Annotated in this window: 206 protein-coding genes, 7 tRNA genes, 1 other RNA gene and 2 pseudogenes (1 of these 216 only partly in view); 109 read left to right on the top strand and 107 right to left on the bottom strand. The window is 71.9% G+C overall.

What is annotated here, in order from left to right; translation table 11 throughout:
* Positions 1 to 451, top strand: the 3' portion of a protein-coding gene (locus AC3EQ1_RS01080) for an FkbM family methyltransferase (RefSeq protein WP_432092307.1). It extends 422 nt beyond the left edge of the window; 451 of the gene's 873 nt are visible here — the last part of the coding sequence; the start codon falls outside the window, past its left edge; the stop codon is at positions 449 to 451.
* An 83-nt stretch (positions 452 to 534) separates the two neighbouring features.
* On the opposite strand, the gene AC3EQ1_RS01075 is transcribed toward AC3EQ1_RS01080, so the two are convergent.
* The 4 genes from AC3EQ1_RS01075 to AC3EQ1_RS01060 all read right to left on the bottom strand — a co-directional run bounded on the left by AC3EQ1_RS01075 (position 535) and on the right by AC3EQ1_RS01060 (position 2,670).
* Positions 535 to 927: a hypothetical protein gene (locus AC3EQ1_RS01075; protein WP_432092306.1), complete on the bottom strand. Its 393-nt coding sequence runs from the start codon at positions 925 to 927 to the stop codon at positions 535 to 537.
* Positions 924 to 1,673 carry a GntR family transcriptional regulator gene (locus AC3EQ1_RS01070; RefSeq protein WP_432092305.1) on the bottom strand — a complete coding sequence of 250 codons (750 nt, stop codon included), beginning with the start codon at positions 1,671 to 1,673 and terminating at the stop codon, positions 924 to 926. The genes AC3EQ1_RS01075 and AC3EQ1_RS01070 overlap by 4 nt, the downstream gene beginning before the upstream one ends.
* The gene (locus AC3EQ1_RS01065; protein WP_432092304.1) at positions 1,670 to 1,879 is read right to left on the bottom strand and encodes a hypothetical protein; all 210 of its coding nucleotides are present in this window, start codon (positions 1,877 to 1,879) and stop codon (positions 1,670 to 1,672) included. Before AC3EQ1_RS01065 ends, AC3EQ1_RS01070 begins: the two co-directional genes overlap by 4 nt.
* A gap of 506 nt (positions 1,880 to 2,385) precedes the next feature.
* The gene (locus tag AC3EQ1_RS01060; protein WP_432092303.1) at positions 2,386 to 2,670 is read right to left on the bottom strand and encodes a hypothetical protein; all 285 of its coding nucleotides are present in this window, start codon (positions 2,668 to 2,670) and stop codon (positions 2,386 to 2,388) included.
* Positions 2,671 to 2,750: 80 nt separating this feature from the next.
* Here AC3EQ1_RS01060 and AC3EQ1_RS01055 point away from each other — a divergent pair, with 80 nt between their 5' ends.
* On the top strand, positions 2,751 to 3,515 hold the full coding sequence (locus tag AC3EQ1_RS01055) for a GntR family transcriptional regulator (protein ID WP_432092302.1): 765 nt from the start codon (positions 2,751 to 2,753) through the stop codon (positions 3,513 to 3,515).
* On the opposite strand, the gene AC3EQ1_RS01050 is transcribed toward AC3EQ1_RS01055, so the two are convergent.
* Positions 3,497 to 4,255 carry a glycosyltransferase family 2 protein gene (locus tag AC3EQ1_RS01050; RefSeq protein WP_432092301.1) on the bottom strand — a complete coding sequence of 253 codons (759 nt, stop codon included), beginning with the start codon at positions 4,253 to 4,255 and terminating at the stop codon, positions 3,497 to 3,499. The two genes, AC3EQ1_RS01055 and AC3EQ1_RS01050, sit on opposite strands and share 19 nt — an antisense overlap.
* A gap of 5 nt (positions 4,256 to 4,260) precedes the next feature.
* Complete coding sequence (locus AC3EQ1_RS01045) at positions 4,261 to 5,049, bottom strand: GntR family transcriptional regulator (RefSeq protein WP_432092300.1); 789 nt, start codon at positions 5,047 to 5,049, stop codon at positions 4,261 to 4,263.
* A gap of 397 nt (positions 5,050 to 5,446) precedes the next feature.
* On the opposite strand from AC3EQ1_RS01045, the gene AC3EQ1_RS01040 reads away from it, so the two are divergent.
* The 10 genes from AC3EQ1_RS01040 (at position 5,447) to AC3EQ1_RS00995 (ending at position 13,876) form a co-directional block, all read left to right on the top strand.
* The gene (locus AC3EQ1_RS01040; RefSeq protein WP_432092299.1) at positions 5,447 to 5,749 is read left to right on the top strand and encodes a hypothetical protein; all 303 of its coding nucleotides are present in this window, start codon (positions 5,447 to 5,449) and stop codon (positions 5,747 to 5,749) included.
* Entirely contained in the window at positions 5,746 to 6,696 is a 951-nt protein-coding gene (locus tag AC3EQ1_RS01035) for a DUF2637 domain-containing protein (RefSeq protein WP_432092298.1), read from the top strand. Before AC3EQ1_RS01040 ends, AC3EQ1_RS01035 begins: the two co-directional genes overlap by 4 nt.
* Positions 6,697 to 6,861: 165 nt before the next feature.
* Positions 6,862 to 9,000 (top strand): cell division protein FtsK, encoded by a 2,139-nt coding sequence (locus AC3EQ1_RS01030; RefSeq protein WP_432092385.1) that lies wholly within the window; start codon positions 6,862 to 6,864, stop codon positions 8,998 to 9,000.
* A gap of 141 nt (positions 9,001 to 9,141) precedes the next feature.
* Positions 9,142 to 9,393 (top strand): hypothetical protein, encoded by a 252-nt coding sequence (locus tag AC3EQ1_RS01025; protein WP_432092297.1) that lies wholly within the window; start codon positions 9,142 to 9,144, stop codon positions 9,391 to 9,393.
* Positions 9,394 to 9,413: 20 nt separating this feature from the next.
* Complete coding sequence (locus AC3EQ1_RS01020) at positions 9,414 to 9,608, top strand: hypothetical protein (protein WP_432092296.1); 195 nt, start codon at positions 9,414 to 9,416, stop codon at positions 9,606 to 9,608.
* 68 nt (positions 9,609 to 9,676) lie between these two features.
* Positions 9,677 to 10,336, top strand: a complete 660-nt coding sequence (locus AC3EQ1_RS01015) for a hypothetical protein (protein WP_432092295.1) — start codon at positions 9,677 to 9,679, stop codon at positions 10,334 to 10,336.
* A 153-nt stretch (positions 10,337 to 10,489) separates the two neighbouring features.
* A complete protein-coding gene (locus AC3EQ1_RS01010) occupies positions 10,490 to 11,383 on the top strand; it encodes a bifunctional DNA primase/polymerase (RefSeq protein WP_432092294.1) in 894 nt (297 codons plus the stop codon).
* Positions 11,380 to 12,405 (top strand): AAA family ATPase, encoded by a 1,026-nt coding sequence (locus tag AC3EQ1_RS01005; protein ID WP_432092293.1) that lies wholly within the window; start codon positions 11,380 to 11,382, stop codon positions 12,403 to 12,405. Before AC3EQ1_RS01010 ends, AC3EQ1_RS01005 begins: the two co-directional genes overlap by 4 nt.
* Positions 12,402 to 12,704, top strand: coding sequence for a helix-turn-helix domain-containing protein (locus AC3EQ1_RS01000; RefSeq protein WP_488187135.1), 303 nt, complete (start codon positions 12,402 to 12,404; stop codon positions 12,702 to 12,704). The genes AC3EQ1_RS01005 and AC3EQ1_RS01000 overlap by 4 nt, the downstream gene beginning before the upstream one ends.
* Entirely contained in the window at positions 12,704 to 13,876 is a 1,173-nt protein-coding gene (locus tag AC3EQ1_RS00995; RefSeq protein ID WP_432092291.1) for a tyrosine-type recombinase/integrase, read from the top strand. Before AC3EQ1_RS01000 ends, AC3EQ1_RS00995 begins: the two co-directional genes overlap by 1 nt.
* Before the next feature lie 55 nt (positions 13,877 to 13,931).
* Here AC3EQ1_RS00995 and AC3EQ1_RS00990 read toward each other — a convergent pair.
* From AC3EQ1_RS00990 to dnaA, 9 genes are all read right to left on the bottom strand, one after another.
* Positions 13,932 to 14,008, bottom strand: a tRNA-Ile gene (locus AC3EQ1_RS00990).
* A 48-nt stretch (positions 14,009 to 14,056) separates the two neighbouring features.
* Positions 14,057 to 14,890: a DUF3566 domain-containing protein gene (locus tag AC3EQ1_RS00985; RefSeq protein WP_432092290.1), complete on the bottom strand. Its 834-nt coding sequence runs from the start codon at positions 14,888 to 14,890 to the stop codon at positions 14,057 to 14,059.
* 3 nt (positions 14,891 to 14,893) lie between these two features.
* Positions 14,894 to 17,521: a DNA gyrase subunit A gene (gene gyrA / locus AC3EQ1_RS00980; RefSeq protein ID WP_432092289.1), complete on the bottom strand. Its 2,628-nt coding sequence runs from the start codon at positions 17,519 to 17,521 to the stop codon at positions 14,894 to 14,896.
* A 42-nt stretch (positions 17,522 to 17,563) separates the two neighbouring features.
* Positions 17,564 to 19,621 (bottom strand): DNA topoisomerase (ATP-hydrolyzing) subunit B, encoded by a 2,058-nt coding sequence (gene gyrB / locus AC3EQ1_RS00975; RefSeq protein ID WP_432092288.1) that lies wholly within the window; start codon positions 19,619 to 19,621, stop codon positions 17,564 to 17,566.
* A gap of 269 nt (positions 19,622 to 19,890) precedes the next feature.
* On the bottom strand, positions 19,891 to 20,427 hold the full coding sequence (locus AC3EQ1_RS00970; RefSeq protein ID WP_432092287.1) for a DciA family protein: 537 nt from the start codon (positions 20,425 to 20,427) through the stop codon (positions 19,891 to 19,893).
* A complete protein-coding gene (gene recF / locus AC3EQ1_RS00965; protein WP_432092286.1) occupies positions 20,427 to 21,608 on the bottom strand; it encodes a DNA replication/repair protein RecF in 1,182 nt (393 codons plus the stop codon). Before recF ends, AC3EQ1_RS00970 begins: the two co-directional genes overlap by 1 nt.
* A gap of 81 nt (positions 21,609 to 21,689) precedes the next feature.
* The gene (gene gnd, locus AC3EQ1_RS00960) at positions 21,690 to 22,565 is read right to left on the bottom strand and encodes a phosphogluconate dehydrogenase (NAD(+)-dependent, decarboxylating) (protein ID WP_432092285.1); all 876 of its coding nucleotides are present in this window, start codon (positions 22,563 to 22,565) and stop codon (positions 21,690 to 21,692) included.
* A gap of 174 nt (positions 22,566 to 22,739) precedes the next feature.
* Positions 22,740 to 23,870, bottom strand: a complete 1,131-nt coding sequence (dnaN, locus tag AC3EQ1_RS00955) for a DNA polymerase III subunit beta (RefSeq protein ID WP_432092384.1) — start codon at positions 23,868 to 23,870, stop codon at positions 22,740 to 22,742.
* Between the two features lie 878 nt (positions 23,871 to 24,748).
* Positions 24,749 to 26,593: a chromosomal replication initiator protein DnaA gene (dnaA, locus tag AC3EQ1_RS00950; protein WP_432092284.1), complete on the bottom strand. Its 1,845-nt coding sequence runs from the start codon at positions 26,591 to 26,593 to the stop codon at positions 24,749 to 24,751.
* 427 nt (positions 26,594 to 27,020) lie between these two features.
* Here dnaA and rpmH point away from each other — a divergent pair, with 427 nt between their 5' ends.
* The 9 genes from rpmH (at position 27,021) to AC3EQ1_RS00905 (ending at position 33,766) form a co-directional block, all read left to right on the top strand.
* Complete coding sequence (rpmH, locus tag AC3EQ1_RS00945) at positions 27,021 to 27,158, top strand: 50S ribosomal protein L34 (RefSeq protein WP_030354375.1); 138 nt, start codon at positions 27,021 to 27,023, stop codon at positions 27,156 to 27,158.
* A gap of 18 nt (positions 27,159 to 27,176) precedes the next feature.
* Positions 27,177 to 27,593 carry a ribonuclease P protein component gene (gene rnpA / locus AC3EQ1_RS00940; RefSeq protein ID WP_351509089.1) on the top strand — a complete coding sequence of 139 codons (417 nt, stop codon included), beginning with the start codon at positions 27,177 to 27,179 and terminating at the stop codon, positions 27,591 to 27,593.
* Positions 27,590 to 27,907: a membrane protein insertion efficiency factor YidD gene (gene yidD, locus AC3EQ1_RS00935; RefSeq protein ID WP_432092283.1), complete on the top strand. Its 318-nt coding sequence runs from the start codon at positions 27,590 to 27,592 to the stop codon at positions 27,905 to 27,907. The genes rnpA and yidD overlap by 4 nt, the downstream gene beginning before the upstream one ends.
* A gap of 3 nt (positions 27,908 to 27,910) precedes the next feature.
* Positions 27,911 to 29,029, top strand: coding sequence for a membrane protein insertase YidC (gene yidC / locus AC3EQ1_RS00930; protein WP_432092282.1), 1,119 nt, complete (start codon positions 27,911 to 27,913; stop codon positions 29,027 to 29,029).
* Between the two features lie 12 nt (positions 29,030 to 29,041).
* A complete protein-coding gene (locus AC3EQ1_RS00925; protein ID WP_432092281.1) occupies positions 29,042 to 29,578 on the top strand; it encodes a Jag family protein in 537 nt (178 codons plus the stop codon).
* 104 nt (positions 29,579 to 29,682) lie between these two features.
* Complete coding sequence (gene rsmG, locus AC3EQ1_RS00920) at positions 29,683 to 30,402, top strand: 16S rRNA (guanine(527)-N(7))-methyltransferase RsmG (RefSeq protein WP_432092280.1); 720 nt, start codon at positions 29,683 to 29,685, stop codon at positions 30,400 to 30,402.
* Between the two features lie 221 nt (positions 30,403 to 30,623).
* Positions 30,624 to 31,712, top strand: a complete 1,089-nt coding sequence (locus AC3EQ1_RS00915; protein ID WP_432092279.1) for a ParA family protein — start codon at positions 30,624 to 30,626, stop codon at positions 31,710 to 31,712.
* Positions 31,709 to 32,815 (top strand): ParB/RepB/Spo0J family partition protein, encoded by a 1,107-nt coding sequence (locus AC3EQ1_RS00910; RefSeq protein ID WP_432092278.1) that lies wholly within the window; start codon positions 31,709 to 31,711, stop codon positions 32,813 to 32,815. Before AC3EQ1_RS00915 ends, AC3EQ1_RS00910 begins: the two co-directional genes overlap by 4 nt.
* A gap of 333 nt (positions 32,816 to 33,148) precedes the next feature.
* Entirely contained in the window at positions 33,149 to 33,766 is a 618-nt protein-coding gene (locus AC3EQ1_RS00905) for a GNAT family N-acetyltransferase (protein ID WP_351509076.1), read from the top strand.
* A gap of 62 nt (positions 33,767 to 33,828) precedes the next feature.
* Here AC3EQ1_RS00905 and trxA read toward each other — a convergent pair whose 3' ends face one another.
* The 7 genes from trxA to AC3EQ1_RS00870 all read right to left on the bottom strand — a co-directional run bounded on the left by trxA (position 33,829) and on the right by AC3EQ1_RS00870 (position 43,335).
* Entirely contained in the window at positions 33,829 to 34,158 is a 330-nt protein-coding gene (gene trxA / locus AC3EQ1_RS00900; RefSeq protein WP_351509074.1) for a thioredoxin, read from the bottom strand.
* Positions 34,159 to 34,198: 40 nt separating this feature from the next.
* Complete coding sequence (gene trxB / locus AC3EQ1_RS00895; protein WP_432092277.1) at positions 34,199 to 35,173, bottom strand: thioredoxin-disulfide reductase; 975 nt, start codon at positions 35,171 to 35,173, stop codon at positions 34,199 to 34,201.
* 111 nt (positions 35,174 to 35,284) lie between these two features.
* On the bottom strand, positions 35,285 to 36,190 hold the full coding sequence (locus AC3EQ1_RS00890; protein WP_432092276.1) for an anti-sigma factor family protein: 906 nt from the start codon (positions 36,188 to 36,190) through the stop codon (positions 35,285 to 35,287).
* Complete coding sequence (gene sigM, locus AC3EQ1_RS00885; RefSeq protein WP_432092383.1) at positions 36,187 to 36,864, bottom strand: RNA polymerase sigma factor SigM; 678 nt, start codon at positions 36,862 to 36,864, stop codon at positions 36,187 to 36,189. The genes AC3EQ1_RS00890 and sigM overlap by 4 nt, the downstream gene beginning before the upstream one ends.
* A gap of 53 nt (positions 36,865 to 36,917) precedes the next feature.
* Positions 36,918 to 38,651 carry a serine/threonine protein kinase gene (locus AC3EQ1_RS00880; RefSeq protein ID WP_432092275.1) on the bottom strand — a complete coding sequence of 578 codons (1,734 nt, stop codon included), beginning with the start codon at positions 38,649 to 38,651 and terminating at the stop codon, positions 36,918 to 36,920.
* 112 nt (positions 38,652 to 38,763) lie between these two features.
* The gene (gene murJ, locus AC3EQ1_RS00875; RefSeq protein ID WP_432092274.1) at positions 38,764 to 40,923 is read right to left on the bottom strand and encodes a murein biosynthesis integral membrane protein MurJ; all 2,160 of its coding nucleotides are present in this window, start codon (positions 40,921 to 40,923) and stop codon (positions 38,764 to 38,766) included.
* Between the two features lie 45 nt (positions 40,924 to 40,968).
* Entirely contained in the window at positions 40,969 to 43,335 is a 2,367-nt protein-coding gene (locus tag AC3EQ1_RS00870; protein ID WP_432092273.1) for a DUF6049 family protein, read from the bottom strand.
* A gap of 172 nt (positions 43,336 to 43,507) precedes the next feature.
* On the opposite strand from AC3EQ1_RS00870, the gene AC3EQ1_RS00865 reads away from it, so the two are divergent.
* Positions 43,508 to 45,019 carry a CCA tRNA nucleotidyltransferase gene (locus AC3EQ1_RS00865; protein ID WP_432092272.1) on the top strand — a complete coding sequence of 504 codons (1,512 nt, stop codon included), beginning with the start codon at positions 43,508 to 43,510 and terminating at the stop codon, positions 45,017 to 45,019.
* A 108-nt stretch (positions 45,020 to 45,127) separates the two neighbouring features.
* On the opposite strand, the gene AC3EQ1_RS00860 is transcribed toward AC3EQ1_RS00865, so the two are convergent.
* The 3 genes from AC3EQ1_RS00860 to AC3EQ1_RS00850 form a co-directional block, all read right to left on the bottom strand.
* Positions 45,128 to 46,414 carry an MFS transporter gene (locus AC3EQ1_RS00860; protein ID WP_432092271.1) on the bottom strand — a complete coding sequence of 429 codons (1,287 nt, stop codon included), beginning with the start codon at positions 46,412 to 46,414 and terminating at the stop codon, positions 45,128 to 45,130.
* A 100-nt stretch (positions 46,415 to 46,514) separates the two neighbouring features.
* Positions 46,515 to 47,597 (bottom strand): inositol-3-phosphate synthase, encoded by a 1,083-nt coding sequence (locus AC3EQ1_RS00855; RefSeq protein ID WP_432092270.1) that lies wholly within the window; start codon positions 47,595 to 47,597, stop codon positions 46,515 to 46,517.
* 50 nt (positions 47,598 to 47,647) lie between these two features.
* Entirely contained in the window at positions 47,648 to 48,352 is a 705-nt protein-coding gene (locus AC3EQ1_RS00850; RefSeq protein ID WP_432092269.1) for a PadR family transcriptional regulator, read from the bottom strand.
* 356 nt (positions 48,353 to 48,708) lie between these two features.
* On the opposite strand from AC3EQ1_RS00850, the gene AC3EQ1_RS00845 reads away from it, so the two are divergent.
* From AC3EQ1_RS00845 to AC3EQ1_RS00835, 3 genes are all read left to right on the top strand, one after another.
* Positions 48,709 to 51,345, top strand: coding sequence for a transglycosylase domain-containing protein (locus AC3EQ1_RS00845; RefSeq protein WP_432092268.1), 2,637 nt, complete (start codon positions 48,709 to 48,711; stop codon positions 51,343 to 51,345).
* 93 nt (positions 51,346 to 51,438) lie between these two features.
* The gene (locus AC3EQ1_RS00840; protein WP_432092267.1) at positions 51,439 to 52,920 is read left to right on the top strand and encodes a glycosyltransferase family 87 protein; all 1,482 of its coding nucleotides are present in this window, start codon (positions 51,439 to 51,441) and stop codon (positions 52,918 to 52,920) included.
* A 70-nt stretch (positions 52,921 to 52,990) separates the two neighbouring features.
* Positions 52,991 to 53,974: a BRO-N domain-containing protein gene (locus tag AC3EQ1_RS00835; RefSeq protein WP_432092266.1), complete on the top strand. Its 984-nt coding sequence runs from the start codon at positions 52,991 to 52,993 to the stop codon at positions 53,972 to 53,974.
* A gap of 163 nt (positions 53,975 to 54,137) precedes the next feature.
* Here the strand turns inward: AC3EQ1_RS00835 and AC3EQ1_RS00830 are convergent, their stop codons facing one another.
* From AC3EQ1_RS00830 to AC3EQ1_RS00820, 3 genes are all read right to left on the bottom strand, one after another.
* Entirely contained in the window at positions 54,138 to 55,169 is a 1,032-nt protein-coding gene (locus AC3EQ1_RS00830; RefSeq protein WP_432092265.1) for an alanine racemase, read from the bottom strand.
* 91 nt (positions 55,170 to 55,260) lie between these two features.
* The gene (locus AC3EQ1_RS00825) at positions 55,261 to 56,379 is read right to left on the bottom strand and encodes a lipid II:glycine glycyltransferase FemX (RefSeq protein WP_432092264.1); all 1,119 of its coding nucleotides are present in this window, start codon (positions 56,377 to 56,379) and stop codon (positions 55,261 to 55,263) included.
* 126 nt (positions 56,380 to 56,505) lie between these two features.
* Positions 56,506 to 56,838: a hypothetical protein gene (locus AC3EQ1_RS00820; RefSeq protein WP_432092263.1), complete on the bottom strand. Its 333-nt coding sequence runs from the start codon at positions 56,836 to 56,838 to the stop codon at positions 56,506 to 56,508.
* Between the two features lie 268 nt (positions 56,839 to 57,106).
* On the opposite strand from AC3EQ1_RS00820, the gene rpsF reads away from it, so the two are divergent.
* The 4 genes from rpsF (at position 57,107) to rplI (ending at position 58,834) form a co-directional block, all read left to right on the top strand.
* Complete coding sequence (gene rpsF, locus AC3EQ1_RS00815; protein WP_351509044.1) at positions 57,107 to 57,397, top strand: 30S ribosomal protein S6; 291 nt, start codon at positions 57,107 to 57,109, stop codon at positions 57,395 to 57,397.
* Between the two features lie 84 nt (positions 57,398 to 57,481).
* Positions 57,482 to 58,069 (top strand): single-stranded DNA-binding protein, encoded by a 588-nt coding sequence (locus AC3EQ1_RS00810; RefSeq protein ID WP_388853747.1) that lies wholly within the window; start codon positions 57,482 to 57,484, stop codon positions 58,067 to 58,069.
* Between the two features lie 63 nt (positions 58,070 to 58,132).
* Positions 58,133 to 58,369, top strand: a complete 237-nt coding sequence (rpsR, locus tag AC3EQ1_RS00805; RefSeq protein WP_003978893.1) for a 30S ribosomal protein S18 — start codon at positions 58,133 to 58,135, stop codon at positions 58,367 to 58,369.
* 18 nt (positions 58,370 to 58,387) lie between these two features.
* On the top strand, positions 58,388 to 58,834 hold the full coding sequence (rplI, locus tag AC3EQ1_RS00800) for a 50S ribosomal protein L9 (protein WP_432092262.1): 447 nt from the start codon (positions 58,388 to 58,390) through the stop codon (positions 58,832 to 58,834).
* Positions 58,835 to 59,195: 361 nt separating this feature from the next.
* On the opposite strand, the gene AC3EQ1_RS00795 is transcribed toward rplI, so the two are convergent.
* On the bottom strand, positions 59,196 to 60,530 hold the full coding sequence (locus tag AC3EQ1_RS00795) for an MATE family efflux transporter (protein ID WP_432092261.1): 1,335 nt from the start codon (positions 60,528 to 60,530) through the stop codon (positions 59,196 to 59,198).
* 498 nt (positions 60,531 to 61,028) lie between these two features.
* Here AC3EQ1_RS00795 and dnaB point away from each other — a divergent pair, with 498 nt between their 5' ends.
* The gene (dnaB, locus tag AC3EQ1_RS00790; RefSeq protein ID WP_432092382.1) at positions 61,029 to 62,483 is read left to right on the top strand and encodes a replicative DNA helicase; all 1,455 of its coding nucleotides are present in this window, start codon (positions 61,029 to 61,031) and stop codon (positions 62,481 to 62,483) included.
* A 107-nt stretch (positions 62,484 to 62,590) separates the two neighbouring features.
* Here dnaB and AC3EQ1_RS00785 read toward each other — a convergent pair whose 3' ends face one another.
* Positions 62,591 to 63,157: a dihydrofolate reductase family protein gene (locus tag AC3EQ1_RS00785; protein WP_432092260.1), complete on the bottom strand. Its 567-nt coding sequence runs from the start codon at positions 63,155 to 63,157 to the stop codon at positions 62,591 to 62,593.
* A gap of 276 nt (positions 63,158 to 63,433) precedes the next feature.
* Between AC3EQ1_RS00785 and AC3EQ1_RS00780 the strand changes: the two genes are divergently transcribed.
* On the top strand, positions 63,434 to 63,937 hold the full coding sequence (locus tag AC3EQ1_RS00780) for a GNAT family N-acetyltransferase (protein ID WP_432092381.1): 504 nt from the start codon (positions 63,434 to 63,436) through the stop codon (positions 63,935 to 63,937).
* A gap of 417 nt (positions 63,938 to 64,354) precedes the next feature.
* A complete protein-coding gene (locus AC3EQ1_RS00775; protein ID WP_432092259.1) occupies positions 64,355 to 65,734 on the top strand; it encodes a serine hydrolase domain-containing protein in 1,380 nt (459 codons plus the stop codon).
* A gap of 103 nt (positions 65,735 to 65,837) precedes the next feature.
* On the opposite strand, the gene AC3EQ1_RS00770 is transcribed toward AC3EQ1_RS00775, so the two are convergent.
* Together AC3EQ1_RS00770 and AC3EQ1_RS00765 are read right to left on the bottom strand one after the other, a co-directional pair.
* Positions 65,838 to 66,290 (bottom strand): GNAT family N-acetyltransferase, encoded by a 453-nt coding sequence (locus AC3EQ1_RS00770; protein ID WP_432092258.1) that lies wholly within the window; start codon positions 66,288 to 66,290, stop codon positions 65,838 to 65,840.
* A 9-nt stretch (positions 66,291 to 66,299) separates the two neighbouring features.
* Complete coding sequence (locus tag AC3EQ1_RS00765; RefSeq protein ID WP_432092257.1) at positions 66,300 to 66,896, bottom strand: DUF2269 domain-containing protein; 597 nt, start codon at positions 66,894 to 66,896, stop codon at positions 66,300 to 66,302.
* Between the two features lie 90 nt (positions 66,897 to 66,986).
* Between AC3EQ1_RS00765 and AC3EQ1_RS00760 the strand changes: the two genes are divergently transcribed.
* From AC3EQ1_RS00760 to AC3EQ1_RS00750, 3 genes are all read left to right on the top strand, one after another.
* Positions 66,987 to 67,619 carry an HAD family hydrolase gene (locus tag AC3EQ1_RS00760; RefSeq protein ID WP_432092256.1) on the top strand — a complete coding sequence of 211 codons (633 nt, stop codon included), beginning with the start codon at positions 66,987 to 66,989 and terminating at the stop codon, positions 67,617 to 67,619.
* Between the two features lie 575 nt (positions 67,620 to 68,194).
* On the top strand, positions 68,195 to 70,312 hold the full coding sequence (locus tag AC3EQ1_RS00755; protein ID WP_432092255.1) for a globin domain-containing protein: 2,118 nt from the start codon (positions 68,195 to 68,197) through the stop codon (positions 70,310 to 70,312).
* Between the two features lie 104 nt (positions 70,313 to 70,416).
* The gene (locus AC3EQ1_RS00750; RefSeq protein ID WP_432092380.1) at positions 70,417 to 71,151 is read left to right on the top strand and encodes a pyridoxamine 5'-phosphate oxidase family protein; all 735 of its coding nucleotides are present in this window, start codon (positions 70,417 to 70,419) and stop codon (positions 71,149 to 71,151) included.
* Between the two features lie 44 nt (positions 71,152 to 71,195).
* Here AC3EQ1_RS00750 and AC3EQ1_RS00745 read toward each other — a convergent pair whose 3' ends face one another.
* The 4 genes from AC3EQ1_RS00745 to AC3EQ1_RS00730 form a co-directional block, all read right to left on the bottom strand.
* Positions 71,196 to 71,675: an NUDIX domain-containing protein gene (locus AC3EQ1_RS00745; RefSeq protein WP_351509026.1), complete on the bottom strand. Its 480-nt coding sequence runs from the start codon at positions 71,673 to 71,675 to the stop codon at positions 71,196 to 71,198.
* An 84-nt stretch (positions 71,676 to 71,759) separates the two neighbouring features.
* Positions 71,760 to 72,647: a LysR family transcriptional regulator gene (locus AC3EQ1_RS00740; RefSeq protein WP_432092254.1), complete on the bottom strand. Its 888-nt coding sequence runs from the start codon at positions 72,645 to 72,647 to the stop codon at positions 71,760 to 71,762.
* A 205-nt stretch (positions 72,648 to 72,852) separates the two neighbouring features.
* Positions 72,853 to 73,989 carry a cystathionine gamma-lyase gene (locus AC3EQ1_RS00735; protein WP_432092253.1) on the bottom strand — a complete coding sequence of 379 codons (1,137 nt, stop codon included), beginning with the start codon at positions 73,987 to 73,989 and terminating at the stop codon, positions 72,853 to 72,855.
* A gap of 33 nt (positions 73,990 to 74,022) precedes the next feature.
* Complete coding sequence (locus tag AC3EQ1_RS00730) at positions 74,023 to 74,400, bottom strand: phage holin family protein (protein ID WP_351509020.1); 378 nt, start codon at positions 74,398 to 74,400, stop codon at positions 74,023 to 74,025.
* 45 nt (positions 74,401 to 74,445) lie between these two features.
* Here AC3EQ1_RS00730 and AC3EQ1_RS00725 point away from each other — a divergent pair, with 45 nt between their 5' ends.
* The 4 genes from AC3EQ1_RS00725 (at position 74,446) to AC3EQ1_RS00710 (ending at position 76,535) form a co-directional block, all read left to right on the top strand.
* Positions 74,446 to 74,763, top strand: coding sequence for a cupin domain-containing protein (locus AC3EQ1_RS00725; RefSeq protein ID WP_432092379.1), 318 nt, complete (start codon positions 74,446 to 74,448; stop codon positions 74,761 to 74,763).
* Between the two features lie 135 nt (positions 74,764 to 74,898).
* A complete protein-coding gene (locus AC3EQ1_RS00720) occupies positions 74,899 to 75,120 on the top strand; it encodes a DUF5326 family protein (RefSeq protein WP_432092252.1) in 222 nt (73 codons plus the stop codon).
* Between the two features lie 146 nt (positions 75,121 to 75,266).
* The gene (locus AC3EQ1_RS00715; protein WP_432092251.1) at positions 75,267 to 76,049 is read left to right on the top strand and encodes an IclR family transcriptional regulator; all 783 of its coding nucleotides are present in this window, start codon (positions 75,267 to 75,269) and stop codon (positions 76,047 to 76,049) included.
* Positions 76,050 to 76,097: 48 nt separating this feature from the next.
* The gene (locus AC3EQ1_RS00710) at positions 76,098 to 76,535 is read left to right on the top strand and encodes an SsgA family sporulation/cell division regulator (RefSeq protein WP_351509011.1); all 438 of its coding nucleotides are present in this window, start codon (positions 76,098 to 76,100) and stop codon (positions 76,533 to 76,535) included.
* Between the two features lie 19 nt (positions 76,536 to 76,554).
* On the opposite strand, the gene AC3EQ1_RS00705 is transcribed toward AC3EQ1_RS00710, so the two are convergent.
* Positions 76,555 to 77,874, bottom strand: a complete 1,320-nt coding sequence (locus tag AC3EQ1_RS00705; protein ID WP_432092250.1) for a YibE/F family protein — start codon at positions 77,872 to 77,874, stop codon at positions 76,555 to 76,557.
* Between the two features lie 357 nt (positions 77,875 to 78,231).
* Here AC3EQ1_RS00705 and thiC point away from each other — a divergent pair, with 357 nt between their 5' ends.
* A complete protein-coding gene (thiC, locus tag AC3EQ1_RS00700) occupies positions 78,232 to 80,013 on the top strand; it encodes a phosphomethylpyrimidine synthase ThiC (RefSeq protein ID WP_432092249.1) in 1,782 nt (593 codons plus the stop codon).
* Between the two features lie 130 nt (positions 80,014 to 80,143).
* On the opposite strand, the gene AC3EQ1_RS00695 is transcribed toward thiC, so the two are convergent.
* The 4 genes from AC3EQ1_RS00695 to AC3EQ1_RS00680 all read right to left on the bottom strand — a co-directional run bounded on the left by AC3EQ1_RS00695 (position 80,144) and on the right by AC3EQ1_RS00680 (position 84,617).
* The gene (locus tag AC3EQ1_RS00695) at positions 80,144 to 80,776 is read right to left on the bottom strand and encodes a hypothetical protein (RefSeq protein ID WP_432092248.1); all 633 of its coding nucleotides are present in this window, start codon (positions 80,774 to 80,776) and stop codon (positions 80,144 to 80,146) included.
* Positions 80,777 to 81,101: 325 nt separating this feature from the next.
* Positions 81,102 to 81,947: a hypothetical protein gene (locus tag AC3EQ1_RS00690; RefSeq protein WP_432092247.1), complete on the bottom strand. Its 846-nt coding sequence runs from the start codon at positions 81,945 to 81,947 to the stop codon at positions 81,102 to 81,104.
* 185 nt (positions 81,948 to 82,132) lie between these two features.
* Complete coding sequence (locus AC3EQ1_RS00685) at positions 82,133 to 83,272, bottom strand: metallophosphoesterase (protein WP_432092378.1); 1,140 nt, start codon at positions 83,270 to 83,272, stop codon at positions 82,133 to 82,135.
* Positions 83,273 to 83,516: 244 nt separating this feature from the next.
* Positions 83,517 to 84,617, bottom strand: a complete 1,101-nt coding sequence (locus AC3EQ1_RS00680) for a LacI family DNA-binding transcriptional regulator (protein WP_432092246.1) — start codon at positions 84,615 to 84,617, stop codon at positions 83,517 to 83,519.
* 395 nt (positions 84,618 to 85,012) lie between these two features.
* On the opposite strand from AC3EQ1_RS00680, the gene hisC reads away from it, so the two are divergent.
* From hisC to AC3EQ1_RS00655, 5 genes are all read left to right on the top strand, one after another.
* Positions 85,013 to 86,092 (top strand): histidinol-phosphate transaminase, encoded by a 1,080-nt coding sequence (gene hisC, locus AC3EQ1_RS00675; protein ID WP_432092245.1) that lies wholly within the window; start codon positions 85,013 to 85,015, stop codon positions 86,090 to 86,092.
* 399 nt (positions 86,093 to 86,491) lie between these two features.
* The gene (locus tag AC3EQ1_RS00670; protein WP_432092244.1) at positions 86,492 to 88,000 is read left to right on the top strand and encodes a cytochrome ubiquinol oxidase subunit I; all 1,509 of its coding nucleotides are present in this window, start codon (positions 86,492 to 86,494) and stop codon (positions 87,998 to 88,000) included.
* An 18-nt stretch (positions 88,001 to 88,018) separates the two neighbouring features.
* Positions 88,019 to 89,020, top strand: coding sequence for a cytochrome d ubiquinol oxidase subunit II (gene cydB, locus AC3EQ1_RS00665; RefSeq protein WP_432092243.1), 1,002 nt, complete (start codon positions 88,019 to 88,021; stop codon positions 89,018 to 89,020).
* Between the two features lie 70 nt (positions 89,021 to 89,090).
* Positions 89,091 to 92,768 (top strand): thiol reductant ABC exporter subunit CydD, encoded by a 3,678-nt coding sequence (cydD, locus tag AC3EQ1_RS00660; protein ID WP_432092242.1) that lies wholly within the window; start codon positions 89,091 to 89,093, stop codon positions 92,766 to 92,768.
* Positions 92,769 to 92,777: 9 nt separating this feature from the next.
* Complete coding sequence (locus AC3EQ1_RS00655; RefSeq protein ID WP_432092241.1) at positions 92,778 to 94,649, top strand: GAF domain-containing sensor histidine kinase; 1,872 nt, start codon at positions 92,778 to 92,780, stop codon at positions 94,647 to 94,649.
* A gap of 173 nt (positions 94,650 to 94,822) precedes the next feature.
* On the opposite strand, the gene AC3EQ1_RS00650 is transcribed toward AC3EQ1_RS00655, so the two are convergent.
* A complete protein-coding gene (locus AC3EQ1_RS00650) occupies positions 94,823 to 95,734 on the bottom strand; it encodes a Cof-type HAD-IIB family hydrolase (RefSeq protein ID WP_432092240.1) in 912 nt (303 codons plus the stop codon).
* A gap of 32 nt (positions 95,735 to 95,766) precedes the next feature.
* Between AC3EQ1_RS00650 and AC3EQ1_RS00645 the strand changes: the two genes are divergently transcribed.
* From AC3EQ1_RS00645 to AC3EQ1_RS00610, 8 genes are all read left to right on the top strand, one after another.
* On the top strand, positions 95,767 to 95,922 hold the full coding sequence (locus tag AC3EQ1_RS00645; RefSeq protein WP_432092239.1) for a hypothetical protein: 156 nt from the start codon (positions 95,767 to 95,769) through the stop codon (positions 95,920 to 95,922).
* 38 nt (positions 95,923 to 95,960) lie between these two features.
* Entirely contained in the window at positions 95,961 to 96,872 is a 912-nt protein-coding gene (locus AC3EQ1_RS00640) for an LLM class flavin-dependent oxidoreductase (protein ID WP_432092238.1), read from the top strand.
* A 312-nt stretch (positions 96,873 to 97,184) separates the two neighbouring features.
* Positions 97,185 to 98,105 (top strand): zinc metalloprotease HtpX, encoded by a 921-nt coding sequence (gene htpX, locus AC3EQ1_RS00635; RefSeq protein ID WP_432092237.1) that lies wholly within the window; start codon positions 97,185 to 97,187, stop codon positions 98,103 to 98,105.
* 271 nt (positions 98,106 to 98,376) lie between these two features.
* Positions 98,377 to 98,961, top strand: coding sequence for a PspA-associated protein PspAB (gene pspAB, locus AC3EQ1_RS00630; protein WP_432092236.1), 585 nt, complete (start codon positions 98,377 to 98,379; stop codon positions 98,959 to 98,961).
* A 389-nt stretch (positions 98,962 to 99,350) separates the two neighbouring features.
* Entirely contained in the window at positions 99,351 to 100,313 is a 963-nt protein-coding gene (locus AC3EQ1_RS00625; protein WP_432092235.1) for an ABC transporter ATP-binding protein, read from the top strand.
* Positions 100,303 to 101,223, top strand: a complete 921-nt coding sequence (locus AC3EQ1_RS00620; protein WP_432092234.1) for an ABC transporter permease — start codon at positions 100,303 to 100,305, stop codon at positions 101,221 to 101,223. Before AC3EQ1_RS00625 ends, AC3EQ1_RS00620 begins: the two co-directional genes overlap by 11 nt.
* On the top strand, positions 101,220 to 102,155 hold the full coding sequence (locus tag AC3EQ1_RS00615; protein WP_432092233.1) for an ABC transporter ATP-binding protein: 936 nt from the start codon (positions 101,220 to 101,222) through the stop codon (positions 102,153 to 102,155). The genes AC3EQ1_RS00620 and AC3EQ1_RS00615 overlap by 4 nt, the downstream gene beginning before the upstream one ends.
* A gap of 14 nt (positions 102,156 to 102,169) precedes the next feature.
* The gene (locus AC3EQ1_RS00610; RefSeq protein ID WP_432092232.1) at positions 102,170 to 102,889 is read left to right on the top strand and encodes an ABC transporter permease subunit; all 720 of its coding nucleotides are present in this window, start codon (positions 102,170 to 102,172) and stop codon (positions 102,887 to 102,889) included.
* A 181-nt stretch (positions 102,890 to 103,070) separates the two neighbouring features.
* Here AC3EQ1_RS00610 and AC3EQ1_RS00605 read toward each other — a convergent pair whose 3' ends face one another.
* Positions 103,071 to 105,125, bottom strand: coding sequence for a heavy metal translocating P-type ATPase (locus AC3EQ1_RS00605; RefSeq protein ID WP_432092231.1), 2,055 nt, complete (start codon positions 105,123 to 105,125; stop codon positions 103,071 to 103,073).
* A 64-nt stretch (positions 105,126 to 105,189) separates the two neighbouring features.
* Between AC3EQ1_RS00605 and AC3EQ1_RS00600 the strand changes: the two genes are divergently transcribed.
* Entirely contained in the window at positions 105,190 to 105,540 is a 351-nt protein-coding gene (locus AC3EQ1_RS00600) for an ArsR/SmtB family transcription factor (protein ID WP_351508968.1), read from the top strand.
* Positions 105,541 to 105,783: 243 nt separating this feature from the next.
* On the opposite strand, the gene AC3EQ1_RS00595 is transcribed toward AC3EQ1_RS00600, so the two are convergent.
* From AC3EQ1_RS00595 to AC3EQ1_RS00555, 9 genes are all read right to left on the bottom strand, one after another.
* Entirely contained in the window at positions 105,784 to 106,584 is an 801-nt protein-coding gene (locus AC3EQ1_RS00595; RefSeq protein WP_432092377.1) for an HAD family hydrolase, read from the bottom strand.
* A gap of 119 nt (positions 106,585 to 106,703) precedes the next feature.
* Positions 106,704 to 107,981, bottom strand: coding sequence for a serine--tRNA ligase (serS, locus tag AC3EQ1_RS00590; RefSeq protein WP_432092230.1), 1,278 nt, complete (start codon positions 107,979 to 107,981; stop codon positions 106,704 to 106,706).
* Between the two features lie 769 nt (positions 107,982 to 108,750).
* Positions 108,751 to 109,686, bottom strand: coding sequence for a prephenate dehydratase (gene pheA / locus AC3EQ1_RS00585; protein ID WP_432092229.1), 936 nt, complete (start codon positions 109,684 to 109,686; stop codon positions 108,751 to 108,753).
* Positions 109,687 to 109,873: 187 nt separating this feature from the next.
* Positions 109,874 to 111,163 carry an iron uptake transporter deferrochelatase/peroxidase subunit gene (efeB, locus tag AC3EQ1_RS00580; protein ID WP_432092228.1) on the bottom strand — a complete coding sequence of 430 codons (1,290 nt, stop codon included), beginning with the start codon at positions 111,161 to 111,163 and terminating at the stop codon, positions 109,874 to 109,876.
* Positions 111,163 to 113,538: a copper resistance CopC/CopD family protein gene (locus AC3EQ1_RS00575; protein WP_432092227.1), complete on the bottom strand. Its 2,376-nt coding sequence runs from the start codon at positions 113,536 to 113,538 to the stop codon at positions 111,163 to 111,165. Before AC3EQ1_RS00575 ends, efeB begins: the two co-directional genes overlap by 1 nt.
* 12 nt (positions 113,539 to 113,550) lie before the next feature.
* Positions 113,551 to 113,997 carry a copper chaperone PCu(A)C gene (locus AC3EQ1_RS00570; protein ID WP_432092226.1) on the bottom strand — a complete coding sequence of 149 codons (447 nt, stop codon included), beginning with the start codon at positions 113,995 to 113,997 and terminating at the stop codon, positions 113,551 to 113,553.
* The gene (locus AC3EQ1_RS00565; RefSeq protein ID WP_388853616.1) at positions 113,994 to 114,638 is read right to left on the bottom strand and encodes an SCO family protein; all 645 of its coding nucleotides are present in this window, start codon (positions 114,636 to 114,638) and stop codon (positions 113,994 to 113,996) included. Before AC3EQ1_RS00565 ends, AC3EQ1_RS00570 begins: the two co-directional genes overlap by 4 nt.
* 45 nt (positions 114,639 to 114,683) lie before the next feature.
* Positions 114,684 to 115,409 carry a YcnI family copper-binding membrane protein gene (locus tag AC3EQ1_RS00560; protein ID WP_432092225.1) on the bottom strand — a complete coding sequence of 242 codons (726 nt, stop codon included), beginning with the start codon at positions 115,407 to 115,409 and terminating at the stop codon, positions 114,684 to 114,686.
* Positions 115,410 to 115,522: 113 nt separating this feature from the next.
* Positions 115,523 to 116,386, bottom strand: coding sequence for a hypothetical protein (locus AC3EQ1_RS00555; RefSeq protein ID WP_432092224.1), 864 nt, complete (start codon positions 116,384 to 116,386; stop codon positions 115,523 to 115,525).
* Positions 116,387 to 116,590: 204 nt separating this feature from the next.
* Here AC3EQ1_RS00555 and AC3EQ1_RS00550 point away from each other — a divergent pair, with 204 nt between their 5' ends.
* Positions 116,591 to 117,070: an ATP-binding protein gene (locus AC3EQ1_RS00550; protein ID WP_432092223.1), complete on the top strand. Its 480-nt coding sequence runs from the start codon at positions 116,591 to 116,593 to the stop codon at positions 117,068 to 117,070.
* Between the two features lie 253 nt (positions 117,071 to 117,323).
* Here AC3EQ1_RS00550 and AC3EQ1_RS00545 read toward each other — a convergent pair whose 3' ends face one another.
* Together AC3EQ1_RS00545 and AC3EQ1_RS00540 are read right to left on the bottom strand one after the other, a co-directional pair.
* On the bottom strand, positions 117,324 to 118,778 hold the full coding sequence (locus AC3EQ1_RS00545) for an aminopeptidase P family protein (RefSeq protein ID WP_432092222.1): 1,455 nt from the start codon (positions 118,776 to 118,778) through the stop codon (positions 117,324 to 117,326).
* Positions 118,779 to 118,945: 167 nt separating this feature from the next.
* Positions 118,946 to 120,559, bottom strand: coding sequence for a PP2C family protein-serine/threonine phosphatase (locus tag AC3EQ1_RS00540; RefSeq protein WP_432092221.1), 1,614 nt, complete (start codon positions 120,557 to 120,559; stop codon positions 118,946 to 118,948).
* 575 nt (positions 120,560 to 121,134) lie between these two features.
* Between AC3EQ1_RS00540 and AC3EQ1_RS00535 the strand changes: the two genes are divergently transcribed.
* Both AC3EQ1_RS00535 and AC3EQ1_RS00530 read left to right on the top strand, forming a co-directional pair.
* Positions 121,135 to 121,815: a bifunctional DNA primase/polymerase gene (locus AC3EQ1_RS00535; protein WP_432092220.1), complete on the top strand. Its 681-nt coding sequence runs from the start codon at positions 121,135 to 121,137 to the stop codon at positions 121,813 to 121,815.
* Positions 121,816 to 121,976: 161 nt separating this feature from the next.
* Positions 121,977 to 122,795, top strand: coding sequence for a hypothetical protein (locus tag AC3EQ1_RS00530; RefSeq protein ID WP_432092219.1), 819 nt, complete (start codon positions 121,977 to 121,979; stop codon positions 122,793 to 122,795).
* Positions 122,796 to 122,902: 107 nt separating this feature from the next.
* Here the strand turns inward: AC3EQ1_RS00530 and AC3EQ1_RS00525 are convergent, their stop codons facing one another.
* The 3 genes from AC3EQ1_RS00525 to AC3EQ1_RS00515 form a co-directional block, all read right to left on the bottom strand.
* Positions 122,903 to 123,877 carry a DUF5926 family protein gene (locus tag AC3EQ1_RS00525; protein WP_432092218.1) on the bottom strand — a complete coding sequence of 325 codons (975 nt, stop codon included), beginning with the start codon at positions 123,875 to 123,877 and terminating at the stop codon, positions 122,903 to 122,905.
* 377 nt (positions 123,878 to 124,254) lie between these two features.
* Entirely contained in the window at positions 124,255 to 124,860 is a 606-nt protein-coding gene (locus tag AC3EQ1_RS00520; protein WP_432092217.1) for an ATP-binding protein, read from the bottom strand.
* Positions 124,861 to 124,922: 62 nt separating this feature from the next.
* Positions 124,923 to 125,756 carry a glycerophosphodiester phosphodiesterase family protein gene (locus AC3EQ1_RS00515; protein WP_432092216.1) on the bottom strand — a complete coding sequence of 278 codons (834 nt, stop codon included), beginning with the start codon at positions 125,754 to 125,756 and terminating at the stop codon, positions 124,923 to 124,925.
* Between the two features lie 232 nt (positions 125,757 to 125,988).
* Between AC3EQ1_RS00515 and AC3EQ1_RS00510 the strand changes: the two genes are divergently transcribed.
* Both AC3EQ1_RS00510 and AC3EQ1_RS00505 read left to right on the top strand, forming a co-directional pair.
* On the top strand, positions 125,989 to 127,584 hold the full coding sequence (locus tag AC3EQ1_RS00510) for a S1C family serine protease (protein WP_432092215.1): 1,596 nt from the start codon (positions 125,989 to 125,991) through the stop codon (positions 127,582 to 127,584).
* A 168-nt stretch (positions 127,585 to 127,752) separates the two neighbouring features.
* Positions 127,753 to 127,839: transfer RNA gene (locus AC3EQ1_RS00505), tRNA-Ser, on the top strand.
* A 151-nt stretch (positions 127,840 to 127,990) separates the two neighbouring features.
* On the opposite strand, the gene AC3EQ1_RS00500 is transcribed toward AC3EQ1_RS00505, so the two are convergent.
* Positions 127,991 to 128,431 carry a VOC family protein gene (locus AC3EQ1_RS00500; protein WP_432092214.1) on the bottom strand — a complete coding sequence of 147 codons (441 nt, stop codon included), beginning with the start codon at positions 128,429 to 128,431 and terminating at the stop codon, positions 127,991 to 127,993.
* A gap of 113 nt (positions 128,432 to 128,544) precedes the next feature.
* On the opposite strand from AC3EQ1_RS00500, the pseudogene AC3EQ1_RS00495 reads away from it, so the two are divergent.
* Positions 128,545 to 129,333: pseudogene (locus AC3EQ1_RS00495) on the top strand (LysR family transcriptional regulator); the annotation flags it as partial.
* 216 nt (positions 129,334 to 129,549) lie between these two features.
* Here the strand turns inward: AC3EQ1_RS00495 and AC3EQ1_RS00490 are convergent.
* Entirely contained in the window at positions 129,550 to 130,290 is a 741-nt protein-coding gene (locus tag AC3EQ1_RS00490) for a hypothetical protein (RefSeq protein WP_432092213.1), read from the bottom strand.
* Complete coding sequence (locus tag AC3EQ1_RS00485) at positions 130,274 to 130,846, bottom strand: RNA polymerase sigma factor (protein WP_351515761.1); 573 nt, start codon at positions 130,844 to 130,846, stop codon at positions 130,274 to 130,276. The genes AC3EQ1_RS00490 and AC3EQ1_RS00485 overlap by 17 nt, the downstream gene beginning before the upstream one ends.
* A gap of 604 nt (positions 130,847 to 131,450) precedes the next feature.
* Here AC3EQ1_RS00485 and AC3EQ1_RS00480 point away from each other — a divergent pair.
* Both AC3EQ1_RS00480 and AC3EQ1_RS00475 read left to right on the top strand, forming a co-directional pair.
* Positions 131,451 to 133,097: a serine/threonine-protein kinase gene (locus AC3EQ1_RS00480; protein WP_432092212.1), complete on the top strand. Its 1,647-nt coding sequence runs from the start codon at positions 131,451 to 131,453 to the stop codon at positions 133,095 to 133,097.
* Positions 133,098 to 133,285: 188 nt separating this feature from the next.
* A complete protein-coding gene (locus tag AC3EQ1_RS00475) occupies positions 133,286 to 133,597 on the top strand; it encodes a hypothetical protein (RefSeq protein WP_432092211.1) in 312 nt (103 codons plus the stop codon).
* A 267-nt stretch (positions 133,598 to 133,864) separates the two neighbouring features.
* On the opposite strand, the gene AC3EQ1_RS00470 is transcribed toward AC3EQ1_RS00475, so the two are convergent.
* From AC3EQ1_RS00470 to AC3EQ1_RS00450, 5 genes are all read right to left on the bottom strand, one after another.
* The gene (locus AC3EQ1_RS00470) at positions 133,865 to 134,053 is read right to left on the bottom strand and encodes a hypothetical protein (protein WP_432092210.1); all 189 of its coding nucleotides are present in this window, start codon (positions 134,051 to 134,053) and stop codon (positions 133,865 to 133,867) included.
* Entirely contained in the window at positions 134,050 to 134,424 is a 375-nt protein-coding gene (locus AC3EQ1_RS00465) for a DUF6415 family natural product biosynthesis protein (protein WP_432092209.1), read from the bottom strand. The genes AC3EQ1_RS00470 and AC3EQ1_RS00465 overlap by 4 nt, the downstream gene beginning before the upstream one ends.
* Before the next feature lie 3 nt (positions 134,425 to 134,427).
* Positions 134,428 to 134,967: a hypothetical protein gene (locus tag AC3EQ1_RS00460; RefSeq protein ID WP_432092208.1), complete on the bottom strand. Its 540-nt coding sequence runs from the start codon at positions 134,965 to 134,967 to the stop codon at positions 134,428 to 134,430.
* Complete coding sequence (locus AC3EQ1_RS00455) at positions 134,964 to 135,239, bottom strand: hypothetical protein (protein ID WP_432092207.1); 276 nt, start codon at positions 135,237 to 135,239, stop codon at positions 134,964 to 134,966. Before AC3EQ1_RS00455 ends, AC3EQ1_RS00460 begins: the two co-directional genes overlap by 4 nt.
* 83 nt (positions 135,240 to 135,322) lie before the next feature.
* A complete protein-coding gene (locus AC3EQ1_RS00450; RefSeq protein WP_432092206.1) occupies positions 135,323 to 136,549 on the bottom strand; it encodes a helix-turn-helix domain-containing protein in 1,227 nt (408 codons plus the stop codon).
* Between the two features lie 63 nt (positions 136,550 to 136,612).
* Here AC3EQ1_RS00450 and AC3EQ1_RS00445 point away from each other — a divergent pair, with 63 nt between their 5' ends.
* The 6 genes and pseudogenes from AC3EQ1_RS00445 (at position 136,613) to AC3EQ1_RS00420 (ending at position 142,633) form a co-directional block, all read left to right on the top strand.
* Positions 136,613 to 137,758, top strand: a complete 1,146-nt coding sequence (locus AC3EQ1_RS00445; protein WP_488187134.1) for an NsdA family TPR-like regulatory protein — start codon at positions 136,613 to 136,615, stop codon at positions 137,756 to 137,758.
* Positions 137,759 to 137,883: 125 nt separating this feature from the next.
* The gene (locus AC3EQ1_RS00440; protein WP_432092204.1) at positions 137,884 to 138,936 is read left to right on the top strand and encodes a Zn-ribbon domain-containing OB-fold protein; all 1,053 of its coding nucleotides are present in this window, start codon (positions 137,884 to 137,886) and stop codon (positions 138,934 to 138,936) included.
* Positions 138,937 to 139,182: 246 nt separating this feature from the next.
* Positions 139,183 to 139,587, top strand: a pseudogene (locus AC3EQ1_RS00435) (MaoC/PaaZ C-terminal domain-containing protein); the annotation flags it as partial.
* A 218-nt stretch (positions 139,588 to 139,805) separates the two neighbouring features.
* Positions 139,806 to 140,972: a lipid-transfer protein gene (locus AC3EQ1_RS00430; RefSeq protein WP_432092203.1), complete on the top strand. Its 1,167-nt coding sequence runs from the start codon at positions 139,806 to 139,808 to the stop codon at positions 140,970 to 140,972.
* A 63-nt stretch (positions 140,973 to 141,035) separates the two neighbouring features.
* Positions 141,036 to 141,920, top strand: coding sequence for a DUF1906 domain-containing protein (locus AC3EQ1_RS00425; RefSeq protein WP_432092202.1), 885 nt, complete (start codon positions 141,036 to 141,038; stop codon positions 141,918 to 141,920).
* Between the two features lie 182 nt (positions 141,921 to 142,102).
* The gene (locus AC3EQ1_RS00420; RefSeq protein WP_432092201.1) at positions 142,103 to 142,633 is read left to right on the top strand and encodes a SigE family RNA polymerase sigma factor; all 531 of its coding nucleotides are present in this window, start codon (positions 142,103 to 142,105) and stop codon (positions 142,631 to 142,633) included.
* Between the two features lie 30 nt (positions 142,634 to 142,663).
* Here AC3EQ1_RS00420 and AC3EQ1_RS00415 read toward each other — a convergent pair whose 3' ends face one another.
* The 4 genes from AC3EQ1_RS00415 to AC3EQ1_RS00400 all read right to left on the bottom strand — a co-directional run bounded on the left by AC3EQ1_RS00415 (position 142,664) and on the right by AC3EQ1_RS00400 (position 145,727).
* Positions 142,664 to 143,803, bottom strand: a complete 1,140-nt coding sequence (locus tag AC3EQ1_RS00415) for a methyltransferase domain-containing protein (protein WP_432092200.1) — start codon at positions 143,801 to 143,803, stop codon at positions 142,664 to 142,666.
* On the bottom strand, positions 143,790 to 144,686 hold the full coding sequence (locus AC3EQ1_RS00410; protein WP_432092199.1) for a radical SAM/SPASM domain-containing protein: 897 nt from the start codon (positions 144,684 to 144,686) through the stop codon (positions 143,790 to 143,792). Before AC3EQ1_RS00410 ends, AC3EQ1_RS00415 begins: the two co-directional genes overlap by 14 nt.
* Positions 144,687 to 144,780: 94 nt before the next feature.
* A complete protein-coding gene (locus AC3EQ1_RS00405) occupies positions 144,781 to 145,296 on the bottom strand; it encodes a hypothetical protein (RefSeq protein ID WP_432092198.1) in 516 nt (171 codons plus the stop codon).
* Positions 145,293 to 145,727 (bottom strand): ATP-binding protein, encoded by a 435-nt coding sequence (locus AC3EQ1_RS00400; RefSeq protein WP_432092197.1) that lies wholly within the window; start codon positions 145,725 to 145,727, stop codon positions 145,293 to 145,295. Before AC3EQ1_RS00400 ends, AC3EQ1_RS00405 begins: the two co-directional genes overlap by 4 nt.
* 231 nt (positions 145,728 to 145,958) lie before the next feature.
* On the opposite strand from AC3EQ1_RS00400, the gene AC3EQ1_RS00395 reads away from it, so the two are divergent.
* The 3 genes from AC3EQ1_RS00395 to AC3EQ1_RS00385 all read left to right on the top strand — a co-directional run bounded on the left by AC3EQ1_RS00395 (position 145,959) and on the right by AC3EQ1_RS00385 (position 149,104).
* Positions 145,959 to 146,828: a helix-turn-helix domain-containing protein gene (locus AC3EQ1_RS00395; protein ID WP_432092196.1), complete on the top strand. Its 870-nt coding sequence runs from the start codon at positions 145,959 to 145,961 to the stop codon at positions 146,826 to 146,828.
* Positions 146,821 to 147,057 carry a DUF397 domain-containing protein gene (locus AC3EQ1_RS00390; protein ID WP_351515134.1) on the top strand — a complete coding sequence of 79 codons (237 nt, stop codon included), beginning with the start codon at positions 146,821 to 146,823 and terminating at the stop codon, positions 147,055 to 147,057. Before AC3EQ1_RS00395 ends, AC3EQ1_RS00390 begins: the two co-directional genes overlap by 8 nt.
* A 397-nt stretch (positions 147,058 to 147,454) precedes the next feature.
* Positions 147,455 to 149,104 (top strand): long-chain fatty acid--CoA ligase, encoded by a 1,650-nt coding sequence (locus AC3EQ1_RS00385; RefSeq protein ID WP_432092195.1) that lies wholly within the window; start codon positions 147,455 to 147,457, stop codon positions 149,102 to 149,104.
* Positions 149,105 to 149,386: 282 nt separating this feature from the next.
* On the opposite strand, the gene AC3EQ1_RS00380 is transcribed toward AC3EQ1_RS00385, so the two are convergent.
* Positions 149,387 to 154,279, bottom strand: coding sequence for a PAS domain-containing protein (locus AC3EQ1_RS00380; RefSeq protein ID WP_432092194.1), 4,893 nt, complete (start codon positions 154,277 to 154,279; stop codon positions 149,387 to 149,389).
* A gap of 236 nt (positions 154,280 to 154,515) precedes the next feature.
* Positions 154,516 to 154,986 carry an SSI family serine proteinase inhibitor gene (locus tag AC3EQ1_RS00375; protein WP_432092193.1) on the bottom strand — a complete coding sequence of 157 codons (471 nt, stop codon included), beginning with the start codon at positions 154,984 to 154,986 and terminating at the stop codon, positions 154,516 to 154,518.
* A 494-nt stretch (positions 154,987 to 155,480) separates the two neighbouring features.
* Here AC3EQ1_RS00375 and AC3EQ1_RS00370 point away from each other — a divergent pair.
* From AC3EQ1_RS00370 to AC3EQ1_RS00360, 3 genes are all read left to right on the top strand, one after another.
* Positions 155,481 to 155,570: transfer RNA gene (locus AC3EQ1_RS00370), tRNA-Ser, on the top strand.
* 241 nt (positions 155,571 to 155,811) lie between these two features.
* Positions 155,812 to 155,884: transfer RNA gene (locus AC3EQ1_RS00365), tRNA-Arg, on the top strand.
* 366 nt (positions 155,885 to 156,250) lie between these two features.
* The gene (locus AC3EQ1_RS00360; RefSeq protein ID WP_432092192.1) at positions 156,251 to 156,562 is read left to right on the top strand and encodes a hypothetical protein; all 312 of its coding nucleotides are present in this window, start codon (positions 156,251 to 156,253) and stop codon (positions 156,560 to 156,562) included.
* Between the two features lie 153 nt (positions 156,563 to 156,715).
* Here AC3EQ1_RS00360 and AC3EQ1_RS00355 read toward each other — a convergent pair whose 3' ends face one another.
* On the bottom strand, positions 156,716 to 157,132 hold the full coding sequence (locus tag AC3EQ1_RS00355; RefSeq protein WP_432092191.1) for an SHOCT domain-containing protein: 417 nt from the start codon (positions 157,130 to 157,132) through the stop codon (positions 156,716 to 156,718).
* 214 nt (positions 157,133 to 157,346) lie between these two features.
* On the opposite strand from AC3EQ1_RS00355, the gene AC3EQ1_RS00350 reads away from it, so the two are divergent.
* The 5 genes from AC3EQ1_RS00350 (at position 157,347) to AC3EQ1_RS00330 (ending at position 164,769) form a co-directional block, all read left to right on the top strand.
* On the top strand, positions 157,347 to 158,288 hold the full coding sequence (locus AC3EQ1_RS00350) for a DUF2797 domain-containing protein (RefSeq protein ID WP_432092376.1): 942 nt from the start codon (positions 157,347 to 157,349) through the stop codon (positions 158,286 to 158,288).
* Positions 158,289 to 158,408: 120 nt separating this feature from the next.
* Positions 158,409 to 159,146 (top strand): response regulator transcription factor, encoded by a 738-nt coding sequence (locus AC3EQ1_RS00345; RefSeq protein ID WP_432092190.1) that lies wholly within the window; start codon positions 158,409 to 158,411, stop codon positions 159,144 to 159,146.
* A gap of 105 nt (positions 159,147 to 159,251) precedes the next feature.
* Positions 159,252 to 160,808 carry a sensor histidine kinase gene (locus AC3EQ1_RS00340; RefSeq protein WP_432092375.1) on the top strand — a complete coding sequence of 519 codons (1,557 nt, stop codon included), beginning with the start codon at positions 159,252 to 159,254 and terminating at the stop codon, positions 160,806 to 160,808.
* 26 nt (positions 160,809 to 160,834) lie between these two features.
* The gene (locus AC3EQ1_RS00335) at positions 160,835 to 162,325 is read left to right on the top strand and encodes a bifunctional glycosyltransferase family 2/GtrA family protein (protein ID WP_432092189.1); all 1,491 of its coding nucleotides are present in this window, start codon (positions 160,835 to 160,837) and stop codon (positions 162,323 to 162,325) included.
* Positions 162,322 to 164,769 (top strand): ArnT family glycosyltransferase, encoded by a 2,448-nt coding sequence (locus AC3EQ1_RS00330; protein ID WP_432092188.1) that lies wholly within the window; start codon positions 162,322 to 162,324, stop codon positions 164,767 to 164,769. The genes AC3EQ1_RS00335 and AC3EQ1_RS00330 overlap by 4 nt, the downstream gene beginning before the upstream one ends.
* A 24-nt stretch (positions 164,770 to 164,793) precedes the next feature.
* On the opposite strand, the gene AC3EQ1_RS00325 is transcribed toward AC3EQ1_RS00330, so the two are convergent.
* A complete protein-coding gene (locus AC3EQ1_RS00325) occupies positions 164,794 to 165,750 on the bottom strand; it encodes an endonuclease/exonuclease/phosphatase family protein (protein ID WP_432092187.1) in 957 nt (318 codons plus the stop codon).
* 402 nt (positions 165,751 to 166,152) lie between these two features.
* On the opposite strand from AC3EQ1_RS00325, the gene AC3EQ1_RS00320 reads away from it, so the two are divergent.
* Complete coding sequence (locus tag AC3EQ1_RS00320; protein WP_432092186.1) at positions 166,153 to 166,962, top strand: TetR/AcrR family transcriptional regulator; 810 nt, start codon at positions 166,153 to 166,155, stop codon at positions 166,960 to 166,962.
* 254 nt (positions 166,963 to 167,216) lie between these two features.
* Here AC3EQ1_RS00320 and AC3EQ1_RS00315 read toward each other — a convergent pair whose 3' ends face one another.
* From AC3EQ1_RS00315 to AC3EQ1_RS00300, 4 genes are all read right to left on the bottom strand, one after another.
* Positions 167,217 to 167,687, bottom strand: coding sequence for a PPOX class F420-dependent oxidoreductase (locus AC3EQ1_RS00315; protein WP_432092185.1), 471 nt, complete (start codon positions 167,685 to 167,687; stop codon positions 167,217 to 167,219).
* A gap of 20 nt (positions 167,688 to 167,707) precedes the next feature.
* The gene (locus AC3EQ1_RS00310; protein ID WP_432092184.1) at positions 167,708 to 168,553 is read right to left on the bottom strand and encodes a YceI family protein; all 846 of its coding nucleotides are present in this window, start codon (positions 168,551 to 168,553) and stop codon (positions 167,708 to 167,710) included.
* A gap of 169 nt (positions 168,554 to 168,722) precedes the next feature.
* Positions 168,723 to 171,188: an MFS transporter gene (locus AC3EQ1_RS00305; RefSeq protein WP_488187136.1), complete on the bottom strand. Its 2,466-nt coding sequence runs from the start codon at positions 171,186 to 171,188 to the stop codon at positions 168,723 to 168,725.
* An 86-nt stretch (positions 171,189 to 171,274) separates the two neighbouring features.
* The gene (locus tag AC3EQ1_RS00300) at positions 171,275 to 171,751 is read right to left on the bottom strand and encodes a MarR family winged helix-turn-helix transcriptional regulator (RefSeq protein ID WP_432092182.1); all 477 of its coding nucleotides are present in this window, start codon (positions 171,749 to 171,751) and stop codon (positions 171,275 to 171,277) included.
* 215 nt (positions 171,752 to 171,966) lie between these two features.
* Here AC3EQ1_RS00300 and AC3EQ1_RS00295 point away from each other — a divergent pair, with 215 nt between their 5' ends.
* Complete coding sequence (locus tag AC3EQ1_RS00295; RefSeq protein WP_351514627.1) at positions 171,967 to 172,167, top strand: hypothetical protein; 201 nt, start codon at positions 171,967 to 171,969, stop codon at positions 172,165 to 172,167.
* Between the two features lie 86 nt (positions 172,168 to 172,253).
* Here AC3EQ1_RS00295 and AC3EQ1_RS00290 read toward each other — a convergent pair whose 3' ends face one another.
* The 5 genes from AC3EQ1_RS00290 to AC3EQ1_RS00270 all read right to left on the bottom strand — a co-directional run bounded on the left by AC3EQ1_RS00290 (position 172,254) and on the right by AC3EQ1_RS00270 (position 175,787).
* Complete coding sequence (locus AC3EQ1_RS00290) at positions 172,254 to 173,198, bottom strand: hypothetical protein (protein ID WP_432092181.1); 945 nt, start codon at positions 173,196 to 173,198, stop codon at positions 172,254 to 172,256.
* Between the two features lie 76 nt (positions 173,199 to 173,274).
* Complete coding sequence (locus tag AC3EQ1_RS00285) at positions 173,275 to 174,105, bottom strand: RNA polymerase sigma factor SigF (protein ID WP_432092180.1); 831 nt, start codon at positions 174,103 to 174,105, stop codon at positions 173,275 to 173,277.
* Between the two features lie 178 nt (positions 174,106 to 174,283).
* Entirely contained in the window at positions 174,284 to 175,120 is an 837-nt protein-coding gene (locus AC3EQ1_RS00280) for an RNA polymerase sigma factor SigF (RefSeq protein WP_351514633.1), read from the bottom strand.
* Positions 175,121 to 175,296: 176 nt separating this feature from the next.
* Positions 175,297 to 175,590: a Dabb family protein gene (locus AC3EQ1_RS00275; protein ID WP_432092179.1), complete on the bottom strand. Its 294-nt coding sequence runs from the start codon at positions 175,588 to 175,590 to the stop codon at positions 175,297 to 175,299.
* 32 nt (positions 175,591 to 175,622) lie between these two features.
* Positions 175,623 to 175,787: a hypothetical protein gene (locus AC3EQ1_RS00270; RefSeq protein ID WP_351514637.1), complete on the bottom strand. Its 165-nt coding sequence runs from the start codon at positions 175,785 to 175,787 to the stop codon at positions 175,623 to 175,625.
* Positions 175,788 to 176,434: 647 nt separating this feature from the next.
* On the opposite strand from AC3EQ1_RS00270, the gene AC3EQ1_RS00265 reads away from it, so the two are divergent.
* On the top strand, positions 176,435 to 176,722 hold the full coding sequence (locus tag AC3EQ1_RS00265; RefSeq protein WP_432092178.1) for a hypothetical protein: 288 nt from the start codon (positions 176,435 to 176,437) through the stop codon (positions 176,720 to 176,722).
* 90 nt (positions 176,723 to 176,812) lie between these two features.
* Positions 176,813 to 177,922 (top strand): hypothetical protein, encoded by a 1,110-nt coding sequence (locus AC3EQ1_RS00260; RefSeq protein WP_432092177.1) that lies wholly within the window; start codon positions 176,813 to 176,815, stop codon positions 177,920 to 177,922.
* Between the two features lie 173 nt (positions 177,923 to 178,095).
* Here AC3EQ1_RS00260 and AC3EQ1_RS00255 read toward each other — a convergent pair.
* From AC3EQ1_RS00255 to AC3EQ1_RS00240, 4 genes are all read right to left on the bottom strand, one after another.
* Positions 178,096 to 178,182: transfer RNA gene (locus AC3EQ1_RS00255), tRNA-Ser, on the bottom strand.
* Between the two features lie 10 nt (positions 178,183 to 178,192).
* Positions 178,193 to 178,711, bottom strand: coding sequence for a tRNA adenosine(34) deaminase TadA (gene tadA / locus AC3EQ1_RS00250; protein ID WP_432092176.1), 519 nt, complete (start codon positions 178,709 to 178,711; stop codon positions 178,193 to 178,195).
* A gap of 194 nt (positions 178,712 to 178,905) precedes the next feature.
* Positions 178,906 to 179,424 carry a tRNA adenosine deaminase-associated protein gene (locus AC3EQ1_RS00245; protein WP_432092374.1) on the bottom strand — a complete coding sequence of 173 codons (519 nt, stop codon included), beginning with the start codon at positions 179,422 to 179,424 and terminating at the stop codon, positions 178,906 to 178,908.
* A 171-nt stretch (positions 179,425 to 179,595) separates the two neighbouring features.
* Positions 179,596 to 179,781 carry a hypothetical protein gene (locus AC3EQ1_RS00240; RefSeq protein ID WP_351514671.1) on the bottom strand — a complete coding sequence of 62 codons (186 nt, stop codon included), beginning with the start codon at positions 179,779 to 179,781 and terminating at the stop codon, positions 179,596 to 179,598.
* A gap of 189 nt (positions 179,782 to 179,970) precedes the next feature.
* On the opposite strand from AC3EQ1_RS00240, the gene upp reads away from it, so the two are divergent.
* Positions 179,971 to 180,606 carry a uracil phosphoribosyltransferase gene (gene upp / locus AC3EQ1_RS00235; RefSeq protein WP_432092175.1) on the top strand — a complete coding sequence of 212 codons (636 nt, stop codon included), beginning with the start codon at positions 179,971 to 179,973 and terminating at the stop codon, positions 180,604 to 180,606.
* A 64-nt stretch (positions 180,607 to 180,670) separates the two neighbouring features.
* On the opposite strand, the gene AC3EQ1_RS00230 is transcribed toward upp, so the two are convergent.
* The 6 genes from AC3EQ1_RS00230 to AC3EQ1_RS00205 form a co-directional block, all read right to left on the bottom strand.
* Positions 180,671 to 181,303, bottom strand: a complete 633-nt coding sequence (locus AC3EQ1_RS00230) for a LytR C-terminal domain-containing protein (RefSeq protein WP_432092174.1) — start codon at positions 181,301 to 181,303, stop codon at positions 180,671 to 180,673.
* Positions 181,304 to 181,415: 112 nt separating this feature from the next.
* The gene (locus AC3EQ1_RS00225; RefSeq protein WP_030543771.1) at positions 181,416 to 181,712 is read right to left on the bottom strand and encodes a type II toxin-antitoxin system VapB family antitoxin; all 297 of its coding nucleotides are present in this window, start codon (positions 181,710 to 181,712) and stop codon (positions 181,416 to 181,418) included.
* 401 nt (positions 181,713 to 182,113) lie between these two features.
* The gene (locus AC3EQ1_RS00220; RefSeq protein ID WP_432092173.1) at positions 182,114 to 183,358 is read right to left on the bottom strand and encodes an RNA polymerase sigma factor; all 1,245 of its coding nucleotides are present in this window, start codon (positions 183,356 to 183,358) and stop codon (positions 182,114 to 182,116) included.
* Between the two features lie 41 nt (positions 183,359 to 183,399).
* Positions 183,400 to 183,804, bottom strand: coding sequence for a YciI family protein (locus AC3EQ1_RS00215; RefSeq protein WP_432092172.1), 405 nt, complete (start codon positions 183,802 to 183,804; stop codon positions 183,400 to 183,402).
* Between the two features lie 321 nt (positions 183,805 to 184,125).
* Positions 184,126 to 185,322 (bottom strand): globin domain-containing protein, encoded by a 1,197-nt coding sequence (locus AC3EQ1_RS00210; protein ID WP_432092171.1) that lies wholly within the window; start codon positions 185,320 to 185,322, stop codon positions 184,126 to 184,128.
* Positions 185,323 to 185,467: 145 nt separating this feature from the next.
* Complete coding sequence (locus AC3EQ1_RS00205; protein WP_432092170.1) at positions 185,468 to 185,911, bottom strand: RrF2 family transcriptional regulator; 444 nt, start codon at positions 185,909 to 185,911, stop codon at positions 185,468 to 185,470.
* A gap of 170 nt (positions 185,912 to 186,081) precedes the next feature.
* Between AC3EQ1_RS00205 and AC3EQ1_RS00200 the strand changes: the two genes are divergently transcribed.
* The gene (locus tag AC3EQ1_RS00200) at positions 186,082 to 186,297 is read left to right on the top strand and encodes an SCO3870 family protein (protein ID WP_432092169.1); all 216 of its coding nucleotides are present in this window, start codon (positions 186,082 to 186,084) and stop codon (positions 186,295 to 186,297) included.
* Between the two features lie 90 nt (positions 186,298 to 186,387).
* Here the strand turns inward: AC3EQ1_RS00200 and AC3EQ1_RS00195 are convergent, their stop codons facing one another.
* Positions 186,388 to 187,191 (bottom strand): hypothetical protein, encoded by an 804-nt coding sequence (locus AC3EQ1_RS00195; protein ID WP_432092168.1) that lies wholly within the window; start codon positions 187,189 to 187,191, stop codon positions 186,388 to 186,390.
* A gap of 265 nt (positions 187,192 to 187,456) precedes the next feature.
* Positions 187,457 to 188,263 (bottom strand): class I SAM-dependent methyltransferase, encoded by an 807-nt coding sequence (locus AC3EQ1_RS00190; RefSeq protein WP_432092167.1) that lies wholly within the window; start codon positions 188,261 to 188,263, stop codon positions 187,457 to 187,459.
* 247 nt (positions 188,264 to 188,510) lie between these two features.
* Here AC3EQ1_RS00190 and AC3EQ1_RS00185 point away from each other — a divergent pair, with 247 nt between their 5' ends.
* Positions 188,511 to 188,705 carry an antitoxin gene (locus AC3EQ1_RS00185; protein ID WP_432092166.1) on the top strand — a complete coding sequence of 65 codons (195 nt, stop codon included), beginning with the start codon at positions 188,511 to 188,513 and terminating at the stop codon, positions 188,703 to 188,705.
* A gap of 467 nt (positions 188,706 to 189,172) precedes the next feature.
* On the opposite strand, the gene AC3EQ1_RS00180 is transcribed toward AC3EQ1_RS00185, so the two are convergent.
* The 5 genes from AC3EQ1_RS00180 to AC3EQ1_RS00160 form a co-directional block, all read right to left on the bottom strand.
* Positions 189,173 to 189,574, bottom strand: a complete 402-nt coding sequence (locus AC3EQ1_RS00180; RefSeq protein ID WP_432092165.1) for a hypothetical protein — start codon at positions 189,572 to 189,574, stop codon at positions 189,173 to 189,175.
* A 125-nt stretch (positions 189,575 to 189,699) separates the two neighbouring features.
* On the bottom strand, positions 189,700 to 190,425 hold the full coding sequence (locus tag AC3EQ1_RS00175; RefSeq protein ID WP_432092164.1) for an N-acetyltransferase: 726 nt from the start codon (positions 190,423 to 190,425) through the stop codon (positions 189,700 to 189,702).
* 124 nt (positions 190,426 to 190,549) lie between these two features.
* The gene (locus AC3EQ1_RS00170) at positions 190,550 to 190,972 is read right to left on the bottom strand and encodes a PIN domain nuclease (RefSeq protein ID WP_432092163.1); all 423 of its coding nucleotides are present in this window, start codon (positions 190,970 to 190,972) and stop codon (positions 190,550 to 190,552) included.
* Complete coding sequence (locus tag AC3EQ1_RS00165; RefSeq protein WP_432092162.1) at positions 190,969 to 191,184, bottom strand: type II toxin-antitoxin system VapB family antitoxin; 216 nt, start codon at positions 191,182 to 191,184, stop codon at positions 190,969 to 190,971. The genes AC3EQ1_RS00170 and AC3EQ1_RS00165 overlap by 4 nt, the downstream gene beginning before the upstream one ends.
* Positions 191,185 to 191,817: 633 nt before the next feature.
* A tRNA-Ser gene (locus tag AC3EQ1_RS00160) sits at positions 191,818 to 191,902 on the bottom strand.
* 73 nt (positions 191,903 to 191,975) lie between these two features.
* Between AC3EQ1_RS00160 and ffs the strand changes: the two genes are divergently transcribed.
* The 10 genes from ffs (at position 191,976) to AC3EQ1_RS00110 (ending at position 203,464) form a co-directional block, all read left to right on the top strand.
* Positions 191,976 to 192,072: signal recognition particle sRNA small type (gene ffs / locus AC3EQ1_RS00155), an RNA gene on the top strand.
* A gap of 435 nt (positions 192,073 to 192,507) precedes the next feature.
* Entirely contained in the window at positions 192,508 to 194,916 is a 2,409-nt protein-coding gene (locus AC3EQ1_RS00150) for a DNA polymerase III subunit gamma and tau (RefSeq protein ID WP_432092161.1), read from the top strand.
* Between the two features lie 372 nt (positions 194,917 to 195,288).
* Positions 195,289 to 195,597 carry a YbaB/EbfC family nucleoid-associated protein gene (locus AC3EQ1_RS00145; protein WP_388857450.1) on the top strand — a complete coding sequence of 103 codons (309 nt, stop codon included), beginning with the start codon at positions 195,289 to 195,291 and terminating at the stop codon, positions 195,595 to 195,597.
* 153 nt (positions 195,598 to 195,750) lie between these two features.
* Positions 195,751 to 196,350, top strand: a complete 600-nt coding sequence (gene recR / locus AC3EQ1_RS00140) for a recombination mediator RecR (protein WP_351507929.1) — start codon at positions 195,751 to 195,753, stop codon at positions 196,348 to 196,350.
* Positions 196,343 to 197,011, top strand: coding sequence for a DUF5063 domain-containing protein (locus AC3EQ1_RS00135; RefSeq protein ID WP_351507931.1), 669 nt, complete (start codon positions 196,343 to 196,345; stop codon positions 197,009 to 197,011). Before recR ends, AC3EQ1_RS00135 begins: the two co-directional genes overlap by 8 nt.
* 296 nt (positions 197,012 to 197,307) lie before the next feature.
* Entirely contained in the window at positions 197,308 to 198,582 is a 1,275-nt protein-coding gene (locus tag AC3EQ1_RS00130; protein WP_351507932.1) for an aspartate kinase, read from the top strand.
* Positions 198,579 to 199,646, top strand: coding sequence for an aspartate-semialdehyde dehydrogenase (locus AC3EQ1_RS00125; RefSeq protein WP_432092160.1), 1,068 nt, complete (start codon positions 198,579 to 198,581; stop codon positions 199,644 to 199,646). Before AC3EQ1_RS00130 ends, AC3EQ1_RS00125 begins: the two co-directional genes overlap by 4 nt.
* A 291-nt stretch (positions 199,647 to 199,937) precedes the next feature.
* The gene (locus tag AC3EQ1_RS00120) at positions 199,938 to 200,579 is read left to right on the top strand and encodes a SigE family RNA polymerase sigma factor (RefSeq protein WP_388857439.1); all 642 of its coding nucleotides are present in this window, start codon (positions 199,938 to 199,940) and stop codon (positions 200,577 to 200,579) included.
* A gap of 191 nt (positions 200,580 to 200,770) precedes the next feature.
* Positions 200,771 to 202,174 (top strand): hypothetical protein, encoded by a 1,404-nt coding sequence (locus AC3EQ1_RS00115; protein WP_432092159.1) that lies wholly within the window; start codon positions 200,771 to 200,773, stop codon positions 202,172 to 202,174.
* A 270-nt stretch (positions 202,175 to 202,444) separates the two neighbouring features.
* The gene (locus AC3EQ1_RS00110; RefSeq protein WP_432092158.1) at positions 202,445 to 203,464 is read left to right on the top strand and encodes an SURF1 family protein; all 1,020 of its coding nucleotides are present in this window, start codon (positions 202,445 to 202,447) and stop codon (positions 203,462 to 203,464) included.
* Between the two features lie 94 nt (positions 203,465 to 203,558).
* Here AC3EQ1_RS00110 and AC3EQ1_RS00105 read toward each other — a convergent pair whose 3' ends face one another.
* The gene (locus AC3EQ1_RS00105; RefSeq protein ID WP_432092157.1) at positions 203,559 to 205,424 is read right to left on the bottom strand and encodes a S9 family peptidase; all 1,866 of its coding nucleotides are present in this window, start codon (positions 205,422 to 205,424) and stop codon (positions 203,559 to 203,561) included.
* Positions 205,425 to 205,772: 348 nt separating this feature from the next.
* On the opposite strand from AC3EQ1_RS00105, the gene AC3EQ1_RS00100 reads away from it, so the two are divergent.
* Complete coding sequence (locus tag AC3EQ1_RS00100; protein WP_351507945.1) at positions 205,773 to 206,003, top strand: hypothetical protein; 231 nt, start codon at positions 205,773 to 205,775, stop codon at positions 206,001 to 206,003.
* Positions 206,004 to 206,489: 486 nt separating this feature from the next.
* Positions 206,490 to 207,155 (top strand): GOLPH3/VPS74 family protein, encoded by a 666-nt coding sequence (locus AC3EQ1_RS00095; protein ID WP_432092156.1) that lies wholly within the window; start codon positions 206,490 to 206,492, stop codon positions 207,153 to 207,155.
* A gap of 381 nt (positions 207,156 to 207,536) precedes the next feature.
* Here the strand turns inward: AC3EQ1_RS00095 and AC3EQ1_RS00090 are convergent.
* Positions 207,537 to 207,610, bottom strand: a tRNA-Pro gene (locus AC3EQ1_RS00090).
* Between the two features lie 342 nt (positions 207,611 to 207,952).
* A complete protein-coding gene (locus tag AC3EQ1_RS00085; protein ID WP_432092155.1) occupies positions 207,953 to 208,891 on the bottom strand; it encodes a metallophosphoesterase in 939 nt (312 codons plus the stop codon).
* Positions 208,892 to 209,132: 241 nt separating this feature from the next.
* Between AC3EQ1_RS00085 and AC3EQ1_RS00080 the strand changes: the two genes are divergently transcribed.
* Complete coding sequence (locus AC3EQ1_RS00080; protein ID WP_432092154.1) at positions 209,133 to 209,597, top strand: GatB/YqeY domain-containing protein; 465 nt, start codon at positions 209,133 to 209,135, stop codon at positions 209,595 to 209,597.
* Between the two features lie 130 nt (positions 209,598 to 209,727).
* Here AC3EQ1_RS00080 and AC3EQ1_RS00075 read toward each other — a convergent pair whose 3' ends face one another.
* Entirely contained in the window at positions 209,728 to 211,947 is a 2,220-nt protein-coding gene (locus AC3EQ1_RS00075) for a transglycosylase domain-containing protein (protein WP_432092153.1), read from the bottom strand.
* Between the two features lie 334 nt (positions 211,948 to 212,281).
* On the opposite strand from AC3EQ1_RS00075, the gene AC3EQ1_RS00070 reads away from it, so the two are divergent.
* The gene (locus AC3EQ1_RS00070; protein ID WP_388857618.1) at positions 212,282 to 212,668 is read left to right on the top strand and encodes a WhiB family transcriptional regulator; all 387 of its coding nucleotides are present in this window, start codon (positions 212,282 to 212,284) and stop codon (positions 212,666 to 212,668) included.
* A gap of 504 nt (positions 212,669 to 213,172) precedes the next feature.
* Here AC3EQ1_RS00070 and bagB read toward each other — a convergent pair.
* Both bagB and bagA read right to left on the bottom strand, forming a co-directional pair.
* The gene (bagB, locus tag AC3EQ1_RS00065) at positions 213,173 to 214,417 is read right to left on the bottom strand and encodes an ATPase BagB (protein WP_432092152.1); all 1,245 of its coding nucleotides are present in this window, start codon (positions 214,415 to 214,417) and stop codon (positions 213,173 to 213,175) included.
* Between the two features lie 121 nt (positions 214,418 to 214,538).
* The gene (gene bagA, locus AC3EQ1_RS00060) at positions 214,539 to 215,528 is read right to left on the bottom strand and encodes an ATPase BagA (RefSeq protein WP_351507957.1); all 990 of its coding nucleotides are present in this window, start codon (positions 215,526 to 215,528) and stop codon (positions 214,539 to 214,541) included.
* 71 nt (positions 215,529 to 215,599) lie between these two features.
* Here bagA and sp36 point away from each other — a divergent pair, with 71 nt between their 5' ends.
* From sp36 to AC3EQ1_RS00040, 4 genes are all read left to right on the top strand, one after another.
* A complete protein-coding gene (gene sp36, locus AC3EQ1_RS00055; RefSeq protein WP_351507959.1) occupies positions 215,600 to 215,761 on the top strand; it encodes a Sp36 family protein in 162 nt (53 codons plus the stop codon).
* Complete coding sequence (locus AC3EQ1_RS00050) at positions 215,758 to 216,222, top strand: RidA family protein (protein WP_432092151.1); 465 nt, start codon at positions 215,758 to 215,760, stop codon at positions 216,220 to 216,222. The genes sp36 and AC3EQ1_RS00050 overlap by 4 nt, the downstream gene beginning before the upstream one ends.
* 170 nt (positions 216,223 to 216,392) lie before the next feature.
* Positions 216,393 to 217,328 (top strand): NUDIX hydrolase, encoded by a 936-nt coding sequence (locus tag AC3EQ1_RS00045; RefSeq protein WP_432092150.1) that lies wholly within the window; start codon positions 216,393 to 216,395, stop codon positions 217,326 to 217,328.
* A complete protein-coding gene (locus AC3EQ1_RS00040) occupies positions 217,325 to 218,155 on the top strand; it encodes an MBL fold metallo-hydrolase (protein ID WP_432092149.1) in 831 nt (276 codons plus the stop codon). Before AC3EQ1_RS00045 ends, AC3EQ1_RS00040 begins: the two co-directional genes overlap by 4 nt.
* 132 nt (positions 218,156 to 218,287) lie before the next feature.
* Here AC3EQ1_RS00040 and AC3EQ1_RS00035 read toward each other — a convergent pair whose 3' ends face one another.
* Both AC3EQ1_RS00035 and AC3EQ1_RS00030 read right to left on the bottom strand, forming a co-directional pair.
* Positions 218,288 to 218,677 carry a hypothetical protein gene (locus AC3EQ1_RS00035; protein WP_432092148.1) on the bottom strand — a complete coding sequence of 130 codons (390 nt, stop codon included), beginning with the start codon at positions 218,675 to 218,677 and terminating at the stop codon, positions 218,288 to 218,290.
* Between the two features lie 25 nt (positions 218,678 to 218,702).
* A complete protein-coding gene (locus AC3EQ1_RS00030) occupies positions 218,703 to 219,143 on the bottom strand; it encodes a helix-turn-helix domain-containing protein (protein WP_388857396.1) in 441 nt (146 codons plus the stop codon).
* Between the two features lie 240 nt (positions 219,144 to 219,383).
* Here AC3EQ1_RS00030 and AC3EQ1_RS00025 point away from each other — a divergent pair, with 240 nt between their 5' ends.
* The 5 genes from AC3EQ1_RS00025 (at position 219,384) to AC3EQ1_RS00005 (ending at position 222,268) form a co-directional block, all read left to right on the top strand.
* The gene (locus tag AC3EQ1_RS00025) at positions 219,384 to 219,620 is read left to right on the top strand and encodes a WhiB family transcriptional regulator (RefSeq protein ID WP_432092147.1); all 237 of its coding nucleotides are present in this window, start codon (positions 219,384 to 219,386) and stop codon (positions 219,618 to 219,620) included.
* A 146-nt stretch (positions 219,621 to 219,766) separates the two neighbouring features.
* Positions 219,767 to 220,513, top strand: a complete 747-nt coding sequence (locus AC3EQ1_RS00020; RefSeq protein WP_432092146.1) for a hypothetical protein — start codon at positions 219,767 to 219,769, stop codon at positions 220,511 to 220,513.
* Entirely contained in the window at positions 220,510 to 220,719 is a 210-nt protein-coding gene (locus AC3EQ1_RS00015) for a helix-turn-helix domain-containing protein (protein ID WP_432092145.1), read from the top strand. Before AC3EQ1_RS00020 ends, AC3EQ1_RS00015 begins: the two co-directional genes overlap by 4 nt.
* Before the next feature lie 402 nt (positions 220,720 to 221,121).
* Entirely contained in the window at positions 221,122 to 221,529 is a 408-nt protein-coding gene (locus tag AC3EQ1_RS00010; protein WP_432092144.1) for a hypothetical protein, read from the top strand.
* Positions 221,530 to 221,698: 169 nt separating this feature from the next.
* Positions 221,699 to 222,268, top strand: a complete 570-nt coding sequence (locus AC3EQ1_RS00005; RefSeq protein ID WP_432092143.1) for a phage tail tube protein — start codon at positions 221,699 to 221,701, stop codon at positions 222,266 to 222,268.
* Positions 222,269 to 222,477 lie beyond the last annotated feature (209 nt).

Raw genomic sequence — 222,477 nt, 5'->3', positions numbered from 1 at the left:
CCTTGCCAGCTCGAAGAACATGGGCGCGAACAGCATCGTGCCGTACGAGGGGCCGGCGGAGTCCACGTTCGAGATCGAGGCACGCCCCTTGCCTGAGGTGCTCACGGCGGCGGAGATCGCCACCGCCAGAGTCGTCAAGATCGATGTGGAGGGGGCAGAGGGAGCGGTCGTCCGCGGCCTGGCGCCCGTCCTCGATCAGCTCCGTCCGGATGCGGAGATCACCGTCGAGGTCACTCCGGACCGCATGGCTCAGGTGGGTGACTCGGCTGATGAGCTCATGGAAACGATGCGTCGGTACGGATTCCACGCCTACCGCCTTGCGAACCAGTACACGCCGGAGAGCTACGTCTCGGCCCTCCATCACACCGACACCGCGGTCCGCTGCCGGAAGCCGATCACTGCTGAGAGCGATCTGATCTTCTCTCGGGTCGATTCCGAGACCCTGCCCTAGCGAGGCCCGGCTCCCAGGAAGCGGGGAGCCGGGCCTCGGGCAGCGGTCGGGGGAACCGCCGCCATCCTGAGCAGCAGGCCGTTCTATCCGAATGACTCCGCAGGGAGATGCGGGCCGTCGTCCCCTTCATGCGGCTCGGCAGGACCTCCGGGCGCCGGCAGGCGTCGGCCTCGGCTGACGGCGACCCTGGTCATGCCCCGCAGCGCATCCGTCAGTTGTGACGCGAGCGCCAGAATCTCCTCTTCGGATGTGGAAGGGCGACCGAGCAGGGCTTCGCTGTAGTCCACGAGCGCGCCTGAGGCCGAGATCATCCCTTCCTCCGCGCTGTCAGCCAGTCGTGCCAGGGGGCCGCCATCACCACCCGTGCTGAGGAAGCACGGCTTGCCTTCCGACCCCGACCACGGCAGGAGCCGGAGTTCGGAGGCAACCTCCTTGCTCGTGAACGAACCGGACTCGCTGCCGCTGTTCTCGGTCACCGGACCCCCTCCTGTTCCGCATCAAACGCCTGCGTGGTGAATACCGCCTCCGCACGATCACCGGGCAGCACCAGGAGTGCCGCTGCCAGCACCCGGCCCTTGGCATCCGTCGATGTCCGTTCCACCGCCAGCACGGCAGTCCTGGCATTCAGGCGCAGCGTGTCGGCCTCCTCTGACGTCGGGCGGCGAGCGGTCACCCGCTCTACAGTGGCCACAGTGCGCACGCCGGCTGCGGCGAGCCTGTCCTCGATGTCGTCGCCCCACGGTGACCGGCCCTGATCGGGCATGCTGAAGTACGCCACGTGTCGCGGCACGTAGACGCGCGCCAGGCTGTACGGAGCGTCGCCCAGGTGGCTCAGGTAGACGTACTCGGTGAGCGGTGTGCCGGCAACCACCTGCAGGAGCGACATCAGATCGCCTCGTGCTTCCCTCGGGCTGGCACTGACGTTGACCTGCAACTCAGCGTCGTCCAGGGGCCTGCGGTCCGGCGCGCGCCTGTCGTTGGTGTACGTGATCCGCTGGAAGGGGTGGCGGACGAAGTTCCCCACGCCGTGGCGCTTCTCCAAGAGGCCTTCGCCTGCGAGCACGTCCAGGGCGTTGCGCAGGGTCGGCGTACTCACCTTGTGCAAGGCTGCCAGGGCCGATTCTGCCGGCAGGCGCTCGCCCGGTATCCAGGCGCCCGACGTGATGCGACGCCGAAGGTCGTCTGCGATGTGCTGGTAGCGGACAGCCATCGTGCCGATCACCTCCTGGCTGCCCGCAGGGCGGACAGCCTGGTGTTGGGGTGCATGGTCAGGGTCTCTCCGCTGGTGAAGCGCAAGCGCTTCGCTCGGGCGGGCAACGTGATCAGATCCATCACCCGGCACGGCAGCCCGCCGATCGTTATGACGTCCCCGCGCTGGACGGTGACCGACGTGACTTCGACCAGGACTGCCTCGTTCCGCCTAGGCATCAGCAGCCTCCCCGGAGGCTCCACGACCGCTCTCCTGCCGGTGGCAGAAGCAGGCGCACGTCTCGTAGATCACCGGGAGCCCCCGCGGCGGCGGGATCGACGTGTCCTCGGTGCACTGACCGTGCGCACCGATACGGCACGTGAGCGACCGGTAGGGAGGGACGGGGGCAATGCCTGCCTGCATGCGATGTTGGTCCGTCATCCGAGACTCCCCAGTGCCGGACCGGACGGGCAGACGAGCAGCGTTCGACGGCCGGCCCGGCTGCGCAGCAGTGCCCGTTCCTCGCTGGTCAACATGTAGGGGCGGATGAGGGTCGTGTCATCGGCGAGGATGGGCTCCGCGTACCTGGGGAGTCGTCGCCGCTCCAGCGACACGGACGGGTGCGGTGCAGTCGCAGACTGCCCGGACAGCGGTGTCGTGGGGCGGCGGCGATGGCGGCCCGAGGGTGGAACCTGCTGCCGCACAACCCATGCTGCGACACGACGGATAAGGTCGAACACGCTGATCAGCTCCCTAACGCTGATTGGCCGTGCCCCCGGACAGTGGCGACTGTCGCGGGGGTTTTGCTGATGGCGGCCCAAACGGTGCCGCCGCTCCTGCCACTGACGAGGCCGAACCAGTCGGCCACCTCCAACACCGTCACCAGCTCCGTCCACGCCTCGGCGGAAACCGAGGGCGGTACGCCGATCTCGATGCAGGTGTGGTCGCCGTGGTCCTTCACTCGCGGAGTGCGCCCAGCAGCGGAGAAGCGTGCGGCGATGGCGTCGACGCGAACATCGTGCGAGGGCACGCAGCACCCCTCCGTCATTCGGGAATCACCGAGTGTAAAGCTAGTTAACTAGATTAGAGCTAGTGGACTAGATTTTCCATATGCGCGAGCAGCCTCCCTACCTCCGAGTCGCCGACCTGTTCCGTCAGCGCATCTCCGACCAGGAGTGGACGCCGGGTGACCGGCTGCCGTCCCGGACTCAACTCGGCCAGGAGTGCGGGGTGGGTGAGAACGTCATCCGCCGTGCGCAGGAACTCCTCATCTCTCAGGGAGTCCTGGAAGGGCGCGCGGGCTCAGGGACGTACGTTGCCGAGCCGCGCGCACGGTTGCGCACGCTCCGCTCGCGGTACCGCGAGCCCCACGGAGGATCGCTGTTCAGCGTGGGCATGACCCCGATCGGGCGGCGGGGAGCCTGGGAAAGCCGAACCGAGTCGAAGGTCCCCGCTCCCGCGGACATCGCCACCCGGCTCGGCATTGCCGAGGGTGATCACTGCGTTCGGACGGCGTACGAGTTCCTTGCGGACGGCAAGCCCGTGCAGCTGTCGACGAGTTGGGAGCCGTACGAGATCACCGCAGGCACACTCGTAGTGCTGCCCGAGGGAGGGCCGCACGCCGGCAAGGGCGTGGTGGGCCGCATGACCGAGATCGGCATCACCGTCAGCCACGCGACCGAGCAGCCCGAGCCAGGAGCGGCCACCGCCGAGGAGGCGACGCTCCTGGGCGTGCAGCGGGGCGCGTTCGTCACCCGCATCCGGCGGACGTACTACAGCGACGAGGGCCGGGCGGTGGAGACGGCGGACATCGTCGTGCCCGCCGCTCTCTGCGAGATCGTCTACGAAGTGCCGGTTCAGCCGGTGACCGGGTAACGCCACTGGAGGTAGGACAACGCCCGCGCCCTCGCCTCCACAACGGCCATCCGGGCGTCCCGCTCCCCCGAATCCGTGTGAGCGGCCTGGCTGGTCGCCTGTCCGGGCCACTTGCGGTAGAGGAGCCCGTATTCGCGGGTGAACCAGCCCCGGCTGACTGAGTTCAGCGCCAGGAGAAGCCCGGTGTCCTCCGATGCCGGCAGCGCCATCCAGCCCCCGAGGGCGAGCAGCAGGTCCCGCCGGGCGAAGAGCGTCGCCGGGTGCACCTGGGCGCGGAAGTCGTGCTGCTGCCAGTGCTCCAGCACGGCACCGCGCTCGATGGCCCCCTCGTCCGGATCCTTGTCGAATCCGGCGGTTGAGCCGTCCGGCAGCAGATCGAGGACTCGCGAGGTGGCCCAGCCCAGGGTGGGGTCGCCTTCGAGAACCGCGAGATCACGTGCAAGAGCCCCCGACGTCAGCTGATCGTCAGCGTCCAGGACCTTCACGTACTCGCCGTCCGCGTGGGCGAGAGCGATCGTGCGGGCGACTCCGGGCCCGCCGGGCCGGCCCTGCCGGAAGGTCACCCGCGGATCGTCCGGCACATGAGGGGCGACATCGTCGGTGAAGCCGTCCTCCTGGACGAGCCAGTGCCACTCCCAGCCGTGGGGAAGCTCCTGTTCGCAGAGCGACTTGAAAGCGTCCGGCAGGAACTTGGCGGACGGTGCGTGCACAGCGGTGACGATGATGATGCGCCGGCGCACGGCGTTCACCACCTTTCCAGGGGAGTGGTGAAGAACATTTCCGTGCGGTCGCCGGGCAGCGTGATGTCGGAGACGTCCACCACCCGGTCATTGATGTCGTACGACGTCTTCCTCAGGACCAGGACCGCGGTCCCGGGCGGCAGCTCCAGCTCCTCCGCCTCTTCCGCCGTGGGCGGGCGGGCGGTGACGCGTTCCTCGATACGGCCCACTTCGATGCCGACGGTGTGCAGCTGGTTCTGCGTGCCCCCCGGCCACGGCTCGTTGGAGTCGTCCAGGAGGTCGGGGTTCCCCTCGACCATGTCGCGGACGAGGTAGGAGGTCACGAGGTTGAACGGCGCGTTCTCGGCCCGGTACCGCGTCCGGTACGAGCGCTCCAGGAGAGCCGTGCCCTCGGGAAGGCCGAAGGCCTCGGCGAGTTCCTTGTCCGCCTTGATCTCGCGATACGCCGCGTGAAAGACGAGGTCGTTCAGCTCCAGGCCGGTGTCGTGCTCAGTGGCTCCGGTCTGCGCTCGACGATCAGCCGGCTCACGGGCCCGGTCCTTCTCCCACTGATGGCGGCAGTTCGTGCGCAGCACGAGCGTCCGAGGGCGGCGAACGAAGTTGCCGCGGCCGTGCTGCTTCTCGATCAGGCCCTCGGCCTGCAGGAGCCGCAGTGCGTCCCGGATGGTCGGCACGCTTCGTCGGTAGCGCTCGGCGAGCTTCGTTTCCGCGGGTAGCCGGTCGCCAGGGCCGAGCTCACCTGCACGGATGGACTGACGGAGTTCGTCCGCGATCCGCTCGTACGCCTTCGCCACTGCCCCTCACCGCCCCTTCTCGCTGGACCCGCTCAGCATACGAGTCCTCAAGAGGTGTTGACGACTGGAGGAGGTGGACGTCATAGTTGAAACTCCTAAAGAGGAGTTGAGGACCTGACCTCTTTAGGAGTTCACGCACGCCGAAAGGAGTCCCGATGCAGTGCGCGATCAGCTACGGGATCCCCGAGGGGCTCCGGGCACACGGAGAGTCACCCGATGCCACACCCCATGACCGCCGAACCGCTGTCGCGCACCCGTTACCGCGGGACGCGCGACACCTGAGCAGTTCAGGACGCCCCCGCGGCTGAGCACTTCAGCCGGCGGCGGCGGTCGACGGGTCAAGGTTTGCCCGCCGCCCCGGCTCTCCCATCCCATCCAGGACTCAGGAGAGATCGAATTGCGAACGCACGTCAGCGACGAGGAAGCCCCGGAAGGCTTCCAACCCGACGCATCGGCCCACGTCACAGACCCGGTGCCCACCTACTTCCGAGAGCTCTTCCTCGGCGAATACGGGGAGTCCCCCGTGCAGCGGGCCGCCCGGACGGCCGTTGCCCGCGAGGTGCTGGCCGAGCTCCAGGAGGAGGGCGAGACCGATGAGGTCGCCCGCCAGAACGCGCTCTACGCCCAGCAGCTCAGCGAGATCGCACCGCTCTGGCGCAACGCCGAGGTCCCGGCCGCCGCGGAGGGAGAGGCGGCATGAACCTGGCCACCACATCCACCTGGGAGCCTCCGGCACTCAGCAGGGCGGAGAAGGTGCTGCTCGGCGCCGTCGGCGCGACCGGAGCCGGCGTCGGGGGCCTCGGCCTCGCTTCCTCGTTCAGCTCCGTCTCCGAGGCGGCACAGCGCTGGGGATTCTCCACGCCGTGGATGCTGCCGGTCGGCATCGACCTTGCCGTACCGGTCTTCACCGCAGCCAACCTGCTGTTGATCAGGCTGAACATGCCGCTGGCGTGGGTGCGGTTCGTGCCGTGGGCGTTGACGCTGGTCACCTGCTGGCTCAACGTCGCGGCGGGAACCTCGCTGTCGGCCAGGGTCGCTCACGGCACGATGCCGCTGCTCTGGGTCGTACTGAGCGAGATCGCCGCGCACGTCTACGCGGTCCGCATCGGAGTGTCCGCGGGAACGCGGATGGAGCGGATCCGCCGGTCCCGCTGGCTGTTCGCGCCCCGTACGACGCTGTTGCTGTGGCGCCGGATGGTGCTCTGGGAGATCACCGACTACCGGGAAGCCCTGGCCCTGGAAAAGCAGCGGCAGTTGGCGCGTGCCGAAATGCGCGAAACCTACGGCCGCCTCTGGCGGAGGAGCGCTCCGCGCCGGGATCTGGTGCTGCTCAAGCTGGGTGAACTCGCCAGCGAGCTCCCGCCACCGGTCGGCCGGGAACCTGAGAGCCGGTCGACGGGTGGCCCGGAACGACAGCGCCGGCGGAAGGCCGCAGCCGTCTCCACTGGGCCGCGAATGACCTGGGACGAGGCGAAGGCCAAGGCCCGCGAAGTGACAGCCGGCTGGCCGTACGAGGACTTGGACGCCGATCCCATCCGGAAGGCCGTCGGCTGCGGACAGGAACGATCCCGCCACCTGCGGGACGCCCTGCGAGCCGAGCGCCGTCAGCAGGGGGCGGAGGCAGAGCCCACCCCTGCGGCCGTCTGACGAACCCCGCTGTTCAGGCACTCATCCATCCATCGAGCTGGGGCCCGGCCGCTGCTTTGGCCGGTAGGGCCGGGCCCGGCTTCCCACCCGAAAGGGGAACCGCCAGTGAATCACGGGGACCACGACGACCAGGAGCACGCGTTCTTCGCGCGCCTGGAGAAGGAGATGCACGCCGACTCCGGACAGTCGGCCGACGACTCCGGCGAGCGTCGGCCGGACCGGACCCGCCCGACTGAGTCGGCCGACTCCCACCGCGGTGGGTCGGGCGGCCCTGACGAAATCACGATGGTCGACCGTCCCGGAGGCCCGTCCGACCCTGGGCTGATGCAACGCGTACGCGGAGCGAAGCGTCGTTCCGTCGTTCCTGCCTGGGCCAGGTCGTGGCACGAGTTCACGACCGCGGGGAAGGGGGTCGCCGAGTACGCCTGGCACCTCACCGCGTACCACGCAGTCCGCACTCCCTGGTATGCCCTGCGTCTCACGCTGCAAGTGCCCCGCGGAACCGTCCGTTTCATCGGTGGATCGCTGCGATGGATCGCGGACGCCGAAGGGGAACCCTTCCGACAGGCCGCGGCCACCCGCGAGGACGTCGGCGAGTATCTGAAGCTCTCCCGTCAGCGGGACCGCCGCGTCCGGTGGCGCACCGTCGTGTCCGTCGTCTCTGCGGTCGTAGGTCTCACCACGGCGCTCTCGCTCTACGTCCTCGCCCCGTCCTGGCTGCTGATGCTGTCGGGCGTGGTGGTGACCATGGCCATGGGCCGACTGGGACAACCGGCCGACGACCCCGTTTTCCACAGGGCTGTGGAGATCCCGAAGGCCACCAGGCTCACCAGCGACATCGTGCTGCGCGCCCTCGGTTCGCTGGGCATTCCGGCGATCAACCAGGCTCAGTCCAAGGGCGGCGAGGGCTTCGCCTTCACTGCGCCCATCACCCGGGACGGCCCCGGCTGGCTGGCCGAGGGGGATCTCCCGTTCGGAGTGACCGTGACCGATGTGGTCGACCGTCGGGAGAAGCTCGCATCCGGTCTCCGTCGGCCGCTGGGCACGGTGTGGCCGGAGGCTGTTCCCGACGAACACACCGGCCGACTGAGGCTGTGGGTCGGGGACCGGGACATGTCCCAGACCAGGCAGCCGGAATGGCCCCTCGCGAAATCCGGGTCGGTCGACCTGTTCAAGCCCAGCGCCTGGGGAACCGACCAGCGCGGTCGGTGGGTCGATGTGACGCTGATGTACCTCGCCGGCGTGATCGGCGCCATCCCGCGCATGGGCAAGACGTTCCTCCTTCGGCTCCTGCTGCTGATCGCCGCTCTCGATCCTCGGGCAGAAGTGCACAGCTACGACCTGAAGGGGACCGGCGATCTCGACCCGGTGGGCAACGCCATCGGCTACCGGCACCGGGCGGGAGACGACGAGGAGGACATCCTCTACGCGCTCGCCGCCATGCGGGAGCTCCAGGGCGAGTTGCGGCGCCGTACGAAGGTCATCCGGGAACTGCCGCGGGACATCTGCCCGGAATCGAAGGTCACGACGGAACTCGCGTCGAAGCGCTCTCTCGGCCTGCACCCCATCGTGGTGGGCGTGGACGAGTGCCAGAAGTGGTTCGAGCACTCCAAGCATGGCAAGGAGCTCGAAGAGATCTGCACCGACCTCGTGAAGCGCGGGCCGGCGACGGGCATTGTGCTGCTGCTGGCCACCCAGCGGCCGGACGACTCCAGCCTCCCGAAGGGCATTTCGGCGAACGCGTCGGCACGCTGGTGCCTCAAGGTCATGAGCCACATCGAGAACGATCTTGTTCTCGGAACGGGCGCGTACAAGCGCGGCGTCCGGGCGACGATGTTCGCCTGGGGCGACAAGGGGGTCTGCTACTTCCTCGGTGAAGGCGCCGACGCCCGGATCGTCCGATCGATCGAAGTCGATGCCGTGCTGGCGGAGCGCGTCGCGCAACGAGCCCGAACCATGCGGGAGCGCGCCGGAACGCTCGCCGGACACGCGCTCGGCGAAGGGCCGGCAGCCGACACCGCCCCGGCGTACGACCTGTTGGCCGATCTCCTCATCGCCGTTCCGGCCAACCGGTCCAAGGTCTGGAACGAGAGTGCCGTCTCCCGTCTCGCGGAGCTGCGGCCCGACATCTACGGCGGATGGGCCCCGGAGCAGCTCACGGCGGCTCTGAAGCCGTACGGCATCCGGACCGTGCAGGTGTGGGGCACCACCGACGACGGCAAGGGCGCCAACCGCCGCGGTGTCCGGCGCGCCGACATCCTCCAGTCCATTGCGGAGCGTGACGGGAACTCCGACGCCGCGTAGCCGTCGACCGCCGCCGGACCTAGCGGTGACCCCCGCTAGGTCTAGCAGCGCCGCTAGCGCCAGATACCCCCTCTGAACAGGCAACTAGTTCCTAGCTGCCCTGCCCGAGCACACCCTGATTCCGGCCCTGGGAGGGACCTCATGTCCTCGCTGCTCTCCGCTATGCCCGTCCTGCTGCTCGCTGTCGCCTTCTACGCAGCGTTGTGCGCGGTCAGCCCGTTCGGCACCTGCCGCAGGTGCCGGGGGTTCGGCTTCCAGATCAAGCAGAGCCGTCGCGGACACCTCAGCCGCGGCCGGGAGTGCCGCCGCTGCGAGGGCTACGGCCGTCGGGTCCGCGCCGGGCGCCACCTCTTCAACCTCGTCTCCCGCCTCCACAGCGAAGGCACCCGCTGACTTCCCGAAGGAGCAACGCCATGGTCCTCACGATCTCCGCCATCGCCCTGTTCGGTCTCCTCCTCGCGCTGCTGCTCCGCTTCAAGGTCGTCGGCGCCGGCGCCGCCCTGGTCGCCGGGCTGTTCGGCTTCTACCTCGCGCGGACGGGCGCCGCCGCATCCGTCGACCAGGTGATGACGGCCCTCGGCAGCGCCATCCGCGACATCGGCAACTGACGCCCACGAACGACTCCCCGATGCGGCGACCGGAGCGACCGGTTCCCGCCGACACGAAAGGACTGCCCATGCGTGAACATCCCAGCCCGTGGTTCCACAGCTTGACCGAGAGCGTGTTCGCTCTGGCAGCGGCGACCCGCGAGTGCAGGGCCGCCCGACAGACGGCGCAGGCCGCTGTCTGGAACACCGAACCGGCACGGCTCCGACCTGCCGAAGGCTCGGTGAGCGTGGCCGGGAGGGACTTCATCCGACCGCACGTCGACACCCTGTGGAGGCTCGGAGACCTCTACCAGGACGTGGAGAGCCGCGCCAAGGAGCTCTACGAGAACACGGCGTTGGCCTACGCCTGCGGGACGGCCGCGGCGCTGCTGGCCGTCCTCGACGGCGCGCGTCCCCGACACATCGAACTCCCGCGCGTCAACGGTCTCTACGTACCTCCCGAAGGCCTGCTGCCGGACCTCGCTGAGCGGCTGGCCACGTGGGAAGGGCACGACCGGCTCGCTCTCCTCCGTAGGGACGTCATCGACCGCGGGAGCGCCCGCGCCGAGGTCGACGCCTTCGCCTTCAACGAGGACCTTGCCGACTGCCCGTCCGCCGATGTGATCAGCGCGGCCAAGATCGCGGCCGGGCTCGCCGACAGCGCCCACGCATACGGCGAAGCGGCAGAAGAGGCATTGCACTTCGCGCTGCTCGCGGCGCCTGCCGGCACCACCGAGGAGACCGAGTGACAGACGACGGCAGGTGCGTCTTGATCCGCCTCGGCGGACCTGCCACCGGAGCGCCTCAGCACTTCTGAATTCGCCCGGGGCAGCGGTCGACGGGTCAAGGACGCCCGCTGCCCCGGCCTCCCATCCCATCCAGGTACAGGAGGTGCCATCAGCATGCACCACGACACTCCCTGCCCGCTGCTCCGCGCTGCCCACGAGGCGACGGCCCGCGGCTGGCACATCTTTCCCCTCGTCCCCGGCGGAAAGCGCCCGGCGATCCGCTCCTGGGAACCCCGCGCGACCGACGACGCACGACGGATCTCCGCCTGCTGGACCGCCGGGCGGTACAACCTCGGCATTGCGGCCGGCCCCTCCAGGCTGGTGATCATCGACCTGGACGTCCCGAAGCACGACCGGGACCTCCCGCCCGCCGGAACCCCTGCCGCTGTGGGCTGCGGGGCGGACATGCTGGCCGTACTCGCCGAGGACCGACGGCAGCCCTTTCCCGGCGACACCTACACCGTTCGTACGCCGACCGGCGGCGCACATCTGTACTTCGAGGCACCCGAGGGCCCCGAGCTGCGCAACACCGCGGGAACACTCGGATGGAAGATCGACACGCGGGCAGTGGGCGGCTACGTCGTCGGCGCCGGCAGCACCGTGAGCGGTGAGCCCTACACCGTCGTTCGCGATCAGCTGCCCGCCCCGCTGCCGGGCTGGCTGGCGGCTCTCCTCACTCCGGCTCAACTGCCGCCGCAGAGCGCCGTCACGGTCCCCCTGAGGGCGCGGGACCGGCACAGCGCATACCTGCGTGCCGCCGTCTCCGGAGAGCTGGACCGTGTCGGCCGGGCCTGGGAAGGCAACCGCAACAACGCTCTCTACCAGGCCGCGGTGGCACTGGGGCAGCTCGTCGCCGGCGGGGAGCTGCGCGCGGAAGAGGTGAGCGACTGGCTGACTGCCGCCGCTGTCCGCACCGGCATCACGGAAGCAGAGGCCCGACGCACCATCGTGTCCGGCCGGCGCGCGGGAGCGAAGCGGCCCCGCACCGTCGCTCGGAGGGCCGCGTGAACGAGTCCCCGAGCCACACCCCGCTCCACCTGCACTCCGCACAGCCGCCCCCTGAGCCGCAGCCCCTGCAGCCCGCCCAGCAGCGCATCCGCACGGCGTGGACCGCGGATGAGCTGATGGCCACCGAGTTCCCGGCTCCGCGCTGGGCTGTCCCCGGCATCATCTCGGAGGGCGTCAACCTCCTGGCCGGACCGCCGAAGGTCGGCAAGTCCTGGCTGTCCCTGGGACTTGCTCTCTCGGTCGCGGCCGGCGGCAGAGCCATGGACAGCGTTCCGGTCGACGGCGGGCCGGTTCTCTACCTCGCGTTGGAGGACACTCCGCGGCGTCTGCAGACCCGCATGCGCAAGATGCTCGGAGACGGCCGGGCACCGGCGACGCTCACCCTGGCCACCTCGTGCCCGCCGCTTCCCCAGGGCGGCAACGAGGCCATCGCCCAGTGGATCGAACGCCATCCCGACGCGCGGATGATCGTGATCGATGTGTTCGCCAAGATGCGCGGCACCTCCGCGCCGGGCTCGTCGGCCTACGACGCGGATTACGCGGCCGTCGGCCACGCCAAACGCATCGCTGATCACTACGGCATCGCCGTGGTGCTGGTGCATCACGTGCGCAAGGCCGCGTCCGACGACTTCCTGGCCGAGGTCTCCGGGACGAACGGCCTGGCGGGTGCCGCAGACGCCACCCTCGTGCTGAAGCGGTCTCGCGGCCAGGCCGACGGTGTCCTGCACGTGACGGGCCGCGACGTCGACGAGGCCGAGTACGCGCTCCGCTTCTGGGCCGAGGCCGGCGCCTGGCAGCTCCTCGAAGGCCCCGCCGCCGACCACACGATCGGCGACACCCGGGCCACGATCCTTCGCTACGTCCGCGAACACCCCGGCGCCAAGCCGAAGCAGATCGCCGAAGGCACCCGGCTGGATTCGGTTCTCGTCCGGCAGACCTGCTCGCGGATGGCCAACGACGTCCAGCTCATCAGGAAGGCCGGGGGTTACGTCGTCGCCGGCCAGAACGGGAGTGAGGCATGAAGCGTCACAGCCGTCACAGTGTCACGACCCCGGCCGGGACCCGGCAAAGCCACGTACGGGAGGCGGAGGTCGTGCGGATGGACACGGGCTCCGAGCCGTCCGCGCCCGCCGACCGGGCGTCATCGCTCGACGTCCTCACCGTTCCGGAGGTGATGAAGCGGCTTCGGATGAGCCGCCCCAAGGTCTACGACCTGCTCCGCACCGGAAAGCTGCAGAGCTTCACCGAGGGCCGTGCCCGCCGCATCCCCGTCGTCTCGCTCGCCGCATACATCCAGCACAAGATCGAGGAGGCTGCCTGATGGCCAAGCGACCCAACGGTGGGGGAACCATCACCAAGCGCTCCGACGGTCGCTACCAGGGCGCCGCGTACGTGACGAACGCGTCCGGGGAACGGGTCAGGAAGTTCGTCTACGGAAAGACCTGGGACGAGACGAACGAGAAGCTCTCCAAGCTGCAGGACCAGGAGCGCCAGGGCGTCCCGGTTCCGGACCGAAACTGGAAGCTGGGGGACTGGCTCGACTACTGGCTGGCCGAGATCGTGCGCCCCAACCGCGAGCCCGGCACGTACAGCAAGTACGAGACGATGACCCGGCTCTACCTCAAGCCGAAGCTCGGCAGGACGGTCCTGACCCGGCTGACGCCCACACAGGTACGCGGCCTGCTCGCCTGGATGCGCCGGGAGATCCCCGAGCAGCACTCGACGCATGCGGAGGCGCTCCGGGTGCTGCGGAACGCGCTCAACCGCGCCATGCAGGAGGAGTTGGTCGGCCGGAACGTGGCCAAGCTCGTGGACATGCCCAGCGAGCAGACCAAGCGAAAGACCCCCTGGACCGCTCCGGAGGCCATCCGCTTCCTCCGCGCGGCCCGTGCGCACCGGCTCTACGCCGCGTTCGTGCTCGTCCTGGTGCTGGGCTTCCGGCGCAGTGAGGTGCTGGGGCTGCGGTGGCAGGACGTCGACTTGGAGAACGACCTGCTCTCACCCACCATGCAGATTCAGCGGGTGAAGGACGAGGACGGAAACTCCCGGCTCGTGCTGAAGAAGCTCAAGACGGAGTCGTCCACCGCGACTCTGCCGCTCCCGCTCTTCTGCCGTGAAGCCCTCGACGACCGCCGGTATTTGCAGCGCCTGGAACGGAAGAAGGCCGGCGAGGACTGGAGCCAGGAGCCGGACGCGGATCTCATCTTCTCCGAGCGCAACGGCGGCCCCATCGAGCCGCGGGGATTCTCACGGTCCTTCGAAGCGCTCGTGAAGCGGGCCCGCGTGCGTCCCATCACCGTGCGCCTGGCCCGGCACACCTGCGGCACTCTGCTGGCCTGGCTCAAGGTGCATCCGCGGGTGGCGAAGGCCATCCTCCGGCACAGCCAGATCAGCATGACGCTGGACATCTACACGCACGTGCCCGACGGGGACGAGCGGGACGCGGTGACCCTGCTCGGAGACCTGCTGAGGGGCGAGAAACCCATCGGTTGATGTCACCCGTGGATGTCAAAGAGCACCTGCTAGTGATAGCAGGTGCTCTTTGCGCTGGTGGGGCTAACAGGACTTGAACCTGTGGCCTCTTCCTTATCAGGGAAGCGCTCTAACCGTCTGAGCTATAGCCCCGCGCTGCACCGAAAGATTAGCGCACGTCGGGCGCAGTCCCAAAATCGGTTACTCGTCCTCCGCCAGCGTCAGCTCCACGCCGCCGACGAAGCCCGCCGACAGGTTGTAGATGAACGCGCCCAGCGTCGCCAGCGCCGTGGCCAGCACGACGTCGATGACGGCGATGATCGAGGTGAACGTCAGCACCCGCGGCAGCGACAGGAACGACTCCAGATCGAAGCCGCTGCCCTCGTTGGAGCCCGTGGCCTCGCTGATCGTGCTGCCGACCGTGGTGAAGACGCCCATCGCGTCCATGACCATCCAGAGCACCGCCACGGCCACGACGGTGCAGATGCCCAGGGCGATGGAGAGCAGGAAGCTGACCTTCATCACCGACCACGGGTCGGCCTTGGCCACCCGCAGCCGCGCCTTGCGGATGCGCGGGGCCGTTCGCGCCGCCGCGTCCGTGCGGGGCCGCCGCACGGAGGACTGCCCGCCGCCCTGCCCCTCACCGGCCGGCGCGGGGTAGGCCTGCGGCGGGTGGTACGGCCGGTCGGCCGCGGACCCGGCCTTGGCCTCGGGCTGCGGGAGCACCTTCCCGGACTGCGCCTGCGCGGACTGCTGGGCCTGCGAGGACTGGGCCTGCGCCGACCGAGCCTCCGCGGACGGCGCCGGTGCCGCTGCCTCGGGCTGCGCGGCGGCCTCCGGCTGGGCGCGGAGCGGGCGGGTGTCCGTCGTCGTGCCGCCGCCCTGGGAGCTCTTCTCCCGGGCGCCGTCCCGCGCGGACGCCGCTGCGGCGTCCCCGGAAGCACCACGGGCGCCGTCCGACGCGGTCGCGGACTCCGAGGAGGCTTTTTCCCCGGCTGTCGGACCGCCCGAACCGGCGCCCGTGGCTTTACTCACGACTTACTCCTCGTGCTCGTCCGCCGGGGCCTCGATGCCCTCGGCAGGCTCCGGCGCGGCGCCCTCGACTGCGTCGGCGATCTCCTCGACCTCTTCAGCCACGCGACCGGCCTCGGCGTTCCGGGCGATACCGACCACGGCATCGCGCTTGCCCAGGTTGATCAGTTGGACACCCATGGTGTCACGGCCCGTTTCCCTGACTTCGCTGACCCGGGTACGGATCACACCGCCGCTCAGCGTGATGGCGAGGATTTCGTCGCTCTCCTCCACCACCAGCGCCCCGACCAGCGAACCCCGGTCCTCCACGATCTTGGCGGCCTTGATGCCGAGGCCACCGCGACCCTGGACGCGGTAGTCGTCGACGTCGGTCCGCTTCGCGTATCCGCCGTCGGTGGCGGTGAAGACGAACGTACCCGGCCGGACGACATTCATCGAGAGCAGTTCGTCGTCCTCGCGGAAGCTCATGCCCTTCACGCCCGAGGTGGCACGCCCCATCGGGCGCAGCGCATCGTCCGTCGCCGTGAACCGGATCGACTGCGCCTTCTTGCTGACCAGCAGCAGATCGTCCTCCGAGGAGACCAGCTCGGCGCCGATCAGCTCGTCCTCGCGGCCGTCGTCCATCTCCCGGAGGTTGATCGCGATGACGCCGCCCGAGCGGGGCGAGTCGTAGTCCTTCAGCGGGGTCTTCTTCACCAGGCCGGACTTGGTGGCCAGCACCAGGTACGGGACGGCCTCGTAGTCCCGGATCGCCAGGATCTCGGCGATCTGCTCGTCCGGCTGGAACGCCAGCAGGTTCGCCACGTGCTGCCCGCGGGCGTCCCGGCCGGCGTCCGGCAGCTCGTAGGCCTTCGCCCGGTACACCCGGCCCTTGTTGGTGAAGAACAGCAGCCAGTGGTGGGTGGTCGAGACGAAGAAGTGGTCGACGATGTCGTCCTGCTTCAGCTTCGTCCCGCGCACGCCCTTGCCGCCGCGCTTCTGCGACCGGTAGTCCTCGGTCTTGGTGCGCTTCACATAGCCGCCACGGGTGATCGTGACGACGATGTCCTCCTCGGCGATCAGGTCCTCGATGGACATGTCGCCCTCGAACGGCACCAGCTTGCTGCGCCGGTCGTCGCCGAACTTGTCGACGATCGCCGCGAGCTCCTCGCTGATGATCTGCCGCTGCCGCTCCGGCGAGGCCAGGATCGCGTTGTACTCGTTGATCTTCGTCTGCAGCTCGTCGTGCTCCTGCACGATCTTCTGCCGCTCCAGGGCGGCCAGCCGGCGCAGCTGCATCTCCAGGATCGCGTTGGCCTGGATGTCGTCGATCTCCAGCAGGCCCATCAGGCCCTCGCGCGCGACGTCGACGGTCTCACTGCGCCGGATCAGCGCGATGACCTCGTCGATGGCGTCCAGCGCCTTGAGCAGACCGCGCAGGATGTGCGCCCGCTCCTCGGCCTTCCTCAGCCGGAACTTGGTGCGGCGGACGATGACCTCGACCTGGTGCGTCACCCAGTGCCGGATGAACGCGTCCAGCGAGAGCGTGCGCGGCACACCGTCGACCAGCGCCAGCATGTTGGCGCCGAAGTTCGTCTGCAGGTCGGTGTGCTTGTAGAGGTTGTTGAGGACCACCTTGGCGACGGCGTCCCGGCGCAGCACGATGACCAGCCGCTGGCCCGTCCGCGACGAGGTCTCGTCCCGGACGTCCGCGATCCCGCCGATCTTGCCGTCCTTCACCAGGTCGGCGATCTTCTGCGCGAGGTTGTCCGGGTTCACCTGGTACGGCAGCTCGGTGACGACCAGACACTGCCGGCCCTGGATCTCCTCGACCTCGACCACCGCGCGCATGGTGATCGAGCCGCGCCCGGTCCGGTACGCCTCCTCGATGCCCTTGCGGCCGACGACCAGCGCACCGGTCGGGAAGTCCGGGCCCTTGATCCGCTCGATGAGGGCGTCCAGCAGCTCCTCGTGGGTGGCCTCGGGGTGCTCCAGCGCCCACTGCGCACCGGCCGCCACCTCCCGCAGGTTGTGCGGCGGGATGTTGGTGGCCATACCGACGGCGATACCGGCCGAGCCGTTGATCAGCAGGTTCGGGAAGCGGGCCGGCAGAACCGTCGGCTCCTGGTTCCGGCCGTCGTAGTTGTCCTGGAAGTCGACGGTGTTCTCGTCGATGTCCCGGAGCATCTCCATGGACAGCGGCGCCATCTTGCACTCGGTGTACCGCATGGCGGCCGCCGGGTCGTTGCCCGGGGAACCGAAGTTGCCGTTGGAGTCCACCAGCGGCATGCGCATGGACCAGGTCTGCGCCAGGCGCACCAGGGCGTCGTAGATGGAGGAGTCGCCGTGCGGGTGGTAGGTACCCATGACGTCGCCCACGACGCGGGCGCACTTGTAGAAGCCCCGCTCGGGCCGGTAGCCGCCGTCGTACATCGCGTACAGGACGCGGCGGTGCACCGGCTTGAGGCCGTCACGGACGTCGGGCAGCGCTCGCGACACGATGACGGACATCGCGTAGTCGAGGTAGCTGCGCTGCATCTCCGTCTCGAGCCCGACGGGCTCGACGCGCATGCCCACGCCCTCGATGGCGGCGGGCAGGCCCTCCGGCGTGACGGTCTCGGGGAGATCGGGAGTGTCTGGGGTGTCGTCGGCCATGGCTGGTCGAAGTCCTTTCGAGGTGCGGCGTAACGGGCCGACTCAGATGTCGAGGAAGCGGACGTCCTTGGCGTTGCGCTGGATGAACGAGCGCCGCGCTTCGACGTCCTCACCCATCAGCACCGAGAACAGGTCGTCGGCCTGGGCGGCGTCGTCGAGGCTGACCTGGCCGAGCACACGGTGGTCGGTGTCCATCGTGGTGATGCGCAGCTCCTCCGCGTTCATCTCACCGAGACCCTTGAAGCGCTGGACGGAGTCGTCCTTGATGCGCTTGCCGTTCCGCCGGCCCATCTCGATCAGGGCGTTGCGCTCACGGTCCGAGTACGCGTACTCGAAGTCGTCACGCCCCCACTTGATCTTGTAGAGCGGCGGGCGGGAGAGGTAGACGTGTCCCGCCTCGACCAGCGGCCGCATGAAGCGGAAGAGGAAGGTCAGCAGCAGGGTGTTGATGTGCTGGCCGTCCACATCGGCGTCCGCCATCAGAATGATCTTGTGGTAGCGGAGCTTGTCGATGTCGAAGTCCTCGTGGACCCCGGTACCGAAGGCCGAGATCAGCGCCTGGACCTCCTGGTTCTGGAGGATCTTGTCGACGCGGGCCTTCTCGACGTTCAGGATCTTGCCGCGGATCGGCAGGATGGCCTGGTACTGCGGGTTCCGGCCGGACTTGGCCGAGCCGCCGGCCGAGTCACCCTCGACGATGAAGATCTCGCACTTCGTCGGGTCGTTGGACTGGCAGTCGCTGAGCTTGCCCGGCAGCGACGCGCTCTCCAGCAGGCCCTTCCGGCGGGTCAGGTCGCGCGCCTTGCGGGCGGCGACCCGCGCCGTGGCGGCCTGGATGCCCTTGCGGATGATGTCCGCGGCCTCGTTGGGGTTGCGGTCCAGCCAGTCGGTCAGATGCTCGTGGGCGATCTTCTGGACGAAGGTCTTCGCCTCCGTGTTGCCCAGCTTCGTCTTCGTCTGGCCCTCGAACTGCGGCTCACCGAGCTTGACCGAGATGATCGCGGTCAGACCCTCGCGGATGTCCTCACCGGTGAGGTTGTCGTCGCGCTCCCGCAGCAGCTTCTTGTCGCGCGCGTAGCGGTTGATGAGACCGGTCAGCGCCGCGCGGAAGCCCTCCTCGTGCGTACCGCCCTCGTGGGTGTGGATGGTGTTGGCGAAGCTGTAGACACCCTCGCTGTACTGCGAGTTCCACTGCATCGCGATCTCCACCGAGAGCATCCGCTCCGTGTCCTCGGCGTCGATGTCGATCACCGTGGGGTGGATCAGGTCGCCCTTGCGGGAGTTCAGGTACTTCACGAAGTCGACGATGCCGCCCTCGTAGTAGTACCGGACGGAGAGCGGGTTGCCCTCCTCGTCGACGTGGTCGGGGCGCTCGTCCCGCAGCGAGATGGTGAGGCCCTTGTTCAGGAACGCCATCTCCTGGAAGCGCCGGGCCAGCGTCTCGAAGCTGTAGTCGGTGGTCTCGAAGATGTCCGGGTCGGCCCAGAAGGTCACCGAGGTGCCCGTGATGTCGACCGGCTCGTTCTTCGCCAGCGGGGCCGTCGGCACACCCAGCTTGTAGTCCTGGGTCCACCGGGACCCGTCCCGCCGGACCTCGACCGAGACCTTGCTCGACAGGGCGTTCACCACGGAGACACCGACGCCGTGCAGACCGCCGGAGACCGCGTAGCCGCCGCCGCCGAACTTGCCGCCGGCGTGCAGCACGGTCAGCACCACCTCGACCGCCGGCTTCCCCTCGGAGGGAACGATGTCGACGGGGATGCCGCGGCCGTTGTCCACGACGCGGACGCCGCCGTCCGGCAGGATCGTCACGTCGATGGTGTCGGCGTGCCCGGCCAGGGCCTCGTCGACGGAGTTGTCGACGACCTCGTACACCAGGTGGTGCAGACCCCGCTCACCGGTCGAGCCGATGTACATGCCGGGTCGCTTACGGACCGCGTCCAGACCCTCGAGGACCGTAATGGCGCTGGCGTCGTAGGACGCCTTGCCGGTCGCCGACCCGTCGCCGGAGCTCGCGACGGCTCCGTCGGGGCTGGAAGCGGTGTTGTTCTCGTTGGGGTTGCCGGAATCGGCCACGAAGCGCCCTTTCTGGCACAGCACAAGCCGTCTCCGGGGCATGCAGGAGCGGCTGCGTCGTTCGACTTGTTCCGCGAGTGGGCGGGATTGCTCTCTAGTCTACCGGTAGCGCTGACATGAATGGGGGTTTGCGGGCGCCTGAGTCCGCATGTGCCGCCCTGAACCTCCATCCGCCGACTCCCCATATGCGGCCCAGGGCTCCAAGAGGCTCACGGCGGCGCTCAGCGCTTCCGAGTGTCAACCCTTCGCTACGGTGAGGGACACCTCTTCCGCGACCCTCCGTCCCAGGGGCCTCACCCGTAGGTGTCACCCGGTCCGCGGCTGCCCGGGGAGCGCAGCGGACCGAAGCGACGGGGCGGCCCGCCGGGGCCCAGCACCTTGATCATTTTCACGGTGCCCTGCCCGAGATCCGCGTTGAGGCGGGCCACCAGCTGCGGGGCCAGCAGCCGGAGCTGCGTCGCCCAGGCCGTCGAGTCGCACTGCACGGTCAGCACCCGCGCGTCCTCGTCGTACCGCTGCGGCTCGCAGTGCTGCGCCACCTCCGGGCCCACCATCTGCGGCCAGCGGCCCATCACCCCGCCGACCGCGGCCGGGGCCTCCCAGCCGCGCTCGGTGATCAGACGGTTGATCGCGGCGCCCAGCGGCAGCGGATCCCGGCCGTCCGCGCGGGCACCGGACCGCAGCCCGCCGCGCCGCGCCTGCTTCTTCTGCTGCGCCGCCGCGCCACGCGCCCTGGCCTGCTCCTTCGCCGCACGCAGCGCGACCCGGGCGAGATCGACGCCCGAGGGCTCCGCACCGGGGGACGGCTCCGGGGGGCGGGACTCCGCCATCACGCGCCCACCTTTTCGACGGTGCCGCCGGACACCGCGTAGCGGGCCCCGGCCAGCAGCGCCGGCACGTCCTCCGCCACCGCCGCGGTGACCAGCACCTGCTCACCCGGCGCCACCAGCTCGGCGAGCCGCTCCCGGCGCCTGGCGTCCAGCTCCGCGAAGACGTCGTCCAGGACCAGCACCGGCTCACCGGACCGGCGCGTCCCCTCCGGCACGGACGGATCCGCGCTGCCGAGGCTCTCGGCACGCAGCAGGTCGTACGAGGCCAGGCGCAGCGCGAGGGCGTACGACCAGGACTCGCCGTGGCTCGCGTAGCCCTTGGCCGGGAGCCGGCCGAGCTTGAGCACCAGATCGTCGCGGTGCGGGCCGACGAGCGTCACTCCGCGCTCGATCTCCTGCTTCCGGGCGTCGCCGAGCGCGGCCAGCAGCAGCTGGTACAGCTCCTCCCGGGTGCCCGCATCCGCCGCGCCCTCGCCGGCCGAGCCGCGGTACTCGAGCGCGACCGGGCCGCCGCCGGGCGCCAGTTGCTCGTACGCCTTGTCGGCGAGCGGCTGCAAGGCCGTGATCAGGTCCAGCCGCTGCGCCAGCAGCTCGGCACCCGCCCGGGCCAGATGCTGGTCCCAGACGTCGAGGGTGGACAGGTCGAGCGACCGCCCGCCGTGCCGCCGGGCCATCGCCGCGCTCTTCAGCAGGGTGTTCCGCTGCTTGAGGACCCGGTCGTAGTCGGAGCGCACGCCCGCCATCCGCGGCGAGCGCGCGGTGATCAACTCGTCGAGGAAGCGGCGCCGCTCGCCGGGGTCGCCCTTGACCAGCGCCAGGTCCTCCGGGGCGAAGAGGACCGAGCGCACGATGCCGACCACGTCACGCGGCCTGACCTGCGACGACCGGTTGATCCTGGCCCGGTTCGCGCGGCCCGGGTTAAGCTCCAGCTCGATCAGCTGCTGGCGCTCGCCCTGCACGACCGCCGCCCGGAGGATCGCCCGCTCGGCACCGGCGCGCACCAGGGGGGCGTCCGAGGACACCCGGTGACTGCCCAGCGTCGCGAGATAGCCGACCGCCTCGACCAGGTTGGTCTTGCCCTGCCCGTTGGGGCCCACGAAAGCCGTGACGCCCGGGTCGAGCGGGACCTCGACCCGGGCGTACGAGCGGAAGTCGGCGAGCGACAGGTGCGATACGTACATGACGCGCTGCGGCTGCGGACGCCGCCGACCTCCCTTGACCTGTGTGACTGTGACGCCCGGGGAGACCTCCCCGGCCCCGGATCAGACCGACTCGACCGCGTGGCCGCCGAACTGGTTGCGCAGCGCGGCGATCATCTTCATCTGCGGGGAGTCGTCCTGACGGGACGCGAAGCGCGCGAAGAGCGACGCCGTGATCGCGGGCAGCGGCACCGCGTGGTCGACGGCCGCCTCGACGGTCCAGCGGCCCTCACCGGAGTCCGCCGCGTAGCCGCGCAGCTTCTGCAGGTGCTCGTCCTCGTCCAGGGCGTTGACCGCCAGGTCGAGCAGCCAGGAACGGATGACGGTCCCCTCCTGCCAGCTGCGGAAGACCTCGCGGACGTCGGTGACGGAGTCGACGGCCTCCAGCAGCTCCCAGCCCTCGGCGTAGGCCTGCATCATGGCGTACTCGATGCCGTTGTGGACCATCTTCGCGAAGTGCCCGGCGCCGACCTTGCCCGCGTGGACCGAGCCGAACTCGCCCTCCGGCTTGAGGGCGTCGAAGACCGGCTGGACCTTCGCCACATCCTCGGCGGCGCCGCCGTACATCAGGGCGTAGCCGTTCTCCAGGCCCCAGACGCCGCCGGAGACACCGCAGTCCACGAAGCCGATGCCGCGGTGGGCCAGCTGCTCCGCGTGCTTCTCGTCGTCGGTCCAGCGGGAGTTCCCGCCGTCGACGACGACATCGCCGGGCGAGAGGAGCTCGGCCAGCTCGTCGATGGTGGTCTGGGTGGCGATTCCGGCCGGGACCATGACCCACACCACCCGCGGGCCCTTGAGCTTGCCCACAAGCTCCTCGAGGCTGTGGACATCCGCGAGGTCCGGGTTGCGGTCGTATCCGATGACGGTGTGGCCTGCCTGGCGGATGCGCTCGCGCATGTTGCCGCCCATTTTGCCGAGACCGATCAGACCGAGCTCCATCAGTGCCCCTTCATAGCGTTGCGTACCTGCGGTCGAGCCTACGCCCGGTCACCGGTGCTCACCTGTGGGCTCGGCCGCTCAGCCGACCGCCCCGGGACGATGCCTCCGCACCGACCGACGCCCGCGGCGTTTCGGCAGGTGGGAGGCCCGGTGACGGCCGACGACAGCCGTGGCTCAGCCGCTCAGCCGCACCGGCATGATCAGGTACTTGTACGCGTCGTCCGCCTCGGCGTCCACGGCGGGCTTGCCGCTCAGCAGCGCAGGCTTGGTGGACGTGGTGAAGGACAGCTGGGCCACCGGGGAGTCGATGGCGCTGAGGCCCTCGAGGAGGAAGCCCGGGTTGAAGGCGATCGAGATGTCGTCGCCCTCGAGCTGACAGTCGACGCGCTCCACAGCCTGTGCGTCGTCGCTCGAGCCGGCTTCCAGGATCAGCACACCCTGCTCGAAGCTCAGCCGGACGGGGGTGTTCCGCTCCGCGACGAGCGCCACACGCTTGACCGCGTCCACGAACGGGGCGGTCTCGATCACCGCGACCGAGTTGAACTCGGTCGGGAAGAGCGTCCGGTACTTCGGCAGGTCGCCCTCGAGCAGCCGGGTGGTGGTACGGCGCCCGGCGCCCTCGAAGCCGATCAGGCCCTCGCCCGCGCCGGAGCCGGCCAGGGCGATGCTCACGGTGTCACCGCTGGTCAGCGACTTGGCGGTGTCGAGGAGCGTCTTGGCGGGCACCAGGGCGACGGCGGAGACGTCCGGCGTCTCGGGCTTCCACAGGAACTCGCGGACGGCGAAGCGGTAGCGGTCGGTGGCGGCCAGGGTGACGGTGTCGCCCTCGATCTCGACCCGTACGCCGGTGAGCACGGGCAGCGTGTCGTCACGGCCGGCGGCGATGGCGACCTGGGCGGCGGCCGCGGCGAAGACGTCACCGGGGACGGTGCCGGTGGCGGTCGGCATCTGCGGCAGCGCCGGGTACTCCTCCACCGGCAGGGTGTGCAGGGTGAAGCGGGAGGAACCGCAGACCACGGTCACCCGCACCCCGTCCGTGGAGATCTCCACGGGCCGGTTGGGAAGGGCACGGCAGATGTCGGCCAGCAGGCGGCCGGAGACGAGGACGGTGCCGTCCTCCTCCACGTCCGCGTCGACGGAGACCCGGGCCGACACCTCGTAGTCGAAGCCGGAGAGGCTCAGGGAGCTCTCCTCCGCCTTCAGCAGCAGGCCCGCGAGGACGGGCACCGGCGGACGGGCCGGGAGGCTGCGGGCTGCCCAGGCCACCGCCTCCGCGAGTACATCGCGTTCCACCCGGATCTTCACCGGAACCGCCTCCTGCTGTTGCTCACTCGCCCTGCTGGCCTTCTTCGTCGTCGGCACCGGATCCTCCGGCCGGAGGCAGGGCCGATGCCGGAGACCAGTCTGACGCACGCCACGGACAGTCGGTGCGGCTCGGGGTCAAGTCGTTGCGAGGGGCCCCGGTCGCTCCGGGGCCGAGTTGTGCACAGGGCCCGTTTCCAGAGGAGTTTCCCGCTAGATCTACGTGGTCGTAGTAGTAGGCCTTGTGGAAACCGTGGATAACCGTGTCTGCCCAGGTCAGAGCTGTAATTTTGTCCACCGCCCCTGTGGGCGCAGCCCGTGGACAACCGGGCATGTCTGTGGACGCGGGAAAGTTCTGCACACGCGGTGCACAGCCTGCACCCGGTTCTCCCCAGCGGCGTCCCCAGGTTTACCCAGGTTCTCCCCAGCCCAACCGGCCTCGTTGGTGTGATGCCTTTCACTCGGCCCGGCGAGAGCGGGTGTTGCGTTGCCGAACAGTGGACAACGGTGTGGAAAGGCTGTGCACAAGTGGCCTCTCCCTGTGGGCGGCTGGTGGACAACGCAGCGGGCCCGCTGTGGGCACTCTCGTCATCCACAGTCTGTGGAATCCGGTTGGCCACAAATCCACACCCCGCTGACCTCCCAGGATGCTCCGTCATGGCAGCCGGTTGTGGACGCGATCTGGACAACTCCCAAGTCCCCAGGGTGTGGACGGGTCATCGGCGGCCGTCTTGTGGAGAAGCCGGCCGGCCGGGCACGGATTCGAACAGCCCCGGCTGCCCCGACGACGAAGGCGCCCTGCCCCGACGACGAAGGGCGCCCCGGGGAATCGTCCCCGGGGCGCCCTTCAGGTGTGCTCGGACCGGCTTCCGTGCCCGCTGTCAGCCGTTCTTGATGCGGTTCGTGAGCTCGGTGACCTGGTTGTAGATGGAGCGCCGCTCGGCCATCAGCGCGCGGATCTTCCGGTCCGCGTGCATCACGGTCGTGTGGTCGCGGCCGCCGAACTGCGCACCGATCTTCGGCAGCGACAGATCCGTCAGCTCCCGGCAGAGGTACATGGCGATCTGCCGCGCGGTCACCAGCACCCGGCTGCGGGAGGAGCCGCAGAGATCGTCCACGGTCAGCCCGAAGTACTGCGCGGTCTCGGCCATGATGGCCGTGGCCGTGATCTCGGGAGCCGCGTCCTCGCCGCCGGGGATCAGATCCTTCAGCACGATCTCGGTGAGCCCCAGGTCCACCGGCTGCCGGTTCAGGCTCGCGAACGCCGTGACCCGGATCAGTGCGCCCTCCAGCTCACGGATGTTCCGCGAGATCCGGGAGGCGATGAACTCCAGCACCTCGGGCGGTGCGTTGAGCTGCTCCTGCACCGCCTTCTTGCGGAGGATCGCGATCCGGGTCTCCAGCTCGGGCGGCTGGACGTCGGTGATCAGTCCCCACTCGAAGCGGTTCCGGAGCCGGTCCTCCAGGGTGACCAGCTGCTTCGGCGGCCGGTCCGAGGAGAGCACGATCTGCTTGTTGGCGTTGTGCAGCGTGTTGAAGGTGTGGAAGAACTCCTCCTGCGTCGACTCCTTGCTCGCCAGGAACTGGATGTCGTCGACGAGCAGGATGTCCATGTCCCGGTACCGCTTGCGGAACGCGTCCGCCTTGCCGTCGCGGATGGAGTTGATGAACTCGTTGGTGAACTCCTCGGAGCTCACGTACCGCACCCGGGTCCCGGGGTAGAGGCTGCGCGCGTAGTGCCCGATCGCGTGGAGCAGGTGGGTCTTGCCCAGGCCGGACTCGCCGTAGATGAAGAGCGGGTTGTACGCCTTGGCCGGGGCCTCGGCGACCGCCACCGCCGCGGCGTGCGCGAAGCGGTTGGAGGCACCGATGACGAAGGTGTCGAAGAGGTACTTCGGGTTCAGGCGGGCGGTCGGCTCACCGGGGCCGGTGGCCGGCGCGGGCTGCGCGGCGAGCGGCCCCGGGGCACCGCTGGGCGCGGGCGGACCGCCGTGGGAGCGGCCGTGCCCCCCCTGCTCCGGAATCTCGCGGCGCGGCGGCTCGTACGGCCGGTCCTGCTGCGGTTCGTACCCCCGCTCCTGCTGCCCGTCGTAGGGCCGGTCCTGTTGCGGCGCGGCGCGCGGCGAGGCGTACGGGTCGTGCTCGGGGAAGCCGCCGAGCCGCTGCTGCTGCCAGCCGTAGTCGTCGCGCGGAACGTGGCCGCCCATACCGGAGCCCCGCGGCCAGGCACCCGGCTCGGGGCGGCTCTGCTGGTACTCGGGGTACGCGGGACGGGCGGTCGGCAGCGGCTCGGAGCCCCGGCCGTAAGGAGCGGCATACCCCTCGTAACCGTCGTAGCCGTCGCGGCCGGGCTCCTGGTGCGGGGGCTGGTGCCGCGGGGGCTCGTCGTACCTCTGGGGTTCCGGCCTCAGGGGTTCCGGAATGTGCGGCCCTGGAATCTGCGGTGCGGGGGGCTCCTCGGCCGCACTCACCGTGATCGCCAGGCGGACCGACTGGTTGCACTCGCGGCTCAGCGCGTCGCTGATCAGCGGGGAGAGCCGGCCCTCGAGAACACCCTTGGCGTACTCGTTGGGCACGGCGAGCACCGCGGTGCCGGCGACCAGCACCAGGGGCTGGCAGTCCTTGAGCCAGCGCTGGTCCTTCGCTTCGATGCCCTGCCCCTCTCCGAGGAGCTGGTCGAGCACGCGTGGCCACACTGCGGCAAGATCGGCAGGTACGTCAGCCACAGGGCACGCTCTCTCACTCGCTGGGTGGGGGGTGGCGCCGACGGGTCCCACGAATGTGTGGTTCTCGGGACGGGCGGGCAGGAAACGGAGTTGGGCCACGGTAGTCAGGGCGGCGTGCGCGGTTCAAGTCGTTGTCCACAGGGTGTGTACAAATGTGCCATGCCGGAGTCGGCTCCCGTACCCTGGCCCGTGAAGAAGCGGCTTTCCGTATCACCGGAGCGCCACCGGTTTGACCGGATGGCGTAGCCGCGCGTACCGTGACCAGGTCGAGTTGTCGATGGCTGCTGCCGCCTGCCTCCGATGGGCAAAGATCACGAAATTGTGGTCATGAAGCGGTGCACTCGGGCGTATTGCGAGCTACTCGTGGGCGCACGGTGACAGCCAGGCGATATCCCGCCATCACCCGATTCATTTCTGGAGCCCCCGAGTGAGCAAGCGCACCTTCCAGCCGAACAACCGTCGCCGCGCGAAGACCCATGGCTTCCGGCTGCGTATGCGTACCCGTGCCGGCCGTGCGATCCTCGCGACTCGCCGTGGCAAGGGTCGCGCGCGCCTGTCCGCCTGATCGGAACAGGCCCGGTCCGTGCTGCCTTCCGAGAATCGGCTGAGGCGGCGTGAGGACTTTGCGACCGCGGTTCGCCGAGGACGCAGGGCGGGGCGACCCCACCTTGTTGTCCATTTTCGAAGCGCCACCTCCTCGATACGAGGAGGCACGGACCCGCATGCGTCTGGGGAGAACGCTACCCCGGCGCGTGCGGGTTTCGTCGTGAGCAAGGCTGTCGGCGGCGCGGTCGTCCGCAACCTGGTGAAGCGGCGGCTGCGTCACCTGATGCGTGACCGGCTCCCCCTGCTCCCCGCAGGTAGCCTGGTTGTGGTACGGGCGCTGCCCGGTGCCGGAGAGGCGGACCACCACCAGCTGGCCCGTGACCTCGACGCCGCGCTGCAGCGCCTGGTGGGTGGGGCCACCCATGGCGAAGCCGAGGGGAGGGCGCCGCGATGAAATACCCGCTGCTGTGGTTGATCAAGTTGTACCAGTGGACCATCAGCCCGTTGCTCGGGCCGGTCTGCAAGTACTACCCGTCGTGTTCGCACTACGGCTACCAGGCCATCGACGCACACGGCGCGGTCAAAGGGACGGCGCTGACCGCCTGGCGCATTCTGCGTTGCAATCCGTGGTCGCTCGGTGGCGTCGACCACGTTCCTCCCCGGAAGCATCCGGTCTGGCACCAACGGCTGAGGAGCCGGTGGAGCGGTCGTTCCTCCGGAACGCCCGCGGGCCAGGCCGAGACTCAGCCCAACGCCCAAGGAGCCTGATTCGTGGACACGATCCTCGGTCCTCTCTATACCGCAGTTTCCTGGATCATCGTCCAGTTCCACTCGCTGTACAGCCTTGTCTTCGACAAGGACAGTGGGATGGCCTGGGGTCTGTCCATCGTCTCCCTGGTGGTGCTGATCCGCATCTGCCTGATCCCGCTCTTCGTGAAGCAGATCAAGGCGACGCGGAACATGCAGGTGCTCCAGCCGAAGATGAAGGCGATCCAGGAGCGCTACAAGAACGACAAGCAGCGCCAGTCCGAAGAGATGATGAAGCTCTACAAGGAGTCGGGCACCAACCCGCTCTCGAGCTGTCTCCCGATTCTGGCGCAGTCGCCCTTCTTCATCTCGCTGTACCAGGTTCTGAACCACATCGCCAACGACAAGCCCGTCGGCGTGATGGGGCAGGGCCTCGTCGACAGCGCCCGGAGCGCGAAGATCTTCGGCGCTCCCATCGCCTCCAAGTTCCTGGACAGCGCGGACAAGGTCCAGTCGCTCGGTGCCACGCTGACCGATGTGCGGGTCGTCACGGTCATCATGATCGTGCTGATGTCGGCGTCGCAGTTCTACACCCAGCGCCAGCTGATGACGAAGAACGTCGACATGACGGTGAAGACGCCGTTCATGCAGCAGCAGAAGATGCTGATGTACGTCTTCCCCATCATGTTCGCCGTCTTCGGCATCAACTTCCCGGTCGGTGTGCTCGTCTACTGGCTGACCACCAACGTGTGGACCATGGGCCAGCAGATGTTCGTCATCCGCCGGAACCCGACCCCCGGCAGCCTCGCGTTCAAGGAGCGCCAGGACCGGCTGCGGGCGAAGGGCAAGCTCAAGGAGGACCCCGCCGAGGTCGAGGCCAAGAAGGCTGCCGAAACCGCTCGGGCCACGCGGCAGCAGCCGAAGCGCCAGAGCAAGGCGAAGCGGCACACCGCTGGTGCGACGCAGCAGACGGCCAAGGGGACGGACGCGGGCTCCGCTTCGTCGCCCGACAAGCCGTCGCTCCAGAAGAAGGAGCAGTCGCAGGACGCCGGCGGCCCGAAGCCTGCCGGCGGCACCTCCCGTAACGCGAAGTCCGGGCAGCGCAAGGGCCAGCAGCGGCCCAAGCACCCGTCCAAGAAGTAAGGAGACCGTCCGGTGACGGAAGGCACGACCAGCCCCTCGCCCTCGGTGGAGGCGACCGACGCCGCCGAGGGCGGCGACACCCTGACCCGTCTGGAGCAGGAAGGGGAGATCGCGGCCGACTACCTCGAGGGGCTGCTCGACATCGCGGATCTCGACGGGGACATCGACATGGATGTCGAGGCCGACCGGGCCGCAGTCTCGATCATCAGCGACTCGACCAGCCGCGACCTGCAGAAGCTGGTGGGTCGCGATGGAGAGGTGCTGGAGGCACTGCAGGAGCTGACCCGTCTCGCGGTGCACCGCGAGACCGGCGACCGCAGCCGCCTGATGCTGGACATCGCCGGATTCCGGGCCCGGAAGCGTGAGGAGCTCGCGGAGCTGGGCGCCAAGGCCGCCGAGGAGGCGAAGGGCAGCGGCGAGCCGGTGAAGCTGAAGCCGATGACGCCCTTCGAGCGCAAGGTGGTCCACGATGCGGTGGCGGCAGCGGGGCTGCGCAGCGAATCGGAGGGCGAGGAGCCCCAGCGCTGCGTCGTGGTGCTCCCGGCCTGACCGACCGGTCCCCGAGTACTCCTGGCCCCGCCTGTTCGCAGGCGGGGCCGTCTTTTGTCAGCCTGAACATCAGCATGCACAGCGTGTACGGAAGGACGGTCCCCGTGATGGAGGAAACGGAGCTCCCACCGGCCCCGCAGGAGGCAGTGGCGGTATTCGGCGAGCGCCTTCCGGAAGCGGTGCGCTATGCCGAGCTGCTCGCCGACGCGGGTGTCCGACGCGGGCTCATCGGACCCCGCGAGGTCCCGCGGCTGTGGGAGCGGCATCTGCTCAACTGCGCGGTGCTGTCCGAGGCCGTTCCCGAGGGTGTCACGGTGTGCGATGTGGGCTCGGGGGCCGGGCTGCCCGGCATTCCGCTGGCCCTGGTCCGCCCGGATCTGCGGATCACCCTGCTGGAGCCGCTGCTGCGGCGCACCACCTTCCTGCAGGAAGTGGTGGAGCTGCTGGGCCTGGACCATGTGACCGTGGTGCGGGGCCGTGCGGAGGAAGTGCTGGGAAAGCTGCAGCCGGTGCATGTGGTCACGGCGCGCGCCGTCGCCCCGCTCGACCGGCTGGCCGGCTGGGGTGTCCCGCTGCTGCGCCCCTACGGAGAGATGCTGGCGCTCAAGGGCGACACGGCCGAGGAGGAGCTGAAGGGCGCCCGCGCCGCACTGAGCAAGCTCGGAGTGGTGAAGACATCGGTGCTGCAGGTGGGGGAAGGCGTGGTGAACCCACCCTCCACGGTGGTGCGCGCAGAGGTCGGGGAGAGCCCCGGTGGCGTGCGCTTCGCAGCCAAACGAGCCAAGGCGGCCCGGACGGGACGGGCGCGACGACGTCGATCGTAGCCCCAATGCTCCATACAACCTGCCAAAACTACACAAATCGGAGTGTCGCGACCCAGTAAGGCGTGTGCCCATGCAAGGTGTTTCACGTGAAACGTCGCTCCCTGTTGCATGGAATCATCAGCCGTGGCCGTGCGGCTGCCTCGCCGCGCGACCGTAGAGCCGCCATCTCTGTGGATTCATCCACAGGAGGACGGGCCTCGCTGGTTCACGACCCCGAAAGCATGGCAGGCTCTGTTCATTGCGAGCCTGTAGTCGAGGAGAGTGAATCCTTGCGGTCCGACGCCAACATCGCGGGACCGATGACCGATCCGGTCCCCGGCCCCCGCACCGAATCGGTGGGGGAAGACGTTTCACGTGAAACGCCAGCTCCCATGGACGACACCCCCATCGGCCGCGCCGCCCAGCTGGCGGTGGAAGCGATCGGCCGCGCCGGTGAGGGGCTGCCACGCCCCGAGCAGACGCGGGTGATGGTCGTGGCCAACCAGAAGGGCGGGGTCGGGAAGACCACGACCACGGTCAACCTCGCCGCATCCCTCGCGCTGCACGGTGCCCGGGTTCTGGTGATCGACCTCGACCCTCAGGGCAATGCCTCGACGGCTCTCGGTATCGACCACCATGCCGAGGTTCCGTCGATCTATGACGTGCTGGTGGAGAGCAAGCCGCTTTCCGACGTCGTGCAGCCGGTTCCGGATGTCGAGGGACTGTTCTGTGCTCCGGCCACCATCGACCTCGCCGGAGCCGAGATCGAGCTCGTCTCCCTGGTGGCGCGGGAGAGCCGGCTGCAGCGTGCGATCCAGTCGTACGAGCAGCCGTTGGACTACGTCCTGATCGACTGCCCGCCGTCGCTCGGGCTCCTCACGGTGAACGCCCTGGTGGCGGGTGCCGAGGTGCTGATCCCGATCCAGTGCGAGTACTACGCGCTGGAAGGGCTCGGGCAGTTGCTGCGCAACGTGGACCTGGTGCGGGGTCACCTCAACCCTCAGCTGCACGTGTCCACGATCCTGCTGACGATGTACGACGGCAGGACGCGGCTCGCCTCCCAGGTGGCGGACGAGGTCCGCAGCCACTTCGGCGGCGAGGTGCTGCGGACGAGCATCCCGCGGTCCGTGCGGATCTCGGAGGCCCCGAGCTATGGGCAGACGGTGCTGACCTACGATCCCGGTTCCAGTGGTTCGCTCTCCTACCTGGAGGCCGCCCGGGAGATCGCACTCCGGGGCGTGGGCGTGCACTATGAGCCGCAGCGTGCGCACGCTGTCGGCCAGGGCGCCCAGCAGCAGGACCAGCACACGATGTCGGAGGGCATGCAGTGAGTGATCGTCGTAGGGGACTGGGCCGCGGGCTCGGTGCTCTGATTCCCGCGGCTCCGCAAGGGGCGGACAACGCCGGGCCGACCGTGGGCCCAGGGGCGACCTCCCCGTCGGCGGTTCCGGTGCTCACCACCGACCGGGGGGTGGCGGCTGCCAAGGTGGCCACCCTGCCGTCTGCCGTTTCACGTGAAACGGAAGCCGGTTCCCCGGACGAGGCTGCGGCGGCGGTTGCTCCGGAGGAGCAGCCGAGCGGAGCTCACTTCGCCGAACTGGCGCTGGACTCGATCACGCCCAACCCCCGGCAGCCCCGTGAGGTTTTCGACGAGGACGCTCTCGCGGAACTGGTCACCTCGATCCAGGAGGTCGGGCTCCTCCAGCCGGTGGTGGTCCGGCAGTTGGCGCCGGAGCGCTATGAGCTCATCATGGGGGAGCGCCGCTGGCGCGCCTGCCGTGAGGCAGGGCTGGAGCGGATCCCCGCGATCGTCCGGGCCACCGATGACGAGAAGCTTCTGCTCGATGCGCTGCTGGAGAACCTCCACCGGGCGCAGCTGAACCCGCTGGAGGAGGCTGCCGCCTACGACCAGCTGCTGAAGGACTTCAGCTGCACCCATGACCAGCTCGCCGACCGCATCGGCCGGTCGCGTCCCCAGGTCTCCAATACGCTGCGGCTGCTCAAGCTCTCCCCGTCGGTCCAGCGACGGGTCGCCGCGGGGGTGCTGTCGGCCGGACATGCCCGTGCGCTGCTGTCGGTCGAGGACTCCGAGGAGCAGGACCGGCTGGCCCATCGGATCGTTGCCGAGGGGCTCTCCGTACGGGCCGTCGAGGAGATCGTCACCTTGATGGGCTCCCGGCCGAGCAGCGGGCCGAAGCCCAAGGGGCCGCGGGCCGGAGCCCGGGTGTCGCCGGCGCTCACGGACCTCGCCTCGCGGCTGTCCGATCGCTTCGAGACCCGGGTGAAGGTGGACCTGGGGCAGAAGAAGGGCAAGATCGTCGTCGAGTTCGCTTCGATGGACGACTTGGAGCGGATCCTCGGGACACTGGCCCCCGGTGAGGGCCGGGTGCTGGAGCAGAAGCTCTCGGAGGAGGCCGCGGACAGCGAGGACTGAACAGCTGCCTCTCCGCAAACCCAGGGCGGGACGTGTGCCTGCTGGGACGTCGGGATCACCCGGAGTTCCAGCAGGACGACACGGACCGCCCTTTGCATTTCTGCGGTATCGGTGCAATCTCCACCTGGATACGATGTGGTCGGGTATGGCGCATCCACGTGGAGAGACCTCTTTGAGAGGAAGGGCCATGCGAACGGTGAGCCGCACCGGATTGATCGCAGCAGGATTGAGCCTGGGAGCAGTCGGCGGCTTCGTCGGCAGCCTCATCAGGGAGCGCGAAGCGCTGGCAGCCGCCCGAGGGGCGGCGGGCTACGGAAGCGAGGAACAGGCTGCATGGGGCGTCGGCTCGTACCGCTCACACTGGACAACCTCCCGGATCTTCCCAAGCGTTGCCGCTCCTGTGTCTTCTGGGAGCTCGACCCGGTCAGCGGAGAAGCCGCGGTAAAGGCCGGCAGGCCGGAACTGGAGAAGGAGGCCTGGATCTCCGCCGTGCTCCTGGAGTGGGGCTCCTGTGGCCGGGTGATCTATGTGGACGAGGTCCCGGTCGGCTTCGTGCTCTACGCGCCCCCTGCCTATGTGCCGCGCTCCACGGCGTTCCCCACCAGCCCGGTGTCACCGGACGCCGTGCAGCTCATGACCGGCTGGATCATTCCCGGGTACCAGGGCCAGGGGCTCGGGCGGGTCATGGTGCAGACCGTGGCCAAGGACCTTCTCCGCCGGGGCTTCAAGGCGATCGAGGCGTTCGGGGACGCCCGGTGGCAGGAGTCGGCGTGTGTGCTCCCGGCCGACCATCTGCTCGCGGTGGGGTTCAAGACGGTACGGCCGCACCACCGCTTCCCGCGTCTGCGGCTGGAGCTCCGGACCACCCTCTCCTGGAAAGAAGACGTCGAACTGGCCCTGGACCGGCTGCTGGGGGCGGTCCAGAAGGAACCCGCCCTCCGTCCGTTGTGAGAGAACGTGAAACAGGCCCGCCCCCGAAGGGGCGGGCCTGTTTCACGTGAAACGGCGGAGCGTCAGCCGATGAAGTCCTCGAGGTCGCGCAGGAGCGCGGCCTTCGGCTTGGCACCGACGATGGTCTTCCGGACCTCGCCGCCCTGGTAGACGTTGAGCGTCGGGATGGACATGACGCCGTACTTGGCCGCCGTGCCCGGGTTCTCGTCGATGTTGAGCTTGACGATCTCGATCTTGTCGCCGTGCTCGGCGGCAATGGCCTCCAGCGACGGGGCAATCTGGCGGCACGGGCCGCACCAGGCAGCCCAGAAGTCCACGAGGACGGGCTTGTCGCTCTTCAGGACATCCTCGTCGAAGCTGGCGTCGGTCACGTGCTTGAGGTCGCCGGCCATGGCGGTCTCCTAAATCGTTGGTGCGAGAGGAAGAGAGGTCTCAGAGAGCTGCTGCGGCCTTCTCCGGCTCAGCGGGCTGGGAGTCGCTGAGCGCGGCGAGGAACCGCTCGGCGTCGAGGGCGGCGGAGCACCCGGTCCCGGCGGCCGTGATGGCCTGGCGGTACGTGTGGTCCACCACGTCACCCGCAGCGAAGACGCCGGAGATGTTGGTGTGGGTCGAGGGCGCGTCGACCTTGAGGTATCCCTCGGAGTCCAGGTCGAGCTGACCCTTGAACAGTTCGGTGCGCGGGTCGTGGCCCACGGCGATGAAGAGTCCGGTCACCGGAAGTTCGGACAGCTCGCCGGTCTTGGTGTTCCGCAGCGTCAGCCCGGCGAGCTTGGGGTCACCGTGGATCTCGGAGACCTCGCTGTGCCAGGCGAAGGAGATCTTCGGGTCCGCGAACGCCCGCTCCTGCATGGCCTTGGAGGCGCGGAGGGCGTCACGGCGGTGGACGATGGTCACCGACTTGGCGAAGCGGGAGAGGAAGGTCGCCTCTTCCATCGCGGTGTCGCCACCGCCGACCACGGCGATGTCCTGGTCCTTGAAGAAGAACCCGTCGCAGGTGGCGCACCAGGAGACACCGCGGCCGGACAGCTCGTCCTCGCGCGGCAGCCCCAGCTTGCGGTGCTGGGACCCGGTGGAGACGATCACTGCCTTGGCGCGGTGCACGGTACCCGCCGAGTCCGTGACGGTCTTGACCTCGCCGGTCAGGTCCGCGGAGACGATGTCGTCGGGGATCAGCTCCGCCCCGAAGCGCTCGGCCTGGGCGCGCATGTTGTCCATCAGGTCCGGACCCATGATGCCGTCGCGGAAGCCGGGGAAGTTCTCCACCTCGGTGGTGTTCATCAGCGCACCACCGGCGGTCACGGAGCCCTCGAAGACCAGAGGCTTCAAGGAGGCGCGCGCGGTGTACAGCGCCGCGGTGTAACCGGCCGGCCCGGAGCCGATGATGATCACGTTACGGACGTCGCTCACGGGTGTCTTCCTCGTCTCTGCCGACTGCTCTTCGGTCCGTGGGGACTCTCATCCCACCCAACGGATCCTACGGGGCGAGCATTCCCGGAGTGGCACGCCGCACGCGGGTCGTCAGCCGCGTCGGACGCTGCGTGTGAGCAAGACCTCGCCCGGCCCCTGCGGGGCCCTTCCGGCACAGGAGGAGTCGACGACGTAGGCATCGACCCGCGCCGTGTCGGAGGGGTGGGGCAGGACGACGAGATAGGCCTCGGTGCCCCGGTAGGTGCCCTCGGTGGCGGCGAGGGGTGCGTCGGAGCGGCCGATCCCCTCCCGTACACAGGACGGCACGGTGACGGCACTCCCCCGCAGGGTCCGGTTCGGGCCCTGCTTCGCGCCCATGTCCTCGGACGGCTTCTTGTTCGGGCCGGCGGCCAGCAGGCTCTGGACCCGCGACTCCACCTTCTGGCCCGAGAAGCTCCCGGCCGCGGTGTGGTTGCCCGGAGAAGCCGTCGCACCGGGGGGCGTCGCGGTGCTGCCCGGGGAGCCGATGGCATGGATCACGACGCCGCCGAGTCCGAGTGCGGCCAGCGCCGTGGCGGAGCCGAGTACAGCGGTCCGCCAGCGCCGTGTCCGGCGGCCGCGACCGGGTCCCGTCGTCCCGCGCGGCCGTCCCTCGGGGCGGTCCACGGTCCGCGGTCCGCGGGCCGGCTCTGTTTCACGTGAAACAGAGGGCGACGCGGAGACGGATACGCCGGTTTCACGTGAAACAGCCGCAGGTGCGGTGGCGTCCAGGAGCGCTTCCGCGGCGAGCGCCGCGTCGATGCGGCCCGCGATGTCGGCCGGCATCCGGGCAGGGCCCGGGAGGGTGCCGAGAAGCTCCCGGATCTCGTCCAGCGAGGTACGGACATCGGCGCACGGTTCGCAGCTCGCCAGATGCTCTCGTACGTCCGCCGTGCGGTCCGGGGAGAGCAGTCCCTCGGCGAGTGCGGAGATCTCCGCCACTTCCGGGTGCTGGTCCGTGTCAGTCGAGGATGTCACGCCCGCCCACCTCCGCCCTTCACGGCATCTGTGTCCCTCGGTCCTGCCGCCTGTGGGACGGATGGCCGCCGTGTCCGGTTCCGTCCCTGTCCCGGGTCCGTACCGTCTCCGCCTCCGGGGCGCAGATGGGTGAGCTGCGGCAGCAGTCGTGCGCGGCCACGGGCGCACCGGCTCTTCACGGTCCCGGTCGGGACGTCGAGAATCCGGGCCGCCTCCGCGACGGGGTAGCCCTGCATGTCCACCAGGACGAGCGCAGCCCGCTGTTCCTGGGGCAGGGTGCCGAGCGCCTGCAGCAGCTCCCGCTGCAAGTCGTCACGCTCGACGGGAGCGGCGGCGGACTCATGGGGCTCGAGAAGCTGCTCCAGGCGTTCGGTCTCGGCGACCGGGGAGCTGCGGCGTGAAGCGGCCTTGCGGGCGCGGTCGAGGCACGCATTGACGGTGATGCGGTGCAGCCACGTCGTGACGGCCGACTGGCCGCGGAAGGTGTGGGCGGCCCGGTAGGCGGACACCAGGGCGTCCTGGACGGCGTCCGCGGCCTCCTCACGGTCACCGAGGGTCCGCAGGGCCACCGCCCACAGCCGGTCCCGGTGCCGCCGGACGATCTCCCCGAAGGCGTCGTGGTCACCCGCGACGTGGGCGGTGAGGAGCTCCTGGTCGCTCGCGGCGCCGTACATGGCGTCGTCGTCCACCTCGGAACCCCTCCCCTTCACCTGTCCTGCCGACCGGATCAGCCCGTGATCTCGATCTCCGAGATGCCCCCGCGGTACTCATTGGGCGACTTGTCCGGCGGCAGCTCGGTGATGTGGATCAGTACGTATCGCGTCCGCACGGGTTTGTCGAGCGTGGTCTTGAGCTTGTCGCCGGCCTTCTCCAGCTCGGTGAGGCGCTTGGGGAAGTCGGAGAGCACGGAGGCCGATGTCGCGGCTTCGTCCGCGGCCAGGACCTCCACGGTCTGCCCGCTGCGGTACAAGTCCACATCGAGGCCCGAGACCTGCTTGGCGCTGCCGAGGTCGACGACGATGCCGCTTCCCTGCCGGTACTCCGGCAGGTTCCCGAAGTTGGGGTAGCCGTAGAACGCCTTGGTCACCCAGGCGGTGCCCGGGTCCTTGTCCGCGGAATTGGGAACCTTCGCGGGGACCATGGGCTGGCGCCCCGACGAGAACTCGGTCCTGTTCGCGATCTCCAGCGGCTTGCCGGGGACCTTTTTCTTCTTCCCGGAGCCACCGCCCCCCGTGCGCTGGGGGGTGCCGTTGGATTCGTCGGTGCGGTCCGAACGGTTGATCAACACGTCGGCCAGCTGCCAACTGCCGAGGCCCAGCGCTGCGATGAGCAGGGCGGCCACGGTCCACTTCAGCATCTTGCCGCTGCGTGTCTGGAGCGGCGGGGGAGGCGCCGCAACGGCGTGAGCCGGGACCCCCGGCCCGTTGTGGCCGGGCGGGGTGGCGTACTGGCTCCGGCGGTAGCCCGCCGGCTGGTACGCGGGGGTGGCGAAGGACGGCTCCGGCGGACGGATGCGCGGCAGCGCGGCCACGGCCTTCGACAGCTCCTCCGGCGTGGTGCAGGGCTGCTCCTGGCGGGACGGCGTGGCGCCGTTGTTCGCCAGTGCGCGCATCGCGAGCTCCGCGAGGCCTCGGTGCACGCCTGCCCTGACCTGGTCCGGGGCGATCAGCCCCACGCCCTTGGGCAGGCCGGAGAGACCGTAGGCGTTCTCCTCGTACGGCCAGCGCTGGGTCAGCGCGGCGTACAGGAGCGCCCCGATGGCCTCGGTGTCCACCCGCTGGGGCTGCTGGGAGCTGATGCCGCGCAGCGCCGCCATCACGGCCAGACCACGGATCCGGTACTGGCCGGACTCGGTGCGCAGGACCGAGCTCGGCGTGAGCCTCAGGTGGGCCAGACCTTCCCGGTGGGCAGCCGTCATCGCCTGGGAGACCTGGCTGACGAGCTGGTGCGCCTCATGCGGCTCCAGCGGCCCGGAGGCGAGCACCGTGGTGAGCTCGGTCGCGTCGGGAAGCCACTCGTGGACCACGTAGACCAGGTCGTCCTCCTCGACGGCGTCGAGGACCTGGACGAAGCGGGGGTCGGGCAGGAGTGCCGCGGAACGGGCCGCGGCCAGGACCGGTCGGGCCCGCGGGTGGTCGGCGTGCAGCAGATGGACGCCGACGGCCCGCCGGAGTTTCTCGTCCACGGCACGCCAACTGCTGAATCCGTCCAGTCGGGTGACGCACTCCTCGAGGCGGTAGCGTCTGGCCAGTTTGTGGCCGCTGTGCAGCTCCGGGGGCTCCACGTCCGGCACAGAGCTCATGCTCGTGTTCCGTGCCGCGCCGGTGGTCGCGTTCTCCGCGTCCTCGCCGGCCTTCTCCTGGGTCTCCACCCCGTCGGCCGTGGCCTCGCCCGCCTGGGCGGTCAGCGACTCATCGCCGCTGTCGGCCACGTCGACGGCAGCCGTGCTCCGTTCCGCCACCGTCGTTCCTGCCTCCCCATCCGTTGCACGCTTTCGCACCACAGCAAAGACAATTGTGCCCACAGTCCGCCGCTATGCACGACACACAGTGGCGCACGATGGTTGTGCTCCGTCAGCGACCGAGTCGGCCGCGGACCATTCCGACCATGGCGGTCAGTTCCTCGACCCGCATGCGCTTCGCCGCTCCGTAGAACACGCCGATGAGCACGATCCCACCACCGACGAGGGCCGCGAGAGAGCCGAGTACGCCATTGTCGAGGAGTTCGAGGACGGCGAACGCCACGGCTCCGCCCAGGAGAGCCGCGGGAACGCTGGCTCCGATCAGCCGGGCGTAGGTGCGGACCACATGGGCGCCGTCCAGATCACCGCCCAGACGGGTGCGCAGCCGTCGCCACGCGACACCCACCCCCACGACGTACGCCAGCCCGTAGGAGGCGGCCATGCCGACCACGGCCCAGCGGGCGGGGAGCAGCACGAACGAGAGGCCCGATGCCGCGGCGTTGACGGCCGCGACGATCAGCGTGTTGTAGAAGGGGGTCCGCGTGTCCTCGTAGGCGTAGAAGCCGCGCAGGACGACGTACTGCACGGAGTAGGGGATCAGGCCGAGGCCGAAGGCCATCAGGACGTAGCCGATGCTGCGGGCGCCGGATTCCCCGGAACCGGCGTACAGCAGGGTGGCCAGCGGCACGCCCAGCGCCAGGAAGGCGAAGGCGCACGGAACGATCGCCACGGCCGACGTGCGCAGCCCGTACGAGATGTCGTCCCGGACGGCGCTCGCGTCGCCGTCCTGGGCCGCCCGGGAGATGCGCGGCAGCACGGCGGTCATCACGGAGACGGTGATGATGGCCTGCGGCATCTGCCACAGGAGCAGCGCGTAGTTGTACGCGGTGATGCCGGTTCCGGTGTAGCCCTGGTCCTCGGCCACCGAGCCCGCCCAGGTGGCGAGCTGGGTGACGACGACCATGCCGAGCTGGTTGGCCAGCACGAAGAGGAAGGTCCACTTGGCGAGGCGCGCGGCCTTGCCGAGCCCGTGGCCGCGCCAGTCGAAGCGCGGACGGATACGGAACCCGGCCTCGCGGAGGTACGGCACCATCGCCAGGGCCTGGACGACGAGGCCCAGCAGGGTGCCGATGCCCAGCAGCCGGACCCCTTCGGGGGTGATGGTGGCGGCGCTGACCCGGGTGTCGGTGAAGCCGCCGAAGGCCCAGATGAAGGCGCCGAAGGTGGAGATGACGACGATGTTGTTGAGGACCGGGGTCCACATCATGGCGCCGAAGCGGCCCCGGGCGTTGAGGATCTGGCCGAGCACCACATGCACGCCCATGAAGAACATGGTGGGGAGGCAGTACCGGGCGAAGGCGACCGCCACCTCCATCTGCTCGGGGTCGGAGGCGATCTTCGGCGACATCATGCGGATGAACAGCGGGGCGCCCAGGACACAGACGGTGGTGACACCGGCCATCAGGGCCATGACGAGCGTGAGCAGGCGGTTCGCGTAGGCGTCGCCGCCGTCGTCGTCGTTCTTCATGGCACGGACCAGCTGCGGGATGAACACCGCGTTGAGGGCGCCGCCCCCGACCAGGATGTAGATCATCGTGGGCAGGGTGTTGGCGACCTGGTACGTGTCGTTGAGGGTGCCCACACCGATCGCCGCGGCGATGACCAGGGTGCGCAGGAAGCCGGTGATCCGGGAGACGATCGTGCCGGCCGCCATCAGAGCGCTCGACTTGAGGATGCTCGAGGCGCGGCCGCCGGAGCGCTTGGCAGGGGCTGCCGGCGGCTCCGGGGCCGGGTCCGCGACGGGCTCGGCAGGAGGCGGCGGAGCGGTGCTGGGTGCGGCCTGCTGGTCGTACGGCTGCTGCTGGTCCCGGTAGAGGTGGGCGAACGCGTTCTGCTGCCGGGTCTCGTCGGACGCCCGGCCGGCCAGGTTCACGCCCAGCTGTGTGGTCGCCGTGTCCTCCCCGTAGGGCGGGCGGCCGACCGCACCCTGTTCGGGGGTCGGCGGAGGGCCCCACAGCCGCGGGTCCGGAGCCTGCTGAGGCTGGTGGAAGGGACGGGCCTCGGCCTGCGTCCCCGGGGGCGGAGGGTGCGCCGCACGGTCGTACAGCGCCTCGGTCACCGGGTCCTGGGCGGAGGGTGCCTGGTCGCGGTACGGGTCGTGGGCGTACGCGTCCTGCCCGTACGGGTCCGGGCCGGGGGGCGCCGACGGCACCTGGGCCGCGGGGTCACCGGCCGGACTCTGCCCGCGGTCACCGTCGTACGGCGCGTTCATCGCTACCCCACCTCATCGTCCCCGGCCGCACGGCCCCGACTACGCTCAACGGTCCACCTTCTCACCCGTGCCGGATGCGTCATCGCTTTCCGGTCCGGTGTCCGGCGTCACGTCACCCTGCTGCCCGGAACCGGGTGCACCGGCGCCGGAACCATCGGAATCCGCCTCTTCACCGGTCGCTTCCGCGGGCTCGCCGGAGGTGCCGGCGCCCTCCTCGACGGGCTCGGAGCCCTCCGCGGCGTCGCGGGCGGCCGCCCGCTTGCGCTGGGTGTACATCCGGATTCCGGCGAGCACGAGGAGCAGTACGCCGCCGGCGATGACCAGCATCACCGTGGACGTGATCTCGGTGACGTTCACCTGGAACGTCATGGGGGCGCCGTAGGGCGTGCCGTCCTCGGTCTCGAGCCGTGCGGTCACCCAGACCTTGCCGTTCGCGTGGGCCGTGGTGTCGAACTTCACCGACTGGCTGTGACCGCCCTCGATCCTGATGGGCTGCCCCTCGCCGACGTCAAGGCGGTTGGGCTGGCCGGAGGTGAGGACCAGCTTCATCCCCTTGACGCCCTGGACCAGGTTGTTCTGCACGGTCACGGGGATGGTCGCGCTCCGCCCGGACAGCGTCTGCGTCGACTTCTGGATGAGCCGGACCTCCTGGGTGAGGCCCGAGAGGTAATCCTGCACGGTGTCGCGGAACGCCGCCGCGCCGTCGGCGTCCCCGCGCCAGGACGTGGACATCCCGCGCATGATCGCATTGCCCACCGGCGTCACCACGCGGTCCTGACGGGAGAGGATCACCCGGAAGCCCTCGAGCGCCCCCTGGGTCCGCTGGATCTCCCGGAAGGCCTCCGTGGGCAGCTCCTGCTTGCGGAGCGAGCGAGGGTAGGCCGCGGGGCTCGGGATCCGGCTGTTGGCCCGCGGGTCGGGCTTCGCCTTCGCCGCGTCCCCCAGATCCAGCGGTTCGGTCCAGCGCTCGTCCTCGAGTCCCCTGACCGCCTCGGCCATCGTCCGTGCCTGGCTCGCGGTGGGCATGCGCTGGGGCGCCACGACGATGCTGCGCTGCTTGCCCGGCGCCTGCATCGTGACCATGAGGGTCTGGGCGAGGAACCGCTGCCGGCTGAGGGTGGACTCCTCGGCCTCGGACAGGTCGCCCTCGAAGGCGGTGGAGAGACGCGCGTCCGACACGATCGCCCGGTTGCCGCCGCCGATCGGACGGGCCGCCGTGGGGCTGTAGGAGAGGGCCCCGGACTCCCGGAGGCTGTCGTTGCGGGTGATCACGTTGTGGGCGCCGGCCGAGGTCGCGACATCGACGACCGAGGAGTCGATGGCGCCGTCCACGGGCCAGGCGAAGTCGGTGCGCAGCTTCGCGCCCGGCAGCATCGTCCCCGCGGTCTGTGAGGCGAGGTCGGTGGCAGGCTTGAGGTGGGCCAGCGCTCCGGAGACGTCCTTGCCCCGGTGGGCGAGGGAGGCGAGATCGGGGTCGCCGTACGGCAGGGCGACGACCTCATGACCGTCCGTGGCCTGCTGGAGGTCGCTCAGCCACTGCCTGGCGACGGCCTGCCCCTTGCCCGCGACCGTGGAGCCGTCGGGCTGCTCGACCCGGTAGTTCTCCGCCATGGCGGAGACGGCGGCCAGCAGGTCCGGGTCGACGACCCACGTCACCGGGAGGCTCTTGCCGAGGCTCACCATCTGCTGGAGCCGCCCGCCGGTGGCCAGCTCCTCGGTGAGGGAATCGTCACGGAAGACCGGCGTCTGCTGCGGGTCGGAACCCGTCTCCGCGCTGAGGTGGGGAGAGGAGATCAGCGGCCACATGAAGCTGAGCCGGGTCTTCTCCCGGGTGGCCGAGGTCTGCCAGGGCAGGAAGGTCCGCTCGATGCCCAGGACGTGCTCGTACCGCTGCGCCCGGGTCTGCCCGGAGACCGAGACACCGAGCTGGTAGATGCCCGCCTGCTTCAGGTCGAGGTCCTTGGCCGGGACGCTGAGACTGAACCCGCGCGTGATGCCCGAGGGAAGATCCCGGAGCTCGAGAGTGTGCTTCCCCCCGATCTCCTGCCCGTCGGAACCGGGCAGGTAGCCGGTGCGCCGGTCGGCGCTGTCGATGCCGCTCCGGCTGTTCAGCGTCGCGCCCACCCGCAGTCCGACATGGGCATCGGTCACCGTGGAGCTGCTGTCGTTGGTGACGGTGCCCTTGATCGTGATCGTGTCGCCCTTCGAGGGCGAGGACGGTGTCATCGAGTTGATCGAGACGTCGACGGACCGCGACCCGGTCGCCTTCGGTGCGGCCTGGGCCGACGGCGCCGCGGGAAGCTGCAGCGGAGCCGCGACCAGTGGCACCCCCACCAGCAGCGCGGCGGTGCGCCGCAGCCACCGGCGGGCGGGAGCGGGTCGCGTCCCCTGTTTCTGTGCCGCCTCGGCCACGCCTCGCCCGTCCCTCGTCGTCGTCAGTGGTGGTCGTCGGATGTGCGTCCCCGCATGGTAACGAGGTCGGCCGGGGCTACGTGCCGGGGCGTGCTCCACATGATCGCCGGGGTGTCCGGCCCGCCCGGAACGGGGACGCCCCGGCCGGTTGCGGCACGTACCCTGTTCTGTTGTGCCGAACGCCAAGAATGAGAGCCACGCCCAGCAGACCTCGCAGCCCTCGCCGCCGGCGAGCGAGCTGAACCAGGCGCAGCGCCGTGCCGTCAGTGAACTGCTGCGAGTGTCCCCCGTCGCCGACGACCTCGCACGCCGCTTCCGGGAGGCGGGCCACAGTCTCGCCCTGGTCGGCGGATCGGTACGGGACGCGTTGCTCGGCAGGCTCGGCAACGACCTGGACTTCACCACGGACGCCCGCCCCGAGGACGTGCTGAAGATCGTGAAGCCGTGGGCGGACACCGTGTGGGAGGTCGGCATCGCCTTCGGCACCGTCGGCTGCCTGAAGCACAGCCGTGGCGGTGACGGCACCCGGAGCTACCAGATCGAGATCACCACCTATCGCTCCGAGGCCTACGACCGGACGTCCCGGAAGCCGGAGGTGTCCTACGGCGACTCCATCGAGGAGGATCTCGTCCGCCGTGACTTCACGGTGAACGCGATGGCCGTCGCGCTGCCCGAGAAGGAGTTCGTCGACCCGCACGGCGGTCTGCAGGACCTGGCCGACCGGGTGCTGCGGACTCCGGGTGCCCCGGAGGACTCGTTCTCCGACGACCCGCTGCGGATGCTGCGGGCCGCGCGGTTCGCCGCCCAGCTGGATTTCGAGGTGGCGCCGGACGTCGTCGCCGCGATGACGGCGATGGCGGACCGGATCGGGATCGTCTCCGCCGAGCGGGTCCGTGACGAGCTCAACAAGCTGGTGCTCGCGGCCCGCCCCCGGAAGGGGCTGAAGCTGCTGGTCGACACCGGACTGGCGGACCACTTCCTGCCGGAGCTCCCGGCGCTGCGGCTGGAGCGCGACGAGCACCATCGGCACAAGGATGTGTACGAACACTCGCTGACCGTGCTGGACCAGGCCATCGCCCTCGAAGAGGGTGAACCGGACCTGGTGCTGCGGCTGGCCGCGCTGCTGCACGACATCGGCAAGCCCCGCACCCGGCGCTTCGAGTCCGACGGCCGGGTCTCCTTCCACCACCACGAGGTGGTGGGCGCGAAGATGACCAAGTCGCGGATGACCAAGCTGAAGTACTCCAACGAGCTGGTGAAGGACGTGTCGCGCCTGGTGGAGCTCCACCTGCGCTTCCACGGCTACGGCACGGGCGAGTGGACCGACGCGGCGGTCCGTCGGTACGTGCGGGACGCCGGTCCGCTCCTGGACCGACTGCACAAGCTGACGCGGTCGGACTGCACCACACGGAACAAGCGCAAGGCCAACGCCCTCTCCAGTGCGTACGACGGCCTGGAGGAGCGGATCGCGCGGCTCCAGGAGCAGGAGGAGCTGGACTCGATCCGGCCCGACCTCGACGGCAACGAGATCATGGAAATCCTCGGCCTGGGGCCCGGCCCGGCGGTGGGCAAGGCGTACAAGCACCTGCTGGAGCTCCGGCTGGAGAACGGTCCGATGGAGCGCGACAGCGCCGTGGCCGCGCTCAAGGAGTGGTGGGCCGCCCAGGAGGCGTCCACGGGCTGACCCGGCTGCGGGGCGCGTGTTTCACGTGAAACATGCCTCCGCGGTGACGGTCTCGGGACACGGTGACGGTCTCAGGGGCGGTGTTTCACGTGAAACACCGCCCTTCGCCTATGCGGGCCGGGGCCGGCCGGTGGCCACGGCGATGGCCGCGTAGAGCAGGGCCACGGTGATGACCAGCACGGACGACTGCCCGTCCGGGGGCAGCATCAGGGCGGCCACCCCGGCGGCTCCGACGAAGGCGACGTTGAAGAACACGTCGTAGAGGGAGAAGATCCGTCCGCGGAAGGCGTCGTCGACCGCGGACTGGACCACGGTGTCCGTGGCGATCTTCGACCCCTGGGTGATCAGCCCCAGCACCCCCGCGGCGACGAGCATCGGCGCCGGTGCGAAGGGAAGGCCGAGTGCGGGCTCCAGCACAGCGGCCAGGCCGGCGCAGACGATGACCCAGCGCAGCGGGCCGTCCGGCCCCAGCCAGTCGGCGGACTCCAGCCGCTCGACGGCCCAGGGGGTGACCACGGCCGCCGCGAAGAAACCCACGCCTGACGCGACGAGCGCCAGTCCGAGGAGCGCAAGCCCTTTCGAATCGGTGTCCGACCAGGCGTAACGGCACAACATCAGCACCATCACCGTGAGGGCGCCGTAGCAGAAGCGCATCAGGGTCATGGCAGCCAGAGCGCGGGCGGCGGGCGGCCGCCGCGCCAGGTGGCGCACCCCGCCCATGAGCCCGCGGACGGTGCCGGCCAGTGCGGCCCGCAGCCCGGGCTGCACCAGCGCCGGATCCGGTCCCAGCAGCCCGCGCGCCATGCGCAGGGCGGCGAGGGCCGCGCAGAGATAGAGGGCGGCTCCCAGCAGCACCGTCACGGCGTCCGAGTCCCAGCCCACGAGGCGGAGCAGGAAGGCCAGGCCGCCGCCCGCCGTGGCGGCCAGGGTCCCGGCGGTCGGTGAGACGGCATTGGCCATCACCAGCCGGCGCGGGCTGTCGACCACGTGCGGCAGGGCGGCGGACAGCCCCGCGAGAACGAAGCGGTTCACCGCGGTGACCGAGAGCGCGGAGACGTAGAAGAGCCAGTCGGGGACGCGTCCCACGATCAGGACCGCCGTTCCGCAGGCGAGGACCGCCCGCAGCACATTGCCGTGGAGCAGGACCTGCCGCCGCTGCCAGCGGTCCAGCAGGACGCCCGCGAAGGGGCCGACCACGGAGTAGGGCAGCAGCAGCACGGCCATCGCCGAGGCGATCGCACCGGGCGAGGTCTGCCGCTCCGGAGAGAAGACGACGTAGGTGGCGAGCGCGACCTGATAGACGCCGTCGGCGGACTGGGACAGCAGGCGGACGGCGAGCAGACGGCGGAAGTCGCGCAGCCGCAGCAGCACGCGCAGATCACGCACAACGGGCATGGCTCACAGCCTCACACAGCGCACCGGCCCCCGGGCGGATTGCCCGGGGGCCGGTGGTCACGGGATGAACCGGCGTCCGCTCACGGCCGGACCGGCGTCATCAGCGCTCGGCGTCGCCGTTGATGAACTTCTCCACGTTCTCGCGCGCCTCGTCGTCGAAGTACTGCACCGGCGGCGACTTCATGAAGTACGAGGACGCCGACAGGACCGGCCCGCCGACCCCGCGGTCCTTGGCGATCTTCGCGGCCCGGAGCGCGTCGATGATGACGCCCGCGGAGTTGGGGGAGTCCCACACCTCGAGCTTGTACTCCAGGTTCAGCGGGACGTCGCCGAACGCGCGGCCCTCGAGGCGCACGTACGCCCACTTGCGGTCGTCCAGCCAGGCCACGTAGTCCGACGGGCCGATGTGGACGTTGTCCTCGCCCAGCTCGCGGTCGCGGATCTGCGAGGTGACGGCCTGGGTCTTGGAGATCTTCTTGGACTCCAGGCGGTCGCGCTCCAGCATGTTCTTGAAGTCCATGTTGCCGCCGACGTTGAGCTGCATCGTGCGGTCCAGGACGACGCCCCGGTCCTCGAACAGCTTCGCCATCACACGGTGCGTGATGGTGGCGCCGACCTGCGACTTGATGTCGTCGCCGACGATGGGCACGCCCGCCTCGGTGAACTTGTCCGCCCACTCCTTGGTGCCCGCGATGAAGACCGGGAGGGCGTTGACGAAGGCCACCTTGGCGTCGATGGCGCACTGCGCGTAGAACTTCGCCGCGTCCTCGGAACCCACCGGCAGGTAGCAGACCAGGACGTCGACCTGCCGGTCCTTGAGGACCTGCACGACGTCGGCCGGCGCCTCGTCGGACTCCTCGATCGTCTGGCGGTAGTACTTGCCCAGACCGTCGAGGGTGTGGCCGCGCTGAACGGTGACGCCGGTCGGCGGCACGTCGCAGATCTTGATGGTGTTGTTCTCGCTGGCGTCGATCGCGTGCGCGAGGTCCTGACCGACCTTCTTCGCGTCGACGTCGAAGGCGGCCACGAACTCGATGTCCCGCACGTGGTAGTCGCCGAACTGCACGTGCATCAGACCCGGCACGCGGCTCTTCGGGTCGGCGTCCTTGTAGTACTCGACGCCCTGTACCAGCGAGGCGGCGCAGTTGCCCACGCCGACGATGGCTACGCGAACCGAACCCATTCCGGTTGCTCCCTGTGTGTTCTCGACGAGGTCCTGCGGGGTGCAGGACCTCACTTGGCGGTGTCGTCGGACGGATCCGGACGGGAGCTACCCCGGTCCCGGGGCAGGCCGCCCGCGTTCCCTGACTGGTCCTGTGTGTGCGATGCGGGCCGCTCGGTGGGCACGGAACCGTCCCCGGCCGACGGGCGCCGGTCACGCCCGGTCCGCTCGCTCTCGATCAGCTCGTTGAGCCAGCGGACCTCGCGTTCCACGGATTCCATCCCGTGCCGCTGCAGCTCGAGGGTGTAGTCGTCCAGCCGCTCCCGGGTGCGGGCCAGGGAGGCGCGCATCCTCTCGAGGCGCTCCTCCAGCCGGCTGCGGCGCCCTTCCAGCACGCGCATCCGCACATCGCGCGAGGTCTGGCCGAAGAAGGCGAAGCGGACGCCGAAGTGCTCGTCCTCCCACGCGTCGGGACCGGAGTGGGCGAGCAGCTCCTCGAAGTGCTCCTTCCCCGCGGCGGTCAGGCGATAGACGATCTTCGCCCGGCGGCCGGCCAGCGAGGCCGCGAGAGCGTCCTCCGGAGCGCTTCCCGGCTCCTCGATCAACCACCCCTGGCCGACCAGAGTCTTCAGGCAGGGGTAGAGGCTGCCGTAGCTGAAGGCGCGGAAGACACCCAGCGAGGTGTTGAGCCGCTTGCGCAGCTCGTAGCCGTGCATGGGGGACTCGCGGAGCAGCCCGAGAACGGCGAACTCGAGGATGCCGGAGCGTCTGCTCATCCTTCGCCTCCCCTTCTCCTGAATCCCTTATGCCGAGCTGATGTATCGACTCGATACATCCAGACGATAGAACGGCCCTCCGGTCGCGACAAGGGGAGCCATGGTGAACGGCGTCACATCACTGATTCGTAGGAATCAACAGGACTGATTTGGGGTGAAGATGCGTGCTGCGCGGGTTTTGGGCCTGCGTAGTCTGTGCGCCATGCAGACCAGTGGGAACCAAACAGCACCGTGGGACGTCCTCGTCACCGGTGCAGTGCGGCCTGTCGTCCTCCGGGGCGGGTCCGCGCTTCGGGGGGACCGGAAGTCAACTGTCGCTGTCAGGCGAGAGCGCCTGCCCGAGGAGTAGCTGTTCCATGAGCGAGCACCGTCGCAAACCACCGCAGTCGCCAGGCGGTGGACGCGCTGCGGCCCGGCGCGGAGGGCAGCAGCCACCGTCCGGCCGCCGAGCCGCGCCACAGCGCGGCACGACCGGGTCCGCACAGGGCCCTGACGAGGAGCGGAACCAAGGGCGCGCGGAAGCGCGCCGAGCCGCCCAACGAAGTGGTGGTGGCAGACGACGTGCCGCCGTGGGGCTCGAGGGCGGTGCCCGGGCCGCCGGCCGGGCCTCCGCGCGGGAACCCGGGAAGAAGCGCTGGATCGACTACCCGCGGTCGGACCGTGACGGTGCCCGCCGCTGGGTGCCGTCCTGGAAGCAGACGCTCGGCACCTGCATCGGCTTCATGGGCCTGATCGTCGCCGGGGCGGGCATCGCCCTCGCGGTGGTCGAGGTGCCGAACGTCAACGACGCCGCCGAGGTCGAGAAGAACGTCTACTACTGGTCGAACGGCAAGCAGATGGCGGTCGCGGGCGGCGGCGACTTCAACCGCCAGATCGTGCCCATCACCGAGATCCCCGTGTCGATGCAGAACGCCGTGATCTCGGCGGAGAACGCCTCGTTCGAGGACGACTCGGGTGTCGACCCGATGGGTATCGCCCGCGCCGTGTTCAACATGGCCAAGGGCGGCGCGACCCAGAGCGGTTCGACGATCACCCAGCAGTACGTCAAGAACGCCATGCTCACCCAGGAGCAGACGCTCAAGCGGAAGCTCTCCGAGCTCTTCATCTCCATAAAGGTGGGCGCCACCAAGGAGAAGCCCGAGATCCTCGCGGGCTATCTGAACACCGCCTACTACGGTCGCGGGGCGTACGGCATCCAGGCGGCCGCCCGCGCGTACTACGGCGTGGACTGCAAGAAGCTCAACGCCAGCCAGGGCGCGTTCCTCTCCGCGGTGCTCAACGGTCCCAACCTGTACGACCCCTCGGGCGGGCAGGGGCCGCTGGCGACCCGGGAGAAGAACTACCAGCGGGCGAAGGCCCGCTGGGCGTGGACCCTCAAGCGCGAGGTCCAGGTCGGCCGGATGGAACCGGCGGACCGGGACAAGTTCCTCAAGCGGGGCTTCCCGACGCCGGACCCGCCGAAGCCCGCCACTTCGATGTCGGGGCAGCGCGGTTACCTGGTGAACCTCGCCGACAACTACATCGTCGCCAACAGCAAGATCAGCAAGGCGCGGCTGGACAAGGGTGGATACCAGATCCACACCACGTTCAACGAGAAGAAGATGCGTCAGCTCGAGTCGGCCGTCCGCCGGGTCTCCAAGGAGAACCTGGACCCGGACAAGCGGGAACGGGACAAGTACGTCCAGTTCGGCGGCGCTTCGGTGGAGCCCAAGACAGGCAAGATCGTCGCGATCTACGGCGGCAAGGACGCAACCGAGCACTACACCAACAACGCCGACTACACCGGCGTTCAGGTCGGTTCGACGTTCAAGCCCTTCGTGCTGGCCGCGGCGATGACCGACGGCCGGAGGGATCCGAAGGGGCCGCGCGTCCAGGAGGACGCGTCGCGGACGCCGATCTCCCCGTCCAGCGTCTACGACGGTGACAACAACCTGACGCTCAAGGACTACGACGGCTCCGTCTGGTACAACGAGCACAACAAGGAGTGGCACCAGCGGAACGACGGCAACGAGGACCGCGGGCAGATCGACCTGCGGACCGCGATGCGGTTCTCGGTGAACACCCCGTACATCCAGCTCGGTATGGACGTCGGTACCGACAAGGTGAAGGAAGCGGCGCTCTCCGCGGGGATGACCGAGGAACAGCTCTCCTCGATCATGCCGTCCTTCTCGCTCGGTACCTCCGCGCCCAGTGCGATCCGGCTCGCCGGTTCGTACGCGACCTTCGCGGCCAGCGGCCAGCAGATCGACCCGTACTCGGTCTCGAAGGTCGAGCGGAAGGGCCGGAACTACTACACGCACAAGGACAAGGTCGCGACGGCGTTCGACCCCAATGTGGCGAACAACGTCACCGACGTCCTCAAGACCGTGGTCCAGAAGGGCACCGGCACCTCCGCCCAGCTCCCGGGCCGTGAGGTGGCGGGCAAGACCGGTACCACCGACGGCAACAAGTCGGCCTGGTTCGCGGGCTACACGCGGCAGCTGTCCACCGCGATCGGCATGTTCCGGGTGAACGACCAGGCCAAGAGCCAGAAGTTCCTCGAGATGTACGGCGTGGGCGGCGAGAAGAGCATCCACGGTGCCTCGTACCCGGCCGAGATCTGGGCCGACTACATGGGCAAGGCGATGCAGGGGCTTCCGGCGAAGCCGTTCCCGGCCGCGGAGCCGATCGGCAGGAAGATCTTCGGAACCGGAGCCGTGCGGCCGACTCCGACGCCGACCCCGTCGGACACGCCCACGGCGTCTCCCTCGAAGTCCCCGTCCGAATCGCCGAGCAGTTCCCCGTCCACCTCTCCGAGCCCGTCGGACACCTGCAGCGTCTTCGACCCGCGGTGCGAGCCGAACGGCGGGGCGAGCGGTGACGGCGGTACGGACGCGGGTGCCGACGGCGGTACCGACGCCGGGTCCACCGGTACGCCGACACCACCCGGCAACGGAAACGGCAACGGGGGCGGCGAGCTCTTCGGCGGGCCCACCGCGACCCGCCGCGAGTGACCGTTCGCGCGTGACCCGCACACGACACAGCCCCCGCCCGGTCCGACCGGGCGGGGGCTCCGTCGTGAGGGCACGTACGGCAGGATGTGGACCATGACGAGCGTGCAGGAGGACCGGCAGCCCGTACGGCCCACGACGGAGGACGAGGTCGCCGCGGCCGGCAGCGAGCTGATCGGCGGCCCGGCCGGCCGCCGTGCGCTGCCCGGCACCGGATGGTGGACGCCGGTGCGGGTCGTCGCGCTCGTGGCGATCGGGATGTTCGCACTGGGCATGGTGCAGAAGCTGCCCTGCTACAACGGCGCCTGGTTCTTCGGGGCCGACAGTCAGTACACCCACGCGTGTTATTCGGACATTCCCCACCTTTTCTCTGCCCGTGGCTTCGCGTCGAACCTGACTCCGTACTTCGACCGGCTGACCGGTGACATGGAGTACCTGGAGTACCCGGTCCTCACCGGCCTGTTCATGGAGGTGGCCTCGTGGCTGACCCCGGGCGGCGGGGTCCAGCACCGGGAGCAGATCTACTGGCTGGTCAACGCGGGCATGCTGATGGCCTGCACGGCCGTCCTCGCCGTCTGCGTCGCCCGGACCCACCGGCGCCGCCCCTGGGACGCGCTGCTCGTGGCCCTGGCCCCCGCCCTCGCGCTCACCGCCACGATCAACTGGGACCTGCTCGCCGTCGCGCTCACCGCCGCGGCGATGCTCATGTGGTCGCGCAGCCGGCCGCTCGCCGCGGGGGTGCTGATCGGGCTGGCGACGGCCGCCAAGCTCTACCCCTTCCTGCTGCTCGGGCCGCTGTTCCTGCTGTGCCTGCGGGCCGGGCGGTGGCGTGCGTTCGGCCGGGCCTTCGGCGGGGCGGCCGGCGCCTGGCTGGTGGTGAACCTGCCGGTGATGGCCCTGGCCCCGGAGGGGTGGAAGAAGTTCTACACGTTCAGCCAGGAGCGGCCCGTCGACTTCGGCTCGTTCTGGCTGATCATTTCGCAGCGCACCGGGGACCCCCTGGAGAACGCCAACACCTGGGCCACGGTGATCACCCTGGTGCTGTTCGCCGGGATCGGGGCCCTGGCCCTCACCGCGCCCCGCCGCCCCCGCTTCGCCCAGCTCGCGTTCCTGGTCGTCGCCGTGTTCATCCTGGTGAACAAGGTCTACTCGCCGCAGTACGTGCTGTGGCTGATCCCCCTCGCGGCGCTGGCGCGCCCCCGCTGGCGGGACTTCCTGATCTGGCAGGCCTGCGAGGTCATGTACTTCACCGGCATCTGGATGTACCTCGCGTACACCTCCAGCGGCGACAAGCACCACGGTCTGCCGCCCGAGGGGTACCAGTTGGTGATCCTCATCCACCTGCTGGGCACGCTCTACCTCTGCGCCGTGATCGTGCGGGACGCGCTGTTCCCCGAGCGGGACGTCGTGCGGCGCGACGGCTCGGACGACCCGTCGGGGGGCGTCCTGGACGGTGCCCCGGACGCGTTCGTCCTCGGCCGGGAGCAGCACGCGCGGCACGCCCTCTACGACGGCGGGACCTACGTGCAGTGGGGAGTGCGGGCTCACGGAACCGCACATTCGGCATCTATGGAGTGAACTTCCCCCAGTGCGGGTGAATGTGGTTTACCAACTCACCTAGCGTGCGCGGCGGAGGTGATGTTCCGCCATGAGCGAACGCGGTGAATCATCCGTCGGAGCGCCGGAACACGATGCCATCGACGTCGACGACTTCGTCTACGCGGCCACGGGCGCCAGGGTGCGCCGACTGACCATGCCGGGCGGAGAGCACTGGTTCCCGGCGGCGGAGGTGGCCGAGGCGCTCGGGTACCCGGAGCCGCTGCTCGCCGTCGCCCGGCTGGTGCCCGGAGAGCACACGGCCACCCTCGACGAACTGGCGCGGAGCGTCGCCGGGAGCGATGCGCTCCGGGCCATGGCGGGGCAGGCGGTCAGGGAGCGGACGGGCATGGTCAGCCTCCAGGGGCTCGTCCTGCTCGTGGGGGGCTGCGCCGAGCCGGCCGCGCAGCCGTTCCGGAGCTGGATCGCCGAGGTCGTGCACACCGTGCAGCGCGACGGAGGCTACGTCCTGGCCGAGTCCGAGGTGCAGCCCCGCCGGTGTCCCGGCCGGGCGGACGGGCCGCGGGTCCGTGCCGTGCCGGACGCGGTGATCGACGCGATCACCGGGCTGGAGCAGCGCCGGGGCGCGTTCGACCACGGGCTCGTTCCGGTCCGCCGGGAGGGGGCCCGCACGCGGCGGGAGGGCATCGACGCGCAGCTCGACGTGGTGCGGTCGATGGCCCGGATCGCGGACTCGCTGGAGCGCATCGCCCGGCGCATGCGCTCACGCTCCCCCAAGGCGCGGCCCGGAGCCCCGGCCCTGTCCACCGAGGCGGTCCTCACCGACTGGCGGGAACGGCTCGCCCTCACCGAGGAGGTCGACGCGGTGGCCGCGCACATCGTGCCGCACCTGGTGCGCTCCGGGGAGATGAGCCGTCCGCTGGAGTCGATCGCGGCCCGCACCGGACTGTCGGTCGACCGGGTCCGGGACTGCCTGCACTTCCTGCTGCGCCGTGACTGCATCCGGCGGTCCGGGGTGACGGCGGAGGGCACACCGGTGTACGTGCTCGGCCGGCGGGGGCGGCCCGGAGCGTGAGCCGGGGCGGGCCGGGGACTGCCGGGCCGGTCGCGTGCGTGCGGGAACGGCCCGGAGGGTGCGGAGGGACGGCAGTGCACGGGCGGGCCCGGAAAGACGGGAAGGGCCCGGGTCCGCACGTCGGCCGTGCGTCCCCGGGCCCTCGCCGTGGGTGTTGCGGACCTCAGCGGTCGACCACCCGGTCGAACTGGGTCGTGGTGTGCCGGAGGTGGGCCACCAGCTCCTCACCCACCTTGGGCTCGGGGGCGTCGTTCGGCACGAACAGGATGGACACCTGCATGTGCGGCGGCTCGGCGAACCAGCGCTGCTTGCCCGACCAGACGAAGGGCGACAGATTGCGGTTCACCGTCGCCAGTCCGGCGCGGGCCACCCCCTTGGCACGGGGCATGACGCCGTGCAGGGCCTTCGGGGACTCCAGCCCGACCCCGTGCGAGGTGCCGCCGGCGACCACCACCAGATAGCCGTCGGAGGCGGCCCGCTGCTGGCGGTATCCGAAGCGTTCGCCCTTCGCGACCCGCGTGACGTCCAGCACCGATCCCCGGTACTCGGTGGCCTCGTGGTCGCCGAGCCACAGCCGGGTGCCGATCCTGGCCCGGAAGCGGGTCTGCGGGAACTGCTGCTGGAGACGGGCGAGTTCGTCCGCGCCCAGGTGGCTGACGAACATCGTGTGCAGCGGCAGCCGGGCGGCGCGGATCCGGTCCATCCAGGCGATGACCTCCTCGACCGCGTCCGAGCCGTCCGTGCGGTCCAGCGGGAGGTGCAGGGCGAAGCCCTCCAGCCGCACGTCCTCGATCGCCGCGTGCAGCATGGGCAGGTCGTGCTCGCTCACGCCGTGCCGCTTCATGCTGCTCATGACCTCGATGACGACGCGCGCGCCGACCAGGCCGTGCACGCCCTCGACGGAGGACACCGAGCGGATCACCCGGTCCGGCAGCGGCACGGGTTCCTCGCCGCGCCGGAACGGGGTGAGGACCAGCAGGTCTCCGCCGAAGTAGTCCTTCATCCGCGCGGCCTCGTACGTGGTGCCCACGGCGATGATGTCGGAGCGGAAGCGGGTGACCTCCTCGGCCAGGCGCTCGTGGCCGAAGCCGTAGCCGTTGCCCTTGCAGACCGGGACGATCCCCGGGAACTGCTGGATCACCGACTGCTGATGCTCCCGCCAGCGCGCGGTGTCGACATAAAGGGTGAGCGCCATGGCCGGTCCGGAACCTCTCTCGTATCTGCGGTGTATGGGAGGTATGAAGCGGAGAACGTGGGGGACGACGGTGGCGTCGTCGACGGATCGGTCAGCGCCGCGACATGTAGATGTCGAGCGCCTTGTGCAGCAGCTTGTTGAGCGGGAAGTCCCACTCACCGAGGTACTCGGCTGCCTGCCCGCCGGTGCCGACCTTGAACTGGATCAGACCGAAGAGATGGTCGTTCTCGTCCAGGGAGTCGCTGATGCCGCGCAGGTCGTAGACGCTGGCGCCGAGGGCGTAGGCATCGCGCAGCATGCGCCACTGCATCGCGTTCGAGGGCCGGACCTCGCGCTTGTGGTTGGCGGAGGCTCCGTAGGAGTACCAGACGTGGCCGCCGACGATCAGCATGGTCGCGGCCGCGACGGCTTCGCCCTCGTGCGTGGCGAAGTAGAGCCGCATCCGGTTGGGGTCCTCGGAGTTGAGGGCCGTCCACATCCGCTGGAAGTAGCCGAGCGGCCGCGGGCGGAAGCGGTCGCGCTCCGCGGTGATCTCGTAGAGGCGCTGCCACTCGGCCAGGTCTTCGTAGCTGCCCTGGACGACCTCGACGCCGGCCTTCTCGGCCTTCTTGATGTTGCGGCGCCACAGCTGGTTGAAGCCCTTGTGGACGTCCTCGAGGGAGCGGTTCTCCAGCGGCACCTGGAAGACGTAGCGGGGCTGCACGTCACCGAAGCCGGCCCCGCCGTCCTCGCCCTGCTGCCAGCCCATCTTGCGCAGCCGGTCCGCCACTTCGAAGGCGCGCGGCTCGATGTGGGTCGCCTCCACGTCGCGCAGGCGCTTCACATCCGGGTTCTGGATGCCGCCCTTGATCGCGGCGGCGTCCCACCGCCGGATCACCAGGGGCGGGCCCATCTTCACGGAGAAGGCGCCCTGCTGCTTGAGGTGCGCCAGCATGGGCTGCAGCCAGTCCTCGAGGTTCGGCGAGAACCAGTTGATGACCGGACCCTCGGGCAGATAGGCCAGGTAGCGCTTGATCTTGGGCAGCTGCCGGTACAGGACCAGGCCCGCGCCGACGAGTTCACCGTTCCTGTCGAACCAGCCGAGGTTCTCGGAGCGCCACTCCGACTTGACGTCGGCCCAGGCCGGTACCTGCATGTGGCTCGCCGCAGGCAGGCTCTGGATGTACGCCAGATGCTGCTCACGGCTGATCGTCCTCAGGGTCAAGCTCATGCGGGGCGCTCCTCGGCAGGTGTGTCCCCAGGGTCGGGGCTCCGGCTCTCGCCGGAAGCCTACTGCGCCAAGGTCCGTGCCCTCCCGTGCACGGTCCCCCGGCCACCTGCGCCCCGCCGGCGGGCCTTAGCCGAGCACCCCGCCGAAGAGCCCGCCGTGGGCCATGCCGAGGAAGAAGCCGAACGCCGCCGCACCGAGCCCGATGATCAGGAGAAAGCGCTCAGCGGTGGTCGCCGAGATCATCTGCCCCCATGCCCCGGTCAGGACACCGATCAGGCCGGTCCAGGAGCTGATCAGGTGGAGGTTGTCGAACTGCGCCGTGACGAAGGCGACAACCCCCAGCACGATCGTCGCAGCCACCAGGCTGTTCGCGACGGGATGCGCCTTGCCGTCGCTGTTGAGGACAGAGGTCAGTGCGGAGAAGCGGCGGCCGTGGGACTGTCGGACCGGTTGCGCCATGGGGCACCTCCTGGCGAATCGGCGGCGCACTGTAGCGCCGCACCCACCCGATGTGTACAGATTGCGGCCATCCGAGTCCGGATTTCAACCGGAAGGCTCGTAGCAGGTACTCTGTACGGTCTGCACCGGCGTCTGTCCAGGTCGAATTCCGGTCCCGCATCGGGACGGGAACCGACTGTCAGTGGCAGCCGATACCGTTGCGAACGCATTACGACCCTCCTGCCACGGAAATGCCGTGGCCGCTGAGTCCAGAGGAGGTGGGTTCCACATGCGTCACTACGAGGTGATGGTCATCCTCGACCCCGATCTCGAGGAGCGCGCTGTCTCCCCGCTGATCGAGAACTTCCTTTCCGTCGTCCGTGAGGGCAACGGCAAGGTCGAGAAGGTCGACACCTGGGGCCGTCGTCGTCTCTCGTACGAGATCAACAAGAAGCCCGAGGGCATCTACTCGGTCATCGACCTGCAGGCCGAGCCTGGAGTCGTCAAGGAGCTCGACCGTCAGATGAACCTGAACGAGTCGGTCCTCCGGACCAAGGTCCTCCGTCCCGAGACCCACTGATCTTCAGTCCTCGCGACTGACGTTCAGCGGTAATCGGGTCCGAGCAGCAAGCAGCCAGCAGCACACCCGCCGAGAGGTTCACCCATGGCAGGCGAGACCGTCATCACGGTCGTCGGCAATCTCGTCGACGACCCCGAGCTGCGCTTCACCCCGTCCGGTGCGGCGGTCGCGAAGTTCCGCGTCGCGTCCACTCCCCGCACCTTCGACCGCCAGACCAACGAGTGGAAGGACGGCGAGAGCCTCTTCCTCACGTGCTCGGTGTGGCGGCAGGCGGCGGAGAACGTCGCCGAGTCGCTCCAGCGCGGCATGCGCGTCATCGTGCAGGGCCGGCTGAAGCAGCGGTCCTACGAGGACCGCGAGGGCGTCAAGCGCACGGTCTACGAGCTGGACGTCGACGAGGTCGGCGCCAGCCTGCGCAATGCCACGGCCAAGGTCACCAAGACCACCGGCCGCGGTGGCCAGGGTGGTTACGGCGGCGGTGGCGGCGGTGGCCAGGGTGGCGGCGGCTGGGGCGGCGGCCCCGGTGGCGGCCAGCAGGGCGGCGGCGGGGCTCCCGCCGACGACCCGTGGGCGACCGGCGCGCCGGCCGGCGGTGGCCAGCAGGGCGGTGGCGGTGGCTGGGGCGGCGGCTCCGGCTCCGGCGGCGGCTACTCGGACGAGCCGCCCTTCTAGGCCGCCTCGGCGGCCTGGTCAGGGCGACCAGCACAAACTTCTTGATCACACTGGAGAGAGACAATGGCGAAGCCGCCTGCTCGCAAGCCTAAGAAGAAGGTTTGCGTGTTCTGCAAGGAGAAGATCTCCTACGTCGACTACAAGGACACGAACCTGCTGCGGAAGTTCATTTCCGACCGCGGCAAGATCCGTGCCCGCCGGGTCACCGGCAACTGCACCCAGCACCAGCGTGACGTCGCCACGGCCGTGAAGAACAGCCGTGAGATGGCGCTGCTGCCCTACACCTCGACTGCTCGCTAAAGGGAGGGTGACCGAATCATGAAGATCATCCTCACGCACGAGGTCTCCGGCCTCGGCACCGCAGGCGACGTCGTGGACGTCAAGGACGGCTACGCTCGCAACTACCTGGTCCCGCGCGGTTTCGCGATCCGCTGGACCAAGGGTGGCGAGAAGGACGTCGAGCAGATCCGTCGCGGTCGCAAGATCCGCGAGATCGCCACGATCGAGCAGGCCAACGAGGTCAAGGCTCAGCTCGAGGGCGTGAAGGTCCGCCTGGCCGTCCGCTCGGGTGAGGCCGGCCGTCTCTTCGGCTCCGTCACCCCGGCCGACATCGCCTCGGCGATCAAGGCTGCCGGTGGTCCGGACGTGGACAAGCGCCGCGTCGAGCTCGGCACGCCGATCAAGACCCTGGGCGCGCACCAGGTGTCCGTGCGTCTGCACGCCGAGGTCTCCGCGAAGGTCGGCATCGAGGTCGTCGCCGCCTGATCGCTGTGCTCGGCACATCGTGTCGAAGGGGCCGCACCGGACGAGGTGCGGCCCCTTCGCCATTCTCGCGGTGACGAGGGGGTGTCGCGGTGACGAGGTGGTGTCCCCCGGAGACCGGAGGTTGTGTCCCGGACAAGGTGACCGGGCTGTGTCCGCGGACGGGGAGCCGTGCCGGCGGCTTGGGCGCCGTGTCCGCGGTGGCGCATGATCCGGTTCGGACCGGCGGAGTCCTGTCGTGGTACGGCATCCCTCTTGACGGCGTACCGTTCCGCCCGGACGGGGTTCGCTCGGACGCGGTTCGCCCGGACGGGGCGTCGGACGGCCGCGGGGTCGGACGGGCGCGGTTCGGACGGGCCCGGTCTCAGCGGGTCGCGCCGGTGACGATCCAGCGCCCGGACCGTGTCCGCGTCGCGAGCGTGACCAGCCGGATAGACATCATCAGGGCCATCACCCACCACAGTGCGGTGAGGCCGCCTCCGAGATGCGGGACGGCGAGCGCCACCGGGGCGAACACGGCGAGTGTCGCGATCATGGCCCAGGCCAGGTACGGACCGTCGCCGGCGCCCATCAGGACACCGTCCAGGACGAAGACCACCCCCGAGACCGGCTGGGTGAGCGCGACGACCAGCAGGGCGGGGAGCAGCAGTTCGTGCACCGCCGGGTCACCGGTGAACACCGGGAGGATCAGCGGCCGGGCGATCACCACCAGCAGGCCCAGCACCACCCCGGAGGCAATGCCCCACTGCATCATCCGCCGACAGGCCGCCTTGGCGCCGGCCACGTCCTCGGCTCCCAGGTAGCGGCCGATGATGGCCTGTCCGGCGATGGCGATGGCGTCCAGGGCGAAGGCCAGCAGCGACCAGAGGGACACGATGATCTGGTGGGCGGCGATCTCGGCGTCGCCGAGCCGGGCCGCCACCGCTGTGGCGATCAGCAGGACCGCCCGCAGCGACAGCGTACGGATCAGCAGGGGCGCCCCAGCCTGGGCGCAGGCCCGGATGCCGGCGGCGTCGGGGCGCAGGGAGGCGCCGTGCTTGCGCGCTCCGCGCACCACGACGACGAGGTAGGCCGCCGCCATGCCGCACTGGGCGACGACGGTGCCCCAGGCGGAGCCGGCGATGCCGAGACCGGCGCCGTAGACGAGGGCGGCGTTGAGGGCGGCGTTGGCGGCGAAGCCGCCGATCGCGACCTTGAGCGGCGTCCGGGTGTCCTGCAGGCCCCGCAGCACGCCGGTGGCGGCCAGCACGACGAGCATGGCCGGTATGCCGAGGGCGCTGACCCGCAGATAGGTCACGGCATACGGGGTGGCCGTGTCGGAGGCGCCGAAGAGCCCGACCAGTGCCGGAGCGGCCGCCAGCGTGGCCGCGGCCACGGCGGCACCGAGCAGCAGGGCGAGCCAGATGCCGTCCATGCCCTGTCGGATGGCGGCCGGAAGATCACCCGCGCCGACCCGGCGGGCGACCGCAGCGGTGGTGGCGTAGGCGAGGAAGACGAAGACGTTGACCGCGGTCAGCAGCAGGCCGCCGGAGATGCCGAGCCCGGCCAGCTGCGGGGTGCCGAGGTGGCCGACGATCGCACTGTCGACCATGAGGAAGAGCGGCTCCGCGACGAGGGCGCCGAAGGCGGGGAGGGCGAGCGCCACGATCTCGCGATCGTGGCGTCTGCTGCGCTGCGCGGTCGCGGGGCCCTGATTCATGCGCCCCACCGTAATCTTCCACAGGTAAGAGGCGCAAGAGCCTTAGGTCCCTTACTGGGCGCTCGGAGGGGCGATCTCCTCTGCGCCGTTTGTCGCGATCTTGAATCCCTCGCGAAAGTTTTTCTTCTGCACAGCCGGTGGATGGCAAAAGTGCAGGTCAGGGCAGGGCGGTTGGGGTGATTGTGTGTTTGTCCACAGCGCTTTCCCCCGCGCTGTGCACAGGTTTGGCGCGCTTCTCCACAGGTTGGGCCCGACCATCCACATGGCCTGTGGATAACCGTCTTGGCTGACGGTGGCGTCGGCCCTACCGTGGTGCGGCGCCCGCCGCCTGTTCCGGCCTCGAAACCCCAGCGAACTCGACGCGCCGGACCGGGAGTCGGGCGCCTCATGTGTCAGCGCGGTGCCGTATGAAGGACGAGGACGGCATCGGGGAATGCGCCGTGCCCGGCAGGGCGCGCGTCGCGGTCGGAGGGAGGTGCCGGGGTGAGCCAACAGGAGATGGAAGATGCCTGGGCGGCGGACATGGGTCCGAGTGATCGCCTGCCGGCCTCCCGGTCCCCCCGCGGCGGCGACCGGGCGCGGACCGAGCGGCACGACCGCGGCCAGGACGACTGGTCGGGCGGATCCGGCTTCGAGCGCGTACCCCCGCAGGATCTGGACGCCGAGCAGTCCGTGCTCGGCGGCATGCTGCTCTCCAAGGACGCCATCGCAGACGTGGTGGAGGTCCTCAAGGGCAACGACTTCTACCGCCCGGCGCACGAGACCGTCTACCAGGCGATCCTCGACCTCTACGCCAAGGGCGAGCCCGCCGACCCGATCACGGTCGCCGCGGAGCTGACGAAGCGCGGCGAGATCACCAAGGTCGGCGGCGCGTCCTATCTGCACACCCTGGTGCAGTCGGTGCCGACGGCGGCGAACGCGGAGTACTACGCCGAGATCGTCCACGAGCGTGCCGTGCTGCGGCGGCTGGTCGAGGCGGGCACCCGTATCACCCAGATGGGATACGCGGCCGACGGCGACGTGGACGAGATCGTCAACAACGCCCAGGCCGAGATCTACGCCGTCACCGAGCAGCGGACCAGCGAGGACTACCTCCCGCTCGGCGACATCATGGAGGGGGCCCTCGACGAGATCGAGGCCATCGGCTCGCGCAGCGGCCAGATGTCGGGCGTCCCGACCGGCTTCACGGATCTGGACTCGCTCACCAACGGACTGCACCCGGGCCAGATGATCGTCATCGCGGCCCGTCCCGCGATGGGTAAGTCCACCCTGGCGCTGGACTTCGCCCGGGCCTGTTCCATCAAGAGCAACCTGCCGAGCGTGATCTTCTCCCTGGAGATGGGGCGCAACGAGATCGCGATGCGACTGCTGTCCGCCGAGGCCCGGGTCGCCCTGCACCACATGCGGTCGGGCAGCATGACCGACGAGGACTGGACCCGGCTGGCCCGCCGGATGCCGGACGTCTCCGGCGCCCCGCTCTACATCGACGATTCGCCCAACCTGTCGATGATGGAGATCCGGGCCAAGTGCCGGCGTCTCAAGCAGCGCAACGACCTGCAACTGGTCGTCATCGACTACCTCCAGCTGATGCAGTCCGGCGGCGCGCGGCGCCCCGAGAGCCGTCAGCAGGAGGTCTCGGACATGTCCCGGAACCTGAAGCTGCTGGCCAAGGAGCTCGAAGTCCCGGTCATCGCGCTGTCGCAGCTGAACCGTGGCCCGGAGCAGCGGACGGACAAGAAGCCGATGGTGTCGGACCTGCGTGAGTCGGGCTCCATCGAGCAGGACGCCGACATGGTCATCCTGCTGCACCGCGAGGACGCCTACGAGAAGGAGTCACCGCGGGCGGGCGAGGCGGACCTGATCGTGGCGAAGCACCGTAACGGTCCGACCGCGACGATCACCGTGGCCTTCCAGGGCCACTACTCCCGGTTCGTGGACATGGCTCAGACCTGACGGAGCGGATGTGCAGGGTCTCGCGGCTGATGTCGTCATCGCACGGGCCGTGTCGTACCGATGTCATGTGCGACATCACCGTGAGACCAGCGCGTGGGTGCTGCTGCTCAGCGCCTCGTCTCGTACCTGGTCAGGACCACGCCGCCGGGAAACGTCCGCGTCTCCACCAGGTTCAGGTTCACCCAGCTGTCCAGCGCGGTGAAGAACGGCGTGCCGCCGCCCACCAGGACCGGATGGGCGGCGATCGCGTACTCGTCGATCAGCCCGGCGCGCATGGCCGCCCCGGCGAGCGTTGCGCCGCCGATGTTCATCGGGCCGCCGTCCTCGGCCTTGAGCCGGGTGATCTCGGCGATCGCGTCGCCGGTGACCAGGCGGGTGTTCCAGTCGACCCTGTCGATCGTCGAGGAGAACACCACCTTCGGCGTGTCCCGCCAGTTCCGCGCGAACTCGATCTCCGCCGGGGTGGCGCCCGGCTGCTGGTCGCCGGTCGGCCAGTAGGAACTCATCGTCTCCCACAGCTTGCGCCCGTACAGGGACAGGCCACTCGCCTGCTCGTGGTCGAGCCACCACTGGAACAGCTCGTCGCTCGGCGGTCCGCCCCAGCCGATGTCGTCGCCGGCCGCGGCGATGTAGCCGTCCAGGGTCAGGTTCATGCCGTAGATCAGTTTCCGCATGGCCCAGCCTTCCGTCCGTGGGTGCCCGGCGTATGGACCAGCGTGGCGCGAGAACTCATCGGTGCGCGATCCGGGCTCGCCGGTGGTCCTCGTGCTCGGGGCTCAGCGTGGTGTACTCGGCCGACACGGGCAAGCCGCCTGATCTCGGCCTCGCCCTCGCGAGGGAATGCCACCGACGGCCGGCGGCGGATCGTCCCGATGCCTCCCATCGGCGGAACCTGCGAGCCGCGCAGTGCATGGACGGCTCCTTGGGCGCGCGGCAGACTCGGCGGCATGGTGGTGTCCCTGCGGGTCCTCACGGTGGACGACTGGCCGCTGTGGCGGGACGTCCGGCTCGCTGCCCTGGCCGAGGCGCCGGAGGCGTTCACCGCCCGGCTCGCGGACTGGGGCCGGGGCGGGGAGGAGCAGTGGCGGGCGCGGCTGGAGATGCCCGGCGCCCACCATGTCGTCGCCCTGCTGGACGGCCGGGCCGTCGGGGTCGCCCGGGGCATTCCCGACGGCCGGGGCGGGTGCGAGCTGAGGTCGGTGTGGGTCGGCCCGGAGGCACGGGGCCATGGTGTCGGGGACCGGCTGATCGAAGCGGTCGAGACCTGGGCCCGGCAGTCGGGGGCCGGGGTGCTGCGGCTCGCGGTGATCCCGGGCAACGAGCCCGCTGTCGCCCTGTACCGGCGCAACGGGTTCGTCCCCACGCCTGAGCCCGGTGCGCTGCTGTCCGACGGCGTCACCCGTGAGCGGGTGATGGTGAAGGCGCTCCGCGAGCCCGACGGCGGGAGAGCGTGAGGTGGGGGTGAGCCGGCTGCGGTCGTGCGTCGGTCGCCGGGAGTGCCGGACGGGCGGGTTCGGTCGTACGGCCCGGGCGCCGGGAGGGTGGCTGAGCCGGTTCCGCGCGTACGGCTCCGGCCGTCCGGGAGGAGAAGGGCCGGGAGGAGGAAGGCCGGATGGGCGCCCCCGACCGCGCGGCACGTCCCGGCGGTGACCCCCGGGTCCTCCGCGATGCGACGCGGTTCGAGTGACCCCCGGCCCTCCGCTATAAGACGTGCCCGAGTAACCCCGGTGCCCCGCGATACGGCCCGCCCGTACGACGCGCCCGAGTGACCCCGACACGGCCCGCCCGAGCGACCCCGATGCCCCGCCGTACGCCCCGCGGGCGCGGCGGAAGCGTGCGCCGTGTCCCGCGCACCGGTAGAAGTGGTCCCCATGACTGACCCGTTCGAGAATCTGCTGCCCGACACCCGGCGGGCCCTGCACCACCGGATCGCCACCGCGCAGGCCCAGGGCCGTTCCCCGTCGCTGGTCGGGGCGGTGGTGCGGGACGGCCGTACGGTGTGGACAGGGGGCCGCGGCGCGGTGGCGGGACGGGAGCCGGACGGCGACACGCAGTACCGGACGGGCTCGATCACCAAGACCTTCACCGCCGTTCTGGTGCTGCGCCTGCGGGACGAGGGGCTGCTCGATCTCGCCGACCCGCTGGACAAGCACCTGCCGGCGACCGGAGCCGGGGAGGTGACGATCGCCCAGCTGCTCGCCCACACCGGCGGCCTGGCCGCCGAGACCCCCGGCCCCTGGTGGGAGCGGACTCCGGGCGAGCTGCGCCGCGCGCTCCCCGACGTCCTGGGCGAGGAACCGTTCCGGCACCCGCCCGGCCGGGTGCACCACTACTCCAACCCCGGCTACACCCTGCTCGGTTCCCTCGTCGAGCAGCTGCGCGGCGAACCGTGGGAGACCGTGCTGCGGCGCGAGGTGCTGGAGCCGCTCGGGATGGACCGGACGACGACGCGGCCCGGGGCCCCGTGCGCCGACGGCTGGGCGGTCCACCCGTGGGCGGATGTGCTGCTCCCCGAACCCGCCCAGGACCTGGGCCTGATGGGACCCGCCGGTCAACTCTGGTCCACGGCCGCCGACCTCGGCCGCTGGGGCGCCTTCCTCATGGCGGGCGACGAACGGGTGCTCGCACCGGAGACCCTCGCCGAGATGCGCACCCCGGCCGCGGCACCCGGGAGCGACAGCTGGGACGCGGGCTACGGCCTCGGCCTCCAGCTCGTCCGCCGGGACGGCCGGACACTGGCCGGACACACCGGTTCCCTGCCCGGCTTCCTCGCCACGCTGTGGACGAGCGCGGAGGACCGGCTGGCCGCCGTGGTCATGGCCAATGTCACCGCGGGACCCGCGGTCGCCGCCGTCGCCGCGGAACTCGTCCGGATCGTGGCCGAACGCGAGCCCGTCGTCCCCGCCCCGTGGAAGCCGCTCCCGGAGGCCGATCCGGAGCTGCTGGCGCTGACGGGGCCCTGGTACTGGGGGCCGACGCCGTACACGCTGCGCCTGGCCGCCGGCCGCTCCCTGGAGCTCACGCCGCTCGGCGGCGCCGGCCGCGCCTCCCGTTTCCGGGCCGAGAAGGACGGGACGTGGACCGGCCTGGACGGATACCACGCGGGCGAGACGCTCCGCGCGGTGCGGTCCGACGACGGCTCGGTGAGCCACCTCGACCTGGGGTCCTTCGTGTTCACCCGGCAGCCGTACGACCCCGCGGCACCCGTGCCGGGCGGGGTCGACCCGCAGGGCTGGCGGCCGCTGCCGTAGCGGTCGCCGCCGTAGGAGTGGCCGACGGCACGGACCGCCGTAGGAGATCCACGGCGGCACCCACGGATGCCGCCGTGGGTGCCGCCGGTCTCCGCCGCCGGCCTCAGAGCTGGAGTTTGAAACCGATATGCGAACCGGTGAAGCCGAGCCGCTCGTAGAAGCGGTGGGCGTCGGTGCGGGTGGCGTCGGAGGTCAGCTGCACCAGCCCGCAGTCCTGGCGGCGCGACTCGGCCACCGCCCACTCGATCAGCAGCGTGCCCAGGCCGCCGCCCCGCTCGTCCGCGTGGATGCGCACGCCCTCGATGACGGAGCGGGTGGCGCCGCGGCGGGAGAGCCCGGGTATCACGGTGAGCTGGAGCGTTCCCACGACCCGGCCCGCGCGTTCGGCCACCACCAGATGCTGGTTCGGGTCGGCCGCCAGGCGTTCCAGGGCGCGCAGGTACGGCGCCGGGTCGTCGGGCGACTCGCGCTGGGCGCCGAGCGGGTCGTCGGCCAGCATCGCGACGACGGCGGGGATGTCCTGCGGCGTGGCCGGGCGGATCTCAAGATCATTCATGACCGCACCCTAGAGGGGCCGCGTCCCGGAATCGGGGGCTTTCAGACCGCGACGACCGGGGCCGCCGGGCCGATGGCCTCCACCGCGGCGACCAGCGCCTGCGGAACGCGCGGCTTCCCGCACCCGGCGGCCGCGGCGGGTGAGCCCCCAGGGCTTCAGGACCGAGACCGCGGTGAGGAACACGTAGAGGGCCGTGGCCACCGCCGGGGCGACCACCAGATCGGTGGCGGCCGCCCCCACCGGTCCGCCGGAATCGACGGCCGCCGCCGCGTGGTCGATCCGCGAGCGGAGGGCGACGACCGAGGCGCCGGTCGCGGCGAGGGTGAGCCAGAACTTGGTGAGCACCCAGCGGTGCCGGGCCAGCCCCCAGGGCGTGCCCAGGGCCAGCACCACCCCGCTGAGCAGGGAGAGCACGCTGAGCGGGGCGACCAGCCAGTCTCCGAAGATCTTCATCGCACGGTAGGCGGCCTCGGCGGTGACGGCGGATTCGGTGGCCGCGGCGGCGATGCCGAGGGCGAGCAGACCGACCGTCAGGCCGAGCCAGCCGACACCGACACAGACATGGACGACGAGGGCGGCCCGGCGGGCGGGGCGGGTCAGTTGCATGCCTCCACGGTCGCCGCGGCGAGGCCCGGGCGCATCCCGCAGCGGGAGTATCCGCCGCTGCGCGCGGGCGAGTACGCCTACTCTCGCGGCATGGCGACTCTGCACCTCTTCGACCTGGACGGCACCCTGATACACGGCTCGGCGGCGCCCGTGGAGATCTCCCGGCAGCTCGGTCTGACCGAGGAGATCGCCGAGCTCGAACGGGCCTTCGCGACGCGGCGGATCGAGCCGCCCGCGTTCGCGGAGCGGGTCCGCGACCTCTGGTCCGACCTCACCGAGGCCCATGTGGCGGCTGCGTTCGACGGCGCACCGTGGCTGGACGGCATCCGCGAGGTGTGGGCGGGCATCCGGGACAGCGGCGACCACTGCGCGGTGATCTCCCTGTCGCCCGGCTTCTTCGTGGAGCGGCTGCTGGACTGGGGGGCGCACGCGGCGTACGGATCGCGCTTCCCGGCGGTGCCGTTCCGTGAGCCGGTCGACCCCGCGGGCATCCTCTCCGCCGCGGCGAAGGTCCGGATCGCCGACGAGCTGTGCGCGCGGTTCGGGGTGGCGCGCGCGGACTGCGTGGCCTACGGCGACTCCATGTCGGACGCGGAGCTCTTCGCGGCGGTACCGACATCGGTCGCGGTGAACGCGGACCACCATCTGACGGACCTCGCCTCGTGGGCATACACCGGACGTGATCTCCGAGAGGCTTACGAACTGGTGCGTAACCGCCGGTAATTCATTACTGACGAGTTGCCTAGGGAATTCTCGGCATTGTGGGCGAGATCACGGAAATCGGGGGGTTTCCGGAAGTGATCGAGATCGGGACTTGTGGTTTCATCCGCGCCCGGTATGGTCGACTCCAGTTCAGCCACGACTCGCTGCCGTCACGTCGAGAGTGACATGGCAGCCTAGCGGGAATGCGGCCTTCGTTACCCGGACTTCCGGCTATTTGTCCGGCGAGGTCATGGGAAGTGGCACGCTGCACGGAAGGGAACTGCGGCCAATGTCACACCAGGCGGCTTTCGTCCGCTTTGTGTTGACTCGTCGGCACTGGTAAGAGCCGTAAAGAATATTGATCGAGAGCGATCAATTGCGGGCACATTCCAACCTTTGGATGTGCGAAGACTGACCGAAAGACGTTCGAGGCGAGGCAGACCATGGATGCTCCGACCACTACGTCAGCCGATAACGGCGGCTCTGGCGGAAACGGTGGGGACTGGGGTTGGTTCACTCCTGGGCCGAGCAGGAAGCGGGCAACGGAACCCGAGAACGAGGACCGGGAACAGACCGACCGGATACCCAGCCGTCCGGTGAGCCCGATCCGCCCGGTGGGCGGCCGCGGCCAGGACCGCGGGCCGGCCGAGCAGTACGACGACGCCCCCCGGTCCGGCCCCGCCGCCCCGCCGAACGCCTTCGGCGGCGCCCCCGAGCATCAGCGGCCCGCCGACCACGGCCCCGGCCAGGGCGTACGTCCCGGAACCGGCCCGCAGCGGGCGGCCCCCGGGTACGGCGACCCCGAGCGCCCCGCCCCCGACCGCACCGACGGCTACGCGGCCCGCGGATACCGGGCGCCCGGCGAGCCCGGGCCCGCTCCGGGCACCGCGCCGCAGGGCCGTCCGTACGCGGGTGACCACGGTGCGCCGCCCGTCGGCCCCGCCGCCGGGTCCGGCGAGCCCGCTCCCGCCGAGGAGGAGCAGCTGGTCCCCTCCTTCATGCGCCGGACCGGCCAGGGCGTGGGCGCCACCGACCCGCACCGCCCCGAAGAGCGCTACCTGGAAGAGCACTACCCCGAAGAGCGCTACCCCCAGGAGCAGCGCGCGGCAGCGCCTCGCCCCGGGGACGCCGCCGCGGCGGGCCGCCCCCAGCCGCAGCAGGCCCCGCAGCCGCCGCACGCCACCGTGCCCCGGCCGCACGCCGACCGGCAGCAGGCCCCGCAGCCCCCGAACGCCGACCGACCGCAGCCGCCATACGCCTCCACGCCGCCTGCGCCGCGCGCGCCGTCCGCCCCTCAGGCACCCGCCCCTCAGGCACCCGCCGCGACGGCGCCGCCGGCCGCCCCGCCCCGGCAGCAGCCCCAGCCCCAGCATCAGCAGCCCCAGCACCCCGCGCACCCGGCCTCGCCGCAGCCCCCGGCGGGCCCGGCGGGCGGCACCTCGTCCGCCGCCCCCGCCGCCGCAGGCGCCACGACCGCCGCAGGCACCACAAGCCCCGCAGGCACCGCGAGCCCCGCAAACACCGCCGGCCCCGCGACCGAGGCGCCCCCCGCGGACCGGCCCCGCCCGGCCGCCGAGGCCGGTACCGCCTCACCGGACGCGATCCTCATCCAGCGCACCATGGCGGAGATCGAGCCCATCGCGGACAAGGTCACCTCGTACTTCTACGCGATGCTCTTCGTCCAGCACCCCGATCTGCGGGCGCTGTTCCCCGCCTCCATGGACACCCAGCGCGACCGCCTGTTCAAGGCCCTGCTGACGGCGGCCCGGCATGTGGACGACTCGGCCACGCTCAGCGAGTACCTCTCCCATCTCGGCCGCGGCCACCGGAAGTACGGCACCCAGCCCGAGCACTACCCGGCGGTCGGCGAGGCCCTGCTCGGCGCGCTGGCCCGCCACGCCCCGGAGAGCTGGAGCGCCGAGACCCAGGCCGCCTGGGTGCGCGCCTACACCGCGATCTCCCAGATCATGATCGACGCGGCGGCCGAGAACGAGCGCACGGCCCCCGCCTGGTGGGACGCGGAGGTGGTCGCCCACGATCTGCGCACCCCCGACATCGCGGTGGTCACCGTGCGGCCCGACCAGCCCTACCCGTTCCGGGCCGGCCAGTACACGTCGCTGGAGACCCCCTGGTGGCCGCGCGTCTGGCGGCACTACTCCTTCTCCTCCGCGCCGCGCTCCGACGGGCTGCTCTCCTTCCATGTGAAGGCGGTCCCGGCGGGCTGGGTGTCCAACGCCCTGGTGCACCGGGCGCGTCCGGGCGACAGCATCCGCCTCGGCCCGCCCGCAGGTTCCATGACCGTCGACCACAGCACCGACAACGGACTCCTCTGCCTGGGCGGCGGCACCGGCATCGCCCCGATCAAGGCGCTGGTGGAGGATGTCGCCGAGCACGGCCGCAAGCGCCCCGTCGAGGTCTTCTACGGCGCCCGCAGCGACCACGACCTCTACGACATCGACACCCTGCTGCGGCTGGAGAAGTCGCACTCCTGGCTGGCGGTGCGGCCGGTCGTCTCGCACGGCCCGACCAACGGCCTCAGCGGCCCGCTGCCCGACGCCGTCCGCCAGTACGGCCCCTGGAACGCCTTCGACGCGTACCTCTCCGGCCCGCCCGGCATGATCCGCAGCGGTATCGACGCGCTCACCGGCATCGGCATCCCCTCGCACCGCATCCGGCACGACTCCCTCGAAGAGCTGGTGGCGGCGGGCGCCTGATGGACGCGGACGTGGAGACGGATCCCGGTGCGGCGCCGTCCGCCACCGAGCCTCCCGGGGCGCCCGGGCCCGTCGAGCGCCCCGGCAGCGACGGTGAGCACGCGGTGCAGCGGGCGCTGGGGACGACCGCCCGCGCCGACCGGTTCTACCGGGAGCAGGTGCTCGACCGGCTGAACGACCGGATGCGGGAGTTCGTCGGCCGGCAGGAGATGTTCTTCCTGGCCACCGCGGACCGGCACGGCGAGTGCGACAGCTCGTTCCGGGCCGGGCCGCCCGGCTTCCTCCGGGTCCTGGACGACCGGACGCTGGTCTACCCCGAGTACCGGGGCAACGGCGTGCACGCCAGTCTGGGCAACATCGAGGAGAACCCGCACCTCGGCATCATGCTGATCGACTTCCTCCGGGACCGGATCGGGCTGCACGTCAACGGCCGGGCGAGGATCGTCCCCGACGCGGAGATGCGGGCCGCCCGTCCGGAGCTGCCGGCCGACCCGGTGCCCGGCCGCCGGGCCCGGGTCTGGGTCGAGGTCACCGTCGAGGAGGCGTACATCCACTGCGCCAAGCACATCCCGCACCTGCGGAAGGTCCCGGCGCAGGACCGTGCGCAGGCGTGGGGGACCGACGACGTCAAGCGCAAGGGCGGGGACTTCTTCGGCGCGGCCGCCGAGGCCGGCAGCCGTCCGCCGTACACCCGGCCGCCCCGGGAGGGCGCGGACGGGCCGCCGTGGGCCGGCGAGGGGGCCGCGGGCTGGCGCCGGGTCGCCGAACAGGCCCTCGCGGAGGCCCGCCGCCGGGACGCGGGGAGCCGGCCGGCGCCGTACGGCGGCTGGTTCCGCTGAGCGGACGGCCGTCCGGGGCGCCTCCTCGGCCGGCTGCCGTCGTATCAGCCCAGGTCGGGGGCGTGCATCGCCCGCACGCCCTCGATGTTGCCGTCCAGGTAGTGGCGCAGCGACAGCGGGACGACCTCGACCGAGGCGATGCCCACCCGGCTGAACGGGATGCGCTCCACGGCGTACTCCCCGCACGGCTCCTCGACCTCGGGTCCGTGCCGCCGGGAGAGGTCCAGCGATTCGAGCCGGCAGACGAAGAAGTGCTGCACCTTGACCCCGGTCACCCCGCCGTCGGTGATGTGCTCGACGGTGTCGACGAAGACCGGGACGACATCGGTGACCTTGGCGCCGAGCTCCTCGTCCACCTCGCGGTGGAGGGCGTCGACGACGGTGGCGTCCTCCGGTTCGACCCCGCCGCCCGGGGTGATCCAGTAGGGCGGACACCCGGGCTTGGTCCGCTTGATCAGCAGCATCTCGTCGCCGTCGAGCAGGATGGCGCGGGCGGTTCGCTTGACCACGGGTCGTTCGGTCATGGGAGAGATGTCGCCCGGCCGGGGCCCTCCGAAACGTTCCGGAGGCGGCCCCTCCTGCCCGGGGTCACCGTGTTCGCCCGACGGTCACCAGTCCACCGCGGCGCGCAACAGCCAGTCGTGCGCCCGGGCGATGTGCGGCAGCCCGAGGGTGCCGGTCCGCACGGCCAGGAAGTAGGTGCGCAGCGGCGGCACCGGCGGGTCGAGCAGCGCGACGACCTCCCCGGTGTCCAGCGCGTCCTCGCAGAGGTAGCGGGGGAGCACGGCCATCCCGGCCCCGGCCGCCACACAGGTCAGCACCGCGCGCAGATCGGGGGCGATCACGGTGCCCGGGGCGGCGGGCTTCGCGTCGAAGACGGCCGCCCAGTAGCGGGAGAGAAGCGGCAGGCTCTCGTGCACCTCGACCACCGGGAGCTGTTCCAGGGCCGGTAACCCCCGCGCCTGGACACCGCCGTACGCGCCGATCCGGGCCGCCCAGCGGGGCGCGGCCACCAGGACGTGCTCCTCGTCGCAGAGCGGAGTCGCGGTCAGCAGACCGCCGCGGGGGCGGGCGGTGGTGATGGCCAGATCGTGATGTCCGGCGGCGAGTCCGCCGAGGGTCTCCTCCGCGCCGCCGAAGGCCGTCCGGAGCGCCGGTCCCTGGGCGAGCAGCGGCATCAGGGCGGGCAGCACCCGCAGCGCGGTGAACTCGGGCGGGCCCGCGAGGTGGAGGGTGCGCCGCGCCGGGCCGTCGGCCCCGGTGATCTCCACCAGGGCGTCGAGGTGCGGAGCCACCCGGTGGGCCAGCTCGTCGCCGACGCCGGTGGGGACGACGCCACGGGCCCGGCGGAGGAAGAGGGGACGGCCGAGCTGCCGTTCCAGGGCGCGTATCTGGCCGGTGACGGCGGGCTGGGAGAGACCGAGCAGGGCGGCGGCGCGGGTGAACGACCCCGCCCGGTGCACGGTCACGAAGGTACGGAGCAAGGTCAGGTCCATGCTGACCCTCCGTTCGCCGACGCGGACAGTCCGTCAACTATAAGAATGCCGATAGGCCTGTGTCGCTACGGTGATTGGACACTGACGCAGAGTCAACTAGCCTGGAATCCGCGGTTCGTTGTTCATTGAACCGGGACGGCTCGAGCCACGAGGGGGGAGGCTCGAGCCGTCCGTCGCCGGTTCGCCGGCCGCGTGCTCAGGCCGGTTACCCAGTCGCAGCCTCCGCGGACGCGTCCAGTGCTCGCAGCACATCCGCCACCAGGTCCTCGGGGTCCTCGGCGCCGACGGAGAAGCGGATGAAGCCCTCCGGCACCGCGTCGCCGCCCCACCGGCCGCGCCGCTCCGCGGTGGACCGCACACCACCGAAGCTGGTCGCGTCGTCCACCAGCGACAGCGCGGCCAGGAACCGTTCGGCCCGGGCCCGGTCCGCCAGCACGAAGGACACCACACAGCCGAACCGGCCGCCGCGCATCTGCCGGACCGCGACCGCGTGGGACGGGTCGCCGGGCAGGCCGGGGTGGCGCAGCCCGGTCACCTCCGGCCGGCCGCGCAGCGCCTCGGCGAGCGCCAGGGCGGTCGCGGCCTGCCGGTCCACGCGCAGCTGGAGGGTGGCCAGCGAACGGTGCGCCAGCCAGGCCTCCATCGGCCCGAGGATCGCCCCGGCGGTCTTGCGCCACCGCCGCACCTCCGCGGCCCGCTCCGGATCGCGGCAGGTGACGTAGCCGAGCAGCACATCGCCGTGCCCGGTCAGCGCCTTGGTGCCGCTGGCGACCGAGAAGTCCGCGCCGAGGTCCAGCGGCCGCTGGCCGAGCGGGGTGGCCAGGGTGTTGTCCACCGCGACCAGGGCCCCGGCCGCGTGCGCGGCGTCCGCCAGGCGGCGGATGTCGCACACCTCCAGCCCGGGGTTGGACGGTGTCTCCAGCCACAGCAGCTTCGCGCCGTCGAGCAGCGCGAGCTGGGCGTCCCCGGCGGTGGGCGCGGTGCGCACCTCGACGCCGTACGCCTCCAGCCGCTCCCGGACCAGCGGCAGCGCCTGGTAGCCGTCGTCCGGCAGCACCACGGCGTCCCCGGAGCGCACCTGGGAGAGGAGGACCGCGGAGACGGCGCCCATCCCGGACGGGAAGGCGACCGTCGTGACCTCCTCCCCCGGGGCCTCCAGCTCACCGATGGCCCGCTCCAGCCCGGTCCAGGTCGGGTTCTCGTCGCGGCCGTAGGTGTACGGGCCGACGGGGTCGCCCGGCAGGTGGTAGTGGGCGGCGAAAACCGGTCCCGGCAGGCTCGGCTCGTACGGCACGGGCTCGGGCAGGCCGGCCCGCACCGCACGGGTTCCGTCACCGGTCATGGGCACTCTCCCTGCTGTTCCGGTCATGGGTGATCAGTCGTCGTCGGGCAGGACCAGGTGCAGCGCCCAGGAGACGATCGAGACGATCAGGCCGCCGACGACCGCGGTCCAGAACGTGTCCACATGGAAGGTGAGGCCGAGCTCGCCCGCAAGCCAGGAGGTGAGCAGCAGCATCAGGGCGTTGATCACCAGGATGATCAGCCCCAGTGTGAGGATGAACAGCGGGATCGACAGCAACTTGACGACCGGCTTGACGACGAAGTTCACCAGCCCGAAGAGCAGGGCGACGAGTATCAGGGTGAGTGCCTGGCGGCCCGTGCCGGTGCCGGGCAGGGTGATGCCCTGGAGCAGCCAGATGGCCACAGCCAGGGCACCCGCGTTGGCGAGTGTCTTGACTACGAAGTTCTTCATGGTGGGATCGTCGCAGAGAGAACCTGAAGGGTAAGGGGTGGAGTGGTGAAGGCCTTCCGGCTGGAAGAACTCGAGGCGGAGCGGGCCGCCAACGACGGGGCATATCTACAGTTCCTTCGCGAAAGGAACATGTCGGTCGGGCTCTACGCGTTGGACGCCGGCACCACCGATCCCCAGAGCCCGCACCGGCAGGACGAGGTCTACTTCGTGGTCAGCGGCCGGGCCTCGATCACCGTGGGTATGGAGACCACCCAGGTGGCCCGGGGCAGCGTGGTGTACGTGCCCGCCGGAGTGCCCCACAAGTTCCACCACATCAGCGAGGACCTGCGGGTCATGGTCGTCTTCTCTCCGCCGGAGAGCTGACCGGAACCGCCCGGTCCCGTAGGGGACCGCTCAGGGGAGGACGGGGGGCGCGGGCCGTCCGCCGGGCGCCCCGCCCGCCTAGCATCGAGAGCAACCCGGACGGACCGGGACGGACGAGTGGAAGCGGGGACGGTCATGGCAGTCAAGGAGACCTTCAATGGCCTGCCGTGGTGGGTGAAGTGGATCGCGGTGCCGGTGCTGGCGCTCGTCGTCTTCGGCGGGCTGATCGGGACGGTGCTCGGCATCGTCATTCATCTGCTCTTCAAGATCCTGGTGTTCGTCGCGCTCTTCGCCGGGCTCGTGTACGTGGTGCGGAAGTTCACCTCCTCCTCCACCTCCTCCCGCGGCGACTGGTGACGCGGGCGTCCCTCCGGGGGCGGCCCGGGCCTGTCCGAACGGCGGGTCCTAGCCCAGCCGGGCGACAGCCGGAAGGAATCCCTCCTGTCGCCGCTGCCCTCCGGTTACAGTGCCGACGGCCGACGCTGGGGGTGTCATTGGCTACGGTGCACACGGACGGGGCCTCCGCGGACGGGGCCTCCCCTCCGACGCTGATCGGGTCCGTGCAGCGCGCGCTGCGCCTCCTCGAGGCGGTCGGGAACCATCGCGACGGGGCCCCGGCGAAGCAGCTCGCGCGCGAGGTCGGGCTGCCGCTGCCCACCGCCTACCACCTGCTGCGCACCCTGACCCACGAGGGCTATCTCCGCCGCGAACAAGGGGTGTTCGTCTACGGCGAGGCCGCGGCGAGCCTCGGGACCATCGGTGAGCGGCAGCGCGGCCGGGCCGGCGTCACGGAATCCGTGCGGACCCTGAGCCGCCGGCTCGGGGTCCCGGTCTACTTCGCCGTCTACCGCGAGGGCGAGATCGATGTGGTGGCGGTGGCCGACAGCGCCCGGGCCCCGGCGGTCGAGGAGTGGGCGGACTTCCGGGAGACCGGGCACGCCCACGCGATCGGGCAGTGCCTGCTCTCCCAGCTCGACGAGGACGCCCGGCGCGACCACCTCGCCCGCCATCCGGTCCGGGCGATCACCCCGTACACCGTGCGTGACCAACACGCCCTGGCGGAGCGGCTGGCCGCGGTCCGCCCGCGGCAACCGGTCGTCGAACGGCAGGAGTACGCCCTCGGCGCGGTCTGCGCCGCGCTGCCGATCACCGCCGGTTCGGCGGCGGCCACCATGGCCGTCTCGCTCCCGTCGGACCAGGCGGAACGGCTCCGGCCGGTCGTCGAGGAGCTCCGGGCCGGGATCGGAGAGCTCCTCACCACCTGGGCGCTCACTATCAGTATCTGAAAACTCACTCCTTGTGATCTTTCGGGGCGGTGATGGACGATGTCCCGCATGCGCGACGCGATCCAGGCAGAGCTGATGATGAGCTTCCTCGTCTCCGAGGAGCTGTCGTTCCGTATTCCGGTGGAGCTGCGGTACGAGGTGGCGGATCCGTACGCCGTCCGGCTCACCTTCCACCTCCCCGGGGACGCCCCTGTGACCTGGGCCTTCGCCAGAGAGTTGCTGCACGACGGCCTCGTGGCGCCGGTCGGTGACGGAGATGTGCACATCCGACCGCAACTGCCGGGTTTCAGCACCGATGTGCTGATCCGGCTTCAGGTCGGGGAGGACGGAGCGGCGTTCCGCGTCGGCGCCGCACCGCTGATCGCCTTCCTCGACCGCACCGAACGGCTGGTCCCGCTGGGCCGCGAGCCATGGTGCGCCGATCTCGAAGGCGGCCTGGAGGCAGCCCTGGAGGACATCCTCGCCACCGAGCGGAACGCCGGCTGAGCCGCCCGCTCCCGGATCGTCAGCGCTTGCGGCGGCGGCCCCGCCCCGTCCGCTCCGAAACCGCCCCGTCCGCCTCCGCGGCCGCGGGGCGGTCCGCCGAGACGACCAGCGCGGCCAGGACCGTGGTCACCGGCACCGACGCCACCAGACCGATGCTGCCCACCAGCGTCCGCACGATCTCCTCCGCGACGATCTCGCTGTTCGCGACCGTCCCCACACTGCTCTGCGCGACCGAGAACAGCAGCAGCAGCGGCAGCGCCGCGCCCGCGTAGGCGAGCACCAGGGTGTTGACCACCGACGCGATGTGATCCCGGCCGATGCGCAGACCCGCCCGGTAGAGCCGGCGCACCGACATCGACGGATCCGCCTGCTTCAGCTCCCACACCGCCGAGGTCTGCGTCACCGTCACGTCGTCGAGCACCCCCAGCGAACCGATGACCACCCCGGCCAGCAGCAGACCGCTCAGATCGATGCCCGGGAACAGGCCGTGGATCAGCCCGGTCTCGTCCGAGGTGTTGCCGGTCAGCCGTGCCCAGCCGATGAACAGCGAGCCCAGCAGACCGATCAGCAGCAGCGAGATCAGCGTGCCCAGCACCGCCACGGACGTCCGGGCGCTGACGCCGTGGCACATGTACAGCGCGATCAGCATGATGGCGCTGCTCCCCACCACCGCCACCACCAGCGGATTCGACCCCTGCAGGATCGCCGGCAGGATGAACAGGGACAGCACCGCGAAGCTCACCGCGAGCGCGATCAGGGCGAACAGGCCCCGCAGCCGGCCCACGGCCACCACCGCGATCGCGAAGATGCCCGCGAGCAGCGCCATCGGGACCGTCCGGTCGGCGTCGGTGACCGAGTACTGCAACTCCCGCGGCGCGTCCGGGGCGTACGCCACGACGACCCCCTGCCCGGCGTCCAACTGCCGTGGCGCGTCCGGCTGGACGATCTCGTCGAACTTCCGGCCCCGGTCCTTGCCGGAGGTGATCTCCACGGTCGCCTTCTTGCAGGTGCCGCCGTCCCGGCCCGCACCGCCCTGCCCCTGCGGGGGCTGCTGCCCCGGCCCACCGGAGGCGGGCGGCTGCTGGGACCCGCCGCCCGCCGCGGCACAGCTCACCGCCGTGACGGTGAGGACCCGGCCCGACTCGGTCTTCCGGTCGAAGCCGACCCCGGAGGGCTTGTGGTCCGGTACACCGCCCGGCCAGAGGACGACCAGCCCCGCCACCACGGCCGCGGCGAACGGGATCAGCACCGCCGCGATGACCTTGCGGAGGTGCCGGGAGACGGGCGCGGCGGGACCGTGGCTGTGGGTGTGCGCGTGGGCATCGGGCGATGGGGTCACCGACCGATCATCGCAAGAGCGGGAACGGGCGGAACCCGCGCCGCCGGTACTCGCGGGTACGGCTCGGTGCCTCCGGACCGGCCGCGCCCGGTCGCACGCCGCGCACACCGGGCCGTGCGCAGGGGAGTTCGGCGAGCGGGAACCGGGGGAGCGCCCGGGCCGGGACCGCGCCCCCGCAGCCCCCCTTTTCACCTTCCGGAACGAACCGTTAACGTGAAGGCACTTTGCACACGCGGGAGCTCGGAGCACCGGGCTGAGAGGGCGCTGACGGACGGACCCGGGGAAGACCCCGGACCCCACAGCTGCGTCGACCGCCGAACCTGTTACCGGGTAATGCCGGCGTAGGGAGTAGGTCTCATGACCATCCAGGATGCACACACGCCTGCCTCGACTGCGGACGAGGCGAAGACGATCGGGTGGCACAAGGGCTACCTGACCGGATCGCGCCCCGACCTCAGGGTCCCGGTGCGGCAGGTGCACCTCACCAACGGCCGGGACGTCACGCTGTACGACACCTCCGGCCCGTACACCGACCCGGCCGTCGACACCGACGTCCGCCGCGGACTCGCGCCGCTCCGGGAGAACTGGATCATCGGCCGGGGCGACACCGAGGAGTACGCCGGGCGTCCGCTGCGCCCCGAGGACGACGGCATCAAGCACACCGCGCCGCGCGGCGGACTGAAGAACCTCGACGCCGTCTTCCCGGGCCGTCCGCGGCAGCCCCGCCGGGGCCGGGACGGCGCCGCGGTGACCCAGCTCGCGTACGCCCGGCGCGGGGAGATCACCGCGGAGATGGAGTACGTCGCGCTCCGCGAGAACGTCTCCCCGGAGGTGGTGCGCGAGGAGATCGCCGCCGGACGCGCGGTGCTCCCCGCCAACGTCAACCACCCGGAGATCGAGCCGATGATCATCGGCAAGCGGTTCCTGGTGAAGGTGAACGCCAACATCGGCAACTCCGCGGTCACCTCCTCCATCGAGGAGGAGGTGGAGAAGATGACCTGGGCCACCCGCTGGGGCGCCGACACGGTCATGGACCTCTCCACCGGCCGCAACATCCACACCACCCGCGAGTGGGTGCTGCGCAACTCCCCCGTCCCGATCGGCACCGTCCCCCTCTACCAGGCACTGGAGAAGGTCGACGGCAAGGCCGAGGAACTGACCTGGGAGATCTATAAGGACACCGTCATCGAGCAGGCCGAACAGGGCGTGGACTACATGACGGTCCACGCCGGCGTGCTGCTGCGCTACGTCCCGCTCACCGCCCGCCGCAAGACCGGCATCGTCTCCCGCGGCGGCTCGATCATGGCCGCCTGGTGCCTGGCGCACCACAAGGAGAGCTTCCTCTACGAGAACTTCGAGGAGCTCTGCGACATTCTGGCGACCTACGACGTCACCTTCTCGCTGGGCGACGGGCTGCGCCCCGGCTCCATCGCGGACGCCAACGACGAGGCGCAGTTCGCGGAGCTGAGGACGCTGGGCGAGCTCAACTCCGTGGCCAAGTCCCGCGGCGTGCAGACGATGATCGAGGGCCCGGGCCATGTCCCGATGCACAAGATCAAGGAGAACATCGACCTCCAGCAGGAGATCTGCGAGGAGGCGCCGTTCTACACGCTCGGCCCGCTGACGACCGATGTGGCGCCCGCGTACGACCACATCACCTCGGGCATCGGCGCCGCGATGATCGCCTGGTGGGGCACGGCGATGCTCTGCTACGTCACGCCCAAGGAGCACCTGGGCCTGCCGGACCGGGACGACGTGAAGACCGGTGTCATCACGTACAAGATCGCTGCGCATGCGGCGGACCTCGCCAAGGGGCATCCGGACGCGCAGGTGTGGGACGACGCGCTCTCCGACGCCCGGTTCGAGTTCCGCTGGGAGGACCAGTTCAACCTGGCGCTCGACCCGGACACGGCGCGCGCCTACCACGACGCGACCCTTCCGGCGGAGCCCGCCAAGACCGCGCACTTCTGTTCCATGTGCGGTCCGAAGTTCTGCTCGATGAAGATCAGCCGGAGCATCACCGAGCAGTTCGGCGGTGACTCCGGCGCCGATCCGGAGGAGATCGAGGCGGGGATGCTGGAGAAGTCCAAGGAGTTCGCGGCGAGCGGGAACCGGGTCTATCTGCCGCTGGCGGACTGATCACGCCCCAACGCCCCAGCGACGAACGTCCCAGCCGACGAACGCACCGCACCCGAACGCCCCGCGCCCCCGGACCGTCCACGGACGGTCCGGGGGCGCGGTGTCGGTCCGGTGTCCGGCGCCGCCGGCGTCAGGAACCCACGCCCGCCAGCTCCGCGACGGCCTCCCGCGCTGCCGTGAGCGCTCCCTCGCGCATCGTTCCCGACGACGGGGCCGTGCTGTGCTCGAAGTCGCTGCCGTTGTACGTCACGGTCACCACCGCGTTCTTCGCACGGACGGCCACCACCGTCCGGCGGGTGGGCTGGCCGTCCTCCTCGGTGACCTCCGTGCCCACCGAGGCCTCGTCGCCCAGGTCCGGTACGGCCGTCGGCTGCCGGTGCCCGCCGTACACCGCACCGGCCGTACGGCTCCGCTCGCCGGCCGGAGAGACCTCGTACGCCACGTCGAGCCACCGGTAGTCGAAGCCCTGCAGCGCATGCCACGAACAGCCGGAACGCCGCCGGGCATCGGTGCTCCGGATCTCGGAGCCGTTCGCTCCGGCGCCCGGCACCAGCTTCCCGACCGTCTTGGCCGAGAGCGCGCCGCACGGGGCGGGCGGCTTGTCGAAGCCGGGGGCGGGGGCCGACTTCAGCGACGGCGCGGTGTCGGAGGATGCCGCGGGACGCGTGGCCCCGGACGGATCACCGGTCAGGCCCCAGCCCGCGGCGGCGAGCACCGCGACGGGCAGCAGGCGGGCGGCCAGCGTGACAGGGAGAGACAGCACAGCGGTGTTCTCTTCGGTCGTGACGGCGTGAGGTCGTGAAGGGTCGCAGTCGTGCAGTCATGCAGTGGGGCAGTCGTGACGCGTACGGGGAACCGAGCCTGCCATACGAATCCGGCCACGAACAGACGTTCCGGTGACGAGGTCGTCTCCACCCGGTGGCCGACGGGTCCGCGGCCGGTGCCCGCACCGAGCGCCGGGCGGCCGCCGTCGTACCGGGCCGTGCCGCGCGGATCGCCGCCGCACCCGTCACTCCGGCCGCCGCCAGTCACTCCGGCCGGAGCACCGTCACTCCGGCCGGAGCACCGTCACTCCGGCCGGAGCACCGTCACTCCGGCCGGTGCTCCGGCCCGCCGTACTCCGGGCTCGTGTAGCCGGGGCTGTTGAAGCGCGGGCGGCTGTCCTCCGGCCCGGCCTCGGTCGCCGGACTGCTGAACCCCGGCCGCGAATAGCCCAGATGCGGCGTGCGCGAGACCGGCTCCGTCCGCTCGCCGTACCCGTCGGACGACGCCGCCGGGCCGGCCTGGGCCTCCCGGAGGAACGGCAGCACCCCACGCTCCAGCAGCGCCCGCCGCCAGGCCTCCCGGGCCTCGCCGACCACCGTGGCCCGGTCCTCCTCCGCGGCGGCCCGCACCGAACTCGCCCCGTTCCGGAGCGCGGTGAGCAGCAGCCCGGCCATGGCGACCACGATCCCGGCCGCGGTCAGCGCCGCGAAGGCCCAGCCCGCGCCGATCAGCGGACCGGCGACGGAGGAGTCCTCGCTCAGGGCGCGCAGCGAGAAGCCGAGCAGCAGGAAGATGACTGCCGCGATGCCCGCCAGCACCGGGGCGAGCACCGAGACCACCGCCAGCAGCCCCGCACCGGAGGCCTCGGCCGCCTCGCCCATGGCCGCGGCCAGCCCCACCGACCCGCGGTCCTCGCCGTGCCGCGGTTCGGGCACGGCGGCCGGAGCGCGCTGCTCCTCGCGCACCTTGACGTAGTGCCGGTACTCGGTGGCGGCGCAGGCGGAGATGGCGGCCGCGGCCGCGAGGGCCATCGTCCGGAGCTGTTCACTGCTGAGCCGTGGTCCGAGGGCGGCCGGATCCTGCCGCTCACTCGCGGTACGCAGCGCCTCGCCGAGGACCCGCTCGAACTCCGGACGGTCCTCGGGAAGCAGATGCGGAGCGCTGTTCATGTGCGTCCCCCGATGCTCCGTAGGCCGGTGTGCCGGCTCTCACCGGGCAGTTGGGCGGAAACGGAGGAGAGCCTGCTACGGATAAACCGATGGTAGAGCGCTTCCGGCGGACCGTGACAGGGAGTTTCCGGAAAATGGCCGTTCTGTGCGCGCGCAGTATGTCCCCGCGCCGCACCCGATATGCGTCAATCGGCCAGCGGGAGCTGGACGACCAGAAGCTTTCCGGCCATCGTGACGCCGCCGTCCATGGCGATGGCCAGCCCGTCGGCGTAGATGTGCGGCCCCTCCACATCGGGAGCCCCGGGCTCCTCGCCCTCCTCCGAGCCCACCTCGCCCAGCAGATACGGGATCGGGCTGTGGCCGTGCACGATCCGCTGCCCGCCGTAGGCCGCGAGCAGTTCGTGCACCGCCTGCGGCCCGGCCTCGTCGCGGAAGGCGAAACGCTTGGTGAACTTGCGGAAGAGATCCCAGCATTCATCGGCGTCGCTGCGCTGGAGAATCTCGGTCACGCGGTCGTTGACGGCTTCGACGGAGTTGCCGTACTCGAGGTACGCGGTGGTGTCGGAGTGCACGAGCAGATGCCCGTCCTCCTCCACGACGGCGTCGAGCCGGGACATCCACTGCAGGTGGTGGTCCTCCAGCCGCTCCATGTCGGTGCGCTGGCCGCCGTTGAGCAGCCAGGCCGCCTGGAAGGAGGCGGTGCCGGCCCCGGAGTTGACCGGGGTGTCGCCGAACCGCTTGGCGCCGATCAGCAGCAGCTCGTGATTGCCCATGAGGGCCTTGCAGTAGCCGCCCGCGGCGGCGGCCTCGGCGGAGAGCCGCATCACCAGGTCGATGACGCCGATGCCGTCGGGGCCGCGGTCGGTGAAGTCGCCGAGGAACCAGAGCCGGGCGTTGTCCGCGGCCCAGCGGTCCTCGGAGTCGATCAGCCCCTGGGCGGCCAGCGCCTCGCGCAGCTCGTCGAGGTAGCCGTGGACGTCGCCGACGACGAAGAGCGGGCCCGGTCCGTCCGCGGCCGTCGCGGCGCCCTGCGGCGCGAGCACCGTGTCGACGACCGTGTCGGTCCGGGTGACCGGGTGGAGATCCATGGTCGCCGAGTCCTCCACCGTCATCCGCCGGATCACCGGGAGATCCCGCTCGGTCGGGGTGTACTCCGGCGGAAGATCCACCGGAAGCGGGACGGGCACCGGCCCCGGGGCCGGCGGCGCCACGGGGGCATGCGCGGGTACCGACTGCATGCCGTGCGTGGGCACGGGCGGCATGCCCACCACGGCCCGAACCGCGGGTCCCTGACCGGCCCCCTGAGTCATTGACCCCTCCACCATCGCGACGCCGTGCACCGGTCGGACCTGCCTGGTCGGCGGCGGTCCGCGGTGTCGTGCGCCCATCATAGGAATGCCACTCGCAGGTTGTGACGCACCAGGGGGCTGTCAATCGCGGTGGCGGCCACGATCGTCGGGCATTTCTCCCGAAATGCCCTGGTAATGCCGTGCGCGGGATGTCCCGGAAGGTTCCTGCACCGGGCAGGTCCGGCCGTCCTGCGCCACACCTGCCCACCCTGCCGCGCGATCAGTCTCCCGGTGCCGGCCGCGGGGCGCTCACCGTGGTGCGCGGCGGACGCCGCTGCGAGGACGCCCGCACGATCAGCTCCGTCGGTATCACCTGTTCCACCGGGCGTTCGGCGTCCAGGCCCTCGATGGCGTCGATGAGCAGTTGGACGACGGCGGTGCCGATCCGCCGCGGTTTGAGGGAGAGCGTGGTCACCGGCGGGTCGGTGGCGGAGTAGACGGTCGACTCGCTGCAGCAGACGAGCAGCAGGTCCTCGGGGACCCGTAAGCCGTACCGGTGGGCGGCGGCGAGCAGATCGGTGCCGTTGGGGTCGAACAGCCCGTAGACGGCGTCCGGCCGGTCGGGGCGGGCGAGCAGCCGGTCGGCCGCGACCGCGCCGGCACACGGGTCGTGCGCCGGGTACTCCTCGTACACCGGCTCCTGGCCGACCCGTTCGCACCAGGAGAGGTACGCGGTGGTGGACAGCCGGGTGTAGGTGTCCGTGGTGGTGCCGGTGAGCAGGCCGATGCGGCGTGCCCCGGCGTCGGCGAGATGGTCGAGCAGGCCGAGGACGGCCGCCTCGTGGTCGTTGTCCACCCAGGCGGTGACCGGCAGCGAGCCCGCGGGCCGGCCGTCGGAGACGACGGGGAGTCCCTGCCGGACCAGTTCGCTGACCATCGGGTCGTGGTCCGAGGGGTCGATGACGACGGTGCCGTCGAGGGCGACGTTGGACCACACGTCGTGACGGGAGGTGGCCGGGAGGATGACCAGCGCGTAGCCGCGGGCGAGCGCGGCGGAGGTGGCGGCGCGGGCCATCTCGGCGAAGTAGGCGAATTCGGTGAAGGTGAAAGGTTCATCCCCGTACGTGGTCACGGTCAGGCCGATCAGGCCGGACTTTCCGGTACGGAGGGTGCGGGCGGCGGCGGACGGGCGGTAGCCCAGCCGGTCGGCGACCTCGCGGACATGGCGGCGGGTGGCGTCGGGGAGCCGTCCCTTGCCGTTGAGTGCGTCGGAGACGGTCGTGATCGAGACGCCGGCGGCGGCGGCCACGTCCCGGATACCCGCCCGTCCCAGCCGGCGGCCGGTCGACCGGCTCACCTGGTGCTTCCCTGCTGCTGTCATGGCGAGCCGATAGTAGGGCCCGGGCGGGCGGTGATCGGCAGTCGGCGGACCGAGACGCGCAGGCACGTTTCTGCATGAGCGACTTCGGTAACTGACTGGGATATGAAGGTAGTTGAGGTGTGCGGGCGTGCTCCCGCCGGGAGCGGGGTCCTCTTGCCTGCCGATTGCCCGGTGTCCCGGAGCGGGGGCAACTCACCCCCACGGGGGACGCGCGCTACGGAGCGAGCCACCGGCGCGCGCCATCACTTCACGCGCCTGAGGCGGGTGGCCCACCGGTACGGCCCGGCACCGCGCCCCCGAGTCGGAAGCCGGGTTCTTCGGCAGGGGACCGGGGTGGACGGGCCTCATAGGGTGGGGAGTACTGCTGCTGCACGGACGGTCGAGGAGGACCCGCGGTGACTGAGAAGACCCCGAAGCTGCGTGAGGTGCTGGACGGCATCCCGACCTACAAGCCGGGCCGGCCGGCCGCCGCGGACGGGCCGGTGGCGTACAAGCTGTCCTCCAACGAGAACCCCTACCCCCCGCTCCCGGGGGTGATGGAGAGCGCCCTGGCCGCTGCCGGATCGTTCAACCGCTACCCGGACATGGCGTGCACCGGGCTGCTGAACGAGCTGGCCGAACGGTTCGGGATCCCCGTGGAGCACCTGGCGACCGGCACCGGCTCGGTGGGGGTCGCGCAGTCCCTCGTCCAGTCCACCGCGGGCCCCGGCGACGAGGTGATCTACGCCTGGCGGTCCTTCGAGGCGTACCCGATCATCACCCGGATCAGCGGCGCGACCCCGGTGCAGGTGCCGCTGACCGACGGCGATGTGCACGACCTGGACGCGATGGCGGAGGCGATCACCGACCGGACCCGGCTGATCTTCGTCTGCAACCCGAACAACCCGACCGGGACCGCCGTCCGCCGGGCCGAGCTGGAGCGCTTCCTCGACCGGGTGCCCGGCGACGTCCTGGTGGTACTGGACGAGGCGTACAAGGAGTTCATCCGCGACCCCGAGGTGCCGGACGGGCTGGAGATCTACCGGCACCGGCCCAATGTCTGCGTGCTGCGCACCTTCTCCAAGGCGTACGGCCTGGCGGGGCTCCGGGTCGGGTTCGCGGTGGCGCACGAGCCGGTGGCGGCGGCGCTCCGGAAGACGGCGGTGCCCTTCGGGGTGAGCCAGCTCGCGCAGGACGCGGCGGTCGCCTCGCTGCGCAGTGAGGACGAGCTGCTGGGGCGGGTGGGCTCGCTGGTCTGTGAGCGGAACCGGGTGTCGCAGGGGCTGGCCGGGCAGGGCTGGACCGTTCCCGACTCGCAGGCGAACTTCGTCTGGCTGCGGCTCGGAGCCCGGACGGCCGAGTTCGCGGAGGTGTGCGAGCGGGCGGGTGTGGTCGTCCGGCCGTTCCCGGGGGAGGGCGTCCGGGTGACCATCGGCGAGACCGAGGCCAACGATCTCTTCCTGCGGGCGGCGGAGCTGTTCCGCAAGGAGCTCTAGGCCTCCGTACGGAGCTCCGGGCGTCCACGCAACGGGCTCCGAGCTCCGCAACGGCCTCCGGGGCTGCGCACGAAGCTCCGCGGCAGTGCATCCAGGACTCCGCAAGAAGGCCTTACCGGCCGTATCCGGGCAACGGCGGCCCGGGACCGGTGCTGCGGTACCGGTCCCGGGCCGCGCGCATGAGCGGGGAAGACCGCTTCGACCTGCGGTTTCGCTCTCCTGGGCAGGAGCGGCGGACCCGTCGGGCGGCCTGGGGGACCCCCCGTGAAGCCCGGGCGAACGCGTAGGCGATAATTACTTGTGAATGTGAACGCGTTCACAAGCGTGTCCTGATCATCCCGGAATGGGCTGCTTCAGTGGGCAGACTGCCTGTGACCACGGCGAGTAAGGAGAGACGACGTGGACCTGGCTCTGGCGCCCGAGACTCTGGCGCGATGGCAATTCGGCATCACCACCGTCTACCACTTCCTCTTCGTCCCCCTCACGATCTCCCTCGCCGCCCTCACGGCGGGACTGGAGACGGCCTGGGTGCGCACCGGCAAGGAGAAGTACCTCAGAGCCACGAAGTTCTGGGGCAAGCTCTTCCTGATCAACATCGCCCTCGGTGTGGTCACGGGCATCGTGCAGGAGTTCCAGTTCGGCATGAACTGGTCGGACTACTCGCGCTTCGTCGGTGACGTCTTCGGAGCCCCGCTCGCCTTCGAGTCGCTGATCGCGTTCTTCTTCGAGGCCACCTTCATCGGCCTGTGGATCTTCGGCTGGGACAAGCTGCCCAAGGGGATCCACTGCGCCTGCATGTGGACGGTGTCGTTCGGCACTCTGGCCTCCACCTACTTCATCCTGGCCGCCAACTCCTGGATGCAGCACCCGGTCGGCTACCGGATCAACCAGGCGAGCGGGCGCGCGGAACTCGTCGACTTCTGGCGGGTGATCAGCCAGAACACCACGCTGGTCGTCGTCTTCCACACCCTCACCGCCGCCTTCCTCACCGGCGGTGCCTTCCTGGTCGGCATCGCCGCCTACCACCTGGCCCGCAAGAAGCACGTGCCGGTGATGCGCACCTCGCTCCGCCTCGGACTGGTCACCCTGGTCGTCGCGGGGCTGCTCACCGCGATCAGCGGCGACCAGCTCGCCAAGGTGATGTTCAAGCAGCAGCCGATGAAGATGGCCGCGGCCGAGGCGCTGTGGGAGACGGAGGCACCGGCCCCGTTCTCGGTCTTCGCCTACGGCGACGTCGACAAGGGCCACAACGACGTCGCCATCGAACTCCCCGCCCTGCTCTCCTTCCTCGCCGAGGGCGACTTCTCCTCCCCCGTGCCCGGGATCAACGATGTGAACAAGGCCGAGGAGGCCCGGTATGGGCCGGGCGACTACCGGCCCAACATCCCCGTCGCGTACTGGGGTTTCCGCTGGATGATCGGCTTCGGCATGACGTCCTTCGCGATCGGCGCCGCCGGACTCTGGCTCACCCGGAAGAAGCGCTGGCTCGCGCCGGAACTGCGCACCACGGAGGACGAGGTGCCCCGGCTCGCGGTGACCAAGAGCTGGGAGCTCGGCCCGAAGCTGAGCGGCTGGTACTGGCGGATCGCCCTGCTCACCACCGGCTTCCCGCTGATCGCGAACTCCTGGGGCTGGATCTTCACGGAGATGGGACGCCAGCCCTGGGCGGTCTACGGCGTGCTGCGCACCTCCAGCGCCGTCTCCCCCGGTACCTCGCAGACCGAGGTCCTCATCTCGATGACCGTCTTCACCCTGCTCTACGCGGCGCTCGCGGTGGTGGAGGTCGGGCTGCTGGTCAAGTACGTCAAGGCCGGGCCCCCCGAACTCACCGACAGCGACCTCGAACCGCCCACCAGGATCGGCGGGCACGACCGCGACGGCGACCGGCCCATGGCCTTCTCGTACTAGGAAGGGAGAGGAACGAGCATGGAACTCCACGACGTCTGGTTCGTCATCATCGCCGTCCTCTGGGCCGGCTACTTCTTCCTCGAGGGCTTCGACTTCGGGGTGGGGGTGCTCACCGGGGTGCTCGCGCGGGACCGCCGGGAGCGGCGGGTGCTCATCAACACCATCGGACCGGTCTGGGACGGCAACGAGGTCTGGCTGATCACCGCGGGCGCGTCGACGTTCGCGGCCTTCCCCGAGTGGTACGCCACCCTGTTCTCCGGCTTCTATCTGCCGCTGCTGCTCATCCTGGTCTGCCTGATCGTCCGCGGCGTGGGCTTCGAGTACCGGGCCAAGCGCAGCGGCGAGCGCTGGCAGACCAACTGGGAGCACGCGATCTTCTGGACCTCGCTGCTGCCCGCCTTCCTCTGGGGTGTGGCGTTCGGCAACATCGCGCACGGGGTGAAGATCGACGCCGACAAGGAGTACGTGGGCACCCTGCTGGACCTGCTCAACCCGTACGCGCTGCTGGGCGGAGCGGTGACGCTGTTCCTCTTCACCTTCCACGGCGCGGTCTTCACGGCGCTGAAGACGGTGGGGGACATCCGGGTCCGGGCGCGGCGGCTGGCGACCCGGCTCGGTGCGGTCACGGTGCTGCTCGCGGCCGGCTTCCTGGCCTGGACGCAGGCGCACTCCGGGGACGGGGCGAGCCTGGTCGCGCTGGTCGTGGCGGCCCTGGCGCTGGTCGCGGCCGTGGGCCTGAACACCGCGGGCCGGGAGGGCTGGGCCTTCGCGCTCTCCGGACTGGCGATCGTGGCGGCCGTGGCGATGCTCTTCCTCACGCTGTTCCCCGCCGTGATGCCGTCCTCGCTCAACCCGGCCTGGGACCTCACGGTCAGCAACGCCTCCTCCACCCCGTACACCCTGGGGATCATGACCTGGTGCGCCGCGATCGCGCTGCCGCTCGTCGCGGTGTACCAGGGGTGGACGTACTGGGTGTTCCGCAAGCGGATCGGCACCCAGCACATCGCCGGATCGCACTGACCCCGCACGGACCGCAGGGCCACGCCGACGCACGGACCTGCGGCCGACTGGACCCGCGAGGACGTTTCACGTGAAACCTGTGGACCCGAGGCTGCTCCGGTACGCCCGCGCCACCCGCACCTTCCTGGTCGCGGCGGTGGCGCTGGGCCTGGCCGGAGCCGCCCTGGTCATCGGCCAGGCGCTGCTCATCGCCGAGGTGGTGGTCGGGGCCTTCCGCCGGGACCTGACGGTGCACGAGCTGGCCACCCCGCTGCTGCTGCTCGCCGCGGTCTCCGTGGGACGCGGTCTGGTCGCCTGGCTGACCGAACTGGCGGCGCACCGGGCCAGCGCGGCCGCCCGGTCCGAACTCCGGATCCGGCTGCTGGAGCACACCGCACGGCTGGGGCCGGAGTGGATCAGCGGCCGGCGGACCGGTGAGCTCACCGCGCTCGCCACCCGGGGCATCGACGCGCTGGACGACTACTTCGCCCGCTATCTCCCGCAGTTGGGGCTCGCGGTCGTGGTGCCGGTGGCCGTACTGGCCAGGATCGTCACCGAGGACTGGGTCTCGGCGGCGGTCATCGTCGGCACACTGCCGCTCATCCCGCTGTTCATGGTGCTGATCGGCTGGGCCACCCAGTCCCGGATGGACCGTCAGTGGCGGCTGCTGTCCCGGCTCTCCGGACACTTCCTCGACGTCGTCGCCGGGCTGCCCACCCTGAAGGTGTTCGGCCGGGCCCGGGCCCAGGCCGAGTCGATCCGCGCGATCACCGACGACTACCGGCGGGCGACGCTGCGCACCCTGCGGATCGCCTTCCTCTCCTCCCTCGCCCTGGAACTGCTCTCGACCCTGTCGGTGGCGCTGGTCGCGGTCGGCATCGGCATGCGGCTCGTCCACGGGGACCTGGACCTCTTCACCGGCCTGGTGGTGCTGATCCTGGCGCCGGAGGCCTATCTGCCGCTGCGCCAGGTGGGCACGCAGTACCACGCGGCAGTCGAAGGGCTGACGGCCGCGGACGAGATCTTCACCGTGCTGGAGACCCGGCCGGCCGACGGCGGAACCCGGCCAGCCCCCGACGTCCGGCGGGCGACGCTGCGGCTGGAAGGCGTGACCGTACTGCACCCGGGGCGGACGGAGGCCTCGCTCCGGGCGACCTCCTGCACCGTGTCGCCCGGGGAGACGGTGGCCGTCGTCGGCCCCAGCGGGGCCGGCAAGACGACCCTGCTGAACACGCTGCTGGGGCTGACCGCGCCGACCGCCGGACGGATCCTCGTCGACGGTACGGACCTGGCGGAGACCGACCGGGCGAGCTGGTGGGCGCAGATCGCCTGGGTGCCGCAGCGGCCGCACCTCTTCGTCGGCACGGTCGCCGACAACGTCCGCACCGCCCGGCCGGACGCCGACGACGCGGCGGTGCGGGACGCCCTGGAGGCGGCGGGGGCCCTGGAGTTCGTCAACGCGCTGCCCGACGGCCCGGCGACGCTCCTCGGCGAGAACGGTGCCGGGCTCTCGGCCGGGCAGCGGCAGCGGATCGCGCTGGCCCGCGCGTTCCTCGCGGACCGGCCACTGGTGCTGCTGGACGAACCGACGGCGCATCTGGACGGGGCGACGGAGGAGGCGGTCGCCGCGGCGGTCGGCCGGCTGTCGCGGGGACGCACGGTCCTCCTGGTCGCCCACCGGCCCGCGCTGCTGCCGCTGGCCGACCGGGTGCTGGAGCTGACGGGGGCGGCGGGCCCGGCGGGTGAGCCGGACCTGGCGGGTGAGCCGGATTCCACGGGGATGCCGGAGCTCATGGGGGCGCCGGACCGCACGGGGGCTACGGACTCCTCGGAAGGTTCGGGAGAGGACGAGGCGCAGGTCCGGGGGACGCCGGCGAGCCTGCCTGCCGTCCGGGAGGCGGGAGCGTCGGGCCGTGCCACCGTCCGGGAGGCGGGAGCGGGCCGTGCCGCCGGCCGGGAGGCGTCGGCCGATGGTGCGGCCGGGCCCGGGCCGGCCGGCGGCGACGCCCTCGCCTGGGTGCGCCGCACCGCACGGGCCCGGCGCGGGCGCTTCCTGCTCGCACTGCTGCTCGGCAGCCTGGCGCTCGGCAGCGCCGTCGGCCTCATGGCGGTCTCCGGCTGGCTGATCTCGCGCGCCTCCGAACAGCCGCCCGTGCTCTATCTGATGGTCGCCGTGACCGCCACCCGGGCCTTCGGGATCGGGCGCGCCGTGTTCCGCTACGCCGAACGGCTCGTCGCCCACGACGCCGTCTTCCGGATGCTCGCCGCGCTGCGGGTGGCCGTCCACACCCGGCTCGAACGGCTCGCCCCCGCCGGGCTCGGCGGGACCCGCCGGGGCGACCTGCTGTCCCGGCTGGTCGCGGACGTCGACTCGCTCCAGGACTACGTGCTGCGCTGGCTGCTGCCGGCCGCCACCGCCCTGCTCGTCGGCGCCGGCTCCGTCGGCTTCACCGCCTGGCTGCTGCCCGAGGCCGGCGCCGCGCTGGCCGGCGGACTGCTGGCGGCCGGCGTCGGCGTGCCACTGCTCTCCGCCGCCCTGTCCCGCCGCGCCGAGCGGCGGCTCGCACCCGCCCGCGGCGCGCTCTCCGCCCGGATCGTCGACCTGTTCACCGGCGCCGCGGAACTGACCGTCGCCGGTGCCCTGCCGGCCCGGACCGACGAGGTGCGCCGCACCGACCGGACCCTGACCGGGATCGCCGCCCGGTCGGCCGCCGCGGCGGGCGCGGGTGCCGGACTGTCGGCGCTGATCTGCGGCCTCACCGTCGCCGCGGCCGCCTGGACGGGGGTGCGGGCGGTGCAGGACGGCCGCCTCGACGGCGTCTGGCTGGCCGTGGTCGTGCTGACGCCGCTCGCCGCCTTCGAGGCCGTCACCGGGCTGCCGCTCGCCGTCCGCCACCGGCAGCGCACCCGCCGCGCGGCCGAACGGGTCCGCGAGGTCCTGGACGCCCCGGACCCCGTCCGGGAACCCGAGCACCCGCTGCCGGTGCCCGCCGGGCCCTTCCCGCTGACCGTACGGAACCTGACCGCCCGCCACCCCGGCCGGTCCGCCCCCGCCCTCGACGGTCTCGACCTGGACCTCGCGCCCGGCCGCCGGATCGCGGTCGTCGGCCCCTCCGGCGCGGGCAAGACCACCCTCGCCCACGTGCTGCTCCGCTTCCTCGACCCGCACACCGGCACGTACACCCTCGGAGACGTTCCGGCCACCGGGCTCGACGGCGACGCCGTCCGCCGGATGGTCGGCCTCTGCGCCCAGGACGCCCATGTCTTCGACAGCTCACTGCGCGAGAACCTGCGGCTGGCCCGGCCGGGCGCGAGCGAGGAGCAACTGCGCGCCGCCCTCTCCCGGGCCCGCCTGCTCGACTGGACCGACCGCCTCCCCGACGGCCTGGACACCCTGGTCGGCGAGCACGGCGCCCGGATGTCGGGAGGACAGCGGCAGCGCCTCGCCCTCGCCCGGGCCCTGCTCGCGGACTTCCCCGTCCTGGTGCTCGACGAGCCCGCCGAACACCTCGACCTGCCGACCGCCGACGCGCTCACCGCGGACCTGCTCGCGGCGACCGAGGGCCGGACGACCCTGCTGATCACCCACCGCCTGGCCGGGCTGACGGCCGTCGACGAAGTGATCGTCCTGGAGGACGGCCGGGCCGTCGAACGCGGGCCGTACGAGCGGCTGGCCGCCGGGGACGGCCCGTTCCGGCGGATGCTCGACCGCGAGCAGGCCATCGCCGGCGACCATCATCGACTTTCCCCGGCCATGGGGACTCACTAGGCTCGGCGTATGTCGGCCTCGGCAGGATCCGTCGATCCTCCGCCCTCCCGGCACGACCCGGGAGCCGGTGGTGCGGGGAGCGGACACCCGGGCGCCGGCCTGCGGACCGGGGACGCGCCGGCCACGGCGCCGGGGCAGGGGCCGCCACCGGGGCGGGCGGCGACGCCGAAGGGCCGGGAGCAGGGCTCCACGGTCGCCGAGGAGACCGCCCGCAGCCTCCAGGAACTGCCCGAGGAACTGACCGTCCGTCTCCCCCGGCTGCTGGAGGCCATGGTCTCCGTCGGCACCGGACTGCATCTGCACAGGACCCTCGACAGCATCCTCGAGACCGCGGCCAGCCTCACCGACGTCCGCTACGCCGCGATCGGCGTCATCAACGACGAGCGCGACGGCCTCGCCGACCTGGTGAGTTACGGCATCTCCGAGGAGGAACGGGAACGCATCCGCCGCCTCCCGGACGGCGAGAAGGGGATCCTCGGCACCCTGGTCGACGACCCGGTGCCGATGATGCTGGCCGACCTGGGGGCGCCCTCGCGCACCACCGGCTATCCGCCGCACAACGCGCTGCTCGGCGACTTCCTCGGCATCCCCATCCGGGTGGGCGGCGAACTGTTCGGCAACATCTACCTCGCCGAGAAGCGGGACGGCGGCGAGTTCAGCGTCTACGACCTGCACATGATGAAGGTGCTGGCCACCGAGGCCGGCATCCAGATCGGCAACGCCCGGCTGCACGAGGCCACCAAGCAGCGGCAGCGCTGGATCGAGGGCGCCAACGTCCTCACCACCGCCCTGCTCTCCAGCACCGAGTCCCGCACGGACGACGCGCTGGCCATCGTCGCCGAGCAGGGCCGCAAACTCGCCGACGCGGCGGCCGGGGTGGTGCTGCTGCCGTACGAGAACGGCGGTCTGGAGATCGTGCAGGTCTCCTCCGACCTCCCGGAGCCGTTCGAGGAACTGGGCGTGGTGATCGACCCCAGCAGCCCGGTGTACGAGGAACTGGTCGCCGGGCTGCCCGTGTTCGTGGACGACTCCGCCACCGACACCCGGATGACCACCCCGGTCTCCGCCTTCTACGGGCCGGTCATGCTGCTGCCGCTGCGCAGCGACGACCGGGTGCTGGGCACCCTCGCGCTGGGGCGGCTGCGCGGAGCCAGGAGCTTCACCGAGACCGAACGCACCCTCGCCACCCAGTTCGCGGCGCAGGCCGCGCTGGCCCTCGTCCTCGCCGAGGCACAGCGCGACCGCGAACGGCTGGCCGTCTACGAGGACCGCGACCGGATCGCCCGGGATCTGCACGACCTCGTCATACAGCGCCTGTTCGCCACCGGGATGATGCTGGAGAGCGCCCAGCGCCGGGCCGACGACCCCGAGCTGCAGTCCGGGATCAGCACCGCCGTGGACGAGCTGGACGTCACCATCCAGGAGATCCGCACCGCGATCTTCGCCCTGCAGCAGGGCCCGGTCGAGGCCCCGGCGGGCCTGCGGACCCGTATCGAGCGGGAGATCAACATGGCCGCCGTGCCGCTGGGCTTCCGGCCGTCGGTGCGGTTCCTCGGCGCGGTCGACGCCCGGGTGGGGGAGCTGACCGGCCGGAACATGATCGCCGCGCTGCGGGAGGCCCTGTCGAACACCTTCCGGCACGCCGGCGCCACCCGTCTGGAGATCGTGGTCGACACGACGGAGAAGCTGCCGGACGGCCAGGAGGGCGTACGGCTCACGGTCGCCGACGACGGCGTCGGCATCCCCGAGGGCGGACGCCGCAGCGGACTGCGGAACCTCGCCAAGCGGGCGGAGTCACTGGGCGGTTCGAGCTGGTACGGGCCGGGCATCGGGGACGACGGCGGCGGCACGAGCATGGTGTGGGAGGCACCGCTCCGGTAGGTGGCGGCTGTGGGGGAGCTGTACTGACGGGCGCCGCTCCGGCAGGCGCTGCTCCGGCAGGCACTGGGCCGTGGGGCGGCGGGCGGTCGGGCAGTGGGCCGTCGGGCCGTGAGGTCGGGCAGCGGGGGCGCGCAGTGGGGTTGTCGCGCACCGGGCCGCGGGTGGGCCTTCCCTCACCGGGGGCGCTGGGCCGCCAGGATCTCCTCGATGACGACGGCCACGCCGTCCTCGTTGTTCGCCACCGTGCGGGCCGAGGTGGCGGCCAGCACGTCCGGATGGGCGTTCGCCATCGCGTACGACGTTCCGGCCCAGGACAGCATCTCCACGTCGTTCGGCATGTCGCCGAAGGCCACGACCTCCTCCGGAGCGATGCCCCGCTCCGCGCAGCAGTGCGCGAGGGTCGCCGCCTTGCTGACGCCCCGGCCGCTGATCTCCAGCAGCGCGGTCGGGCTGGACCGGGTGAAGGACGCGTGCTCGCCGGCCGCTTCCCGGGCCAGGGCCAGGAACTCGTCCGGTGTCAGCCGGGGGTGGTGGGCCAGCAGCTTGAGCACCGGCCGGTCCGAGCCCTCCCAGCCGGGGGACAGCAGCTTCTCGGCGGGGCCGATGGTCGCGACCGGGTCGATGTAGAAGGGCGGGTACTCCGGCTCGTAGTGGATCCCGGTGGTGAGCTCCACGGCGAAGGACGTGCCGGGTGCGGCGGCGCGCAGGGTGCCGACGACGGCGAGCGCGTCGGACCGGTCCAACGGCCGGACGTCCAGGAACAGCCCGTCGCGGTGCAGGTCGACCACGGCGGCGCCGTTCGCGCAGATCGCCAGGCCGTGGCCGTGCACATGGTCGCTGACCACGTCCATCCAGCGGGCGGGCCGGCCGGTGACGAAGAAGACCTCGATCCCGGCCCGCTCGGCGGCGGCCAGCGCCGCGACCGTGCGCTCCGAGACCGACTTGTCGTCGCGCAGCAGCGTTCCGTCGAGATCCGTGGCGATCAGCCGGACACGCCCCCCGGGAAACGCGGACGGGCGGAGTTCCGGCAGCTGCGGCTCGGGCGGGCGCTCGGTGGCTGAGGTCACCGGTCCATCTTCCCGCATGCCCGTGCACAAGCGTGTGAGGGGGTGCACAGATGGGCACCCACCGTGCGCGGGTGATGACGGACCGCACGGTGTGCCGGGAGGGGCCGCTTGCGGTGCGGCCCGGCCGGGTATGGTCCGGGCCCGCGGTGCCGCACCCGCTGGGGCCGTACCTGCTGGGGCTGTACCCGCTGGGGCCGTACCCGTGATGCGGGGTGTGTCGGACCCGCCGCTTAGGCTCGTGGCCATGGCGACCTCTCTGCGACTCAGCACGGTGATCCTCCCTGTCCGCCGCTGGCACGAGGGCGGCGGGGAGGTGTGGCAGCGGGCCGAGGAGCTGGGATTCCGTACCGCCTTCACTTACGACCACCTCTCCTGGCGGGGCACCTTCCGCGACGGCCCCTGGTTCGGAGCCCTGCCCACCCTGACGGCCGCCGCGGCGGCCACGGACCGGCTGCGGCTGGGGACCCTCGTCACCTCCCCGAACTTCCGTCACCCCGTGACCCTCGCCAAGGAGCTCATCTCCCTCGACGACATCAGCGCCGGCCGGATCACGCTGGGCATCGGCGCCGGGGGCAACGGCTTCGACGCCACGGCCCTCGGCCAGAAGGCATGGACGCCGCGCGAGCGCGCGGACCGCTTCGGGGAGTTCGTACCGCTGCTCGACCGGCTGCTCAGCGAGGACGTCGTCAGCCACGACGGCGTCTTCTACTCCGCGAACGAGGTCCGGAACATACCGGGCTGCGTCCAGCGCCCGCGTCTGCCCTTCGCCGTCGCCGCGACGGGCCCCCGCGGACTGCGGCTCGCCGCCCGCCACGGACAGGCGTGGGTCACCACCGGCAACCCGAAGATCTCGGCGACCGGCACTCCCGCCGAGTCCCTCGCCGCCATCCGCAGCCAGACGGAGCGGCTGTCCGACGCCTGCGCGGAGATCGACCGCGATCCGTCGGAGCTGGAGAAGATCCTGCTCACCGGCTTCACGCCGGACCGCCCCCTGGACTCCCTGGACGCCTTCGTCGACTTCGCCGGGGCCCACGCCGAGCTCGGCTTCACCGAGATCGTGCTGCACTGGCCGATCCCGGACTCGATGTTCGAGGCCGACCTGAAGGTCTTCGAGCGCATCGCCACGGAGGGCATGGCGCAGTTGGGGCAGGGCTGACCGGCTCGGTCGGGGCCGATCGGGCTGGTCGGGGCGGGCCGGCCGGTCGGGGCGGACCGGTTCTGCCGCGGCTGACCGGATTGGGCGGGCGGGCCGGATCGGCCGGGGCGGGCCGCTGCCGATGAAGGGGAACGGGCGGGGGCGGGGACGGGTGCGGTTCGGTGCTGCCTCCGGTCGCCTCAGCGCTCCTCCGGTGCTCCCTCCCTCCGCCTTCGGCCTCCCTCCGCCTTCCATCTTTATGTCCGCTATATGCCCAAAAGGGGCAGAATCGAGAGAGGAGCAGGACCACAGCCGCGCTCTGGAGGTCGGCTGATGCCGAGGACCCGGACCCGATCCCGATACGCCAAGGACCAGGGACTCACCACCCGCATGGTGACGACGATGTTCCTGATCGGGCTGCTCTACGTCGTCTTCGTCGGTGTGCTGCTGACCCTGCTGCGAGGCGCCTGGCCGATCATCCTGATCGTGGCGGGCGGGCTCTTCGTCGTGCAGTTCTGGTTCAGCGACCGGATCGCCGCGTACAGCATGGGCGCCCGCGAGGTCACCCCCGAGCAGGCTCCCGCCCTGCACGGCGCCGTCGACCGCATCTGCGCCCTCGCCGACATGCCGAAGCCGCGGGTGGCCATCGCCCACAGCGACATCCCCAATGCCTTCGCCACCGGCCGCAACGAGCGCACCGCCCTCGTCTGCGCCACCACCGGCCTGCTGCGACGGCTGGAGCCGGAGGAACTGGAGGGCGTCCTCGCCCACGAGCTGTCCCATGTCGCCCACCGCGACGTCGCCGTGATGACCATCGCCTCGTTCCTCGGCGTCCTCGCCGGCATGATGACCCGCGTCGCGCTCTGGGGAGGCTTCGGCCGCATCGGCAACAGCCGGGACCAGAACACCGCCATCGTGGCGCTGCTCATCCCGCTGGTCAGCGCGGTGGTCTACGTGATCAGCTTCCTGCTGACCCGGCTGCTCTCCCGCTACCGCGAGCTGTCCGCCGACCGCGCCGCCGCCCTGCTCACCGGACGGCCCTCCGCTCTCGGGTCCGCCCTGACCAAAGTGAGCGGCGACATGGCCCGGATCCCGACGCGGGACCTCCGCCAGGCCGAGCCCTTCAACGCCTTCTACTTCGCCCCCGCGTTCTCCTCCCGGGAGAGCCTGGGGCGGCTCCTCTCCTCGCACCCCACCCTGGAGCAGCGCCTGGACCAGCTGGGCCGGATCTCGGCGCGGCTCGGCCACTCGTGAAGGCGTCGGCTCGTGAGGACATCGACTCGTGAAGACATCGACTTGTGCGGGTGCCGGTTCGTGCGGATGCCGACTCGTGAGGACGGAGGCTTGGGAGGACGAGGCCTGGGAGGACGGGGTCTGGTGAGAGGGCGCGGACTTGAGAGGGCAGCGGCCGCCGGGGGCTCGGAGGCCTCCCCGCTGGGCCCCGGGGCGCGGTGGGTGCACTACCCCCGCGGCCCGCTTCCCTTGATGACGCTTCCTGAGACAACGACGTGAGGGACTGATGACCGTGGGTCTTCTGGATACCATCCTCGGCCGCAGCAAGCCGGTGCGCCCCGACCTCGACCGGCTCTTCGGCCTCCCCTCCGCGGCGATCACCCTGGAGGCGGGTGCCGGGTTCGCGCCCACCGGCCTCGGCTCGGTGTGCTTCGCCAGTGTGGAAGGCGGCACGTTCACCCAACTCCAGCAGGACGTACGGGATCTGCTCGACGCCGACACCCGAGAGGGCGGCGTCCCGGTGGAGTTCAGCCGGGACACCTACGGCTACACCTGGCTCCTCGCCCGGCATCCCGCGGACGACACCGCGTCACTCGTCAACGATGTGCACGCCGTCAACACCCTGCTCCAGGACGCCGGCTTCGGACCACAGCTCCTCTGCTCCCTGATCGCCTTCCGCGATGCCGGACAGCGTCCCCTCGGGCTCGTCTACCTGTACAAGCGCGGCACCTTCTACCCGTTCGCCCCGCTGCCCGGGCGGCAGGAGAAGCGTGACAACGCACTCGAACTCCAGGTCAGGGGAGTGCTCGGCAACGATCTGCGGATCGAGGAGGACCTGGCGCGGTGGTTCCCGGTGTGGGGCGCACCGGGCCTCTGACCTCCCGACCGGGGGCCACCCCCACCCCCACCCCTCCCCCTCCCGGCCCCTGGCCCCCGTTGCCGCCAGGACTGCGCGGCGCCGGGAACCCACGTACCCCCGTTGAGCGTTCACCAGTGAGCGCTGAGGTCATGCGACAACCGTCCGACCGCTCCGTCCGACCGCCCCGACCGACCCGACTCCCCCACCAGCCGACCGGCCCGCAGCAACTGACAGTGACGAGATTGCCAACCCGCCCACAACAGCGTCAAGGCTGGTGCGCCGCCTGTGGATACCGTGAGTAACGGCCTGGGGAGGAGGCCCCCTACGGGACATCAGCCTCGAGTCGTACGCCGAACCAGCCGCCAGGTCTGACGTGAACTGTGGCGCCCGCCACTACCGTCGATGACGTGACTGTCATCGCGACCGAAAGCCTCAGCAAGCGGTTCCCCCGGGTGACCGCGCTCGACCGGCTCTCCGTGAACATCACGCCGGGCGTGACCGGCCTGGTGGGTGCCAACGGAGCCGGCAAGTCCACTCTGATCAAGATCCTGCTCGGACTCTCCCCCGCCTCCGAGGGGCGTGCCTCCGTCCTCGGCCTGGACGTCGCCACCCAGGGCGGCACCATCCGCGAACGTGTCGGCTACATGCCGGAGCACGACTGCCTCCCGCCCGATGTCTCGGCCACCGAGTTCGTCGTGCACATGGCCCGCATGTCCGGGCTGCCGCCCGCCGCCGCCCGGGAGCGCACCGCCGACACGCTGCGCCACGTCGGCCTCTACGAGGAGCGGTACCGCCCCATCGGCGGCTATTCCACCGGTATGAAGCAGCGGGTGAAACTCGCCCAGGCGCTGGTCCACGCCCCGCAGCTGGTCCTGCTCGACGAGCCGACCAACGGACTCGACCCCGTCGGCCGCGACGAGATGCTGGGCCTGATCCGCCGGGTGCACACCGACTTCGGCATCTCGGTCCTGGTCACCTCCCACCTGCTCGGCGAGCTGGAGCGCACCTGCGACCACGTCGTCGTCATCGACGGCGGCGCCCTGCTCCGCTCCAGCTCCACCAGCGACTTCACCCAGGCCACCGCGACCCTCGCGGTGGAGGTCACCGACAGCGAGCGGCACCCGGACGGCACCGGTGCCCTGCGCACCGCCCTGGCCGCGGCCGGCATCGAGGTGCACGCGGGCGGCCGCGCCCCCGGTGCGGGGCACGTCCTGCTGCTCGACGCCGCCGATGACAGCACCTACGACACGGTCCGCGACACCGTCGCCGAACTCGGCCTCGGCCTGGTGCGCATGGAACAGCGCCGTCACCACATCGCCGAGGTCTTCCGTTCGGAAGAGCAGAACGGAGGAGGCCGCGATGCAGCCTGAGACCACCGCCCCCGCCGTAACCGCCCAGGGCGGCGATCCCACCCGCATTCACAACATCGGCTACCGCTCGTACGACGGTCAGCGGCTCGGCCGGGGCTACATCCGGCGCTCGCTCTTCGTGCAGAGCCTGCGCGGTGCCTACGGCCTCGGCCGCTCGGCGAAGTCCAAGGTCCTGCCGATGCTGCTGTTCGCCGTGATGTGCGCGACCGCCACGATCATCGTCGCGGTCACCATCTACGCCAAGTTCAAGAAGCCGCTGGTCGACTACACCGAGTACGCGATGATCATGCAGGCGGTGATCGGGCTCTATCTGGCGTCCCAGGCCCCGCAGGCCGTCTCCCGGGATCTGCGCTTCCGGACCATGGCGCTCTACTTCTCCCGCCCGATGGAGCGCGTCGACTACGTGCTCGCCAAGTTCGCGGCGATGGCCTCGGCCCTGTTCATCCTCACCGGCGCCCCGGTCCTCATCCTCTATATCGGAGCGCTGCTCGCCGAACTCGACTTCGCCGAGCAGACGAAGGGATTCGCGCAAGGCATGGTGTCCGTCGCACTCCTCTCGGTGCTCTTCGCCGGCATCGGGCTGGTGGTCGCCGCGCTCACCCCGCGCCGCGGCTTCGGTGTGGCCTCCGTCATCGCGGTGTTCACGATCCCCTACGGCGCGGTGAGCACCATCCAGGCCATCGCCGTCTCCCAGGACAACGACACCGCGGCCGGCTGGCTCGGACTCTTCTCCCCGGTCTCGCTCATCGACGGTGTGCAGAGCACGTTCCTGGGCGCCGATTCGCGCTTCCCCGGCGGCGCCACCCCGCCCGGAACCCTCGCCGGAGTGGTCTACCTCGCCGTTGTCCTCGGACTGATCGTGGGCTCCTACGGCCTGCTGATGCGCCGCTACCGAAAGGTCGGGCTGTGACCTCCCTGAACATCGACCACGTGTCCCGGTGGTTCGGCAACGTCGTCGCCGTCAACGACGTCACGATGACGATCGGCCCCGGTGTGACCGGGCTGCTCGGCCCCAACGGGGCGGGCAAGTCCACGCTGATCAACATGATGGGCGGCTTCCTGCCCCCGTCGACCGGCTCCGTCACCCTCGACGGCGCCCCGGTCTGGCGCAACGAGCAGACCTACCGGCAGTTGGGGTTGGTCCCCGAGCGCGAGGCGATGTACGACTCCCTCACCGGTCAGGAGTTCGTGGAGGCCAACGCCGAGCTGCACGGGCTGCCCAAGCCGGCCGCCGCGGCCCGCGAGGCGATCGCCACGGTCGAGATGGAGTACGCGCAGAAGCGCAAGATCTCGACGTACAGCAAGGGCATGCGGCAGCGCGTGAAAATGGCGTCCGCCCTGGTCCACCAGCCCTCCGTGCTGCTGCTCGACGAGCCGTTCAACGGCATGGACCCGCGGCAGCGGATGCAGCTCATGGAGCTGCTCCGGCGGATGGGCGACGAGGGCCGCACGGTCCTGTTCTCCTCGCACATTCTGGAGGAGGTCGAGCAGCTCGCCAGCCACATCGAGGTGATCGTGGCGGGGCGGCACGCGGCGTCCGGTGACTTCCGCCGGATCCGCCGGCTCATGACGGACCGGCCGCACCGCTACCTCGTACGGTCCAGCGACGACCGGGCCCTGGCCGCGGCGCTGATCGCCGACCCGTCCACGGCGGGCATCGAGTTCGACGTCACGGACCCCGCCGGGCCCGGCGGTGGCGGACTGCGCATCCAGGCCGTCGACTTCGCGCGCTTCACCGAACTGCTCCCGCGGGTCGCCCGCGAGCACGGCATCCGGCTCCTCACGGTCTCGCCTTCCGACGAGTCCCTGGAGAGCGTGTTCTCCTACCTGGTCGCGGCCTGAAGGAGCCTGAACCGATGTACAACTCCACGGTCGCCCGGCTCACCTACCGGGCCCTGCTCGGCCGCCGCCGGGCACTGATGCTGTTCGCCCTGCCGGCCCTGCTGCTGATCCTCGCGGTGATGGTCCGGGTGCTGACCGGCGCCGACGACCAGATCGCGGCCCGTGTGCTGGGCGGATTCGCGCTGGCCACCATGGTGCCGCTGATCGGTGTGATCGCCGGTACGGGCGCGATCGGCCCCGAGATCGACGACGGTTCGATCGTCTATCTGCTCTCCAAGCCGGTGAAGCGGCACACCATCATCCTCACCAAGCTGATCGTGGCCATCGGCGTCACCGTCGTCTTCTCGGCGGTGCCCACCCTGGTGGCCGGCTACATCCTCAACGGCAACAGCCAGCAGGTCGCGTCCGCCTACGCGGCAGCGGCGGCGGTGGCCTCGGTGGCGTACGCCGCGCTGTTCCTGCTGTTCGGCACCCTCAGCCGGCACGCGGTGGTCTTCGGACTGGTCTACGCCCTGGTGTGGGAGTCGCTGTTCGGCAGCCTCGTCCCGGGCGCCCGGACGCTGAGCATCCAGCAGTGGGCGCTCGCCCTGGGGCACAAGCTCGACCCGGGGAACCTGATGTCCTCGGACGTCGGGGCGACCTCCGGCGCGGTGCTGCTCGTCGTCGTCACCCTGGGCGCCACCTTCTACGCGGGCCAGAAGCTCCGCGGGCTCACCCTGGCCGGCGAGGAGTGACGGCGCGTCCGCGGTGACGCGGGCGTAGAAGTGAGGAAGGGGGGTGCGCGGTTCGGCGCACACCCCCTTCCTGCTGGGTTCCCGTGTTGGGGGGCCGGTAGCTCAGCCTCGTACGGGCAGGAGCCGGGCCGCCGTAAGGACCGGTCCACCGCCGTTCCCCGGCAGTCCCCGCTGACCCCGCTCAGTGCGGCACGGAACCGGGGGACGGCACGGAACCGGGGGAGGCCGCCCCGGACGCCGCCGTCTCCGCCGCGGGCCCGGCGCCGGCCTCGGGGCGGTGCGTTCCGGACGGGTCCACCGGGCCGGACGAGTGGGGCGCGCCGGACTCGGCGCCGAACGGTGCACGCAGCATCCGCAGACCGTTGAGGGCGACGAGGACCGTGCTGCCCTCGTGCCCCACGACTCCCAGGGGGAGCGGGAGTTCGCCCAGCGTGTCCCAGGCGACGAGCCCCACGATGCAGCACCCGGCGATGACGAGGTTCTGCACGACGAGCCGGCGCGCGCGGCGCGACAGTTCGATCACCGCGGGCACCGAGGTCAGTTCGTCACGGACGACGATCGCGTCCGCCGCCTGGAGCGACAGATCGGCGCCCGTGCCGCCCATGGCGATGCCGACATGGGCCGTGGCCAGGGCCGGGGCGTCGTTCACCCCGTCGCCGACGAGCAGCACCCGGCCCCCGCCGGCGCCCAGTTCGGACACCGCCGCCACCTTCTCCTCGGGCAGCAGCCCGGCCCGTACCTCCTCGATGCCGCACGCGGCGGCCGTGTGCTCGGCGGGGCCCCGGGCGTCGCCGGTGAGGAGCACGGGCGTACGGCCGGTCAGCGCGGTCAGCCGGGTGACCGCCGCAGGGGCGTCCGGCCGGGGCCGGTCCGCCACCACGAGCGTGGCCACGACCACTCCATCCACGCCGACCTGCACCGTTGTCATGGCGGACGGTGCCTTCCCGGGTGCCGCGGCGGAGTTTTCCACAGGGCTTTCGGTGGGTGCGGGGCCGGCCGCATCCTGATCCGGGCGGCCGACGGTCACCCGCCGATCCTTGACAACTGCCTCGACTCCGAAGCCCGTCCGGGACACGAAATCCCGGACGGGGTACGGGACCAGCCCGCGCTCGCGTGCCGCCGCGACGACAGCGCGGGCCACAGGGTGCTCGCTCTCGGCCTCCACCGAAGCCGCGAGCCGCAGGGCCTCCGCCGGGCCCCGCACCTCCACCACCCGGGGTGCGCCCTGGGTGACCGTCCCCGTCTTGTCCAGCGCCACCACCGTGGTCCGTCCCAACTCCTCCATGACCACGGCGGACTTGACGAGAACGCCGTTCCGTCCGGCGTTGGCGATCGCCGCCAGCAGTGGCGGCATCGTCGACAGCACCACTGCGCACGGCGAGGCCACGATCATGAAGGTCATGGCGCGCAGCAGGGTGGGCTCCAGTGCGGCCCCGAAGGCCAGGGGCAGCGCGAAGAGCGCCAGCGCGCCCACGACCACGGCCAGCGAGTAGCGCTGCTCGATCCGCTCGATCCACAGCTGGGTGGGCGCCTTGGTCCGGGACGCCTCCTCCACCATCGCCACGATCCGGGCGATCACCGAGTCGGACGGATCGCGCTCCACCCGCACCCGCAGGGACCCGCGGCCGTTCAGGGTGCCCGCGAAGACCTCGTCCCCCGCCTCCTTGTCGGCGGGCAGCGGCTCCCCGGTGATGGTCGACTGGTCGACGTCCGACCTGCCGCCGAGGACGCGGCCGTCCGCCGCCACCCGCTCCCCGGGCCGGACGAGGACGACGTCACCGACCGCCAGCTCCGCCGCCGCCACCCGCTCCTCGCCGCTGGAGCGGATCCGTGTCGCGGTCTGCGGCGCCAGGTTCAGCAGGCTGCGCACGGAGGCCTCGGTCCGGGCGGTGGCGACCGCTTCCAGGGCTCCGGAGGCGGCGAAGATGACGATCAGCAGCCCACCGTCGAGGACCTGGCCGATCGCCGCCGCGCCCAGCGCCGCGACCACCATCAGCAGGTCGACGTCCAGGGTCCGTTCGCGCAGGGCCCGCACACCGGCGAGCGCCGGTTCCCAGCCGCCCGCGGCGTAGCAGACCGCGTACAGGGTTCCCCGGAGCGGGCCGGGGGCTCCGGCCGCCTGGGCGCCCGCGGCGGCGGCGAAGGCGGCGAGGGCGAGCGCCGCCCACCGCACCTCGGGCGGAAGGCGACGCGGTTCGGTGGCGACGGAGGCATCGCGCGCTGCGGTGATCGGCATGACGCCAGCATAACTGCTCACATGAAGAGGCCTTCATGCTTTGGTGGCGAACTACGATGCCCGCATGGGACATGGGGTGGACGACCGGCGGGAACCGGCACGGCTCGACGAGCGGAGCGCGGCCACCGTCGCCGAGACCCTCCAGGCCCTGGCCACACCCAGCCGCCTGCTGATCCTCTCCCGCCTCCGCCAGGGGCCGTGCGCGGTGACGGAGCTGGCGGACGCGGTGGGCATGGAGCAGTCCGCCGTCTCCCACCAGCTGCGGCTGTTGCGCAACCTCGGGCTGGTGAGCGGCAGCCGGCAGGGCCGGTCGATCGTGTACAGCCTCTACGACAGCCATGTGGCCCAGCTGCTCGACGAGGCGGTCTACCACATCGAGCACCTGCGGCTGGGCGCGAAGGACGCTCCGGCCTGAGCCCGGGCGGACGCCCGACCGGGGCGGACACCTGACGTCGAACGGGCCCACGCGCCCGACCCCCGGGCGGACGCCTCGCCTCCTACGGACCCGACCCGGACGGACGCCGGGCGTCACCAGGAGCGGAGTCGAAGGCCCCGTTACCGGCCCCGGACCGGACTTCGGTCCGGGACGCCGACCGGCCGGCCCCTGCCGGCGGACCGGCAGGTAGCCAAGGACCCTCCCGGCCCGCTCTCCCGGGGCTCAGCCGAGCGGGAAGAGGCGCTCCAGGACGACGGCGATGCCGTCCTCGTCGTTCGACGCGGTGACCTCGTCGGCGATGGCCTTGAGCTCCGGATGCGCCTGGGCCATGGCGACGCCGTGGGCCGCCCAGCCGAACATCGGGATGTCGTTCGGCATGTCGCCGAAGGCGATGGTGTCCGCGGCCTTGAGCCCGAGCCGCCGGGCGGCGAGCGAGAGGCCGGTGGCCTTCGTCAGGCCGAGCGGCAGCAGTTCGACGATGCCCGCACCGGCCATCGTCACGCCCACCAGGTGCCCGGCCACGCCGAGGGCCACCCGGGCGAGTTCGTCGTCGTCGAGGTGCGGGGACTGGAGGTAGAGCTTGTTCAGCGGGGCGGACCAGAGCTCCGCCGGGTCCTCGTAGGCCACCACCGGAAGGGGGCCCTCCTGCACCCGGTAGCCGGGGCCGACGAGCACCTCGCCCTCCAGGCCGTCCCGGCTCGCGGCCAGCGCCAGCGGGCCGGTCTCCGCCTCGATCTTCGCCAGGGCCAGCCCCGCGAGCTGCCGGTCCAGGGTCACCGAGGTGAGCAGCCGGTGCTCACCCGCGTGGTAGACCTGACCGCCCTGCCCGCAGACCGCGAGACCCCGGTAGCCGAGGTCGTCCAGGATGTGCCGCACCCAGGGCACCGCCCGCCCGGTGACGACGATGTGGGCGGCGCCCGCCGCGGTCGCCGCGGCGAGCGCGTCCCGGGAACGCTGCGAGACCGTGTCGTCGGCGCGCAGCAGCGTGCCGTCGAGGTCGGTCGCGATCAGCCGGTAGGGCAGCCCGGCGGAGCCGTCCGGCGACGCCCCGCGGGCCGCCGCACCCGGCGACGGGTGGACGGCCCCGGGCCGCGCGCCGGAGCGGGCCGGGCCGGACGGATGGGCCGAGCTGTGGGTGGAGCTCACGCGGCGACCGGCTCCAGCACCTCGCGGCCGCCCAGGTACGGACGCAGCATCTCGGGGACCCGCACCGAGCCGTCGGCCCGCTGGTGGTTCTCCAGCAGCGCCACGATGGTGCGCGGCACCGCGCAGAGCGTGCCGTTGAGCGTGGCCAGCGGACGCACGTGCTTGCCGTCCCGCATCCGGACCGACAGCCGGCGGGCCTGGAACTCGTTGCAGTTCGAGGCGGAGGTCAACTCGCGGTACTTGCCCTGGGTGGGGATCCAGGCCTCGATGTCGAACTTGCGGGAGGCCGAGGCCCCCAGGTCACCGGTGGCCACATCGATCACCTGGAACGGCAGCTCCAGGCCGGTCAGCCACTGCTTCTCCCAGTCCAGCAGGCGCTGGTGCTCGGCCTCGGAGTCCTCCGGGGTGACGTAGGAGAACATCTCCACCTTGTCGAACTGGTGGACCCGGAAGATGCCCCGGGTGTCCTTGCCGTACGTACCGGCCTCGCGGCGGAAGCAGGGGGAGAACCCGGCGTAGCGCAGCGGCAGCTTGTCCGCGTCGACGATCTCGTCCATGTGGTACGCGGCGAGCGGGACCTCGGAGGTGCCGACCAGGTAGTAGTCGTCCTTCTCCAGGTGGTACACGTTCTCGGCGGCCTGGCCGAGGAAGCCGGTGCCCTCCATGGCGCGCGGCTTGACCAGCGCCGGAGTGAGCATCGGGGTGAACCCGGCGGCGGTGGCCTGGGCGATGGCGGCGTTGACCAGGGCGAGCTCCAGCAGGGCGCCCACACCGGTCAGGTAGTAGAAGCGCGAGCCGGAGACCTTGGCGCCCCGCTCGACGTCGATGGCGCCGAGCAGCTGGCCGAGTTCGAGGTGGTCCTTGGGCTCGAAGCCCTCGGCGGAGAAGTCGCGCGGCGCGCCGACGGTCTCGAGGACGGTGAAGTCCTCCTCCCCGCCGACCGGGACCTCCGGGTGGACGAGGTTCCCGAGCTGGAGTACGAGGCGCTGGGTCTCCTCGGCGGCCTCGTCCTGCTCGGCGTCGGCGGCCTTGACCGCGGCGGACAGTTCGCCGGCCTTCTTCAGGAGCTCGGCCTTCTCGTCGCCGGAGGCCTTGGGGATGAGCTTGCCGAGCGACTTCTGCTCGGCTCGCAGCTGGTCGAAGCGGACGCTGGACGACCTGCGCCGCTCGTCGGCGGAGAGCAGTGCGTCGACGAGGCCGACGTCCTCTCCACGGGCGCGCTGGGACGCGCGGACACGGTCGGGGTCCTCACGGAGCAGACAAAGGTCAATCACCCCCCCAGGCTACCGGTGCGCGCTGCGGGCGCTCGACTCGATATTCCATTGCGCACCATTTTGACCGTTATGCCGGAAAAGGTGGAATCGCGAAGAAGGCTGTGGAGACGTTCCCGCGCATTCACTCGGCGGGCGCGTGAGCGTCAGCCCGGCGCCCGGGTTTCCCTCGCTGGAGGGGCAGTTGGGAGGTGCGTTGTCCACAGGTCGGTGGCTCGGTCAAGGCTTTATCCACAGGCTGTGAGAAAGGGCTGTGGAAGTCGGAATTGATCATTCCGCCCGCTGAATGCTGGGCAATGGATTCCCTTCTCAAACCCCCCTCACACACTCATTCGGGTGGGAATGACTCCCTCCAAAGAGTTGATCAGGGGAATTGGACTGACGAAAGGCGACCTGGAGTGCTGTGGGGTGAGGTGGGTGCTGTACGGCTATTTGTCGACCTTGTCGGGTTCGCGTGTCGACTTGTCCCCAGGTCGAGAACCGGGCCTGTGGATAACTCGGTGGATAACTTGGTGAACACCGCTGGGGCACCGGCCGGGCACCCGCCGCGGAGCGCCGGGAGGCACCGGGACCGGCCGTCCGCCGTGAGCACGGAGACCTCAGGAACGGCCGTCCGCGGGAGCGAAGAGACATCAGGGCGGCCACCCTCGGAGTTCCGGGAAGCGGTCGGGAGCGCGACGGTCACGGTCGGCTGCGTCAGGGGTCGGCTGCTCAGGACCGGCGGTGTCGGGACCGGCGGTGTCAGGAGAGGCCCCGCTCGGCAACGAGGGTGTCAGGAGCGGCCGTCGAGGCAGCGGGTCAGCCAGTCCGCCGCCGCGGAGAACTCGCGGTCGGAGGTGCCGTGCCGCAGCGCCGCCACATCGGTCGGGTCCACCCCGGCCCGCGGATACGACCCCAGGAAGCGCACGTTCGGGCAGATCCGCTTCAGGCCCATCAGCGCCTCGCCCACCCGCCGGTCCGTGATGTGCCCCTCGCAGTCCACCGAGAAGCAGTAGCGGCCGATGCCCTCGCCCGTGGGCCGCGACTCGATCCGCATCAGGTTCACCCCGCGCGCCGAGTACTCCTGGAGCAGTTCGAGCAGCGCGCCCGGGTGGTCGTCGCCCAGCCAGATCACCACGGACGTCTTGTCCGCACCGGTCCGGGCCGCCGGCCGGGCCGGGCGCCCGGCCAGGACGAAGCGCGTCGCCGCGTTCTCGGCGTCGTGGATCTCGGTGACCAGCGGCTCCAGCCCGTACTTCGGCGCCGCGAACTCGCCCGCGAACGCCGCGTCGTACCGGCCCTCCTGCACCAGCCGCGCCCCGTCGGCGTTCGAGGCGGCCGACTCCCACAGGGCGTCCGGCAGATGCCTGCCCAGCCAGTTGCGCACCTGCGGCTGGGCCACCGGGTGACCGGTCACCGTCTTCACGTCCGACAGCGTGGTTCCCGGCCGCACCAGCAGAGCGAACGCGATCGGCAGCAGCACCTCGCGATAGATCATCAGCGGCGCGCCGGTGGCCAGCTCGTCGAGGGTCGCGGTGACGCCGCCCTCCACCGAGTTCTCGATCGGCACCAGTGCGCCGCCCGCCTCCCCGGACCGCACGGCGTCCAGCGCCGCGGGCACCGACACCATCGGGACCAGCTCGCGGGTCGCGGCCTCCGGCAGGGTCCGCAGCGCGGCCTCCGTGAAGGTTCCTTCGGGCCCGAGGTAGGTGTAGCGGCTGGCCGACATCGTGCGTGGCTCCCTTGGATCGGGGGACGCCCATCCCCTGTGTGCGGCGGGGGGTCTTCCGAGGCGAGGCCCCGGAACGGGACCCCGGTCCGGTTGCTCGCCACGATACCCAGCCGCCGTACCGGCCCGTGCCGCGTCCGGCAGCCGGGACCCGCACGGGGGACGGCTCCACGGCCGCTCCGGTCCGTCAGCCCTCCAGCAGCGGCTGCCCCACGTACTCGCCCGGGGCGCAGCCGCCCGGTACGGCGAACAGTCCGCTCGCCTCGTGCCGGATGAACCGCGACAGGGCGTCGCCCCGGTCCAGCTTGCGCTGCACCGGCACGAAGCCCCGGTACGGATCGGCCTGCCAGGCGATGAAGAGCAGCCCGGCGTCCGGGGCCCCGTCGCCGTCGAAGCCGTCGTGGAAGGAGAACGGGCGCCGCAGCATGGCCGCCCCGCCGTTCGCCTCCGGCGCGGAGATCCGGGCGTGCGCGTCGGCCGGGATCACGATCCCGCCCGAGGCGTCCCGCTTCTCCAGGTCCATCGGCGTCGTCTCGGTGCCGCCCGTGAGCGGAGCGCCGTCGGACTTCCGCCGCCCGATGACCTGCTCCTGCTTGCCGACGGGCAGCTTCTCCCAGTCGTCGAGGAGCATCCGGATGCGCCGGACCACCGCGTACGAGCCGTGTGCCATCCAGGACGGTTCGCCGCCCGACGGCACGAAGATCCGCTGCGCGAAGTTCTTCTCCGTGGGCTTCGGGTTCTTGGTGCCGTCGACCTGCCCCATCAGATTGCGGGCCGTCATCGGATGGGAGGTGGCACCGGGCGCCCGGTTGAAGCCGTTCATCTGCCAGCGCAGCCGGGCGGCGTCGCCGGTGTCCTTCTGCAGGGCCCGCAGGGCGTGGAAGGCGACCAGCGCGTCGTTCGAGCCGATCTGCACCCACAGGTCCCCGTTGCTGCGCTCGGGGTCCAGCGCGTCCGAGCTGAAGTCCGGCAGCGGATCCAGAGCCAGTGGGCGCTGCTTCTCCAGGCCGGTGCGGCCGAAGAAGGACCGGCCGAAGCCGAAGGTCACCGTCAGGGAGGACGGCCCGGCGTCGAGGGCGACGCCGGTGTCGTCCGCCGTCGGGCGGCCCGCCATCAGTGCCTCGGCCGTCCGCGACCAGCGCCGCAGCAGCGCGGCCGCCGCCTTCCGGTCCGCTCCGGGGGCCAGGTCGAACGCCGCGAGGTGGCCGGCGGCCTGCAGTGGAGTGGTGATGCCCGGCTGGTGCCGGCCGTGGAAGGCGACGGCGCTGGAGCCCACCGTCGCCAGCGCCGGGGTCTCCGCCCGGGCCGCGCTCCCGCCGAGCACACCGCCCGCGGCGCCCACGGCCAGCCCGGCGGCGCCGGCCGCGCCCGCGGTGCCGAGCAGCCTCCGCCGGGAGAAGCCCCCGGCGTCCGGCCCGGACAGGGCCGGGGAGTCCTCCGGTCGGGAGATGTCCTGGGAGTCGTTCGCGCCCGTCATCAGCCGATCTTCATCTTCTTGGTCTCGGTCACCTGGTCGATCTCCGAGGTACGCACGGTCAGGGACACCTCCCACTCGCCGGCCATCGGGAGCTGGAGGCGGTTGGACACCCAGTGTCCGGTCTCCAGATGGAACGGCTGGACGGGCAGCGGCCCGAGGTCACGGGAGTCCAGCCGGAAGGCGAGCTTCACCTCCGGCACGTCCAGCGCCTTGCCGTTCGGCCGGCGGAGCTTGAGGTCCAGGGTGTTGGAACCGGTGAGTCCGGGCTCCAGGGAGAGCCGGGCGGTGCCCCTGCCGTCCGCGCCCCCGGTGTCGAAGGGGATGGTCGCCGTCGCGCGGCGTACCGCGGGCACCGTCGGCGTACCGTTCCCGGACCGGGCCGCTTCCTCCGTGCGGCCCGGTTCGGTGCTGGTCAGCGCGGTGGTCACGGCCAGCAGCAGCACGGCGACAGCGGCCTCGGCGAGCACCGTGCGACGCAGCCCGGAGCGCTCCGGGTCGGCGTCGCGGACGCGCTTGCTGCGGGCCGCCTCCCGGGCGGACCGCTGCCGGGCGAGCTGGGCGGCGCGCTTCGGGTCGGGCGCGTGCTTCGGGTCGGCGGGCTCGGAGTCCGGGTCTCCGGACTCCGGCTGCTCCGTCCCCTCGGCCGAATCCGTCCCCTCGGCCGGCTGCGTCCTCCCGGCCGGCTCCGGGGCGTCGGCCGGTGCCTGCACCGTGTCGGCCGGGGCGGCTGCCTGAGCCGGCACCGCGGCCTTCCCGCCCGCTGTCTCCCGGGCCTGTGCCGTCCCGTCCGATGTCTTCCCGGCCGACGTCTCCCCGGCCTGTGCCTTCCCGGCCTGGGCCTCTCCGCCCGGTGCGTCACCGCCCGGCGCCTCTCCGGCCCGCGCCTCAGCCGCCCGGGCGGGCACGGTCGCCATCTCGTCGGCGGGCTCCGCCTCGGCGTCCGAGACCTCCGCCGCCGCGTCCGGAACACGCTCCGCTCCGGCGTCCGAAGCCTCCTCCGCTTCGCCGCCCGGGGCCCGCTCCGCCGCGGTGTCCGCCCGCTCGGCCACTCGCGCGTCCTCCCCGGCCGTCCGCGCGTCCTCCGCGAGCACCCGGGCGGCCTCCGCCTCGGGCGCCACGGAAGCCGAGAGCCGCGCCGTCCAGCGCCGCGACAGCCAGCCGACCGCGAGCAGCACCGCCACCAGCGCGACCTTGACGAGCAGCAGTTGCCCGTACGACGTCGAGGTCAGGGCCTTGACGGAGCCGACCTGGCGCCATGACTGGTACACCCCGGTCGCGGCGAGGACGACGACGCTGCCGAAGGCCACCCGGGAGAAGCGGTGGACCGCGGCCCGTTCGACGGCCGGGCCCCGGTACAGCGCGACCAGCAGCGTGGCCAGCCCGCCCAGCCAGCCGGCCACCGCGAGCAGATGGAGGACGTCCACCGGCATCGCCACATTGGGCTGGAGCCCGGTCGACGCATGCTCGGCGAGCGCCCAGGTCGCCGCGAGCCCGGCCGCGACGACGGTGCCGCCCATGCCCAGCCCGACGGCGAGGTCCCGGCGTTCCCGGGGGTCCTCGCGCCGGGTGAACGCGCCGAAGAGCACCGCGACGAACAGCGCGGCGGCCCCGAGCAGCAGCAGCCGGGAGACCAGCGCCGCCCCCGTCTTGGTCTCCAGGACGGACTGCAGCCCGTCCAGGTCGAAGGCGTCGGCGAGCTTCCCCGAGCCGGTGTACGGGGTGCGGAGCAGCAGCAGGGCCAGGGTGGAGGCGGTCAGGGCGACCCAGCCCTGGACGACCAGCCGCTGCACCGCCCGGACGCGGGCCCCGCCCGGCCAGCAGGCCAGCAGGAACGCGGCGCCGCCGACCAGCACCACGAAGCCCGCGTAGGCGAGGTACCGGGCGATGGCATAGAGGGCGCCGACCGGCCCGCCGCCCGGCTTCTGGTCGGGCACCCCCGCCGAGGTCTTCGAGGGGGCGCCGATGGAGAAGGTGAACGCCCCGGCCACCGGGTGGCTGTCGGCCGAGACGGCCTGCCACGCCACGGTGTAGGTGCCGTCCGGCAGCCCGGAGCGCAGTCCGACCCCGTACCGGACGACGTTCCCGCTGCCCAGGTCGCGCACCTTGGCGGTGTCCACGCGCTTGCCCTTGGGGTCCAGCACGCGGATCGAGTCGTCCGACAGGGCGACGCCCTCGGAGAAGGTGAGGCTCACATCCTTCGGCGCGCTGCCGACCACCGCCCCCTGCTTGGGATCGCTGCCGGTCAGCGCGGCGTGCGCCGAGGCCGGGGAGGCTCCGGCGAGCAACGAGCCGAGCAGCGCCGCCGCGAGCAGCAGCAGCGTCACGGCCGCGGAGCGCGCGGAGCGGCGGTCCAGGGAGGGGGCGGCGGCTGGCATGGCGTCAGTCCCTCACTTGTCCGGGGTGTAGTTGGTCGCCACGACGGGGACCTCCAGGGTGATCGGGTCCGAGGCGGCGAAGTGGAGCACCACGGACACCTTCTCCCCCTTGGCCGGCTTGTGTTCGAGTTTCATGAACATCAGATGGGTGCCGCCGCGGGCGAGCCGGAGCTCACCGCCCGCGGGGACCTTCAGCGACGACACCTGGCGCATCGTGTTGCCGACGGTCCGGTGCATCGTCACGTCACCGGCGAAGTCGCTGGTGACCGAGGTCAGCTTGTCGGCGGTGTCACCGGTGTTCCGGACGACGACATAGCCGCTGGCCATGTCGGCCATCACCGGCTGGGGCACGTACGCGCCCTCCGCCTTCAGTTCGGCACCCGAGCCGGAACAGCCCCCCAGCGCCAGGCCGGCGGTGAGCGTCACGGCCGCGGCCAGGGCGCTGCGCCGCCGGGTCACGGTGTCCCGCCCTTGATGATCTTCGGAAGGTCCTTGGCGTACTCGTCCGCCGTGGTGTCCTTGTCGTAGATCGCGTGGCCCTTGTCGTCCTTCGGGGAGAAGGCGACGACGCGGGGGCTGTGCGAGGAGACCCAGGTCCCCTTCACCTTCTTGGGCTGGTCCAGGTAGATGTTGACGGCGCGGGCGCCCGCCTGGATGGTGTCGAAGTCGCCGGTGAGCCCGATGAACGACTTGTCGTTCTGGGCCAGCCACTTGCCCAGTTCCTTCGGGGTGTCCCGCTTCGGGTCGGAGCTGACGAAGACGACGCGCAGCTCCTTCCGTTCGGCCGGCGACAGCTTCCGCAGGGCGAGGGAGATGTTGCTCATGGTGAAGGGGCAGGCGTCCGGGCAGTGCCGGTAGCCGAAGTAGAGCAGGACCGGGTGGCCCTTGGTCTCCTTGATGAAGTCGTACTTCTTGCCGTCGGTGTCCGTCAGGACCAGATCCGGCTTGTCGAGCGGGTTGTCGAGGACGGTCGCGGCCTTGGTCGGCCCCGCGGAGACCTCGGCGACGGACGAGGACTCGTCGTCGCCGCCTCCGCAGGCGGACAGGGTGAGGGCCGCCGCCGCGGCGAGCGCGGCGGCGGTCAGGCTGGTCTTGCGCATGGAGGAATACCCCGGATTGTGGTGTGCGGGCCCGGTACGGCCGGGTCAGGAGGAGCGGCGGCGGCCGGCGAGGAAGCCGAAGGCCAGCCCGGCGGCGCCGATGACGATGCCCACCACGCCGAGCACCCGCGCGGTGGAGTCGCTGCCGGCGGCGGCCTTCTCGCCGTGGCCGGACTCCTCGGACCCGGAGCCGTGGTCGTGGCCGCCCTTGGCGTCCGCCGCGGAGCCGTGGGAGTGGCCCTCACCGGTGGGCTCGGTCAGCGCCAGTACCGGCGCCGGGCTCTCCGGCTCCTCGCCGTTCTCCTTGGGCGCCTCGATCCAGCGCACCGTCTCGTCGTTGTCGTAGGTCTGGATGGCCTTGAACACCAGCTGGTCGGTGTTCTCCGGCAGCTGGCCGACGGCGAGCGGGAACCGCTGGAACTGGCCCGGCCCGATCTTCCCGCCGGTCCAGGTCACCTTGGTGACGGCCTCGGTGATCTTCTCGCCGTGCATCTCGATGGGCTTGTCGAGCTTCTCCTTGGTGACCTTGACGTCCCAGCCCGGCACCGGCTCCGGCATCACCGAGGCGAGCGGGTGGTCGGCCGGGAGGTTGAGCTCGAGCTTGTCGGTCGAGGCGTTGTCCCGCTCGTTGGGCACCTTGACGGCGATGGTGGCGAAGCCGCCCTTCTCGGCCTCGCCCTCCACGGTGACGTGGGCGAAGGCCGGGCCGGCGAGGAGCAGGACGGAACCGGCGGTGACGCCGCCGACGAGGGAAAGACGCGAGAGGTTCATGGTTTGCGGACACTCCACAGGAAGGATCGGTCGGTGATCTGCGCGCGTACGGCTGCGGCGCGACGACCTCCCGACGGATGAGCCGGAGCTACCGGTTCCCGGGGGGTGCCGCGTCAGGCCGCGAGGACGGTGGCCGGCGGACCCCGGCGGCTGACGGAGTGCTCCAGGACGAGCGACCGCGGCCCGGACTTTCCGGTCCCGTGGGCCGGAGGTACGGGCGGCAGGGCGGCGGGCGATCCGGGAAGCCCGGCATGGAGGGCGCGTACAAGCACAAGGGCGGCGCGCAGCGAACGGACGAGCGCCCCCTCGGCGAAGCCTTCCGAGACGCCCCGCGCCGACAGCCGGACCAGCCGGAAGAGCGCGGCCTCACCGCGCCTGAGCAGCAGCCCCAGCGCGACCGCCGCGAGCAGATGGCCCAGCAGCATCGGCAGCGAGGGGACCAGGTCCCCGACGCCGGGCGGCGGGGCCGGCACGGCGGCGTGCACCGCTCCCGTGGACGCCGCGTGGGCTTCGGCGGCATGGGCCCCGGCGCCATGGGCTCCGGCGGCGTGGGCTGGATGGTCCGGGCCGGAGGTGCTGATGATCCGCCGGGCCTCGGCGGCGGTGAGCCGCACCGGACCGGCGTCCCCGCCGCACACCAGCCGGGCGGCGAACGAGATCAGCGCGCTGTTCGAGGGCCGTCCCGCGGGCGGCGATGGGGCCGACGCGGTCTGCTGGCCCAGCCAGAACAGCCCGTGCAGGGCCGACTGGCCGACCGCCAGACCGGCGGAGATCCCCGGCAGTGTGCGCTCCCGCCCGGCGAGCGGCGCGGCCGCCGCGAGGACCAGGAGGAAGCCGGTGATCAGGGTCCAGGCGGGAACGCCCGAACAGGACGCCAGCGCGTGCCCCGCCATGGACAGCGCGACGCAGACCGCGGCGAACACCGCGGCCCTGAGCAGTCGCAGATCGGCGCCGACGCGCGCGACGGGGGCAGACATGGCCGCGCCATCATCCCACCGCACCCGCCCGCTCCGGACGGCAGGGGTGGGGGGCGTGGGGGAGCGCACGGCCCGTCGCCATACACCGATGTCATGACCCCGCGCATCCGCTGAATGAGCGTAGTCACGCCCATTGCACGCTTACGGGCCGATCGGTGGGGCAATACGTATCGGTATGTCGAGCCGCAGCCAGGAGGCTGGAGCATGAGCATCTGGTGGTCCCTCCACTTGCGGCGCGAGGCTGCGAGCGTTCCGCTCGCCCGGCGGCTCCTCTTGGGAACCATGGAGACCGCGGGGGTCGATCCGGACATCTCCTTCGACCTGTCGATCGCGCTCACGGAGGCGTGTGCGAACGCAGTCGAGCACGGCGGGGCAACGTCCCCCGACGGCTCACCCGGGGTGTACCGCGTGACCGCCTATCTGGACGGCGAGAAGTGCCGGATCGAGGTCACCGACTCGGGGCCGGGCTTTCCCGCGGCGCGGACGGTGCGCCCCAGAGCCCTCCGCGCGCCGCTCATGGCGCCCGCCCAGCCGGACACCCAGGCGGAGAACGGCCGGGGCCTGTGCCTCATCGAGGCGCTCGCCGACCACGTCCACGTCCGGAACAGACCGGGCCGCGGCGCGGTGGTGAGCTTCGACAAGATCCTCAAGTGGCGTGAGGACGCGCTGCTGAAGGCGTCCTGATCACAGGGAGCGGCAGGGCGGCGCAGCCCCGCACACCATCGGAGCCCGGAGCGGCCGGAGCCCGGAGTCCGTGGGCGCATGGGCCGGCCCCCGTGGGACGGGGGCGCACCGCCCCCGTCCCCACATCACCGCTTCACCCGACGCGCCCCCGGCCGACTGCTGATGCGTCAGAGGCCCCGGCCCGATGTCCCACCCGACGGAAACGGCCGGGCCCCCGTCGGGGACCCGGCCGTCGTCCGGCGTCGGGGCGGGCTCAGCCCTTGAGGCGGGCCATCCAGGACTCGACGTCGTCGGCGGTGCGCGGCAGCGCGGCCGACAGATTGCGGCTGCCGCTCTCGGTCACCAGGATGTCGTCCTCGATCCGGACGCCGATGCCCCGGTACTCCGCCGGCACGGTCAGGTCGTCGGTCTGGAAGTACAGCCCGGGCTCGACCGTGAGGCACATGCCCGGCTCCAGGGTGCCCTCCACATAGCTCTCCCGGCGGGCCACCGCGCAGTCGTGCACGTCCAGCCCGAGCATGTGGCCGGTGCCGTGCAGCGTCCAGCGGCGCTGCAGCCCCAGCTCCAGCACGCGCTCCACCGGGCCCTCGACCAGCCCCCACTCCACCAGCCGGGTCGCGAGCACCCGCTGTGCGGCGTCGTGGAAGTCGCGGTACTTCGCGCCCGGCCGGACGGCCGCGATGCCGGCCTCCTGCGCGTCGTACACCGCGTCGTAGATCCGGCGCTGGAGCTCGGTGAAGCGGCCGCTCACCGGCAGGGTGCGGGTGACGTCGGCGGTGTAGAGGGTGTGGGTCTCCACGCCGGCGTCGAGCAGCAGCAGCTCGCCCGCGCGGACCGGGCCGTCGTTGCGCACCCAGTGCAGGGTGGTGGCGTGCGGTCCGGCGGCGCAGATGGAGCCGTAGCCGACGTCGTTGCCCTCGACGCGGGCCCGCAGGAAGAACGTTCCTTCGATGTACCGCTCGGAGGTCGCCTCCGCCTTGTCGAGGACCTTCACCACGTCCTCGAAGCCACGCACCGTGGAGTCGACCGCCGCCTGCAGCTGCCCGATCTCGAACTCGTCCTTGACCAGGCGCAGCTCGCTGAGGAAGATCCGCAGCTCCTCGTCGCGGTCGGCGTCGAGCCGGTCGGCCAGCGCCTCCTCCAGCCCGGCGTCGTGGCCCCGGACGATGCGGACCGGACCGGCCGCGGCGGCGAGCTCGTCGGCGGCCTTGCGCACGTCCCGGCACTCCGCCCCCAGCAGCTGCTCGCTCTCGGCGAGGCTGTACCGGCGGCCCACCCACAGTTCGCCCTGGCCGTCGAGCCAGAACTCGCCGTTCTCCCGGTCGGAGCGCGGCAGCAGGTAGAGCGTCGTGGTGTGCCCGTCGTCCACCGGGTCCAGGACGAGTACGCCGTCGTGGGTCTGGTCACCGGTCAGATGCGCGTACTCGGTGGACGCGCGGAAGGCGTACTCGGTGTCGTTCGACCGCGTCCTGAGGTTGCCCGCGGGAACGACCAGGCGCTCGCCGGGAAAGCGGGCGGAGAGCGCGGCGCGGCGGCGCGCGGCGTGCGGTGCCTGCTCGACGGGCTGCAGGTTCCGCAGCTCGGTGTCGGCCCAGCCGCTCTTCATGTTCTCGGCAAGCTCGTCGGAGACGCCTGGGTACAGGCCGTTCTTCCGCTGCTTGATGGGCTCGTCGCCCTCCGGGTTCGCGGGCGCGGGCTGCTCGGTCACGGATTCCTCCTCGACTCGGACCGTCCCCTGGCCTGCGGCTGGGGGACCCCGACCATCGTATGGGCGGGGGCACCGGCTCCGGCAGGACGACCGGAGCAGGGCGCGGGCAGCGGCCCGGCCCGGGTGTGCGCCCCTCTGCGCCCCCGGAGGAAGGGGGCCGGCAGCGGTCAGCGGGCGGCGGCTCCCGCGTCCTCGAAGTGGACGGCGAGCAGCACGACGTCCTCCGGGCTGTCCGCGGTGTCCCGGCCGCCCGGCAGGACGGTGCGCAGCACGTGGTCGGCGACGGCGTCGGGATCGTCCCGGACGGACCGGGGCACGCTCGCCGCGGCCGCGTGCAGCCGTGCGAAGGCCCGGTCCATCGGCTCGCCGGTGCGGTGCAGCAGCCCGTCGCTGTACAGCAGCAGCGTTTCTCCCGGCGCGGCCTCGAACTCGACGCTGGGCGCCTCCCAGCAGGAGAGCATGCCCAGCGGCGCGGACAGCGAGGTCTCCACGAACTCGGTGCGCCGGTCGCCGACGAGCAGCGGCGGGCAGTGCCCGGCCCCGGCCATCAGCAGGGTGCGCTGCTCGCAGTGGATGAACAGGGCGGTCGCCGAGCGGGCGGGCTCGGTCAGCCGCAGCAGCAGTTCGAGATCGGAGAGGACCGCGACCGGATCCTCCCCCTCCATCACCGCGTACGCCCGCAGCGAGGCGCGCAGCCGTCCCATCGCGGCGACGGCGCTGGGCCCGGAGCCGCTGACCCCGCCGACGGCGAGACCGAGCGCGCCCTCCGGCAGGGGCAGGGCGTCGTACCAGTCGCCGCCGCCCCGCGGACCGGTCCGGTGCCGGACGGCCAGCCGCACCCCGCCGACCCGGGGCAGCCGGCTGGGCAGCAGCTCGTCGCGGAGGGTGTCGGCGGTCGCCCGGGCGCGGGTCAGCTCCAGGTGACGGGCGAGCTGCTCGGTCGCGTAGCGGGTGTACAGGCCGATGAGGTGGCGCTGCCGCTCCACCGGCTCGGTCGGCTCGTCGTAGAGCCAGACCGCGGCGCCGAGCCGGCCGGCGGCCTCGGTGGCGAGCGGGACGGCGTAGCTGGCGGCGTAGCCGAGCCGGGCGGCGACCTCGCGGTGCCGCGGGTCCAGGTCCGGCTCGTTCCGCAGGTCGGGGTGGGCGACCTCGTCGAGCTGCCCGGGGCGGGCGCCGCCCTCCGGGGGCAGGCCGTCGAGGATCCGGCCGTAGGAGGCGGAGCTGCGGGGGATGGTCTCGATGGTGCCGAGGTCCGCGGGGCCGAGGCCGAGTCCGACGGTGGTGTCCGGCCCCTGGCCGTCGGCGGGCTCCAGGACGATCATGCCGCGGCGGGCGCCGACGAGGGCGGCGCCGGCGCGCAGCAGCTCGTGCAGCGCGCTGTCGAGGGTCTCGGTGCGGGCGAGCCGCTCGGTGAGCTCGTGCAGCGTGGTGAGATCGGAGATCCAGCCGGCGAGGCGGTCCTGGACGGCGGCGAGGTGCTCGACCGGGCGGACGTCCTGGGTGCCGGGCACCGGGGAGCCGCTCTCCGCCGGGGGCTGGGCGGGAGGGGCGTCGGGATTATGCGCCGGGGCGGGAAGTGCCGACTGGATTCCGGCCACTTTCGGCACGTGCGGGGCGTTCATGGCTGGCGACTTTCGACCCTGGGCTGCGGCATATCCGGCCACTGGGCCGAATCGACCGAGAAGGGTGTCCTGTTTGTGTCGAAGCGCAGGCTTTTGCCGTGTGGTGTTGCGTGGCCGGTCCGGCGGTGCATTTTTCGCAATAGCATCGCAAACCCCCATGTCATGCTGCGCCGCTATCAATGCCTCCACATCTACACGCAGTGGTGGGGTGTGTCCAGCATGGTGCGGGCGGGCTCGTTGGTGTCTATGGTGGACACAAGTTGGCTGAAAAAATGCCCGTCGGTCGGCAATTTGCGGTCGACTGAGGGCATTCGACAACGCGTCATATCCACCGAGGTGGGTACGTACTCGGGAAGGGCAGGGGCAGTTGGGGGCGCCCCGGAACCCCGCGGCGGCCTTGAGCGTCCTATCCGGCGATGGCCTCCCGTCCCCGAGGGACGAGGACCGCAGAGGGGCGGCAAAACGCCAGGCGATCGCCACCCTTCGCCATGTTCCACGCTCGGCCCGCGACATGATGCGCTGCCTTGAACGAGCAGTGACGCACGATCCACGTGGTGTGAACGGACTGAACGTACGCCCGCAGCCCCACGTACTGCCAAGCAGCATCGCAAGCAGCATCGATCGGTAGACCAGGTTCATCCGGTGAATCCGGTAGCGGTACGCACACCCGGCACAGCGTGCGATGAACGCGATTGGATACAGCCCTCGGCGTTAACGGAAAGGAACGAGCGCTCATGCGCGAGATCCTCGGAAGGCGACGCAGGCTCCTGCTCGGGCGGAGGCGCAGCGGGAAGCGGGCGATGCTCGGCGCGGCGCTGATGTGCGCCACCGAGTGGCAGTGGCCCGTACTCCCCGGCGTGGGGATCCGGTCCGGCGGCAGCCGCGTGCGCGGCTGCAACTGCCCGCACCCCGACTGCGTGGTGCCCGGTGCGCACCCCTTCGACCCCGGCCTGCTCGCGGCCACGACCGACGCCCGCATGGTCCGCTGGTGGTGGGAGAACCGTCCCGACGCCCCGATCGTGCTGGCCACCGGCGGCAGCGCGCCCTGCGCGGTGAGCCTCCCCGCGACCGCGGCAGCACAGGCCCTGACCGAGCTCGACCGACGGGGCATCCGGCTCGGCCCGGTCGTCGCGTCGCCCACCCGCTGGTCGATCCTCGTGGCGCCGTACTCGCTCGAGGTGCTGGGCGAGCTGCTGCACAGCCAGGAGTGGGTGCCCAGCTCGCTGCGGTTCCACGGAGAGGGCGGCTATCTGGTGCTGCCGCCGTCCCAGACCGGCGCCGGCCGGGTGAGCTGGGAGCGCGCGCCGCTGCCCGGGTCGGCCGCGCCGTGGCTGCCCGATGTCGAGGCGGTCGTGCACGCGCTCGTGGCGGCGAGCACCGGGACCCCCGACGAGAGCAGTCGGCTCGCCTACTGAGACTTGACCGAATTCGTACCATCGCGGCCCGTCTTCACTCCTCCGAGTGCGAGGCGGGCCGCGTTGTCCCCGGTTCGGCCCAGCGCGGTCCGACGGGCCCTTCCCCGGCCGGTACGTTCTGCCGATCGGCAGGCTTCGTCGGTGAGTTGGAGGGGGATTCCATGGAGCGCGCAGCGGATCCGGGCAGGGCGAACCGTCGCATGACCGCCCTGGTGGGCGCGGTGCTGCTGGCCGCCGTGCTGCCGCAGGCCGCCGCGTCGGCGGGGCCCGCGCCGACCGCGGAGGCCGGCCGTCCGCCGGCCCGGACCGCCACGCCGGGCGTACCGGAAACCGAGGCGCCGGGCGTACCGGAACCCGCCGTGCCGGGCGTACCGGAGCCCGAGGCGCAGGCCGTACCGGAATCCGGGTCGCGGGGCGGGGGCCGGCACCGCGGCCGGGGCCTGGACCCCGCGGCCGCGGGGGCTCGGTGGCTGCCTCCGGCCGATCTGCGGAAGAGCGCCTTCCGCGCCACTGACCAGGGGCGTGTCATCTCCGTGTGCGGACCCGAACTCACCGGCCGCGAGGGTGTCGAGGCACAGACCTGTGTCCTGCGGGAGGGGCGGGAGCTGTGGGGCCGCACCTACTACCGGAGCGCCGACGGCCGCGCGCCGAGCGTCGTCCTGACCCTGATGCGGCCGGACGGCCGGACCGTTCAGGTGCATTGCTCGGGGGAAGCCGGGAACGCCGGCGGGGTGTGCCAGACCCGGCGTGCGCCGGTGCGAGGGCCGGTGGACCAGGGCCTGCCGTACGGGGCGGTCGCCGAGCTCGTGTCCTGGGACGGGGAGCGGCTGCTGCTGCGTTCGGGGAGCAATTCCCCGGTGGGAGCGGCCCGTTGGGGGTCCGGCGCGGCGCGCTCCGGGGAGCCGGCCGACGCCGGGCATGGAAACGCCCGGTCGCTGGCGACGGGGGATGCACCAGCGACCGGGCTTCAAGAACCGTAACAAGAGATCTGCTGTTCGCAAATTCGATCGCGGAAATTCGGACGACGATTTACTGTTCAGTAGGGGGTGTTGTGACCTGAGTCACTCCCCGGGTCGTCCGGTGGTTCTCAGCTGAGGGTCACCTGCCGGTTGGTGAGTCCGCCACGGGCCCGGCGCTCCTCGGCGGTCAGCGGCGCCTCGGAGCCGAGCGCCTCGGCGAGCCGCTCCCCGAAGGCCTCGGCGGGCTTCTCGACGTCGTCCGCGCGGACCGAGCCCGGCAGGTCCCACACCGGCACGATGAGGCCGTGCGCCCGGAACGAGCCCACCAGCCGGGTGCCTTCGCCCAGCGAGGAGGCGCCGGCGGCGTGCAGCCGCGCCAGCGCGTCGAGCAGCTTCTCCTCGGGGTGGTCCATCACCCAGCGCAGGTGGTTCTTCTCCGGGGTCTCGCACCAGTACGCGGCCTCGACACCGGAGAGCCGGACGGTCGGGATCGCGGCCTCGTTGGCCCGCTCCAGGGAGGCGGCCACCTCGGGGGTGGACTGCTCGGCGCTCTCCAGCCAGAACTCGAAGCCGGTGTGCACGACCGGCTCGAACGCACCGGCCGGGTCGAGCAGGTCCTGCAGCCGCGGACCGTCGGCGGGGACGCGCTGCGCGGCCACCGGGGTGCCCGGCGCGGCCTCCAGCGCACGCTTCAGCACATCGGCGAGGTCCCGGCTGATGTCGCCGGACGCCGTGTCGTTCTGCAGACCCAGCAGGACGGCGCCGCTGTCCCGGCGCAGCGCGGGCCACGCCATCGGCAGCACGGTCGCCAGGGTGACGGACGGCACGCCCTCCGGCAGGCCGCCCCTGAGGGGCAGTTCCACGGTCGCGGCGGGCACCAGCTCGCGCAGCGCGACCCAGTCGCACTCGGCGGGCAGTCCCTCGAAGGGGCGCTGGACGAGCTCGGTCACGGCCTGTGCGGCGGCTCGTCCGTGACACGCCTTGTAGCGGCGGCCCGAACCGCAGGGGCACGGCTCGCGGGCGCCGACGACCGGAATCTCTCCGGTGGAGACCTGGGCGCCGGACGTCCTGCCGGCCTTTGTCTGAGGGCGCTTCTTGGCCATGGTGGGGGTGTCTCCCGGATGCGGCGGTGGTCGTGGCCGCGGTTGCGGCGGTGGTTCTCGGCCGCCGAGCCTAGTCCTTCGGGAGCCGGAGGAGTTGCCGCTCGCCGCCACGCGGCGCTCCGGGCCGGAGCACGAGCCGCCGGGGCGCGGCGCCGCGGGGCCGGGCTCCGGTTGCGGCTCCGCTTCCGCTTCCGCTTCCGGCTCCGATTGTGGGCCGGGGGACGGTGCCCCGGGGACAAAGTGCGGGACGGATACGGTCGGCCGCTGTCCGGCGAGGCCCGCCTGTCCGGCGAGTCCTGTCCGGCGACGCCTGCCTGTCCGGCGAGACCTGCCCGGGCGCGAGGTGCCGGTCGAGATCCAGAGGTGCCGGTCGGGACCTAGGCGAGATCCTCGAGCAGCCCGGCGATGTCCAGCGCCGGCACAACCACGCGCGTAGACATGACGTCGGACGAGGTCGTCGCCGGCAACGTGGCCCACACGGTGACCTCCCCGGGTGTCCCGTCCCGGACGCCCCAGTCCTGGGCGACGGCCCTGATGATGTTGAGCCCCCGGCCGCCGCGGGCCGTCACCGAGGGAGTGGCCGGAAGTGGCCGGGTGGGCCCTCCGCCATCGGTCACCTCGACGGTCACCCGGCCGAATTCGTCCAACCGCCAGGCCATGCGGACCTCGTCGGGCCCGGCCCCGGTGCCGTCGCCGTACAGCGGCCGGCCGTGCCGGCAGGCGTTGCTGAGGAGTTCGGAGAGAACCAGTACCGCATCGTCGACGACCCCATCGGGCACTCCGCTCATCAGGAGTCCCTCACGCATCGCACGTCGCGCCGCACCCACGCCCGCTGGGCCATGAGGTACGGCCATGATCGACGACGTCGGCACCTCGTGTGCCACCACCAACGCCACCCCCGAGACCTCCTTTGCCCCATGCCACGGGATGGATGCCCCCCTACGGGGCGCCGGAAACCGGCCAACTGCGATCCCCTGGGGCACGCGTCGCCGTCGCGTCCGTGCGCGAACGCGCCGGTGCACTCCCCGGCCGGACGGACCGGGCGCTACCGGCGGCCGAGCTGGGTCAGGACCTGCCGCGGGCGGTTGGTGATGACGGCATCCACCCCGAGCCGGGCGCAGAGCTCCACGTCGGCGGGGGAGTCGACGGTCCAGACGTGGACCCGGTTGCCCGCCCGGTGCGCCCGGGCCACGTAGTCCGGGTGGTTCCGCAGGATGCGGATGCTGGGCCCGGCGATGAGGGTGCCGGACGGCAGCCGCCCGTCGCGGTACCGGGGCGCGAGGAACTGCAGGAGGTAGACGGTCGGGATCTCCGGGGCCCAGAAGTGCACGCGCTGCAGCGAGCGCGCCGAGAAGCTCATGACCCGGACGGCCGAGGGCTCGTCCGGGGGTGGTGCGTCGAGGCCGAACCGGCGCAGCAGCTCCAGCAGCCGCTCCTCGACCTGGCCCGCCCAGCGGGTGGGGTGCTTGGTCTCGATGGCCAGTTCCACCCGGCGCCCGGCGTCGGCGACGAGCTCCAGGAGGCGTTCGAGGGTGAGGACGGAGGTGCGCTCCCAGTCGTGGGACTCGTCCCACTCCGGGGACTCGTCCCGGTCCTTCCAGGAGCCGAAGTCCAGCGCGGCGAGGTCCGAGAGCTCCAGGGCGGACACGGCGCCCCGGCCGTTGGAGGTCCGGTTGACCCGCCGGTCGTGCACGCAGACGAGATGGCCGTCCGCGGTGAGCCGTACGTCGCACTCCAGGGCGTCGGCCCCGTCCTCGATGGCCTTGCGGTAGGCGGCCAGGGTGTGCTCCGGGGCGTCCTGGGACGCCCCGCGGTGAGCCACCACGGAGATCGTGTGCGGCCCCGGGAGGAGGTCGTGGGCCGGGTGCGCATAGGTCACCGCGTTATGGTGCCACCGCCCGGCGGGGTACCGCTCGTACGGTCCCCGGTCCCGCGTTCGGTCCCACGACTGCGGATGCGTCCGTTTCGTCCGGGATAAAGGATGGCGGTCCGTGCCGCTGTCACTGCTTACGGTGGTCTGACGCAAGGTGGGAAATGCTGTTTCCCGAGACTGGCATCCGTGGGCCGTGACCCAAGACTGTCGTGACTGTCGTGCATCTGAGGAGAAAGCTGTGAGCACCGAGAACGAGGGCGCTGCCGTTCCGCCTGTGGCGGGGCCGCCGTCGGCGCCCGAGACGCCGGGCGCGACGCCCGCGTCCGCGACCGGCGCACCGAGCACAGACTCCGTGCCGCCCGCGGAGCCGGCGCAGCCCACGCCGCCCGTTCCGACGACGCCGCCGGCCCCTCCCGGCGCCGCGGACGGCACGGAGCAGACGGCGCAGCTTCCGGCGACGGGCGGCCCGGCCGCGGACCCGGCGTACGGCGACTCCGTCCCCCGGACGGCCGAACACCCCGTGATGTCCTCGGCCGGCGGTCCGCAGGGCCCGCCGCCGCCCGGCGCGATGCCCCCACCGGGCACGCCGTACGGGCACGGGGCACCGGGGGCGCCCGGCGGCTCCGGCGGTGAGGCCTGGCCGCCGCCGCCCGGTGGCGGCTGGGGCGGCGGTCCCGTGCCGCCCCCGCCGGGCGGGCCGCGCCGGCGGACCGGCGGGATCGTCGCCGCGGTCCTGGTCGCGGCGCTGGTCGCGGGCGGTGTCGGCGGTGGCATCGGCTACTTCGCGGCGAACCAGGAGGACAGCACCGGGTCGACCACGGTCTCCACCTCCGGGGACCCGCAGGCGCTCAACCGCTCGCCCAAGTCCGTCTCGGGTATAGCGCAACGCGCCCTGCCGAGCGTCGTCACCATCGAGGCCCAGGGCAGCCAGGGCGAGGCCGGCACCGGCACCGGCTTCGTCTACGACAAGCAGGGCCACATCCTCACCAACAACCACGTGGTGGCCTCCGCCGCGGACGGCGGCAAGCTGACCGCGACCTTCTCGGACGGCAAGAAGTACGCCGCCGAGGTGATCGGCAATGCCAAGGGCTACGACGTCGCGGTGATCAAGCTCAAGAACGCCTCGGACGCGAAGCTCAACCCGCTGCCGCTCGGCGACTCCGACAAGCGGGTCGCGGTGGGCGACGCCACGATCGCCATCGGCGCCCCGTTCGGCCTGGCCGGCACGGTCACCACCGGCATCATCAGCGCGAAGAACCGCCCGGTCGCCTCCAGCGACGGCGGCAGCAACAACGCCTCGTACATGAGCGCGCTGCAGACGGACGCGTCCATCAACCCGGGCAACTCCGGCGGGCCGCTGCTGAACGCCGAGGGCGCCGTGATCGGCATCAACTCGGCGATCCAGTCGGCCGGCAGCGGCGGCGGCTTCGGCGGCGAGACGCAGCAGTCCGGCAGCATCGGCCTCGGCTTCGCGATCCCGATCAACCAGGCGAAGCGCGTCGCCGAGAACCTGATCCGGACCGGTCAGCCGGTCTACCCGGTGATCGGCGTCCAGGTGGACATGCGCGAGCAGAGCGACGACGGCGCGCGGATCTCGCAGAACGGCAACGGCGGCACCGACCCGGTCACCCCGGGCGGCCCGGCCGCCAAGGCGGGGCTGAAGCCGGGCGACGTGATCACCAAGCTCAACCAGACGGTGATCGACAGCGGCCCCACACTGATCAGCACCATCTGGACGCACAAGCCGGGCGACCGGGTCGACCTGACCTACAAGCGCGACGGCAAGGAGCACACGGTGCCGGTCACGCTCGGAGCCCGCAAGGGCGACAGCTGACGGCGCGGGACGCGTGACGGCACGGGACGCGGCCGGCTGACGTCACGGGAGACGAGCGGCGGTGACGGGGGCAGCGGACCTCACGGAGGTCGGCTGCCCCCTTCCGCCACCCGAACCGCCCCGGACCGGCTAGGCTGACCTGCGCGTCACCGCTGGTCGGCGACGCGGGGAGGGTTGCCCGAGCGGCCTAAGGGAACGGTCTTGAAAACCGTCGTGGCAGCGATGTCACCGTGGGTTCAAATCCCACACCCTCCGCAGCAGGTCGGCGCATGAGCCGATCGGAAGGGGTGCCTCTCATGGAGAGGCACCCCTTCTGCGTGGGCCGCTTCGCGGGTCCGCTTCCCGGCCCGTTGCACGGGCCGGCCGGGCCGGCGGTCCAGGACGGGCCGCCGACGCCGGGTGTGGTTCAGGCCGTGGCGTCCTGCGGGTACCAGCGGAGTTCCACGGTGTTGCCGTCCGGGTCCCGGACGTAGACCGAGCGGGCGGTGCCCCGGGCGCCGGAGCGGTCGACGGGGCCTTCGAGGACGGGGACGGTGGTCGACGCGATGAACGCGTCCCAGTCCAGCGGTTCCACGGTGAGGCAGATGTGGTCGACGTTGGAGGTTCCCCGAGGGCTCTCGGCCAGGTCGATGATGGTCTCCGGGGTGATCCTCACCGAAGGGAACGGGGTCTCGCCGGCCCGCCATTCGGCCACGCCCACCGGCTCCAGGCCGAGGGGGCCGGTATAGAAGTCCAGGGACCGTTCGATGTCTTCGACGTTGAGGACCAGGTGGTCGAATGCCTTGACGCGCAGGGAGGCCGCCTCTCCTGCGGGGCGCGGGTCGGTGGTGACATTCGAGGTGGTCATCAGCATTCCTCCAGGGGTCGGGACGGTTGCCCCCGACGATCCTCCGGGGCGGAACCGCCATCAAGACCGGTTCGGAATACGGTCGTTGAGTACATTTCAATGATGGGGGGATCATGCTGGAACGGGTGGAGGCCGAGGCGTTCCTGACGCTTGCCGAGGAGCTGCACTTCGGCCGGACCGCCGAACGCCTGTGCGTCACGACCGGGCGGGTCAGTCAGGTGATCAAGAGGCTGGAACGGCGGGTCGGCGCCCTGCTCTTCGAGCGGACCAGCAGAACGGTCCGGCTCACGGCGATCGGCCGACAGCTCGCCGACGACCTCGCGCCGCTGGTCGCCGGGATGGACGAGGCGCTCCGGCGGGCCGCCGACGCCGGCCGCGGTGTCACGGGGGAGCTGCGGGTCGCCTTCCTCGGCGAGGGGGCGGCTCCGCTGCTCCGGAAGGCGGCCGCGCTGTTCGGCGAGCGGCACCCCGACTGCAGGGTCGACATCCGGGAGGTGCAGCTGACCACCTCCCGTGCGAGCCTGCTCGACGGCTCGGTGGACGTCCTCATCGCCTCGTATCCGTTCGACGGCATGGCCTGCGGGCCGGCCCTGCTGACCGAGAGACGGGTGCTCGCCGTCGCGGCCGGGCATCCGCTCGCCGCCGAGGAGTCGGTCTCCCTCGACGTCCTCGCGGACCATCCGGTGGTGCAGTACCCCGAGGCGGCCTCGGCGGCGTTCAAGCGGGATCGCACCCCGGACCGCACCCCGTCGGGCAGGCCGGTTCCGAAGGGGCCGACCGGCGGGTCGTTCTCCGAAATGCTCACGCTGGTCGCGCTGGGCAGGGGTGTGCTTCCGGTCGGGGAGCACGCCCGGCACTACTACCCGCGGCCGGACGTCGCCTACGTTCTCCTGCACGACGCACCGCCGATCGAGCGGGGGCTGGTGTGGCCCGCGGGAACACCACGGAGCGCATCCGCGCGTTCGTCCGGGCCGCGTCGGACACCGCCGGGGCGCCGTCGAAGGCCGCCGGGGCGCCAACGGTCGCAGGGGTGTGCTGAACGGGTGCCTCCCGGGTGGGGGAGGCACCCGTTCCGTGCTGTTCCACCGTCCCTGTCGGCGGGCCGTCGGTCCGCCGGTTCAGGTGGTGGCCGTCAGCTCCTCGATGTGCCGGGCGAAGTCGGGCTCGGGGAGGGGCAGGTCGACCTCGTCGACGAACTCGACCGCTCCGGGGACGTAGTCGATGACCGCGCTGGTCGCGGCGCTCATGTGGACCCGGTCGGCGGCGAGGAGCCCCAGCAGGCGCAGGCTCAGGGCCAGGTCCGGGGTATCGCGGGGCCCGTTGTCGTCGCGCGCCGCATCCTCCGGGGAGGCCTGGGTGAACCACCAGTCCGCCTCCCAGGTCTCCCCGAGCGACATGTGGTGGAGGTAGAGGCAGTAGGTGGCGGCGGTGTCCCCGGCGCCCGCGGCGAACTGCCACCAGAAGCGGGCGCTGTCCTCCCGGGTGGCGAGTTGCAGGACACAGCCCAGCACGCGTGCGCCGTCCGGTTCGAGGATGCGCAGCGAGAGGAACGTCGACATCTGGTGCAGCGCGCCTTCCTGTTCCACGACCGCACGGCACAGGTTCTTGAGGTCGCGGGCGGCTTCGGCGCGGAGCTGCTGTTCCCAGCGGGGCAGCGGGCGGGAGGGTGCCGACGGGCGGGGCGGGCCGGTCTCGTCCCGGGCGTGCCGCATCTCGTCGTCGAAGGAGAGGGCTCCGTTCAGCATCCGGTCGACGGCCCGCACCGCGATCCGGATCTCGGCGGCTTCCAGTTCCGCTTCCGTATAGGGGCGCGGCTGCAGACGGGCTTTGGCCAGGGCGCGTTCAACGGGTGAGATCATTGGCGCTTCCCTTCCTGTTCAGGCCGAGCGTCTCCATGAGCCGACGTTTGGCGTAGCGGGCGGTGGAGCGCACACCGGGCTCGGTGATGCCGAGGATGTCCGCGGTCTCGGCGGTGGTGTGGTCCAGGCAGTAGCGAAGAACGATGACGTCGTGCTGTCGTTCGGGAAGTTTCCGGATGGCCTGGTATATCGACAGGCTCTCCTCGAGTTCGCCTATCGGATCGACGGCCCTGCACAGGGCCGTGGTCTCGAAGGCGGCGGTGTCCATGACGGTCGCCCGTCGGTTGCGGGCGCGGGCGAGGTCCAGGGTGCGGTTCTTCAGGACGACCCAGGCGTAGCCGGCCGGGTTCTCCTGGGCCAGAACGTCCGGCCAGGAGAGCAGCAGTTGCTCGAAGGCGTGGTCGGCGGCCTCTTCGGCGTCGTGCCGGTTGTTGTCGAGGTGCAGTTCCGCCCACCGGACGTAGGCGGGCCGCATGAGCTGGTGGAAGGCGCGGAAGTCGGCGGGCAGCCCGCCGGGCAGGAGAGTCACGTCGTTCGGGCGGGAGGTCCGGTTCATCGGTCTCCCCTCCGCCGGTCGCGCCCGTGGGTCCGGGCCAACTCGGAGACACCCAGGCGTACCCCGGCTGCGGCGGCGCGGCGCAGCAGGCGGTGTACGTCGGCACCGAATACGCGGGCCGCCAGCGCAACCATGACGAGGTCACCAGCGAGTTGAAGGTTCACGACGTTCGGGTCCTATCGGTGGTCGGTCGGAGTGACGGCCCCCGCCCCGGCACTCCAGAGGGCACCACGTGTGCTCTCCACCTCTATAGCGATCGGCAATGCCCGAACGTGCATGACCAGAGTCGAAAAACTTACGGAATGCACTCGTCCGGTTACGTGCAGGTAGCTTATGTTCGTGGAAGCGTGCGAGGCCGTGCGAGGCCGTGCGAGGCCGTGGGGGATTCCGGCGGCTTCTCCCCTCCCGCCGGGCGTCGGTTGCCCGGCGGATGGTCCACGGGCGCGGGCCCGGTGCGGGCCGTGTCAGGTACGGGCCGTAGCCCTCCCGGTGCCGAACGTCATGGCGGTCCCCGCGGGCCGGACGCGGATCCGGACGCTCCGCTTTCAGGGGCTATCGTGGCCGCGCCGCGTTTTCCGGCGGCCGTGCGAGAAGGGGGTCCGAGGTGTCCGATCCGGGGGCGCTCCTCGTCGGCCGGTACCAGTTGACCGAGTGCGTCGGCCGGGGCGGCATGGGGACGGTGTGGCGGGCCGAGGACGTGCTGCTCGGCCGGGACGTCGCCGTCAAGAAGCTCATCGTTCCCGCACACTTCGACGACCGCGAGATCCGGGTGCTGCAGGAGCGCATGCGCCGCGAGGCCCGCAGCGCGGCACAGATCACGCATCCCAACGTGGTCGTGGTCCACGATGTCGTCGACGACGACGGCCAGCCGTGCATCGTCATGGAGTACGTCCCCTCGGTCACCCTGGGCGGTGCGATCAAGGAGCGCGGCCGGCTGCCCGTCGGTGAGGCCGCCCGGATCGGCTCCGCCGTGGCCGCCGCGCTGCGGGCGGCCCACGACGTGGGCGTGCTGCACCGGGACGTGAAGCCCGCCAATGTGCTGCTCGGTTACGACGGGCGGACCGTCCTCACCGACTTCGGGATCGCGGTGTCCTCCGGGACACCCGCCCTGACGGCGACCGGCGAGTTCGTCGGGTCGATGGACTACGTGGCACCCGAGCGCCTCAGGAGCAAGCCGGCGAGTCCGGCCTCCGACCTGTGGGCGCTGGGGGCGACGCTGTACCACGCGGTGGAGGGCCGCCCTCCGTTCCGACGGGAGTCGGCCTTCGCGACCGCTCACGCCATCGCGTTCGAGGAGTTCGAACCGCCGCGCGAGGCCGGCGAACTGTCCTCGGTGATCGACGGGCTGCTGGCGAAGGAGGCCGGGGAGCGCCTGGACGCCGGGCGGGTCGAGGAGCTTCTGTCGCAGGTGGCGTCGGGGAGCGCGGCCCCCCGAACCGCGGCCGGTGCCCAGGAACCGCCGGCCTCCGCGACCCCGGCCGGGACGCACCCGGTGCCGGCGGCGGAGACCGTGGCCCCCGCGGCACCGGATTCCGGGACGCCGGTCGCGGATCAGCCGACTCCCCCGGCGCCGACAGCGCAGATATCCGCGGCACCGGACGCCACGGCCCCGTCCCGTGGGGCCCCACGGCGGCGCGGCCGGCGGGCGGCGCTGCTGTCCCTGGCCGTCGTCGTCCTCGCGGCGGCGGGCGCCGGCGGCGCTCTGCTGGTGAACAACTCCGGGGACACGGATGCCCCGCCGGCCACCAACAGCAGCTCCAGCACTTCCAGCAGCTCCAGCGGCTCCCCGCAGGCCGCCCCCTCGCCGGTGCCCGACGGCTTCCGGCTCCGCGAGCTGGGCAACGGCGCGTCCGTGCCGGTGCCGGACGACTGGAAGCGGACCGCCACCAGCAACGGCGAGATCGCCCATGTCGACCCCTCCCGCCTGGTGGGGCTCCGTATCGAGGCGAACCGGTTCGCCGGGACCGATCCGTTGAAGCACTGGCGGAACGTCGAGGAGGAGCAGACGCGCCGCGACAACCCGGACTACCAGCGGGTGCAGATGAACGCGACGACCTTCCGGGGGCAGCGGGCCGGCTACTGGGAGTTCACCTTCACCGGCAAGGTCCGGAAGTTCCGGGCCGTGGAGCTGGCCTTCAACGGCCCCGACGGCACCCGGTACGTGATCTTCCTCAGCGCCCCGGCGGAGTACTGGAGCAAGTACCGCCCGGTCTTCGACCGGACCGTCGACGGATTCCGCTTCCCGAAGTAGCGTCCTGGGGCCACCGGTTCGGGTGGTGCGGGAGAGGTTTGCCGGGAACTCCTCACGCCTGCGGGCGAATCGGAGCGGCGAGGCGATTCGGCGGGGGCCGGAGGGGCACCTTTGCCTCCGCGACGTCGTACCCGAGGCACCGGCCAACCGCCTCACAGCACCCTGTACTTCCCTTCTGGAGGACCTCCATGCCGAGCATCCGTACCGCACGCACTCTCGCCGCGGTCGCCTCGCTGCCCCTTGCCGCCGTGCTGTTCACCGGCGGGGCGCAGGCCGACGACGGCCCGGGTGCGGGCAACGGATCGAACGCCGGCACCGCCGGCATGGCCGAAAGCGGTGTGGCGGGCACCAACAGCGGCAACTCCACCACGACCCAGCAGGTGTCCACCGGCGCCGGGGCGTCGAACCAGAACAACTCCGCGGGCGTGGTCGGCCCCGGCCCGGCCACGGTCACCCAGTCCCAGACCGGCGCGACGGTCAACTTCTCCCAGATGAAGTGACCGCTTCTCCCGGATGACGTGCCCGGCTGACCGCTTCTCCCGGATGACGTGACCGGCAGCGATGAACCGACCCGCATGAACCGACCCGCATGAACCGTCCCGCATGACCCGGCCGAGGTGATCGGCTGCCTCCCAGCAGCCGTGCGGGGAGCGGGCGAGAGGCTGCACGACGACACCCCGAAGTCGTCGTGCAGCCTCTTTTTCGGCTCCGCTCGGGGCCACGGGCCCGCCGGCGGTTGAGGGGGGCCGGCCGCCGACGGGCCCTGTTCAGGTGCGCCGCCGCTGGTACACGGGGCCGCCGCTCGTGGCCGGGTCCAGGGGCCGGAGCCGGTAGATGTGCATGCAGTCGGGACAGGCGTAGAGGATGGCGCCGGGGCCGCTGCCGGTTTCGATCAGGGCGATGAGGGTGGGCCGATCGGTGCGGCCCTGGTGCCAGTTGCACGGCCGCTCGGTCATGACCCCTCCCGGTGCCGGTGGTGGACGAGCAGCCACTGGCAGTCGCGGGCGAGCTGGGTCACCTGGATGTGCGCGGCCAGGGGGCGGTCGCCGAGGTCTTGCTTCAACTGGCGCCGGATGCCGTCGAGCCGGGCCCGGCACTGGTACCACGTGAGGCTGCCGTGCCAGAGCCGGTCGGCGGCGGCCTCGGCATCGGGGAGCAGCAGGCCGATGTGTCCGCGGAGCAGTTCCTCCATCTCGGTCAGCTCGTCCATGACGAGTCGGCCGGTGCCGGTCCGCAGGGCGCGGTCGATCACCGCCTGGATGGTCTCCTGGTCAATGGCAGGCCGGGCAGTCGTCTGGTTCGGCGGTACTCCCTCGGTGGTCGTCACCGTTCAACGCCCCTCATACGTACTGGTTGCCCGTACGGCGGCGAACGCGCCGTACAGATCCGCGCCGTCCGTCAGCGCGAGATCGTTCCGTGGCGGAGTGATCCAAGAGCAGCCGTCGCACGAGTGCGGGGAGACGACCGCGGGGTGCGGGACGTCGACGTGGTCGGCGTGCCGGAGGACGAATGCGCCCGGTAGGTCCCAGTCGTCGACCGAGCCTGTCGGCACGAACACCTTGATGTGGCTCCGCTGCTGGAGAACCGGCCCGATCGTGATCCCGAGGGTGCGCAGCTGCCGGAGGACCTGGATCCCCTCGTGCCGGGAGAACCGAACGACGTCCCATGCGTACCCCACGGGAACGCGGGCGAGCATTCCTCGATCCCATGCGAGAGCGGCAGCGTCGCGTCCCCCGCCGGTGAGTCGGAGCCAGCCGAGCTCGGACAATCCGTCGAATCCACCGGCGGCGTCGGCGAGGCTCGCGCGGCGGAGCCGGTCCGGGAGGGTGCGCTTCGGTGTGCGTTGCGGCAACGGTTCGAGGTCACTCATGCTTCGCTCACCTCCGCGTCGGTGGCCGGAGTGAGGGAGCCGGCGAGCAGCCGACCGAGTTCGCCGTGCAGCGCGACCGCCTCGTCATGTGTCATGACGAGGTCGCCTTCGCCGATGAGGTGTCCGTTGTTGCCGACCGAGAGCGGTAAGGCGATCCGCCCGGCCTCAGTGCGCCGTAAGCCGCCGTTCGTCGCCCGATCGATCCGTACGCCTTGCGAAGGGTTCGCGGTCATGCGCGTCGCCCTTCGCCGTCGCTGCTGGGTAACCGTCATGTCACAGACGGTAGAAGCGCAACGGGGATGCGACCCGGAATGGTCTTCCGGGTCGCTTCCGGTTCCGGGTTGTGGGTTGCGCTCTACGCGAGCACTCCGACATGCTCGGCGATCGCGTGTACCTCGCGCCGCATCTGTGGCCGGGACCGTTTGAGCAGCCCCTGCACCGCCTCCCGTACGAGCGGGAAGTACCGGATCTCCTCCGGGCTCGCCTCCTTGATCTGTCGCAGCATGAACAGCGTGCCGAAGTCGTCGCCCGTCAGTCGGTGCGCGTGCATCACCTCGACGAGGTACCGGGTCGTCCGTTCGAGCGGCAGCACCCCGCCGGGCTCCGGCACCTCGACATCGTCGGCCAGCCGCAACGCCTCTTGCGCGTCGCCCTCTTCGGCGGCGAGGTGCACCCCGTGCATGCTCACGTTCGTCGGGCCGAATGAGGTGTGAAAGTCGTTCCGGTCGGCTCCCAAGCGCTCGGCGACGGTCCTCGCCTTGGTGAGCAGTTCCCATGCGGTCGGTGCCTTGCTGTCCCGTACGGCGGCGATCACGCCGATGAGATGCAGAGCCCCGTATGCGCTGAGGTGCTGGGGAGTGGCTTCCCGGTCCGGTCGGCAATGGGCGATGGTCTGCCACGCGAGCTCGAGCGAGTCGGCGACTTCGCCCGAGCTCGTCAGGATGCCGCAGACGTTCCACGCTGCTGCGGCGATCAGCGCGGGATCGCCGGTCTCATCGGCGATCTGCATCGCTCGGTCCGCCGCCCGCAGCGACAGCTTTCGTTCGCCGACCCGCCGCAGGAACACCTGATGGAGGTGGAGCAGCGACACCAGTGCGTGCGTAGCGGCGATCTCCTCCTCGCCGCGTACCTGGCGCAGGGTTGCATAAGCCTCGGCGAGCAGCCCGGGGAGGGCGGCACCGACGGGTGCGTACCGCTCGGTCTGAGTCTCGTAGACGCCCCACGCCTCGGCGACGCGCTCGCTCAGCTGCTGCGCAGTGAGGGCGTCCCCGGGCAGTCCGACTCCGAGCAGCGACGGCGGCATGTTGAGTGCGCCCCGAATGCGTGGCACCGACGGGTGCTCGGGGCCGCCCACGAGGCTCAGGTCGATCGCCGGGCCGACGAGGTCGGCGACGTTGTCGAGGCCGAGTTCGCGGGCGATCCGGATGAGCATGGACAGGCTGTCGATCTGGATGACATTGCGCTCGACCTTGCTCATCCAGTCCTCGGAACGGCCGACAAGCCCGGCGAGCGCCGACTGTGAAAGCCCCACGCCGCTGCGGGCACGGCCGCGGTAGTACTGGATTCGCTCCCCGGTGGTCATCACTGATGGATTGATCAGTACGGCGGGGTTTTGCGCAGGGGCGGTTCTTGCGGATCCGGACCGGTGGGAGGTGGGGCGGGGTTAGTCATCTCCTCGGTCCGGGTAGCGCATCTTGGGTTACGTCTCGGGCCCGATCCAGTGGACATGCTGTGCCGACTCGGGGAGGCAGACATCCGACGCCGCAAACTCCTCACCTCCGCCGTCTACTCCGTTGCCGCCGCCGGGCTGCCCCTCGGTGCCGAGCAGGCGATCGAGTACCAGGAGCGCGCCCGTGCCGGACGCCGTCGCGCCGGGTGGGCCGAGATCGAGGCGGTGCGGGACATGACCAGCCTGTACACCGCCATTGACGAGCGGCACGGCGGACAACACGGCCGGTCCGCCGTCGTGCAGTACCTCACGAGCGATGTCGCCGCCCTGTGCCGCGCGGAGTTCGCGAGCGACCGGGACCGGTCGGCCATGCTGTCCGCGGCGGCCGAGGTGGCGTACCTGTGCGGGTGGAAGGCGTACGACGCCTCCGAGCACGGGCTCGCGCAGCGCTACTACCTGCAGGCGTACAGCCTCACCCGCGAGGCCGGGGACGACCCGCACAGTGCGTTCATCCTGCGGATTCTCGCGCACAACGGCATGGACATCCGGCGGCCGGAGCACACGCTCGCCCTCGCCGAGGCGGCGCTTTCCCGGGTGAAGGGGAAGGCCGACCCGGCAACCGAGGCCATGTTCGCCGTCACCCGGGCCCGGGCTCTGGCGGTCGCGGGGCGTGGGCGCGAGGCCGTCGCGCAGACGAAGGAAGCGCAGGACCTGGTGCTGCGTGGTGAGGAGGCCGCGCTCCCGAGGTGGGCGGCGCTGTGGGGGTCGGCACGGGCATGCGTCTCCTCGCACAGCGCGAAGACGCTGAAGGCGCTGGGCGACCACGCGAATGCCGAGCGCCACTACGCGGCAGCCGCGCGCGGCCGGAGCGTCGCCCAGCAGCGGATCAACGCGCTGACGATCGCGGCGCAGGCCGAACAGCAGGCGGCGCAGGGGCACGTCGAGCAGGCCTGTCACACGTGGGGGCAGTCGTTGGACCTGCTGGAGGGGGTGCGCTCGGCTCGGGCCGTGGACGCCGTGTCGGGGATGCGGCGGCAGGTGCGGGCGCTGTCCCGGAACGGCGCACGCGCAGTCGCCGACCTGGATGAGCGCGCGAGGAGCTGGCAGTTGGCGTACGCGTAGGAACGCAAGCGTCCGACGTCGTCAGCCGTCGGTGCCGCTCATCCCCAGCCCTTGACACCCCCCACTATCTGACGGACAGTCAGAAAAATGCGTTCTCGGGTACGGAGGCCGGGAAGGGGTGGGCGGTGACCGAGCCGAGCGCCGGTGACGGCAAGGGCGTCGAGGGCGCCGAGGTCCCCGATGGCACGGGTGGGCATGGAGAGCCCGCCGCGACGCACGACGAGCTCCACCAGCGGCTCGTGGCCTACGTGGGGCGCCCGGCGACGGTCGGCGGGGAGGGCCGGGATCCCGTCAACGAGCCGATGATCCGGCACTGGTGCGAGGCGATGGGCGACAGCAGCGCCGCCTATCCGGCTGTCGCGCCCCCGGCCATGCTCCAGGCGTGGACCATGGCGGGGCTCTCCGGGCACCAGGGCCGTTCCACGGTGTTCGACGAGCTGTTCGCGCTGCTCGACGACGCCGGGTTCACCTCGATCGTCGCCACCGACTGCGAGCAGGAGTATCTGCGTCCGCTCCGTCCCGGGGATCTGATCGGCTACGACTCCGTCATCGAAGCGGTGTCGCCGCGGAAGACCACCAAGCTGGGCACCGGGCACTTCATCACCACCCGGATGGAGATCCGCGCCGGGGGCGAGCTCGCGGGCACCCACCGGTTCCGGGTCCTCAAGTACGCCCCCGCCCGGAAGCCGCCCGTCCCGAAGCCGCCCCCGGCCCGCCGTCCCCGCCCGGTGATCAACGCGGACAACCAGGGGTTCTGGGACGGGGTCGACCGGCGCGAACTGCTGGTCCAGCGCTGCACCGGCTGCGGGGCACTGCGCTTCCCCTGGCTGCCCGGCTGCAACGGCTGCGGCTCCGGGAAGTGGGACACCGTGGCGGCGTCAGGCGCCGGGAGCGTCTATTCGTACGTCGTGATGCACCATCCGCCGTTCCCCGCCTTCTCCGCGCAGCCCGGAGGGGCCACCGGAACGGCGGCCGGTGGAGCGACCGGCGGGGCGGGGCCCTACGCGGTCGCCCTGGTGGAGCTGGCGGAGGGCGTGCGGATGATCAGCAACATCACCGGGGTGCCGTACGACGAGGTGCGCGTCGGGATGCCGGTCGAGCTGGAGTTCCTGGAGGCGGACGAGGAGTTGACCCTGCCCGTGTTCCGGGCGGTGGGGGACGGCCGCGGAGCAGGGTGACGGCGCGGGATCGGACCCCGGGCCGCGCGACGACGCCGCTCGGGAAAGAGAGACGCCGCTCCGGAGAGAGACACCGCTACCGGCACCACCACCTGGCACCACCGCCGCCGCGCCAAAGCAAGGACCCGGCACCACCACCCGGAAACAGGCCCCGGAACAAGGACCCGGCCCCGTCATCACGTCGTCCCGTCATCCCGCCGCCCCCGCCCCCGGCCCCGTAGCCGCCCCGCCGACGAAGGAGTCCGTGTGACCGTCCGTGCCACCGCCGGCCCGTGCGCCGGTGACGAACTGCCGCCGCTGACCGTGCCGGTCACCCGGACGCTGATCGTCGCCGGGGCGATCGCCTCCCGCGACTTCCAGGACGTCCACCACGACGCCGAGGCGGCCCGGGCGAAGGGCTCGCCCGACATCTTCATGAACATCCTCACCACCAACGGCCTGGTCGGCCGGTACATCACCGACCACTTCGGGCCGCGGGCGCGGCTGCGGAGGATCGCCATCCGGCTCGGGGCGCCCAACTACCCCGGGGACACGATGGTGCTCAGCGGCACCGTCACCGCCGTGCACGACGGGACCGCCGAGGTCCGGCTCGTCGGGGCCAACGGTCTCGGCCACCATGTCACCGGCACCGTGACCGTCGAGCTGCCGGACGAGCCCCTGGCGGAGGGGGCGCGGTCGGGGCTGAGGGGCGCCCCGGCGGAGCAGCCACAACTGCCGGACCAGCTCCCGGACCAGCAACAACTCCCGGACCAGCTGCCGGATCAGCAACAACTCCCGGACCAGCTGCCGGACCAGCAACCGCGTGCCCAGCAGCAACCACCGGCTCTGCGGAACCGGCCCGAACCGCCCGCCCCGTCGGAGCGTGCCCGGTGAGCCTCCGTAGCCGTGACGCCCTCGGTGGCCGGGCCGCCATCGCCGGCATCGGTGCGACCGAGTTCTCCAAGGACTCGGGGCGCAGCGAGCTGACCCTAACGGTCGAAGCCGTGCGGGCGGCCCTGGACGACGCCGGGCTGTCCCCGGGTGATGTGGACGGGCTGGTCACGTTCACCATGGACACCAGCCCGGAGGTCACCGTCGCCCAGGCGGCCGGCATCGGGGAGCTGTCCTTCTTCTCCCGGGTCCACTACGGCGGCGGGGCGGCCTGTGCCACCGTGCAGCAGGCCGCGCTGGCGGTGGCGTCGGGGGTGGCGGAGGTCGTCGTCTGCTACCGCGCGTTCAACGAGCGGTCGGGGCGCCGCTTCGGCTCCGGCGTGCAGCACCGGGCCCCCACGGCGGAGGGCGCCGCGCTCGGCTGGGTGCTGCCGTTCGGGCTGCTGACCCCCGCCTCCTGGGTCGCCATGGCCGCGCGGCGGTACCTCCACACGTTCGGGCTCACGCCCGAGGTCTTCGGGGAGGTCGCCGTGGCCGGGCGCCGGTACGCGGCGACGAATCCGGCCGCCCACTTCCACGGCCGGCCGATCACCCACGCCGAGCACGCCGCGTCCCGCTGGATCGTCGAGCCGCTGCGCCTGCTCGACTGCTGCCAGGAGACCGACGGCGGCCAGGCGCTCGTGGTGACGTCCGTGGAGCGCGCCCGGGACCTGCCGCAACCGCCCGTGGTGATCACCGCCGCCGCCCAGGGGGCCGGCCGCGCCCAGGAACAGATGACCAGCTTCTACCGGGACGATCTGAGCGGGCTGCCCGAGGCCGGGGTGGTCGCCCGCCAGCTGTGGCGGACCGGCGGCCTGGGGCCCGGCGACGTCGATGTGGCGATCCTCTACGACCACTTCACGCCGTTCGTGCTGATGCAGCTGGAGGAGTACGGGTTCTGCGGCCCGGGGGAGGGGGCGGAGTTCATCGCCTCCGGGGCGCTGCCGGTCAACACGCACGGCGGCCAGCTCGGCGAGGCGTATCTGCACGGGATGAACGGCACAGCCGAGGCGGTCCGGCAACTCCGGGGAACCGCCGTGAACCAGGTGCCGGGCGCCGCGCGGGCCCTGGTGACCGCGGGAACGGGGGTTCCGACCTCGGGGCTGGTGCTTGGTACGGACGGCTGACATCGGGCTCCGGTGTCGCGTGTCTGACGGTGCTTCAGGTCCCGCGGATCGTTCACTCCCCGTATGGGACGACGAACGAAGATCATTCAATATGCCGCCGCGCTCCTGATGGCGCTGGCCGCGATCCTCGGCGGGCTCTTCGGCGGACCGGCCGCGGCGGCCAAGGACGGCGCGGCCGGACCCGCGTCGGCCAAGGACGGCGCCGACGAGGGGGACCCGCTGGCGCCGGACGTGGAGGTCTTCACCGGCCGGGGGTTCGACACCTGCGAGGCCCCGTCGCTGGGCGCGATGAGCGCCTGGCGGAAGTCCCAGTACCGGGCCGTCGGCGTCTACATCGGCGGCCGTGGCCGGGCCTGCAAACAGCAGGTCAACCTGGGGCCGCGCTGGGTGCGGAGCGTGCACGACGAGGGCTGGAGCATCCTGCCGCTGTACGTCGGGTCGCAGTCCCCCTGCGTGCACAGCGGCGGCAAGCAGAACGTGATCATCGACGCCGAACCCTGGTACCAGGGCGCCGAGGAGGGGCGGGACGCGGTGCTGAGCGCCGTCGCCCTCGGCATGCGCGAGAACAGTCCCATCTACCTCGACATGGAGGCGTACGACCAGCACGACCCCGAGTGCGCGGACACCACGCTCTCCTTCGTCCAGGGCTGGAACAACGAGGTCCGCCGCCAGGGCTTCCTGCCGGGCTTCTACAGCAGCTCCACCTCCGGCGTGCGGCACATGGACACCATGCGGGCGTCCGGCGTGCAGGACCTGCCCGAGATCATGTGGTTCGCCCGCTGGGACATCCCGGGATCGGTGGAGGACGAGCCGTCGCTGGCCGACGACGCCTGGACCCCGCACCGCCGGATCCACCAGTACGCGGGCAACGTCACCGAGGAGTACGGCGGGGTGACGATGAAGATCGACCGCAATATGGTGGACGCGCCCGTCGCGGTCATCGATTGACCCCGGGCCGTATGTCCCTCCGCCGGCCGGAGTCCACCCGGCGCGCCGCCCCCCGACTCCGGGGGCCCGGACCTCCACCTGAGGGAGGTCGGAGCCGCCGCGGCCGTACAACCTGAGGCTGATCCCCCTTCGGCACCTCCGGCCGATCCCCGCACACCCCCCTCGCTCCTAGCGTTGTGCGCATGACCACGCCTGTCTGCACCAGCGCATCCGCTGCCGTGTATCCGTCCTTCTCGTCGTACGTGCGAGCCCGCGGACCGGTGCTGCTGCGCACCGCCCGCTCGCTGACCGCCAACCCGTGCGACGCGGAGGACCTGCTGCAGACCGCGCTGACCAAGACGTATCTCGCGTGGGAGCGGATCGAGGACCACCGGGCGCTCGACGGGTACGTCCGCCGGGCCCTGGTGAACACCCGGACCTCGCAGTGGCGCAAGCGCAAGGTCGACGAGTTCGCCTGCGACGACCTCCCGGAGCGGGAGACCGTCCCGGCCCCGGACCCGGCCGAGCACCAGGTGCTGCGGGACGCGATGTGGCGGGCGATCCTCCGGCTGCCCGACCGCCAGCGGGCCATGGTCGTCCTCCGCTACTACGAGGACCTGAGCGAGGCCCAGACCGCCGAGCTGCTGGGGGTCTCGGTCGGCACGGTCAAGAGCGCCGTCTCACGGGCCCTGTCGAAACTGCGCGACGACCCGGAGATCGGCCACGCGGCCTGACGTCCGCTGGGGCATTCCTCGGTGAGGTGATCAGCTCAGCTTCACATGCCAGTCGCCCCGGGCGATGATCGTCGTCCCGTCCGGCTTGATGAAGACCTGCGCGCCCCGTACCGGTAGCTCGCCATGGGTGAGCCAGTGGCTACGGCATGCGTCGAGCAGGTGCCACAGGCGCCGTGGTCCGCCCTGGTGGATCGTCGGCCACGAGTCGCCCACCGAGGTAGCGCGGACCCACGAGCCGTCGGGGTGGGCCATGATCGCGCCGCGTTCCTCGCCGTGCTCCCAATACTCGTGCTCGATCCCGGGCGCCGTGAGCTCGAGCATGCTCGACAGGTCCCACGCGTTCGCCACGTCGACAACCGGGTACTGGCCGACGCACACCTCGTCGCCGTCGGAGCTCTTCGCGATGGTGCGCACGTTTTCCGCACCGGGCGGATAGTCGCTGTGGGAACGAGCGTGCATGAATCCGGCCCGGTCCCACTCCACACGGCCCGTGGCGCCCCCGTCGGGGTCCTTCTCCGCCGTCACGAGCAGTGACGTGCCCGCAAGGGTGGTCACCAGCCGGCCACCGGAGCACAACGCGGTGAGCCAGCTCGCGGGTACCTTCCGCACAGCGACCGTGGCCACGATCCGATCGAACGAATCGGGGTCGAAGGGGAGATCGCCGGTGGCGTCGAGTGCCTTCACCGTGGGGTTCAGGCCCGCGTGCGCGAGTCGTTCCCGGGCTGCGGCGACCAGGTAGTGGTCGACGTCCACGCTGGTCACCTGCTCGTTGCCCAGCCGTCGGGCGGCGAGGGCGGCCCCGTACCCGCTACCGGTGCCCACATCCAGCACATGGTCGTCGTCATCGATGCGGGCGTGCTGGAACATCTGCACCACCAGACTCGGCAGGGTGGCGGAGGACGTAGGGCGGCCCTTCGGCCGGTCGCCAGGGTCGGCTCGGTCGGCGTGCCACTGTCCTACGCGGGTGACGAGCGAGGCGTCGCGGTACGCGGCGCGTTGCCACGCCTCGGGGTCACTCTGCCCGTCGTGCAGTTCCCACCCTTCGGGGCCCCGTTCCCACCAGCGGGGGATGAACTCGTGCCGCGGGGTCGTGGCTACGGGTCCGCGCCATCGGGAATGACGGTTGGTGGCGGCTTCGGCGAGGCCGGCGGCGGCGTCAGACCAGTTCACGCGTAGCTCCAGAAGGCAGGGGCGCGGGGACGAAGGAGTACTTCGGGTTGCACGCGGTCGTGTTGGCAGGATTGCAGTCGCTCGAGTCGTCCGGCGGGCATCCGCCGGCGCTCGGCTCGGGCACGGTGGCGGCGAGCCCGGCCCACCGGTCGCTGTGCAGGATCGCGGCGAGGCGCTGCTCACGGACGTTCCCGGCGATCATGAAGCGCGAGAGGATGCAGCCGGATACGTCCCCGTCGGGGGAGACCGATACGCGGTGGCGGAAGCAGTGCCCGCACAGTTCGCCGGTGCTGGGCTCGGTCTTGCTCTGGTCCGCGGCGCGGCCGACCTTCCGCGCGCGGTCGATCTGGATGCGTTCGACGCCGAGTCGGCGCAGGTCGGCTGCCGCCTGGTCGACTCGCTGCCCGTCGATGACCTCGACGATGCCGGCGCGCATCGGGATGCCGAGGCGGACGGCTTCGCGGATGTTGGCGCGGGTGCGTTGGAGACTGCCGCGGGAGCGGGTGATCTGCTCGTGCTGCTGGGTGTCGTCGCTGTAGTAGCTGGTCGCGAGGCAGACACCCTTGCGGTTGAGGGAGTTCCACAGGGTGGGGCGAACGTGCGTGAGGTTCGAATAGACCTCGACCCCGAGGCCGGCGTCGAGGGCCTGGTCGATGAACGCGGGCAGGTTCGGCGAGAGGGTCGGTTCTCCTCCGATGAACTGGACCATCGGAATGCCGAGCTCGGCGATATCGGCGATGACCTGGGTCCAGTGCTCGGCGGTCATGGCGCCGGAGGGCGTCTGCGGGCTGCTTCCGGTGCAGCAGTGCGTACAGCTGAGCTGGCAGGTGCCGGTGATCTCGCACTCCACGGACTTGACGCCGGGTAAGGCGTTGGCGGTCATGGGCGTTCCCTTCGGTTGGTTGGGTGATCTGTGGTGGCCTCGTGGGTGGCGGTGCTGTCCGGTGGCCGTCACCCCCGAGGCCGGTCGGGGTGGTTCAGAGGATGAACGGGGCACAACAGGGGACTGCGGGCCCGGCCCCTCCGGGGCCGGTGCGGACTCCGGTGACGCCGATGAGGACGCGCCCGGCCTGAGTGGCGCGGTACAAGTAGGCCTCCGTCTGCCACTGGGACGAGCCGGCCGGCAGGGGGTCGAGCCCCAGCGTGATGCCGACTCCTGCGGCCTGGGCGGCCCTGCGCCACTGTGCGCCGGGAGGCGGGACGCGGAGCAGGTAGTCGTCGTGCCCGTAGTCGAGTGCGACCGCGTCGCGGCGCATGACGAGTGGGCTGCCCGAGGTGGTCACGCACTCGTTGGGCGGTGTCAGCCCCAGGCCGGCGGCGATGGCGCGCATGCCCGAGTCGATGCCGGCGGAGCCTTCCTGCTCCTGTGGTTCGGGATGCGTGACGAGCAGGATGGGCGAGGGGAGCCCATTGGGCGGGGCGAGCAGCCACGTGGCGACCGTGACGCGCGCTAGGAAGTCGGCTCCCGGCAGCGGTGCCGTTGGGCTGGTCACCTGCTCACTTCCGCCCAGACGATCTTTCCGAACGGACGCTCGTCCACGCCCCACTTCGTGAGAGCGTCCACGATGAACATCCCGCGTCCACGCTGCCGTTCCTCGGACGCCGGTTTGAAGTGCGGGTGCCTGCGCACCGGATCGTGAACCTCGATGCGGACCCGGTCGGCCGTCACCGTGAGGATCAATGCGAGAGAGTCGCCCGGCTCCGTCCCGTACCTGATCGAGTTGGTCACCAGCTCGCTGGTGACCAGGACGACGGAGTCAACGTGGTTATCGGGTGCGCCTGGCGCGTGGTAGGCGATGAACTCACGCACGAACTCGCGTGCAGCTCTGGCCGCTTGGGGCTCGCCGCTCAACACCAGGATGGGAGGTGGTCCCAAGGGCGGTGTGTGACAGGCGGGGAGCCTGTCCCGCTGTGGCTCGATCATCGGCATCCCTCTGCTTGCGGGGTGACTGGCGGGCGCCCTTGGGATGGGCGCGCATGACCATGCGTGATCAACAGATCGTGAACTGATGACTGCTCAGCGCGACCTTGCTCCCACCATGCTCCTATCTGTGCCGACTCCGCAACATTGTAAGAAGAGACCGCAGGAATCTTGGAACGTGAGTTCCCTTCGCGGCTCTGCCTGCGCCTCGCAACGTTGTGTCAGAATCCACACATGGCCACTGCACAGACATCACCGCCGGTCCTCAGGCGGCGACTTGGAGGGTTGCTGCGCCGCTACCGCAAGGAGTCCGGCCGTACCCTCGCGGAGGCTGCAAACGCTCTCGGGTGGGAGAACACGCGACTCAGCCGCGTCGAGACCGGCCAGTACCAGATCAAAGCCGAAGAGGTATCAACCCTCTTGCGCTCGTACGGTGTTGCGCATCAGGAGACCCTCGCGGAGGTGGCCGGCGTCATCAACTCCGGCCACCGTGCATGGTGGGCTGCCTACGCTGACATCCTGCCGAGGACTTACGCAGACAGCATCGCGCTCGAGTCCGAGGCGGTATTGATCCGCTGCTACTTCCCGCAGCTCATCCCTGCCCTGCTCCAAACGCCAGCGTATGCGCACGCGATCATCTCAAGTTCGCCTCGCGCTGCCACACAGCGAACCGCTACAGCGCTCGTGCAGGTGAGGCAGGCTCGTAAAGAGATCCTGACCAGACCTGCTGGGCCTACTGAACTGCGTACGGTGATTGACGAGTCCGCGCTGTATCCGCGGGCGGGGTCGGCGTCCGACCTGATGCGCGACCAACTTCTCAGTCTGCTCGACATGTCGGAGCGAGAGAACGTCACACTTCGGGTTATGCCACTGGACGCCCCCGTTCACTCGGGATTGACCAGCAACATGACGATCATGGACTTCCGTAGGCCTTGGCCGTCCCTGGTCACGGTTGACCACACCCGGGGTGGCGTCTTCCTCGAAGACTCGGAAGACGTGACCGCGTTCACGGAAGTGTTCGATGCCGTCTGTGAATCCGCTCTGCCTTCCGACCAATCCCGCGATCTGATCAAGAAGTACATGAAGGGAACACCACATGCCTGAGACGGCCGCGGTCCGTGCTGCCGACTTGCCTGGAGCTGCCTGGTTCAAGTCCTCTTACAGCGGCTCCGACCAGTCACAATGCGTCGAGGTGGCAGACATCCGCCCGACCCATAGCCGTGTGGCTGTACGAGACTCCAAGGACCCTGCGGGGCCAGTGCTTCTCTTTGCCCCTGATCAGTTCGCCGCGTTCGTGGCCGAGGTCTGTGCCACCGAGTACAACGCCATCTGAAGCGCGCTGGACCTGCGGATGGGCAGGCAGCGAAGGGCAGAACGCGCCCCCGCACGGCCATGGACGGCAGTGTGGGGGCGTCTTCTTTGTGCTTGTGGCGAGTCGCCGAGGGTGACTGCGAGGCTGATCATGCCGACCAGGGCCGCGAGGTACGGGAGCGGCCACCGGCCGCGCTCGAGAGCGGCGAGGCGGTCTCGAACAGTTCTGGCGGTCGGGGCTCGTCGCGGTGCCAAGCGAGTGACGAGTCGAAGCTCCGAGGCCCTACCCCGCTGAGCTGGGACGCCCGGGGCGAGTGACCCGGGACACGCGTTTCCCGGAGGTAGTGACATACCCGGTGGTACGGCCGCAGAATCTCGGCAGGATTACCGCCGCGTAACCGCGCCTTCGGGAGGCCCCCGTGCTGAGCACGATGCAGGACGTACCACTGACAGTGAGCCGCATCCTGCGGCACGGCTCGACCGTCCACGCCCGGTCCCAGGTCACGACCTGGACCTCGGAGGGTTCCCCGGAGCGCCGCAGCTTCGCCGAGACCGGTGCCCGGTCCGCGCAGCTGGCCCACGCTCTGCGCGACGAGCTCGGTGTGACCGGCGACGAGCGGGTCGCCACCCTCATGTGGAACAACGGCGTCCATCTCGAGGCGTACCTCGCCATCCCCTCGATGGGCGCGGTGCTGCACACCCTGAATCTGCGGCTGCCCGCCGAGCAGCTGGTCTGGATCGTGCGGCACGCCGCGGACCGCGTGATCATCGTCAACGGTTCGCTGCTCCCGCTGCTGGCCCCGCTCCTCCCCCGGCTGGAGCCGGTCGAGCACGTGGTCGTCGCCGGGCCCGGGGACCGGTCGGTGCTGGACGGCAGCGCGGTCCGCGTCCACGACTACGAGGAGCTGATCGCCGGGCGGCCGGCCGCGTTCGACTGGCCCGACGTCGACGAGCGGCAGGCCGCGGCGCTCTGCTACACCTCGGGGACCACCGGCGACCCCAAGGGCGTCAGCTACAGCCACCGTTCGGTGTATCTGCACTCGATGCAGCTGAACTCCGCCGACTCGTTCGCGCTGAAGTCGTCGGACACCGCCCTGCCGGTCGTCCCCATGTTCCACGTGAACGCGTGGGGGCTGCCGCACGCCGCGTTCATGTCCGGCACCTCGCTGCTGATGCCCGACCGTTTCCTGCAGCCTGCCCCGCTCGCGGAGATGATCGAGGCCGAGCGGCCGACCGTCGGCGCCGCCGTCCCCACCATCTGGAGCGGACTCCTGACCGAACTCGACGCCCGCGGGCGCGACGTGAGCTGTCTGCGGAACGTCATCATCGGCGGTTCGGCCTGTCCGCCCTCGCTGATGAAGGGCTTCGAGGAGCGGCACGGCATCCGCGTCGTCCACGCCTGGGGCATGACCGAGACCTCACCGCTGGGCACGGTCTCCCATCCGCCGGCCGGCGTCACCGACGAGGAGGCGTGGAGCTACCGGCTGACCCAGGGCCGCTTCCCCGCCTCCGTCGAGGCGCGGCTGACCGGGCCGGACGGCACGTTCCTGCCCTGGGACGGCGAGTCGGCCGGGGAGCTGGAGGTCCGCGGGCCGTGGATCGCCGGGGCCTACTACGGCGGGGCATCCGGTGAACCGCTGCGCCCCGAGGACAAGTTCAGCGAGGACGGCTGGCTGCGCACCGGCGACGTCGGCACCATCACCCCCGACGGCTACCTCACCCTCACCGACCGGGCCAAGGACGTCATCAAGTCCGGCGGCGAGTGGATTTCCTCGGTCGAGCTGGAGAACCACCTGATGTCCCACCCGGACGTCGCCGAGGCGGCCGTGGTCGCCGTGCCCGACGACAAGTGGGGCGAACGGCCGCTCGCCACGGTGGTGCTGAAGGAGGGCGCGAGCGCCGACTACCAGGAGCTCCGGGCGTTCCTCGGGGAGCGCGTCGCCCGCTGGCAGCTGCCGGAGCGCTGGGCCGTCCTCGGGGCGGTGCCGAAGACGAGCGTCGGGAAGTTCGACAAGAAGGTGCTGCGGCGCCAGTACGCCGACGGCGACCTGGACGTCACCGAACTCTGAGTCGTCACCGAACTCTGAGATGTCACCGAACTCTGCCGACGGCACGGACGACGACGGCACTGGCGACGAGAGCACGGACGGCGACGGGCCGACGGGGGCCGGGCGGTGTGCGCCCGGCCCCCGCCGCACGCCGGTGAGCGTGCCCCGGGCGCGAAGCCCGGGGCGTCGGTCGGTGCGGACCGGCGTCAGGCGGTGTGGGCCGGCGGGTCGGTCGGTGCGGACCGGGGGCCAGCTGGTGTCCGTGCGGACCGGGGGCCAGTCGGTGTCGGTGCGGTCCGGGGGTCAGTTGGTGCCGATCTTCGCCAGCAGGTCCACGATCCGGCCCTGCACCTCGGCGCTGGTCGAGCGCTCCGCGAGGAACAGCACCGTCTCGCCCGAGGCGAGCCGCGGCAGCTCCTCCGGGTCCATGTCCGCCGCGGTGTAGACGACCAGCGGAGTGCGGTTGAGCAGACCGTTCGCCCGCAGCCAGTCGACGACCCCGGCGCGGCGGCGGCGTACCTGCATCAGGTCCATCACCACCAGGTTGGGCCGCATCTGCGTCGCGAGCGTCACCGCGTCGGCGTCGGACGCGGCGTGCGCGACCTGCATGCCGCGCCGCTCCAGCGTCGCCGTGAGGGCGCGCGCGATGGCCTCCTGCGACTCGATCAGCAGCACCCGCGGCGGGTGCTGTTCGCTGTCGCGCGGGGCGAGCGCCTTCAGCAGGACCGCCGGGTCGGCGCCGTACGCGGCCTCCCGGGTCGCCTGGCCGAGGCCCGCCGTCACCAGGACCGGCACCTCGGCCGCCACCGCCGCCGTGCGCAGCGACTGCAGCGCGGTCCGGGTGATCGGCCCGGTCAGCGGATCGACGAACAGGGCCGCGGGGTAGGCGGCGATCTGCGCGTCCACCTCCTCGCGGGAGTTGACCACCACCGGACGGTAGCCGCGGTCGCTCAGCGCCTGCTGGGTGGCGCCGTCGGGCGCGGGCCAGACCAGCAGCCGGCGCGGATTGTCCAGCGGCTCCGGCGGCAGTTCGTCGTCCATCGGCGGCGCGGCCTGGGAGTCGGTGACGTCCACGGCGCCGTTCGGTCCGTCCAGCGGCTCCGGGCCCTCGGCGCCCTCGTCGGGTGCGCCGATGGCGTACGCCCGGCCCCCGTTGGTGTCCAGCAGCCGCGGCTGCTGCTGCCCGTCCCGGGGGCGGGCGGCGGTCTGTTCGGAGGGCGCGGTGCGCGCGCCCTCCGGCGGCGCGGCCAGCTTGCGCCGACGTCCCGAGCCGCCCGACGTCTGGCCGGGGGCCGGGGCGGGCGCCTGCTGCCGCTGCTGTTCGGCGATCTGCTGGGCGAACGGCACGCCCTGGCCGAGGGTGCGCACACTGATCGCCCGCGACTGCGGTACGGCCTCGCCGGACTGGGCCTCCGCGGGCAGCGGCTGGGCCGCCTGGATCCGGCGCGACGCGGGCGGACCGGAGCGAGGCGCGTACGGCTGCTGCTCCGGAGCGGCCTCCGGGGCCGGCTGCTGCGGCAGGCCCGGGGCGGCTCCGGGCGCCGGGGCGCCGGTCCCGTCCCAGGCGGCCGGGGCGTTCCCGGCCGGCGGCGCCGACTGCGGGTCCGCGGCGGCGGGTTGCCCGGGGCCGGCCTGACCGGGCATGCCCGGGGCGGGCCCGCCCTGCGCGGGCGCTCCCTCCTGCAGGTTGGTGGCGGCCGGGGCGTGCTGCTCCTCGGCCGGGCTGGGCCGGCCGCGCCGGCGGCCGGTGGGCAGCGGGTGCGGCTGCGGGGGTGTGGGCTCCGGGTCCACCGACGCGGCGTCGGGCCGCCCGTGTTCGGCCGCGGACCACGCGCCGGGCTGTGCCGCTCCGGCCGCCGCCGCTCCTGCCGGGGCGGCGGCGGGCTGTGCCGCTCCGGGCTGTGCTGCTCCGGTCTGCGCGGGCGCGGCGGGTGCGCCGCCGGGCTGCGCGGGCGCGGCCGGGGCGGCACCGGGCTGCGCGGTGCTGGGCTGTGCGGCGCCGGGCTGGGTCACACCGGACTGGGCCATGGCGGACTGGGCCATGGCGGGCTGCCCCGGGACCGGCTGCGCGGGGGCCGACGGTGTGGGGGCCGGCGGTGCGACGTCGGGCTGTGCCGGCACGGACTGTGCAGGCGCGGGCTGTGCGGGCGCGGCCTGCGCAGGCGTGCCCGGCGCGGGCCGGTCCGCCGCGGCCGGGGGCAGGGCGAGGCTCTGGCCACCGGTGCCGGACCCGCCGGTGCCGGACCCGTCGGTGTCGGGCAGCGGCCGGTCGGAGGCGGCGGCCAGGGCACGCCGCGCGCGGCGCCCGGCCGGCTGGCTCGGGGGCGGTGCCTGGTGGGGCACGCCTGTGCCGTAGGTCTGCTGCGGTCCGGCCGGGGCACCGTCGTACGGGCCGCCGTCGGCGGGCACCGCACCGGGAGTGGCCGCACCGGGCGTGGCTGCACCGGGTGCGTCCGCGGCGGGCCCGTTTCCGGGTGCGGCGGGAGCCCCGCCGCCCGCCGCGGGCAGCGCGGGCCGGCCGCCGGGCGCGGCGGAGGTGCCGTTCGCGGGCTGCGGGCCGGTCATCCGGCCGCCGGTGCCCTGCGGGGGAACCGGGGCGCCGGTGCCGAACGGGGCGTTCCGCGGCGCGGGGGCACCGCCCGCCGCTGCGCCGGGCGCGGCGGCCGGACCGGGGGCGCCGGGGGGCAGCTGGGCCTGTGCGGGGCCGAGTTGCGGCCGGCCGGCGGGGGCGACCCAGCTGTCGCCGCGGTCCTGTCCGGTGGGTGCCGCGGGCAGGGCGGGCAGCGCGCGGCCGCTCTGCGCGGTGTCGGTGGGTTCCGCGCCGGGGGCCTCCAGCGCGGGGCGGGCGCGGCGGCCGGTGCCCTGCGGCGGGACCGTCGCGCCGTTCGGCCCGCCCGGGAACCGCCCGTTCGGCCCGGCGAACCGTTCGTCCCCGGCGTCCGGACCCGGCTGTCCCTCCGCGGCCGTGGCCAGCGCACCGTACGAACCGTCGCCGCCGCGCCGGGCCCGGCGGCCCGACTGCGGGGCGCCCGGGGCGGCGGTGCCCTCCGGGCCGGGCTGCGGGGCGTCGCCCGGCGCGGACTCGGCCGGGCTGGGCCGGCCGCGGCGGCGCCCGGTGGGACGGACACCGTTGTCCGGCGTCGCCTGACCCGGAATCTGCGCGCCCTGACCGGGGACCGGAGCGCCCTCCGGCTGCGCGTCGGCCCCCCATACGCCGGGCGCGGGCGCGCCGTCGGGCGCGGCGGACTGCTGGTGCGGGACGGCGCCGGCCGGCAGCGCCGGACGGGCGACCCGGCCCGCCGTGGACTCCGGGGCCGGTGCCGTGGCGGGGGCGTTCGCTGCCTCCGGGCCGATGATGTCGGGCGGACCGATCAGACCGCCCGGTTCGCCGGTGCCGGCGGTGTCAGCATCGACGGGGCTGCCCGCGGCCGGGGTCCGCTGCCCGGCGGGGCCACCCGGGATCTGCGCCGCGGGGCGGGCCCGGCGGCGTCCGCCCGGTGCCGCGGCGTCCGCCCCGGCGGGGGCGGCGGGAGTCCCGAGCCGCCGGCCGTCGGCCACCGCGCCCGAGGGCGTTCCGCTGTCGAGGAACGAAGCCGTCCGGCCGCCCGTCGGCGTGGCCGGGGCATCCGTACCGGCGTCCCGGGCCCCGTCGGTGCCCCGCGCCCGCTCCTTCGGCACCGGCATCACGGTCGTCGCGTTCTCGCGGTCCCGGTCCGTGGCGCGCTCCGCGGCCGGGGCGCCCCCGGCGGCGATCGGCACCTCCAGGACGTAGGCGCTGCCGCCCGCGCCCGGCACCTCGTGGGTCTGCAGCACACCGCCGTGCCGCCGCACGATGCCGCGGACGATCGGCTCGTGCACCGGGTCGCCCCCGGCGTACGGGCCGCGCACCTCGATGCGGACGACCTCGCCGCGCTGTGCGGCGGCGACCACGATCGTCGAGTCGCCGGAGCCGCCCGCGGGAGCGTTGCCGGTGGCGTCGACCCCGGCCACGTCCGCGACGAGATGGGCGAGCGCCTGCGCCAGCCGCTCCGGGTCGACCTCGGCCTCGATCGGCGGGGCGTGCACCGCGAACTGGGCGCGCCCCGGGCCGATCAGCTCGATCGCGCCCTCCACACCGGCCGCCACGACGGCGTCCAGCTCCACGGTCTTGAGCTCCAGCCGCTCGCTGCCCTCGTCGAGCCGCTGGTAGCGGAGCACGTTGTCGACCAGCGTCGTCATCCGCGCGTAGCCGGCGGTGAGGTAGTGCAGGATCTGGTTGGCCTCGGGCCACAGCTGGCCGGCCGGGTCGGCGGCCAGGGTGCCCAGCTCGCCCCGCAGCTGCTCCAGCGGGCCGCGCAGCGACTCGCCGAGCACGGCGAGCAGCTGGGCGTGCCGGGCGGCCAGCGCGTCCTGCTGCCGCCGGTCGGTGAAGGTCATCACCGCGCCGACGAGCTGGTCCCCGTCCCGGACCGGCGCGGTCGTCAGGTCGACGGGCACCGCCCGGCCGTCCTTGGCCCACAGCACCTGCCCGCGCACCCGGTGCTTGCGGCCGGAGCGCAGGGAGTCGGCGAGCGGCGACTCCTCGTACGGCAGAGGCGAGCCGTCGGGCCGGGAGTGGTGGAGCAGCGGGTGCAGCTCCCGGCCGCCGAGGTCACCGGCGCGGTAGCCGAGGATCTGCGCCGCCGACGGGTTGACCAGGACGATCCTGCCCTCGGTGTCCACCCCCACGACGCCCTCGGCCGCCGCGCGCAGGATCATCTCGGTCTGCCGCTGCTGGCGGGCGAGCTCGGCCTCGGTGTCCACGGTGCCGGTCAGGTCCCGGACGACGAGCATCAGCAGCTCGTCACCGGTGTAGTGGTGCTCGTACGGGTCGGCGTACGGGGTCCGGCCGTCCTCCAGGTTGGCGCTGGTCACCTCGACCGGGAACTCCGTCCCGTCGGTGCGCCGCGCGACCATCCTGGTCGGCTTGGTCCTGCCGCCCTCCTCGCCCTCCTCGGGCCGGCGCATGGAGCCGGGGATCCGCTTGGAGTCGAAGGAGGGCAGCAGGTCGAGCAGACCGCGGCCGACGAGTGCGGTGCCGGGGGACTCGAAGGTCTCCAGGGCGATGGTGTTGGCGTTGACGACCGTGCCGTTGCAGTTCACCAGCAACAGGGCGTCGGGCAGGGCGTCGAGTATGGCGGCGAGGCGAGCAGCGCCTCGGGACGGCCTGCTGCTCACGACGACCATTCCTCCCTGATCACTGCATCTTGCCGACAGCCCCGGTCATCTTGCCGCGCGTCCGGAGGTCTGTCACTAGAGGGAGTCTACGGGCAGCCGTTGCGGGCGCGGCGGCGGATGAGGGGAGGGCGGGAGACGAGTTCGTGCGACTCCCCGCAGGCCCGACATAAGGCGTGCGGACCCGGGAAGTGGCGGCAATCACCCGTCCGGGGACGGACCTCCGGGCGCGTCCCCCGTCAGGAGGTGCCGTCCGGGAGCAGCGGCACCAGCCGGTTCCAGCGGGCGATCTCGCAGCCGTTCGTCCGGTTGAAGGTGGCGTCCACCGGGCGGCCCGCCCAGGTGCCGGTGACCCGTGCGGTGGCCGTACCGCCGTGGATCATCGTGCAGTTGGCGCGCGGGGAGACCGGGGCGAACGGATCGGCGCCCCACCGGGTGACCTCGTCGAGCCGGTCGCACGCCAGCTGCGGGTCCCGGTGCGTGCCGCCCGCGGGGTGGCAGTCGAGGCTGTACAGGCCGTCGAGGGCGCGGTCCCCGCCGCCGTCGACGGTGACGGTGAGTCTGTCCTCGCCGGCCGGGGCCACGGCCATCGGGGGCACGGGGTCGGTGTCCACCCCCGGAATGGGAACGGGGAACGCCGTCGCGGGGGCGGCTGCGGCGAGGACGGCGGCGGCGGAGAGCACGGTCAGGGCGAGGCGGCGGAGCGGCATCGGGGACTCCAGGAGTGGGGGATGGTGGCGATGGGTGGGCACGGCGCGGCCGGTCCGCTGACGCGTGCCTGCCACCACTAACGCTCCGGCCGCCGCGGCGTTGCGCAACCGGTGCGGACCCTCCGGGTGACACGGCGGCGCTTCCGGGGTGCTCCTTCGTGCTCCGCGGTGCTCCAGGGGTGTGACGGCTCGCGGCGCCCCGGCGGTGACGGGCCGGCGGGGCAGCGGTCGGGTCGCGACGGCGTGACGGGCCGGCGACGTCGTGATGGGGGCGTCGTGATGGGGGCGGCGGCGTCGTGAGGATCGGCGACGTCATGAGGGGGCGGCGCGTCGTGACGGGGCCGGCGTCGGGGGCCGTGGCGGCGGGCCCGGCGCGGCCGGGTAAGGCTTTGCCCCGCCGCCCGGGCGCCGGGTACCGTAGGGGGCGATTGGTGACGGCCCGCAAGGCTGTGCCATCATCTGCACACACCGCATCGCGTTCGCGCGATGGTGTTGGAGGCTTCGCCTAGTCTGGTCTATGGCGCCGCACTGCTAATGCGGTTTGGGGTAACCCCCCATCCCGGGTTCAAATCCCGGAGCCTCCGCTCGATCTTCTCGATCACTGAAGCCCCGGTCCGACGGCCGGGGCTTCTGCCGTTCCCGGTGCCGTTCCGGATGTCGCTTCCGATGTCGTCCCCGGGTGTCGTTCCCGGCGGCTCCACTTGACCCCTCCTGGAGCCGTTTTCCCAGCTCAGGTGGGCTGGGAGGAACGGATTTCGCCTCAGGCGGCAGGTCATGTAATGTTGTTCCCGCAACGCCGACCGGCAAGAAAACGCCGGAACGCAAGCGCTCGTAGCTTAACGGATAGAGCACTTGACTACGGATCAAGAGGTTGCAGGTTCGAATCCTGCCGAGCGCGCAGTATGAAAAGCCCCCTCCGGTGACGGAGGGGGCTTTTTGTTGTTTCCGATCCGGGGCCTGTTTCCGGTCCGGTGTCCTGCCGGTCCGTGGTGCGGCCGGTGCGGCGGGTTCGGCGGCCTGGCGTGTTCCGGTCATGAGCGTCCGGGGCGCTCCGGGCCGCGTGACGTGACAGGAGCCCTGCCTCGCCGGCCCCGCTCCGTCCGCCGTCCGCCCGGCGGGTGGCAGGCCGCGGGGGTGGGCCAATGGGGTGGCGTTGCGAGGTGGGGAAGCGGTGGTGCGCGTTTTGACGCCCTATCAGTCCTTTTTATGGCGGTAGAACTCGATGCGTTCTTCCACCCCGGAGACGCTGAGAATGGAGAGAGACATGCGCACATCCCTCAAGATGTCCGTGATGGCCGTCGCCGCGGTCGCCGCGATCGGCGCCTCGGCGACATCCGCCGTCGCCTACGACAAGAAGAAGGACGACGACAAGCAGATCAACTTCTGCGGGAACTCCGACTCGACGGCCTTCGCGTTCGACGATGCCTTCCAGTACGACATCGAGCAGGAGGCGGAGGGTCCGGTGTTCTGTCAGAACGGCAAGAACAACACCGCGATCAACTACGCCCCGAAGGTCCACCTCGTGTACCTCGGCCTCGGCGGGATCCTGGAGCCGCCGACCACCCCCGCCCCCTGAGGGAGCGGTTCCGGACGGAACACCCCGCAGCACCGGGACGTCCCGGGGAAGAGCGAGCTTCCCCGGGACGTCCCGTCGTTCCCGCCCGTGCTCCCGCCGGCGCTCTCGGCAGTGCTCCCGACCGTGCTCCCGGCCGGTCCGGGACCGTTCCGGTCAGTGCAGGATCTTCTCCTTCGCGCGCTGGTACTCGGCCTCGGAGATGTCGCCCCGGGCCTTGAGGTCCGAGAGCTTGGCCAGCCGGTCCACGTTCGCCGAGCCGTCGTCCGCGCCGACGGTCTCCCGGAGGTAGTCGTTGAACGCCGCCTGCTGCTCCCGCGCGTGCCGGATCTCGCGCTTGCCCATGCCGTCGCCGCGCACGATCACATAGGCGAGCACGCCCAGGAAGGGCACGACGATCACGAAGAGGATCCAGGCCGCCTTCGCCGGGCCGCTCATGTCGTGATCACGGAACACATCGGTGATCACCCGGAACAGCAGAACCAGCCAGAAGATCCAGAGGAAGATCCACATCACCGTCCAGAAGGCGCCCAGGACGGGATAGTCGTACGCCAGGAACAGCTGATCGCTCATCGCTCTCCTCCTGCCACTGCCGCCGCGGCGATCATGCCGTCGGCACCCCGGCTCCGCCCGTCACCTGCCTCGCCCTCCACCGGGCGGATCCTCCATTCAGGTTGCGCCGGGACCCGCGCGGCCGCATCCCGTGGCGCCGTCGCACGCCGTTCACCTGCGGTGTCACGCCCCTGCACACGTGATTGCATGGGGCGCGGACCGGCTGCGGGAGGTGGTGGTGTCCGGCGGAGCGCAGTGGCGGTGCACCGGCTCGCTCTGGCGACCGGAGGGGCCCGTCCTGGGGTGGTACCGGCCGGGCCGGCGCGGCGCCGGAGCCGGGGAGCGGACGAGCCCGCTGACGGCGGGGCGGAGCCTGGCGTTCGTCGCCGACGGCGGCCGGGGCTGCATCGGGGTGTGGCGCGGGGGCCGGCGCACGCCCTGCCCGGCGGACGCCGCGGTTCCGGTGCGCGGCACCCGGGCACAGTGCGCGGACTGCGCACGGCTCGACCGCTCCCGGTCGGTGGCGGCCGACACCCGGGCCGACGACCCGCAGCCGTACCGCGTCTATCTGGCCTGGTTCGGCCCGGGGCTGCTCAAGGTGGGGATCACCGCGGAGGCGCGGGGCAGCGCCCGGCTGCTGGAGCAGGGCGCTGTGGCGTTCACCTGGCTGGGGCGCGGGCCCCTCATGGCGGCGCGGCGGGCGGAGGAACTGCTGGGCTCCGCGCTGACGGTGCGCGACCGCGTCCCCTACGCGCAAAAGCGGGCCGTGCGGACGGCGCTGCCCCCGGTCGCCGAACGCCGCGCGGAACTGGCCGCGCTGCACGCGCGGGTGGCCGCGCTGCCCGGATGGCCGGAGTCCCTGGAGCGCTGCCCCTGCGAACCGGTGGACCACACCGCTGCGTTCGGCCTCGAACGGCTCGCGGAACGGGCCGCCGCGGGGCCGACGGCCGAGGTCACCGAGCTGGGCGACGGCGCGGTGGTGGCGGGTGAGCTGCTGGGGGTGGCGGGGCCGGACCTCCAACTCGGCACCGACGGTGGCCTGCTGGTGATCGACACCCGGCTGATGGCGGGATGGCCGCTGCGGGCCGCGGAGCCGGCAGCGGTGACCAGCGCGCCCGTCCGCCGGCTCGCCGCGGGCGGGGGCGGGGGCGACGGAGTGCAGGACGGGCTGTTCTGACCCTCGGCGCCGGCCCGGGGCGTGGCCGGGCACAGGGGTGCGGACGGGCCCGCGGCTTTCTCAGTTGATTCACAGGTGCCCCACAGCGCTCTCTCAGACCGCCCGCCGAGCGTTGAGGACATGACCGCGACCGCGCCCACCGGGCGTTCCGAACTGCTGCGGCCCGACGGAGGGCCGGTACGGGTCCTCGTCGTGGACGACGAGAACGCCCTCGCCGACCTGCTGTCCATGGCCCTGCGCTACGAGGGCTGGGAGGTGCGCAGCGCGGGCGACGGGGCCGGTGCGCTGCGGACGGCCCGGGAGTTTTGTCCGGACGCCGTGGTGCTCGACATCATGCTGCCGGACCTGGACGGTCTCACCGTGCTGGCGCGGCTGCGCCGCGACCGCCCCGAGGTGCCGGTGCTGTTCCTGACCGCCAAGGACGCGGTGGAGGACCGGATCGCCGGACTCACGGCGGGCGGGGACGACTACGTGACGAAGCCGTTCAGCCTGGAGGAGGTCGTGGCCCGGCTCCGCGGGCTGCTGCGGCGCTCCGGCGCGGCGGCGCGCACGCCGGACGCGCTGCTGGTCGTCGGGGATCTGGTGCTCGACGAGGACAGCCACGAGGCGCAGCGGGCGGGGCAGCCGATCCACCTCACCGCCACCGAGTTCGAGCTGCTGCGCTATCTGATGCGCAATCCGCGCCGGGTGCTCTCCAAGGCGCAGATCCTCGACCGGGTGTGGTCCTACGACTTCGGCGGGCAGGCCAATGTGGTCGAGCTCTACATCTCGTATCTGCGGCGGAAGATCGACGCCGGGCGGTCGCCGATGATCCACACCCGGCGGGGGGCCGGCTATCTGATCAAGCCGGGGGAGTGAGCGGTGCGCGTCTCCGGGCGGGCCGCCGGCGGACTGCGGTCCCTGCGCGGTCGCCTGGCCCCCGACGGCCGGCAGCGCGGCCGCGGGCGTTCCGCGCGTGCCGGGATGCACGCGCCGCGCGCCCGTCCGCGTCTCGCGCGCAGGTCCGGCCGGGGGCAGCGCCGGGTGCGGTCGCTGCGCACCCGGCTCGTCCTCACCTCCGTCGCCCTGATCGCCGTGGTCTGCGCGGTCATCGGCGGCGTCACCACGATCACGCTGGACTCCTACCTCCACGGGCAGCGGGACGCCCAGCTCCGGGGCATCGCCGACCGCGTTGTGCGGTTCCGGCCGCCGGTGCCCGACGGGGACCTCGGCTTCGTCACCGGGCCCGGACAGCCGCCCGGCACCGTCGGCGCCGAACTGTCGGGGAAGCGCGTCGTCTCGGCGGTGCGCAGCACCGAGCGGGGTGAGGCCGAGCCGCTCACCGCCGCCCAGGCCGCGGCCCTCGGCCGGCCGGCCGCCGACGGCGCCCCGCAGACCGTCGAGCTCCCGGGGCTCGGCAGCTACCGGGTGCGCGCGGTGCCGGACCTCGACCGGGACGGCGGCAGCCTCGTCGTCGGACTGCCGCTGCAGGACGTCCGGGACACGGTCGACACGCTGATCGTCGCCGAGGTGTGCGTCGCGGGGGCGGCGCTGGCCGCGGCCGGGCTGGCCGGCACGGTGATGATCCGGGTCGCGCTGCGGCCGCTGCGCCGGGTGGCCGCGACCGCGGCCCGGGTGTCCGAACTCCGCCTCGACCGCGGCGAGGTCGCCCTGCACGAGCGGGTCCCGGCGGACGACACCGATCCGCGGACGGAGGTCGGCCAGGTCGGTGCGGCGCTCAACCGGCTGCTCGGGCACGTCGGGTCGGCCCTCGCCGCCCGGCACGCGAGCGAGACCCGGGTGCGGCAGTTCGTCGCGGACGCCAGCCATGAGCTGCGCACCCCGCTGGCCTCGATCCGCGGGTACGCCGAGCTGACCCGGCGCGGCCGGGAGGAGACGGGCCCCGACACCCGGTACGCGCTCGGCCGCATCGAGTCGGAGGCGGCCCGGATGACCACGCTCGTCGAGGATCTGCTGCTGCTCGCCCGGCTGGACGCCGGCCGGCCGCTCGCCCGCGCCGAGACGGACCTGTCGCCGCTGGTGGTGGACGCGGTGAGCGACGCCCGGGCGGCCGGGCCGGACCACCGCTGGCGGCTGGAACTCCCCGACGAACCGGCGTTGGTGCGCGGTGATCCGGAACGGCTGCACCAGGTGCTGGTCAACCTGCTGGGCAACGCCCGCAGCCATACCCCGGGCGGCACGACGGTGACGGCGCGGGTGCTGAGGCCGGCGGTGGGGGAACTGCTGCTGGAGATCGACGACGACGGCCCCGGGATCCCGGAGGGCCTGCTGCCGCACGTCTTCGAGCGGTTCGCCCGCGGCGACGCCTCGCGCGGCCGCACCGCGGGCAGCACCGGGCTCGGACTGGCCATCGTGCAGGCGGTGGTGGGCGCCCACGGAGGGCGGGTGGCGATGCGGAGCACGCCCGGCCGCACGGTCTTCGCGGTGGTGCTGCCGGCGTCCGGAACCTCACGCGCCGGGGGTGGGGAGGGGTCGGCGCCGGACTCACAGGCGGCCCACAGGCGGATCACACGGCCGTGACAGCCCGCCCGGCGAACGTCGTCGGCATGCGAACCGAGACTCTCCCGGGCACCCTGCCCACGCGCGGGCATCTGCCGGCCCTCCGGCCGCGGACCGCCGACGGTGAACCGGTCCTGGACGTCGTCATCCCCGTCTACAACGAGCAGGCCGACCTGGAGCCCTGTGTCCGCAGGCTGCACGGTCACCTCACCCGCACCTTCCCCTACGGCTTCCGCATCACCGTCGCCGACAACGCGAGCAGCGACCGCACACCGGAGGTGGCCGCCCGGCTCGACGAGCTGATCGAGGAGGTCACCGCGGTCCGGCTGGAGGAGAAGGGCCGCGGGCGGGCGCTGCGCGCCGTCTGGTCGATGTCCCCGGCACCGGTGCTGGCCTACATGGACGTGGACCTCTCCACCGACCTCAACGCGCTGCTGCCGCTCGTCGCACCGCTGATCTCCGGCCACTCCGACCTCGCGATCGGCTCGCGGCTGGCGCACAGTTCACGGGTGGTGCGCGGCCCCAAGCGGGAGCTGATCTCGCGCGGCTACAACCTCCTGCTGCGCGGCGGCCTGGCCGCCCGGTTCAGCGACGCGCAGTGCGGCTTCAAGGCGATCCGGAAGGACGTCGCGGAGCTGCTGCTGCCGATGGTGGAGGACACCGGGTGGTTCTTCGACACCGAGATGCTGGTCCTCGCCGAGCGGGCCGGGCTGCGGATCCACGAGGTGCCGGTGGACTGGGTGGACGACCCGGACAGCCGGGTGGACATCGTCCGGACGGCCGTCGAGGACCTCAAGGGGGTCTGGCGGGTGGGGCGGGCGCTGCGCACCGGCGTGCTGCCGCTCGCCCGGCTGAGCCGGCCGTTCGGTGACGACCCGCGGGACCGCGAACTCGCCGGGGTGCCCCGCGGACTGGCCCGCCGGCTGCTGGGCTTCTGTGTCGTGGGGGCGCTGAGCACCCTGGCGCATCTCGCGCTGTACGCCCTGTTCCGGCTGGAGGCGGGGCCGCAGACGGCCAACGCGGTGGCGCTGCTGCTCGCGGCGGTCGGCAACACCGCGGCCAACCGGAGGTTCACCTTCGGGGTCCGGGGCCGGGAGCGCGCCGTACGGCACCAGGCCCAGGGGCTGGTGATCTTCGGCATCGGTCTGGCGCTGACCAGCGGCTCCCTGGCCGCCCTCCAGGGGGCCGGCAGCCCGTCCCGGACGACGGAGGCGGCGGTGCTGATCGTCGCGAACCTGGCGGCGACGGTGCTGCGGTTCCTGCTGCTGCGGGCCTGGGTCTTCCCCGGGCGGCGGGAGCCGGCGGGGGGCGGGGAGCACGCGGGCGGCTCCGACTGTGCCTGTCCCGACTGTGCCTGTCCCGACGGTGTCTGCCCCGACGGTGCCTCCCTCGATGGGGTCTCTCTCAACCACGCACCCCCCGACCGTGCCTCCCCCGACCGTGCCGGCCTCGACGGCGCCTCCGCCGGCGGGGTGTCCCTCTCCGCCTCTCGCACCCCCTCGTACCCGTACACCCGCGACTCCCGGAGCACCCGATGACCGAGCACCATGACGAGACGACCTCCCGGGCGGGGGCCGGGGGCGCCGTCCTGACGCCCCCGGCCCCAGACCCCGCAGGACCGCCGGCGGGACCGCCCCGCGGGCGGTTCTCCGGGGTCCGGCGCGGCCGGGCCGAGGACCCCCGGTGGGTGCGGCCCGCGTTCCTCGCGCTGCTGCTCGGCACGCTGCTGCTGTACCTGTGGAACCTCCAGGCCTCCGGTTACGCCAACTCGTACTACTCGGCGGCGGTCCAGGCGGGCAGCGAGAGCTGGAAGGCTTTCTTCTTCGGCTCCCTGGACGCCGGCAACGCCATCACCGTCGACAAGCCGCCGGCCGCGCTGTGGCCGATGGCCCTGTCCGTACGGCTCTTCGGGCTGCACTCCTGGGCGGTCCTGGTGCCCGAGGTGCTGATGGGCGTGGCCGCCGTCGCGGTGCTCCACGGGTCGGTACGGCGGACCCACGGCCCGGTGGCCGGGCTGCTCGCGGGCGGGGTGCTGGCGCTCACCCCGGTGGCGGCGCTGATGTTCCGGTTCAACAACCCGGACGCCCTGCTCGCGCTGTTGATGACCGTCACCGTCGCCTGCGTCCTCCGGGCCGTGGAGGGGGCGCGCACCGGATGGCTGCTCGGCGCGGGCGCCGCCGTCGGGCTGGCCTTCCTCACCAAGACGCTGCAGGCGTTCCTGATCCTGCCGCCGCTCGCCCTGCTCTACGCGGTGTGCGCCCCCACGCCCCTGCGCCGGCGGCTCGGCCAACTGCTGCTCGCCGGCGCGGCGCTGGTGGTGATGGCCGGTTGGTGGGTCGCGGCCGTCGAACTGTGGCCCGCAGACTCCCGCCCGTACGTGGGCGGCTCCCGGAGCAACAGCTTCCTGGAGCTGACGCTGGGCTACAACGGCCTCGGCCGGATCAACGGCGAGGAGACCGGGAGCGTCGGCGGAGGCGGCGGTCCGGGCGGTGGCGCGTGGGGACGGTCCGGCATCGGGCGGATGTTCGGCGACACGGTCGGCGGCCAGATCTCCTGGCTGCTGCCCGCCGCACTGGTCCTGCTGGTCGCGGGCCTGCTGCTGACCCGGCGGGCGGGACGGACGGATCCCGCGCGGGCCGCCTTCCTGGCCTGGGGCGGGTCCCTGGTGATGACGGCCGGCGTCTTCAGCTTCATGGCGGGGATCTTCCACGAGTACTACACGGTGGCTCTCGCGCCGTACCTCGCGGCCGTGGTGGGCCTGGGCGCCGGGGCGCTCTGGGAGCGGCGCGGCGCCGTGGCATCGGCGGCGCTCGGCGGCACGGTCGCGGTGACGGCGGTCTGGGCGTTCGTCCTGCTGGGGCGGAACGAGGACTGGCTGCCGTGGCTGCGGTGGACGGTGCTCGGCACCGGGCTCGCCGCGGCGGCCGGGCTGGCGTTCGCCCGGCGGCTGCCGCGGCGGGCGGTACCGCTGGTCCTGGCGCTGGGGCTGGCGGCGTCGCTGGCCGGGCCGCTGGCGTACACGCTCAGCACGGTCGGCACCGGGCACACCGGGTCGATCGTGACGGCCGGACCGGCCGTCGCCGGGGGCAAGGGACGTCCGGGCGGCGGGATGCCGCCCGGTATGGCGGGGAACGGCCGGGCCGACGCCCCCGGCGCGGACGGCGGGAACGGGGCCGGAGCCCCGGGCCGGGCTCCGGGAGGCAACGGCGCCGCCGCGGGCGGTGCCGCCCCGAACGGTGCGCCGCAGGGGATGCCGCCCGGGGGCAACGGCGCCGGGCGCGGTGCGGCCGGTCCCCGGGCCACCCCGCCCGGCATGAACCAGGGCCGGGGAACTCACGCCGGCCCCGGGCGCGGGGGCGCCGAAGGCGGCGTCATGGGCGGGCTGCTGGGCGGACGGAAGGTCAGCGACGAGGTGGCGGACGCCCTCCGGCGGGATTCCGGCGACTACACCTGGGCCGCCGCGACCGTCGGCGCCCAGAACGCCGCGAGTCACCAACTCGCGACCGGGAGCCCGGTCATGGCCATCGGCGGCTTCAACGGCAGCGACCCGTCGCCGACGCTCGCGCAGTTCAAGAAGTACGTGCGGCAGGGCAGGATCCACTACTTCGTCCCGAGCACGGGCGGCGGCCCCGGCGGGATGCCCGGGCCCGGCCGGACGACCGGAGCCGGTGGAACGGCCGGGGCCGGTGGGAACGCCGGGCCCGGTGCGCAGGCCGGGGCCGGTGGGAACGCCGGGCCCGGTGCGCAGGCCGGGGGTGGCGGGAAGGCCGCGGGCAGTGGGACGGCCGCAGGTGGTGGGACGGCTGCGGGCGGCCGGATGGGCGCAGGCGGCGGGGCCGGCGCCGGGGCTCGTGCGAACGGCGCCGGCGGGAAGGGTTCCGGAGGCGTCGCCGCGAGCATCACCCGGTGGGTCGAGAGCCACTACACCAAGGTCACGGTCGACGGCACCACGCTCTACGACCTGACCCGGCCCACCGGCTGACGGGGCGCTGCCGGACCGGGCACGTCACTGCGGTTCCCGGCGCACCGCCAGGTCCGCCACGACGGGGCGGTGGTCGGAGGCGAGGGTTCCGGCCACCGCCGCGCCCCGTACGCCGATGCCGTCCGAGACCGTCACGTAGTCGATCCGCCGGACCGGGGCCCCCGCCGGATAGGTGGGCCGGGCCCCGGCCGGTACCGCGTCGGTCAGCCGCCCCCACAGCGGTGCCAGTTCCGGCGCCGCCGCCTCCGCGTTGAAGTCGCCGACGAGGACCTGCCGCGGACACCGGCCCCGTCCGTCGCAGTCCTCGGCCATGATCCGGAGCATGTCGCCGGTCTGGGCCCGCCGGACGGCCGGGTCGGCCCGGTAGTCCAGGTGCGTCACATGGATGTGCACCGGAACGCCCCCCACGCGGACCACCGCCTCGCCGAATCCGGGAGCGGGCGCGGGCACCGGGTGCGGATCCTGGGTGGAGAGCCGGGTGATGGAGTGGTTCGCGGTGCTCAGCACCGGGAGGCGGGACAGCACCGCCACCCCGAACTCCCGCCGGGGCCCGCCCGCCTGCGCCGGGTCGAGGCTGTACAACGGGGCGAAGAAGACCCGCATGCCCAGGGCGTCGGCCAGTTCCGCCGCCAGATCCCGCCCCTGGCTGCGGGCTCCCCAGTGCACGTCGACCTCCTGAAGGCCGATCACATCCGCCCGCAGGGCACGCAGCGCGCGGGCCGTCCGCCCGGGGTCGAAGACGTGGTCGGCGCCCGTCCCGGCCGCGATGTTGTACGTGGCCACCCGCAGCGGCACGTCCGCACCCGTCCGTTGCCGTACCGCCGCGAGCCGGGGGCCGGACCGCTCGCCCGGCGCCTCCGCACCCGCCCGTGGCCCCGCGCCGCCTCCGGCCGCCGCGCCGGCCTCCGCGTACGGCATCGCGGAGAGCCCCACCAGGCCCGCGGCGCACAGCAGTCGGGCCCATCGACGGCGCAGTGGCATCCGGGACTCCCTCGTCGGCTTCGCGCCGCTGCACCGTAACGGAGCCGTCCGCCCGATCCCCGCTCTACGGCGTACAAGGCTTTGATGCGGCGGGAGGCCATCGACGCCCTGCACCGTGCGAGGGGGGCCGTGCTTCCACTCGACATCCACCGAGCCGACCGGAGGCCTCCGCTCCACGGACCGGCCGGCTCGTCGGCGCGGCGGCGGTGCTGCTGGGCGGTGTGGTCGCCGCGGTGCTGCTGCGCAGGGCCGGGTGTCCCCACCGACCTGCGGAAACGGCATAGCATCGAGTCCGGGGCGGGCCGGAGTCCGGCGGCCCCCCCCACCGGGCCGTCCGCCCGGCTCCCGGTGACGGGACCCGCCGACGGCACCGGCGGAGAGTACGACGTGGAGGAGGGCGCCATGGCAGCTGCGGGCCGCGGATCGGGCCACGCGCGGACCAGCGTGTGGCTGGAGGGCCGCCCGGCACCCAGCCGGCGGAGCGAGCAGCCCGCGGGGCTGGACCGCGACAAGATCGTCGCGGCGACCGTGCGCCTGCTCGACGCCGAGGGGCTGGCGAAGTTCTCCATGCGCCGGCTCGCCGCGGAGCTGGGGGTCACCGCGATGTCGGTGTACTGGTACGTCGACACCAAGGACGACCTGCTGGAGCTGGCGCTCGACGCCGTCACCGGCGAGATGCGGCTGCCGGAGGAGGGCGACGGCGACTGGCGCGACCGGCTGCGCCGACTGGCCACGGAGTACCGGCGGTTGCTCGTGACCCACGTGTGGGTGTCCCCGCTGATGGGCGCGTACCTCAACGTCGGCCCGAAGGCGATGGCCTTCTCCGCCGCGGCGCAGGAGGTGCTGCGCACCAGCGGTCTGGCCCCCGAACAGCTGCCCGGCGCGCTGTCGCTCGTCTACCAGTTCGTCTACGGGTTCGGCACGATCGAGGGCCGGTTCGCCGCCCGCTGCCGGGAGGCGGGGATCAGCCAGGACGACTTCTTCCGCCAGGTGATGGGCACGATCGAGGACCGCCCGGAGTTCGGCCGGTCCGTGGACCTCATGGAGGCCCGGGGCGGGGGCAGCGTCGCCGAGATGCGCGCCCGGGACTTCGACTTCGCGCTCGACTGCGCGATCGCCGGCATCGAGGCGATGCGGCGGGGCGTGCCGGGGGAGGGAGCCGGCGAGGAGCGTTCCGGTTCGGCCGGGGGCACCGGCGGGACGGCGGACTGACCGTCCGCCCCGCCCGCAACGGCAGCTTCACTCGTTCACCCGGTCACTCGTTCACCCGGTCTCCAGGTCTCCAGGTCTCCCGGTCACCCGGCCACCCGGCTCGCATCGCCCGGATCCCGGCTCCGCCGTCCGGGTTCCGGGCCGCAGCCGCAGCCGCAGCCGCAGACCGGCAGATCGCCGACCGCCGCCCGGCTCACTCCGGCTCCCGGAGTCCGCGCAGTCCGCGGACCTTCCCCCGAAGAGCCCCCGCCGCGTCAGCTCTCCGGCGCCAGGCGGGCGGGGAAGCCGCCCGTCGCGACCGGCCCCCAGCGTTCGGGGGTGATCCGGATGAGGGACTTGCCCTGCTCGCGCATCGCCGCCCGGTACTCGTCCCAGTCCGGGTGCTCCCCCGCGACGCAGCGGTAGTACTCGACCAGCGGCTCCACCGACTCCGGCGGGTCGACGACCTCCGCCGTCCCGTCGATCTGCACCCAGGGGCCGTTCCACTCGTCGGAGAGGACGATCAGGCTGACCCGGGCGTCGCGGCGCGCGTTCCGCGTCTTGGCGCGCTCCGGATAGGTCGACATCACCAGCCGGCCGGAGCCGTCGACCCCGCAGGTGAGCGGGGAGCCCTGGGGGCGGCCGTCGGAGCGGGTGGTCAGCAGGATCGCCCGGTGGCGGGGGCGGACGAACTCCAGCAGCCCCTCGAGGTCCACGGTCGTGTTGGTCGCGATGTTCCCGGCCATGACCGCAGACTACGGCGGAGTCAGACCGCCGGCAGCGACTCGCCCTGCACGGCCTGCACGTCCAGCTCCACCCGCAGGGTGGTGCCGATCGCCGCGATGCCCGCCGCGACCACCTGGTTGTAGTTCATCGCGAAGTCCTCGCGCCGCAGCTCGGCGGTGGCGCGGAAGGCCGCCCGCACGCCGCCCCACGGGTCGGGGCCGGTGCCCAGGTAGACCAGGTCCAGGGCGACCTCGCGGGCCACCCCGTGCAGCGACAGTTCGCCGTGCACCGTCCAGCGGTCCGGGCCGGCCGGGGTCAGCCCCGTGCTCCGGTAGCGGATCTCCGGGAACCGCTCGACGTCCAGGAAGTCCGGGGACTTCAGATGCCCGTCGCGCAGCGCGTTGCCGGTGTCCACGCTCTCCGCGCGGATCACCGCCTCGACCCGGGAGTCCGCGAGGTCGCCGGCGATGACGATCCGGCCCGCGAAGTCCGTGAACCGGCCGTGCACGCTGGAGATGCCGAGGTGCTGGGCGACCGCGCCGACCGAGGAGTGCGCCGGGTCGAGCGTCCACACGCCGGGCGGCGGCAGTTCCACGCCGCCCTGCCGGGCCAGCACGACCGTGCCGACGTCCGCCCGGCCCGCGGCGGTGACCATGGCCGTCGAGGCGGCCGGCGCGTAGCCGACGGCCGTGACGATCACGGTGTACGCCCCGGGAGCCAGCGGCTCCTCGCTCCTTACGCCGCCGTCCCCGTCGGCGGCCGCCCGCAGCACCTGGCTGCCCGTCATGTCCGTGACGGTGAGCACCGCGTGCTGCACCGCCCAGCCGTCCCGGGTGCGGACCTGTGCCCGCAGTCCCGTACCGGCATCGAGTCCTGGTGTGGTCATCACCGCTCCTGCTTGATCGTCATGTGCGGGCCCCGGCCGGCCGGTGCGCCGGGCCGTCCCCTGCCCTGCGCACCGCCGGCCGGGCCCTGTCCCCTGACGGCCGGTGGGGTTCCACCCGCCGGGGCAGGGGGCGCGTCTCCGCTGTACGCGCCCCCTGCCCGGGGGCCTGCTACTCGCCCGGGTGGGCGAGCTCGATGTCGTGGCCGTCGACGCCCTGTCCGGTGACCGGCAGGGGCTGCGCGACCGGCGGGTAGCCGCTCGCGATGACCGTGTAGTCGCCGGCGTCCAGGTCGGCGAAGGCGTACGCGCCGTCGTCGCCGGTGGTGGAGGTGGCCACCACGTTCCCGGCCGCGTCGACCAGCGTCACCCGCGCGTCCGGCAGCGGACGGCGGTCCGTCCCGGCCCGCACGGTGCCCTGGACCAGCACACCGGCCCGGAGCTCCACCGTGATCCGGGTGACGCCCTGGCCGCCGACCTCGACCGGCAGCGCCAGCGGCCGGAAGCCGGGCGCGTTGACCGCCACCGTGAAGGTGCCGGGCACCAGGTCCTCGAAGCCGAACGCGCCCTCGCCGGAGGTCCGGCCGGTGGCCAGCACCTCGCCGCGGACATCGGTGACGACGACCATCGCCCCGTCGACCGGCAGGCTGTCGGCGGCGTTGCGCACCAGGCCGGCCAGCCCGCTGGTGCCGGACAGCAGCAGGTCGTAGCCGAGCGGCTCCTCTCCGACCAGCACGGTCGACGCCTGCGGCTGGTGCCCGTCGGCGGAGGCGATCAGGACGTACGAGCCGGAGCCCGGCGCGTCCAGGGTGTAGCCGCCGTCGGCGTGCGCCACCGAGCGGCCCAGCTGACGTCCGCCGAGGGAGATCAGGGTGACCGCGGCCTGCGGCACGGGGTGGCCCTCGGCGTTCCGGACGAAGCCGTGGATCGCGGTGCCGTTGCCGGAGGGGGCGCCGTCACCGGCCGCGGCGAACGCCATGGTCGCGGCCTCGGCGGCGGGGGCGGCGGACGCCTCCGCGGCAGTCGCCTCCGTGGCGGCCGGGGCGGCCACGCTCACCAGCGCCGGCTCCGGCTCGGTGGCCGCGGCCGCAGCGGTCTCCGGGACCGGGGCGGTCTCCGTCGCGGACTGCTGGAGCCCGCTCCGGGTGCGCAGCGGCACCTCCTTGATGAAGAGCACCACCAGCAGGGCGACCAGCGCGACCGGCGCCGCGTACAGGAACACATCGCCCACGCCGTGGCCGTACGCGCTCTCGACGACCGTACGGATCGGGGCCGGCATCGCGTCCAGGTCCGGCAGCGTCGTGGTGTCGCCGCCGCCCTGCGCCGCCCTGGCGGCCTTGGGGCCGAGCTCCTCCAGCCCCTCCTTCACGTGGTGCGTGATGCGGTTGCTGAGCGCCGCGCCGAGCGCCGAGACGCCGACCGCGCCGCCGAGCGTGCGGAAGAAGGTGACGACGGAGCTCGCCGCGCCGAGGTCCTTGGGGTCGACCTGGTTCTGGGTGGCCAGGACCAGGTTCTGCATCATCATGCCGAGGCCCAGGCCGAGCGCGACCATGAAGATCGCCATGTGCCAGTACTCGGTGTCGTACCGGAGGGTGCCCAGCAGACCGAGGCCCGCCGTCACCAGCACGCCGCCGGAGACCAGCCAGACCTTCCACCGGCCGGTCCGGGTGATCACCAGGCCGGAGACCGTGGAGGAGACGAACAGACCGGCGATCATCGGGATGGTCATGACGCCGGACATCGTCGGCGACTTGTCCCGGGCCAGCTGGAAGTACTGGCTGAGGAAGACGGTGGCGCCGAACATCGCGACACCCACGAAGAGGCTGGCCACGGAGGCGAGGCTGATCGTCTTGTTCCGGAACAGGTGCAGCGGCATGATCGGCTCGCTCGCCCGGGACTCGATGAGGACGAAGATCGCGCCGAGCACGATCGAGCCGCCGACCATGGCGTAGGTCTGCCAGGAGATCCAGTCGTACTTGTCGCCGGCCAGGGTGACCCAGACCAGCAGCAGGGAGACCGCGGCGGTGATGAAGAACGCACCGCTCCAGTCGACCTTCACGTCCCGCTTCACCACGGGCAGCTTCAGCGTCTTCTGCAGCACGATCAGCGCGATGACCGCGAACGGCACACCGACGTAGAAGCACCAGCGCCAGCCCAGCCAGTCGGTGTCGGTGATGACACCGCCGATGAGCGGGCCGCCGACGGTGGCGACGGCGAAGGTCGCGCCCAGGTAGCCGCTGTACCGGCCGCGCTCCCGCGGGGAGATCATCGCGGCCATGATGATCTGCGCGAGGGCCGTGAGGCCGCCCGCGCCGATGCCCTGGACCACCCGGCAGGCGATCAGCATCGAGGTGTTCTGCGACAGGCCCGCGACGACCGAGCCGAGGACGTAGATCACCAGCGATATCTGGACCAGGGTCTTCTTGCTGGTGAGGTCGGCGAGCTTGCCCCACAGGGGGGTGGACGCGGTGGTCGCGAGCAGGGCCGCGGTGACGACCCAGGTGTAGGCGCTCTGGCCGCCGTCCAGGTCCTTGATGATCTCCGGCAGGGCGTTGGAGACGATCGTCGACGACAGGATCGCGACGAACATGCCGAGCATCAGCCCGGACAGCGCCTCCAGGATCTGCCGGTGGGTCATGGGTGCGGCGTGCCCGGCGTGCCCGCCGGTGCCCGCGTCCTCCCGCACACCGGCCGGTGTGGTGGTGGTCATGCTGTTCCTTGTCCTCATGCGGGTGTACGGGTGGTGGTGTCGGTGGTGTGGTGGCTCCGGGACCGGCAGTCGCCGAAGCTGTCGCGCAACTTGGCCAGCAGCTCGTTCAGCTGTCCGACCTCCTGGTCGGACCAGTCCCGCAGGGCCCCGGCGAGCATCTCCGCATAGCGGTCGGAGACCGTCCGGAGGAACGCCTCGCCGTCGGCGGTGAGCCGCAGCAGCCGGGACCGCCGGTCCAGCGGGTCCGACTGCCGCTCGACCCAGCCGTAGCCGACGACGTGCGCGACATGCCTGCTGGTGACGGACATGTCGATGGCGAGCAGCTCGGCGAGTCTGCTCATCCGCATCTCGCCGTGCCGGTGCAGCAGGGTCAGCACGCCGGCCGACCCGGGCGGGCACTCGTGCGGAAGGATCCGCGCGAGCTCACGCTTCACCGCGCCGATGGCGCTGAGCTGCCGGGCCAGCTCCTCGTACTGGCTCTGCGCTGCCATGCACTCTCCCCGAGCTATCAGTTGCTTAGGGCAACCATAGAAGCAGTTGGTTGCCGAAGGCAAATGAGTTCCGGGCGGATCCGGCAAAGGAATCGGAAAGGCTCCGTCCGGTGGCGGTCAAAGCCGCGCACCGGCTTCGAACACCGAGGTGGCGGGCGACTCCGGCGCGCCCCAGGGGTTGGGGCGGCCCCACCGGTTCGCTAGGGTCCTGGCCCATGACGAACAACCCCCACGCTCCCCAGGGTCAGCAGGACCCGGCGGGCAGCACGCAGATGTTCCGCGCCTTCGTCGACGAGGGCGAACCGCAGGGCCGGACCGCGGCCACCGCGTCGTCCGGGCCGCGCACCGGTCTCGTCGTCGGGGTGATCGCCGTCGTCGCGATCGTCGTCGGGGTGGCCTGGCTCGCCCTGAGCTGACGCCGTCCGGCTCCGGCCGCCGCCGGTCCCGCCGGACCGGCGCGTGCCGGTCCGCTTCCGTGGTCCCGACGGGAGTGGCCGTGCGGTCACTTCCAGTCGACGTCCACGTCCCGGGTCTCGATGTGCATGCCCAGCGGCACCCGCCAGGCGTCCACGCACACGGTCCAGGTCCTTCTCAGGCGCGCCCCGCCCGCGATGGGGACGGGCAGCGCCTGCTCCGACCCGAGCGTCGCCCAGTCGACGCCGAGCCCGCCGATGACGTGCGTGGAGAAGCCGACCCTGCCCGATCGCACCGGCCGGTCACCGGTGTTGCGCAGCACCAGCGACACCTTCTCGCACCAGCGCCGGTCGGTGGCGGTGCGCACGGGAGCGCCCACCGACAGCGCCGCGGGCCGCTGCGGAGCCGGGGTCGAGGGCGTGGGATCCGCCCCACCGCCCGAACCGCCGGAGCCTCCCGAGTCACCGGAGCCTCCCGAGCCGCCGGTCCCGGCCGGGCCGCCGGAACTCTCCGTACCGCCGCCTCCCGAACTGCCGCCGCCCGTGCCTCCGGAGCCGCCGCCTCCGGAACCGCCCCCACCGCCGTGCGAACCACCGTCCGCACCGCCGCCCGAGCCGCCGCTCCCGCCGCCGCGCGAACCGGACCGGGAGTCCGCATCCGAACCGCCCCCGGAACGCCGCTCCTCGCCGCCACCGGCACCGTCCCGGCCCGGTTCGGATCCCTCCGGGCGCCCGGAACGCCCGCCGTCCGCGCCGCCGCGTCGCTCCGCGGCTGCGGTGTCCCGCTCCCCGGGGGTCCGGCCCGTGCCGTCGGTGCTGCCGTCCAGCGGGATCAACGTCACCCCGCCGTCGGACGGTACGGCCTTCCCCGGCGCCGTCGGCCCGGGCCCGGCGGCACCGGCCGCCACATAGCCGTCGTCCCCGCCGCTGCCGCACCCGGCGGCCGGCACCGCCAGACACAGCACGGCCGCCGAGGAGACGAGCACCGTCCCTCGGCGGCCGTGCGGCAACAGGCCTCGCGTCGTCCGTCGCATCGCCCTGGACCTCCCGGCGTCGGCTGGGCGACAGTGTTGCTGACGATGCGTCAGTTGTGAAGCGGGTGGCACCGCCTCAGTCCGCGATGAGTCCTTCCCGGAGCTGGGCGAGCGTGCGGGTGAGCAGGCGGGAGACATGCATCTGGGAGATGCCGACCTCCTCGCCGATCTGGGACTGCGTCATGTTCGCGAAGAACCGGAGCATGATGATCTGCCGCTCCCGGGGCGGGAGTTTGGCGAGCAGCGGCTTGAGCGACTCGCGGTACTCCACCCCCTCCAACGCGGTGTCCTCGTACCCCAGCCGGTCCGCGAGCGAGCCCTCGCCGCCGTCGTCCTCCGGGGACGGGGAGTCCAGCGAGCTCGCCGTGTAGGCGTTGCCCACGGCCAGCCCGTCGACCACGTCCTCCTCCGACACCCCGAGGCAGACGGCGAGTTCGGTGACCGTCGGCGACCGGTCGAGCTGCTGCGCGAGCTCGTCGCTGGCCTTGGTGAGCGCCAGGCGCAGCTCCTGGAGCCGGCGCGGCACCCGCACCGACCAACTCGTGTCGCGGAAGAAGCGCTTGATCTCGCCCACGACGGTCGGCATCGCGAACGTCGGGAACTCCACGCCCCGTTCGCAGTCGAACCGGTCGATCGCCTTGATCAGGCCGATCGTTCCGACCTGGACGATGTCCTCCATCGGCTCGTTCCGGCTGCGGAACCGGGCCGCGGCGTAGCGCACCAGGGGGAGGTTCAGTTCGATCAGGGTGTCGCGGACATAGGTGCGCTCGGGGCTGTCCCGGTCGAGGGCGGCGAGCCGCAGGAACAGGGATCGGGAGAGGGTGCGGGTGTCGATGGCGTCGCAGTCGTCGAGCACGTTCGGTGCGTCAGTGGTGAGCACCTTCGAGCTGCCCAGTTCTACGGACATGCCACCCCCTTGAGGTCGCGGACGGATCCCAGCGGCGCTCTCGCTGTCGAGTGACGCCTCCACCTGAATACCGGAGGCGAAGCTGCGGCAAACGCAGTTTCTGCAGAATGTCACATGTCGGCAACACGCTGTAGCGCCAAGTCGACATATCTGCGCTGGAATCGGTCGCTCGTTCCGGCTACGTTTCGATCCGATTTGCGGATCTCAGCCGGGCGAAGCTGCGGGACAGCAGGCGGGACACATGCATCTGAGAGACCCCCAGCTCCGCGCTGATCTGGGACTGCGTCAGATTGCTGTAGTAGCGGAGCAGCAGGATCCGCTGCTCCCGCTCGGGCAGCTGTACGAGCAGGTGCCGGACGAGGTCCCGGTGCTCCACCCCGGCCAGCGCGGGGTCCTCGTAGCCCAGCCGGTCGAGGAGGCCGGGCAGTCCGTCGCCCTCCTGGGCCGCCTCCAGTGAGGTCGCGTGGTACGACCGGCCGGCCTCGATGCAGGCCAGCACGTCCTCCTCGGCGATCTTCAGTCGCTCCGCGATCTCCGCGGTGGTCGGCGACCGGCCGTGCTGCACCGTCAGGTCCTCGGTGGCGCCGTTCACCTGGACCCAGAGCTCGTGCAGCCGGCGCGGCACGTGGACGGTCCGCACGTTGTCCCGGAAGTAGCGCTTGATCTCGCCCACGACGGTCGGCATCGCGAAGGTCGGGAACTGCACGCCGCGCTCCGGGTCGAACCGGTCGATGGCGTTGATGAGCCCGATCGTGCCGACCTGGACGACGTCCTCCATCGGCTCGTTCCGGCTCCGGAAGCGGGCCGCGGCGTAGCGCACCAGCGGCAGATTCGCCTCGATGAGCGCCGCACGCACGCGCGTGTGCTCCGGTGTGCCGGGTTCGAGGGCGGAGAGCTCCTTGAAGAGCACCTGGGTCAGCGCCCTGGTGTCCGCGCCGCGGCTCTCCCGGCTCTTCCCGGCGCCCTCGCCCTGGGGTGGCGTCGCTTCGGACGCGGTACGGGCCGACGCGGTCATGCCACCCCTTCTCGGTTCTCAGGTCAACCTCCGGCAAAAGCGGTCATAGCATCACAAGACATGTGCACTGTGTGCAAGCACCGTATAAAGCCGTGTTGACGGCAAGTTGGGGTGTTCTGCGGGCATACAACAAGGCCCCCCGCCTGTGCGGCGAGGGGCCTTGCGTCGGTTACGGATCAGAACTCGTAGTCGGCGATCACCCAGGTGGCGAAGGCGCGCCACTGCGCCACGCCCGCCTGGTGCGCCGGGTGCTCCAGATAGCGCTGCAGGGCGTCCCGGTCGGCGACCGCGGAGTTGATCGCGAAGTCGTAGGCGATCGGCCGGTCCGAGATGTTCCAGGCGCACTCCCAGAACTCCAGCTCGGGGATGAGGTCGCCGAGTTCCCGGAAGGCCCGGACACCCGCGGCGACGCGCTCCTCGTCGCGCTGCACGCCGTCGTTGAGCTTGAAGAGGACCAGGTGGCGGATCATCGGGGACTCCTGGGGGGAACGGCGCCCGGCGGTCAGTTGACCAGCTGGGTCATGAATTCGCCGACGCCCTGCGCGGCGCTGGAGATGCCCTCGAAGCCTATCTGGACCAGGTCGGCCGCCCGGTCCGGGGAGGTGATGATCGTGTACAGCACGAAGACGATGAGCACGTACTGGGCGATCTTCTTCGTCTGCGCCATTGCCGTGCCGCCTCCCTTGCCGCCGTGTGCCACCGCCCGTCCCCTGCGCGGTCGCGTGAGTCTATCCACAGATACCGCCGAACAGGGGACCCGGTGGAGTGCGGTCGACCTGCCCCGGAGCGACCCCGCCCGACCCCGCGCGGCGCCGGTGCGGGGTTCGGTGGGGACGCGCGGATGTCCGTGTCCGGAGGACGGTGTCCGGGGCACCGCCGGCGTCCGGGATCGGAACGCGAGAAGGCCCTGCCGGGTGTGTTCTCCGACGTCGAGCTCGGCTCCACGTCCGGCATCACTGCAGCCCTGGTCCACGCCGTGCCCGCCTGCAAGGCGGCAGCTGACGGCCTGCCCACCCAGGCCGACGAGGGCTGCACCGGCATCGGGATTCTTGTCCCCGTCCGTGGGCCGAATGGACGCTCCGAGCAGGCTCTGCACGTGGACACGTGCACCACGAACAGCCTGATCCGAGTATCCGAGCTCTCTGCGAAAACGCGCCACAGCCGAGCTCAAGCAATGCCGACGAGCCCTGCAGCATGTCACCCCCAGCTCCAGCCGGATCGGCGACATCACCCGCACCGCCCAGCCGCCTCACCTACGAGAGGTCCTCCACGACCACCAAGGAAACCAAGTACGGCGCGGAGCTGGGTGGCTCCGTGAACTGGGGCATTGGGCAGGTGGAAGCCAAGACCTCGTACGACGTGATCAAGAAGTATGAGAAGGGCACCAAGGTCACGAACTGGATGAACGTGCCTGGCAAGCACTCGGGCTACACCACCCCAAAGATTCAGCGCCGGGCATTTGCCATAGAGAAGTGGCAGGACACGGCGAACTGCAACGCTCGGTATCTCGGGGACATGGGCACCTTGAAGGGCATCACTGTGGCCCCGCACTTCAGTGAATGCACCATCAGGGGTCCGCGCACGTGTAAGCCTAAGCCGTAGCCGTCGGCTCGCGGGCCGGTGGCACAGCACCCCGGGAACGTGCGCCGGCCCGCATCATCCAAGACCGGACATCACCGCGAGGGGAAGACCATGACACCGCGCTCAACGGCCGGCGCCGCGATCATCGCTGCCTGTCTGCTCGCGACCGGCTGCAGCTCCGACACTGCGGAGGAACCCGCTCAGCACATCGTGCTGAACCTCGGCGGCCAGGTCGTAGAGCTCGACACCGTCGATTCCAGGCCGAGGACGGTGGGCACCTATCCCAAGGGTGGCGAGGACCTGGACGTCTTCACGCTGACCACCCCCCGCCAGATGCCATCCGGGGAGGTGGTCGGAATTCGTGACGGCGCTGCCGTGGTCGTTTCTCTTGACGCGGTCGAGAAGGCGACTGCGCTCGGCCCCGCCGTCGACTGGTTCCCGGCCACCACCGATGGACGCATCTGGACCGTGACCGAACCGGAGGACGACACTGCATGCGATCGGGAGGAATTACCCGAGAGCGCCCGTGCGCGCGTACGCATTGCCGATCACGACATCGTGGGCCGTCCTGCGAAGCGCACCATCACCCTGGGATGCGGAATCGAGCCTGTCGCAGAGACGGCCGCCGGAATCGCGGCACATCGGATCACCGACGACATCCCGAGCGAGGGCAACGGCGCCAGTGGCCGAACCGCCGTGGTGTTGCTCGGCGAGCGTGGCCAACCGGAACGCACCGTTGCCGAGTCGGGCACGATCCACGCGGCTGCCGGACACCGGATCATCATGAGCGTCGACCACTGTACTGCCGAGGCATGCACCTCACGGGAAACGGAATCGCGAAACACCATTTACGATACGGAATCGAAGAAGCGTCAGGTTTTTCCGAAGTGCGACACCGGCGAGCCTTCGGGGTCGGGCGCCATCGACTCCACGGGCCGCTGGTATGCAACGGTCACCGGCGCCGAGAGAGAGCGGCCCACGCTCTCCGTGGTGGACCTGAATGAGAGAACCTGCCGCGACATCGGCCCGTTCCCCGGTCTTGCGGAGGGCAGTGACTTGCCCGATGCCCTGTCCGCTGTGTGGACAGGGGCGAACCTCGTCCTTCTTGATCCCTCGTCAGGAGATGTCGCCACTCACCATGCCCCCAGCGGGGCCACCGCCCACCGGAAGCGGTCGGTCGACGTGACGAACGGTGGTCAGGTGTGGGGAGCCCTGAGCTGATCTGCCCGGATGACGAGCGACCGCGGCTTCACCCTGCTCATCCGGCAGTCGGATGAGCGGCCCCGAAGACGGCGACGGCCTCGCGGGAGCGCTCTTGAGAGCCCACTGAGACGGAAACGGGGACGGAAGATCACGAAGGGGCGGTCCCTGATGGGACCGCCCCTTCGTCGAAGCGGTAGCGGTGGGATTTGAACCCACGGAGGAGTTGCCCCCTCACACGCTTTCGAGGCGTGCTCCTTAGGCCGCTCGGACACGCTACCGAGAGAGAGCCTAGCGGACGGGGGGCCGGGATCCGAAATCGGTATCGGTTCCGCGGAAGAATCGGGTGAGGAGACCGGCGCACTCCTCGGTCAGCACACCCTCGACGACCTCGGGCCGGTGGTTGAGCCGGCGGTCCCGGACGACGTCCCACAGCGAGCCCACGGCGCCCGCCTTCTCGTCGGCCGCCCCGTAGACCACCCGGTCGACCCGGGACAGCACGATCGCGCCCGCGCACATCGTGCAGGGCTCCAGCGTCACCACGAGCGTGCAGCCCGCCAGCCGCCACGCGCCGACGGCCCCGGCGGCCTCCCGGAGCGCGAGGACCTCCGCGTGGGCCGTGGGGTCACCGGTGGCCTCCCGCTCGTTGTGGCCGCGCCCCAGCACCGTGCCGTCCGGGCCCAGCACGACGGCGCCGACCGGCACGTCCCCCCTGCCCGGGGCGCGTACGGCCTCCTGAAGCGCCAGGCGCATCGGCGCGTGCCACGGGTCGCGCAGGGGGTCGGGGTGCGGGGAGGCGGAGGTGTCCATGGGGACAGTGTCGGTCAGGGGGCTGTCGGTCAGGAGGCAGTGTCGGTCAGGGGGCTGTCGGTCAGGAGGCAGTGCCGGTCAGGGGGCTGTCGGTCAGGGCCCGTGTCGGTCAGGGGACGGTGCCGGTCGGCCGGCCCGCGGCGCAGGGGTCCGTGCACCGTGCCCGCCCGGGCCGCTCAGGGCGCAAGGGCCCCTCAGCGGACGGCCTCCAGAACGTCCATGCAGCCCAGCGCCTCGGCGATGATGCCCAGGGCGTCGCCGTCCAGGGTCCTCAGCTGCCGTTCGGTCATGCCCAGGTCGTCGAGGATCCGGGAGTCACCGATCGGACCGGGCGGAACGACCTCCTCCGGGTCCTCCCCGGCCTCGCTCCCCTCCGGCTCCCCGTCCTCGGTGCCGTCGAGGTCGACCAGCCGGTCCAGGTCCTCCTCGGGGTCGCGGCCGAGCAGTTCGTCGGTGAGCAGGATCTCCCCGTAGGAGCTGCGGGCGGCGGCGGCCGCGTCCGAGATGTAGATGCGCGGATCCTCCTCGCCGTCCACCCGGACGACGCCGAACCACGCGTCCTCCTGCTCGATGAAGGCCAGTACCGTGTCGTCGTCGACCGATGCCTCACGGGCCAGATCCGCGAGATCGGCCAGGGTTTCCACATCGTCGAGCTCTGTGTCGCTCGCTTCCCACCCGTCTTCGGTGCGCGCGAGCAGTGCGGCGAAGTACACCGTGACTCTCCCACTGGTCATAGGCGTGTACCGGGTCCGACGGGAACAGTGCTTCTCCTCTGGGCCCGCCCACTCGGAATCGTGGCAGAAAGAACGCCTCCGCGAGAGGTCTTCCGCTGTGCGTCGTGCACCAGTCCTGCAATCGGACCGCATTTCGGTCCCGCCGCGGACCTACCAGCGGAAGGTGCGCATCCGCATCTGCTGGCGCATCCGGGCCGCCCGGGCGCGGCGGGGCTGGACCCGCTCGCGCAGTTCCTTGGCCTCGTTCAGTTCGCGCAGGAACTGGGCGCGTCGCCGCCGCCGGTCCGTGTCGTTCTCCGGCGCGGGCGTGCCCCTCGGCTGGCTCCGGTCCGGCATGTGCACACCTCCCCGGGCTGGGGCACCGTCCGGCATGACGGTGCTGGGGTTCGCCCCTGTGCCGGTGGCCGGGGCTTATCTGCCCACCTTCCCCCCGAAAGCCGGTTTGACGCCATCGGAAGCCCCCGGACGGCCCCGGAGCCCCGGCCCCGGCGCGGCGGGCGCCAGGGCTCGGTTAGTGTCGTTGCCATGCGGACCCACGTCGTCGACCACCCGCTGGTGGCGCACAAACTCACCACGCTGCGCGACCGGCGCACCGATTCCCCCACCTTCCGGCGGCTCGCCGACGAGCTGGTCACCCTGCTCGCCTACGAGGCGACCCGCGATGTGCGCACCGACCGGGTGGACCTCGAGACCCCCGTCACCGCCACGACCGGGGTGCGGCTGTCGCACCCGCGTCCGCTGGTGGTGCCGATCCTCCGTGCGGGGCTCGGCATGCTCGACGGCATGGTGCGGCTGCTGCCGACCGCCGAGGTGGGATTCCTGGGCATGATCCGGGACGAGGAGACGCTCCAGGCGTCCACCTACGCCACCCGGATGCCCGAGGACCTCTCCGGCCGCCAGGTCTACGTCCTCGACCCGATGCTGGCCACCGGCGGCACCCTGGTCGCCGCGATCCAGGAGCTGATCTCCCGCGGCGCGGACGACGTCACGGCGATCTGCCTGCTGGCCGCGCCGGAGGGCGTGGAGCTGATGGAGCGCGAGCTCGCCGGGACGCCGGTCACCGTGGTCACGGCCGCGGTCGACGAGCGGCTCAACGAGCACGGCTACATCGTCCCGGGCCTCGGTGACGCGGGCGACCGGATGTACGGCACGGCCGGTTAGGTCACGGCCGGTCAGGTCACGGCCGGTCAGGTCACTGTCGGGGCGGGCCCTGCGGCCCGCCCGGTCAGCACTTCTTGTCGCGGGAGGCGGAGGGCGCGGGCGAGGGGCTGGTCAGATCGACCAGCGCCCGGTCGGCGTCCTTCTTCTTCTCCAGGGCGGTGAACTCGTCGCCGAGGATCAGATCCACGTCCTCGCCGGTGCGGTCGTCCGACCGGGACGAGGCCCCGCCGAGCTGCGTGCCCAGCACCTTCAGCCGGGACTCGGCGCCGTTCGGCGCGCCCAGCAGTATCCCGGCGCCCTTGACCTTCTTGTCGTAGGCGGCCGGGGCGTTGCCCACCTTGCCGACCTTGAAGCCGCGCTTCTTCAGCTCGTCCGCGGTCTTCTTGGCCAGACCGCTGCGCTTGGTGGCGTTGTAGACGTTCACGGTGATCTCGCCGGGCTCCGGCACGGGCTCGGCCGACGGGGTCGCCACGGCGGCCGGCCGGCAGGCCGTACTGCCCGCCGCGCGGGTGGTGGTGCCCCCGGTGAACACGTCGATGAGCTGCAACGTCCCCCAGCCGACCAGCCCGACGGAGGCCGCCGCCCCGATCACGGCGAGCACGATGCGGCGGCGGTTGCGGGGCCGGCGCATCCGCGGGTACCGGCCCCCCGTGATGCGGTACTTTCCGCCCATGCCGGGGGGAGTCAGCATGCTCATGGGCGCAGCGTAGCCCCGACAGTCGGCTCTGCCTACTAGATGATCAATGTGTGGCGCCCAGCCCAACCCAAAAGGGTCAATGTGCCTGGCCGCGCCGGGTGTCCGGGGCCGGTCAGCCCAGTTCGAGGACGCGGGCGTGCAGCACCTGGCGCTGCTGGAGCGCGGCCCGTACCGCGCGGTGCAGCCCGTCCTCCAGGTAGAGATCGCCCTGCCACTTCACGACATGGGCGAAGAGGTCGCCGTAGAACGTCGAGTCCTCGGCGAGGAGGGTCTCGAGGTCGAGCTGGCCCTTGGTGGTGACGAGCTGGTCGAGGCGTACCGGGCGTGGGGCGACATCCGCCCACTGGCGGGTGCTGTCCCGGCCGTGGTCGGGGTACGGCCGCCCGTTTCCGATGCGCTTGAAGATCACACGGAAAGCCTACCGGTCCCGACGCTCCGGGCGCAGCCATGGCGCAGAGTGCAAAGGTGGCGAACGGTTGCAAGACGGCACCGAAAGCAGAGCGGAATGAGGCATTCCGCCTTGTTGGGCCCCCGGGACGGCCCTGGCGGGGGTGGTTCCGGCGGCGGTTTCCCCGGGGGTGTCGCGGCCGGATTCCCGGGCGTTGCGAGGGGCTCCGGTGTCCGTTGCGGGGGTGGGTCGTGCGGGTGCGGTGGGGCTGTCGGACGGGCGGGCGGTCGGCTCCCGGCATTCGATCCGCCCGGTGTGCGACCCGCCCCGTGCTCGGTCCGCCCCGTGCTCGAACCGGTTGCGCCGCGCGGACGGGTGCGGGCGGCGGGGGGTGTATGCGCCACCGGGTGCTCGGCGGCGGGTCAGGGGCCGTCCGGGGGCAGCAGCCGGGCGGCCCGCATCTGGAGGTAGCGCCGCTCCGGGACGCTGAGCGTGCGCCGCGCCGCCAGGGCGAAGGCGTCCCGCGCCTCCTCACGGTCGCCCGCCTTCTCCAGCAGGTGGCCGCGTACCGCTTCGAGCCGGTGGTGGCCCGCCAGCCGGTCCTCCAGCCGGCCGACCTCGGTGAGTCCCGCCCGGGGGCCGTGCACCATGGCGACCGCGACGGCTCTGCCCAGTTCGGCCATGGGCTCGGGGGCCAGCCGCACCAGGACGTCGTACAGGGCGAGGATCTGCGGCCAGTCGGTGTCCTCGGCGCGCTCCGCCTCGTCGTGCAGCGCCGCGATGGCCGCCTGCACCTGGTACGCGCCCGCCGGGCCCTGGGACAGGGCCTCCTCCACCAGCGCGGTGCCCTCGGCGATCGCCCGCCGGTCCCAGCGGGTGCGGTCCTGTTCGTCGAGCGGGATCAGTTCGCCGTGCGGGCCGGAACGCGCGGCGCTGCGGGCCTCGGTGAGCAGTATCAGCGCCAGCAGCCCGCTCACCGGGCCCTCCCGGGGCAGCAGCCGGCGCATGGCCCGGGCCAGCCGGATCGCCTCACCGGCGAGATCGGCGCGGTGCAGCCGGCTCCCCGATGTCGCGGTGTAGCCCTCGTTGTAGATCAAGTAGAGGACCTGGAGCACCGCGGCGAGCCGCCGGTCCCGGTCCTCGGGGCCCGGCTGCCGGAACGGCACCCCCCGGATCCGCTGCTTGGCCCGGCTGATGCGCTGCGCCATCGTCGCCTCCGGCACCAGGTGCGCGCGGGCGATCTCCGCCGTGGTCAGGCCGCCCACCGCCCGGAGGGTGAGGGCGATCTGGGCGGCGGGGGTGAGATCGGGATGGCAGCAGAGGAAGAACAGGGTGAGGGTGTCGTCCTCCGACGGGGCGCGGCCGGCGCCGGGCGGGGGCGCCGTGAAGGCGTCCCGCGGGGTGAGCGCCGCGGCCGTCTCCTCGCGTCGGCGCCGGGCCTCGTCGCTGCGCAGCTGGTCCACGAGGCGCCTGGAGGCCACCCTGATCAGCCAGCCGCGCGGGTTCTCCGGCACGCCCTTCGCCGGCCACTGCTGCGCGGCGGCGAGCAGCGCCTCCTGCACCGAGTCCTCGGCCTGGTCGAAGTTGCCGTACCGGCGTACCAGCGCGCCGAGGACCTGCGGCGCGTGGCGGCGCAGCAGGTCCTCGACCTCGCTCGTACGTCTCATGGACGGCCTCGGCAAGCGTCCTGGAGGGGCGGCCGTCCGGCTCAGCAGTTTTCCTGGATGGGCCGGATGACCACCGGGTAGTCGGGGGCACCCTCGGGGACCGGGCACTGCGCGACGCGTGCCGCGATCTCGGTGACCCGCTCCAGGCTCTCGCAGTCCAGGACCCAGTACCCGGCGAGCAGTTCCTTGGTCTCGCCGTACGGGCCGTCCGTGATCACCGGGCGGCCGTCCGCACCCGCGCTCACCAGACGGGTGCCGGCGGGCTCCGCCAGGCCCTGCGCGTCGACCATCTCGCCGGTCTCCGCGAGGTCGTTGTTGATCGCCTCCATGTGGGCGAACATCGCCTGGATCTCCTTCTCGCTCCAGGCCGGGCTGTGCTCGGAGGCCTTGCCGGCCATCGCCTCGTAGTCGGCCTGGGTGCCCTGCACCATCACCAGATACTTCATGGCTCCTGCTCCCTCGGATGCGGCGTCGCCCCCGGTGGGCAACTCTCACAGGGGACGTCGGGGCCGGGGACCGGTTCTCGACACCGCGCGGAGAAAATCTTGGAACCACTCTCCGGGGCTACTCCGGACAGGGGCCGCGGGGGCCGCACAGGGGGCGCTTCACGGCCGTGGAGGGACCGGCCGGCCGTGACGGGGGCCGTGCCGGACGACGGACGGCGGTGACGGGGGTCGTGCCGGACGACGGACGGCGGTGACGAGGGTCGGTCCGGACGACGGACGGCGGTGACGGGGGTCATGCCGGACGACGGACGGCGGCGGTCCTCACCCCTCGCCGAGCCAGGAGTCCGGACCGAAGATCTCGTAGTGGATCGCGTGCGCCGGTACGCCGCGGCGCAGCAACTGGCCGCGGAGCGCGCGCAGGAACGGCGGCGGGCCGCACAGGCAGGCGGTGAGCCCGTCCGGGAGGTCGAGCGTGCCGAGGTCGGCGAGGCCCGTCGCGGCGCCGGCGGCCGGGTCGCCGGGCTCCTCGTACCAGAGGTGCAGCCGGGCGTCCGGGTGGGACGCGACCAGCCGCCGCTGTTCGTCCCGGTGCGCGTGGCCGGCCGGGGAGCGGTCGGCGTGCACCACCGTCAGCGGGCGGCGGGAGCCGGTGGCGACGAGATGGCCGAGCATGGCCAGCATCGGTGTGCTGCCGATGCCCGCGGACGCCAGCAGCAGCGGACCGTCGCCCTCCGGCAGCGTCAGATCCCCGAACGGTTCCGACACCGTGAGCACGTCCCCCACCCGGGCGTGGGCGTGCAGCCAGGACGAGACCTCGCCCTCCGGTCCCGTTCCGCCCCGGACGCGTTTGACGCTGATGCGCCACCGGTCACCGCCGGGCGCCGCGGAGAGGCTGTACTGCCGGATCTGCCGTGCGCCGTCCGGGAGATGGGACCGGACGCTGACGTACTGGCCCGGGCGGAAGGAGCCGGCGGGGCGTCCGTCGGCGCGCCGCAGCACGAGCGAGATCACGTCGGGGGTCTCCCGGTGCCGCTCCGCGATCTCCATCCGGTGCCAGACCTCGCCGTCGGCGACGCCCGCCTGCCGGTAGAGGCGGGACTCGGCGGCGATCAGTGTGTCGGCCATCAGCCAGTAGACCTCGTCCCACGCGGCGGCCACCTCGGGGGTGACGGCGTCGCCGAGCGTCTCGGCTATCGCCGCGAAGAGGTGCTCGTGGACGATCTTGTACTGGTCGGGGGTGACGCCGAGGGCCGCGTGCCGGTGCGCGATTCTGCCGATCATCGCGTCCGGCCCGGATCCGGGGCTGTCCAGCAGCATCCCGGCGAAGGCGGCGATGGAGCCCGCCAGCGCCTTCCGCTGCTCGCCGTTGGCCTGGTTGCCCCGGTTGAACAGGTCGCGCAGCAGCTCGGGGCGGGCGGTGAACAGCTTCCGGTAGAACAGCTCGGTGATCTCGCCGAGGGCGGCGCCGACGGCGGGCAGCGTGGCGCGGACGACCGGGACGGACTGCTCGGAGAGCACGGCGACTCCTAATTGGTTAATGATCTTCGTATTTTGATGGATGGGTGTCGGCCCCTGGGGGCGTGGACTGAGGTGCTGGGAGTTCGCGGCCGGATTGCGAACCGGGGCGGTGGTGGTGGGCGGGGCGCTCAGGCTCCCGGGCCGGTCACTGCGGTGGGGGGCCGGAGAGTGAGACCAGTACGGGGCCGGTGGGCGAAGCCACCAGATCGGTCACCGTCAGGGGGTCGAGCGTGGCGTAGAACGCCTCCTGGGCGTCGCGCAGCGCCCGGCGGAGCCGGCACGCCCCGCGCAGCGGGCACGGCGGATCGCCCTCGCAGGCGACGACCTCGCCCTCCCCCTCCAGCTCGCGCACCAGCCAGCCGACCGAGGCCCGCCGGCCGGTGCCGGTCAGTTCGAGGCCGCCGCCGCGGCCTCGTCGGGCCTCCAGGACGTCGAGGTGCTGCAGCCGTGTGATCGCCTTCGCCATGTGGGCGTAGGGGACGTCCATGGCCTCCGCCACCTCCCGCGTGGTCAGAGATCCGCCCTGCTCGGAGACCGCCAGGCGCATCACGGCACGGAGCGCCAGGTCGGTGAACTTAGTCAGCCGCACGCCCTGACGGTATCAAAGTTGCATCTAAGATGCCTATTTGATGCCGCCGGTGCCGCGCCCCGGCCCGTCGGCGGGCAAATGCTTCCGCGCTGCGCCGAAGTGAGAGGTAAGTTCGCTACTGGACAGGCAAGTTGACTGACGGCCGGCCCCCCACTGTTCGAAGGAGACACATGACACAGCCCGACATCGCACAGCCCCCCTTCGCGGCCCTGTGCACCTCGCTCGCGGCGCTCGGCACCGCGCTGGTGGCCCTGGCGAGCCAGCTGCGCACCGCCGGCTACGAGCAGTACGTGGAGTCCGTGGGCCACGCCGGCGGCATGATGTGGGTCACCGCGGGTCTCACCGCGTACACCTGGTACCGGCACCGTCAGCAGTACTCCGGCTGACGTCCGGCCGCGACGGCGGGCGGTCCGGGGCCGCGGCTCCCGGGCGCCCGCCGACGCCCTTCCGGGGAGCGGGGGTTCCGTCCCTCCGGGTCACCCCGGAGACGAGCACCGTGCGGGCAGCGTGACCCTGCCGGGCCGGTGCTCGAAGGTGTCCATCACGAGCCACTCGTCCAGCTCGGGGTCGTACAGATTCTGGATGCCGAACTGCAGCACTTGCCAGAACGTGCCGCGATCGCGCTGATCGACGTAGATGTCGCCGAGCGCCAGCGGGAACCGCAGGAACTTCCCCGGGGGCAGCTGCGGCACGACGACACCGACCCGCCAGTGGTTCACGTACCGGCTCGGATTCCCCTGGAGGATCTCCCGCCCGACGAACCGCGCGGTGCCGAGCTTCCGGTTCAGCGTGTCCAGATCGAAGCCCGGGATCCGGGAGCACGGATGCTCGGTCAGGCCGGGCCACTTGTAGGTCAGCGTGTAGAGCGTGCCGCGGTGGATCAGGTTGGTGAACCAGATCGGGTACTGCGGTCCTCCCGCGACCATCTGGCTGTCGCCGTCCCGCCCCTCCCAGGTGAACGGGACCGTGATGCCCAGATCCCGGACGATCCACTTCCCCCTCCCGCGGAAGTCACGCGGCAGGCGGGGCGGCCGCGGAGCCGGTGCGGTGGCGTCGTCCCCGGGGGTGGTTCCGGTTGTGGTGGCGGTTCCGGTTGTGGGTCCCGTTGTGGTTGCGGTTCCGGCCGGCGACGCGGCGGGCCCCGTAGCCGCGGTGGCGGGCGGCGGCGTGGCCCCGGCCCGCGTACCGGCGCCGGCCGGTGACAGCGTCGCCGAGGCGAGGGCGATGACCCCGGCGAGAACCGCCGACACCGCCGCCCGGCGAGTGAGTGTCCGACCCATGGTCTCCCTCGGCTGTCACGTCGAGCGCCGTCGTGGCGCGGGGGTGGAACGCGGCGATGCTGCCCGGTCGCCATGTGTGGGGCGAGAGGTGTTCAGGCACGGCGCTGAAGAGGCGTCAAGTGGGACACTTCGTATCAGACGGTGGGCGGGGTTCCGGGAGAGGCGAGCCGCCGCCACCACCACGCTGCGTGGTCTTTCCCCTGTACGGCGGGGGGCCCGCTCCGGACGGCCTCGCGGGCCGGGCCGTCATCACCACTCCGCCGCGTCAGCTCTTCCGCGCTTCGATGAGGAAGCGCTGTGAGTGGGCCACGAACGGGCCGTGGCGCTCCATGAAGCCGTGGAGCTCCGCCAGACGCTCGCGATAGGCGTCGACCGTGAAGCCGGGGACGATCCAGATCACCTTGCGGAGGAAGTGGACCACGGCGGCGATGTCGTGGAACTCCATCCGCAGGGCCTCCTGGCGCAGGTCGACGACCCGCAGCCCCGCCGCCTCCGCGGTGCTTGCCGCCGCGATCGGGGTGGCGCCGGCGGTGGTCGCGAGCGGACCGGGTGAGGAGTGGGCCGAAGCCAGCTGCGGCCCCATCATGAACTCGGTCAGCTCGCGCACCGACCCGGAGCCCACCTGCTGGGACAGGTAGGTGCCGTCCGGCCGCAGGACCCGGCGGATCTCGTCCCAGCGGGTCACCACCGGATGCCGGCTGACGACCAGGTCGAAGCGGTCCGACGGGAACGGAAGGCCGGCCCTGTCGTCCACCTCCGCGACCGTCGCGCCGAACCGGGCCAGATTGCGCCGGGCGATGTCCACGTTCGGTGGCCACGACTCCGTCGCGGCCACCACCGGCGGGGCGACCGGGAGCGAGGCCAGGACCTCGCCGCCGCCGGTCTGGATGTCCAGCGCCGCCTCGGCCGTCGCCGCCCGGTCCGCGAGCAGCCGCGCATAGCCCCAGGACGGGCGCTGCTCGGTCGCGCGACCGGTGAACCAGGAGAAGTCCCAGCCCTCCGTGGGGCCGGCCGCGCCTTCAGCGAGGAGATCTTCGAACCGGGACGGCCGGCGGGATGCGCAACGGGACATCCGGCGAGGCTGGCAGACGCCGCGGCCGTCCGCACCGGAGTTTCGACGGCGGTGGCCCGCCCCGGCATCTGTGGCCCGGTGAGTGAGCCGCGAGCGAGCCGGGGGCGACCGGCCGGGCGGCGTCCCTGTCCTCTCGTCGCAGGTCGGACCGCATGATCGGCACACGCGGATGCGAACCGCGCGGCATGCGGTGACCCTGGAGGGGAGGGGGCCGGTGGGGTGGGGCGTAGCGGCGAGGAGGACGAACATGTCCATGATGGACAAGCTCAAGAACATGCTGAAGGGGCACGAGGACCAGGCGAGCAAGGGCGTCGACAAAGCGGGCGACATGGCCGACGACCGGACGCAGGGCAAGCACCGTCGCCAGGTCGACACCGGTCAGGACAAGCTCAAGGACCAGCTCGGCGGGGACCAGGGGCAGGACCGGCCGCCCCAGCCCTGACAGCCGACCCTGACAGCACCTTCCCGTCAACCCACCCGTCTCCGAGGCCTGTTGACCGCATCGCGCCTCGCCGGGGCGTCCGGTCCGGCAGGCGGCTGCGGGCAGCTCCCCGGCGGTCGGCGGCCTGCTGCCGGGCCCGCGAGGCGCCGGCGGTGCGGGCTGCTGCCACCTGCGCGGAACCGGTGACAGAAGCCCGCTGCGGCACCCCGCCGCGGCGTGCCGGCTGCGGCACTCCGCGGCGGCGCCGGACGGGGACGGAAACGCAGAGGGCCGGGGCCCGGACTGTACGTGCGGTCCGGGCCTCCGGCTGCGTTGCCGCAGGCCGTCGTGCTCAAGCGTCTGCGAACCCTCCGTGAGCCGGCCGGCCTGTCGGCAGATGGGCGGGTCGTCGGTGTCCCGAGGTCCGAAGCCGCGCGGCCGAGCCATGCGGCCGGATCAGTCGGTCCGGCTCGGAACCGGCGGCGGCGTCAGGCCCCGAGTTCGCGCCGCAGCTCATGGGTGAGCCGGCGCAGGAGCTCGACCGTCTCGGCGTGCTCCTCGGCACTCATGGTCGGCCGGGTGTGGAACACCCGGCGGGCGAGGCGGTCGGTGAGCTCGACGGTGCCGGCCGCGCACAGGAGGTGGAGAGCGGAACGGCCGTCCTGGAGACGCAGCGCCAACTCGTTGATGCCAGGCCCGTCGTCGCCTTCGCGTCGACCACGCAACTGCTCGAAAAGTTGGCTTCCCGCGGTGGTGAAGTCGACGGCGGCCCTGAGTTTCTGCTCCCGCACCCACAGACGGTCCTGTCGGCGTCCCGTGAACCACGAGCCCAGGCCGACCCCCAGCAGGCTCGCCCCGGCCCCGATGACAACGGCGAGTATCTCTGCCACGGCGCTTCCCCCCTGCTCCATCGCCCCGGCATCGGAACATACCCCTTGCCGATGCAGGCGATGGGCGAAGACCGATCTTCAGCGCCGCGGCCTCAGCCGGCCCGGGGACGGCCGCCGTGGCGGACTCACACGTCGGGTTCGGTGTAGACCGCGTGGTCCTGCGCGGTGTCGCAGTGCACCGTGGCCAGGGCGCCCGGCACCTCGACGGTGCCGTCGCGATCGAAGGGCAGGCCCGTCCACGCCCGCCACTGGGCCAGGGAACCGCTGACCGTCATCGACGCCGGAGCGACCTTCTCGATGGTGCCCCCGGCCCGGACGTGAACCCGCAGCCAAGGGTCGCTCGGCAGACCGTCGTTGCGCTGTCGGCGGATGTACTCCGCCATGGGGACGCGCGGTTGCAGGTGCTTGGCCGTCGGACGGACCGGTGCCAGCAGCACGTCATGGCCCTGCCGATCGACCGCGGTCCGCATCGCGGTCAGCATGCGGGAGGACAGCCCGCGGCCGAGATAGCCGGTGTCCACCGTGATTTCGAGCGCGCTCGCCGTCGTCGGGGAGTTCCCGTGGCGCCGGTCGGTGAACGCCCACCCCAGGACGCGGTCCCACCCCTGGTCCGGCATGTCCTCGCGGCCCGCGAGCGCGGTGCTGAACGGCACGCTGAGGCCACGCGCCACCACGCGGTCGCCGTCCGTCGCCACGACGCAGTACTGCGGGAAGTCCTCGGGAACCCGGTGGAGCAGGGCACCGGCGACCTGGTCCTGCGGTATGAACGCCGGCCGGCTCTCGGTGATCTCGTAGACCCGACCGATCAGCGACGGGCGCTCGTCGAGCGCGGTGATCTCGATGTCTGACACGGCGGGAACATCCCACAGGGAGTGCGCCGCGGGTACGGAATATGTGACCGGGGCGACGGAGGCCTCCGTGGACCCCGGCGGCGGTTCCGGCCGGCTCTGCACGAGGCCGGACGGCCCAGGGGCCTCACTTGCCGGCGTCCGGCCCGTACCACTGAAGGGGCTGTCCGGTCACAGCGGCGATCTGTTCGAAGTCGTGGTCGCGGTGGAGGAGGGTGAGTCCCTGCAGTTCGGCGGTGGCGGCCACCACGAGATCGACGGCTCCGGCACTGCGGTGCCGTCCGCGTTCGGTCAGGGCTTCCTGTACCTGCCACGCCCGGTCGTACGCCCGGGCGTCCACGGGCACCCACCCGAAGACGAGGTGCAGATCCTCGACTCCACGAGAGCGGTCCTCCGCGGAGCGGGCGCTGTAGAAGAATTCGAGCTCAGTGATCGGGCAGGTCGCGATGAGCCCGGCCGCCGCGGCCTGATCCCAGCCGTACTGCTCCGCGTCGCCGCGCAGGAACCGCGCGAGGGCACTGGTGTCGATGAGAAATTGTGCCGAGCTCACCGACGGTAGTTCCCCTTGTCCTCGAGCAGGTCCAGGTCGAAGGCGCCCTCCGTCGCGGCGCTGCGCAGACGTGCCAGAGCCAGTGCCCGCCTCCGGGTGTCCAGCACCTCCCGCAGGGCGCTGTTGACCGTGTCCTTCTTGGTGCTCGTGCCGAGAGCCCGGGCGACTTCGGACAGCAACGCGTCGTCCAGGTCGATCACAGTCCGGCTCATCGGGACCTCCTGTATATCGACAGATGTATCAAGTATATCCGCCGCCATGCATCCGGGGGCTCGGCCGAAGGAGGAAGGGGCATAGGGCGTCCTCGGCGCGCTGTGCGGGCGAGGTCGAGCGTCGAGCCGCCGCCGTCGCGTTCACTCCTGCCGGTGCATTCGCCGTGCAGGCGGGTGGCTGCTCTTCTTACGGACAGGCGTGTGCCGCCCGGCGGGCCGGACCGTCCGACGTGAGGCGGCCTGTGCGCCTGTGGCGGCCCACCCAGGGCTTCGCCGACCGAGGCCGCGGTGACTGTCTTCGGCAGTTGCGTCCACGTCGGGCGAGTGCCGGTTCGCAGGTCCTCCGTGGGGGAGTTGATCTGTCCGCACGATGCCGGTGCGAGATTTTCGGCCGGCCGGGCACTCCCGCCTTTCTGTGACGCTCGCCACAACGGGCCTCCGTGTCCCGGATGTTGCGATCCGGTGCGATCGTGAGCGGATCCCGGGCGTGCTTCCGGCGCGCGCATCTCCCCGGCCGACGGCCCTCGGGGGCCGCAATAGGGCGGCGACGCGCCCCGGGCAGTGCCGCGGGCCCACGGCGGGCGGATCAACGACGAAGGCCCCGACCGTGACCGGTCGGGGCCTTCCATCAGGCGGAGGATACGAGATTCGAACTCGTGAGGGGTTGCCCCCAACACGCTTTCCAAGCGTGCGCCCTAGGCCTCTAGGCGAATCCTCCGCGGCAAACAATACAAGACGCGGAGGAGTGCTCGCGAACTCGTTCCCACCCGTTCCGATCCGCTAGGGTGGGGCGCAGCCCCCCACGCGGCGCTATCTCACCGAACTCCCCCAGGGCCGGAAGGCAGCAAGGGTAAGTGAGCTCTAGTGGGTGCGTGGGGGGCCCTTTGCTGCCCGGGCTCCGCCCCCGAGGTGTTCCGTGTCCCGGCTGCTCCGGCGGTTGCTCCCGCGCGCACTCCGGCCGTCGTTCCGCGAGGCCCCCGGCCGACGTTCCGCGGTCACCGGACTCTCGTCCTCGATCGCCGAGGTCTCGTTCCGTGATCACTGAGGTCTCGTCCCGCGATCGCCGGGCTGTCGTACCGCCGGGACCCGATCTTCTTCCGTGAGCGCCCTGGCCGTCGTTCCGGCGGGCGCGGCTCCGCTCCGGGGGCGTTTGCTTCGCCGGCTCCATTCCGATTCCGTTCCGAATGTGTCCGCTTCGCCGCCCCTCGCCCCCTGCCTCCGGCGGAGTCCGGGAGTGTCCGGCCGGGCGTGGTGGGCCGGGGCCGGCCACCCGTGGTCGGCGGGGGCGGCTCGTTGTCGGTGCGGGCCGATATCGTCGTATGCGTGTCGTCCCTCGCGCTCTACCGCCGTTACCGCCCCGAGTCCTTCGCCGAGGTCATTGGGCAGGAGCATGTCACCGATCCGCTGCAGCAGGCGCTGCGGAACAACCGGGTCAACCACGCGTATCTCTTCAGTGGTCCGCGCGGCTGCGGCAAGACGACCAGCGCCCGCATCCTCGCCCGCTGTCTGAACTGCGTGCAGGGGCCCACCCCGACGCCCTGCGGTGAGTGCCAGTCCTGCCAGGACCTGGCGCGGAACGGGCCGGGTTCGATCGACGTCATCGAGATCGACGCCGCGTCCCACGGTGGTGTGGACGACGCCCGGGAGCTGCGCGAGAAGGCCTTCTTCGGACCGGCGTCGAGCCGGTACAAGATCTACATCATCGATGAGGCGCACATGGTCACCTCGGCGGGGTTCAACGCCCTGCTGAAGGTGGTCGAGGAGCCGCCGGAGCACCTGAAGTTCATCTTCGCGACGACCGAGCCGGAGAAGGTCATCGGCACGATCCGTTCGCGGACCCACCACTACCCGTTCCGGCTCGTGCCGCCCGGCACCCTGCGCGACTACCTCGGCGAGGTGTGCGGGCGGGAGCGGATCCCGGTGGACGACGGCGTGCTCCCGCTGGTCGTGCGCGCGGGCGCGGGTTCCGTCCGGGACTCGATGTCCGTGATGGACCAGCTCCTCGCCGGTGCGGGTGAGGAGGGTGTGACGTATGCCATGGCCACCGCCCTCCTCGGCTACACCGACGGTTCGCTGCTGGACAGCGTGGTGGACGCGTTCGCCGCGGGCGACGGCAGTGCCGCGTTCGAGGTGGTGGACCGGGTCATCGAGGGCGGCAACGACCCCCGGCGCTTCGTCGCCGACCTGCTGGAGCGCCTGCGTGACCTGGTGATTCTCGCGGCGGTTCCGGATGCCGCGGAGAAGGGCCTGATCGACGCCCCGGCCGATGTCGTGGAGCGGATGCAGGCCCAGGCCTCCGTCTTCGGCCCGGCCGAGCTCAGCCGGGCGGCCGACCTGGTCAACGAGGGCCTCACCGAGATGCGCGGTGCCACGTCGCCGCGGCTGCAGCTCGAGCTGATCTGCGCGCGTCTGCTGCTGCCCGCGGCCTTCGACGACGAGCGTTCGGTGCAGGCCCGGCTGGAGCGGCTGGAGCGCGGCGTCGCCGCGGGCGGGGCGGTGGCCGGAGCGGGCGCCGGTCCCGCGATGGGATACGTGCCGGGGCCCCAGGCCCATGGAGCACCGGAAGGCGCACCGGCCGGCGAGTCGGCACCTGCGGCACCTGCGGCACCCGCGGGTCCAGCAGGCCCGGCGGCAGCCCGTGCGGCGCTGCCCGGCAAGGGCCCCGCGGCGGGCGGCGGCCGGCCCGCGGCTCCGGAGGGTTCCGAGGGCGAGAGCACGGGCGGGCAGCGCCCGGGGGCATGGCCCGGCGCCGGGGGCGCGGGAGCGGCGCCCGGCGCGGACGTCGGCGCCCCGCCCGAGGCGCCCCCGGCCCAGGGCGACGCCGCAGGACCGCGCCCCGGGGCCTGGCCCACGGGCGGACCGTCCGGCGCGGGCGCCGGTGCTCCGCAGGGCGCCGCGGACCGGCCCGGTGAGGGTGCGGCGGCGCAGCAGCGCCCGGGCGCCTGGCCGACCGCCGCCTCGTCCGACGCGACCGGCGGGGCCGGCGGGGCGGGGCGCAGGCCCGGTGGCTGGCCCACGGCGGGTACGCCTGGGCAGGGCGGAGGCCCGGCCCAGGCTCCGGCGGCGAGCGGCCCCGCGCCGTCGAGTGCTCCCGTGCCGTCGGGTGGCTCCGTGGCGCCGTCGGCGGCGCAGGGCGCCGTCCAGGTCCGTCAGATGTGGCCGGACATTCTCGAGGCGGTCAAGAACCGGCGCCGCTTCACCTGGATCCTGCTGAGCCAGAACGCCCAGGTCGCGGGCTTCGACGGCACCACGCTCCAGCTCGCCTTCTCCAACGCGGGCGCCAGGGACAGCTTCGTCAGCGGTGGCAGTGAGGACGTGCTGCGGCAGGCGCTGAGCGAGTCGCTCGGCTTGCAGTGGCGGGTCGAGGCGATCGTCGATCCGTCCGGTGGCGGCGGTTCCCAGGGCGGCGGCTCCGCGGGCCCGGGTCAGGGGCCCGGTCCCGGCTTCGGCGGCGGCGGGGCACCGCGCCCGGCCGCCCCGGCGCCGGCCCCCCAGCAGCCCGTCCGCCCGGCGGCGCCCGCGCCGGAGGTCGCCCCGCCCCCGGCGGCACCGGAGCCGCGGCCACGCCCCGAGGCGGGTGCCTACGGGGCCCCGGAGCGTCCGCCGGTCTCCCTGGAGGACGACCTCCCGGAGGCGGACGACCCGGACCTCGACGAGTCGGCGCTCAGCGGCCACGACCTGATCGTCCGCGAGCTCGGCGCGACCGTGGTCGAGGAATTCAGCCACGAGTAGCGCCACGGGTGGGGCCACGAGCAGCGCCTCGCGTGGCTCGGCGTGCCCCGCCCGCCGGGCCCCGGGAGGCTGCCCGGCGGGGACTCCACCCACCGGCCGCCCGACTCCGCCACCCGGCACGGGCCCGCCCCGGACCCGGCGGGGACCGGCTCGGGGGACCGGCTCCGGCACCTGCCGGCGCCCCGGCCCCGCACTCCGCACCGGCGGTCCGACCCCCGCACCGGCGCCCCGGCTCCCGTACCGGCCCCCGCACCAGGCGTCTTCGTACGGCGTAGGGCGCGGGGCCCGGTGAGCACGTAGGCTCGGGCTACTGGAACAAACGTCGTCGAGTGCCAGGAGCAAGCCGTGATTCCCGGTGGTCAGCAGCCCGATATGCAGCAGCTGCTTCAGCAGGCCCAGAAGATGCAGCAGGACCTCGCCGCGGCCCAGCAGGAGCTGGCCGAGACCCCTGTCGAGGGTTCCGCGGGCGGCGGGCTCGTCAAGGCCACGGTCACCGGAGCCGGTGAGCTCCAGGGCCTGGTCATCGACCCGAAGGCCGTGGATCCTGATGACACGGAGACCCTCGCGGATCTGGTTCTCGCGGCCGTCCGCGATGCCAACAACGCCGCGCAGGAACTCCAGCAGCAGAAGCTGGGGCCGCTCGCGCAGGGCCTCGGCGGCATGCCGGGGATGCCTTTCTGATCCGGCTCCGGCCGGAGCGGCGCGGTTCGTGGCCGTGCCCGGTCCGTTCGCCCGGAACCGGAATCGGAACCGGCCGGTGAGCCGGTTCTGATCCGGACCTTAGAACGGATCAACTAGCGTACGCACCAGGAAAGAAGAAGGAGACGGCGTTCCGTGTACGAAGGCGTGGTCCAGGACCTCATCGACGAGTTGGGCAGGCTGCCCGGCGTCGGTCCCAAGAGCGCGCAGCGGATCGCCTTCCACGTCCTCCAGGCCGAGCCGGCCGACGTCCGTCGGCTCGCCCACGCACTGACCGAGGTCAAGGCCAAGGTCCGGTTCTGTTCCGTCTGCGGGAACGTCGCGCAGGAGGAGCAGTGCCGGGTCTGCCAGGACCCGCGCCGGGACCGGGCGGTCATCTGCGTCGTGGAGGAGCCGAAGGACGTCGTCGCGATTGAGCGGACCCGTGAGTTCCGCGGCCGCTATCACGTGCTCGGCGGGGCGATCAGCCCCATCGAGGGCGTGGGCCCGGACGACCTGCGGATCCGGGAACTGCTGGCCAGGCTCGCCGACGGTGTCGTCACCGAGCTGATCCTGGCCACCGACCCGAATCTCGAGGGGGAGGCGACCGCCACCTACCTCGCCCGCATGGTCAAGCCCATGGGCCTGAAGGTCACGCGACTGGCCAGCGGGCTCCCCGTCGGGGGAGACCTGGAGTACGCCGACGAGGTCACGCTGGGGCGTGCCTTCGAAGGGAGACGACTTCTCGATGTCTGACGCCACGCTCCACGACAGCAAGCAGGACCCGGACGACTTCGCCGTCCAGATCGCCGACCAGGTCGAGAGCTTCATCGTCGCGGTCACGGAAGTGGCGAAGGGCGACGAGCCGGGCAGCGCGATCCCGTATCTCCTGCTGGAGGTGTCCCAGCTGCTCCTGGCGGGCGGCCGGCTGGGGGCGCACGAGGACATCGTCCCGGACGAGCGGTACGAGACGGACGCCGGCCCGGAGCCGGACGACGTCGACGAGCTGCGGGAACGCTTCGCCCTGCTGCTGGACCCGGCGGACGTCTACTCCGAGGTCTTCGACCCGTACGTGCCCCGCAGCGAGCCGGTGGCCTGCCGGATCTCCGACGACCTCGCCGACATCATCACCGACCTGCGGCACGGCATGGCCCACTACCGGGCGGGCCGGGTGACCGAGGCGCTGTGGTGGTGGCAGTTCTCGTACTTCTCCAACTGGGGGCCGACAGCCTCCGCGGCGCTCCGCGCCCTGCAGTCGCTGCTCGCCCACATCCGCACCGAGAGCCCGCTCGACGAGCTGGACGGGCTGGACACGGACACCGTCGCGGTGGCCGATGTGTCGCTGGAGGAGGAGGCGGGCCGGGTGATGGCCCAGGAGATCGCCGCCCCGCTGGGCGTCCGTCCGGTCCGCAGCTGAGCCCCGTACCGGGCCTTGCGCTGCGGGAGCCGGCCCAGGCCGCCGGGTACCCCGTATGCGCGCGCTCACGGCACACCGCCGTGTGAACTGGGTTACGTTTCCGTGTGCTCTGCCCTCCAGCGGGCAGGGGCCTTGCCGGAGCGGGCTCGGAAAGGCAGCGCGCCTGTGATCACGTGGTGAACCTCGGGTCTCACCATGCGATACCAGGGTGGCTCTTTTCCCCTGCTCGATAGACTGAGCCGACCGAAGGATCCTGATTCGGGGTCCCCGGAAGACAAGAGTTGCGAGGAGCGCACGTGGGCCTTGTCGTGCAGAAGTACGGCGGCTCCTCCGTTGCTGATGCCGAAGGCATCAAGCGCGTCGCCAAGCGGATCGTCGAAGCCAAGAGGAGCGGCCACCAGGTGGTCGTCGTGGTTTCGGCGATGGGTGACACGACGGACGAGCTGATCGATCTCGCTGCGCAGGTATCCCCGATCCCTGCCGGACGAGAGTTCGACATGCTGCTGACCGCCGGAGAGCGAATCTCCATGGCGCTGCTGGCGATGGCGATCAAAAACCTGGGTCACGAGGCCCAGTCGTTCACCGGCAGCCAGGCCGGCGTCATCACCGACTCGGTCCACAACAAAGCGCGGATCATCGACGTCACGCCGGGCCGTATTCAGCAGTCCGTCGACGAGGGCAACATCGCCATCGTCGCCGGTTTCCAGGGTGTGTCCCAGGACAAGAAGGACATCACCACGCTGGGGCGGGGCGGCTCGGACACCACCGCGGTGGCACTGGCCGCCGCGCTGAACGCCGAGGTCTGTGAGATCTACACCGATGTCGACGGTGTGTTCACCGCCGATCCGCGGGTGGTCAAGAAGGCCCGCAAGATCGATTGGATCTCGTTCGAGGACATGCTGGAGCTGGCCAGCTCCGGGTCCAAGGTGCTGCTGCACCGGTGCGTCGAGTACGCACGCCGTTACAACATTCCGATCCACGTCCGGTCGTCGTTCTCCGGCCTCCGGGGCACGTGGGTCAGCAACGAACCGCGAGGGGACGACCAGCCGATGGAGCAGGCGATCATTTCGGGGGTTGCCCACGACACGTCCGAGGCCAAGGTCACGGTCGTCGGGGTGCCGGACAAGCCGGGCGAGGCCGCGACGATCTTCCGTGCGATCGCGGACGCCGAGATCAACATCGACATGGTGGTGCAGAACGTCTCGGCCGCGTCGACCGGCCTGACCGACATCTCCTTCACCCTGCCGAAGACCGAGGGCCGCAAGGCCATCACGGCTCTGGAGCGGACGAAGAACGCCATAGGGTTCGAGTCCCTGCGCTACGACGACCAGATCGCCAAGATCTCGCTGGTCGGCGCGGGCATGAAGACCAACCCGGGCGTCACCGCCGGCTTCTTCGAGGCCCTGTCCAACGCCGGGGTCAACATCGAGCTGATCTCCACCTCGGAGATCCGTATCTCCGTCGTCACCCGTGCCGACGACGTCAACGAGGCCGTGCGCGCGGTGCACACCGCCTTCGGCCTCGACAGTGAGAGCGACGAGGCCGTCGTCTACGGAGGTACCGGGCGATGACTTCCGCCCCCGGGCGCAAGCCCACCCTGGCTGTCGTCGGCGCCACCGGCGCCGTCGGCACCGTGATGCTCGGCATTCTCTCGGAGCGTGCCGACATCTGGGGCGAGATCCGCCTCATCGCCTCACCGCGCTCGGCGGGCAAGAAGCTCGTCGTCCGCGGTGAGGAGGTCGAGGTCGTCGCGCTGAGCGAGGAGGCGTTCGAGGGCGTCGACGTCGCGATGTTCGACGTGCCGGACGAGGTCTCGGCCGAGTGGGCGCCGGTCGCCGCCGCCAAGGGCGCGGTCGCCGTCGACAACTCCGGCGCCTTCCGGATGGACCCGGACGTCCCGCTCGTGGTCCCCGAGGTGAACGCCCGCGCCGCGCGGGTCCGCCCGAAGGGCATCATCGCGAACCCCAACTGCACCACCCTGTCGATGATCGTCGCGATGGGCGCGCTGCACTCCGAGTGGGGCCTGTCCGAACTGATCGTCTCCTCCTACCAGGCCGTTTCCGGCTCGGGCAAGGAAGGCGTCGACACCCTCCGGGACCAGCTCGCCAAGGTGACGGGCACGGACCTGGGCACCCAGCCCGGCGATGTGCGCCGCGCGGTGGGCGAGTTCGGCCCGTACCCGGCGCCGATCGCGCTCAACGTGGTGCCGTTCGCCGGTTCGCTGAAGGACGACGGCTGGACCTCCGAGGAGCTCAAGGTCCGCAACGAGTCGCGGAAGATCCTGGGCCTGCCCGACCTGCGGGTCACGGCGACCTGTGTCCGCGTCCCGGTGGTCACCACGCACTCGCTGACCGTGCACGCGCGGTTCGAGAGCGAGGTCTCGGTCGCCAAGGCGCACGAGATCCTGAGCGGCGCGCCCGGTGTGGTGCTGTGCGACAACCCGGCGCAGGGCGAGTTCCCGACTCCGGCGGACGTCGTGGGCACCGACCCGACCTGGGTGGGCCGGGTGCGGCGCTCCCTGGACGACCCGCAGGCGCTCGAGCTCTTCGTGTGCGGTGACAACCTCCGCAAGGGCGCCGCGCTGAACACCGCTCAGATCGCCGAGGTCGTCGCCGCGGAGCTCACCTCCGCGTAGCCCCGTGACGGGTGACTCCCCGACAGTCTGTGAAGGTTATGTGATCAAGTCGTTGGTCCGTACCCTTGAACTGGGCTGACGATCTGTTCGACTATTCGCTCCCCACTCACTGCAACCGGCGGTGGGTGGGGAGCGTCTTTGCTGCCGTCGCTCGGAGTCGCTGAATTAATTGGGGCATTTGGGAAGAACGGTGCGCATGAGGGCATGTAGTGCTTTGTCGAAAGCGGTGGCTCACGCGTACAACCCTCAGGGGGGGAAGCGTGTCCAACAAGCGTGGCAGAAGTACTCGGCATGGCAGCGCCCCACGGGGGCGGCACGGCGGTCCTGCGACCGCTCCGTCCTCGCGCGACCGGTGGAATGCCGGTGATCGCGCCCATGCCCGCTGCGCAGACCACCCACGTACCGTCGCAGCGCGAGGGCGCTGACGAGGCGATGACCGCGGGTACCACAGTCGATCACCTCACCGAGACCTACCGTGCCCACTACCGGTCCCTGCTCGGTCTCGCCGCCCTCCTCCTCGACGACACGGCCTCGTGCGAGGACGTCGTGCAGGAGGCGTTCATACGCGTGCATTCCGCGCGTAGTAGGGTCCGCGACCCGGAGAAGACTCTCGCCTATCTCAGGCAGACGGTCGTCAACCTGTCCCGCTCCGCGCTGCGCCGCCGCATCCTCGGGCTGAAGCTGCTGTCCAAGCCGATGCCCGACATGGCGAGCGCCGAGGAGGGGGCGTACGAGCAGCTGGAGCGCGACCAATTGATCAAGGCGATGCGCGGACTGCAGCGCCGGCAGCGCGAGGTCCTCGTGCTGCGCTACTTCGCCGACATGACCGAGGCCCAGGTGGCCGAGACGCTCGGGATATCGCTGGGTTCGGTCAAGGCGTACGGCTCGCGGGGCATCGCGGCGCTCCGCGTCGCCATGGAGGCTCCGGCATGAGCGAGCAGCAGCACGGGCCGGAGAGAGAACCCGAGGCGTGCGTCCGGGGACGCGAGGGGTCCTCCGGTCCGGAGCGCGGGGTGTCCGACGCCGAGCGTGAGTCGTCCGTTCCGGTGCAGGGGACGTCCGTTCCGGGGTGCGAGGCTTCCGATGCGGGGCGCTCGGCGTCCGATACGGGTCGAGAAGTGGCCGTGCCGGATGGCGCGTCCGAGGGGGCGGAGGCTGGGGCTTCCGCTGCGGAGGGCGACGCGGCCGAGGGCGGCTGCGAGGCCGTCGAGGGGCTGGATGCGTCGGATGGTCCCGAGGCAGGCGCTTCCCGGGCCGACGGCAGCGCGACGGATTCGGCTGAGGCCGGTTCCGCGGCGGACGACTCCGGGGCGGACGACTCCGGGGTGGCTTCCGGAGCGACGGATGGATCCGGGGCCGACGCGGTGACGGATGCCTCCGAGGCCGCATCCGCGACGGATGCCGCGGCGGACGGTTCCGAGAGCGATTCCGTGGCACACGCCTCCGACGCCGGGGTGACGGCTCTGCTCGGGGCGGTCCGTGGCTCCGCCGGTTCCCAGGTGCGGCGGAATGCGGATTCCGAGGTGCCGCGGGACGCGGACGGGCCCGGCCTGGACGAGCAGGCCCTCCGGGCGCTGCTGCACACCGCCGTCGACGACATCGAGCCGGCGCCGCACGCCCTCGACCATCTCCGGTACGCGGTACCGGCGCGGCGTGCCCGCAAGCGGCAGGCACTGGTCGGCGCGGCGGCCGCAGTGCTGCTGGTCGGCAGTGCCGTGCCCGCGCTGGTGCATGTCGCCCGCGACTCGGGGGTGACGGAGGCGCACCCGGCCAACGCCGGGCACAGCGAACGGACTCAGGGCGGCTCCGGTGGCACCGCCGCCGAAACCGAGGGCGGCGAGAAGGCGAAGGAGCCGTCCGACAAGGAGACCGAGAGCGGCAAGCGCGACCGGGACAGCGAGAAGGGCGACGCGTCGGAGCAGCCGGGCGGTGGCACGGTCGGTGGCGGGGAGGGCCCGGCCGAGACCATGGCCGCCACCTCGCCGACCTGCACCCGGGACCAGCTCAGCGGCGGTGTCGCCACACCCGCAACGCTCGACGGTTCGAGCACCGTGTACGGCTCCTTCCAGGTCACCAACACCTCCGACGCGGCCTGCACCGTCGACGGTGGCGGACAGGTCTTCGCAACCGCGCAGGGCGGCGCCGACGGCACCCGGATCTCCGTGGTGGACCACACCGCGGGTGACCCGGCCACCGCTCTGCCCGACCCGGCCACCCAGCCTCAGACGGTGATCCTCCAGCCGGGGGTCGCCTATCAGGTGAAGTTCGCCTGGGTCCCGGCCGAGGGGGGTGCGGGTGGCTGCCCCAACCCCGGTTCGACGCCGGACCCGGGCAGCTCGGGTGCCGCGGGTGAACCGGACGGCGCGACGGTGGCCGATACGGCCGAGGGCGACCAGGGCACTCCGCCCGCGGGCAGCGTGGCACTCAGTCACACCCCGCAGGCCGGTGCGCCCAGCGCCGCCGACGCCACCATCACCAACGCGTGCGCGGGGACGATCTACCGTACGGGGGCACTGGCGACCGCCTGAGCGACTGCTGGAACGGCTGCTGAGACGGCTGCTGAAGTGGCTCGTGGGTGATCGATCGAGTGACCGCTCGAGAGGTCGCTCGAGTGACCGCTCAAGTGGCTGTCGGGGCTTTCTCCGGCCGGGCTGTCCGGCCGGGCTGTTCGTCCGGCCGCCCGGCTGCCCGGCTGCCCGGATGCCTGCCCCGGGTCGGGGCTTGTCCGGACGCCGGTGGGCCGGGAAGGCGGTGACCCCGGGGGCGGGGGCCCCGGCTGTGGCCCGTACCGTGGTGGTGTGTACCGGTTCCTGCTGACGCCCCGCTGGTGGGGAATCAACCTCTTCGTCGCGCTCGGCGTGCCGTTCTGCCTCTTCATGGGCAGCTGGCAGCTGGGCCGCTTCGAGACGCGTGTGGAGTCCCATCGGGAGCAGCAGCGGGACGCGGACGCCCATGCCGAGGAGGCGGCGGCGCCGCTGGCCGACCTGCTGCCGGTGACCAAGGAGACGTCGGGCCGGCGCGCCACCGCGACCGGCCGCTACGACACCCAACTGCTCGTCCCCGACCGCCGCTTGGGCGACCGGAACGGCTTCTACGTCCTCACGCTGCTGCGTACCGAGGGCGGCGACGCGCTGCCCGTCGTCCGCGGCTGGCTGCCCGGCGACGCCGACCGGGCCGATGTTCCCGAGCCGCCGCGCGGCAAGGTCACCGTGACCGGGGCGCTGCAGTCCTCGGAGACGCAGAGCAGCGACGGGGCCCGTTCCGGAGGGCTTCCCCGGGGGCAACTCGGCATGATCAGCGCGGCGTCGCTGGTGAACGTGGTGCCGTACGGGGTGTACGACGCCTGGATCACGCTCCCCGAGACCGGTGCCGAGACCGGTGCCGGGGCCGGTGCCGGGGCCGGGGCGCAGGGCGCGCTGCGGCCGGTGCCCCCGACTGCCCCGCAGGGGAGCGGCCTGGACCTCAAGGCGTTCCAGAACCTCGGCTACACGGGCGAGTGGTTCGTCTTTGCCGGGTTTGTGGTCTTCATGTGGTTCCGTCTGCTGCGTCGGGAGGCGGAAGCGCAGCGCGATCTGGCCCTGGGACTGCTGCCGGAGCAGACCGAGCAGGCGGTAGCCGACCGGACAGGACGAGCCGACCGGGCGGAACGGGCCGAAGGGCCGGAAGCGGGTGGACGGTCGGAGCAGCCCGGACCCGCCGAGCGGACGAGCCCCGCCGAGCAGACGGAACATGCTCCTGGACGGGCTCCGGTGAGCGGTCCGAGCGACACCGGTTCCGGGCGTGCGGTGCCGGAGTCGGACCCGGCCGGCCGCTCCTGAGGCCCGTCCGACCGGAGCCTGCGGCCGGGGGCCTCGTCAGGCACTGCCCCCAGCCGTCAGGTCCGCTCCCCGTGATCCGGGTTGCGCCCGGTCCTCAGCCGCCGTTTCCGGACTTCAGGTGCCGCTCGGCGAAGTCGATCTCCAGCCGCAGCTGCTTGATGCGCTCCTCCACGACCAGGGAGCCGTGCCCCGCGTCGTAGCGGTACACCTCGTGCGGTGCTCCCCGGTCGGCCAGCCGCCGGACGTAGTTCTCCACCTGCCGGATCGGGCAGCGCGGGTCGTTCACGCCGGCCGAGATGTAGACCGGTGCGCGCACCTGGTCCACGTAGGTCAGCGGGGAGGAGGCCGCGAACCGCTCCGGTACTTCCTCCGGCGTCCCGCCCAGCAGGGTGCGGTCCATGGCCTTCAGCGCCTCCATCTCGTCGTGGTAGGCGGTGACGTAGTCCGCGACCGGGACGGCCGCCAGGCCCAGGGCCCAGGCCTCCGGCTGGGTGCCCAGACCGAGCAGCGTCAGATAGCCGCCCCAGGAGCCGCCCGCCAGAACCAGGCGGTCCGGATCGGCGAGCCCGGACTCCACGGCCCAGTCGCGGACCGCGGCGATGTCCTCCAGCTCGATCAGCCCCACCCGGTGCTTGAGGGCGTCCGTCCACGCGCGTCCGTACCCGGTGGAACCGCGGTAGTTGACCCGTATGACGGCGAAGCCGTGGTCCACCCAGGCCGCCGGGCCGCCCGCAAAGGCGTCGCTGTCGTGCCAGGTCGGCCCCCCGTGGATGTCGAACACCGTCGGGAACGGGCCCTCGCCCTCGGGCTGTTGCACGAGCGCGTGCACCCGGCCGCCGGGTCCCTCCACCCAGGCGTCCGTGACCGGCACGGACTTCGGCGCCTTCATCCCGGGGGGATCCAGCACGGTCCGTCCCGTCGTGGAGCGGACCACCGGCGGCAGCGCCGCCGAGGACCAGAGGTACTCCACCGATCCGTCCGGCCGGGCCGTCGCCCCGGACACCGTGCCGGGCGGGGTCTCCAGCGGCAGCAGCTCATGGGTGGCGGGTTCGTAGCGCCACAGCCGGCTGCGGGCCTGATGGCTCTGCTCGATCAGCAGGGCGGAGCCGTCCCCGGCGTCCGCCGGCGTACCCGTCGGCCGGGAGGCGCTGTCCCCGGGAGGCCGGGGGAACCACTCGGCCTCGATGTCTCCCGGCAGCTCGATGGCGAGGGCGGTCTCCTCGCCCGTCAGCGGGTCCCAGATCATCGGCTCCCAGCGGCCGCTGCGCTGGTGCCCGACGAGCATCCGGGAGTCGCCGTCCAGCGGGGAGAATCCCAGGCAGCTCAGGCCGAGCTCCGCCGTGCCGCCCTTGGTGTCGTCGAGTTCGGCCACCACCGAGCCGTCGAGCCGGAGCACCCGGAGCGCGGAGTGCATGGCGTCGCCGTGCTCGGTGTGCTCCATGGCGATCAGCGTGCCGTCGCGGGAGAGGTCGGCGACCCCCGCCGACTCCCGGTGCCGGTAGATCTCCACCGGCTCGGCGCCCGGGCGCAGTACATGGATCGTCGAGCCGTCCTCGTCCGTGGAGCGGCCGACCACGGCCGTGCCGTCCCGGCCCAGCGCCAGACCGGCCGGGTAGGAGGGCTCGAGGCCCGGGGTCGCGGGCTCGTCCGCCCCGCCGCTGAACGGCTGCCGCAGCCAGACGCCGAACTCGTCGCCGTCGGTGTCGTTGAACCACCAGATCCACTCGCCGTCCGGCGAAAGCAGCCCGTCCGTCGTGCCGTTCGGCCGGTCCGTCGCCTGTCGCTGCCCGCCCGTGGTGCGGTCCCAGGCGTAGAGCTCGTAGGTACCGGTCGCGTTCGAGACGAACAGCGACCGGTCCGGCGCGTCCTCCGCCCAGTCGGGCAGCCCGACCCGCGGTGCCCTGAAGCGCTTCTCCCAGTCCGGCACGGAGCCGGAGGACCCAGTGGTGTCGTCAGTCATGGCCCCATTCTGCGCAGACGTGCCGACATCGTGGTGGGGCGGCCCCCAGCCTGTGGATAACTTCCGCGGAGTGCCCTCCGCGCCCTCCGCACGGGAGCGTGGAGGGCCGCCCTCAAAGCTGCCCCCGGGGCCGGCTCGGGGGCCGGAACCGGGGTCCGGAGCAGGCGTCGGGGCCGCCGGCGTCCCTGCGCTCGTAATGATCTCGAAAGGGGGTGGATTTGCCCCCTGCAGATTCCGCCGAACGCATCGTTTTCCCAGGTCAAAGTCGTGCGACTGCGTCGTGGGGCGATGATCCGCACCAGGTGAGAAGCTGGGACCAGGGGAGTCGTCCACCGGGGAGCGTGCCCGATGGGAACCAGCATGCATGTGGTCTGGAGCAAGAAGGAACCGGGCCAGGTCGTCTACGAGACCTACGCCATCGTGACGACGGAGAAGGACGACGGCACCCAGGCCGCGGTCCGCAGCAGGAAGCACGAGGTCGTCATCCGCAGCCGCTCGCACGCGGCGCGGATCGCGGCCGAGCACGGGTACGAGCTCTTCGGGGAGGGCGAAGCCTGGGAGAGCCTGCCCGAAGAATAGGCCGGGGCGCGGCCCGCGCCCGGCCGACGCCGCGGCTCCGGCGTGTGCGAGCAGTGCCACGCGGTCCGTGCGCAGGAGCCCCCGGCGGTCCGCGCGCGAGAGCGGTACCCCGGCGGTCCCGGGCCGCGTACCAAGCGCCGGCGCGGTGACCCCAGGCGCCCCACGGATGTTCAGGCCGGGAGGGGGACCGGACCTGGCCGGGGCCCCGCACCGGCCCCCGACAAGATCCGGCGGGCCCCGTTCCGGTCCTCGGCAAGGCCGGATGTCCGGTCCCCTGAGCGAGTGCGGAAGCGGTCGCCGCGGCTGCGCCGGGCCCGGCCGCCGAACCGCTCCGGTGGTGGCGGCACCGCCCTCTCCGTGGTTCCCGTCGGCGGCAGACCCCGGCCGGGCCCGCCGCCGTGACGCGCATCGACCGTCAGGTGTTCTCACCCTCTTTGCGGTGATCAGGTGAGTTTCATCGATCAAGGCGGGGAGAGATCCATAAATATGGAAACCTCACTCGGTGAGCAGATCATGCTCCTGTCGCTCGACGACACCACCGGCATCCCTCGACTCCCGGTGCAGTGCGAGTTCGCGATCTCCTCCAGCGCCTCCGTGCTGGAACTGGCGCTCGCGGGCCGGGTCCGGTCGGAGGGCGACCACCTGGTCGTCACCGACCCCACGCCGTTGGGGATTCCGGCCCTGGACGGGACGCTGCAGCGGATCGCCGCGCAGAGCGAACGGGAGGACGCGCAGGCGTGGATCTTCCGGCTCAGGAAGCCGGCCGTCGACGACACCCGGCGGGCACTGGTCGAGAAGGGCGTCATCCGTGAGGAGCGGACGAGGCGTTGGGGCATCTTCCCCGCCAGTCGCTACCCGGAGGCCGACGGCACGGTCGAGAGGCAGCTGCGCCGGACGCTTTCGGCGGTGGTACTCGAGGGTCAGGAGCCCGACGCGCGCACGGCCGCACTGGTGGTGCTGCTGCACAGCGGTGGGCTGCACGAGCTGGTCTTCGACGAGGCCGACCGGGCGGCCGCCCGGAAGCGCATGGCCGAGCTGACCGAGGTGCACTGGGCCGAGCCGGTCATGCATCAGCTGGCGAACTCGGTGCACTTGGCGCTGACGACCATCGCGGCGGCGACGACCGCCGCAGTGGTGAACACCGTCGTATAGCGCGGCTCGGAGCATGCCGGGGGAGTCCCGGGATGGTGATGGGACGTCAGGAACTTCTCGGTTTCCCCGGCCGCTCCTCTGAGCTGCCCGTGCATGAACTGCGCCTGGCGGAGCGCGCTGTGGATGTACCGCCGCGCGGCATCGCATACGTTGCGCCTGGGTGGGCGCGTCCGGACCGGCTTGTTCGGCAAGGGGCAGCGGCTGCTTCGACTCGTCCGTCCCGATGATCTCGGGGCAGGAACGTCTGAGAGGGTGTCGGCGGGCACCGGCCCGGGGGCAGGATCCAAGATCTCTCCCGGGCTTTTTCTCATCCCCTCCGGAAATGCGGCAGGGGCCTGATCCGATTTCTCGAATCAGGCCCCTGACCTGGTGTTCCTTCAGTCGGGGTGGCGGGATTTGAACCCACGACCTCTTCGTCCCGAACGAAGCGCGCTGCCAAGCTGCGCTACACCCCGAAGCAACGAGCTCTACTTTAGCGGACCTGTCGCCCCACGCGAAATCCGGTTACCTGCTCGCAGCGGGTGGCGCCTCGTCCGGCTCCGCGTCGGCGGTGGGAGCCCGAGCGGCGGAAGGGCGGGCGGGGTTGACGGAGTTGTCGCCGTTCCCGGCGGGCGGGGCGGAACGGGAGGCGGCCGTGCTCCGCCCGCGTGTCGCTGGATGTGACCGCCGTCACAGGTCCTGCCCGTGGTTTCCCGGTCACCACCGGATGCGGGGGCGCCGTGCCGGGAAAGGGACTGCCCGGGCCGGTGGCCGCGCGGGAGCGGCCACCCGGTCCGGGCAGCGGGGGTGCGGTGGGGTCAGGCGTCGCGCGCGGTCAGGGTCAGCAGCGTCGCCTCGGGCGGGCAGGCGAAGCGCACCGGGGTGTAGCGGTTGGCGCCGCAGCCCGCCGAGACGTGCAGGTAGGAGGTCCTGCCCTCGGCGCTGTGCGTCGACAGGCCCTTGACCCGCCGGGTGTCCAGGTCGCAGTTGGTGACCAGGGCCCCGTAGAACGGGACGCAGAGCTGACCGCCGTGGGTGTGCCCGGCCAGGATCAGCGGGTAGCGGTCCGCGGTGAAGGCGTCGAGGGTCCGCAGGTACGGGGCGTGGACGACGGCCAGCGAGAGGTCCGCGTCCTCGGGGCCGCCCGCCACCTCGGCGTACCGGTCCCGCTTGATGTGCGGGTCGTCCAGCCCGGTGAGCGCGATCTCCAGGCCGTCGAGCCCGCCGAGCTTCAGCCGGCCGCGGCTGTTCGAGAGCCCCACCCAGCCCGCCGCGTCGAAGGCGTCCCGCATGCCCTCCCACGGGTTGCGCTCGACGCCGACCGCGGGATCGTTCTTGCCGTTGAGGCCGTGCTGGCCGCGGGCCCGCTCCAGGAGGTAGCGGCCGGGGTTGCGCAGCCGGGGTGCGTAGTAGTCGTTCGAGCCGAAGACGTACGCCCCGGGAAACTCCATCAGCGGTCCGAGCGCGTCAAGCACCTCGGGGACGGCCTTCTTGTCGGAGAGGTTGTCACCGGTGTTGATGACGAAGTCGGGCCGCAGGCCGGCGAGCGACTGCAGCCACCGCCGCTTCTTGCCCTGTCCCGAGACCATGTGGATGTCCGAGACCTGGAGCATGCGCAGCTGCCGCATCCCGGGCGGCAGCACCGGCACCGTGATCCGGCGGAGCCGGAACGAGCGGGGTTCGATGCCGGTTGCGTAGGCGAGGCCGGCCGCGCCGACTGCCGTGATTCCCAGGGGTACTGCGTATCGCGCGCGCATGGCCCCATGGTCGCAGACGGTGCGGGGACCGGGCAGTCCGGGCGGTCCGTGCGGGCTCCAGGGGCGCCCTCGCCGGGGGACCGCACGCGTCGCCCTCCGACGGCGGTCGCGCACGCGGCGCAGGGGCCTGCGACGGCCGTGATCCTTCGGCTGTCCCGGGGCGGACGGCGGCACGGTCTCCGGGCCGGGGCGGCAGGAATGCGGTGGGCGGGGCCCAGCCCTGCCGGGCATACTCATCGGCATGACCACGCTCAAGGCCACACTTAAGGACGACCTCACCGCGGCGATCAAGGCCCGTGACGAGCTGCGCTCCTCCACTCTCCGCCTCACCCTCTCCGCGATCACCAACGAGGAGGTCGCGGGCAAGTCCGCGCGCGAGCTCTCCGACGACGAGGTGCGGAAGGTGATCGCCCGCGAGGCGAAGAAGCGCCGGGAGGCGGCCGAGGCGTTCGCCCAGGGCGGCCGGACCGAGCAGGCCGAGCGGGAGAAGGCCGAGGGCGAGGTGCTGGCCGCGTACCTGCCGCAGCAGCTCTCCGACGAGGAGCTGAGCGCGCTGGTCGCGGATGCCGTGGAGGAGGCCGTGGCCGGTGGCGCCGAGGGGCCGCGGGCCATGGGCGCGGTCATGAAGATCGTGAACCCCAAGGTCGCCGGGCGGGCCGAGGGCGGCCGGGTCGCCGCCGAGGTCAAGCGCCACCTCGCGGGCTGACCTGCCCTCCGCACCGGTCGGCACATATGACGGAGGCGGCCCGGACCGCATGGTCCGGGGCCGCCCCGTCAGCTCCGCTCCGAGCACTGCCGCTCATCGGCCGGCTCCGCGCCGGCTCCGCGCGGCGTGCTCAGTGCTTCCGGCCGCGCCCGTTGCCGCCGCCCGTGAAACCGCCGTCGCCGCCGCCGATGAGGTTCGGCGGGAGCGAGATCTCGGGCCACTCGAAGTCGCCACCGCCACCGCCGCCACCGTTGCCGCCACCGTGGCCGGGGCGGTCGGGCTTGGCCGCGGGCGGCTCCGCGACGTGCACCGTCGGCAGCCGGGGCGCCGGCTTCCCCTCCAGCGCGCCGCTCATCGCGTCGCGCCAGATCGGTCCGGGGACCCCGCCGCCGAAGACCTTCGGGTAGTACTGCCCGCCGATGGTGATGTTCTCCATCGGCACCTTCGTGGTCGGGCTGCCGACCCAGACCGCGCCGGCCAGGTTCGGCGTGTAGCCGACGAACCACGCGGCCACGCGGCCGTCGGTGGTGCCGGTCTTGCCCGCGCTGTCCCGGCCCGAGAGGCCCGCCTGCTTACCGGTGCCGTCCTCGACCACACCGCGCAGCAGGGTGTTGATGCTGTCCGCGGTCTTCTGCGACATGACCTTCTTGCAGCTGGTCTTGGGCACGCGCAGCTTCCGGCCGGCCGCGTCGGTGACGGAGTCGATGGCGACCGGGGTGCAGTAGGTGCCCCGGTTGGCGAAGGTGGCGTAGGCGTTGGCCATGGCCAGCGGGGAGATGGTGGCGCTGCCCAGGGTGACCGCGGGGCCCTGCGGCAGCTTGTCGCCGTTGCCCATCCGGATCCCCAGGTCGGACGCCAGGTCGGTGACGGGGCAGACGCCGATGTCGCTGATCAGCTGCACGAAGTAGGTGTTGACCGACTTGGCGGTCGCCTCCTTCATCCCGTACGGCCCGACCTCGGACTCCAGCTCGTTGCTGACCGTGGCGCCGTCGGTGTTGACCCAGTTGCCCTTGCAGGTCTTGACCGGGCTCGGGTACGCCATCTTGTACGGCGCCGAGTAGCTCTTGCTCATCGGCAGGCCCTGTTCCAGCGCCGCCGCGGCGGTGACCGGCTTGAACGTCGAACCGACCTGGAAGCCGTAGTTCGAGCCGCCCATCTGCCGGTCCACGGACAGGTTGATCTGCGTCTCGTGGTCGCCGAAGCCGTACGGCCTGCTCTGGCCCATGCCCATGATCCGGCCGGTGCCCGGTTCGATCAGCGACACCGCGGTGGCGACCTTGTCGCCCTGCGAGACGTGGTCGTCGATCGAGGCCTGGACCGACTTCTGGGCCTTCGGGTCGAGCGTGGTGCGGATCGTCATGCCGCCCTGCGCCCAGCGCTTGGCCCGTGCCTTGCGGCTCTTGCCGAAGGCCTCGTCCTGGAGGAAGACCTCACGGACGTAGTCGCAGTAGAAGCCGGCCGCGCTGGTGGCGGTGATGCAGCCGTTCCGCGGCGTGCTGACGTCCAGCCGGATCGGCTTCCGCTTGGCCGCGTCGGCCCGGGACTGGGAGATGTCGCCCAGGTCGGCCATGCGCTGGAGGACGGAGTTACGACGCTTGGTGGCCTCGCCCTCGTTGTTCATCGGGTCCCAGCGGCTGGGCGACTGGACGATCCCGGCCAGCAGCGCGGCCTCCTCCAGCTTCAGGTCCTTCGCCGAGGTGCTGAAGTAGCGCTGGGCCGCGGCCTCGACGCCGTAGGCCTGCTGCCCGAAGAAGGTGATGTTGAGGTAGTTCTCGAGAATCTTCTTCTTCCCGAGCTCCTCCTCCACCTGGATCGCGTACTTGATCTCCTTGACCTTGCGGCCGATCGTCTGCTGGGTGGCCTGGGCGACCTTGTCGGGGTCGTCGCCGGCCTCCTCCACGAAGACGTTCTTCACGTACTGCTGGGTGAGGGTGGAGGCGCCCTGGGAGACGCCGCCGTTCTGGGCGTTCTTGTTGAGGGCCCGCAGGATGCCCTTCAGGTCGATCGCCCCGTGCCGGTAGAAGCGGGCGTCCTCGATCGCGACGATCGCCTTCCGCATGTACGGGGAGATGTCGTCGAGGTCCACCACGGTGCGGTCGCGGGAGTAGACCGAGGCGATCTTGCCGCCCTTGGCGTCCAGGATCGTGGTCTTCTGGCTCAGCGGCGGCCGCTTGAGGTTCGCCGGGATCTCGTCGAAGCCCTCGACGGACCCCTTGGCCGCGAGGCCCAGGGCTCCCGCGGCGGGGAGTGCGATGCCCGCCAGTACGGCTCCGGCTAGCACGCTGACACCGAGGAACCTGGCGGCCTGCTGTGTTCTGCTCAGACCACCGCCCGAACGCTTCTGAGACATGAGGGCAGCCTACGTTCTCATTCGCCGGACACGTATACATCCCTTGGCCTAAGCTGTCTCTGACTGTCACGGCGACGTGTGTCCTCCGCGCTTCTCCTCCTCGTCCTCCCCCCGGACGGAGTTGTGTCCGGAGTGACGTCCTGTGCCGTCCGGCATCCTCGGCGAGGCCTCGCAACCATCCCGCTTTGTCGGGATTGTCACGTATGCCCTCACATCACTCCGTTGGGTGATCTGCCGCGTACGCATAGTCCGTTCGGGCCATCCAAGATTGGGCCCGCAGGGGGTGTTGCGCCCTGTCTGCCTTCCGTAACGTCCTCAACTGGCAACGGTGAATATGCCGCTGCCGCCGTGGGGGAGCCTCGATTCGGGAGAGGACGGCACCAGCATGAGTAGCTGGGTTACCGACTGGAGCACGCTGGCAGCGTGCCGCACGACTGATCCGGACGAACTGTTCGTCCAGGGGGCAGCGCAGAACAGGGCCAAAGCGGTCTGCACCGGATGCCCGGTGCGCACCGAGTGCCTTGCCGACGCGCTCGACAATCGCGTCGAGTTCGGCGTGTGGGGTGGCATGACCGAGCGGGAGCGGCGCGCGCTGTTGCGCCGTCGTCCCACGGTCACCTCATGGCGCAGGCTCCTGGAGACCGCGCGGACGGAGTACGAGCAGAGCATCGGCATCCTGCCGGTGGAGCTGGAGGACGAGGACTTCGCTGCGGCGGGGTAGCCGGCTCCGGATGCGCTGAACTGCTCCCGTGGCCCCCCACACCCACGTCTGCCGCCGTTCGGTCCGCCGTCGCTCGCGACACCGGACAGGAACCCGCCGGATCCGCTGGGAACAGTTCCTCATCCACCGGCCCCCTCACCATCCGCGTCTCATCCGTGTGCCGATTCCGGGGTCGGCAGCTCGTGCGCCGTCGGCTGTACGCCGTCGGTACGGGAGCTGCCGATCCTTCGGTGGCCCGGTGCCGGTCACCCCGGCGAGGCGCGGTGATCTCGCGCACCCCGGTGCGGCGACGCCGTAACGCGTCGCCGCACCGGGGCGAGGCATGCCATGACGCGAGGTGTCGTGACTCGGCGCCCCACCGGTCCGAGCCCGATCGGCCAACGCCGGATGGGCCGTTCGCAGAGGTGCGCGCCGGTCGCGGCCCCGCGCGGGCGCGACCGGTCGGTTGCGAGGTCGGTCGGATGCGCGGTCGGTCAGGGGCGGTGGGTCGTTGACGGGCCGGGCTCAGACTCCGACCGGGCTGCCGGTCGCGAGCCGGTTTCCGATGGCGCGCAGGCCGTCGAGGTCGTGGACGTCACCGGGCAGTGCCGCCACCTCGGCCACGGCGACCTCCGGGTGCAGGGCGGTGAACCGGTCGCGCATGCGCTGCTCACGCGCGAGCACCTGCATGCGTTCGGCGTGCAGCCGCAGCAGTCCGGCGGCGAGTAGTTCTGCGGGATCCGAATCGCCCTCGACCGCGGGGGAGTCACCGTCGGGGCTCTCGGGCGTACGAGTGCCAGCTTGCCCGCCCGCACGATCGACAATGCGGCTTTCCTCAAGATTTTCCGCGGCCGCCAGGGCGCGCTCCGCGCTGAGCTGAGCGGCGCCGCTGCCGTGCACCCGGTTCAGCACCAGCCCGGCCAGCGGCATGCTCTCGGCGGCCAGCCGCTCGACGAAGTACGCGGCCTCGCGCAGGGCGTCCCGCTCCGGCGCCGCGACCACCAGAAACGCCGTGCCCGGCGCCTGGAGCAGCCGGTAGGTGGCGTCGGCGCGGGTCCGGAAGCCGCCGAACGTGGTGTCCATCGCCGCCACGAACGTCTGCACGTCGCGGAGCAGCTGCGTCCCCATCAGCTTGCTGAGGGTTCCGGTCATCATCGACATGCCGACATTGAGGAACTTCATTCCCGCCCGGCCGCCGATCTTGGCCGGGGCCATCAGCATCCGGATGAACTTGCCGTCCAGGAACGAGCCGAGGCGCTTGGGGGCGTCCAGGAAGTCCAGTGCGGAGCGGCTGGGCGGGGTGTCCACGATGATGAGGTCCCACTCGTCCCGCGCGCGCAGCTGGCCCAGCTTCTCCATGGCCATGTACTCCTGCGTGCCGGCGAAGCCCGCGGAGAGGGACTGGTAGAAGGGGTTCTCCAGGATCGTGCGGGACCGTTCGGCGTCCGCGTGGGCCTCGACGACCTCGTCGAAGGTCCGCTTCATGTCGAGCATCATCGCGTGGAGTTCGCCGCCGGGTGCCGCGTCGATCCCCTCGACCCGGCGGGGGACGTTGTCCAGCGAGGCGATGCCCATCGACTGGGCGAGCCGGCGGGCCGGGTCGATGGTGAGGACGACGACCTTCCGGCCGCGCTCGGCCGCCCGGACGCCCAGCGCCGCGGCCGTGGTCGTCTTGCCCACGCCCCCGGAGCCGCAGCACACGACGATGCGGGTGCCGGGGTCGTCCAGCAGCGGGTCGGTCTCCAGCAGCGGAGCGGCCTCCAGGGTCATGCGGTGTCCTCGCTTCGTCCACGGCACTCGGGGCGGTCACGGCGGGTGCGGGGCTCGGGGCGGGTGCGGCCGGGCCGGCCGGCGGCGTGGCCCCGGGGGCCGGGCCGGTCGCCGCCCCGGCTCACCACGCTTCCTCCTCGACGCCCTGCTTCCGCAGGTCCCGGGCGAGCCGGTAGAGGCCGGAGAGGTCGCCTCCGTCGCCGAGGAGTTCCAGTTCGTACGTCGGCAGGTCGAGGTCGGCGATGGCCGTCCGCTGCTCGCGCTCCAGCCGGAGGCGCTCGGCGTGCTCGCGGGCCTCCGCCAGCAGCGGGTCGACGAGCCGCTCGGCCAGCCCGCCGCGGCGCGCCCCGCCCAGTCCCGCCTGGGAGAGCGCCTTGGCGACGGCCGTGCGACGGCTGGTGGCCGCGGCCTCCACGGCCTCCTCGTCGAGGACCTGCGGCCGCACCATGTTGATCAGGATGCCGCCGACGGGCAGGCCCGCCTCCCGCAGTTCCGCGACGCCGTCCATGGTCTCCTGGACCGGCATCTCCTCCAGCAGCGTCACCAGGTGGACGGAGGTCTCGGCGGACTTCAGGACGCGCATGACGGCCTGGGCCTGATTGTGTATCGGGCCGATCCGGGCCAGTCCGGCGACCTCGTCGTTGACGTTGAGGAAGCGGGTGATCCGGCCGGTCGGCGGGGCGTCCATGACCACCGAGTCGTAGACCGGGCGGCCGTCCCGGCCCTTCCGGCGCACCGCCTCGCACGCCTTGCCGGTGAGCAGGACGTCGCGCAGGCCGGGGGCGATGGTCGTGGCGAAGTCGATCGCGCCGAGCTTCTTCAGTGCCCGGCCGGCGCTGCCCAGCTTGTAGAACATCTGGAGGTAGTCGAGCAGCGCGCGCTCGGCGTCGATGGCGAGCGCGTACACCTCGCCGCCGCCCGGGGCGACCGCGATCTTCCGCTCCTCGTAGGGCAGCGCCTCGGTCTCGAAGAGCTGCGCGATGCCCTGCCGGCCCTCGACCTCGACCAGCAGAGTGCGTTTCCCCTCCGCGGCGAGGGCGAGCGCGAGAGAAGCGGCGACCGTGGTCTTGCCGGTGCCGCCCTTGCCACTGACGACGTGGAACCTGCTCATGCTGGGGAGCCTAACCAGTGGAGCCACGGGCTACGCACGAGGCTTCGGCCACAGGCATTACAGTCGGCCCCATGACGAAGTGGGAATACCAGACCGCGCCGCTGCTCATCCATGCCACCAAGCAGATCCTCGACAACTTCGGCGAGGAGGGCTGGGAGCTCGTCCAGGTCGTACCGGGCCCGCAGGGCGGGGACTCCCTGGTGGCGTACTTCAAGCGGGAGAAGCAGGCATGAGCGCCGTCGAGGAGAAGCTGAGCTCGCTGGGGCTCACCCTGCCGGCCGTCGCGGCGCCGCTGGCGTCGTACGTGCCGGCCGTCCGTTCCGGCTCCTATGTCTTCACCGCCGGGCAGCTGCCGCTGGTCGAGGGCAAGCTCGGGGTGACGGGCAAGGTCGGCGCCGAGGTGACGCCGGAGGAGGCCAAGGAGCTGGCGCGGCTGTGCGCGCTCAACGCCCTGGCCGCGGTCAAGTCGGCCGTCGGTGACCTGGACCGGATCGCGCGGGTCGTGAAGGTGGTCGGGTTCGTCGCCTCGGCGTCGGACTTCACCGGCCAGCCCGGCGTCGTCAACGGTGCCAGTGAGCTGCTCGGCGAGGTCCTGGGCGAGAAGGGCGTGCACGCCCGGAGCGCCGTGGGTGTCGCGGTGCTGCCGCTGGACGCTCCGGTCGAGGTCGAGATCCAGGTCGAGATCGCGGACTGACCACCCGGACCGACCACCGCCGTACGGATCCGCGCCGCCGCGGGGCGGCGGGCGGCTCCCCGGCCGGTGCCGGGCCGCTGCCGCTTTGCCGCCCCGGGCCGGACCGTTTCCCGGCCCGGCGGCCGCGGGTGCCTCTCGAACATCCCGTCGGAAACGCATAGCATCCGGCCATGTCCACCACGAATGGCCAGTGGTACCCGCCGGAGTGGCCCGACCGGATCCGCGCGCTCGCCGGCGGCGAGCTCACGCCGGTGGAGCCGCGCCGTGCCGCCACCGTGCTGCTGCTGCGCGACACCGAGCACGGGCCCGTCGTCCACATGCTGCGCAGACGGGCCTCCATGGCGTTCGCCGGGGGCGCGTACGCGTATCCCGGCGGTTCGGTGGACCCGCGCGACGAGCGGTCCGTCGGGTGGGCCGGCCCCGCCCCCGAGGCCTGGGCGGCCCGGCTCGGCCTGAACGACGAGGCCGCCGCTCAGTCGGTCGTCTGCGCGGCGGTGCGCGAGACCTTCGAGGAGGCGGGAGTCCTGCTGGCGGGGCCGTCCGCGGACACCGTGGTCGCGGACACCACGGGCGAGGACTGGGAGGCCGACCGGGCCGCACTCGTCGCCCGGGAGCTGTCCTTCGCCGAGTTCCTGGCGCGCCGCGGGCTGGTGCTGCGCAGTGATCTGCTGAGCGGCTGGGCGCGCTGGATCACTCCGGAGTTCGAGCCGCGCCGCTACGACACGTGGTTCTTCGTGGCTGTGCTGCCGCAGGGGCAGCGGACCCGGAACGCCTCCACCGAGGCGGACCGGACGGTCTGGATCCGCCCCGCGGACGCGGCGGCGGGCTACGACCGGGGTGAGCTGCTGATGATGCCGCCCACCATCTCCACGCTCCGGGAGCTGGAACCGTACGGGTCGGCGGGCCAGGCGCTGGATGCCGCGCCCACGCGCGACCTCACCCCGGTGCTGGCGCGGGCGGAGCTGCGGGACGGTGAGATCGTGCTGAGCTGGCCGGGGCACGACGAATTCACCCGGCACATCTCCCCGGCTTCCCAAGCTTCCCAAGCTTCCCAGGCTTCCCCGGCTTCCCCGGCTTCCCCGGCCGAGGGCGGAGCCGCCTCATGACGTACGCAGCCTCCCTGCCCGGGCAGCCGCGCGGCGGGACCATCGCGGGCCCGGCGACGGAGCGTGCCGTCTGCGTGCTGGCCCCGAACCCGTCGCCGATGACCCTGGACGGCACCAACACCTGGATCGTCGCCGAGCCCGACGCGGACCTCGCGGTGGTCATCGACCCGGGGCCGCTCGACGAGGACCACCTCAGTGCCGTGATCGCCACTGCGGAGCGGGCGGGCAAGCGGATCGGGCTGACGCTGCTCACGCACGGGCACCCGGACCACGCGGACGGGGCGAGCCGGTTCGCGGAGCTGACCCGTTCCCCGGTCCGCGCGCTGGACCCGGCGCTGCGGCTCGGGGACGAGGGCCTGGAGGCCGGCGACGTGATCACCACCGGCGGGCTGGAGCTCCGGGTGGTGCCCACTCCCGGCCACACCGCCGACTCGCTCTCCTTCCACCTGCCCGCCGACGGGGCGGTCCTGACCGGGGACACGGTCCTCGGCCGGGGCACGACCATGGTGGCCCACCCGGACGGGCGGCTCGGCGAGTACCTGGAGTCGCTGCGGCGGCTGCGCTCGCTCACCGTGGACGACGGCGTGGACACGGTGCTGCCGGGCCACGGCCCGGTGCTGAACGACGCCCGCGGCGCGGTCGAGTTCTATCTCGCGCACCGCGCGAACCGGCTGGCGCAGGTGGAGACGGCGGTCGAGGCGGGGTACCGGACGCCCGGCGAGGTCGTCGCGCAGGTCTACGCCGATGTGGACCGGTCGCTGTGGCCCGCGGCGGAGCTGTCGGTGCGGGCGCAGCTGGACTATCTGCAGGAGCACGGGCTGATCTGAGCAGGAGCATGGGCTGAGCAGGAGCAGGGGCGTCGGCTGAGCTGCCGGGGTGCCGGCCGTTCCGAGGAGCATGGGCTGATCTGCGGGGGAGCGGGCCGTGCCGAGGGGCACGGGGCCCGTTTCCCGGGGCCGTCAGCCGGACTGCTCACCGGGCTTGCGCTTGCGGTGCGGCATCAGCGGTTCCTGGCTGCGGAGTTCGCGGGCGCGCGGTGCCGGCAGCGGCGAGTCGATCAGGGCGATCACCTCGGCGAGCGAGGTGGCGCCGGTGCCCCGGGTCTCCTGCTCGGCGAGGTGCCGCATGGCGTCCTGCCACCCCTGGGCGTAGCCGGCCTCATGGGCCTGCTCCAGGGCGTCCCGGTGGTGGACGCCGAGCTCCCCGGCGGTCGTCGCGCGGCCCATCTCCAGGAGTAAGCCGGCGAGTTCGCGGGCATCCAGGGTGACCGGCCGGGAGGCGTCGGGGGCGGCGGAGCGTGGTCCGGTGCCAGGGCGGCCGGGTGCCGCCCTGCTCTCGTCCGTGCCCATGAAGTTACCCCCGTTTCTCCCGTTCTCAGCCGGTGCCCGCCCTGCGCCGCTGAGCCTCGGGCTCCTGGGACGGCAGGAACGGGGCCGCAACCTGAAGGAACAGCCCCCGTCGCTCCTCGGGGATTCCGAGCAGCTCGGCAGCTTCCGCCAGTGTGATGTTCCGGCTCCCTGCTGCGCTTTGCCGAGCGTATGCCACGGGCACGGGCAGGTCCTCTTCGGTCAGCTTCCCCGAGCGGATCAGCACGTCCCGCACGGGGACGTCCAGGGCGCGGGCCAGTCCGCGCATGGTCGCGAGGTCGGGCATGCTCTGGCGCTGCAGCAGCCGGGTGACCGCGGCACGGTGCACGCCCGCGTCGTCGGCGACCTTGGACCTGCCGCCGCCGCGCGGGTGGTCGATGTCGTAGCCCCGGGACCGCATGAGGTCCTCCATCCAGGCCGCGAAGTCCTCCAGGGTGTCCTTCGTCACGTCCGCTCCCTCCATCCGCGCACCAGGGTAACGCGCGTGCGCGTGCGAAATGGGCTGGAGGGGAGAGGTGCCCGCGACCTCGCGAAGGGCAAAGCAGGAACGGGCATCGGTAGTTGTGAAGGAACTGTGAGTTGCGTGCGAGTGCGCAACATGAAAAAATCCCTCCGAGCTCGCAAGGTCGTTCGAATCTTGCCCCTTCCCCCCACTCCGTTCCGATTCGGCCTTCCCATCGGAGTGCCCATGCCATCGCACGATCCAGAGGGCTTCGACTGGCGGGCAGGTGCCCGCTGCGCCACCCTCCCCCCGACCGCCGTCTTCTCCCGACGCCCCATCGATGCCGCACCCGCGTTGCGGGCGTGCAACACCTGTCCTGTCGTCGAGTTCTGCCTGCGCGCCGTGGACCCCGCGAACACCTGGTTCGACGGCGTCTGCGGAGGCCGGCTGTGGAGCAACGGCCGCGAGGTGCCGCTGTCATGAGTGAGACCACCGCCGGGAGGGCGACGACTGCCATGAGGGGGATGCCTGCCATGAAAGAGATCTCTGCCATGACAGGGATGCCTGCCACGAGTGGGGTGCCTGTCAGTGGGGCGCAGTCCGGGAGGGCGACTTCCTCTTCGGCGCCCATGGACGGTACGCCGCACCGGGCGGCCCCGGGGGCCGCGCCGGATCCGGCCGCCGAGCGCGCCCGCACCTGGCTCGGTCTGCTGAGCCGCCAGTTCCCGGAGCTGCTCGAAGAGCTCCTCCCGGGCCGCCCCGGGAGCCGGCCCTCGTACGACCTCGCCCCCGCGGACCTCCTCCGGCAGGCCCAGGAGGCGCGCGCGGACCGGGCCGCCGCCGTCTGGAACGCCCGGCACGGCATCACCCCGCTCGGCGGCGGGGCCGCACCCCTGCGGCTGCACGTCTCCGACGCCCTCCGGGACATCACCGACGGCGTGATCGAGCTGGAGGAGGCTGTCCGGGACCGGCTGCGGCTCGGCCGTCCCCGCAAGGCGGACGTGCCGCAGCGGCTGGCGCGGATCGCCGGACTGCTGGACCGGATCGGCGACGACCGGGTGCTCCTGGAACATGTGCTGACGGAGGCCCGGCGGATGGCCCGCCGCTGCGGACAGGCCCTCGGCGAGGCCGAGCCGCTGGTCCGGGTGCGGGGCCGCTGCCCCTGGTGCGACTCGGTGTCGCTGCGCGCCTTCCCCGTCCGGCGGGCCGTGCTGTGCATCAACCCGGCCTGCCGCTGCGCAGACGAGGAGTGCGGCTGCGCGGACAGCCCGGCGTACCGGCACACCTGGCCGGAGGACCGCTGGACCGAACTCGCGGACATGAGCGGCACTCTGCCGCAGGACCTGCTCACCGCGGTGACGGGAGACGAAGCATGATCGCGGGACTGCTCACGGGCGCCCTCGCCGCCCTGGAGGTCGAGGTGTCGGCGGCGACGATACGGAAGTGGGTGCAGCAGGGGCACCTGCGGCCCGCGGGCAAGCGCGGACGGGCCCAACTGTTCCGCCTGGAGGACGTGTTCGCGGCCGAGCGCCTCACCCGGCGAGGCGCTGGACGGGGCGGGGCGGGGGGTGTGCGGGTGTAACGGCAGTTCGTCAGTCCGTCACCCGCCCCGCCCACGGCTACCAGCACGCTGCCCTCACCGCATCTTCGATGCGGTGAGGGCAGTTCGTCGTCTACGGGGCGTTGGGCCGGGCCGACCGCTGGGGCACGGGTTCACGTCGGGCCGCCCATCGGCTGGTCCAACCGGTTCCGGAAGTGCTGCCCGAGTGGCTGCACTGGTCCCCGATCTCTTTCGGGACAGCGTTGGTTGCGCGCTCGCACGATCTCGTTCACACTTGGTGCAGCGGCGGAGCTGTGCCCGACACCGGGCAACGGTCCGCCGTTTCGCATGTGCGCGGCTCGCCGTCCGTACTCCTTCCTCCATCCGCACGGACGGCGGCCGCGCGCTTCTCTCCTGCCACCGCTTCCGACAAGGAGCCCGCATGTGAGTGATGCCCTGATCGCTTTCCCCGATGTGGAACGCCTCGTCGTCGACCACCTCAAGGACCGTCCCGAGCTGGCCGGGGTGACGGTCGACAACCGGCCGCCCGCCGGCTTCAACGGCACCCAGAAGGCCGTGCTGGTCTCACGGACCGGCGGGGCCTGGGTGGACGACCAGCATCTCGACCAGCCCCTGGTGGACCTCGAGGTCTACGGGCCGGACAAGACGGCCGCGCACGGCGTGGCCCTGGCCGCCCGCGCCGCACTGCTCCAGGCGCGCGGCACGACGTACGGGAGCGCGTACGTCACCGATGTCGTCGAGGCGGACGGCCCGCGCTGGCTGCCCGACTACAACCGCCCCGCGGGCAACCGCTACCTCTCCACCGTGCGGCTGCTGATCCGTACTGCGTAATCCGTACCGCGTGATCCGCACGCCCGATCCGCACGCCTGATTCGCACGCGTGATCCGCACGCCTGATTCACATCGCCTGAGGCACAGATTCGCGCCTCTCTCCTACGGGCCCTGCCGGAACGATCCGGCGGGGCCTTTGCCATACCCACCTGATGAATGAGGAGTTCACATGGCAGGCAACAAGGGTTCCGAGATTCGCGTCGCCGGTTCCGGGCGGGTGCTGGTCGCCGCCCCGGGCAAGGCCGCCCCGGTCGACACCGCCGCCGCGTGGAGCGCCGACTGGATCGACCTCGGCTACACCACCACCGACGGCATCAAGTTCAACAAGAAGGACAAGATCGACCCGGTCGACACCTGGCAGTCGGTGAGTCCGGCGCGGTTCATCTACTCCGACCGCGACCTGACCGTGAAGTTCCAGCTCCTCCAGCTGAACAAGGACACGCTGCCGTTCTTCATGGGCGGGGACGCGGTGGCCGCCGGCGCCGCCGCGGGGCAGTTCAAGTACGACCTGTCCGCCGAGCCGAAGAAGGACGAGCGGCAGCTCGGCATCGAGTTCACCGACGGCGGGGCGGCGACCTACCGGTTCATCATCCCGCGCGGTCAGGTCACCGAGACCGAGGAGATCTCGTTCACCCGCACCGGTGCGGTGAAGCTCGGTGTCACCTTCACCGCGCTGGCCGTGGAGGACACCACCAAGCCGCTGGCGACCATCCTGATGAAGGACCCGTCCTACGCGTAACCGACGGGTGCGGGGCGGCTCTTCGGAGCCGCTCCGGTCCGCGCGAGCACACACCGTTCCCCGTCGGTGGCCCCTCGCGCCCCTCGCGTCATGGCACGGGCCGGCCCTCCCCCGTGGGCCTCTGCCCGTCCGTGCGGCGGCGCGCGATTCCGGTGCCTGGCGCGCGTTTCCGTGCCGCCGCAACGGCAGCTCCTGTGGCGCCGTACGGC

The sequence above is a fragment of the Streptomyces sp. bgisy100 genome, assembly GCF_057709105.1.
The sequence above is the reverse complement of the archived record's forward strand: the minus strand, read 5'-3'. Positions and strand labels throughout refer to the sequence as shown.

What these genes read in the sequence shown, in the direction of transcription:
- AC3EQ1_RS01065 (WP_432092304.1), bottom strand. Translation starts at nt 1,879, where the DNA reads ATGCCTAGGCGGAACGAGGCAGTCCTGGTCGAAGTCACGTCGGTCACC.
- AC3EQ1_RS01055 (WP_432092302.1), top strand. Translation starts at nt 2,751, where the DNA reads ATGCGCGAGCAGCCTCCCTACCTCCGAGTCGCCGACCTGTTCCGTCAG.
- AC3EQ1_RS01035 (WP_432092298.1), top strand. Translation starts at nt 5,746, where the DNA reads ATGAACCTGGCCACCACATCCACCTGGGAGCCTCCGGCACTCAGCAGG.
- AC3EQ1_RS01030 (WP_432092385.1), top strand. Translation starts at nt 6,862, where the DNA reads ATGCACGCCGACTCCGGACAGTCGGCCGACGACTCCGGCGAGCGTCGG.
- AC3EQ1_RS01025 (WP_432092297.1), top strand. Translation starts at nt 9,142, where the DNA reads ATGTCCTCGCTGCTCTCCGCTATGCCCGTCCTGCTGCTCGCTGTCGCC.
- AC3EQ1_RS01020 (WP_432092296.1), top strand. Translation starts at nt 9,414, where the DNA reads ATGGTCCTCACGATCTCCGCCATCGCCCTGTTCGGTCTCCTCCTCGCG.
- AC3EQ1_RS01015 (WP_432092295.1), top strand. Translation starts at nt 9,677, where the DNA reads ATGCGTGAACATCCCAGCCCGTGGTTCCACAGCTTGACCGAGAGCGTG.
- AC3EQ1_RS01010 (WP_432092294.1), top strand. Translation starts at nt 10,490, where the DNA reads ATGCACCACGACACTCCCTGCCCGCTGCTCCGCGCTGCCCACGAGGCG.
- AC3EQ1_RS01000 (WP_488187135.1), top strand. Translation starts at nt 12,402, where the DNA reads ATGAAGCGTCACAGCCGTCACAGTGTCACGACCCCGGCCGGGACCCGG.
- AC3EQ1_RS00995 (WP_432092291.1), top strand. Translation starts at nt 12,704, where the DNA reads ATGGCCAAGCGACCCAACGGTGGGGGAACCATCACCAAGCGCTCCGAC.
- gyrA (WP_432092289.1), bottom strand. Translation starts at nt 17,521, where the DNA reads ATGGCCGACGACACCCCAGACACTCCCGATCTCCCCGAGACCGTCACG.
- AC3EQ1_RS00970 (WP_432092287.1), bottom strand. Translation starts at nt 20,427, where the DNA reads ATGGCGGAGTCCCGCCCCCCGGAGCCGTCCCCCGGTGCGGAGCCCTCG.
- recF (WP_432092286.1), bottom strand. Translation starts at nt 21,608, where the DNA reads ATGTACGTATCGCACCTGTCGCTCGCCGACTTCCGCTCGTACGCCCGG.
- gnd (WP_432092285.1), bottom strand. Translation starts at nt 22,565, where the DNA reads ATGGAGCTCGGTCTGATCGGTCTCGGCAAAATGGGCGGCAACATGCGC.
- yidD (WP_432092283.1), top strand. Translation starts at nt 27,590, where the DNA reads ATGAAATACCCGCTGCTGTGGTTGATCAAGTTGTACCAGTGGACCATC.
- AC3EQ1_RS00915 (WP_432092279.1), top strand. Translation starts at nt 30,624, where the DNA reads ATGGCAGGCTCTGTTCATTGCGAGCCTGTAGTCGAGGAGAGTGAATCC.
- AC3EQ1_RS00905 (WP_351509076.1), top strand. Translation starts at nt 33,149, where the DNA reads ATGGGGCGTCGGCTCGTACCGCTCACACTGGACAACCTCCCGGATCTT.
- trxA (WP_351509074.1), bottom strand. Translation starts at nt 34,158, where the DNA reads ATGGCCGGCGACCTCAAGCACGTGACCGACGCCAGCTTCGACGAGGAT.
- sigM (WP_432092383.1), bottom strand. Translation starts at nt 36,864, where the DNA reads ATGTACGGCGCCGCGAGCGACCAGGAGCTCCTCACCGCCCACGTCGCG.
- murJ (WP_432092274.1), bottom strand. Translation starts at nt 40,923, where the DNA reads ATGAACGCGCCGTACGACGGTGACCGCGGGCAGAGTCCGGCCGGTGAC.
- AC3EQ1_RS00860 (WP_432092271.1), bottom strand. Translation starts at nt 46,414, where the DNA reads ATGCCCGTTGTGCGTGATCTGCGCGTGCTGCTGCGGCTGCGCGACTTC.
- AC3EQ1_RS00855 (WP_432092270.1), bottom strand. Translation starts at nt 47,597, where the DNA reads ATGGGTTCGGTTCGCGTAGCCATCGTCGGCGTGGGCAACTGCGCCGCC.
- AC3EQ1_RS00850 (WP_432092269.1), bottom strand. Translation starts at nt 48,352, where the DNA reads ATGAGCAGACGCTCCGGCATCCTCGAGTTCGCCGTTCTCGGGCTGCTC.
- AC3EQ1_RS00845 (WP_432092268.1), top strand. Translation starts at nt 48,709, where the DNA reads ATGAGCGAGCACCGTCGCAAACCACCGCAGTCGCCAGGCGGTGGACGC.
- AC3EQ1_RS00840 (WP_432092267.1), top strand. Translation starts at nt 51,439, where the DNA reads ATGACGAGCGTGCAGGAGGACCGGCAGCCCGTACGGCCCACGACGGAG.
- AC3EQ1_RS00835 (WP_432092266.1), top strand. Translation starts at nt 52,991, where the DNA reads ATGAGCGAACGCGGTGAATCATCCGTCGGAGCGCCGGAACACGATGCC.
- AC3EQ1_RS00830 (WP_432092265.1), bottom strand. Translation starts at nt 55,169, where the DNA reads ATGGCGCTCACCCTTTATGTCGACACCGCGCGCTGGCGGGAGCATCAG.
- AC3EQ1_RS00825 (WP_432092264.1), bottom strand. Translation starts at nt 56,379, where the DNA reads ATGAGCTTGACCCTGAGGACGATCAGCCGTGAGCAGCATCTGGCGTAC.
- AC3EQ1_RS00820 (WP_432092263.1), bottom strand. Translation starts at nt 56,838, where the DNA reads ATGGCGCAACCGGTCCGACAGTCCCACGGCCGCCGCTTCTCCGCACTG.
- rpsF (WP_351509044.1), top strand. Translation starts at nt 57,107, where the DNA reads ATGCGTCACTACGAGGTGATGGTCATCCTCGACCCCGATCTCGAGGAG.
- AC3EQ1_RS00810 (WP_388853747.1), top strand. Translation starts at nt 57,482, where the DNA reads ATGGCAGGCGAGACCGTCATCACGGTCGTCGGCAATCTCGTCGACGAC.
- rpsR (WP_003978893.1), top strand. Translation starts at nt 58,133, where the DNA reads ATGGCGAAGCCGCCTGCTCGCAAGCCTAAGAAGAAGGTTTGCGTGTTC.
- rplI (WP_432092262.1), top strand. Translation starts at nt 58,388, where the DNA reads ATGAAGATCATCCTCACGCACGAGGTCTCCGGCCTCGGCACCGCAGGC.
- AC3EQ1_RS00795 (WP_432092261.1), bottom strand. Translation starts at nt 60,530, where the DNA reads ATGAATCAGGGCCCCGCGACCGCGCAGCGCAGCAGACGCCACGATCGC.
- dnaB (WP_432092382.1), top strand. Translation starts at nt 61,029, where the DNA reads ATGGAAGATGCCTGGGCGGCGGACATGGGTCCGAGTGATCGCCTGCCG.
- AC3EQ1_RS00785 (WP_432092260.1), bottom strand. Translation starts at nt 63,157, where the DNA reads ATGCGGAAACTGATCTACGGCATGAACCTGACCCTGGACGGCTACATC.
- AC3EQ1_RS00775 (WP_432092259.1), top strand. Translation starts at nt 64,355, where the DNA reads ATGACTGACCCGTTCGAGAATCTGCTGCCCGACACCCGGCGGGCCCTG.
- AC3EQ1_RS00770 (WP_432092258.1), bottom strand. Translation starts at nt 66,290, where the DNA reads ATGAATGATCTTGAGATCCGCCCGGCCACGCCGCAGGACATCCCCGCC.
- AC3EQ1_RS00765 (WP_432092257.1), bottom strand. Translation starts at nt 66,896, where the DNA reads ATGCAACTGACCCGCCCCGCCCGCCGGGCCGCCCTCGTCGTCCATGTC.
- AC3EQ1_RS00760 (WP_432092256.1), top strand. Translation starts at nt 66,987, where the DNA reads ATGGCGACTCTGCACCTCTTCGACCTGGACGGCACCCTGATACACGGC.
- AC3EQ1_RS00745 (WP_351509026.1), bottom strand. Translation starts at nt 71,675, where the DNA reads ATGACCGAACGACCCGTGGTCAAGCGAACCGCCCGCGCCATCCTGCTC.
- AC3EQ1_RS00740 (WP_432092254.1), bottom strand. Translation starts at nt 72,647, where the DNA reads ATGGACCTGACCTTGCTCCGTACCTTCGTGACCGTGCACCGGGCGGGG.
- AC3EQ1_RS00735 (WP_432092253.1), bottom strand. Translation starts at nt 73,989, where the DNA reads ATGACCGGTGACGGAACCCGTGCGGTGCGGGCCGGCCTGCCCGAGCCC.
- AC3EQ1_RS00730 (WP_351509020.1), bottom strand. Translation starts at nt 74,400, where the DNA reads ATGAAGAACTTCGTAGTCAAGACACTCGCCAACGCGGGTGCCCTGGCT.
- AC3EQ1_RS00720 (WP_432092252.1), top strand. Translation starts at nt 74,899, where the DNA reads ATGGCAGTCAAGGAGACCTTCAATGGCCTGCCGTGGTGGGTGAAGTGG.
- AC3EQ1_RS00710 (WP_351509011.1), top strand. Translation starts at nt 76,098, where the DNA reads ATGCGCGACGCGATCCAGGCAGAGCTGATGATGAGCTTCCTCGTCTCC.
- thiC (WP_432092249.1), top strand. Translation starts at nt 78,232, where the DNA reads ATGACCATCCAGGATGCACACACGCCTGCCTCGACTGCGGACGAGGCG.
- AC3EQ1_RS00690 (WP_432092247.1), bottom strand. Translation starts at nt 81,947, where the DNA reads ATGAACAGCGCTCCGCATCTGCTTCCCGAGGACCGTCCGGAGTTCGAG.
- AC3EQ1_RS00685 (WP_432092378.1), bottom strand. Translation starts at nt 83,272, where the DNA reads ATGGTGGAGGGGTCAATGACTCAGGGGGCCGGTCAGGGACCCGCGGTT.
- AC3EQ1_RS00680 (WP_432092246.1), bottom strand. Translation starts at nt 84,617, where the DNA reads ATGACAGCAGCAGGGAAGCACCAGGTGAGCCGGTCGACCGGCCGCCGG.
- cydB (WP_432092243.1), top strand. Translation starts at nt 88,019, where the DNA reads ATGGAACTCCACGACGTCTGGTTCGTCATCATCGCCGTCCTCTGGGCC.
- AC3EQ1_RS00655 (WP_432092241.1), top strand. Translation starts at nt 92,778, where the DNA reads ATGTCGGCCTCGGCAGGATCCGTCGATCCTCCGCCCTCCCGGCACGAC.
- AC3EQ1_RS00650 (WP_432092240.1), bottom strand. Translation starts at nt 95,734, where the DNA reads ATGCGGGAAGATGGACCGGTGACCTCAGCCACCGAGCGCCCGCCCGAG.
- AC3EQ1_RS00645 (WP_432092239.1), top strand. Translation starts at nt 95,767, where the DNA reads ATGGGCACCCACCGTGCGCGGGTGATGACGGACCGCACGGTGTGCCGG.
- AC3EQ1_RS00640 (WP_432092238.1), top strand. Translation starts at nt 95,961, where the DNA reads ATGGCGACCTCTCTGCGACTCAGCACGGTGATCCTCCCTGTCCGCCGC.
- htpX (WP_432092237.1), top strand. Translation starts at nt 97,185, where the DNA reads ATGCCGAGGACCCGGACCCGATCCCGATACGCCAAGGACCAGGGACTC.
- AC3EQ1_RS00620 (WP_432092234.1), top strand. Translation starts at nt 100,303, where the DNA reads ATGCAGCCTGAGACCACCGCCCCCGCCGTAACCGCCCAGGGCGGCGAT.
- AC3EQ1_RS00610 (WP_432092232.1), top strand. Translation starts at nt 102,170, where the DNA reads ATGTACAACTCCACGGTCGCCCGGCTCACCTACCGGGCCCTGCTCGGC.
- AC3EQ1_RS00605 (WP_432092231.1), bottom strand. Translation starts at nt 105,125, where the DNA reads ATGCCGATCACCGCAGCGCGCGATGCCTCCGTCGCCACCGAACCGCGT.
- AC3EQ1_RS00600 (WP_351508968.1), top strand. Translation starts at nt 105,190, where the DNA reads ATGGGACATGGGGTGGACGACCGGCGGGAACCGGCACGGCTCGACGAG.
- pheA (WP_432092229.1), bottom strand. Translation starts at nt 109,686, where the DNA reads ATGTCGGCCAGCCGCTACACCTACCTCGGGCCCGAAGGAACCTTCACG.
- efeB (WP_432092228.1), bottom strand. Translation starts at nt 111,163, where the DNA reads ATGACGGGCGCGAACGACTCCCAGGACATCTCCCGACCGGAGGACTCC.
- AC3EQ1_RS00575 (WP_432092227.1), bottom strand. Translation starts at nt 113,538, where the DNA reads ATGCCAGCCGCCGCCCCCTCCCTGGACCGCCGCTCCGCGCGCTCCGCG.
- AC3EQ1_RS00565 (WP_388853616.1), bottom strand. Translation starts at nt 114,638, where the DNA reads ATGCGCAAGACCAGCCTGACCGCCGCCGCGCTCGCCGCGGCGGCGGCC.
- AC3EQ1_RS00560 (WP_432092225.1), bottom strand. Translation starts at nt 115,409, where the DNA reads ATGAACCTCTCGCGTCTTTCCCTCGTCGGCGGCGTCACCGCCGGTTCC.
- AC3EQ1_RS00555 (WP_432092224.1), bottom strand. Translation starts at nt 116,386, where the DNA reads ATGTCTGCCCCCGTCGCGCGCGTCGGCGCCGATCTGCGACTGCTCAGG.
- AC3EQ1_RS00550 (WP_432092223.1), top strand. Translation starts at nt 116,591, where the DNA reads ATGAGCATCTGGTGGTCCCTCCACTTGCGGCGCGAGGCTGCGAGCGTT.
- AC3EQ1_RS00540 (WP_432092221.1), bottom strand. Translation starts at nt 120,559, where the DNA reads ATGGGGGTTTGCGATGCTATTGCGAAAAATGCACCGCCGGACCGGCCA.
- AC3EQ1_RS00535 (WP_432092220.1), top strand. Translation starts at nt 121,135, where the DNA reads ATGCGCGAGATCCTCGGAAGGCGACGCAGGCTCCTGCTCGGGCGGAGG.
- AC3EQ1_RS00530 (WP_432092219.1), top strand. Translation starts at nt 121,977, where the DNA reads ATGGAGCGCGCAGCGGATCCGGGCAGGGCGAACCGTCGCATGACCGCC.
- AC3EQ1_RS00525 (WP_432092218.1), bottom strand. Translation starts at nt 123,877, where the DNA reads ATGGCCAAGAAGCGCCCTCAGACAAAGGCCGGCAGGACGTCCGGCGCC.
- AC3EQ1_RS00500 (WP_432092214.1), bottom strand. Translation starts at nt 128,431, where the DNA reads ATGACCACCTCGAATGTCACCACCGACCCGCGCCCCGCAGGAGAGGCG.
- AC3EQ1_RS00490 (WP_432092213.1), bottom strand. Translation starts at nt 130,290, where the DNA reads ATGATCTCACCCGTTGAACGCGCCCTGGCCAAAGCCCGTCTGCAGCCG.
- AC3EQ1_RS00485 (WP_351515761.1), bottom strand. Translation starts at nt 130,846, where the DNA reads ATGAACCGGACCTCCCGCCCGAACGACGTGACTCTCCTGCCCGGCGGG.
- AC3EQ1_RS00475 (WP_432092211.1), top strand. Translation starts at nt 133,286, where the DNA reads ATGCCGAGCATCCGTACCGCACGCACTCTCGCCGCGGTCGCCTCGCTG.
- AC3EQ1_RS00470 (WP_432092210.1), bottom strand. Translation starts at nt 134,053, where the DNA reads ATGACCGAGCGGCCGTGCAACTGGCACCAGGGCCGCACCGATCGGCCC.
- AC3EQ1_RS00460 (WP_432092208.1), bottom strand. Translation starts at nt 134,967, where the DNA reads ATGAGTGACCTCGAACCGTTGCCGCAACGCACACCGAAGCGCACCCTC.
- AC3EQ1_RS00455 (WP_432092207.1), bottom strand. Translation starts at nt 135,239, where the DNA reads ATGACGGTTACCCAGCAGCGACGGCGAAGGGCGACGCGCATGACCGCG.
- AC3EQ1_RS00450 (WP_432092206.1), bottom strand. Translation starts at nt 136,549, where the DNA reads ATGACCACCGGGGAGCGAATCCAGTACTACCGCGGCCGTGCCCGCAGC.
- AC3EQ1_RS00425 (WP_432092202.1), top strand. Translation starts at nt 141,036, where the DNA reads ATGGGACGACGAACGAAGATCATTCAATATGCCGCCGCGCTCCTGATG.
- AC3EQ1_RS00420 (WP_432092201.1), top strand. Translation starts at nt 142,103, where the DNA reads ATGACCACGCCTGTCTGCACCAGCGCATCCGCTGCCGTGTATCCGTCC.
- AC3EQ1_RS00410 (WP_432092199.1), bottom strand. Translation starts at nt 144,686, where the DNA reads ATGACCGCCAACGCCTTACCCGGCGTCAAGTCCGTGGAGTGCGAGATC.
- AC3EQ1_RS00400 (WP_432092197.1), bottom strand. Translation starts at nt 145,727, where the DNA reads ATGATCGAGCCACAGCGGGACAGGCTCCCCGCCTGTCACACACCGCCC.
- AC3EQ1_RS00395 (WP_432092196.1), top strand. Translation starts at nt 145,959, where the DNA reads ATGGCCACTGCACAGACATCACCGCCGGTCCTCAGGCGGCGACTTGGA.
- AC3EQ1_RS00390 (WP_351515134.1), top strand. Translation starts at nt 146,821, where the DNA reads ATGCCTGAGACGGCCGCGGTCCGTGCTGCCGACTTGCCTGGAGCTGCC.
- AC3EQ1_RS00375 (WP_432092193.1), bottom strand. Translation starts at nt 154,986, where the DNA reads ATGCCGCTCCGCCGCCTCGCCCTGACCGTGCTCTCCGCCGCCGCCGTC.
- AC3EQ1_RS00360 (WP_432092192.1), top strand. Translation starts at nt 156,251, where the DNA reads ATGCGCACATCCCTCAAGATGTCCGTGATGGCCGTCGCCGCGGTCGCC.
- AC3EQ1_RS00355 (WP_432092191.1), bottom strand. Translation starts at nt 157,132, where the DNA reads ATGAGCGATCAGCTGTTCCTGGCGTACGACTATCCCGTCCTGGGCGCC.
- AC3EQ1_RS00345 (WP_432092190.1), top strand. Translation starts at nt 158,409, where the DNA reads ATGACCGCGACCGCGCCCACCGGGCGTTCCGAACTGCTGCGGCCCGAC.
- AC3EQ1_RS00340 (WP_432092375.1), top strand. Translation starts at nt 159,252, where the DNA reads ATGCACGCGCCGCGCGCCCGTCCGCGTCTCGCGCGCAGGTCCGGCCGG.
- AC3EQ1_RS00335 (WP_432092189.1), top strand. Translation starts at nt 160,835, where the DNA reads ATGCGAACCGAGACTCTCCCGGGCACCCTGCCCACGCGCGGGCATCTG.
- AC3EQ1_RS00330 (WP_432092188.1), top strand. Translation starts at nt 162,322, where the DNA reads ATGACCGAGCACCATGACGAGACGACCTCCCGGGCGGGGGCCGGGGGC.
- AC3EQ1_RS00325 (WP_432092187.1), bottom strand. Translation starts at nt 165,750, where the DNA reads ATGCCACTGCGCCGTCGATGGGCCCGACTGCTGTGCGCCGCGGGCCTG.
- AC3EQ1_RS00320 (WP_432092186.1), top strand. Translation starts at nt 166,153, where the DNA reads ATGGCAGCTGCGGGCCGCGGATCGGGCCACGCGCGGACCAGCGTGTGG.
- AC3EQ1_RS00315 (WP_432092185.1), bottom strand. Translation starts at nt 167,687, where the DNA reads ATGGCCGGGAACATCGCGACCAACACGACCGTGGACCTCGAGGGGCTG.
- AC3EQ1_RS00310 (WP_432092184.1), bottom strand. Translation starts at nt 168,553, where the DNA reads ATGACCACACCAGGACTCGATGCCGGTACGGGACTGCGGGCACAGGTC.
- AC3EQ1_RS00305 (WP_488187136.1), bottom strand. Translation starts at nt 171,188, where the DNA reads ATGACCCACCGGCAGATCCTGGAGGCGCTGTCCGGGCTGATGCTCGGC.
- AC3EQ1_RS00300 (WP_432092182.1), bottom strand. Translation starts at nt 171,751, where the DNA reads ATGGCAGCGCAGAGCCAGTACGAGGAGCTGGCCCGGCAGCTCAGCGCC.
- AC3EQ1_RS00295 (WP_351514627.1), top strand. Translation starts at nt 171,967, where the DNA reads ATGACGAACAACCCCCACGCTCCCCAGGGTCAGCAGGACCCGGCGGGC.
- AC3EQ1_RS00290 (WP_432092181.1), bottom strand. Translation starts at nt 173,198, where the DNA reads ATGCGACGGACGACGCGAGGCCTGTTGCCGCACGGCCGCCGAGGGACG.
- AC3EQ1_RS00285 (WP_432092180.1), bottom strand. Translation starts at nt 174,105, where the DNA reads ATGTCCGTAGAACTGGGCAGCTCGAAGGTGCTCACCACTGACGCACCG.
- AC3EQ1_RS00280 (WP_351514633.1), bottom strand. Translation starts at nt 175,120, where the DNA reads ATGACCGCGTCGGCCCGTACCGCGTCCGAAGCGACGCCACCCCAGGGC.
- AC3EQ1_RS00275 (WP_432092179.1), bottom strand. Translation starts at nt 175,590, where the DNA reads ATGATCCGCCACCTGGTCCTCTTCAAGCTCAACGACGGCGTGCAGCGC.
- AC3EQ1_RS00270 (WP_351514637.1), bottom strand. Translation starts at nt 175,787, where the DNA reads ATGGCGCAGACGAAGAAGATCGCCCAGTACGTGCTCATCGTCTTCGTG.
- AC3EQ1_RS00260 (WP_432092177.1), top strand. Translation starts at nt 176,813, where the DNA reads ATGACACCGCGCTCAACGGCCGGCGCCGCGATCATCGCTGCCTGTCTG.
- tadA (WP_432092176.1), bottom strand. Translation starts at nt 178,711, where the DNA reads ATGGACACCTCCGCCTCCCCGCACCCCGACCCCCTGCGCGACCCGTGG.
- AC3EQ1_RS00240 (WP_351514671.1), bottom strand. Translation starts at nt 179,781, where the DNA reads ATGCCGGACCGGAGCCAGCCGAGGGGCACGCCCGCGCCGGAGAACGAC.
- upp (WP_432092175.1), top strand. Translation starts at nt 179,971, where the DNA reads ATGCGGACCCACGTCGTCGACCACCCGCTGGTGGCGCACAAACTCACC.
- AC3EQ1_RS00230 (WP_432092174.1), bottom strand. Translation starts at nt 181,303, where the DNA reads ATGAGCATGCTGACTCCCCCCGGCATGGGCGGAAAGTACCGCATCACG.
- AC3EQ1_RS00220 (WP_432092173.1), bottom strand. Translation starts at nt 183,358, where the DNA reads ATGAGACGTACGAGCGAGGTCGAGGACCTGCTGCGCCGCCACGCGCCG.
- AC3EQ1_RS00215 (WP_432092172.1), bottom strand. Translation starts at nt 183,804, where the DNA reads ATGAAGTATCTGGTGATGGTGCAGGGCACCCAGGCCGACTACGAGGCG.
- AC3EQ1_RS00200 (WP_432092169.1), top strand. Translation starts at nt 186,082, where the DNA reads ATGACACAGCCCGACATCGCACAGCCCCCCTTCGCGGCCCTGTGCACC.
- AC3EQ1_RS00195 (WP_432092168.1), bottom strand. Translation starts at nt 187,191, where the DNA reads ATGGGTCGGACACTCACTCGCCGGGCGGCGGTGTCGGCGGTTCTCGCC.
- AC3EQ1_RS00190 (WP_432092167.1), bottom strand. Translation starts at nt 188,263, where the DNA reads ATGTCCCGTTGCGCATCCCGCCGGCCGTCCCGGTTCGAAGATCTCCTC.
- AC3EQ1_RS00185 (WP_432092166.1), top strand. Translation starts at nt 188,511, where the DNA reads ATGTCCATGATGGACAAGCTCAAGAACATGCTGAAGGGGCACGAGGAC.
- AC3EQ1_RS00165 (WP_432092162.1), bottom strand. Translation starts at nt 191,184, where the DNA reads ATGAGCCGGACTGTGATCGACCTGGACGACGCGTTGCTGTCCGAAGTC.
- AC3EQ1_RS00145 (WP_388857450.1), top strand. Translation starts at nt 195,289, where the DNA reads ATGCAGCAGCTGCTTCAGCAGGCCCAGAAGATGCAGCAGGACCTCGCC.
- AC3EQ1_RS00135 (WP_351507931.1), top strand. Translation starts at nt 196,343, where the DNA reads ATGTCTGACGCCACGCTCCACGACAGCAAGCAGGACCCGGACGACTTC.
- AC3EQ1_RS00125 (WP_432092160.1), top strand. Translation starts at nt 198,579, where the DNA reads ATGACTTCCGCCCCCGGGCGCAAGCCCACCCTGGCTGTCGTCGGCGCC.
- AC3EQ1_RS00120 (WP_388857439.1), top strand. Translation starts at nt 199,938, where the DNA reads ATGGCAGCGCCCCACGGGGGCGGCACGGCGGTCCTGCGACCGCTCCGT.
- AC3EQ1_RS00105 (WP_432092157.1), bottom strand. Translation starts at nt 205,424, where the DNA reads ATGACTGACGACACCACTGGGTCCTCCGGCTCCGTGCCGGACTGGGAG.
- AC3EQ1_RS00100 (WP_351507945.1), top strand. Translation starts at nt 205,773, where the DNA reads ATGGGAACCAGCATGCATGTGGTCTGGAGCAAGAAGGAACCGGGCCAG.
- AC3EQ1_RS00095 (WP_432092156.1), top strand. Translation starts at nt 206,490, where the DNA reads ATGGAAACCTCACTCGGTGAGCAGATCATGCTCCTGTCGCTCGACGAC.
- AC3EQ1_RS00085 (WP_432092155.1), bottom strand. Translation starts at nt 208,891, where the DNA reads ATGCGCGCGCGATACGCAGTACCCCTGGGAATCACGGCAGTCGGCGCG.
- AC3EQ1_RS00080 (WP_432092154.1), top strand. Translation starts at nt 209,133, where the DNA reads ATGACCACGCTCAAGGCCACACTTAAGGACGACCTCACCGCGGCGATC.
- AC3EQ1_RS00075 (WP_432092153.1), bottom strand. Translation starts at nt 211,947, where the DNA reads ATGTCTCAGAAGCGTTCGGGCGGTGGTCTGAGCAGAACACAGCAGGCC.
- AC3EQ1_RS00070 (WP_388857618.1), top strand. Translation starts at nt 212,282, where the DNA reads ATGCCGCTGCCGCCGTGGGGGAGCCTCGATTCGGGAGAGGACGGCACC.
- bagB (WP_432092152.1), bottom strand. Translation starts at nt 214,417, where the DNA reads ATGACCCTGGAGGCCGCTCCGCTGCTGGAGACCGACCCGCTGCTGGAC.
- bagA (WP_351507957.1), bottom strand. Translation starts at nt 215,528, where the DNA reads ATGAGCAGGTTCCACGTCGTCAGTGGCAAGGGCGGCACCGGCAAGACC.
- sp36 (WP_351507959.1), top strand. Translation starts at nt 215,600, where the DNA reads ATGACGAAGTGGGAATACCAGACCGCGCCGCTGCTCATCCATGCCACC.
- AC3EQ1_RS00050 (WP_432092151.1), top strand. Translation starts at nt 215,758, where the DNA reads ATGAGCGCCGTCGAGGAGAAGCTGAGCTCGCTGGGGCTCACCCTGCCG.
- AC3EQ1_RS00045 (WP_432092150.1), top strand. Translation starts at nt 216,393, where the DNA reads ATGTCCACCACGAATGGCCAGTGGTACCCGCCGGAGTGGCCCGACCGG.
- AC3EQ1_RS00040 (WP_432092149.1), top strand. Translation starts at nt 217,325, where the DNA reads ATGACGTACGCAGCCTCCCTGCCCGGGCAGCCGCGCGGCGGGACCATC.
- AC3EQ1_RS00035 (WP_432092148.1), bottom strand. Translation starts at nt 218,677, where the DNA reads ATGGGCACGGACGAGAGCAGGGCGGCACCCGGCCGCCCTGGCACCGGA.
- AC3EQ1_RS00025 (WP_432092147.1), top strand. Translation starts at nt 219,384, where the DNA reads ATGCCATCGCACGATCCAGAGGGCTTCGACTGGCGGGCAGGTGCCCGC.
- AC3EQ1_RS00020 (WP_432092146.1), top strand. Translation starts at nt 219,767, where the DNA reads ATGGACGGTACGCCGCACCGGGCGGCCCCGGGGGCCGCGCCGGATCCG.
- AC3EQ1_RS00015 (WP_432092145.1), top strand. Translation starts at nt 220,510, where the DNA reads ATGATCGCGGGACTGCTCACGGGCGCCCTCGCCGCCCTGGAGGTCGAG.
- AC3EQ1_RS00005 (WP_432092143.1), top strand. Translation starts at nt 221,699, where the DNA reads ATGGCAGGCAACAAGGGTTCCGAGATTCGCGTCGCCGGTTCCGGGCGG.